The organism is Ruegeria sp. SCP11, assembly GCF_040329455.1.
GTDB lineage: Bacteria > Pseudomonadota > Alphaproteobacteria > Rhodobacterales > Rhodobacteraceae > Ruegeria > Ruegeria atlantica_E.
The window spans coordinates 112,849-293,709 of the sequence record NZ_JBDZYG010000006.1 but is presented as its reverse complement, the minus strand read 5'-3'; the positions used below and the strand labels follow the sequence as shown (position 1 = coordinate 293,709).

General features: G+C 57.4%; 177 protein-coding genes, 1 tRNA gene and 1 pseudogene (1 of these 179 only partly in view). 72 read left to right on the top strand and 107 right to left on the bottom strand.

Annotated features, from left to right (window positions below):
* The 6 genes from ABLN94_RS11945 to ABLN94_RS11920 form a co-directional block, all read left to right on the top strand.
* On the top strand, positions 1-238 hold a 238-nt coding region (locus tag ABLN94_RS11945), incomplete at its 5' end, for an aldehyde dehydrogenase family protein (protein ID WP_352992613.1).
* Positions 235-1,575, top strand: coding sequence for an NAD(P)/FAD-dependent oxidoreductase (locus ABLN94_RS11940; protein ID WP_352992612.1), 1,341 nt, complete (start codon positions 235-237; stop codon positions 1,573-1,575). The genes ABLN94_RS11945 and ABLN94_RS11940, both read left to right, overlap by 4 nt.
* 797 nt (positions 1,576-2,372) lie before the next feature.
* Positions 2,373-3,053: a DUF6538 domain-containing protein gene (locus ABLN94_RS11935; RefSeq protein WP_352992611.1), complete on the top strand. Its 681-nt coding sequence runs from the start codon at positions 2,373-2,375 to the stop codon at positions 3,051-3,053.
* Between the two features lie 730 nt (positions 3,054-3,783).
* Positions 3,784-4,527, top strand: coding sequence for a hypothetical protein (locus ABLN94_RS11930; RefSeq protein WP_352992610.1), 744 nt, complete (start codon positions 3,784-3,786; stop codon positions 4,525-4,527).
* A gap of 543 nt (positions 4,528-5,070) precedes the next feature.
* Positions 5,071-7,671: a response regulator gene (locus ABLN94_RS11925; protein WP_352992608.1), complete on the top strand. Its 2,601-nt coding sequence runs from the start codon at positions 5,071-5,073 to the stop codon at positions 7,669-7,671.
* 3 nt (positions 7,672-7,674) lie between these two features.
* The gene (locus ABLN94_RS11920; RefSeq protein ID WP_352992607.1) at positions 7,675-9,276 is read left to right on the top strand and encodes an adenylate/guanylate cyclase domain-containing protein; all 1,602 of its coding nucleotides are present in this window, start codon (positions 7,675-7,677) and stop codon (positions 9,274-9,276) included.
* Positions 9,277-9,287: 11 nt separating this feature from the next.
* On the opposite strand, the gene ABLN94_RS11915 is transcribed toward ABLN94_RS11920, so the two are convergent.
* On the bottom strand, positions 9,288-9,656 hold the full coding sequence (locus ABLN94_RS11915) for a response regulator (protein WP_352992606.1): 369 nt from the start codon (positions 9,654-9,656) through the stop codon (positions 9,288-9,290).
* A 573-nt stretch (positions 9,657-10,229) separates the two neighbouring features.
* On the opposite strand from ABLN94_RS11915, the gene ABLN94_RS11910 reads away from it, so the two are divergent.
* Positions 10,230-10,592, top strand: coding sequence for a YybH family protein (locus tag ABLN94_RS11910; RefSeq protein ID WP_352992604.1), 363 nt, complete (start codon positions 10,230-10,232; stop codon positions 10,590-10,592).
* A gap of 214 nt (positions 10,593-10,806) precedes the next feature.
* Here ABLN94_RS11910 and ABLN94_RS11905 read toward each other — a convergent pair whose 3' ends face one another.
* Positions 10,807-11,886, bottom strand: coding sequence for a DUF2652 domain-containing protein (locus ABLN94_RS11905; protein WP_352992602.1), 1,080 nt, complete (start codon positions 11,884-11,886; stop codon positions 10,807-10,809).
* A gap of 223 nt (positions 11,887-12,109) precedes the next feature.
* On the opposite strand from ABLN94_RS11905, the gene ABLN94_RS11900 reads away from it, so the two are divergent.
* Positions 12,110-12,469 carry a hypothetical protein gene (locus ABLN94_RS11900; protein WP_352992600.1) on the top strand — a complete coding sequence of 120 codons (360 nt, stop codon included), beginning with the start codon at positions 12,110-12,112 and terminating at the stop codon, positions 12,467-12,469.
* Positions 12,470-12,608: 139 nt separating this feature from the next.
* Here ABLN94_RS11900 and ABLN94_RS11895 read toward each other — a convergent pair whose 3' ends face one another.
* From ABLN94_RS11895 to ABLN94_RS11860, 8 genes and pseudogenes are all read right to left on the bottom strand, one after another.
* On the bottom strand, positions 12,609-13,535 hold the full coding sequence (locus ABLN94_RS11895) for a sulfotransferase domain-containing protein (RefSeq protein WP_352992598.1): 927 nt from the start codon (positions 13,533-13,535) through the stop codon (positions 12,609-12,611).
* A 301-nt stretch (positions 13,536-13,836) separates the two neighbouring features.
* The gene (locus ABLN94_RS11890; RefSeq protein ID WP_352992632.1) at positions 13,837-14,397 is read right to left on the bottom strand and encodes a recombinase family protein; all 561 of its coding nucleotides are present in this window, start codon (positions 14,395-14,397) and stop codon (positions 13,837-13,839) included.
* Between the two features lie 338 nt (positions 14,398-14,735).
* Positions 14,736-16,040 (bottom strand): HlyD family type I secretion periplasmic adaptor subunit, encoded by a 1,305-nt coding sequence (locus ABLN94_RS11885; RefSeq protein ID WP_352992596.1) that lies wholly within the window; start codon positions 16,038-16,040, stop codon positions 14,736-14,738.
* Complete coding sequence (locus ABLN94_RS11880) at positions 16,037-17,812, bottom strand: type I secretion system permease/ATPase (RefSeq protein ID WP_352992594.1); 1,776 nt, start codon at positions 17,810-17,812, stop codon at positions 16,037-16,039. The genes ABLN94_RS11885 and ABLN94_RS11880 overlap by 4 nt, the downstream gene beginning before the upstream one ends.
* 83 nt (positions 17,813-17,895) lie before the next feature.
* On the bottom strand, positions 17,896-24,243 hold the full coding sequence (locus ABLN94_RS11875; protein ID WP_352992592.1) for a hypothetical protein: 6,348 nt from the start codon (positions 24,241-24,243) through the stop codon (positions 17,896-17,898).
* A gap of 417 nt (positions 24,244-24,660) precedes the next feature.
* Positions 24,661-25,584 carry a calcium-binding protein gene (locus tag ABLN94_RS11870; protein ID WP_352992591.1) on the bottom strand — a complete coding sequence of 308 codons (924 nt, stop codon included), beginning with the start codon at positions 25,582-25,584 and terminating at the stop codon, positions 24,661-24,663.
* Between the two features lie 475 nt (positions 25,585-26,059).
* Positions 26,060-26,201 (bottom strand): annotated as a pseudogene (locus ABLN94_RS11865) (IS5/IS1182 family transposase); the annotation flags it as partial.
* 286 nt (positions 26,202-26,487) lie between these two features.
* Positions 26,488-26,563: transfer RNA gene (locus ABLN94_RS11860), tRNA-Thr, on the bottom strand.
* A 182-nt stretch (positions 26,564-26,745) separates the two neighbouring features.
* On the opposite strand from ABLN94_RS11860, the gene ABLN94_RS11855 reads away from it, so the two are divergent.
* The gene (locus ABLN94_RS11855) at positions 26,746-27,621 is read left to right on the top strand and encodes a hypothetical protein (protein ID WP_352992589.1); all 876 of its coding nucleotides are present in this window, start codon (positions 26,746-26,748) and stop codon (positions 27,619-27,621) included.
* A gap of 127 nt (positions 27,622-27,748) precedes the next feature.
* On the opposite strand, the gene ABLN94_RS11850 is transcribed toward ABLN94_RS11855, so the two are convergent.
* Positions 27,749-28,018: a DUF2312 domain-containing protein gene (locus ABLN94_RS11850; protein WP_170493552.1), complete on the bottom strand. Its 270-nt coding sequence runs from the start codon at positions 28,016-28,018 to the stop codon at positions 27,749-27,751.
* Positions 28,019-28,179: 161 nt separating this feature from the next.
* Between ABLN94_RS11850 and ABLN94_RS11845 the strand changes: the two genes are divergently transcribed.
* Positions 28,180-28,398, top strand: a complete 219-nt coding sequence (locus ABLN94_RS11845) for a hypothetical protein (RefSeq protein ID WP_170493550.1) — start codon at positions 28,180-28,182, stop codon at positions 28,396-28,398.
* A gap of 9 nt (positions 28,399-28,407) precedes the next feature.
* Here ABLN94_RS11845 and ABLN94_RS11840 read toward each other — a convergent pair whose 3' ends face one another.
* Positions 28,408-28,623, bottom strand: coding sequence for a hypothetical protein (locus tag ABLN94_RS11840; RefSeq protein ID WP_170493547.1), 216 nt, complete (start codon positions 28,621-28,623; stop codon positions 28,408-28,410).
* A 243-nt stretch (positions 28,624-28,866) separates the two neighbouring features.
* On the opposite strand from ABLN94_RS11840, the gene ABLN94_RS11835 reads away from it, so the two are divergent.
* From ABLN94_RS11835 to ABLN94_RS11820, 4 genes are read left to right on the top strand one after another with little or no spacing between them, the layout of a single operon-like run.
* The gene (locus ABLN94_RS11835) at positions 28,867-29,730 is read left to right on the top strand and encodes an MBL fold metallo-hydrolase (RefSeq protein WP_352992587.1); all 864 of its coding nucleotides are present in this window, start codon (positions 28,867-28,869) and stop codon (positions 29,728-29,730) included.
* Between the two features lie 31 nt (positions 29,731-29,761).
* Positions 29,762-30,184: a YeeE/YedE family protein gene (locus tag ABLN94_RS11830; protein ID WP_352992585.1), complete on the top strand. Its 423-nt coding sequence runs from the start codon at positions 29,762-29,764 to the stop codon at positions 30,182-30,184.
* On the top strand, positions 30,184-30,615 hold the full coding sequence (locus tag ABLN94_RS11825) for a DUF6691 family protein (protein ID WP_352992584.1): 432 nt from the start codon (positions 30,184-30,186) through the stop codon (positions 30,613-30,615). The genes ABLN94_RS11830 and ABLN94_RS11825 overlap by 1 nt, the downstream gene beginning before the upstream one ends.
* 9 nt (positions 30,616-30,624) lie before the next feature.
* On the top strand, positions 30,625-31,056 hold the full coding sequence (locus ABLN94_RS11820; protein ID WP_352992582.1) for a TIGR01244 family sulfur transferase: 432 nt from the start codon (positions 30,625-30,627) through the stop codon (positions 31,054-31,056).
* A 1-nt stretch (position 31,057) separates the two neighbouring features.
* Here the strand turns inward: ABLN94_RS11820 and ABLN94_RS11815 are convergent, their stop codons facing one another.
* The 5 genes from ABLN94_RS11815 to ABLN94_RS11795 all read right to left on the bottom strand — a co-directional run bounded on the left by ABLN94_RS11815 (position 31,058) and on the right by ABLN94_RS11795 (position 36,974).
* A complete protein-coding gene (locus tag ABLN94_RS11815) occupies positions 31,058-32,164 on the bottom strand; it encodes a FliM/FliN family flagellar motor C-terminal domain-containing protein (RefSeq protein WP_352992580.1) in 1,107 nt (368 codons plus the stop codon).
* Positions 32,165-32,242: 78 nt separating this feature from the next.
* A complete protein-coding gene (locus ABLN94_RS11810; protein WP_352992579.1) occupies positions 32,243-34,921 on the bottom strand; it encodes a sensor histidine kinase in 2,679 nt (892 codons plus the stop codon).
* A complete protein-coding gene (locus tag ABLN94_RS11805) occupies positions 34,909-35,223 on the bottom strand; it encodes a hypothetical protein (protein WP_352992577.1) in 315 nt (104 codons plus the stop codon). The genes ABLN94_RS11810 and ABLN94_RS11805 overlap by 13 nt, the downstream gene beginning before the upstream one ends.
* Entirely contained in the window at positions 35,220-35,600 is a 381-nt protein-coding gene (locus ABLN94_RS11800; protein WP_170493522.1) for a response regulator transcription factor, read from the bottom strand. The genes ABLN94_RS11805 and ABLN94_RS11800 overlap by 4 nt, the downstream gene beginning before the upstream one ends.
* Positions 35,601-35,678: 78 nt before the next feature.
* A complete protein-coding gene (locus ABLN94_RS11795) occupies positions 35,679-36,974 on the bottom strand; it encodes a short-chain fatty acyl-CoA regulator family protein (protein ID WP_352992575.1) in 1,296 nt (431 codons plus the stop codon).
* A gap of 205 nt (positions 36,975-37,179) precedes the next feature.
* Between ABLN94_RS11795 and ABLN94_RS11790 the strand changes: the two genes are divergently transcribed.
* The 4 genes from ABLN94_RS11790 (at position 37,180) to aat (ending at position 40,403) form a co-directional block, all read left to right on the top strand.
* Positions 37,180-37,716 (top strand): LuxR C-terminal-related transcriptional regulator, encoded by a 537-nt coding sequence (locus ABLN94_RS11790; RefSeq protein WP_352992573.1) that lies wholly within the window; start codon positions 37,180-37,182, stop codon positions 37,714-37,716.
* Between the two features lie 149 nt (positions 37,717-37,865).
* A complete protein-coding gene (gene accB, locus ABLN94_RS11785) occupies positions 37,866-38,363 on the top strand; it encodes an acetyl-CoA carboxylase biotin carboxyl carrier protein (RefSeq protein ID WP_352992571.1) in 498 nt (165 codons plus the stop codon).
* A 9-nt stretch (positions 38,364-38,372) separates the two neighbouring features.
* Entirely contained in the window at positions 38,373-39,722 is a 1,350-nt protein-coding gene (accC, locus tag ABLN94_RS11780; RefSeq protein WP_352992569.1) for an acetyl-CoA carboxylase biotin carboxylase subunit, read from the top strand.
* Positions 39,723-39,770: 48 nt separating this feature from the next.
* Positions 39,771-40,403 (top strand): leucyl/phenylalanyl-tRNA--protein transferase, encoded by a 633-nt coding sequence (gene aat, locus ABLN94_RS11775; RefSeq protein WP_352992567.1) that lies wholly within the window; start codon positions 39,771-39,773, stop codon positions 40,401-40,403.
* Here the strand turns inward: aat and ABLN94_RS11770 are convergent.
* The 6 genes from ABLN94_RS11770 to ABLN94_RS11745 form a co-directional block, all read right to left on the bottom strand.
* Positions 40,358-40,726: a DUF2155 domain-containing protein gene (locus tag ABLN94_RS11770; RefSeq protein WP_352992565.1), complete on the bottom strand. Its 369-nt coding sequence runs from the start codon at positions 40,724-40,726 to the stop codon at positions 40,358-40,360. The two genes, aat and ABLN94_RS11770, sit on opposite strands and share 46 nt — an antisense overlap.
* A complete protein-coding gene (mlaD, locus tag ABLN94_RS11765; protein WP_352992563.1) occupies positions 40,723-41,175 on the bottom strand; it encodes an outer membrane lipid asymmetry maintenance protein MlaD in 453 nt (150 codons plus the stop codon). Before mlaD ends, ABLN94_RS11770 begins: the two co-directional genes overlap by 4 nt.
* A gap of 12 nt (positions 41,176-41,187) precedes the next feature.
* Positions 41,188-41,571, bottom strand: coding sequence for an NADH:ubiquinone oxidoreductase subunit NDUFA12 (locus tag ABLN94_RS11760; RefSeq protein WP_170493499.1), 384 nt, complete (start codon positions 41,569-41,571; stop codon positions 41,188-41,190).
* 79 nt (positions 41,572-41,650) lie between these two features.
* Entirely contained in the window at positions 41,651-42,013 is a 363-nt protein-coding gene (locus ABLN94_RS11755; protein ID WP_352992562.1) for a RidA family protein, read from the bottom strand.
* A 62-nt stretch (positions 42,014-42,075) separates the two neighbouring features.
* Complete coding sequence (gene clpX / locus ABLN94_RS11750) at positions 42,076-43,341, bottom strand: ATP-dependent Clp protease ATP-binding subunit ClpX (protein ID WP_170332602.1); 1,266 nt, start codon at positions 43,339-43,341, stop codon at positions 42,076-42,078.
* 133 nt (positions 43,342-43,474) lie between these two features.
* Positions 43,475-44,107 (bottom strand): ATP-dependent Clp protease proteolytic subunit, encoded by a 633-nt coding sequence (locus ABLN94_RS11745; RefSeq protein WP_058282412.1) that lies wholly within the window; start codon positions 44,105-44,107, stop codon positions 43,475-43,477.
* Between the two features lie 308 nt (positions 44,108-44,415).
* Between ABLN94_RS11745 and ABLN94_RS11740 the strand changes: the two genes are divergently transcribed.
* Together ABLN94_RS11740 and ABLN94_RS11735 are read left to right on the top strand one after the other, a co-directional pair.
* Positions 44,416-44,757, top strand: coding sequence for an ArsR/SmtB family transcription factor (locus ABLN94_RS11740; RefSeq protein ID WP_170493491.1), 342 nt, complete (start codon positions 44,416-44,418; stop codon positions 44,755-44,757).
* A 139-nt stretch (positions 44,758-44,896) separates the two neighbouring features.
* Positions 44,897-45,034, top strand: a complete 138-nt coding sequence (locus tag ABLN94_RS11735) for an entericidin A/B family lipoprotein (protein ID WP_170493488.1) — start codon at positions 44,897-44,899, stop codon at positions 45,032-45,034.
* Between the two features lie 1,077 nt (positions 45,035-46,111).
* On the opposite strand, the gene ABLN94_RS11730 is transcribed toward ABLN94_RS11735, so the two are convergent.
* The 5 genes from ABLN94_RS11730 to ABLN94_RS11710 form a co-directional block, all read right to left on the bottom strand.
* Positions 46,112-46,558 carry a hypothetical protein gene (locus ABLN94_RS11730; RefSeq protein WP_170493485.1) on the bottom strand — a complete coding sequence of 149 codons (447 nt, stop codon included), beginning with the start codon at positions 46,556-46,558 and terminating at the stop codon, positions 46,112-46,114.
* Positions 46,559-46,731: 173 nt separating this feature from the next.
* On the bottom strand, positions 46,732-47,085 hold the full coding sequence (locus ABLN94_RS11725) for a hypothetical protein (protein ID WP_352992559.1): 354 nt from the start codon (positions 47,083-47,085) through the stop codon (positions 46,732-46,734).
* Between the two features lie 137 nt (positions 47,086-47,222).
* Complete coding sequence (locus ABLN94_RS11720; RefSeq protein WP_352992558.1) at positions 47,223-47,708, bottom strand: hypothetical protein; 486 nt, start codon at positions 47,706-47,708, stop codon at positions 47,223-47,225.
* Between the two features lie 152 nt (positions 47,709-47,860).
* The gene (locus ABLN94_RS11715; protein ID WP_352992557.1) at positions 47,861-48,040 is read right to left on the bottom strand and encodes a CTP synthetase; all 180 of its coding nucleotides are present in this window, start codon (positions 48,038-48,040) and stop codon (positions 47,861-47,863) included.
* A gap of 193 nt (positions 48,041-48,233) precedes the next feature.
* The gene (locus ABLN94_RS11710) at positions 48,234-48,476 is read right to left on the bottom strand and encodes a hypothetical protein (protein ID WP_352992556.1); all 243 of its coding nucleotides are present in this window, start codon (positions 48,474-48,476) and stop codon (positions 48,234-48,236) included.
* Positions 48,477-48,789: 313 nt separating this feature from the next.
* Here ABLN94_RS11710 and ABLN94_RS11705 point away from each other — a divergent pair, with 313 nt between their 5' ends.
* Complete coding sequence (locus ABLN94_RS11705; RefSeq protein WP_352992554.1) at positions 48,790-49,590, top strand: FRG domain-containing protein; 801 nt, start codon at positions 48,790-48,792, stop codon at positions 49,588-49,590.
* Between the two features lie 76 nt (positions 49,591-49,666).
* On the opposite strand, the gene lepA is transcribed toward ABLN94_RS11705, so the two are convergent.
* Together lepA and ABLN94_RS11695 are read right to left on the bottom strand one after the other, a co-directional pair.
* Positions 49,667-51,466: a translation elongation factor 4 gene (lepA, locus tag ABLN94_RS11700; protein ID WP_352992552.1), complete on the bottom strand. Its 1,800-nt coding sequence runs from the start codon at positions 51,464-51,466 to the stop codon at positions 49,667-49,669.
* Positions 51,467-51,551: 85 nt separating this feature from the next.
* The gene (locus ABLN94_RS11695) at positions 51,552-51,770 is read right to left on the bottom strand and encodes a hypothetical protein (RefSeq protein WP_352992550.1); all 219 of its coding nucleotides are present in this window, start codon (positions 51,768-51,770) and stop codon (positions 51,552-51,554) included.
* 113 nt (positions 51,771-51,883) lie between these two features.
* On the opposite strand from ABLN94_RS11695, the gene ABLN94_RS11690 reads away from it, so the two are divergent.
* Positions 51,884-52,192, top strand: coding sequence for a hypothetical protein (locus ABLN94_RS11690; RefSeq protein WP_352992549.1), 309 nt, complete (start codon positions 51,884-51,886; stop codon positions 52,190-52,192).
* 66 nt (positions 52,193-52,258) lie between these two features.
* Positions 52,259-53,200 (top strand): LysR family transcriptional regulator, encoded by a 942-nt coding sequence (locus ABLN94_RS11685; protein WP_352992548.1) that lies wholly within the window; start codon positions 52,259-52,261, stop codon positions 53,198-53,200.
* Here the strand turns inward: ABLN94_RS11685 and ABLN94_RS11680 are convergent.
* Complete coding sequence (locus tag ABLN94_RS11680) at positions 53,197-53,640, bottom strand: low molecular weight protein-tyrosine-phosphatase (RefSeq protein WP_352992630.1); 444 nt, start codon at positions 53,638-53,640, stop codon at positions 53,197-53,199. The genes ABLN94_RS11685 and ABLN94_RS11680 overlap by 4 nt on opposite strands.
* A 28-nt stretch (positions 53,641-53,668) precedes the next feature.
* Here ABLN94_RS11680 and ABLN94_RS11675 point away from each other — a divergent pair, with 28 nt between their 5' ends.
* Positions 53,669-54,364, top strand: a complete 696-nt coding sequence (locus ABLN94_RS11675; protein ID WP_352992546.1) for an NAD-dependent deacylase — start codon at positions 53,669-53,671, stop codon at positions 54,362-54,364.
* A gap of 60 nt (positions 54,365-54,424) precedes the next feature.
* The gene (locus ABLN94_RS11670) at positions 54,425-55,033 is read left to right on the top strand and encodes an HdeD family acid-resistance protein (RefSeq protein ID WP_352992544.1); all 609 of its coding nucleotides are present in this window, start codon (positions 54,425-54,427) and stop codon (positions 55,031-55,033) included.
* Positions 55,034-55,121: 88 nt separating this feature from the next.
* Here the strand turns inward: ABLN94_RS11670 and ABLN94_RS11665 are convergent, their stop codons facing one another.
* The 5 genes from ABLN94_RS11665 to meaB form a co-directional block, all read right to left on the bottom strand.
* On the bottom strand, positions 55,122-55,595 hold the full coding sequence (locus ABLN94_RS11665; protein ID WP_352992542.1) for a copper chaperone PCu(A)C: 474 nt from the start codon (positions 55,593-55,595) through the stop codon (positions 55,122-55,124).
* 41 nt (positions 55,596-55,636) lie between these two features.
* On the bottom strand, positions 55,637-55,975 hold the full coding sequence (locus ABLN94_RS11660) for a hypothetical protein (protein ID WP_352992540.1): 339 nt from the start codon (positions 55,973-55,975) through the stop codon (positions 55,637-55,639).
* A 415-nt stretch (positions 55,976-56,390) separates the two neighbouring features.
* Entirely contained in the window at positions 56,391-56,678 is a 288-nt protein-coding gene (gene rpmB, locus ABLN94_RS11655; RefSeq protein ID WP_039532366.1) for a 50S ribosomal protein L28, read from the bottom strand.
* 119 nt (positions 56,679-56,797) lie between these two features.
* A complete protein-coding gene (locus ABLN94_RS11650) occupies positions 56,798-57,982 on the bottom strand; it encodes a Hint domain-containing protein (RefSeq protein ID WP_352992538.1) in 1,185 nt (394 codons plus the stop codon).
* 110 nt (positions 57,983-58,092) lie between these two features.
* The gene (meaB, locus tag ABLN94_RS11645; protein ID WP_352992537.1) at positions 58,093-59,070 is read right to left on the bottom strand and encodes a methylmalonyl Co-A mutase-associated GTPase MeaB; all 978 of its coding nucleotides are present in this window, start codon (positions 59,068-59,070) and stop codon (positions 58,093-58,095) included.
* A 130-nt stretch (positions 59,071-59,200) separates the two neighbouring features.
* Here meaB and hrpB point away from each other — a divergent pair, with 130 nt between their 5' ends.
* The 3 genes from hrpB to ABLN94_RS11630 all read left to right on the top strand — a co-directional run bounded on the left by hrpB (position 59,201) and on the right by ABLN94_RS11630 (position 63,783).
* Positions 59,201-61,642: an ATP-dependent helicase HrpB gene (gene hrpB / locus ABLN94_RS11640; protein WP_352992629.1), complete on the top strand. Its 2,442-nt coding sequence runs from the start codon at positions 59,201-59,203 to the stop codon at positions 61,640-61,642.
* A 111-nt stretch (positions 61,643-61,753) separates the two neighbouring features.
* Positions 61,754-62,212, top strand: coding sequence for an NUDIX hydrolase (locus ABLN94_RS11635; protein WP_352992535.1), 459 nt, complete (start codon positions 61,754-61,756; stop codon positions 62,210-62,212).
* 92 nt (positions 62,213-62,304) lie between these two features.
* Positions 62,305-63,783, top strand: a complete 1,479-nt coding sequence (locus ABLN94_RS11630; RefSeq protein ID WP_352992533.1) for an inorganic phosphate transporter — start codon at positions 62,305-62,307, stop codon at positions 63,781-63,783.
* Between the two features lie 7 nt (positions 63,784-63,790).
* On the opposite strand, the gene ABLN94_RS11625 is transcribed toward ABLN94_RS11630, so the two are convergent.
* The 3 genes from ABLN94_RS11625 to ABLN94_RS11615 all read right to left on the bottom strand — a co-directional run bounded on the left by ABLN94_RS11625 (position 63,791) and on the right by ABLN94_RS11615 (position 66,757).
* Positions 63,791-64,765 (bottom strand): 2-dehydropantoate 2-reductase, encoded by a 975-nt coding sequence (locus tag ABLN94_RS11625; protein WP_352992531.1) that lies wholly within the window; start codon positions 64,763-64,765, stop codon positions 63,791-63,793.
* A 66-nt stretch (positions 64,766-64,831) separates the two neighbouring features.
* Positions 64,832-65,794 (bottom strand): pirin family protein, encoded by a 963-nt coding sequence (locus ABLN94_RS11620; RefSeq protein ID WP_352992529.1) that lies wholly within the window; start codon positions 65,792-65,794, stop codon positions 64,832-64,834.
* Between the two features lie 132 nt (positions 65,795-65,926).
* On the bottom strand, positions 65,927-66,757 hold the full coding sequence (locus ABLN94_RS11615; RefSeq protein WP_352992528.1) for a phytanoyl-CoA dioxygenase family protein: 831 nt from the start codon (positions 66,755-66,757) through the stop codon (positions 65,927-65,929).
* A gap of 150 nt (positions 66,758-66,907) precedes the next feature.
* Here ABLN94_RS11615 and ABLN94_RS11610 point away from each other — a divergent pair, with 150 nt between their 5' ends.
* Positions 66,908-67,387: a twin-arginine translocation pathway signal gene (locus tag ABLN94_RS11610; RefSeq protein ID WP_352992526.1), complete on the top strand. Its 480-nt coding sequence runs from the start codon at positions 66,908-66,910 to the stop codon at positions 67,385-67,387.
* An 8-nt stretch (positions 67,388-67,395) separates the two neighbouring features.
* Entirely contained in the window at positions 67,396-67,992 is a 597-nt protein-coding gene (locus tag ABLN94_RS11605) for a ferric reductase-like transmembrane domain-containing protein (RefSeq protein WP_417750519.1), read from the top strand.
* Here the strand turns inward: ABLN94_RS11605 and argF are convergent.
* Both argF and ABLN94_RS11595 read right to left on the bottom strand, forming a co-directional pair.
* Positions 67,989-68,915 (bottom strand): ornithine carbamoyltransferase, encoded by a 927-nt coding sequence (gene argF / locus ABLN94_RS11600; protein ID WP_352992523.1) that lies wholly within the window; start codon positions 68,913-68,915, stop codon positions 67,989-67,991. The genes ABLN94_RS11605 and argF overlap by 4 nt on opposite strands.
* Positions 68,916-68,988: 73 nt before the next feature.
* A complete protein-coding gene (locus ABLN94_RS11595; RefSeq protein WP_352992522.1) occupies positions 68,989-70,176 on the bottom strand; it encodes an aspartate aminotransferase family protein in 1,188 nt (395 codons plus the stop codon).
* 292 nt (positions 70,177-70,468) lie between these two features.
* On the opposite strand from ABLN94_RS11595, the gene ABLN94_RS11590 reads away from it, so the two are divergent.
* The gene (locus tag ABLN94_RS11590; RefSeq protein WP_352992520.1) at positions 70,469-71,359 is read left to right on the top strand and encodes a DMT family transporter; all 891 of its coding nucleotides are present in this window, start codon (positions 70,469-70,471) and stop codon (positions 71,357-71,359) included.
* On the opposite strand, the gene ABLN94_RS11585 is transcribed toward ABLN94_RS11590, so the two are convergent.
* Complete coding sequence (locus ABLN94_RS11585; RefSeq protein ID WP_352992627.1) at positions 71,341-72,144, bottom strand: ABC transporter permease; 804 nt, start codon at positions 72,142-72,144, stop codon at positions 71,341-71,343. The two genes, ABLN94_RS11590 and ABLN94_RS11585, sit on opposite strands and share 19 nt — an antisense overlap.
* Positions 72,145-72,270: 126 nt before the next feature.
* On the opposite strand from ABLN94_RS11585, the gene ABLN94_RS11580 reads away from it, so the two are divergent.
* Positions 72,271-72,846 (top strand): GcrA family cell cycle regulator, encoded by a 576-nt coding sequence (locus tag ABLN94_RS11580; protein ID WP_352992625.1) that lies wholly within the window; start codon positions 72,271-72,273, stop codon positions 72,844-72,846.
* 6 nt (positions 72,847-72,852) lie between these two features.
* Entirely contained in the window at positions 72,853-73,497 is a 645-nt protein-coding gene (locus ABLN94_RS11575; protein WP_352992519.1) for an NUDIX hydrolase, read from the top strand.
* 1 nt (position 73,498) lies between these two features.
* Here ABLN94_RS11575 and ABLN94_RS11570 read toward each other — a convergent pair whose 3' ends face one another.
* Together ABLN94_RS11570 and ABLN94_RS11565 are read right to left on the bottom strand one after the other, a co-directional pair.
* The gene (locus ABLN94_RS11570) at positions 73,499-74,575 is read right to left on the bottom strand and encodes a DUF2235 domain-containing protein (RefSeq protein ID WP_352992517.1); all 1,077 of its coding nucleotides are present in this window, start codon (positions 74,573-74,575) and stop codon (positions 73,499-73,501) included.
* Positions 74,553-76,844 carry a xanthine dehydrogenase family protein molybdopterin-binding subunit gene (locus ABLN94_RS11565; RefSeq protein WP_352992515.1) on the bottom strand — a complete coding sequence of 764 codons (2,292 nt, stop codon included), beginning with the start codon at positions 76,842-76,844 and terminating at the stop codon, positions 74,553-74,555. Before ABLN94_RS11565 ends, ABLN94_RS11570 begins: the two co-directional genes overlap by 23 nt.
* 255 nt (positions 76,845-77,099) lie before the next feature.
* On the opposite strand from ABLN94_RS11565, the gene ABLN94_RS11560 reads away from it, so the two are divergent.
* From ABLN94_RS11560 to ABLN94_RS11550, 3 genes are all read left to right on the top strand, one after another.
* A complete protein-coding gene (locus ABLN94_RS11560) occupies positions 77,100-80,258 on the top strand; it encodes a valine--tRNA ligase (protein ID WP_352992513.1) in 3,159 nt (1,052 codons plus the stop codon).
* Positions 80,259-80,394: 136 nt separating this feature from the next.
* Positions 80,395-81,558, top strand: coding sequence for a benzoate/H(+) symporter BenE family transporter (locus ABLN94_RS11555; protein WP_352992512.1), 1,164 nt, complete (start codon positions 80,395-80,397; stop codon positions 81,556-81,558).
* Positions 81,559-81,597: 39 nt separating this feature from the next.
* Complete coding sequence (locus ABLN94_RS11550) at positions 81,598-81,930, top strand: DUF1992 domain-containing protein (RefSeq protein WP_352992511.1); 333 nt, start codon at positions 81,598-81,600, stop codon at positions 81,928-81,930.
* Here ABLN94_RS11550 and ABLN94_RS11545 read toward each other — a convergent pair whose 3' ends face one another.
* The gene (locus tag ABLN94_RS11545) at positions 81,931-82,713 is read right to left on the bottom strand and encodes a crotonase/enoyl-CoA hydratase family protein (RefSeq protein WP_352992510.1); all 783 of its coding nucleotides are present in this window, start codon (positions 82,711-82,713) and stop codon (positions 81,931-81,933) included.
* Between the two features lie 139 nt (positions 82,714-82,852).
* On the opposite strand from ABLN94_RS11545, the gene ABLN94_RS11540 reads away from it, so the two are divergent.
* Positions 82,853-83,959 (top strand): pyridoxal phosphate-dependent aminotransferase, encoded by a 1,107-nt coding sequence (locus tag ABLN94_RS11540; protein ID WP_352992623.1) that lies wholly within the window; start codon positions 82,853-82,855, stop codon positions 83,957-83,959.
* A gap of 36 nt (positions 83,960-83,995) precedes the next feature.
* On the opposite strand, the gene ABLN94_RS11535 is transcribed toward ABLN94_RS11540, so the two are convergent.
* The 6 genes from ABLN94_RS11535 to ABLN94_RS11510 all read right to left on the bottom strand — a co-directional run bounded on the left by ABLN94_RS11535 (position 83,996) and on the right by ABLN94_RS11510 (position 92,796).
* Positions 83,996-85,186 (bottom strand): pyridoxal-phosphate-dependent aminotransferase family protein, encoded by a 1,191-nt coding sequence (locus ABLN94_RS11535; RefSeq protein WP_352992508.1) that lies wholly within the window; start codon positions 85,184-85,186, stop codon positions 83,996-83,998.
* Positions 85,187-85,236: 50 nt separating this feature from the next.
* Positions 85,237-85,869, bottom strand: a complete 633-nt coding sequence (locus tag ABLN94_RS11530; RefSeq protein WP_352992507.1) for a bifunctional 4-hydroxy-2-oxoglutarate aldolase/2-dehydro-3-deoxy-phosphogluconate aldolase — start codon at positions 85,867-85,869, stop codon at positions 85,237-85,239.
* Between the two features lie 5 nt (positions 85,870-85,874).
* Complete coding sequence (edd, locus tag ABLN94_RS11525) at positions 85,875-87,680, bottom strand: phosphogluconate dehydratase (protein WP_352992505.1); 1,806 nt, start codon at positions 87,678-87,680, stop codon at positions 85,875-85,877.
* Between the two features lie 2 nt (positions 87,681-87,682).
* Positions 87,683-89,128 (bottom strand): glucose-6-phosphate dehydrogenase, encoded by a 1,446-nt coding sequence (gene zwf, locus ABLN94_RS11520; protein WP_352992503.1) that lies wholly within the window; start codon positions 89,126-89,128, stop codon positions 87,683-87,685.
* A gap of 139 nt (positions 89,129-89,267) precedes the next feature.
* Positions 89,268-91,511 carry a phosphoenolpyruvate--protein phosphotransferase gene (gene ptsP / locus ABLN94_RS11515; protein ID WP_352992502.1) on the bottom strand — a complete coding sequence of 748 codons (2,244 nt, stop codon included), beginning with the start codon at positions 91,509-91,511 and terminating at the stop codon, positions 89,268-89,270.
* Positions 91,512-91,557: 46 nt separating this feature from the next.
* The gene (locus ABLN94_RS11510) at positions 91,558-92,796 is read right to left on the bottom strand and encodes an aspartate kinase (protein WP_352992501.1); all 1,239 of its coding nucleotides are present in this window, start codon (positions 92,794-92,796) and stop codon (positions 91,558-91,560) included.
* 163 nt (positions 92,797-92,959) lie between these two features.
* Between ABLN94_RS11510 and ABLN94_RS11505 the strand changes: the two genes are divergently transcribed.
* Positions 92,960-93,313: a hypothetical protein gene (locus ABLN94_RS11505; protein ID WP_170493374.1), complete on the top strand. Its 354-nt coding sequence runs from the start codon at positions 92,960-92,962 to the stop codon at positions 93,311-93,313.
* Here the strand turns inward: ABLN94_RS11505 and ABLN94_RS11500 are convergent.
* The 5 genes from ABLN94_RS11500 to ABLN94_RS11480 all read right to left on the bottom strand — a co-directional run bounded on the left by ABLN94_RS11500 (position 93,307) and on the right by ABLN94_RS11480 (position 96,351).
* Complete coding sequence (locus tag ABLN94_RS11500; protein ID WP_352992499.1) at positions 93,307-93,945, bottom strand: SDR family NAD(P)-dependent oxidoreductase; 639 nt, start codon at positions 93,943-93,945, stop codon at positions 93,307-93,309. The two genes, ABLN94_RS11505 and ABLN94_RS11500, sit on opposite strands and share 7 nt — an antisense overlap.
* 3 nt (positions 93,946-93,948) lie before the next feature.
* Complete coding sequence (locus ABLN94_RS11495) at positions 93,949-94,404, bottom strand: DUF1178 family protein (RefSeq protein WP_170493369.1); 456 nt, start codon at positions 94,402-94,404, stop codon at positions 93,949-93,951.
* Between the two features lie 71 nt (positions 94,405-94,475).
* Positions 94,476-94,940, bottom strand: a complete 465-nt coding sequence (locus ABLN94_RS11490) for an NUDIX hydrolase (protein WP_352992498.1) — start codon at positions 94,938-94,940, stop codon at positions 94,476-94,478.
* 119 nt (positions 94,941-95,059) lie between these two features.
* Positions 95,060-95,803: an EcsC family protein gene (locus ABLN94_RS11485; RefSeq protein WP_352992497.1), complete on the bottom strand. Its 744-nt coding sequence runs from the start codon at positions 95,801-95,803 to the stop codon at positions 95,060-95,062.
* Positions 95,804-95,856: 53 nt separating this feature from the next.
* Entirely contained in the window at positions 95,857-96,351 is a 495-nt protein-coding gene (locus ABLN94_RS11480; RefSeq protein ID WP_352992495.1) for a GNAT family N-acetyltransferase, read from the bottom strand.
* 72 nt (positions 96,352-96,423) lie between these two features.
* Between ABLN94_RS11480 and ABLN94_RS11475 the strand changes: the two genes are divergently transcribed.
* Together ABLN94_RS11475 and ABLN94_RS11470 are read left to right on the top strand one after the other, a co-directional pair.
* Complete coding sequence (locus ABLN94_RS11475) at positions 96,424-97,029, top strand: flavin reductase family protein (RefSeq protein WP_352992493.1); 606 nt, start codon at positions 96,424-96,426, stop codon at positions 97,027-97,029.
* The gene (locus tag ABLN94_RS11470; RefSeq protein WP_352992492.1) at positions 97,029-97,670 is read left to right on the top strand and encodes a CatB-related O-acetyltransferase; all 642 of its coding nucleotides are present in this window, start codon (positions 97,029-97,031) and stop codon (positions 97,668-97,670) included. Before ABLN94_RS11475 ends, ABLN94_RS11470 begins: the two co-directional genes overlap by 1 nt.
* A gap of 31 nt (positions 97,671-97,701) precedes the next feature.
* Here the strand turns inward: ABLN94_RS11470 and ABLN94_RS11465 are convergent, their stop codons facing one another.
* On the bottom strand, positions 97,702-99,336 hold the full coding sequence (locus ABLN94_RS11465; RefSeq protein WP_352992491.1) for a SulP family inorganic anion transporter: 1,635 nt from the start codon (positions 99,334-99,336) through the stop codon (positions 97,702-97,704).
* A gap of 206 nt (positions 99,337-99,542) precedes the next feature.
* On the opposite strand from ABLN94_RS11465, the gene ABLN94_RS11460 reads away from it, so the two are divergent.
* Positions 99,543-100,415: an S-methyl-5'-thioadenosine phosphorylase gene (locus ABLN94_RS11460; protein WP_352992490.1), complete on the top strand. Its 873-nt coding sequence runs from the start codon at positions 99,543-99,545 to the stop codon at positions 100,413-100,415.
* A 10-nt stretch (positions 100,416-100,425) separates the two neighbouring features.
* Here ABLN94_RS11460 and ABLN94_RS11455 read toward each other — a convergent pair whose 3' ends face one another.
* Positions 100,426-101,289 (bottom strand): alpha/beta hydrolase, encoded by an 864-nt coding sequence (locus ABLN94_RS11455; protein WP_352992488.1) that lies wholly within the window; start codon positions 101,287-101,289, stop codon positions 100,426-100,428.
* Between the two features lie 216 nt (positions 101,290-101,505).
* On the opposite strand from ABLN94_RS11455, the gene ABLN94_RS11450 reads away from it, so the two are divergent.
* On the top strand, positions 101,506-102,135 hold the full coding sequence (locus ABLN94_RS11450) for a LysE family translocator (protein ID WP_352992486.1): 630 nt from the start codon (positions 101,506-101,508) through the stop codon (positions 102,133-102,135).
* A gap of 4 nt (positions 102,136-102,139) precedes the next feature.
* On the opposite strand, the gene ABLN94_RS11445 is transcribed toward ABLN94_RS11450, so the two are convergent.
* A complete protein-coding gene (locus tag ABLN94_RS11445) occupies positions 102,140-102,313 on the bottom strand; it encodes a hypothetical protein (RefSeq protein WP_170384937.1) in 174 nt (57 codons plus the stop codon).
* A gap of 106 nt (positions 102,314-102,419) precedes the next feature.
* Between ABLN94_RS11445 and ABLN94_RS11440 the strand changes: the two genes are divergently transcribed.
* The 3 genes from ABLN94_RS11440 to ABLN94_RS11430 all read left to right on the top strand — a co-directional run bounded on the left by ABLN94_RS11440 (position 102,420) and on the right by ABLN94_RS11430 (position 103,825).
* Complete coding sequence (locus tag ABLN94_RS11440; protein ID WP_352992484.1) at positions 102,420-102,554, top strand: hypothetical protein; 135 nt, start codon at positions 102,420-102,422, stop codon at positions 102,552-102,554.
* 80 nt (positions 102,555-102,634) lie between these two features.
* Entirely contained in the window at positions 102,635-103,174 is a 540-nt protein-coding gene (locus ABLN94_RS11435) for an adenine phosphoribosyltransferase (RefSeq protein WP_170493340.1), read from the top strand.
* 168 nt (positions 103,175-103,342) lie between these two features.
* Complete coding sequence (locus ABLN94_RS11430; RefSeq protein WP_352992483.1) at positions 103,343-103,825, top strand: fasciclin domain-containing protein; 483 nt, start codon at positions 103,343-103,345, stop codon at positions 103,823-103,825.
* A gap of 36 nt (positions 103,826-103,861) precedes the next feature.
* On the opposite strand, the gene ABLN94_RS11425 is transcribed toward ABLN94_RS11430, so the two are convergent.
* The 12 genes from ABLN94_RS11425 to coxB all read right to left on the bottom strand — a co-directional run bounded on the left by ABLN94_RS11425 (position 103,862) and on the right by coxB (position 114,427).
* Complete coding sequence (locus tag ABLN94_RS11425) at positions 103,862-105,277, bottom strand: FAD-binding oxidoreductase (protein WP_352992482.1); 1,416 nt, start codon at positions 105,275-105,277, stop codon at positions 103,862-103,864.
* Positions 105,278-105,315: 38 nt separating this feature from the next.
* A complete protein-coding gene (locus ABLN94_RS11420; RefSeq protein ID WP_352992480.1) occupies positions 105,316-106,134 on the bottom strand; it encodes an MBL fold metallo-hydrolase in 819 nt (272 codons plus the stop codon).
* 85 nt (positions 106,135-106,219) lie between these two features.
* Positions 106,220-106,846, bottom strand: a complete 627-nt coding sequence (locus ABLN94_RS11415; protein WP_352992478.1) for an imm11 family protein — start codon at positions 106,844-106,846, stop codon at positions 106,220-106,222.
* A gap of 3 nt (positions 106,847-106,849) precedes the next feature.
* Positions 106,850-107,434: a GNAT family N-acetyltransferase gene (locus ABLN94_RS11410; protein ID WP_352992476.1), complete on the bottom strand. Its 585-nt coding sequence runs from the start codon at positions 107,432-107,434 to the stop codon at positions 106,850-106,852.
* Complete coding sequence (locus ABLN94_RS11405; RefSeq protein WP_352992474.1) at positions 107,434-108,696, bottom strand: M16 family metallopeptidase; 1,263 nt, start codon at positions 108,694-108,696, stop codon at positions 107,434-107,436. The genes ABLN94_RS11410 and ABLN94_RS11405 overlap by 1 nt, the downstream gene beginning before the upstream one ends.
* On the bottom strand, positions 108,693-110,081 hold the full coding sequence (thrC, locus tag ABLN94_RS11400) for a threonine synthase (RefSeq protein WP_352992472.1): 1,389 nt from the start codon (positions 110,079-110,081) through the stop codon (positions 108,693-108,695). The genes ABLN94_RS11405 and thrC overlap by 4 nt, the downstream gene beginning before the upstream one ends.
* Positions 110,078-110,755 (bottom strand): SURF1 family protein, encoded by a 678-nt coding sequence (locus ABLN94_RS11395; protein WP_352992470.1) that lies wholly within the window; start codon positions 110,753-110,755, stop codon positions 110,078-110,080. Before ABLN94_RS11395 ends, thrC begins: the two co-directional genes overlap by 4 nt.
* A 156-nt stretch (positions 110,756-110,911) precedes the next feature.
* Positions 110,912-111,727, bottom strand: a complete 816-nt coding sequence (locus tag ABLN94_RS11390; protein WP_352992468.1) for a cytochrome c oxidase subunit 3 — start codon at positions 111,725-111,727, stop codon at positions 110,912-110,914.
* Between the two features lie 22 nt (positions 111,728-111,749).
* The gene (locus ABLN94_RS11385) at positions 111,750-112,325 is read right to left on the bottom strand and encodes a cytochrome c oxidase assembly protein (RefSeq protein ID WP_352992466.1); all 576 of its coding nucleotides are present in this window, start codon (positions 112,323-112,325) and stop codon (positions 111,750-111,752) included.
* A complete protein-coding gene (locus ABLN94_RS11380) occupies positions 112,325-112,486 on the bottom strand; it encodes a hypothetical protein (protein WP_352992464.1) in 162 nt (53 codons plus the stop codon). Before ABLN94_RS11380 ends, ABLN94_RS11385 begins: the two co-directional genes overlap by 1 nt.
* Complete coding sequence (gene cyoE, locus ABLN94_RS11375; RefSeq protein WP_352992462.1) at positions 112,483-113,439, bottom strand: heme o synthase; 957 nt, start codon at positions 113,437-113,439, stop codon at positions 112,483-112,485. The genes ABLN94_RS11380 and cyoE overlap by 4 nt, the downstream gene beginning before the upstream one ends.
* Positions 113,440-113,515: 76 nt before the next feature.
* Positions 113,516-114,427: a cytochrome c oxidase subunit II gene (gene coxB / locus ABLN94_RS11370; RefSeq protein WP_352992460.1), complete on the bottom strand. Its 912-nt coding sequence runs from the start codon at positions 114,425-114,427 to the stop codon at positions 113,516-113,518.
* A gap of 176 nt (positions 114,428-114,603) precedes the next feature.
* On the opposite strand from coxB, the gene tldD reads away from it, so the two are divergent.
* The 5 genes from tldD to ABLN94_RS11345 all read left to right on the top strand — a co-directional run bounded on the left by tldD (position 114,604) and on the right by ABLN94_RS11345 (position 121,584).
* Positions 114,604-116,025 (top strand): metalloprotease TldD, encoded by a 1,422-nt coding sequence (gene tldD / locus ABLN94_RS11365; protein WP_352992459.1) that lies wholly within the window; start codon positions 114,604-114,606, stop codon positions 116,023-116,025.
* A gap of 228 nt (positions 116,026-116,253) precedes the next feature.
* Complete coding sequence (gene dprA, locus ABLN94_RS11360) at positions 116,254-117,381, top strand: DNA-processing protein DprA (protein WP_352992457.1); 1,128 nt, start codon at positions 116,254-116,256, stop codon at positions 117,379-117,381.
* A 162-nt stretch (positions 117,382-117,543) separates the two neighbouring features.
* Positions 117,544-120,162, top strand: a complete 2,619-nt coding sequence (topA, locus tag ABLN94_RS11355; RefSeq protein WP_352992455.1) for a type I DNA topoisomerase — start codon at positions 117,544-117,546, stop codon at positions 120,160-120,162.
* Positions 120,163-120,253: 91 nt separating this feature from the next.
* Positions 120,254-120,958 (top strand): CoA transferase subunit A, encoded by a 705-nt coding sequence (locus tag ABLN94_RS11350; protein WP_170493296.1) that lies wholly within the window; start codon positions 120,254-120,256, stop codon positions 120,956-120,958.
* On the top strand, positions 120,958-121,584 hold the full coding sequence (locus tag ABLN94_RS11345; protein WP_170493293.1) for a CoA transferase subunit B: 627 nt from the start codon (positions 120,958-120,960) through the stop codon (positions 121,582-121,584). Before ABLN94_RS11350 ends, ABLN94_RS11345 begins: the two co-directional genes overlap by 1 nt.
* 43 nt (positions 121,585-121,627) lie before the next feature.
* On the opposite strand, the gene ABLN94_RS11340 is transcribed toward ABLN94_RS11345, so the two are convergent.
* Positions 121,628-122,494 (bottom strand): lytic transglycosylase domain-containing protein, encoded by an 867-nt coding sequence (locus ABLN94_RS11340; protein ID WP_417750517.1) that lies wholly within the window; start codon positions 122,492-122,494, stop codon positions 121,628-121,630.
* 352 nt (positions 122,495-122,846) lie between these two features.
* Between ABLN94_RS11340 and ABLN94_RS11335 the strand changes: the two genes are divergently transcribed.
* The 15 genes from ABLN94_RS11335 to pdeM all read left to right on the top strand — a co-directional run bounded on the left by ABLN94_RS11335 (position 122,847) and on the right by pdeM (position 138,101).
* Complete coding sequence (locus ABLN94_RS11335) at positions 122,847-123,047, top strand: Flp family type IVb pilin (RefSeq protein WP_352992452.1); 201 nt, start codon at positions 122,847-122,849, stop codon at positions 123,045-123,047.
* A 91-nt stretch (positions 123,048-123,138) separates the two neighbouring features.
* Positions 123,139-123,363 (top strand): hypothetical protein, encoded by a 225-nt coding sequence (locus ABLN94_RS11330; protein ID WP_352992450.1) that lies wholly within the window; start codon positions 123,139-123,141, stop codon positions 123,361-123,363.
* Positions 123,364-123,520: 157 nt separating this feature from the next.
* Positions 123,521-124,396: a Flp pilus assembly protein CpaB gene (gene cpaB, locus ABLN94_RS11325; RefSeq protein WP_352992448.1), complete on the top strand. Its 876-nt coding sequence runs from the start codon at positions 123,521-123,523 to the stop codon at positions 124,394-124,396.
* Between the two features lie 191 nt (positions 124,397-124,587).
* Positions 124,588-125,994, top strand: a complete 1,407-nt coding sequence (locus ABLN94_RS11320; protein WP_352992446.1) for a type II and III secretion system protein family protein — start codon at positions 124,588-124,590, stop codon at positions 125,992-125,994.
* Positions 125,995-126,009: 15 nt separating this feature from the next.
* Positions 126,010-126,633, top strand: a complete 624-nt coding sequence (locus ABLN94_RS11315) for an OmpA family protein (RefSeq protein WP_352992444.1) — start codon at positions 126,010-126,012, stop codon at positions 126,631-126,633.
* A 201-nt stretch (positions 126,634-126,834) separates the two neighbouring features.
* A complete protein-coding gene (locus tag ABLN94_RS11310; RefSeq protein ID WP_352992442.1) occupies positions 126,835-128,064 on the top strand; it encodes an AAA family ATPase in 1,230 nt (409 codons plus the stop codon).
* Between the two features lie 25 nt (positions 128,065-128,089).
* Positions 128,090-129,523 carry a CpaF family protein gene (locus ABLN94_RS11305; RefSeq protein ID WP_352992440.1) on the top strand — a complete coding sequence of 478 codons (1,434 nt, stop codon included), beginning with the start codon at positions 128,090-128,092 and terminating at the stop codon, positions 129,521-129,523.
* An 11-nt stretch (positions 129,524-129,534) separates the two neighbouring features.
* Positions 129,535-130,503 (top strand): type II secretion system F family protein, encoded by a 969-nt coding sequence (locus ABLN94_RS11300; protein WP_352992438.1) that lies wholly within the window; start codon positions 129,535-129,537, stop codon positions 130,501-130,503.
* Between the two features lie 10 nt (positions 130,504-130,513).
* The gene (locus ABLN94_RS11295) at positions 130,514-131,488 is read left to right on the top strand and encodes a type II secretion system F family protein (protein ID WP_352992436.1); all 975 of its coding nucleotides are present in this window, start codon (positions 130,514-130,516) and stop codon (positions 131,486-131,488) included.
* A 76-nt stretch (positions 131,489-131,564) separates the two neighbouring features.
* A complete protein-coding gene (locus tag ABLN94_RS11290) occupies positions 131,565-132,089 on the top strand; it encodes a tetratricopeptide repeat protein (protein ID WP_352992434.1) in 525 nt (174 codons plus the stop codon).
* A 29-nt stretch (positions 132,090-132,118) separates the two neighbouring features.
* The gene (locus ABLN94_RS11285; protein WP_170493261.1) at positions 132,119-132,970 is read left to right on the top strand and encodes a tetratricopeptide repeat protein; all 852 of its coding nucleotides are present in this window, start codon (positions 132,119-132,121) and stop codon (positions 132,968-132,970) included.
* Between the two features lie 3 nt (positions 132,971-132,973).
* Entirely contained in the window at positions 132,974-133,519 is a 546-nt protein-coding gene (locus tag ABLN94_RS11280; protein WP_352992432.1) for a prepilin peptidase, read from the top strand.
* A 118-nt stretch (positions 133,520-133,637) separates the two neighbouring features.
* Positions 133,638-134,945: an ATPase gene (locus tag ABLN94_RS11275; protein ID WP_352992430.1), complete on the top strand. Its 1,308-nt coding sequence runs from the start codon at positions 133,638-133,640 to the stop codon at positions 134,943-134,945.
* Positions 134,946-134,985: 40 nt separating this feature from the next.
* Positions 134,986-137,397 carry a ligase-associated DNA damage response DEXH box helicase gene (locus ABLN94_RS11270; protein WP_352992428.1) on the top strand — a complete coding sequence of 804 codons (2,412 nt, stop codon included), beginning with the start codon at positions 134,986-134,988 and terminating at the stop codon, positions 137,395-137,397.
* 41 nt (positions 137,398-137,438) lie between these two features.
* Positions 137,439-138,101, top strand: a complete 663-nt coding sequence (gene pdeM / locus ABLN94_RS11265; protein WP_352992426.1) for a ligase-associated DNA damage response endonuclease PdeM — start codon at positions 137,439-137,441, stop codon at positions 138,099-138,101.
* A 6-nt stretch (positions 138,102-138,107) separates the two neighbouring features.
* Here the strand turns inward: pdeM and ABLN94_RS11260 are convergent, their stop codons facing one another.
* The 14 genes from ABLN94_RS11260 to ybgC all read right to left on the bottom strand — a co-directional run bounded on the left by ABLN94_RS11260 (position 138,108) and on the right by ybgC (position 151,597).
* Entirely contained in the window at positions 138,108-138,365 is a 258-nt protein-coding gene (locus ABLN94_RS11260) for a LytTR family DNA-binding domain-containing protein (RefSeq protein WP_352992619.1), read from the bottom strand.
* A 620-nt stretch (positions 138,366-138,985) separates the two neighbouring features.
* Positions 138,986-139,876 (bottom strand): bifunctional methylenetetrahydrofolate dehydrogenase/methenyltetrahydrofolate cyclohydrolase FolD, encoded by an 891-nt coding sequence (gene folD, locus ABLN94_RS11255; RefSeq protein WP_352992424.1) that lies wholly within the window; start codon positions 139,874-139,876, stop codon positions 138,986-138,988.
* Between the two features lie 53 nt (positions 139,877-139,929).
* Positions 139,930-140,235: a chorismate mutase gene (locus tag ABLN94_RS11250; RefSeq protein ID WP_352992422.1), complete on the bottom strand. Its 306-nt coding sequence runs from the start codon at positions 140,233-140,235 to the stop codon at positions 139,930-139,932.
* Between the two features lie 57 nt (positions 140,236-140,292).
* Positions 140,293-141,969, bottom strand: coding sequence for a formate--tetrahydrofolate ligase (locus tag ABLN94_RS11245; RefSeq protein ID WP_352992420.1), 1,677 nt, complete (start codon positions 141,967-141,969; stop codon positions 140,293-140,295).
* Between the two features lie 165 nt (positions 141,970-142,134).
* The gene (locus ABLN94_RS11240) at positions 142,135-142,710 is read right to left on the bottom strand and encodes an MOSC domain-containing protein (RefSeq protein ID WP_352992418.1); all 576 of its coding nucleotides are present in this window, start codon (positions 142,708-142,710) and stop codon (positions 142,135-142,137) included.
* 105 nt (positions 142,711-142,815) lie between these two features.
* A complete protein-coding gene (ftsH, locus tag ABLN94_RS11235; RefSeq protein ID WP_170492573.1) occupies positions 142,816-144,732 on the bottom strand; it encodes an ATP-dependent zinc metalloprotease FtsH in 1,917 nt (638 codons plus the stop codon).
* 76 nt (positions 144,733-144,808) lie between these two features.
* A complete protein-coding gene (tilS, locus tag ABLN94_RS11230) occupies positions 144,809-146,062 on the bottom strand; it encodes a tRNA lysidine(34) synthetase TilS (protein WP_352992416.1) in 1,254 nt (417 codons plus the stop codon).
* Positions 146,059-146,883, bottom strand: coding sequence for a tol-pal system protein YbgF (gene ybgF / locus ABLN94_RS11225; RefSeq protein WP_352992414.1), 825 nt, complete (start codon positions 146,881-146,883; stop codon positions 146,059-146,061). Before ybgF ends, tilS begins: the two co-directional genes overlap by 4 nt.
* A gap of 4 nt (positions 146,884-146,887) precedes the next feature.
* Entirely contained in the window at positions 146,888-147,397 is a 510-nt protein-coding gene (pal, locus tag ABLN94_RS11220) for a peptidoglycan-associated lipoprotein Pal (RefSeq protein WP_352992412.1), read from the bottom strand.
* Between the two features lie 88 nt (positions 147,398-147,485).
* The gene (tolB, locus tag ABLN94_RS11215; protein ID WP_352992410.1) at positions 147,486-148,805 is read right to left on the bottom strand and encodes a Tol-Pal system beta propeller repeat protein TolB; all 1,320 of its coding nucleotides are present in this window, start codon (positions 148,803-148,805) and stop codon (positions 147,486-147,488) included.
* Entirely contained in the window at positions 148,802-149,896 is a 1,095-nt protein-coding gene (locus tag ABLN94_RS11210; protein ID WP_352992408.1) for an energy transducer TonB, read from the bottom strand. Before ABLN94_RS11210 ends, tolB begins: the two co-directional genes overlap by 4 nt.
* Positions 149,897-149,905: 9 nt before the next feature.
* Positions 149,906-150,382, bottom strand: a complete 477-nt coding sequence (gene tolR, locus ABLN94_RS11205; protein WP_352992406.1) for a protein TolR — start codon at positions 150,380-150,382, stop codon at positions 149,906-149,908.
* A 1-nt stretch (position 150,383) separates the two neighbouring features.
* Positions 150,384-151,079, bottom strand: a complete 696-nt coding sequence (tolQ, locus tag ABLN94_RS11200) for a protein TolQ (protein WP_352992404.1) — start codon at positions 151,077-151,079, stop codon at positions 150,384-150,386.
* Between the two features lie 110 nt (positions 151,080-151,189).
* The gene (gene ybgC / locus ABLN94_RS11195) at positions 151,190-151,597 is read right to left on the bottom strand and encodes a tol-pal system-associated acyl-CoA thioesterase (RefSeq protein WP_352992402.1); all 408 of its coding nucleotides are present in this window, start codon (positions 151,595-151,597) and stop codon (positions 151,190-151,192) included.
* A gap of 192 nt (positions 151,598-151,789) precedes the next feature.
* Here ybgC and ABLN94_RS11190 point away from each other — a divergent pair, with 192 nt between their 5' ends.
* Complete coding sequence (locus tag ABLN94_RS11190) at positions 151,790-153,496, top strand: SulP family inorganic anion transporter (RefSeq protein ID WP_352992400.1); 1,707 nt, start codon at positions 151,790-151,792, stop codon at positions 153,494-153,496.
* Positions 153,497-153,499: 3 nt separating this feature from the next.
* Here the strand turns inward: ABLN94_RS11190 and ABLN94_RS11185 are convergent, their stop codons facing one another.
* From ABLN94_RS11185 to ruvC, 4 genes are all read right to left on the bottom strand, one after another.
* Positions 153,500-154,123: a hypothetical protein gene (locus ABLN94_RS11185; RefSeq protein WP_352992398.1), complete on the bottom strand. Its 624-nt coding sequence runs from the start codon at positions 154,121-154,123 to the stop codon at positions 153,500-153,502.
* Between the two features lie 61 nt (positions 154,124-154,184).
* Entirely contained in the window at positions 154,185-155,204 is a 1,020-nt protein-coding gene (ruvB, locus tag ABLN94_RS11180; RefSeq protein ID WP_352992396.1) for a Holliday junction branch migration DNA helicase RuvB, read from the bottom strand.
* Between the two features lie 4 nt (positions 155,205-155,208).
* The gene (gene ruvA / locus ABLN94_RS11175; protein ID WP_352992394.1) at positions 155,209-155,886 is read right to left on the bottom strand and encodes a Holliday junction branch migration protein RuvA; all 678 of its coding nucleotides are present in this window, start codon (positions 155,884-155,886) and stop codon (positions 155,209-155,211) included.
* The gene (gene ruvC, locus ABLN94_RS11170; RefSeq protein ID WP_352992392.1) at positions 155,883-156,380 is read right to left on the bottom strand and encodes a crossover junction endodeoxyribonuclease RuvC; all 498 of its coding nucleotides are present in this window, start codon (positions 156,378-156,380) and stop codon (positions 155,883-155,885) included. The genes ruvA and ruvC overlap by 4 nt, the downstream gene beginning before the upstream one ends.
* Positions 156,381-156,714: 334 nt before the next feature.
* Here ruvC and ABLN94_RS11165 point away from each other — a divergent pair, with 334 nt between their 5' ends.
* Positions 156,715-156,927 (top strand): DUF1127 domain-containing protein, encoded by a 213-nt coding sequence (locus ABLN94_RS11165; RefSeq protein ID WP_170492528.1) that lies wholly within the window; start codon positions 156,715-156,717, stop codon positions 156,925-156,927.
* Between the two features lie 100 nt (positions 156,928-157,027).
* Here the strand turns inward: ABLN94_RS11165 and ABLN94_RS11160 are convergent, their stop codons facing one another.
* The 4 genes from ABLN94_RS11160 to ABLN94_RS11145 all read right to left on the bottom strand — a co-directional run bounded on the left by ABLN94_RS11160 (position 157,028) and on the right by ABLN94_RS11145 (position 161,917).
* Positions 157,028-157,372: a hypothetical protein gene (locus ABLN94_RS11160; RefSeq protein WP_352992390.1), complete on the bottom strand. Its 345-nt coding sequence runs from the start codon at positions 157,370-157,372 to the stop codon at positions 157,028-157,030.
* Positions 157,373-157,470: 98 nt separating this feature from the next.
* Positions 157,471-158,349 carry a 50S ribosomal protein L11 methyltransferase gene (locus ABLN94_RS11155; RefSeq protein ID WP_352992388.1) on the bottom strand — a complete coding sequence of 293 codons (879 nt, stop codon included), beginning with the start codon at positions 158,347-158,349 and terminating at the stop codon, positions 157,471-157,473.
* A 66-nt stretch (positions 158,350-158,415) separates the two neighbouring features.
* Positions 158,416-159,648 (bottom strand): MFS transporter, encoded by a 1,233-nt coding sequence (locus ABLN94_RS11150; protein ID WP_352992386.1) that lies wholly within the window; start codon positions 159,646-159,648, stop codon positions 158,416-158,418.
* Positions 159,649-159,721: 73 nt separating this feature from the next.
* Positions 159,722-161,917 (bottom strand): primosomal protein N', encoded by a 2,196-nt coding sequence (locus ABLN94_RS11145; protein WP_352992384.1) that lies wholly within the window; start codon positions 161,915-161,917, stop codon positions 159,722-159,724.
* A 91-nt stretch (positions 161,918-162,008) separates the two neighbouring features.
* Here ABLN94_RS11145 and fsa point away from each other — a divergent pair, with 91 nt between their 5' ends.
* From fsa to ABLN94_RS11125, 4 genes are all read left to right on the top strand, one after another.
* Positions 162,009-162,662, top strand: a complete 654-nt coding sequence (fsa, locus tag ABLN94_RS11140) for a fructose-6-phosphate aldolase (RefSeq protein WP_170492516.1) — start codon at positions 162,009-162,011, stop codon at positions 162,660-162,662.
* A 197-nt stretch (positions 162,663-162,859) separates the two neighbouring features.
* Complete coding sequence (locus ABLN94_RS11135; protein WP_352992383.1) at positions 162,860-163,567, top strand: DUF484 family protein; 708 nt, start codon at positions 162,860-162,862, stop codon at positions 163,565-163,567.
* Complete coding sequence (locus ABLN94_RS11130; RefSeq protein ID WP_352992381.1) at positions 163,564-164,484, top strand: tyrosine recombinase XerC; 921 nt, start codon at positions 163,564-163,566, stop codon at positions 164,482-164,484. The genes ABLN94_RS11135 and ABLN94_RS11130 overlap by 4 nt, the downstream gene beginning before the upstream one ends.
* A gap of 85 nt (positions 164,485-164,569) precedes the next feature.
* Entirely contained in the window at positions 164,570-165,283 is a 714-nt protein-coding gene (locus tag ABLN94_RS11125; protein WP_352992379.1) for a CDP-alcohol phosphatidyltransferase family protein, read from the top strand.
* Here the strand turns inward: ABLN94_RS11125 and ABLN94_RS11120 are convergent.
* From ABLN94_RS11120 to ABLN94_RS11075, 10 genes are all read right to left on the bottom strand, one after another.
* Positions 165,268-165,735 carry a hypothetical protein gene (locus ABLN94_RS11120; protein WP_170492505.1) on the bottom strand — a complete coding sequence of 156 codons (468 nt, stop codon included), beginning with the start codon at positions 165,733-165,735 and terminating at the stop codon, positions 165,268-165,270. The two genes, ABLN94_RS11125 and ABLN94_RS11120, sit on opposite strands and share 16 nt — an antisense overlap.
* Positions 165,736-165,810: 75 nt before the next feature.
* On the bottom strand, positions 165,811-166,266 hold the full coding sequence (locus ABLN94_RS11115) for a methylated-DNA--[protein]-cysteine S-methyltransferase (RefSeq protein ID WP_352992377.1): 456 nt from the start codon (positions 166,264-166,266) through the stop codon (positions 165,811-165,813).
* 70 nt (positions 166,267-166,336) lie between these two features.
* Positions 166,337-169,249, bottom strand: a complete 2,913-nt coding sequence (ileS, locus tag ABLN94_RS11110) for an isoleucine--tRNA ligase (protein WP_352992375.1) — start codon at positions 169,247-169,249, stop codon at positions 166,337-166,339.
* Between the two features lie 163 nt (positions 169,250-169,412).
* Positions 169,413-172,112 (bottom strand): DUF2339 domain-containing protein, encoded by a 2,700-nt coding sequence (locus ABLN94_RS11105; protein ID WP_352992373.1) that lies wholly within the window; start codon positions 172,110-172,112, stop codon positions 169,413-169,415.
* Between the two features lie 96 nt (positions 172,113-172,208).
* Positions 172,209-172,688: a DUF2269 family protein gene (locus ABLN94_RS11100; protein ID WP_352992617.1), complete on the bottom strand. Its 480-nt coding sequence runs from the start codon at positions 172,686-172,688 to the stop codon at positions 172,209-172,211.
* Entirely contained in the window at positions 172,688-173,971 is a 1,284-nt protein-coding gene (locus ABLN94_RS11095; RefSeq protein ID WP_352992371.1) for an SDR family oxidoreductase, read from the bottom strand. Before ABLN94_RS11095 ends, ABLN94_RS11100 begins: the two co-directional genes overlap by 1 nt.
* 117 nt (positions 173,972-174,088) lie before the next feature.
* Positions 174,089-174,799: a VIT1/CCC1 transporter family protein gene (locus tag ABLN94_RS11090; RefSeq protein WP_352992369.1), complete on the bottom strand. Its 711-nt coding sequence runs from the start codon at positions 174,797-174,799 to the stop codon at positions 174,089-174,091.
* A 54-nt stretch (positions 174,800-174,853) separates the two neighbouring features.
* The gene (locus tag ABLN94_RS11085; RefSeq protein ID WP_352992367.1) at positions 174,854-175,843 is read right to left on the bottom strand and encodes a YcjF family protein; all 990 of its coding nucleotides are present in this window, start codon (positions 175,841-175,843) and stop codon (positions 174,854-174,856) included.
* Positions 175,836-176,291, bottom strand: coding sequence for a GNAT family N-acetyltransferase (locus ABLN94_RS11080; RefSeq protein WP_352992365.1), 456 nt, complete (start codon positions 176,289-176,291; stop codon positions 175,836-175,838). The genes ABLN94_RS11085 and ABLN94_RS11080 overlap by 8 nt, the downstream gene beginning before the upstream one ends.
* The gene (locus ABLN94_RS11075; RefSeq protein ID WP_352992363.1) at positions 176,288-177,700 is read right to left on the bottom strand and encodes a YcjX family protein; all 1,413 of its coding nucleotides are present in this window, start codon (positions 177,698-177,700) and stop codon (positions 176,288-176,290) included. Before ABLN94_RS11075 ends, ABLN94_RS11080 begins: the two co-directional genes overlap by 4 nt.
* A 107-nt stretch (positions 177,701-177,807) precedes the next feature.
* Between ABLN94_RS11075 and truA the strand changes: the two genes are divergently transcribed.
* Positions 177,808-178,575, top strand: coding sequence for a tRNA pseudouridine(38-40) synthase TruA (gene truA / locus ABLN94_RS11070; RefSeq protein ID WP_352992361.1), 768 nt, complete (start codon positions 177,808-177,810; stop codon positions 178,573-178,575).
* Here the strand turns inward: truA and ABLN94_RS11065 are convergent.
* The 3 genes in view from ABLN94_RS11065 to ABLN94_RS11055 are tightly spaced (at most 28 nt apart) and all read right to left on the bottom strand, a layout consistent with a single transcriptional unit that may run on beyond the window.
* Positions 178,572-179,522, bottom strand: coding sequence for a nickel/cobalt transporter (locus ABLN94_RS11065; RefSeq protein ID WP_352992359.1), 951 nt, complete (start codon positions 179,520-179,522; stop codon positions 178,572-178,574). The genes truA and ABLN94_RS11065 overlap by 4 nt on opposite strands.
* Entirely contained in the window at positions 179,507-180,199 is a 693-nt protein-coding gene (locus ABLN94_RS11060; protein ID WP_352992357.1) for a DUF1007 family protein, read from the bottom strand. Before ABLN94_RS11060 ends, ABLN94_RS11065 begins: the two co-directional genes overlap by 16 nt.
* Positions 180,200-180,227: 28 nt before the next feature.
* Positions 180,228-180,861: the 3' portion of a thioesterase family protein gene (locus tag ABLN94_RS11055; RefSeq protein WP_352992355.1), read on the bottom strand. The gene runs 173 nt beyond the window's last position; only the last 634 of its 807 coding nucleotides appear in the window; its start codon lies beyond the right edge, outside the window — the gene reads right to left on this strand; its stop codon occupies positions 180,228-180,230.

Here is a 180,861-nt window from a genome sequence, read left to right as displayed (position 1 = left end):
GTGTGCCTCGATCTTCACCGCCAATGCCAAACGCGCCATCCGCGGCGCCCGTGCGATCCGGGCGGGGACCGTCACGGTCAACAGCTTTGGCGAGGGCGACATCACCACCCCTTTCGGCGGCTACAAACAATCCGGCTTCGGCGGCCGCGACAACTCCGTCCATGCCCACGACCAGTACACCCAGCTGAAAACCATCTGGATCGACCTCGCCGACGACGCCAACGAGGCCGTCGAGTGACGGCCTACACAGCAAAACGACTGCCGGTCCATCGCGGACCGGCCGCGTGGAGCGCCATTCTTGGCACCCAGTCTCCGCCGGTGACGCTGGAACACGATACCACCGCCGACTTTGTCGTAGTCGGCTCAGGCTTTGCAGGCCTATCGGCGGCGCGACGGCTGAACCAATTGCAACCGGGCGCAAAAGTGGTGGTGCTGGAGGCCGGGCGCGTGGCCGAAGGAGCGGCGGGACGCAACTCGGGATTCATGATCGACCTGCCGCATGATCTGGCCTCGGACAACTACGCCGGGGCTGGCGACGATCGGGTGATGATCAATTTGAACCGTCTGGCAATCGATTTTGCCCGATCAGCGGTTGAGGAATACGACATTGACCGCAACTTCTTTGACCCTGCTGGCAAAGTGAACGGTGCTGCAAGCACGACGGCTGAGGCCCACAACCGAAGCTATGCGAAACATCTGACATCGCTGGGCGAGGACAGCCAGGCGCTAGATCCGCAACAGATGTATGAACTGACGGGCTCACGTCACTATATCTCGGGTCTTTACACGCCCGGCACCGTTATGTTGCAGCCTGCCGGATATATCCGCGGAGTTACCGCGGGACTGAGGGCACAAGGCGTTCCGGTCTACGAAAACAGTCCCGTCACAGGCTTTGAGCGTGACGGCTCTGGTTGGGCCGTGCGCACAGAAAAAGGCTCGGTTAATACCGGCACTGTTATCCTCACGGTCAATGGCCATCTGGAGAGCTTCGGGATAGAGCGCAACCGGCTGATGCAACTGTTCCTGTTTGCCGCGATGACGCCTGAGTTGAACTCAGAGGCTCTGACCAAGCTGGGAGGTCAGCCTCGCTGGGGTGTTACCCCGTCCGATCCGATGGGCACCACGATGCGGCGAATTGGTACCGGCCAGGGCGGCAATCGCGTCATCACCCGCACCTGCGCGGCGCTGCGTCCCGGCATGACGGCAACGGCGCGCGACCTGTCGCGAGCTTCTCGGGTGATGCAACGCAAGTTCGATCAGCGATTTCCGCAATTGGCGGGGATGAAGATGCAGTATTCTTGGGCCGGTCACCTATGCCTGAGCCTCAATGGCGTTTCGGTAGCGCGCGAGATCGAGCAAGGCATCTATTCCGGTTGCGTCCAGAACGGTTTGGGCACCGCGCGCGGAACCCTCACCGGTATCGCAGCAGCGGAGCAAGCCAGCGGCCATAGATCGGACACCACGCGGTATTTTGAGGCCGAGGATCAGCCCAAGCGCCTTCCCCCGCAGCCCTTCTGCGAAATCGGCGCAAATGCCGTCCTGCGCTGGAAGGAATGGAAAGCATCTGAAGAATAGGCGTATTTCCTTCAAGCTCACAAAAACAGCCAGGCAACGGCATAAAACAACAATAAGAGTTTTAACTATATCGAGTGGCGAGCCATTTACGGACCGGGAGCTTGAACGGGCTCCATCCGAGTTTTTTCAGGGATGTTTCCTTCTACCGAACTTTTTTCCAAGGGCATAATGGTTGCCCACGTCCCATGGGCACTGCTGTTTCCACTAAATGCACGCGAAGCCCCATTGATATGGTTACGATGCCCCCTTGGCCTGTTTTCGAAATTGATCATTTAACGCTCGGGTCTTCTGTAGTGAAGAGGAATTCGGAGTTTTCACAGAACGCGTTGCAGGAATGCTGTCCGTCATGGATAGCCCTTCGCGATTTGCAGGTCCCGTTTTCGCTAGATGCGCAAATCATTTGCGGCACGGAAAGCCGTTAGAAACCTATATTTCGCATCAATATGCATCAAGCAATTGTTTTTATTAGTGAAATCACGTTACGAAAATGACGGATCTTAGTCGAGAGAATGCTGAACGTCGTAACTCACTGCTTTGAACCGCCACTTGGTTAGATATTGCACAATGCCTGACACATGTCTGATTCCGAACTTTGCAGGCGGGTTTCAAGTCGAAGGCCGAGCTTAACCTATTAATTTCATTAAATGAAAGTGGTGCCCCCACACGCTCTCATGAGAATCAAACGCCGATTTCTCTATTTTTGAGAGTCTCCCACTTTCCTTGAAGAAATCGTCGTTTTTCCAGTCGGGGACGGCAAATCGAGAAAACCGCCTTGTGTGGCAGATTGTGGGGCAGACATGATTGCAGTTGAAGACAGATGTATTGAGGGTATCGAGCGACGAGGGCGGGTCTACTACATGCGTTGGAGAGTGCCTGTTCGATATGCTCCGGTAGAACGAAGGAAGGAAATCAATAGGTCTTTGAAAACTCGCGACTTTGAAGAAGCGAAAGCCAGGCTCATTGTCGCAAAAAGAGGATTGATGGCTGATTGGGATCTTTGTATCGCAGAAAGACGTGGCGAAACGTCCGTTGAAGCCTTTGATGCCGCCCTTGAAATGTTGCGCGAAATTGGCCTCTCGTTTCAGCCGAAGCAGCAGCTTCTTTCAGAGCCAATCGAAAAGCTGCTGGACCGAATTGAGGCGCTGGACAACGTCGAGACCTCATCAGTCAAGGTCCCGGCCGTTCTCGGCTTGCTCGATTTTCCTGCTGTAAACATCTCAAAAATGCCTGCGATCATAGAAGAAATCAATCAGCTTGAACTGTCTGCAAAGAACGGTCGGCAGCTTGATGAATGGAACAACAAGTACAAACACGCGGCGAAATTGCGCCAAAAGCTCGGCGGCCGCAGCAGGTCATCAATCTATCGCGACATAAAATCTGGGCGGCTTCCAATGCCAGCGAAGGTGGGAAGCCGCCTATATTGGGACGAGACGGAAGTTCGGGCAGCAATTGAAATGCACCGCCTACCGCAAATCTGACGCTGACACCGTCAAACGAGGTCGTATGCTGCCCGCCTGGTCCCGCAATTGTGCGCGAGTTCACTGTACTTGAGCGTGGTCATTTCCCCACTGCCACTTTCACTAGGACGCTCCAATGAGCAGTTACTTCACATCCCATCAGTACAATGGGCTTCAAGACCGGCTCGGGTACAAGCTTCCGATTAGTGAAGACGAGCGAGTTAAACTGGACTACCAAGTATCACTTGCCAAGAGAGCGAAGAAGCGCGCCAAAAAAACTTAGGGCTCGCATAGAAAAGTATGCCGGAGCTGGCGGCGTAAAATACCGCAAAGCATGTCGTGAATATTTACGCTCATACGATGCTTCACTGAATGCATTGTTGGAGGTTAACAAATCCAAGCCATTTGAAAAACGGCGCAGTTTGAATTCGTGCGTTGAGGAAGCCGATAAGCAAAAAATCTGCAAAACTCTCAAATTTCCGGCGGCGGTGTTTAGAGCTCAACGATCAAAGCCGGGCACTTTTCGATATATCTGGGATTTTCGCTTGCCAACGGCAGCGCGCCAGAAGCTACTCGCCGATTGCATACGTGCAATAGTCTCAAACCCCCATCCAAATTGGTTGTTCACTGAACGCGGCGTACCAAAGGCAATCGCGCGGTTAATATCCCTCATCGAACAAGGAAATAATCGGTAGCAGAACTCGACATAACCGAGTTCTTTCCAAGCATATCTAAGAAGGCTCTCCTGCCAATGTTGCCGACCCCTACATCGGCAACAAAAGAAGTGGCATTCGCCACCAACGTGCACCTCATCTACCCTGATGGGAAGCCTATCAAAGGTAAGCACGTATCATCAATCCGTCAGGGAGTGCCCCAAGGAGCCCAGACCTCTGCGGCGATCGCGCTATGGATCATGACTTTCCTCGAACCCGAGCTGTCTAATCAAGTGCATCTGATCGTCTACGCGGACAACCTTTTTCTGGTTGGTCCCACACGGCAGGAGGTAGAGGCTGCGGCGAAGTTCTTGGCTGAGGCGGTAGCCTCGCTCCCTGGCGGACCCTACGTGACTAAACCACCCATTTTCTCGAGCGCTGAAAAGAGCATCTACGCGCTGGGCCACGAAATTCGTCTTTGCAATGGACAAGTTTATGACTGGCCCAATCAATCCAATCAGGAAGCGTACGAAGCGAATATCGCTGAGGGGCTGGAGAGAGCCGCCGAACTCCACGCGAAATACCTAGTAGCCGGGGAGGACCGTTGGCTTGCCTACGTTCTTGCCGAACTAGCAGGTCTGCGTCGCTACGTGAATATGTGGAAGAAGTCGTTCAAGGACAGTCCCTACGAAAGCCATCTCGAACAACAGGACCCAGTTCACGACATTTCAGTGTTTATGAAGAAGCACGGCATCAACAGCGTTGACCTCAAGGGTTGGGAAAACGGCAAGATCAGGGTGCACCACAATCCGTCAAATAGGAGGGTAGCCCAGTCGTTGTGAACTCAATGATGGTAACTGCCAACTTATTGGCTTTGCAGGAAAGTCTCTGTCGACCAGTATAGAAGCACCCTTAGTTCACCAAGCCAAATAGCAGGTACTTTTGGTGACTGAAAAGACCCCACTTTTGAGTGAACTTGGGTTCACTTGGCGGCGGTTCCATTTGGTAGGCTTCGTCGAGGAGAAATTTAGTTCGGCTTGATGTCGCAATTTCCGCTTAGATACACAGAGCAGACATTTATCGTTTTTAGATCAATGACCGCTCTACGGACAAAACTGCCGATAAGTCAGTTTGTTGGGATGCGGGATGATGGCCCATGGCCGACTTAGAGCAGATTGATTGATATCTGCTATCACCCGCATTCCGGACATTGGCCACAGTTGCACCATTTGCTTCACGGGGTCCGGCAGAACAGCGGCTCTATCAACATCAATCCAAAGGTACACACAGACGGGCCGAAACAGCCTTGTTTTGAAACCGCATTTCAATTCAACTGAAAACAGTGACTTACCGACGTGTCGGTTTCACCAGATGGAGAGCGCGAAATGAACCATTCCGACGATCACCGTGTGTCGAAACCGGTTGGAACGAACCGGGCTCTGGACCGGATCGTCGATGCCATAAACACAATTCCCGAGGGCTTTGCCTTGTATGATTCCGAGGATCGTTTGGTTCTGGCGAACGAGACGTATCGCAAGATGCTGTATCCGGGGCACGAAGATCTGGTGAAACCGGGGATGACTTTCGAACAAGTCGTTCGAAAGGCGCTGTCGCTCAACGTGATCGCAGATGCGGTCGGACGCGAAGAAGAATGGTTAGTTCAACGACTAAAACGCCACGGCAATCCAGAAGGCACCCAGATGCAAAGCCGGACATCCGGGGGCTGGATCAAGATCAGCGAACGGAAGACCAGCGATAACGGAACCGTAGCGATCTACAGCGATGTGACCGAACTGAAGAAGGTCGAAGCCCGCAATGCCGAGCTTGCTCAGATTCCTGAGGAAAACCCAAATCCGGTTATGTGCATAAGCAGCTACGGAAAGCTGCTCTTTGCGAATAAAGCCAGCAACCCGATGTTGAAAGCGTTGAATCTGAAGGTTGGTGCAGCTGTTACAGAAGAATGGCTGGCACGCGTCAGGAAAGGGCTTGAAGAGAACGAGCGGCAGGATTTTGAATGCCGTGCTGGCGACATGGTCTATTCGCTACTGCTCTGGCCGGTACCGGATGCCAAACATGTCAACTTGTACGGGCGGGACGTTACGCAACTGAAGCAAGCAGAAAAGCGGATGCGAGAACTGGCGCGCATTCCAGAAGAGAACCCTAACCCGGTCTTGCGCATTACAGATCAGGGCAAATTGATATACGCCAACAAGGCAAGCACTCCACTGATTGAAGCGCTGCAATTGAAGGTTGGCGACCGAGTGGGAACGGGTTGGCGCAAACGAGTCACCAAAGGTTTGCACGAAGATCAAAGGCAAGATTTCGAATACGAGGCCGGTGGTCTGATCTATGCCCTTTTACTATGGCCGGTGCCGGAAGGCGGCTATGCGAATATCTACGGTCGGGACATTACCACCCAGAAGCAGGTGGAAAGCGAACTGCGCGTGGCAAAAGACAATGCTGAAGCTGCCAATAAGACCAAGAGCACATTCCTTGCCAACATGAGCCACGAACTCCGTACGCCATTGAATGCGATCATCGGATACAGTGAGTTGATGCTTGAGGAAGCTATCGATCAGAATGATGAGACGAACCTGAGCGATCTTCAGAAAATCCAATCTGCCGGGAAGCACTTGCTTGCCCTGATTAACGACATTCTGGATTTGTCCAAAATCGAAGCCGGAAAGATGGAGTTCAATCTGGAAGCCTTCGATGTTCTTCAAATGATCAAAGATGTCGGAACAACGGTGCGACCGCTGGCCGAAAAAAACAATAATACTCTGAAGATTGTGTGCGCCGAGAACATCGGGGATATGGTTTGCGATCTGACCAAGGTGAGGCAAGCATTGCTCAACCTTTTGTCCAACGCCTGCAAGTTCACCGAGAACGCGACAATCACGCTGTCCGTCCTACGATCGAAGGAACAGGATCAGCTGGAATTTTCAGTCGCCGATCAAGGCATCGGCATGTCGCCCGAACAAGTCGACAAAGTTTTCGAGGCGTTCACTCAGGCGGATTCCTCCACTACCCGCAACTATGGTGGTACCGGTCTGGGGCTGTCGATCACCAAGGTCTTCTGTGAACAGCTGGGGGGTGACATTCACTGCGCCAGTACTCTCGGCGAAGGTTCAACCTTCACCATTCGTCTTCCGAGTATCTGCACAGATCCGTCCACAGACCCGCTGCGGGAAAAAGGGTATTCGGGGGACGATCAGGGTGGCGATTCACACGCCCCGTTGGTTCTGCTGGTCGATGACGACCCGACGGTACATGACCTTTTGGGGCGACGGCTGCGCAGGGAAGGATACCGCGTTCTTGCCTCGACCAAGGGTGACGAGGCTTTGGAGTTGGCGCGCAAATTCAGGCCTGACGCCATCACGCTGGACGTGTTCATGCCCGAGATTGACGGCTGGGCGGTATTGTCAAAGCTTAAAAACGACCCGGATCTGGCAGACATCCCGGTTATCATGCTGACATTCGCAGAAGACCGCACTCGAGGATTGTCGCTGGGTGCCAGTGAATATCTGGGCAAACCCATCGACACGGTCGCACTTCTGAACGCGCTGAAAGACCATTGTCCACCCCTGCCGGCGCCCCGAGCCCTTGTCGTGGAAGACGAGGCTGCAACGCGTGAAATGATCTGCCGCGTTCTGGGCAAAGAAGGCTGGCAGATCGAGCAGGCCGTCAACGGGTTGGACGCCCTTCAACATCTTTCTACATCCATACCGGACGTCATTTTGCTGGATCTCATGATGCCCGAGATGGACGGGTTTGAATTTCTGGCGGGGATGAGGAAGAACCCGGACTGGAAAGACATACCTGTCATCGTTGTCACCGCTAAGACCCTGTCAAACGATGACCGCGCGCGACTGAGCGGCTCGGTCGAGACGCTTATCAGCAAGAACGGGTATGAAATTGAAACCATTCTCAATCAGTTAAACGACATTCTGATCAAACACCGGCCTGCCTCTGCAGAGGAAACATAAGTTGTGAATGGCAGCCCAGAAGACGAAGCACAAAAAGCACAGGCCGTATGGCTGGCCAATTTGCGTCAAAACCTCATCTCTCCGGTCAGCGCCATCGTTGGGTTTTGCGAGTTGCTTCAAAGCGAATCCAGACGGCTGAACCTGGATGAAGTCACTTCAGATCTAGACCGGATTTCTCAGGCGACGACGGAACTGAGTGCCTTGATGGATCAGCTTCTGCACCCTGAGATGGCGATTAAGCTGACGGTCAGCGGGGATGAAGGCGTGAAGCGGCTTCGTCACGATCTACGTAACCCGATGAATGCGATCAAAGGCTACAGCGAGATGATGCTGGAGGATCTGGAGGACCTGAATGCAGAACATCTTGAGCCGGACTTGCTTGGGCTTTTGGATCACACCGACACCTTGCTGCAACGTATCGACACACTCTCGGGTTTGTTCGGTGATGGCCACAAAATCTCTGACACACCGCGCGAAATGGCCGCGATGTTTGCTAATCTGGTCCAGAGCATGCAGCCCCTGCCTTCAATCGCCGATACATCCAGATCAACCGGAAACATCCTTGTCGTCGATGATGCCGAAGCCAACCGGGACTTGCTCGCCCGGCGGTTAAAGCGGGACGGGCATCGCGTCTGGACTGCCGACGGCGGCTATTCTGCTCTGGATAAGTTGTCCCGCCAGCCGTTCGATCTGGTTCTGCTCGATCTGATGATGCCGGACATCAACGGTTTTGACGTTCTGGCACGGTTGAAAAAGGATAACGCTCTTCATGATATCCCCGTCATTATGATTTCTGCTCTTGATGAGATCGAAAGCGTCGCGCGCTGCATCGAGGCCGGTGCCGAGGATTACCTGCCCAAACCCTTCAATCCGATCCTGTTGCAAGCCCGGATCAGCGCCGCGCTGGAGAAAAACCGCTGGCGAAAGCGCGAACGCCAGTACCTTGAGATGATGGAAGCGGAAAAGCAAAAGTACAAAGACCTTCTGCTCAGTATTCTGCCGCAACAAATCGTGGCGCGCCTTAATGACGGCGAGGCTACAATCGCCGACCGCCACAACGACGTCACCGTGCTCTTTTCCGATATCGTCGGCTTCACTGAGATGTCAGCCAGGCTCGCCCCGGCACAGGTAGTTTCCTATCTGAACCGGGTTTTCTCGGGGTTCGACAAAACGGCGACGGAACTTGGCGTTGAAAAGATAAAGACGATTGGCGACGCTTATATGGTTGCCGCCGGGGTGCCGGATGGTCGCGCAGATCATGCCGAAGTGATCGTCGAGATGGGGCTTCGGATGCTCGATCAGGTCGAGGCGCTGAACCTTGAAACGGACCACCCGATGCATATCAGGGTCGGCGTGCATACCGGGCCGGTGGTTGCTGGTATCATCGGATCGCACCGTTTCCTTTACGATGTCTGGGGGGACACTGTTAATTTTGCTAGCCGCCTTGAATCAACGGGTGCGCCGGGCCGGGTGCAGGTTTCTGAGGCCACCGCCAGACGGGTCGAACATCGCTTTGACATCTCTGAACCGGTCGAAACAAAGGTGAAAGGCAAGGGTCAGATTAGAACCTACTATGTCACCCAACGCAAAACGATGGCGGATTGAGCGGTTCTTCCTCAGGTCGTAGGCAGAAGATTCCCCATCTTGTCCAGCAAACGGCTCAACTCAACCGGTTTGGTGTCGAAGTCGTCGCAACCTGCTTCCAGCGCCCTTTTCCGATCACTGGCCATCGCGTGCGCGGTCAGGGCCACCACCGGAATCGAGGCCGTCTCGGGCGCCGCCTTGATACGTCGCGTAGCCTCCCATCCATCAATCTCAGGCAGGCTCATATCCATCAAAATGATGTCTGGACGTTCTTCTCCAGCCATTGACACGCCTTCCAGCCCGTCCTTCGCAACGACAACATGAAAACCTTTGCGTTCCAACCGGCGCGACAGCATATCGCTGTTCATTTCATTGTCTTCCACCAACAGGACTTTAGTCAAAACTTCCCCCTTGCGCCTCCGCATACTATGAACACCGAATGGCTCAAGAAGCATCGAAACCTGTATTCGAAGGCCGTGCTCTGGTGCCGGATCGTGCAATCTTTACTGGTCGGTGCATGCTTTCATCAATTCTATACCACGCAATGAGTGTTTAGCCGACTCAGGTCGACCCGCCCCCATTTGCCAATGATGGGCATGATCCGTAGCAATTTGTTAAGAGGCGGTTCACTTTATGAACCGCCGGGAAATCAAATGACTGCTCCGCGAAAAAGACCCTCCAATTTGCACCCACAGAGAACGCCAGCTTCCCGCCCTGAGTGACGAATGCTGCGCTCATCATCTATGTCTGCTTTTGGCTCGGTACATCCATTCGCTGCATACGATGTGAGCGACTGCTTTGCGGGACAAAGCTGCTATCCATCATGCACCTTACGTACAGGGTCAATACGGCCCAAGCTGCGACAATTCGCTTTCCCAAATTTAAGTATTTCTCACGTGGCGTACGAAGACGAGCATCGAGCCAGGCTTTTGTGATAGTCTGATGACACCAGCTGGTAAACTTAGGGGGAAAAGATGTCAGATGTTGAAAGTGTAAAGGCGCTCGACGCGTCCATCATTGAAGGGATCAATGCTAAGGATGCGGGTATGGCAACAGCCGCTTATGCCGAAGATGGAGCCCTCATGCCACCTGGTGCTCCTACAATGTCTGGCCACGCTGCCATCCGAGAGTATTGGCAGGCGGCAATTGATGGGGGCCTGGAGAACGTTTTGGCCAATCCGACCGCAGCTCATGTCAGTGAAGACATTGCAGTTACGATGGGGACACTGACAGGCTCAATGGGTGGGCAAGAACTTGCTGGGAAGTACGTTCTTTACTTCCGAAAAGGCAACGACGGCTGGAAGGTTCAGCGCGACATCTGGAACTTCGACGCATGATGCTGAGAGTGGGCGGAACAGCCTAAGGGTCGATCTAACTGCTTTGCTTTAACAGGTTGCGCTTTTAAAAAGTGACTTACGTAGCGCGGTGACGTGACCATTATCTATGAGGGCACAGCCGCTGGATTTTGACGCCATCGCCCACCTTAAGGATAAGACAGGTCTAGTATCCACCGGTAATTCGACCTTAGGTTGGGCATTACACGATATGCCGTTAATTGGATTGGTCGAGTTTTTTGTCCATTTCCGCAAAGGACGCAGCCCAAAATTCCGCCAGAAATGCCGCCGCCTCTTGTTCAGAGATTTCTGAACGGTTTCCAGCTACATCAGTTGCTTCGCCGAATGTATAGCGCAAATCAGTGCCACCATTGATTTCCGTCAGATGATAGGTTTCCGGCAGACTGATGTGCGGACGGGCGGGATCTTGGATTCGCGTCGAAAAGTACTCAAACGGCTCCCAATCAGTGACGCGATAATAAAAGTCTGCCAGCTCATGAGCGCAATGATAGTTAGATCCGGGGGCAAGACGTCCTTGCGGATTTTCCACCGTGACCGTCTTGATGCGGTCCATCCAGTTCTGTTTGAGCTCAGGAGCTACCAGAAATTCCCAAACCACGCCGATAGGCGCGTTGAAATGGTGTCGGAAAGTCCAAACGCCATCCTCTTCGGCGAGATAATGGCGTTGGCGTTTGGCGCGCAGGCGCTCCCACGATTTAGCCAGATCATAGACCTTCATGCGGACTTCGCCAAAGTGCTCGATATCCTGCGAAAAGGGTTCCATTATTTCACTGATATCCATGGCGTCTGCGGCCGCTTCGCTAAACAGGGCATAGCTGCGAATGCCCGTATGTTCTGCAACATCTGTCTTGGTCAATCTGTGAACCAGAATGACATCGGCACCGGATATGTCTTTCGCAGGACCCATTTGAATTTCGTCGAATTGGCCGTGGTGGGCTATGATTTTGAGATCCAGTGCGCTCACATTTGCGCAGGCATTGCAGTTGCATGTTGTATTCGCGATTATGTCCTGCCGTCGTAGCGCAAACGCGTTGTAGAGATTTTCACATATGGTCAGAAACGTCTCACCTGATGGAAAATCCTGTCGTATCGAATACGCTAAAACGGCGTCGCCCTCGGTTTTCCAAAAGTGCAGCGGGTCTCCAACTTGCTCAAGCAAAACTCCCAGAAGAGATTGCAGGATTGGATTGGCGTGATCCATTTCTGAAGATGTCAGAAACTGTGTGTAGCCGGTGATATCTGCAATAAGCAGATAACCTGTGTGTGTTGTTGTCATTAACTCTCCCCCCAAAGAGTACTCGGCATGGGTATTTGCGCTCGCTCAAAAAAAATACACGCACACATCCATCATGGCCAGACTGTCCAGGCGTTTTCAAAGCCAGATCGACAAGCGCAATGGTTTGGAACACCATCGATCATTGCTTCTAATTTGATGCTTCCATCGCAATTGTGGCTTGTGCATTGTTAGTAAGAACTCTGTGAAATTGAAGGGACATCGCGTGAAGATCTATACAGTATTCGTATGGTTGCTTGCTCTTAGCTTGACATTTGGAGGCGTTGATTTGGCATCCGCCAAAGAGAAAGGCGGAAATTCAAAAGACAAGAAAGTTCAGCTGGACGGCAAACCAGGCAAAGGCCAGAAAGCTGTGCCACCGGGACAAATAAAGAGATATACAAGGGGCGCCAAGCTTCCCAGCGACTTGGACTACACGGACATTGGAGACCTTGCTGACTGGAAATTAAAGCCTCCGGGAAAAGGCAATCGTTACATACGCGTCAACGATGAAATATTGGAAGTTACTGATGACCTGTCAACGGTCGTCGACGCAGTTGGCATCGTTGGAGACCTTGCCAAATAAGAGGGCCTAAAAAACTTAGGATACTCTCAGCACTAGAGCCTAACGTTAAACTTGCGGACAAAGCCGACTGTCACAGACCTGCCCATTGGTCCTTAGTTTTGCCAGTTCTTCCGTATTTGCTTCGCCGCACATGCGCGACTTAACTGGGTAAAGTGCCTCCCTCGTAAACCCATCTGATGGCGGCGGGCTCCGGGCAAATCTGGCCACCAACTTCGCGCAGGTGCCGGGAAATCTCCTCCGTCATTCCATCCATTCTTGCCTCGCCAACGGCGCCCTTGCGGATCATGGCTCCGGAATTAAGGATCGGGATCTCTGAGGCCGTACGCCCTTCAAACTTTCCCTCATTCGCTTTCATCCATGGGAAGGATGTAAACTCCAGCACATTGGCCCATTGTTCTTCGGTCAGCTCTTCACCGATGAATTCGGCAATCTTTCGGATTGATCCTTGGTGATCACTCTTCATATCAGAGAAGTGCAGGAACAAAACGTTTGGTTCATTCCGGAGCGGCCACCACGCGGCGAGAAAGCCAAAGATCGCGCCTTGCATACCGTTGGCGTTAATCACATCAGAATAGAAGGATGGAAAGTCGGGTCGACAAAGGGCTTCTCTTGGCACGTCCCAGAGTTCATACCATGCGTCCGAGTGCTTGTTCAGGAATGGCCTGAATGAAACGAGGGCCTCCTCCGGATTTCGCATGATTACGACATATTTGACGTCGGTGCCCGACCCAACGCTCTGAAACGGCACCGCAGGTGGCGGCGAATGCGTCTTGAAAGCGCGGCGCGTGTTGGTTGGCATGGCTGTTACCCGTTCAACCACGACTTCCTGGGGCTGCCCGGGGAAGGCCAAAAACTCAATCCAAGGCACCTCTTCGTAGACGTCTCGAAAATCATCAGTCCCGCCCGTTAATAACTGATGAACGATGTTCATTGTCCAGGTTGTCCCGCTTTTAATTGGAACAGAAATCACTACATCACCGTCCCTCCAAGCGATCTTTTGTTGAATTTCCGGAACTATCCATGGTGGCCCTGAAGGTGGGGCGCCGTCTTCTGGGACGTCGTTCATTATGATTGACCTCTCATTGGCCTCCCTTCGGTCGAGAGGACTAAACCAGTAACTTACCCCGTAAGAGCGGACTTTTCCAAATCCCGTGCACCAGGACCACTCAGATCGATGCGCGATGGCCCAAACAAGACTGGAGGACGAACAGCTCTTTATTCGCGTCAACCAGTTTTAATAATGAAAGTACCGGAGCGGGCTCGTAGCGGCCATTCGCCGCGTCCTAGCTGAATGACTATTATGGGCACGAAGCAGACATCTAACGATTTCAGTCAGATGACTAATTACTGTGACGACGCAAAAAGTCCTATCCCCCATCTGCAGTCAAAATTCTATAAACAGAGGCACGGCTGATACCTGCCTTCTTTGCTGCTTCAGACGGCCCCACTCCAGATTTTATGAGTTGTAGTACTTGATCGGTTTTGGCGCGTGCGGTCGGCTTTCGGCCTTTGTACTTGCCTGCAGCTTTTGCTTTCGCAATTCCTTCCCGCTGACGCTCAAGCATTATTTCACGCTCAAATTCGGCTATGCCCCCCAAGACGGTCAACATTAACTTTCCCGTGGGCGTTCCAGTATCAATCCCCAACCCGAGTATCCGAAGTTCGGCCCTCTTGTCTGACAAAGTTCCAAGTATCTCTAGCAAGTGTGGAACAGAGCTGGCAAGTCGATCTAATCTTGTGACGACCAGCGTATCGCCTTCGCGTATAAACTCTAAAGCGTCCGCCAATCGCTGTCTGGCTTTGATATCGACAGAAGAAACCTGTTCCTCGAAGACCTTCTCACATCCCGCTTCAGTTAACTCTTGAATTTGAGCATTTAGTCCAGCTTTTTGGTCTACTGTCGATGTTCTTGCGTATCCGATTAGCATCTGACTACCTGTTTCAATAGAGTTTAAAACATGGTGATGCATACTGTGTCAAAATTCAACACAAACCCTAATGATACAAACCAATACCAAATTACGGATGTTTCACTAGGTCAAGCCCTATTGGGCAAGCTCCGGCGTCAGAGGCCTAGAACAGCCACTTCAAAGGTTAAATTGCGACGTCGCGTCCTCACCAGACCGGACATTCATTTCATCCGCGAAACAGGCCTGCAGACGCGCCATTTGGGCATGGCTCAGCCACAAAATGTATGAAATACAATCGCTCGCTTCCATACTCTTAATCACATCGCCAGACTTAAGCAATGGATCTTAATCCCAAATTAACTCTCTCGAAACGCTCGTCTCAAAGAAATCAATATTGGCTCAACCAGATACTCCGCGACAGTAGTACTTTCCGTCGTTACAAATACTTCTGCAGGCATTCCAGCGGAGACAAATACATCATGCTCCTCATTTTTGGCTGCTAATGATGACTCGTCAATTCTTAGGTAGACCTGAAAATAGGATTCTCCGGATTCCTCTTCAATTATATCTGGTGACAAATAGTAAATTGTTGCTGGTATTCTTTGCATATGCCTTTGAGAATAAGCAGAAATCATTACTTCGGCAGAGCTGCCCAACTTTACCTGTTCAATATCATGAGGTAGTATTTTTGCTCGAATTACTAATTCTTCCGTTTCAGGGGCTATGTCCATGAGTGTTGTTCCTGGGTGAATAACTCCACCCACGGTGTCAACCGAAAGATTTAGAATCGTACCATCAATCGGCGCCCTTACCCTTGTATGTGAAAGGGAAAAAATCGTTTCTTGATGCATTTCTGATTGACTACGAAGGAGGGCTTGAACCTCCGCTAGCCGAGAGTTTACAGACTCTATCCACTCATTTTTCTGATTAACAATTTGTAGTTCGATCTCACTTACAGCTTCCTCGACCCTAGCTATTTCCGCTAATGCCGCTCCCACTTCAGCCGTTAACTCGGCTTCCTCACGTTGAACAAGAAACAGGTTTCTCCTGTGCCCAATACCTTTCTCGACCAACGCTTCTTGCGTTTTGGCTTCCATTTTTGTCAACCTAAGTTGCTTTTGAAGTCCACTAATCTTTTTTGACAGGCCTTCTGTTTGACGATTTAATTGCTCAATCCGCGTCGACAAAATTAACTTTTTTGAAGAAAGTAATTCACGCCGAGATAAAAAAATACTCAACTGTTGGTCGGTTGCTGACTGCACTTTTGAATCCGACAAATTATTTAAATATGGATGATGAAAGGCAACCTCGGAAAGACCGCTTCGTTCCGCAATGAGTCTCGCTTCTTCTGCCGCCAGCGCGCGAATTCTATTTCTTAACTCAGCTTCACGCGCAAATGCCTTAGTTGGGTCAATTTCCAATAATACTTGCCCAGCCCTTACCTTATCGCCTTCTCTAACCCTGATATCTTTAATCAAACCACCTTCAAGGTTTTGTATTGATCGCAATTTGCCCTCGTAACCAACAACTCCTGACGCTATGATTGCTCCAGACAGTGGCGCGTGAAACGCCCAATAGGCTGCGCCACCCAAGAAAAAAAAGACTACGCACAATCCAAAATAAATGTGCCATTTCAGAGATTTGAACAACGAAAAATTCATGGTGACAACCATCCGGATCTTTGTGTAAACTCGGCGCTTACTGATTTTACTTCATCAGTCCGCACGGCCTCTACTCCGCCCTTATGGTTTTTCGGTAGCGTTGCAAGTTTCAGGACTTCATCTCTTTCACCAAAACTATGCATAACCCCGCCAACAAGGACCATTATCTTGTCTGCTGGCTGCAATAGCCTTCGACTGTGAGTAACCATTATTATGGTTGCACCCCATTTTCGGGCAATTTCTAGTGCCGCCAGCAGGGCATCTTCACCTTGGCTATCCAAATTCGCATTGGGTTCATCAAGTACGATCAATTTTGGATTTCTATAAAATGCGCGAGCCAGCCCCACTCTTTGCCGCTGCCCACCTGAAAGATACTGCCCGTTCGCTCCAACAACTGTGTCGTAGTGTTTAGGCAGGGACGTTATGAGTTCATGTGCTTGCGCTGATTTCGCGGCCTCAATTATTTCCTTCGAGTTATCTCCTTCTTCAAATCGAGAAATGTTCTGCGCAATAGTGGTTGGAAATAGTTCGACATCCTGCGGTAAATACCCCACGTGTTCTCCAAGTTGTGCGTTGTCCCATTGACTAATATCAGCTCCGTCAAGGCAAATTCGCCCTTTATCGGCCAACCACGACCCAACGATGAGTTTACAAAGAGACGTTTTCCCAGACGCTGACGGACCTGTGATGGCCAATACTTCTCCAGGCTCAACAGAAAATGATACATTTTGGAGTATTGGCTTCTCGAAACTCATTGTCAGCCAAACGTTTTGAGCTTGTACTCTTCCGAGAGGAGTTGGCAAATGGGTAGAAGTACCCATCTCCGGAGCCGTTGAAAGAACAGTTTTTATGCGTTCCTTTGCAGAGCGGGCAGACAAGAAGCTGCGCCAAGATCCGATCACTTGTTCCACTGGCGCCAACGCGCGCCCAAGCAAGATAGAACCCGCAATCATACTCCCGCCAGTTAAGTCACCCAATATCACCAAATAAGCACCTAAACCCAAAACCAAAACCTGGGCACCGAGCCGGATAAACCTAGATAAACCTTGCATTATCGCGGAGCGGTCACCCGCTGTTCTCCCGTCTTTCAGCATCTCGGCGTTCTGAAAGTTCCAGAGCTTTATCAACCGGGGCAACATACCCATAGCTTGGATCACATCGGCGTTCTGGATCGTTCTATCGATCATGTTCAGATTTGTAACGCGTGCACCATTTGCGGACTGCGCGGGCCTTCGTGAAATCAATTCATTGATGGCAGCGACAAGGAATAAGAGTACGGCTGAACAAATCCCAAGAATCCCTAACCAAGGGTGCAATATCCAAAGCGCCACTAAGAAAAGTGGACTCCAAGGAATGTCCAACAAGGCTCGCTGCCCGCTACTTAAGAAATTTCGGATCGTGTGAAGGTCACGTACCGGTTGCGTATTTGCCTGAGCACCTATTAGCGCGGCTCGTACGCTTGACCCGACAAGGCGACCCGAAAGCCGTTGGTCCAACCAGTTTCCCATTCGCACCTGAATCATTCCGCGTAACATTTCCAGTGCGCCAAGAATGAGCACTGCAAATAATGCGATCAGGCTGAGATATAGAAGTGTTTCCAACCTCTTGCTGGCCAGAACTCGGTCATACACTTGAAGCATGTAAAGCGGTGTGGCGAGATACAAGAAATTTACGACACAGCCGAAGCCGACTAAAACAAACTGCGCATATCGAATCTGACGAAATGTCTTTTTAAAGTCCGCCTGCCCTGGACTTAAATCTGTGTCAAACATGTCCGCTCTCATTTAACGAAATTCAACTCTTACACTGGAGGGCGGCCGGTTGCCCGGCCGCCCCTTTTCGAGGGAGTGGTAGATCAAGAGAAGACGCCGTCGTTGTTACCGTCGACGAAGATTGAGAAGGATTGCTCTACTTCGTCGTCGTCGCCGTCCGTTCCCGTAACGTCCATGGTCAGTTGCAGATCTGACAGGAAAGACTGCTCAAGAATGTTGACTTCCTTGATCCGCACACCGTGGTTCCTGTCCTCGTCATCGGGGAACACGAAGTTGTAGTACACGGTATTAAACGCGGTGAGCGTGTCCAGCACGATCAGGCCAGCTTCGACCTCGCTGGCGTCATCTGCGCGGGTGACCCCATCATCATCCCAGTCCATCGCCTGTCCAAACGCACTACTATCGATGGCGCTTGTGATGATGGTGAAGTTGTCCGTCGCCGCTTGGCCACCTTTGGTCAAGTCGATGGTGATAGCGTGATTTTCATTTGCTCCAACTCCCCCCACATTCGCCACTTCAACATAAACCCGCACGTCATCCGTGCCGCCGTTCTGGTTCAGAACAAATTGGACGCCGTCCACCGGTTTCAGGGCCAGGGTTCCCGGCTGGAAGGTTTCTAGGAGCATACCTTCGCTCTGGTTCATCAACGCCGACGCATCCTGGAAGACCCCGAACCCATTGGTGTCCCGGTTCAGGTTGTCCTGCCGGTTGAACGTGTCTGTCTGGGTCATGTCGGTGTCCGGCCTATCCTCAGCCTCGGTGACTATCAGATCATCAGATAGATCAATGGCCATGTCACTCCACAACAATCCATTGAACCGGACGTCGCTGCCACCGCTAGTCGTAGACAGCGTGATGGTTTCAACCGGATTCCCGGACGGGAAACCACTCAGATCGACTTCGTTCAGGATCAGCGGCGCGCTGGTTAGCACGTCGAAGGTGTAACTTGCGGTACCATTCATGTTGTCCGTCAGAGTGACTTTGAACAGGTTGGTACCGCCGTTCGCATCACCTGAGAACGTGAGCACCGTGTCGTTGTTGCTCAAGGTGCCGGTGATGTTTCCAAATACCGCCTCCCAATCGGTCGGGAAGTCTTTGGTCATGTCACCAAGCTCCCAATCGGTGAACGCAAGTGTCCCACCGTCGGTGCCGGGTACCCAGGCAAAGCCATCCGTCACCGCACCAAGCGCAAAGGTAAACGGTGTCGGCGGCGCACTTGGACCATCAGCAGGATCTTCAAGCTGAGGACCGTCATCATCAACCGAGAGGACCGTTTTAACCTTGTCGATCAAAGTGACCTTGGCCGTCGCTGTATCCTGGTCTCCGTCACCGTCCTGCGCTTCGGCAGTCCACTGCAACTCAAGGATATCCTCGGCGCCCTCAGAGCCAGCGACCAAGACATTCACCGCCTCATCGAAAAGGCTGTCGTCGCCATTCTCGACCGCTGCAAACTGTTGATACAGCAGTTTTGCCGTTGCAGGATCAGTCGGGTTCTGCAGGGTGATTTTCAGGACCAGAACATTTTCATCACCGGTGTCGGCACGGAACTCAATTACATCCGTTCCGGCCCAAATCATATACACCTCACGATCATTTGCGCTGTCGTCAGCCAGCGCCCCAACAGCGGTCGCGACAATTGTAGTCAGGATCGGTCCGCCGAAATTGACAAAACTCAACGTGTTCTTTTTCCCCGTGCCACCGTTCAGTGCTCCGGCTCCATCGGTGCCGAAATCAACCGTTGGCGTGGTGAACAGAGCTGCAACTGCACCGTCGCCAGTGCTTAGCTCGCCGATCGCACCACCTGTGCCCGGTTCATCCAGATCACCATTGTCGTCAGGAGTATCACCCGCAGCGTAGACATCATCGCCATCTTGGTTGGGAACCGGATCCGGATCGAGCGTCTCATCCAGATTAACTGAGATCGCCTCGAACTCACCAGTATCAATCTGCGCACTAACAGACACTTGCGGACCGTCATCATCGACCGACAGGTATCCGCCGCTGTCGTCGATGAGGGTCGACGTCGCCATGACTGTGTGGGTGTCGTCGTCACCCTCCTCGGCAACCACGGTCAGCTTCAGACCCAGCGTTTCACCGGTCGCCAGCGTCATCTCCAGATTTTCATCGTACAGCGACGTGTCGCCATGCACGATCGGGATGAATTGCTCGGTCGTCAGCGTGGCAGCCGCCAGGTTGGTTGGGCTGTTGATGGTGATGCGGAACGCAACATACTCGTCGTTGGTCACCGCACCGTCAATGCCATCGGATCCGGCAAGTCGGCCTTCGACCACCGTGTCGCTGACCTTGACCAGATGCACGGTGCGGAAGGTGTCCGAAGTGCCGTCCAACGGACCTCCATCCAGAGGCGTTGCAATATAGTTTGTGGCCACGCCGTCCAGTGACAGATCGAAGCTCAGCGTTTCGGTCTGACCGTCTCCACCAAGGTCACCGGCGCCATCCGTTCCGAAGTCGGGGGTGCCGACGGTAAACAGACCCTGCAAGACGCCTGCGGTGGTTGTCAGCCGCCCGATCGCATCCGCACTGGCGGTTCCAATCGTGACCACCGGCGGTTCATTGGCCACTGGCCCCGGAGAATACACATCGTCCGTATCGCCATTGGGCGGTACTTCTGGACCTTCGCCTGAAGCGTATGTATCCATTTCGTTGGACGTGTCATCACCATCAGGATCAACGGTTTCGTCCAGTTCGTGATCAAAGTTAGCGTCAATCGCCGATACGCTGGTTTGCGGGCCGTCGTCGTCAACCGAGAGGTATCCGCCGCTGTCGTCGATCAGGGTCGACGTCGCCGTCACTGTGTCAGTATCGTCATCGCCATCTTCGGCTACTACGGTTACCTTCAAGCCCAGCGTTTCGCCAGTCGCCAGCGTCATCTCCAAGTTCTCGTCGAACAGCGATGTGTTGCCATGCACGATCGGGATGAATTGCTCGGTCGTCAGCGTGGCAGCCGCTAGATCGTTCGGCATATTGATGGTGATGCGGAACGCAACATACTCGTCGTTGGTCACCGCACCGTCAATGCCATCGGATCCGGCAAGTCGGCCTTCGACAACCGTGTCGCTGACCTTGACCAGATGCACGGTGCGGAAGGTGTCCGAAGTGCCGTCCAACGGACCTCCATCCAGAGGCGTTGCAATATAGTTTGTGGCCACGCCGTCCAGTGACAGATCGAAGCTCAGCGTTTCGGTCTGACCGTCTCCACCAAGGTCACCGGCGCCATCCGTTCCGAAGTCGGGGGTGCCGACGGTAAACAGACCCTGCAAGACGCCTGCGGTGGTTGTCAGCCGCCCGATCGCATCCGCACTGGCGGTTCCAATCGTGACCACCGGCGGTTCATTGGCCACTGGCCCCGGAGAATACACATCGTCCGTATCGCCATTGGGCGGTACTTCTGGACCTTCGCCTGAAGCGTAAGTATCCATTTCGTTGGACGTGTCATCACCATCAGGATCAACGGTTTCGTCCAGTTCGTGGTCAAAGTTGGCGTCAATCGCCGATGCGCTGGTTTGCGGACCGTCGTCGTCAACCGAGAGAACGGTTTTCACCTTGTCGATCAGGGTGATCTTGGCGGTTGCGGTATCCTTGTCTTCGTCACCGTCTTGCGCCTCGGCAGTCCATTGCAGCTCAAGGATGTCCTCGACGCCTTCTGTGCCGTCAACCAGAACCTGCTCCACCTCGTCGTAGGTCTCGCCTGTGGTGGCATGCTCTACCGCCGCAAACTGCTGATACAGCAGTTTTGCCGTTGCCGGACTGTTTGGTTCCTGCAGGGTGATTTTCAGAATCAGAACATTGTCGTCACCGGTGTCAGCCCGGAATTCGATAATCGTCGAACTAACATAGATCATGTACACTGCGCGATCAGCAGCATTGTCGTCGGACAACACGCCCGTCGCCGTTGCGACCACAGTGGTAAGAATCGGGTCGCCGAAATCGACAAATCCAAGCGTATCAGTCGTCCCCGAACCGCTGCCCAGAGCCCCAGGCCCATCGGTGCCGAAATCAGCCGAAGGCGCTGTGAACAAGGCCGCAACTTCGCCATTGCCGGTCGACTTCTCGCCGATCGCCGGCGGTGTGGCCGGTTCATCCGAGTCACCATCGCCGTCCGGTATGTCATTATCCCCATAGACATCCGTGCCAATCGTCTCGTCCAGATTCTTCGAGATCGCCTCGAACTCACCGGTGTCAATTTGCGCGCTGACAGACACTTGCGGGCCGTCATCGTCAACCGAGAGGTATCCACCGCTGTCGTCGATGAGGTTGGACGTCGCCATTTTAGTGTCAGTATCGTCATCGCCATCTTCGGCGACTACGGTCAACTTCAGACCCAGCGTTTCACCAGTCGCCAGCGTCATCTCCAAGTTTTCGTCGAACAGCGACGTGCTGCCATGCACGATCGGGATGAATTGTTCGGTCGTCAGCGTGGCATTCGCCAGATCGGTCGGCATGTTTATGGTGATGCGGAACGCAACGTACTCATCGTTTGTCACTGCCCCGTCGATCCCATCGGAACCGGCCAGGCGGCCTTCGACAACCGTGTCGCTGACCTTGACCAGATGCACGGTGCGGAAGGTGTCCGAAGTGCCGTCCAACGGACCTCCATCCAGTGGCGTGGCAATATAGTTCGTCGCCACACCGTCCAGCGACAGATCGAAGCTCAGCGTCTCGGTCTGTCCGTCTCCTCCAAGGTCACCGGCGCCATCGGCATCGAATGTCGGCGTGCCGACGGTAAACAGGCCCTGCAAGGTGCCCGGAGTGGTTGTCAGCCGCCCGATCGCATCCGCACTGGCTGTTCCAATCGTGACCAGCGGCGGTTCATTGGCCACGCCCACAGTATACACATCGTCCAAATCGCCATTGGGCGGCACCTCGACAGTGTCCCCTGCAGCGTAGGTGTCCATGCCATCGGATGTGTCGTTTCCATCCGGATCGACGGTTTCGTCCAGCTCGTGATCAAAGTTCGCGTCAACCGCAGATACGCTGGCTGTGGGACCTGCATCCTCGAATATGATTCCGTCCAGATTCTCGGGCACGACCTGCGATTGTTCAAAGCCGAAAGCACCCGGATCCCAGTTGCCACTCAGCGCCTCTATCAGCACCCGGTTATGGGTGTCGTCCGTGGGATCGCTACCCTTGGTGCTGAATACAAACTCCATTCCAGCGTCAAACCCGAATATCTCGGCGACTTGAAATGAGGCGCCGCCGCCCGGATCAGCATACATCTTGATTTCGACAGTGACGCCGCCGTTGGAAGCCATGCCAATGCCATTCTGTTCGACAATCAGATCACCGGTCAGGAAATTCACCACCTTGATGCCGGTGATGGCGACAGCTGTGTCGTCATTACCAAACTGATCATCCAGGTCACCTGCAAGGCCCAATTCAGTAAAGAAATTGGCACCCGTTTCGACATCCGTGCGCATCGCGGTCAGGCGTGCACCCTGCGTTTCGCTGCCCACGGCCTGCGAAATCTGGACCTTCGCACCAGTGACGTTAAACATCCCGTCGAAATCCAGATTGTTCTCATCCTTGAAGTCGTTGGGATTCCTGAAGTTACCAGCAATCGGGGCCGACAGGCCCGTCACATAGGTCATGTAGAGCGCGTTCGGAAAGACCAGCCCCTGAATGTTGGTGCCCAGCGTCGCCTCAAGGATCCCGCCCTGACTGGTGTTGGTGGTGTCCCCATCCTGCAGTTTTAGATGATTGGGATTGCGACCGGTCGCAACGATTGCAATCTCTTCTCCGTTCGATGAGTCCCCGTCATCTTCTTCGCCAAAGGAAATCCACAAAACGTTACTAGAGGGGGCATTGCCGAAGCCAATGGTAAAACCTTCCTCGGCACTGATATGCAGCACCCCGTCCAGGTCCTCTGGATCATCCGGATCCGTAAAGTCCGTGTTGTCGATGGGCTGGAATTGCGCAACCTGCACTTTGTACGTGTCGCCGTCGGCATTGGTGCCGGTCTGATCCAGGAACAGGATAAAGGCGATGCTGCCGTCAGGCGCGATGCCGAACACGTACTTGCCCAGATCATCCTCGGACACTGCGGTTTCGTCATAAAATGTTCCGAAAACGGTGTTCACGTCTGCAAGATCCGAATACAGGTCGATATCGCCGCCGCCGGTCAGATCCAGACCGCTGTCTTCTCCGTCAAACAGGTCCCCTGCGCTGTCGGATAGGAAGACGTTGTTCAGTTCGTTGACCCCGGTGGGTTTGACCGCAACATACGTGTCCGTGCTGGTCGAAGCCCGGGTATCGTCATCTTCGGTGCTGGCAAAAGATTCGGCGCCAAGACCAAGCGCCGCGATAAGTGTTTGGAATTCAGATTCGAGATTGGAGTATAAAATGTCGCTGTCTGTTTCCCCACTAGATTCGTCTGTAATTACGTCTTCTTCGCTAAAGGTCCACTCAGCCATTTTACCCTCCACAAAAAAATGGTCAGCAGAAGGTCAAAAGCCCTCCGCAGGAAAATCCAAATCTCGAGAGGTGAACTGAAGTAGCTTGTTGGTCACCAATACTATAGTGCGCCGACGGCACCCCACTCTTACCTGATAAATTACCCAACTTTTCGGTTCAAAATTTTGCCTAAACGCTGCGTATAATCCAGATTTGCAACGAGCGGCATTAAAAATAAAGTCAAGATATTTCATGCCTCAACGCAGGAACGATGCATATCTGTGCCCGATATGTCAATTGAATAGGCATTATAGTTGTATTGTTCCCAAAACTAAAACAACCTTGCGGAGTAAAAGTACACCGAAGGTTGTCAGTTTCAATTTTTAGAAGAGTTTTGCCGCCGGCGTTACCTGATTCCCCGGCGGCAAGAAGGCAGCTTAGGCAACCACCATCGAGTCCCACGTTGCGGCGTCAAAATCTGCTACGACAACGTCCTGAAGCGTTGCCAGTTCATAGGAACTACCATCGTCCAACGCGATATTCAGAACGGCATCATCACCGTCCTGTGTGAGGTACCAGGACTCGTAACCCTCCATTTGTGAAGCGTATGCGAGCTCGATAGTGTCCCCTTCCGAAGGGTCAAAATCCTCGATCACGTCACCGGATGCACTGGCATCTGAGAGAACAAATCTGTCAGCACCATCACCGCCGGCCATTGTGTCGGCTCCGTACCCATCGACAATGGTGTCATTACCTGCACCACCTGACACCACATCATTTCCGGAGCCGCCATCAACGTGGTCATCACCAGCGCCACCCGACACTACATCATCCCCAGACCCCCCAAACAAGTTGTCGTCACCGTTGGAGCCAGTAAGAGTATCGTTTCCGCCCATAGTGTTGATATGGGTCACACCCGACAACGTCGTCGCAGAGAAATCAAGGTTATCGTTGCTACCTGTCCCCCAAATGCGGAACCCCGCATACCCGTCAGACGAAATCTCCTCGATTCCACAATCGGGACCAAACTGGCTGAGAGACAAAGTGGTGGCATCTCCATACGCTTTCACAATGTCATAATCGCTTACGCCCAGACCTGTATCGGCGAACTCTTTCACGCCTGTATAGCCTTCGACGATGTATGTATCACTGCCCTCACCACCGTCCAAAACGTCATAGCCAGCATATGGACGGATTTCATCGTCACCCCCATAGCCGAATATGTTTTCGCTAGAATCGGTGCCGAAGATTTCATTGTCTTGGTCAGTGCCAAGAATGCCATCTGTGAGTTCCGTTTCTACTGCGTCGTTTTTATTCTTGCCACGCCCTTTAGCTTCAGACGTCTTTGTAGGTTTTGCCATCTTTCTTGGTCCCTAGGTCCATACAGTTTCGTTGACCCCGTTGATTCCGCCGCACACACGCCACCAAGCGCACGAACGCGGATGATTATTTTGAAGATCTGGTTTCACTGCTCTTTTGTTTTATTGTTTTCGACTGGGAAACAGTCTGTCTCCCAACTTAGGCATTTCTAAGGCTGCGGCCATATCGCATTTTCGGGTGATCATGAATCTGCCAATCGGTGAAGCAAAACTCAGCGAAAATTCGCCGGTGGACGTTTTTGGAAGGGTGCATACGAGTTATCAGGAACATTGGGGCGGCAAAGAAAAACCCTGCTTTCGGCGACTTTTCTACCTACCTTCTTGGCCTGTTGATGAATACCGATTTCGTTCAGACCAAAACTATGGATTGTTTTTGCAGTGGAATGCGTTCTGGAATAGGTCCCTACAACACCCAAAAAGGTTGACTTTCGAATACCCAGAATCCGGACTCGTAAATTTACAGCCAGAACAAGATGGTAGATGCGAGTGCGATGGCCGAGAGGAAGACCTTCGGGTCTGTTATGGCGAGTGGCGACACGGCGACAACACTTCAGGCATCCAAACATGATCTCGATCGTATTGCTTCGTGTAAAGCGGCGCTAACCCAACGCGGCATCCATCAGCTTGAGATAGAAGCGATCAATAACCGTGATTGGCCCGAATGACCGGTAAGGGCCGTTCTTTGAACTTTGCAAAGGGCGGGTTCTACGCATTTTCGTTATTCGCACCTTGCGAAACGATAGTCTTAAATCACCTGTTACGGAGGGAACAAAAAGCACATTGCTAACAAACAGTTGCGAAATGACTCTAGGTGGACAATTAGGTGGACAGAATTTTGCCACGTTCACCCAAATCACTATAAAATAGTGGCTTTTAGATTGTTAATGGTGCCCCCACACGGACTCGAACCGCGGACCTACTGATTACAAATCAGTTGCTCTACCAGCTGAGCTATAGGGGCGCCTGATGTCGATTACTTTCTCTCGCTGAGGACTGCAAGCCTATATTTTCATCTGAACTTAGGGTTTTTCATTTTTCACAACTGTACAATTTTCCACGCCTTACAAACACCCGGGATTTGACTGTTCAAGTCCCAGGCTGTAACCCGACACGCGAGGTAAAAAGCAAGGGCAAGAACCGAAGATGCATGTTGCTTTCCACGCAGGTGTAGCTTTTACCGACGAAGGCCGGGTGCTGAAGTCTTTGAAGAAAAACTCTGAAACTCTTGCGGCGAAAGGGGTTAAAATTTTTGGTCCGCGGAGATACAAAACTGTATTCAGACCTGTTCTAAATGATTTGGACACACAGGTTGCCGATTTAGCCTCGCGACAAAATCTCAAGACCCTTCTGCCGAGTGAGCCCAACGCGCAACGCACAATTTTTTCCAGCCAAGGCTTTGCATCGGAACCACCTCTCGCTCTGCAGGATGGTCAGCTATACCCGCTTGCGGGTCGTCGCATGGCGCTGTTGGAACAAGTATACCACGACCATGAAATCGAGTTATTTATGGGGCTGCGCAACCCAGGCAGCTTTATTCCCAAGCTCCTGATGACATTTTCGGAGCAATCTCGAGCTGAAATCATTCGAAACACGGATCTCAGCTGCTTGAGCTGGATAGGAATGATTGAGGACATCCGTGATCTTGCACCTAGCATTCAGATAACACTGTGGAGCAACGAAGACACCCCGTTTATCTGGGGCGATGTCATTCGCGCCTTGGCCGGTTTGGACGAAGATACAGCCATTGTGGACGAGCACGATCTATTGCTGTCTTTGCTGGACGAAGCAGGCCAAAACAAGGTGTTGGAACTGACAGAACAAGGGTCTCCGCCGGACAGGATCAGCCTGAAGGATCACTTGGCTAACATCTTCGAAGACCACGTTCAGGCGGAAAAAGTTGAGGAAGAACTGCATCTGCCCGGATGGAACGATGAAATCGTCGACGCGTTCTCTGAATTGTACGAACAGGATCTAGACCGGCTTTGCGAAATACCCGGGGTTCGGGTTCTCAAACCCTGACAGCGCGACTGAAACTCAGTCCCATTGCGCCGCGCTGTACACTCAACGGATGCAGCTTTCCAATCGACCTTGGCGGAAAAATGTTTCGCCCGCTTGAAAACACTTGTCAGACGGGCTGAAACCCAGATTAGCTCATGCCCAGAGCTTCTTTGTACATCTCCAGAACCGCTTCTTCCTCGGCGATGTCGTCCTTGTCGCGCTTGCGCAGTGCGATCACCTTACGCATGACCTTGGTATCGTAGCCGCGGGCTTTGGCCTCAGCCATCACCTCTTTCTGCTGTTCCGCCAAATCTTTCTTTTCGGCGTCCAGGCGTTCGAACCGCTCAATGAACTGGCGCAGTTCGCCCGCAGTAACGCGGTAGTTGGCAGCGGCCTGATCTTCGGTCATGTCATCCATTTACGTCTCTCCCAGAGGTGGTTTTCTGATGCTGTGACAGCGGGCACTATGCCGGATACATTGCCGCCGCTCAGGCCGCAAGCACCCAATCCCGTCGGACTTGTGCGCCCCGAAACGATCCGCTAAGCGCAGTTGAACGTGACAAGCAAATGTGGGGAACCATGTTCGAACTCATCACTTGGGGCGGAGCCGCCCTGTCGCTTGCCGGGCTCATGGGCCTGGTCTGGTGCATTTTGCGTGTGATGAAGGCGCGCAAGTCCGGTCTTTCGGACGACGAACTGCGCGCCGTGGTGCAAGGCGTATTGCCGTGGAACCTCGCCTCGCTCTTTCTTTCGGTACTCGGTCTTATGGTGGTGATCGTAGGAATTTCCTTCAGCTAACTGAAGGGTTTAGACCGGCAGGTTGTCGAAACGTGCTTCCATAGCATCTTCGCACAGCGCTGCATCCAGTTGACGCAGACGAGACGGCACGTGCACCCCTTCTTGGCGCATCCGGTCAATCACTTTGGTGACGCTCGGCTGCAGCGCAAGGCGGGTGTCCAAGCACGCGCCTTTTAGCTTCTTCTCAAGTTGTTCGGCTTCTGAGTATAAATGAACTGCTGACATGTATTCCTCCCAATAGGCTAACCTTAACCGCATATAGGTAACCGTTTTAAGACCTTAACAGGCTAGCCTAATTTCGCGCGGATTCCCGCCGGCCCGTCGCGCCGTTTTGGCAACCAAATGCGGATTGTTTAAATTTTACTCGAAATGCGGCTACCCTGCCTTGACCCGCATCAAATTGCACAGTGTCGATTGCAATATATTCCGGAATTGATATATGAGTTGAACGCACCGGCGGAGGGCTACATGACACCGAATGTAAAAGCGTTTTTCGATCCAGAGACTTTTACTGTTTCCTATCTGGCACAGGAACCAGAGGGCGTTGCCTGCGCCATCATCGATAGTGTTCTGGATTTTGATCATGCTTCTGGTCGCACAAGCACGCGCACTGCGGATCAGATCGTGGAGTACGTAAGGGCGAACAATTTGCGGGTCGAATGGATTTTGGAAAGCCATGTGCACGCAGATCACCTATCGGCAGCGCCCTACCTGCAACAGGAGCTGGGCGGAAAAATCGGGATCGGCGACCAGATCGTCACCATTCAGGAGACCTTCGGGAAAATCTTTAATGAAGGCACCGAATTTCAGCGTGACGGTAGCCAGTTTGATGCCCTTTTCCGCGAGGGAGACAGCTTTCATGTCGGACAGATGCGCGGGGATGTACTGCATACGCCCGGACACACACCGGCCTGCCTGACCTATGTGATCGGCGATGCCGCCTTTGTAGGCGATACCCTGTTCATGCCGGATTTCGGGACGGCGCGCTGCGACTTTCCCGGCGGGTCGTCCGAGACACTGTATGACTCGATCCAAAAGATCTTGTCGTTACCGGATGAGACGCGCGTCTTTGTCGGGCATGATTACAAAGCGCCTGGGCGCGACGAATATGCATGGGAAACAACGGTTGGCGAGCAAAAAGCCTTGAACATTCACATCGGCCAGGGCCGCTCGATCGAGGAGTTCGTTGAAATGCGCGATGCGCGCGATGCCACTTTGCCCATGCCGCGCCTGATCCTCCCGTCCCTGCAAGTCAATATGCGCGCGGGTCAGATGCCGCCAGCTGATGAAAAAGGTGACGTATTCCTGAAGCTTCCCCTGAATAAACTCTGAAGCGCTGGCAAAATCGGGCAAAGGAACAACAATGCAAGCTGAATGGATATGGGGCCTCGGAGGGGGTCTTCTGATTGGTCTGGGTGCTGCCGTCTACCTGCTGGGCAACGGGCGCATCATGGGGGCCAGTGGCATAATAGGCGGGTTGGTCGACAACAGTGACCGCTCACTCGAACGGCTGAGCTTTCTGGCAGGAGTGATCGGAATGCCTCTGTTACTGCGGCCACTGCTGTCATCGACACCCCAGACGCACCTGACGAGCAACATCACGGTCGTCATAATCGCCGGGTTGCTTGTGGGTATCGGAACGCGTCTTGCCAATGGATGCACCTCGGGTCACGGGGTATGTGGGATTTCGCGTTTTTCCCAACGCGGTATCGTCGCCACAATCGTCTACATCGCGGCCGGAGGCATAACGCTGGTTCTGTTTCGCCATATGTGGGGGCTGATCTGATGCGTGCCCTCATTTCTCTTCTCGCAGGGTCCTTGTTCGGCACGGGCCTGCTGATCTCGGGCATGACCGACACCACCAAGGTACAGGGTTGGTTGGATGTGTTTGGGCAGTGGGACCCGACGCTTGCCTTTGTGATGGGCGGCGCGATCCTTCCCATGCTGGTTGCGTGGCGGTTGACAGCCGGGCGTCGGCCATTGACCGGCGGGCAATACCCGCCAAGGGCAGCCTTCGCACTAGATCGTCGATTGATCCTGGGTTCTGTTCTGTTCGGCATGGGATGGGGGTTGGCCGGACTTTGCCCCGGCCCTGCACTGGCTTCGCTGAGCTACGGTGGAGTCGGCAGTACCATCTTCCTTATCTCTATGATGGCAGGGATGTACGCAGCTCCCACTCTGGGCGCGCAACTGGACAGAACCGCCAACGCGGCATAAGCAATTGCCATGGAGATTCGCCCAATTACACCCCGCTACGCTGTCTCACCGCAAATCACGGTCGAGGACGTTCCAGCCATCGCCGAAGCCGGTTTCGTCAAGGTCATCTGCAACCGACCAAATGTCGAGGTTCCAGCAATCATGCAGTCCGATGCAATCGGAGACGCGGTGCGCGCAGCGGGTCTGGAATATGAGGTTCTGGAGCTGACGCACCAGACCATGACACCTGAAAACGTAGCCCTGCAACGAGAGCTGGCAGAAAGCTGCAGCGGGCCGGTACTGGCCTACTGTGCCTCGGGCACGCGATGCTCAGTGGTTTGGGCACTGGGGCAGTGCGACCGCATGAGCACTGACGACATTTTAGAAGCCACACACAAGGCCGGGTATGCGCTGGACAACCTTCGCCCGATTCTTGATCAGACCCGCAGGGAGGCTGATTGATCTAGCCGAAGCTTTCCGGGTCATGGCCCGGTTGCGACAAGCCTGCAAGTTGCGAAATCTCGGCGACCATCTGATCTGAATTGGCGAAGTTCAGGTTAGTCTCTGTGCCGCTGGCCGAGCTTTGTTCTAATGAAACTGGCACGTGCGATATCTCCGTCGGCGCGGGCATTTCCGGGCCGTGTCGTGCCAATGCGGTCGAACGCGCATCCAGGAACTCTTCTACCTCAGACTGTGTCCGTACAGACAGACGCGCATATTCGTTCAGACGGACCGCGCGCATACCGCCACATTGTCCCAGACGCCCAATTGCCGCACGTGTTCGGTCGATTGTTAGAACATCAGCCCGATCCAACCTTGATCCTGTCAGTGGCAAAACATCGCCCACCCCAAGATCAGACAGCGCACCCAGCGACAGCGACATACGGCAGATCACCGTATCCAACTCAGCCCGCAAAACCCCTGCTGCCTGCTCAAGATTTGGTCCGATGACGTCATCTGTTATCTCGTTTTCTTCCTCAGCAGATCGGTCGGGTAAAAAGACCGAAATCTGACCTTGCTGCGGCCCTCCCCCCAACTCAACGGTAAACTCGAAAACCCGATACACGTCTTCCACCAATGCCAACGACAGCGAACGCAAATCAGTTGATCGATAAGAAAACTCGTAACCCGACAAGCTGGACCGATCCGCTGTGGTATCCACCAGATCCACCGCGCGGTTCAGGGCGTCTTCGACAAGAGGGGCGACCATCGCCCCGTCCGTATGCGTGAATGCGCGGTGCGCGGGGGCATCGGTCAGCACCTCTCCGATTGTTTGAACCTGTACGATTGCGGAAACGGCCCCCAAGTCCAAGCAAGCAGCGGCGGCTACACCATCACCGTTCACAAACTGCAACGACAGCCAATCACCCCCAATCCGGTCCGCCAGCGCCTCAGGTGCGCGAACAGATTGTCTTGCACCAATCACGGCCAAAGGTAGCTGCAGCCTGTCACTGGCCGCCCGCGCAAAAGCAAGCCGCAGCGCTCGAAGGACTGAACGCGGCTTGTCGCCCTGCTCTTCTTGTCCCGCTGAAAGCTTGCGCGCCAATGCCGCGCTGACCGTTTTCGTCATGCCCCAAAACCGCTGTAAATTGCTGTGACTGACTTCTGGTCTAACCCGTTGGAGGTTACGAATGTCTTTACACCCGCGTCATTGGGCAGCCTGCCGGTAAGCCATTGGCAGCCGCACGCGGAACGCCGCCCCACCCTGCCCCGGCAGATAAGTAATTTCACCACCAAGGCGCTGCATGATCTCACGACAGATCGCCAACCCCAGTCCGGCACCACCCGCCTTGTCGACGCCGACACGGGCAAATTTCTCAAACACCATCGACCGAGCCTCTGGTGGAATACCACTGCCATTGTCAGCGAAATCTATAACAACCTGACCACCCACGTCGTGTGCTGAAATCGTCAAGATCGGATCTTCGGCATCGCAATATTTCTGGGCGTTCGAAATCAGGTTGATAAAGACCTGTCCCAGTCGGTCCAGATCGGTTTGCAGCGGGATACGCTCCGACACTTTACTGCGCTGGACGGTCAGCGTCTGCCCGGTTCCAGCCAGCGCACTGGACACCGCCCGATCAAGCACCGAACGCAGCGTGTCACCACCCACGTTCAAGCTGACCTGACCACTCTCCAGCACGCTCAGGTCCAGAAGATCGTCCAGCAACCGCGTCAGACGCAGCGCCTCGTCGTGGATAATTGCGGCATAGCGCGTCTGCTCCTCGGCGCTCAGCCCGTCCGTGTCGCGCATGATCTCGGAAAAGGCCCGGATCGAGGTCATGGGCGTGCGCAATTCATGACTAACCTGACTAAGGAAGCTGTCTTTTTGTTCCGAGATTTGCGTCAATTTCGTATTGGCTTCCCGCAACTGTCGCGCAGTCCGGGTCAGCTCGGCCGATTTCGCCTCGAGCTGGCTCGAATACTCAAGCAATTGGGCAGATTCGTCGGCCACAGCCAACAGGTCTTCGACTGAGACGGACGACCCTCCAACGATCTGGCCAATCATCGCGTGGGCCGTTGCGGCCCCGACAGAGCCACTCAATTCCCGTTCCAGCCGTTCTAGGAAAGCGGGCGTAGGTTCAGGCAGGCTAGCCCGACCACCCTGCTTTTCAGCTTCGGCCTGAAAGAACTCCTGCGCCGGGACCGCCCCAAGTATTCTCTGGGTCATGATCATTAGATCCTCGCTCTGCGCCACTGAACCGGTCCAGCGTCGTGGTGCGACCGAGTGGTCAAAGACGTTGACGAATTGCGCACCCTGCAGACGTTCGAGTGGGCTGGGAAAGCTCAGCAGCGACGCGACGCAGAATGCGACCGTATTCAGACAGAGCGACCACATGACGGAATGTACCATCGGGTCCATTCCATCGATCCCGAACAGGGCTTGGGGGCGTAGCCAGCCCCAACCAAACGGACCGTTATGCAAAACTGCCTCGGGCATCAAAGCCCCACCCATCCCTGGCAGCAACAGCGTGTATATCCACAGCAGGAAACCGACGGTCAGCCCCATCAGAGCACCCGTCCTTGTTGCCCCTCGCCAGAACAGGCCGCCAACCAGAGCAGGCAGGAGCTGGGAAAACCCGGCAAAGGCCACCAAGCCGATCGACGCAAGAGCCGCCCCCCCTCCGGAAAGGCGATAGTAAAAGAAACCTAACGCCATGATCACCGCGATGGATACCCGACGCGCGACCAGAACCACGTTCCGCACGTCGCCAGAGACGGCACCGCCGCCTTCCTGGGTACTCAGCCAGATCGGCATGACGACGTGGTTCGAGACCATCGTCGACAGCGCCATCGCCGTGACAATGACCATGGACGTGGCCGACGAAAAACCGCCGATAAAAGACAACATCGCCAGCCAGTCGTTACCTTGCGAAAGAGGTACCGTCAGAACGAACAAGTCAGGATTCGACCCTTCGGGCAACAGATCAAGTCCAACCACTGCGATCGGAACCACAAAAAGACTCATCAACAGAAGATAAAGGGGAAAGGCCCACGCGGCAGTTCGCAAATGCCCCTCATCCGCGTTTTCGACCACCATGACCTGAAACATCCGCGGCAGGCAGACAAACGCCGCCGCTGACAAGAAGATAAACGTGGTCCACCGTCCGGCATCCACGTTCCATTGGCCAATCTCAGACGCGTCTATGCGGTCCATCATAGGGCCTACGCCCCCCGCAATACCCCAAACGACAAAAGCGCCTACTGCCAGCAGGGCGAACAGCTTGACCACCGATTCCAACGCGATGGCTGTAACCACCCCATGGTGACGCTCATTTGCGTCCAGATTGCGAGTACCGAAGAGAATGGCAAAAACGGCGAGACCAGCCGCCACCCAGAATACGCTGGAGCCTTCACGATAGAGGCCCGAGGGGTCGGCTTCGGCAAAGATGGAAAAAGAGAGGGTGATGGATTGCAATTGTAGCGCGATATATGGGGTGCCACCCAGCACGGCCAGAATGGTCACGCAGATCGCAAGCGTGTTGGACTTACCGTAGCGGGATGAGATCAGGTCGGCGATCGATGTCACCCGCTGGCTTCGCCCGACCCGAACCAACTTGCGCAGCCCCCACCACCAGCTGATCATAACCAGCGTTGGGCCAAGGTAGATCGTCACGAACTCCAACCCCGACCGCGCGGCATTACCCACCGCCCCGTAGAATGTCCAAGCGGTGCAATAGATGGACAGCGACAGAGTGTAGATCAGCGGAGATCGTAGCCACGCGCCTCGCCCGGCCGCCGCCATTCTGTCTGCAGCAAACGCAACCCCAAACAACAGCACCACATAGCCAAGGCAGACTAAAATCAGGACGTTCAGCGTTGCCATTGGTCCGTCTCGGGATCAGAATCGTCCTGTGCAGACATGCGTCCGGCTGCGAAGCCAAACACGAGGCTGGCCACGATCAGGACCGCCCAACAGGTGAAGATGTAAAAGATCGCAGACGAAAGGGTCACCCCTTCCTGCGCGCTCTGACTATCCGGCCACAGCAGAGGGATCGCGAACAGCGCAGCTCCCATAAAGGGCAACAAACGCGCTGCGTCCGACAACCTGCGGCGGCGATAACTCTGCCGCTCCAAAAACAGCGAAGGCCGGGAAACCGAGGACGGTCGGTCTTCGCCCGAGCTCATGACTGTGTCGCTTGCGCATGCAGATCGCGCACCGCTGTCAGCATCTCGGTATTGGAAAATGGCTTGGTCATAAACCGGCTGACTCCGGCATTTTCGGCCATCTCTCGGTCACGAGACTGCCCGCGGGCCGTCAACATCAGAACCGGCAGACCCTGCATGTCTTCCAACTCGCGCAAATCTCGCAGAATCTCCATTCCGCTTTTGCCCGGCAGCATCACATCCAGAATGACCAAGTCAGGATTAGCACCCTGAATGACCTGTAACGCATCGGTGCCTTCGGCATGAGTTTCAACCTGCCAACCCTCGCGCGTCAGCAGAAAACGAATGGCCTCGGCAATGTTGGGCTCATCCTCAATTAACAGAACCTTACGGCTCATGGTTGTCCGTCCTCCCCGTGACAGGTCATATACTGGCATACCCGTCGCCGCCAGCTTACGCGTAGTGTCAGGAAACTGTCAAAAACCTTCGCTCAGAATCGAAGGCTCGCGGCGCGACGTGCAGTCGCTGTGTGGGCAAACCCTGCAACTGGGTCCCACCCAGGCAACATCCTGCTGATCCTGAGCAACATCCTCAATCGATTGAACCAGCATCACCGAGCGGTAAACCGGCCCCTGATCATACCCCGAAATGGTTTGCGGCCACGCGTAAGAGTAACAGTCGAACACTGCCGCCGTCCGCCCGAGTTGCACCACCCTTTGACGGATGGGCACCAGAGGCCGGTTCAGTGCCTGAAATAGTGGCCACAGGGGGCAAGCCTCGCCAAAGCGCGGCATAGCAAAACCCGGCACGGGTTTACTGAACAGAATACTGCCAGACGCGTCACACACGACCAGCCCTGTTGGTCGCCCCAGGTAACCGTCTGGCAACGCGGCGAGCCTGCGCAAAACAGTGGCGACATCAACGGAAAACTGCGATGCCAATTGCAGAGGGTCCAACGGAACGTCGGCGAGCGCAGCCTGTAGCTTTTCCATCGGCATAGCGCGCGCATCTGCGGCGTAAATTCCCAGAAAATCACGGGTCAAGGATCGTGCTGCGGTCGATTCCATCTCGCTCAAGTCGATCTCAGCTTCGTCACCACCCTGCTCAATATGTGGGAAATGGTGCCCGTTTTTGCCAAAAAAGGCTTCGACATCTTCCAGCGGCACGCCGCGATGATCTCCGGCAGAATCACTCTCGTCCAGATAGGTGACCAGAGACTTCGAACTTTCCGCTAACCGCTCGGCATCCTGATGCAGGTTGCTGTGAAACCGGTCCCGCCATTCGGGCTCAATCTCTTGCGTGTCGGCCAGAATTGCAGCGGTCGAGCGAATCGCGGCTGCAGTTGACAAGACCTCGTGCATCGACGCGGCCAAGTGTGGGTCATGAGTCAGCCGATCAGACAGGGTTTCAACTGTACGCTCCAACGAAACGACCCTGCGGTGCATCTGCGCCAGAACGCCGGCCCATCCGGGAAATCGACCGGCGAACTCTTCCAGCCCGTCCAACTCGGCCTCTTGCCCGACGGCATCCGCTGCGGCCTCGCGCAGCGCCGAAATCAACGTGGCCTCAATTCCCTGCGTCAGCACCGAAGGCTCCACCATCAGCGCCGCTGCGATATCGACCACCAACTTACCGCCGATCCTGCGGCGGTTGTGCTCAATCAGGTTCAGGTAAGAGGCCGAGATCCCGACCTGGCGCGCAAGCTCCGCCTGCCGCAATCCTGCGATCTGACGCCTTTCCCGAATCCGGCTGCCTGTCAGCGTATCGCGCATGCCCTCGCCCCTCCCCAAGCGAAACCATCCGATCATGCTTACGCATGATTTTCAGAACTCTTGATGTATTTCTATTGGTTAAGTGTGGATTTTCATAGGCCGTTTACAATATTAACAACTCCATCCGACGCAGAGCCTGACCGCCGAAACCAAAATATGTGCGCTGCCTCTTCTAATTTCGCTGAATTCCCTGCACGATAGCCGCATGAGCGACCCCGCGTTTGAATATGCGCCAATTGGACTTGTCGAATTGGAGAACCGGATCATCCGGCGCTGCAACCTGCAGTTTGCAAGAACGTTTGGGGGTGAGGCTGTGGACTATCGCAACATGCCTCTTTTGCATCTTTACCCTTCAGTTGCTGATTGGGAACGCATCGGCGCGCGCAGCCTGCAGGTCATGCGCGACACCGGTTACTATACCGACGAACGGGTCATGCGTCGCCGAAACAGCGATCTGTTCTGGTGCCGGGCGCGCGGACGATCACTGACGCCGGACGACCCGTTCCGCCATGGTATCTGGAGCTTTTCCGATATCTCGGAAGAACGCCCGCTGGTCGAACTGACAGCCCGCGAGCGCGAAGTCGCAATTCTGTCCTGCCGCGGCCTGTCCGCAAAGGAAATAGGGATGGAACTGAACCTGAGCTATCGCACGATCGAAGCCTATCGCGCGCGCCTGCTTGAGAAATTTGGAGCTCGTAAGTTACCCGAATTGGTGGCGAAACTTTCCGGAATGCCGCTATAGCCTCTTTTCCCCAACGAAAACTCGGGCAAACCCTCATCTGACAGGCCTAGACGCGCTTTTCATAACCGGGCGCTTGGCTTATAACGCTGCGTAATCAGACCAAAGCCCGCAGGAACAGACGGGCCAAAGGGGAACCGTCGAGGACACTCATGACAGACACCAAACACGAAGCGGACGTGGCATTCATCAAGGCTCTGGCCGAATTGCTGCGCGAAAACGACCTGACCGAACTGCAGGTCAAACGCGAATACGGTGAGGAAGACAGCCTGAATGTGCGCGTCAGCCGCATGAACAACGTCGCAGCGGCTCCGGTACAGGTTGCCGTTCCGGCCGCAGCAGCACCTGCCCCTGTTGCCGCTCCAGCCCCTGCCGCCGCCGAGGCGCCCGCTGCGCAGGAAGATCCGGCAAGCCATCCTGGCGCAGTGACCTCGCCTATGGTCGGAACCGTCTATATGCAGCCGGAACCAGGCGCGCCTGCGTTCATTTCGGTTGGTGCCTCTGTTTCGGAAGGCGACACGCTGCTGATCGTCGAAGCGATGAAAACCATGAACCACATCCACGCCCCGAAGGCAGGCACCATCAAGCGTATTCTGGTCGGCGACGGCGACGCTGTGGAGTTCGGCACCCCTCTGGTCATCATCGAGTAAGGCGGGCCCATGTTCGACAAGATCCTGATTGCCAACCGAGGCGAGATCGCCCTGCGCGTCATCCGCGCCGCGCGCGAGATGGGGATTAAAACGGTCGCCGTGCATTCGACCGCCGACAGTGACGCGATGCATGTACGCATGGCGGACGAATCGGTCTGCATCGGCCCTCCGCCCAGCCCGCAAAGCTATCTGTCCGTGCCCGCGATTATCTCGGCCTGTGAAATCACAGGCGCGCAGGCGATCCATCCCGGCTATGGCTTCCTGTCCGAAAACGCCGAGTTCGTTCAAATCGTCGAAGACCACGGCATCACTTTCATCGGCCCCACCGCCGAGCACATCCGTGTCATGGGCGACAAGATCACCGCCAAGGACACGATGAAACAGCTGGGCGTGCCTTGTGTTCCTGGTTCCGACGGTGGCGTGCCCGATCTGGCGGCGGCTAAAAAGATAGGCGAGGAATTCGGCTATCCGGTCATTATCAAGGCCACCGCCGGCGGCGGCGGGCGCGGCATGAAAGTCGCGATGAGCGCGGACGAGATGGAAAGCGCCTTTATGACCGCGCGCGCCGAAGGCAAGGCCGCCTTTGGCAATGACGAGGTCTATATAGAGAAATACCTGACCACACCCCGCCATATCGAGATTCAGGTCTTTGGCGACGGTAAAGGTAAAGCGGTCCATCTGGGCGAGCGTGACTGCTCTCTGCAGCGCCGCCACCAGAAGGTGTTCGAAGAAGCCCCCGGCCCCTGCATCACTCCGGAAGAGCGCGCCAAGATCGGTAAGATCTGTGCTGACGCAGTGGCCAAGATTAACTACATCGGCGCGGGCACCATCGAGTTTCTCTACGAAAATGGCGAGTTCTACTTCATCGAAATGAACACCCGCCTGCAGGTGGAACACCCAGTGACCGAAGGCATCTTTGGCGTCGATCTGGTGCGCGAACAAATCCTCGTCGCCGCTGGTGAAGACATGTCGTTCGGTCAAGACGACCTGGAGATCAATGGCCACGCCATCGAAGTGCGCATCAATGCCGAGAAGCTGCCAAACTTCTCGCCCTGCCCGGGAAAGATCACGGCCTATCACGCGCCCGGGGGTCTGGGTGTGCGGATGGATTCGGCGCTGTATGACGGGTATTCGATCCCACCCTACTATGACTCGCTGATTGCTAAGCTGATCGTGCAGGGCCGCGACCGGGACGAAGCTCTCGCGCGGCTGGAACGCGCTTTGGGTGAACTGATCGTAGACGGCATAGACACCACCGTGCCGCTGTTCCACGCACTGTTGCAGGAACCCGACCTCCACAGCGGTGACTACAACATTCACTGGCTGGAACATTGGCTTGCGGAGAATATGGCCGAGTAACAAACTAGGGGCGAAGGACAGCAATCCTTCGCCCTTTGAGCATTCCACATGAGCCTTTCGCCGGAACTCCTTTTACACGGTTATTCCATCGGCATTTTCCCGATGGCCGAACACCGTGATGCCCCGGAATTGTTCTGGGTTGACCCCAAGTTTCGGGGTGTCTTCCCTTTGGATGGGTTTCACGTGTCGCGTAGCCTTGCGCGGAGCATTCGCAAATGCGGCTTCACAGTGACCATCAATCAGGACTTCGCAGGCGTGGTCGACGGCTGCGCAGATCGCGCCGACACGTGGATCAACGCTGAATTGCGCGACCTGTACCATCAAATCCACAACTCGGGCCACGCGCATTCGCTTGAGGTTTGGGAGGGAGATCATCTGGTCGGTGGCGTTTACGGCGTTGCAATAGGCGCCGCATTTTTTGGAGAGAGCATGTTCTCTCGCCGGACAGATGCGTCGAAAGTCGCCCTGGCTTATCTGGTGGACCGCCTCTGCCAAACCGGGTTTCAGCTATTCGATACGCAGTTCCTGACGGCGCATCTGGCTTCTCTGGGGGCAATTGAGATTCCACGCGTGCAATACCGGCGAGAACTGGAAGAGGCGATTAACGCCAGTGCGGATTTCACGGCTCAAATAAATCAGTCAGCCGAAGGTGTAATGCAGCGGATCACCCAAACGTCGTAGCGGGCATGGTCAAGCGCGTTCAATGCCGGAGACGTTGCGATCATCCAACCGTCAAACAATTGATCCGACTTACCTTTTTCCCAAATCGTCAGATAAGCAAACGCATCGCCAGTTGGGTTCTCCGACGGATAACGACAATCTCCCAACGCAACATCCAGCCCGAAAACCTCTCCAGACTGACCGCTGTTCATTTCGACATCAATGGTCTGACCGCTGACTTTGTCCAACCCCCGCAGAATCGCTCCGGGACCGGACTCAACCTTTTGCTGCGCCGTTGCACCTGTTGCAGCTAGCAGTGCTAAGATCAGGGCAAAACGCTTCATTCGCCACCGTCCCCAGCCACGAATTTAACCAGTAGCGAGATCAGGCTGACGGCACCCTGCGTGTCTTCGACTTGATCGCCCGGTTCAAAATAAAACGGCGAACCACCCGGCATCACTTCGACGAAATTGCCGCCCAACAGTCCTTCGGAGGAGATCACAATGGCACTGTCATCCGGCACCAGAATACCGTCGCGGATCGTAAACGTAGTGTCAGCGCGGTAAGTGTCTGGGTTCAGGTCTACACCTGTCACAGCACCGATCTTAACCCCGGCCAAGCGCACATCTGTGCCCACCCCCACACCTTCAAGCGAACGGAACGAAGCCTCAAGCTGGTACCCATTACCGCCTTGCGACAAGCCAGTGGACTGGCTCGCATAGACGCCAAACGCGACAGCACAGGCCAGCACGGCTCCGCCGACAAGAACTTCGGTCACATTATAAGTCGACATTGCTCGCCTCGTTTATTCCGGGCTCCAGGCCTCATAGTCGGTGCGTTCGACCGGATCTTGGCGACGCAACGAACCCGCAGGTGTATAGGCCAGCGCTGTACCTGTCAGGTTCTCCTGATGTGGTTTTTCCCAGGATTTGTGCGGCAACGGCTTGTCAGTCGGCGGCTCATCCCATGTGCGATGCAGCCATCCATGCCAATCAGGATCAATCCGGCTGGCTTCGGCTTCACCATTGAAAATCACCCAGCGTTTGCTGTCGTCGGCGTTTCGATAGAACACATTGCCCTCGTCGTCCTCGCCGACTTTTACGCCCTTACGCGCGGTGTAAATCTGTGTGTTCAGAGTGGCCCCGTTCCACCAGGTTACGGCCCGCAATAGACTGTTCAAAATACCCATCGGTTGCCTCCGGCATTTCTATCCCCGCAGATATGGACCAAAGGCACGCCAAGGTCCAGTGTCACAAGGACCGCACCTACTATTCCGGCAGGTAAGCAGTTACTTCGATTTCAATTCGGTACTTGGGGTCGATCAACCCACATTCGATCATGGATGTAGCTGGTGGGTTGTCCCCGAAATATTCGCGCAAAATCGGCCAACAGGGTTCAAATTCGGAGCGGTCAGGCAACATGTAAGTCACTCGTACAACATCCGAGAAACCGGCACCAGCCTCAGTCAAAGCTTTGCCGATCGTCTGTAAAGCCGAGCGACACTGCGTTGTCACATCGTCGCCCTGCCCAACCGTTCCGGCGACGTGGACCCAGCCTCCGGCCACGACGGCACGGCAATAACCGATTTTCGCCTCAAATTCTCCGCCTGAAGAAATACGCCTGATTGTCATGTTGCCCTCACATGAAAACGGCGCGGTCCTTGCCGCGCCGTGATTGGTAAACCGTTTTGAGTTTATCCGGCCGAGGCCGATTCCGCCGCATCCGCGTAGATGATCAACGGCTGCTTGTCGGACGACACCGCCTCTTCGTTGACGACAACCTCGGTCACGTTCTTCATGCCCGGCAGTTCGAACATCGTATCCAACAGGATATCTTCGAGGATTGAGCGCAATCCGCGCGCACCGGTTTTCCGTTCGATCGCCTTCTTGGCAATTGCTTTCAGCGCATCGTCAGTAAAGGCCAGCTCGGCGTCTTCCAGCTCGAACAGACGCTGATATTGCTTGACCAGAGCGTTCTTGGGCTTGGTCAGGATAGTAACCAGCGCATCCTCGTCCAGATCTTCCAGCGTCGCCAGAACCGGCAGACGGCCAACGAATTCCGGGATCAGGCCGAATTTCAGCAGATCTTCGGGCTCCAGATCCTTGAAGATCTCCCCCACGCCACGCTCATCATTGTCGCGCACGTCAGCGCCAAAGCCCATTGCAGAGCCTTTGCCACGTTGTGCGATGATCTTGTCGAGACCCGCGAATGCTCCGCCGCAGATGAATAGGATATTCGTGGTATCCACCTGCAGGAATTCCTGCTGCGGATGCTTGCGGCCACCTTGTGGCGGAACGCTGGCGACAGTCCCTTCCATCAGCTTCAGCAGGGCCTGCTGAACGCCCTCGCCGGACACGTCGCGCGTGATCGAGGGGTTTTCTGACTTGCGCGTAATCTTGTCGACCTCGTCGATATAAACGATGCCGCGTTGCGCGCGTTCAACGTTGTATTCGCTGGCCTGCAACAGCTTGAGGATGATGTTCTCGACATCCTCGCCCACGTAACCCGCTTCTGTCAGCGTGGTCGCATCCGCCATGGTGAAGGGCACGTCCAGAATCCGCGCCAGCGTCTGTGCCAGCAGGGTCTTGCCGCAACCGGTCGGGCCAATCAGCAGAATGTTGGATTTCGCCAACTCGATATCGCTGCCCGCTTTCTGAGCATGATTGAGACGCTTGTAGTGGTTGTGAACTGCAACCGACAGTACCCGCTTGGCAGTCGCCTGACCGATCACGTAATCGTCCAGAACCTCGCAGATGTCTTTCGGTGTCGGCACACCGTCCGAGGACTTCAGCCCACTGGCCTTCGTCTCTTCACGGATGATGTCCATACACAGTTCGACGCATTCATCGCAGATAAATACTGTCGGGCCGGCAATCAGCTTGCGCACCTCATGCTGGCTCTTGCCACAGAAGCTACAGTAGAGCGTGTTCTTGCCGTCACCGCCTGAATTCGTCGCCATGTTCTACCTTTCGGGCTCCATCCCAGCGGTCCGTTTCCGACCGCGCTTGCCGTCTGTTGATGCAGCTTAGGCCAGCACCGGAGCGGCTACAATCTCAAAATGCGCCCCGCGCCTTTGACGCGGGGGCTTAAATTCAGGCCTCGTCGCCGTCCATTTTGGCGCGGTTTTCAACGATTTCGTCGATGTGGCCCCAATCTTTCGCCTCTTCCGGGCTCATGAAATTGTCACGATCCAGCGCCTTTTCAACCGCTTTTTTGGTCTGGCCGGTATGACGCACGTAGATGTCATAAAGGCGATCTTTCAGTTTCTGCGTCTCGGCCGCGTGAATCATGATGTCGCTGGCTTGGCCTTGATAGCCACCGCTGGGCTGATGCACCATGATCCGGCTGTTGGGCAACGAGAAACGCATTCCCTTCTCGCCACCGGCCAGCAAAACCGATCCCATCGAGGCCGCCTGACCGATAACCAATGTCGAACATTTCGGCTTGATGTACTGCATTGTGTCGTAAATCGACAAACCGCTGGTCACAACACCGCCAGGTGAGTTGATGTAGATCGAGATCTCTTTGCTGGGATTTTCCGCCTCAAGGTGCAGCAGCTGGGCGACAACCAGATGGCTCATCCCGTCGTGGATCGGACCGTTGATGAAGATGATCCGCTCTTTCAGAAGGCGCGAGAAAATATCGTAGGCGCGTTCGCCCCGGCTGGTCTGTTCGACCACCATCGGGACGAGCGTATTCATATAGGTATCAACTGGATCGAACATTCTGAACCTGCCTGCTTTGCTATGGATCGGGACACTACCCGAAGAAACGTTACCTGAGTCTTAGTGTCGCCACCGAGGGGCTGCAAGGGGGGCCGGATACTTCGGGCTCCACGGCAGCGCTTTGAGACCCAACCCTGCTCAAATCGAGTTAAATGCGGAATTCGTTCCCCATAGGTTTCCCACCTCACATCACGTCATTTTGATTCATGCATATGGAAATACATGTTCAAAATATGTATCGAGGCATCTCGCATCAGCGATCCCGCACTCACACACGCCCCAAATCCGGGCAAAAAAGGAAACAAACGATGGCCCTCCCCCAGCTTTCGCAAGATATGTCTCCAAAGTCTTTCGACAAAATGGTCGAAAACGCGACGCGCGCGTCGAATTTCCTGAAAGCCATCAGCCACGAAGGCCGCTTGATGATCCTGTGCCATCTCGTGTCGGGTGAGAAATCAGTAACCGAGTTGGAAGAACTGCTGTCGGCCCGCCAGGCTGCCGTCTCTCAACAATTGTCACGCCTACGTCTTGAAGGGCTGGTGACTCCGCGCCGCGAGGGCAAAGCGATTTATTACCGTCTGGCAGATGACCGCCCGCGTCGCATGCTTGAACTTGTCTACGACATGTTCTGCAGCGAAGAGAAAGGCTGAGCCTTTAACCGATCACCATCCAATTGGTCAGCTCAAGGATACCCTTCGGCGACCCGTAAGTGTTAAACAGGTTGCAAGGCTCTGGTTGCAATCAAGTAAATCTGCTACGCAACGAAAGCCAATTCAAATGGAGACACTGATGATCCGTGCAATTCTGGTCGGGCTCGCCCTGTTCACCCTCACCGCCTGCGAAACCGCGAAGGGCGCCGGAAAAGATATTGAGAATGCTGGTGACGCAATTCAGAGCGCCGCCACAGACGTTCAAGAGAATCTATAAAATCAACTCGGGCGCGGTAGTTTTACTGACCCAGCGCCCGATACGAGGTTGATGCCTGACAAACCAGCGGGGTTCTTGTGCACACACAAGAACCCCGTTTCATTTCAATTTGGGGGTAGAGTGGTAGCCCGTGTCAAACCTAGTTCCAGCAAAAGGAAAAGGCGTCAGGTGCGTAGACGCGGTCCATGCACGTATCCTTTCGGACACTCCTGACGCCTTGCAGGGTCGACGCGTCAGGGAGACGCCCCGAGCCAGTTGCCCTGACCCCGCAAGGGATCAAAGCTGCCGCGTCGCGCCAAGCGGCGCCACACAGCACGCGCCAGCCTTCTGAGAGGGTGATCCCCTGATCCGGAGCAAGATCCGGTTCAACTAATCATCCACCGGTAAGTCTTTTCGGTGCGTGACACATCCTAGAACCCGTCATCACCGCCTGACCCCCTGGCCTTTGCGCCCCACCCTGGTTCCTAAGAACCGTTGCGGTAACCAAACTGTTGCATTGGAGTCGTCACCCGACAAGAAAATAGCACTGCAGCATAAAAATTAGGCGGGGATAACGTGTTAATATCCTGCGGGAAAGATTTGTGGATAACTCCGGAAACCGTGAAACGACGCTTGTTTGGCGCAGGATAAGTCAAAACTGCCGAAAAGGGTCTGATTTTACTGTATTTCTGCGGGTGCAAAATCAAATGGGCCATCAAAATGCGGGTACAAAAGTGGGTTCAGCCCTCTGCGGATGCATTTTTGCTCGAATCGCGCGCGCCCTTCGACGTTGTGAAGACCACGCGACCCAAAGGGGGGAAAAATCGGAACTTGGGTCGGACGAGCCTGTGTACTACCTGCGACACCGCGCTGAAGGTCCGCGAAGTCCAGAGCCCCACCCCGGGGAACGCCGCTGTCCGGCATGGGTCGCTCCGGACCCTGTCGCGGGCAATGATACGACCGCCCGACCCGTCCCCTCCCATCGGAGACGCTGGTTCCGTTTTTGAGAAGCGCTCCGGCCCGACCGGGATTACCTACTACGCGCTGCGGTAGATTCGCAGCTGGTACCCCCTACAGCCCGACCGGGCCAGAGACGCTTCAGTTCACCTGCCGTTCTAGAACAGTGCTGTAGGTTGTTCCGTTACGCAGGCTACGGAAATCCGCATAGATTTTACCGTCTTGATACTGAGCATCAATCAACGCATTCGCGCCGATGACCAAGGGGGCCGTTTCCACGATGCCAATCGAACCCGAGCCGTCCAGGCTGATCGTTCCGGTGGCTTCGTATTCAGTCCACTCGCTGTCGCCGTCGCGGCGCCACTTGCTGGGCCCCCAAAAGACGTTGTCCTCTTGCATCTGGACATCCAGCATCCACTCGGCCTGATTGAATCTGGGTTCGTCGCCACGGTGGTAATGCGTCGGCGAAACGGTCGTATACGACCCAAACCACGTACCGCGTAGATCCGGCGTATCGGCCAGAGCGGCCGTTCCAAGGGTGAGGGTCGTGGCCAGAGCGGCTGCTCCGGCAGTCATAAATCTGGTCATTGGCTCTCTCCTCCAAAACTCAAGGCCGTCCTTGGCCTGCTGAACAGATTGGGAGAGCGCCCCCCGGTTACAACTTACCTAAGGGAAACTTCATAGAGGATTTAGGCGACCGTTAGATAGCGGGCGGCTCCAAACAAGGGATGGGCCGGAAAACCCAGCTATTTTTCATGTAATTAGGTGAAAATTGCGGTCAGTTCAGCCAACCCAATAAGGCCGAGCAAAACATTGGAGGTCATAATCAACCCCTTCATGTTGCGGGTCTTTATCCCCTTGGCAAAACTGGTCTGCGCAAACTCCTCATCCATGTCATCCCGCAGGTTTTCCACATCCGCCAGCGCGGTTTTGCCTGCCAGAATGCCATAGGCGGCAGTTGCGATGACCAGCACGATAAGCGCCAGAGATATCCCTTCGGGGCCAAACCCGATGATTGCCGCGAGGGCGACATAGGCAAAGATCGTCGTGCGCATGATGTGGTAATAGTGGTCCAAACGACCCATTGAGAGTTCGGAACGTAGTTGAGAATCCATAACTTTCCCCCTTTGAAAAAATTACTTCAATGAACTGAGCATACTGCCCTCACAAAATCTCCGGCAGTTCGGCACAGGGTTGAGGATGCGCAGACGGCAACCGGATCCGCGCACCCCACCCATCAGTCAGGTCGAAATCAGTCGACCGTGATATTGCCGGTAATCGTGTTGACGAATTTTCTGGTATCCGGGTCGGTGAAGGATGAGAACGTCCCCCCGCCCGTCGCGCTGGCCCAATTGCCCGAGCCGCCTGATACGGTCCAGTCACCGGTCAGAGCGCCATCATCGCCACGGCCCGTTGCAATCCATGTCATCACAGCCTTTTCCCCGGAGGCAGTGTCAAACACGCAGTTCCCGGTGCCCGAGATCCCAGCCCCGTTGACCAGAATGGAACCGAAGCACATGCCCGAAGCGCCTTCCAGAGGGTGCCCGGCGGCGACCTCGAAGCTTTCATAATTGGTCTGGGATTTCACAACCGCGTGGCCGTCCGAGATACTGAAGACGTGGTTCTCTTCCGTTCCCATGCCTTTGCCAGCGGCGTCATAGGACTCGGCGCTGGCCAAACCCGCCGACAGGCCGAGGGTCAGGACTGTGGCTGCGGTCGTCGTCAAGAACTTGTGCATAATAACCTCTCATTTCTGAGGGTCAGGCGTTGCAAGCATCTGAATAATAAGGCCGCCTGAACGCGGTCCCCCGGGCGGAGGATAACACATTAAGTTCTTTGCGTCTAAAGCAGGGCTTCAGCACGCGTATCTCAATCGACCGTTGGGGGCGCTCAGCTTTCGAGCTTGCGGGCCACCAGAAACGAGACCGGGAACGCCGCGACGAAGCCAGCAACCGCAGCGATCAGCAGAGTTGTCCACGATGCGTGCCCCATGACCAGAACCGCAATCACAGCGGACCCGGCAAGGGTGGAACCAAGGAAGATGTGAATGATCAGCGTCAGGGGCGACATGGGAGCCTCGTTTTTACCAGTCTGTTTTCGGGGACCGTAGAACTGAGGCTGGGAGTGGTCCTTGATCTGGGTCAGACTGCGCGGTGATCCGGGGCAAATTGAGACAGCTGAGCAAAAGAACAGCGGGCAACGCCGACCCGAGGGGCCGCGCAATCGCACAGCCCGTTTGCCAAACCGGATCGGCGATAAGAAGTCAGTTCAGGCCAAGCAGTTCTTTGGCCTGGGCCAGAGTTGCAACCGACGCGTCATGATCACCTGCATCGTGCAGCGCGGCACCTTCGTCGCGCCATGTTTCGACCTGTGCGATCTGTTCGTCAGACAGGTCAGGACCCGCAGCCAAAGCGGCATCAATGGCGGCAATGTCGGTGGGGCATTGCCCGGCAAAGGCAGGCGCGGCGAGCAAGCAGAAAGCAGTGGCCAGAGACAGATGTTTCATTGATTCATCCTCCCGTGTTTTGGGGTGTGATGAGAATACCATGAAACGGGTCAGGCCCGGAGGGCATCAGCATCCGATGCATCGGATTGGCGAGGGATGGCTGACGGCGGGACAGTTTCGCTTGCGAACGTGTAGAGCCTCGAAAGCAAACGCGCCGTCCGATTTGCCGGGGGCGGGTCGCACGGCCTCTCGGTATCGCCGGGCGAGTGGGTTGGTTGAGAAAAGGGGTACCTCGCTTTAGCTTGCCACCTACCCAACACCATGATTAATCAAGAGTATTCCCTAGATAATGCAAAGAGGTAGATTGGGCTAAATGAAAGAAAACCGAGTAGATACAGAGCGGTTTGGAGAAATTAGGGCTCCAGTTTGCTTCGAGGAATTAGTGTCCAGCATTTGTGAATTGGATAACGACGCTTACTATTCTTCTAGGTTTTGGAGAGGACAGGCCAAGGCAGAATGGCCAATTGAAACCACATCATTTAGGCGCGCCAAAAACTCCATACGACCCACGAGAGAAACCCTAAATGACCTAGCAATCAAAAGCGATGAAAGTATGCTCAAACGAGCTAGACACAGCGGGTTTGGCTTTTCAAATGGTCGCGAGTTGAACGATTGGGAACTCATTACGAAACTCCGCCACTACGGTGCCTCCACTTGTTTGCTAGACGTAAGTAAGAACCCATTGGTCGGTTTATGGTTTGCGTGTTCTAGCGAACAAGAGAGCCCCGGTATCTTATTTGGCTTGCTCTGCAATGAAATCCACGGAATAGAGAAAGAACACTTTAGAGCAGATTATACAGCCGAGCTATTCAACGCAAAAAACCACAACTTCCCAATGCTTTACGATCCATCGACAGTTTCTCCCCGTGTCGCAGCGCAATCATCATGTTTTTTGTTTGGGTCAGCCAGCGATAACCCGATGGGTTCAATGGTGTATGATGGAACTCGCGATGGCCAATGTTTCTATTACATCTCGCCGGAATTGAAGGTCGAGTGCCTCAAGAAACTTGATCAAGTTTTTTGCATCAACAGGCTATCACTATTTCCCGATATCGAGGGGTTTTCCCAAGCCAACGCTTGCGAATACGACATGTCGTCTGATTATCGGTGGTAAACGAGGCAATTCCGTTGAATCGCTTTTGTATTACCTTTGGTCCGACATTTCCGGCTGCAAATAAAGATGGACAGCCTTAGCTGTCCATCTTCAACGCCGAAATAAACGCCTCCTGCGGGATATCCACCTTCCCGAACTGGCGCATCTTTTTCTTACCGGCCTTCTGCTTCTCCAGCAGTTTCCGCTTCCGCGTGGCGTCACCGCCGTAACATTTCGCGGTCACGTCCTTGCGCAGGGCCGAGAGGGTCTCGCGCGCGATGACCTTGCCGCCGATGGCGGCCTGGATCGGGATTTTGAACATGTGGCGCGGGATCAAGTCCTTGAGTTTTTCGCACATCGCCCGGCCCCGCATCTCGGCCCGGTCGCGGTGAACCATGGTCGACAACGCATCGACCGGCTCGTCATTCACAAGCACCGACATCTTGACCAGATTATCCTCGCGATACCCGGTCATCTGATAGTCGAACGACGCATAACCCTTGGTCACCGATTTCAGGCGGTCGTAGAAGTCGAAGACGACCTCGTTCAGCGGCAGGTCATAGACGACCATGGCGCGGCTGCCCGCATAGGTCAGGTCCATCTGGATGCCACGGCGGTCCTGACAGAGTTTCAGCACGTCGCCGAGGTATTCATCGGGCACCAGAATGGTCGCCTTGATGCGCGGTTCCTCAAGGTGGTCGACCTTGGACGGGTCAGGCATGTCGGCGGGGTTGTGCAGCTCGATCATCTCGCCGTCTTTCATGTAGACGTGATAGATCACCGACGGCGCGGTGGTGATGAGCTCGATATCGTATTCGCGTTCGATGCGGTCGCGGATGACCTCAAGGTGCAGCAGGCCCAGGAAGCCGCAGCGGAAGCCAAAGCCCAGCGCGGCAGAGGTTTCCATTTCGTAAGAGAACGAGGCGTCGTTCAGCGCCAGCTTCTCGATCGCATCGCGCAGGTCTTCAAATTCGGCTGAGTCCACGGGGAAGAGGCCACAGAACACCACCGGCTGCGCGGGTTTGAATCCGTCCAGCGCGTCCTCAGTCCCGTTGCGGTCATTGGTGATCGTATCACCGACGCGGGTGTCACGAACCTGTTTGATCGAGGCTGTGAGGAAACCGATCTCACCGGGGCCGAGGCTGTCGACCATCTCCATCTCGGGGCGGAAGACGCCGACACGGTCGACATGGTGCAGGGTGCCGTTCGACATGAACTTGACCCGCATCCCCTTTTTCAGCGTGCCGTCCATGATACGGACCAGAACGATGACGCCCAGATAGGCGTCGTACCACGAATCCACCAGCATCGCCTTGAGCGGCGCATCCACAGTGCCCTGCGGAGCGGGCAGTTGCTGAACGATAGCCTCAAGCGTCTCATGGATGCCCTGCCCCGTCTTGGCGCTGACCTGAATGGCGTCGGTCGCGTCGATACCGATCACATCCTCGATCTGTTCGGCCACGCGGTCACAGTCGGACGCTGGAAGGTCGATCTTGTTCAGCACCGGCACGATCTCATGATCGGCGTCGATGGCCTGGTAAACATTCGCCAAGGTCTGCGCCTCAACCCCCTGGGTCGAGTCGACGACCAGCAGAGAGCCCTCAACCGCACGCATGGAGCGCGAGACCTCATAGGCAAAGTCCACGTGGCCGGGAGTGTCGATCAGGTTCAACACATATTGCTCGCCGTTATCGGCGGTATAGTCGATGCGGACCGTGTTGGCCTTGATGGTGATGCCACGTTCCCGCTCGATATCCATGCTGTCGAGCAGCTGTTCCTTCATGTCGCGATCCTTGACCGTTCCGGTCTCTTGAATGAGCCGGTCAGCAAGGGTGGATTTGCCATGGTCGATATGCGCGACGATGGAGAAATTGCGGATATGAGCGAGGTCTGTCATGGGTTGGGATATGCGTCGGAATTGCGCTGTGGTCAAGGTGGCACGACGTGCTGTGAAACCCTTTGTTTGCGAGGCCTACGCCCAATCAGACCAGCCCGTTTTTGACCAGATCCTCATTCATCCAATGCGTCTCACTTTGTACGTGGCCCTCGCGCACATATTTCGCGAGGTGAGTTGGCATTTTCTCTCCCTTGAATGCCGCAGTTGTGCGAACGACGAAACCTTCTTGCGTGTCGAGGTTCAGGCCCGCGATTACATCTGCCATGACTTGAGTGGAGAACCGCCCGCGATACACCAGCCGCATACAATCACTTTTTTGAACCGAATGATTGATCCACACCCCCGTTTGTTTCATACTCCACTGCAAGCAGAGAGGGGCGTTAGATCTCTCCGGGCAGGCAAAAACGAGGCATGAGCATGAAACAGTTCCTCCTTATCGCATTTTGTGCGGCATCGCTGACGGCGGTTGCTCCGGCTGCGGACGCGGCGCAGATCAAACGGGCGTGTCTGGCATCCGACCGGACAGCTGCAACACGTGACCGGTGCAGCTGCATCCAACGTGTGGCCAATCAGGCGTTGACTCGTAGCGATCAGAAGAAGGTCGCCAAGTGGTTTACCGATCCGCATCAGGCGCAGGAGTTGAAGATGTCTCAGACAGCGCGCGATGATGCGTTGTGGGACCGGTACCGGAACTTTGGCCAGATGGCACAGGCGATCTGCAGCTGATACAGCCTCAATCCTTGACCTGATCCGCACTGCACCTCAGAAAAGGTGCAGCGAAAGGTATATCTGATGGTAATGAAAGGGCTGACCCTGCGCGGGCTCGAAGTATTCGAGGCTTTGGCGCGGACGGGATCGGTGGCACAGGCAGCCGAGATCACCGGGCTCAGCCAGCCTTCGGTGTCGCAGCAATTGCGCAATCTGGAAATCGCCGTTGGGACCGAGCTGGTGGATCACGGGCGGCGCCCGATGCGGCTGACGCAGGCTGGGCTCAGTTTTCTGGCGCGGACCGAAGCGGTTTTAGCCGAGCTGCAGATGGCCCAAAGCGAACTGACCGTAATGGATTTGGGGCACCTGACCACACTTTCCATCGGGCTGATTGATGATTTTGACAATGACCTGACCCCGCGGCTGGCCACCCTGCTGGCTGACAGCCTGACCCGCTCAAAATTCAAACTGATCACCTTGCCCAGTCTGGACCTGTTCGCCGAGCTTGAAGCCCAGCGCCTGCATCTGGTGGTCTCAGCTCATTCCGGGGAAGTGCTGGAAGGTGTTGTCGAATACCCCTTGGTACAGGACCCATTCATCCTGGTGACCCCCAAAGGGGCGGACAATGCGATGCAAGAGCTGCCCTTTCTGCGCTATACCCGTGAACAGTTGATCAGCCGCCAGATTGAAGCGCATCTGGCTAAACAACAACCGAGTTACGAGGAGCGGTTCGAGATCGGCTCACATCTGGCGCTGATGGCGATGGTCGCGCGTGGACTGGGCTGGGCGATCACCACACCACTGGGTTACATGAGAGCGGCACGCTTCCACGACGCGCTACAGGCGCACCCCGCGCCATTCGGAGAATTCTCGCGTACTATATCCTTGTTCACCCGCACCGACTGGTCCGATCAAGTCCCGCAAGAGGTTGCGGGAATGATGCGCAGACTGATGCGCAACCAGATCGTCGATCCAGCGCTGGCCCAACTGCCATGGTTGACCGACAAACTAAAAGTGATGGTCTAGGCCTGCAAATGCCTTTCTAAACCCTCAACCGCCGCTTCGATCAAATCAAGCGCGCCGTCAAAATCACGCGTGTAGTAAGGATCGGGCACGTGATCCGCACCAGTATGGGGTGCGAAATCGGTCAAAAGATGCACCGGGGTTTCACTACCCGATGGCCGTAGGGCTTCAATATTCACGATATTCTCGGCATCCATACCGATAATCAGATCGAACCGATCAAAATCATCCGCCACAAATTGCCGTGCGCGGAGGTCGCTCAGGTCGAAATCTCGGGCCCGGGCCGCCGCTTGCATCGGTCCATAAGGTGGATCTCCGATATGCCAGCCCGAAGTCCCGGCGCTGTCGGTCGTGTGATGGGGGGTACGAGCGCGGAAAACGCCTTCGGCAGCGGGAGACCGGCAGATATTGCCCAGACAGACAAAGAGGATACGGTAAGTCATGAACCGAGGTGTAACGCGTGAGGCCGCTATGGGAAAGATCGTCATTTTGACTGGGGCCGGGATTTCCGCCGAAAGCGGCTTGGGAACCTTCCGCGACGAAGGCGGGCTGTGGGCACAACACCGGGTCGAGGATGTCGCCACGCCTGAAGGCTTCTCTCGCAACCCTGCTCTGGTTCACGACTTTTACAACGCCCGCCGGGTTCAGGCCGCCAAGGCTAAACCCAACGCCGCGCATGAGGCACTGGCCCGCCTGCAAAAAAATTACCCAGGCGAAGTAGTGATCGTGACCCAGAACGTCGACAGCCTGCACGAGGCCGGCGGCGCCTCAAACGTGATCCATATGCATGGCACGTTGGCCGGGGCGCTTTGCGCCGCCTGTGATCACCGCTGGCCTGCCCCGCCCCAGATGGCTGTGGGCGAAACATGCCCTGCCTGCGCTGCGCCCACGGCGCGCCCGGATGTGGTCTGGTTTGGGGAAATGCCTTATCAGATGGACGTCATTTATGACCACCTGGCCGAGGCGACCTTGTTTGCCGCTATAGGTACGTCGGGTCAGGTCTATCCCGCAGCCGCCTTCGTGTACGAAGCCATGCAATCGGGCGCACATACGGTTGAGCTGAACCTTGAGCCATCCACCGGCGCCGCCAGTTTTGACGAGGTCATACTCGGCCCTGCGACAGAAACCGTTCCGCGGTGGATCGAGGGGCTGCTGAACCGGAGATGACGGCAGACATCATTGGAATTATTTGTTTATACTGAAGACCTAACAGGTCCGGAGAACACAATGGCAAACCCTCAGCACCCTCGCGAGGAAATCCTTGAAGACGGCAGCCTGGACGGTCGTGACGCGCTTGGCGACCAGCTCGCGGGGCTTTGGTGGACGTTCCTGCTGCGCGGAGTGCTGGCGGGAGCTCTGGGAATAGCTGCCCTGTTCTGGCCAACCGGCAGCATATCCTTACTTTTGCGCCTCGTCGGCCTTCTGTTGATTGTTGACGGCGGGCTAACTCTTCTGGGCTTCGGTCGGCGTGGCCTGATCGGCGGCGTCGGCGTCGGCGCGCTATTGATCGGACTGATACTGTTAATTTGGCCTGAGGGTGTGGCGCGGCTGACCTTCTTCCTGCTTGGGGCTTGGGCATTGATCATAGGTATTGGGTCGCTGATGGCGTGGCGACAAATGTCGGATCTGCACCCCGATGCGCCATCGGTTCGCAACTCGGGAATCGTTGCGTTGGTAATCGGACTGGTGCTGATCTTCTGGCCTGGCAGTGGTATGGTGGCGCTCGGCTGGGCGATCGCCTTCGGAGCCCTCGCCTTTTCCGCGGTGATGTTCTGGCTGACCGCGCGCTTCAAACGTGCCCATGACCGTATCGCGATGCGCGTGGTCAATCGCTGATACAGATTCGAAAACGAAAACAGGTCGGGCAAAGCCCGACCTGACGCTTGGATGACGGCCGCAGCGCGGCCCGAAGACAGGTGCAGCCTTAGTGTGAATGCGACCCGTGGCCACCTTCGTCCTTGCGTTCCAGATCCACGGGAACTTCAACCTCAACCTCACCGGCTTTTTCGAAGATCAGCGTCACTGGAACTGTCTCACCCTGTTCAAATGGCGCAGTTAGGCCCATGAACATCACATGATCGCCACCGCGTTTCAGCATATGCGCCTCGCCTGCGGGAATGACGAAACCATCTTCGACATGAACCATCTTGGCCACGCCGTTGTCGTCGACCAAATGGGTATGCAGTTCAACCCGCGCGGCCGCATCAGATTCCACTCCGATCAGCCGATCATCCGCGTCGCCAGTGTTCTGAATCATCATGAAGGCTGCTCCGGCCTTGGCTGTCTTACCCGACGACCGGGCATAAGCGTCGTCAACAGTGATCGTATCCTGTGCCATAGCAGAAGTAGCCAACGTTACAGCAGCCAGAGTGGTGAACAGTTTAGATTTGAGGGACATTGCGCCTCTCCTTGCTTAGATGTCTGAAAAAATGAAAGAGATCAAATCGACACCGGAGGCGCGCGTGCTGGTCTGTTCGGGACCGGCGCAGCAATGAGACTATTTGTCTTTCGCAGCGGCGCGGGTTGAACACTGGTCGGCGCAACAGGCACCGCAGGAGCCGCAAGTGTTATCGCCCCCAATAGGGTCAGCGCGTATTCGGGACAGAAATGCGGAGGCTGTGTCGGTTGGCCTTCGGCGTCCATGTAGACAACGACCGGACCCGTACCAGTGCACAGAACCATCTGCCTCACTGCGCTGTCTATTCCGCGCGATGCGGCCACGCCCTGCCCAGTCAAAATAACGAGCAGTGACAACGCCAAAGGCAGAAATTTATTCAAAACCGGCTTCATCCTGCGCCCGGTATAGGCCGGACGCGAAACGGGCTTCAAGCGCTATCGGGTGCGCCAGAAGCCCGCAGCCTTGGTTGTATCGTCAGCCGTCCAATCCGGGACGTTTGACAGACCCTTTGGTCAGGCTCGTATGCAACCGATTCACCTGTCGTTGCATCCGAACACATGTCCCAAACGTCTTGCCAAAAAAGGCAGCCAACAGGGAGAAGAAATCAGACAACTTTAAAGACATGGGGTTGAACTCCGCCAGATGAATATGACTAAACATAAATCAGTATGAGCGCAGCGTATGTGAACAACATCACCGTGGTTGCAAATTTAATTCCACTTCAGGAGCAAATCGCGCAATAAAAAAACCCTGCACCTTGCGGTACAGGGTTGAATTCTTGGCAAGAAAAAGGATTTAGGCCGAAGCTTGTGCCTTGGCGATTTCCTTTTTCACTTTCAGCGCGTTTGCCGACAGCTCTTCGTCCTTGGCTTTGGCAAGGAACGCGTCCAGACCACCGCGGTGGTCGACCGAGCGCAGCGCGGCTGCCGAGATGCGCAGCTTGACGCCGCGGCCCAGAGTTTCGGACTGCAGGGTGACGTCATTCAGGTTGGGCAGAAAACGACGACGAGTTCTGTTTTTGGCATGGCTGACATTGTTGCCAGTCATCGGGCCTTTTCCGGTCAGTTCGCAACGGCGCGACATGGTTTCTTCCTTTGTTTCTGGAGGCCGGGCATAGCACCGTCGGCCAAATCACAAGGGGCGCAACCCGAAGTCGCGCCCGAAAACTGGTTGGATGCGTGTAGTGGGAATCGCAGGTAGGGTCAAGACGGATCGCGCGAATTCTTTGCGGTAACAATACCGACCGTGTGAACTAGCGTCTGCAGCAAAGGCTTGTTGTTCTTTAGATGCCGCTGCAAAAGGTGCCTCTGCTGCCGTCCCTGTGGGATATAACGCGCAGGCCGTGGTGTCAGCAGTTTTTCAATCAGCTCTGGAAAAATCTCAAAAATCTCGCGGACAGCATCCGCCCCAAGGGATTTCAGGGCCTCGTCTCCGATGAACAGGCTCTCGGTTGGCGCGTTTTCAGCAAAGATCACTTGGTGGCCATCAAACAGCAGATGAAAATACTCTACCTCCTTCACACTTTCATCAACAAAAAACCCGGGCAGGACCGTCAATTTGATTGCAGGAACCAGTACTTGGGGAGTGCCAAACATCCGCTCGGCTATCTTGGATTGAACCAACATCCGGTGCTGGCGCGAGACCAGTAAATCTCTCCTCGGCATCCCGTTACCCAATACTCCGGCCAGAATGCGCACTGGAAGCAACCGAGGGTTATCCAACAAATCCACACGGTCGAAACGACGCCGACCAATCCAGCGGATGCGTTGGGCTCCATGTCCCATTGTGGGGATCATATCCCCAACCTCCAGCGTTTGAATCGGGCGTTCTCCGCGATCAGAGAGAATTCGGGTATCGCGAGTAAAGCACGGAACCCCTGAACCATTCTCAAAGGCCGAATACGTTACCTCAGTGCCCGAGGGCAGCGTGAAGGTGCCGCTGGACACGGAATAGCCGACTCCATCTTGAACGGTAAACGTGCCAAAGACGCTGTCAGACACGACGGTTCCAACGGGTAGGTTCAAGGTATCGGTGCCACTACCACCTCGAATGTCGCCGCTGACCGAGGTGCTGCTGAAATTCAGGGTATCGTTTCCAGCCCCCAAACGGATATTGCCCACAGTCGAGCCACTGATATCGACCGTATCCGCATCCGCGCCACCTGCTATGCGCCCCTCAACGGTGCTGTTCGTGACGGTAATGGTGTCGCTGCCGGCATTGCCTACGACATTTTCGGCAATGGTACTGTTGATGATATCAATGTCATCATCGCCACCCCGAGCCCGAACATTATCAATAGGGGAACCCTGCGGATCCCCGTTCAGCGTCCCGCTATCACCAGTGACGTCTATATCGTCGTCGTTGTTTGTCCCAGTTATTCGGGGCATTCGTGCGGATCCAAAGCGTCAGGGGTCTTAGAATATCATTTTTCTGTACCCGCGTCAGCAACCAGGACAACTTTAAGAAGATTCTTGCTGCCAGGACAGAGCAAGCCCATTCAACGAGCCATCAGAGAGGACAGCATTACCTCAGCAGCCGCCGAAGGGTTCAGCCCGCCTGCGCGCACTTGAGCGCCCAGTTGTTCCATTTCAGCCCGCGCCTGTGCAGTTGAAAGTTTCGCAAGAAGGGCTGCCCGGACCTCCTGTTCAAACCAATACTGCGCCTGTTCCGCTCGGTTCGCATCCCAGTGACCGCTATCCCTTCGGCTTTGCGAAAGGGACTGCATCTCTGACCATGCGTCCTCCAACCCGTGCTCTTCAACCGCCGAGACGGTCATCGCCTTCGGAAACCCCTCGGGGTCTTGAGGTCGTTTGCGCAACAGACGCAGAGCACCGGCGTAATCGGCGCATGTGCGGGTGGCGGTGGATTTCAGATCTCCGTCAGCCTTGTTGATCAGAATTATGTCGGCCATTTCCATGATGCCGCGTTTGACGCCCTGCAATTCATCTCCACCCGCTGGGGCCAGCAGCAACAGGAACAGGTCGGACATCTCGGAAACCACGGTTTCCGACTGGCCCACACCTACTGTTTCTATCAGCACCACATCGAACGCTGCGGCTTCGCACAGGGCAATTGCCTCGCGCGTACGTCGGGCGACACCGCCCAGATGTGATTGGCTTGGCGACGGGCGGATGAACGCATTCTTCTCACGGCTCAGACGTTCCATCCTGGTTTTGTCCCCCAGAATTGATCCGCCCGAACGGGCCGAGCTGGGATCAACGGCAAGAACCGCCACGCGCAGCCCCTGCTCGATCAACATCATGCCAAAGCTCTCGATGAAGGTGGACTTGCCTACTCCGGGTGTGCCGGACAGGCCGATGCGCAAGGATTGGCGCCCAGCCTTGGCCAGATGCGCCAAAAGCTCGGTCGCCTGCACCCGGTGATCCTCACGCCCACTTTCGACCAGAGTGATCGCACGGGCCAACGCGCGGCGCTCACCATTCAAAATCCTGTCGCTCAGCTCAGCAATTGTCATGCGCGGCCCCTTACCCGATTTTCGCCTAGATGACGGAGCAATGCAGGGTTTGTCCAGTGCCTTGCGTCGCCGAGTGTGATGCTACGTGCCAGAACTGGACGTTACCCGACGCTTGGCGGATAAAGCCCGCATGATACGCCTGCCGATAGATGAAGCCATCCCTGACCTGCTTGCGGCCTTGAAGGCCAAGGGCCGCGCCGTGCTGCAGGCACCGCCAGGCGCTGGTAAAACAACGCGAGTGCCTCTGGCGATGCTTGAGGCGGGCTTGTGCGACGGCAAAATTGTGATGCTGGAACCGCGACGACTGGCCGCGCGCGCCGCTGCCGAACGGATGGCCGAGACGTTGGGCCAACGCGCAGGTGAGACGGTCGGTTATCGGGTACGCGGCGACGCAAAGGTCTCGAAAGCAACCCGGATCGAAGTGGTGACCGAAGGCATACTGACCCGGATGCTACAAACCGACCCCGATCTGCCGGGTGTCGGCGCGGTGATCTTCGACGAATTCCACGAACGGTCCTTGAATGCTGACCTTGGGCTGGCGTTGTGCCTGGAAGTTACCGGTGCGCTGCGGGACAACCTGATCTTGCTCGCAATGTCAGCCACACTGGATGCGGAACCAGTGGGTCAACTGATGGAAGCGCCGCTGGTCACGTCCGAAGGGCGCAGCTACCCGGTAGAAACCCGGTGGTTGGAACGGCCCTTGGGTGCGCAGGTACGGCGATCGGACGCTCTGGTCGATCTGGTGGTGCAAGCGGAACGAGATACTCGCGTCGTCGGCGGTGGCTTACTGGTGTTCCTGCCAGGCGAGGGCGAAATCCGACGGGCCGAGGCGGCCTTGGCCGGGCGATTGCCCGGTGACTGCGTGGTACGCCCCCTGTTCGGCGCAATGCCCTTTGCCGCCCAGCGCGCAGCGATTGCGCCCGTTGAGGCAGGTCGCAAAGTGGTCTTGGCGACCTCGATCGCCGAAACCTCGCTGACCATCCCCGATATTCGCGTGGTGGTCGATATGGGGCAAGCACGGCGGGCGCGGTTCGATCCGGGCTCGGGCATGTCACGGCTGGTCACCGAACGTGTGACGCGGGCCGAGGCCACTCAGCGCGCTGGTCGTGCTGGACGTGTGGCCGAAGGGGTGTGCTACCGGCTGTGGTCCAAGGGAGAAGAAGGCGCGCTGGCTGCCTACCCACCAGCCGAGATCGAAGCCGCCGACCTGACCGGGCTGGCGCTGGAACTGGCACTTTGGGGCGCGGAACCAGGCGACCTCGCCTTTCTGACACTGCCCCCCGAAGGCACGATGGCTGAAGCGAAAGCCCTGCTGACGATGCTGGGCGCTCTGGATACCAAAGGGCGGATCACCGATCATGGACGGGCGTTGTCGGCACTGCCCCTGCACCCTCGACTGGGGCATATGCTAGAACACACCGGGCCGGCTGCCGCTCCTTTGGCCGCGCTATTGGCCGAGCGCGATCCGCTGAAAGGTGCGCCGGTAGACATGTTGCTACGTCTGGAAGCCTTGCGCGACGTCCGCGCGTTTCAGCGCAATCGGGTCTGGCAGGTGAATACAGCCGCCGTGGACCGGATCAAGGCAGAGACCAAACGACTCCGGACCAAAGGCTCCTCCAGCGACCTGAGTCCAGCCGCAATGGCAGCTTTGGCCTATCCCGACCGGATCGGGCAACGCCGCAAAGGCGATGTGCCACGCCATGTTCTGTCTGGCGGAAAAGGGGTGGTGTTAGAAAATGACGACACGCTGGCCGCGGCACCCTATCTTGTGGTCACGGATACGGACGGAAACCCGCGTGAGGCGCGCGTGCGCATGGCAGCGCAAATCACGGAACGGGAAATCCGCGATCTGTTTGCAGGTCAGATAAACTGGGTCGAGAGTTGCGAATGGTCCAAACGCGAACGTCGGGTCGTGGCACGAAAGCAGGAACGGCTCGGTGCGATCACTCTGAGCGACCGCATCTGGAAAGACGTGCCGGACGACGAAGTAGCACAGGCCATGCTGGACGGTGTGCGTGACTTGGGATTACGGCTGGAAGGGGCCGCTGCACGACTGGCCGCCCGCGTCGAGTTGGTCCGAGCCGAGGGCGCAAACCTACCCGATTTCACCCTTCAGGGGTTGACCGACACGATTGAAGACTGGCTGCTGCCGATGCTTTCAGGTGTACGCAATGCCGACGACTGGAAACGGTTCGATCCGCTGCCCGCTTTACGTGCCCGGCTGGATTGGAACCAGACACAAGAGTTGGACCGGCGCGCGCCAGGCGCATTCGAAACCCCACTTGGGCGTAAAGTGCCAATAGACTATGGCGGCGCAGTGCCGGAAATTTCGGTACGACTGCAAGAACTTTTTGGCGTCACGCAGCATCCTGTAGTGGGAGGCGAAGCGCTGAAAATCACTCTGCTTTCCCCAGCACAACGCCCAATCCAGATCACCCGTGACCTGCCCGGCTTTTGGGCGGGGTCCTATGCCGATGTTCGCAAGGACATGCGCACGCAGTATCCCAAACACCCCTGGCCCGAGGACCCGACACAGGCCGATCCGACCCTGCGCGCCAAACGGCGGAGGTAAATTCGTTCTTCGCAAAAAAGCTGCATCTATTTTGAGCAATTATTGAAACACCCATGTTTCATTGTTATATCACGGCAGTTTTGGACAAGAAATGTAGAGCGACGCACAACTATGTCGGCATGGCTGCGAAAAATCTGGGAAGAGGTCGCACGACCTATTTTCCTGCGCCCTCACAGGGTGCAGTTCGCCGCCCTGTGCACACGTGACACTCCGAACGGGCCAGAAGTTTTGCTGATCACTAGCCGGGACACAGGGCGATGGGTCATCCCCAAAGGCTGGCCAATTGATGGCAAAGATGGGGCGGAGACTGCTCTGCAGGAAGCCTGGGAAGAGGCTGGCGTGCGTGCGTCAAAGCCAACCAAGGAACCGATCGGACATTTCACCTATGACAAGATCATGAAAGACGGTTCAGCTCAGCCGGTGCTGACGAGCGTCTATCGGGTTGAAGTTCGGGACCTGGCCGACGATTTCCCGGAGTCCGATCAGCGTAGGCGGGATTGGGTGTCCCCTTCTACAGCCGCTGAGCGTGTATTCGAGCCGGAATTGCGCGATTTGCTGCTACAAATGTAACAATTTCGCAAAAAATTGATGACAATGCGGTTGTCCATTGGGCTGAAACCGTCTAGCGGCCTGCGTCAGTTCCATAGGCCTCAAAGAACACAATGTCGAATTTGACCACGAAAACCCGCTGGCAGGCGCTGGACAGCGACCTGCAACGCATCTCGCGTGTCGAGAACGCCAATGCCTACGTCGCGCGCCCGATGCTGGCGCCCGGTATCGCCCTAGCATTTATTGCGTTGGCTGGTTTGTCTTCTGCAGTCTTCTTCGGGCAAGCAGATGGTGGATTGATCGTCGTCGCTGCGGCAGTTTTCGGGGCGTATATGGCGATCAATATCGGCGCCAATGACGTCGCGAACAACATGGGTCCAGCCGTGGGCGCCAACGCTCTGACCATGGGCGGTGCTATCGTGATTGCCGCGATCGCCGAAAGCGCGGGGGCCTTGCTGGCCGGTGGTGACGTGGTGTCGACGATTTCCAAAGGGATCATCGACCCTGCATCGGTTCAGAACAGCAACGTATTCATCTGGGCGATGATGGCGGCGCTGATCTCATCAGCGATGTGGGTCAACCTTGCAACTTGGGTGGGCGCTCCGGTGTCGACCACGCATTCCGTTGTTGGCGGTGTGATGGGTGCAGGCATCGCTGCGGCGGGCCTAAGCGCCGTCAGCTGGGGCACCATGAGCGCGATTGCCGCAAGTTGGGTGATCTCACCGGTGCTGGGCGGTGTCATTGCGGCCGGATTTCTGGCTCTGATAAAAGCAAAGATTCAGTATCAGGACGACAAGATCGCAGCAGCCCGGCGCTGGGTTCCGATCCTCGTTGCTTTTATGGCGGCGGCTTTTGCAACCTACCTGTCCGTTAAAGGTTTAAAGCGGATCGTGAAGATCGACCTTGAGATAGCACTGCTGATTGGGGTGGCCTCTGGCTTGCTGGTCTGGTCGATTACGGTGCCTTGGGTAAGGCGCAAGTCGGAGGGGATGGAAAACCGCACGAAATCCCTGAAAACGTTGTTCGGCCTGCCGCTTGTTATCTCGGCCACGTTCCTCAGCTTCGCGCATGGTGCCAATGATGTGGCCAACGCGGTGGGGCCGCTGGCCGCAATCGTACACGCGGCGGAGTTCGGAGATTTTGCTGCGAAAGTATCGATCCCAAGCTGGGTCATGGTGATCGGCGCTTTCGGAATTTCGTTCGGTCTGTTCCTGTTCGGCCCGAAACTAATCCGTATGGTGGGCAGTCAGATCACCAAGCTGAACCCGATGCGCGCGTTTTGCGTGGCCTTGTCAGCGGCCATCACGGTCATCGTCGCCAGTTGGCTGGGCTTGCCGGTCAGTTCGACCCATATTGCGGTCGGAGCCGTGTTTGGAGTTGGGTTCTACCGCGAGTGGCATTCTGATCGCCGCTGGAAGCAATCGAACCAACAGCGCCCATTTGAACAGCGGCTGGCCCGCGAAGAGCATCAGCGCCGCAAATTGGTGCGCCGCTCGCATTTCATGACCATTGTGGCGGCCTGGGTTATCACCGTTCCCGCTGCTGCGGCCATGTCGGCGGCAATTTTCGTGTTCCTGACAGCCTTCGTCTAAAAAGGGGCTAAGGTTTAATCTGCTCAGGTGACATTCCACCTTTCGGTGCCTGCGCAATTAAAGCTCGCACCTGCGAGCAGATTGGCGTTGGCACGCCTGTCTGCGCGCCAAGTCGGGTAATCTCTCCTTGAAGGCTGTCGATTTCCGTCGGGCGCCCAGCCATCAGATCATAGGCCATCGAGGTTCGTGCGCTGGGGTCGATGGTCAGCATTCGCGCGGCAATCTGAGTAAAGATCAGCGTTGGAAGTCGCAGGATATGCGGTGTCATCCACGCAGGCAGCGGTGTGGTTGAGGCGACCGGATGGCCTGCAGACTTGAGAACCGCCAGCGCCTCGGTCATCTGATCAGCCATCAGACAGCGCCACGTGCGATCCAGCAGTTGCTCTTTCAGTGTCAGACCTGACAACGCGTTCAGCGCGTTATTGAGATTGATTACCAGCTTGCCCCATTGGACCGCTTCGATATCGTCGCTTTCGATGACCGAAAAATCGGGGCTTCCGAGCTTTTTACCCAATGCGCCGGGACCACTTTCAACCACAATTTCACCCGACGTGGCGCGGTGAAAGCTGGCCGGTTCGGTTGGAACAACGTTGAATGGAACCATCCCGGCCCGCACGTCGTGGTTTGCCAGAACTGCACGCAGGATGCGCGCGTTTTCCATGCCGTTCTGCCAGGACACAACCGGTGTAGAGGTCGGTGTGAAATGCGCAATCTCAGCAGCAACTTGGGTCGTCGCCCCGGCCTTGACGGTTACGACGACAAGTTCAGCATTGCTCAGGCAGCGGGCATCCTCGGTCAAGGTCAATTCCGTAGCCGCGACATGGCGGCGACGCCCGGAAAAATCCGTGACAGTCAGCCCTTTATCGCGGATCGGGTCCAGAATACGAGCGCGACCCAACAAGGTTACATCATGCCCCGCGCCCGTTAACAAAGCCCCGCAATAACACCCGATACTACCTGCGCCTGCGATCACGACCTTCATGGTGCCCCTCCCCGACGCAGAGCATTGCCGGGATCGGACAGGTGAGCAAGGGCGCCTGACGCGTGGTCAGCGCGCTAGTCTTGGCTTGGTGCGCTCCAACTCATCCGAGATCGGAATGAACTCCTGATCATCCCCTGGCGGCAGGTGGAAAGCACCATTTGCCCAATCGGCGGTCTTCCATTCGCGTGTGGCAGTCTCAATCTTCTCTTTCGAGGAAGACACGAAGTTCCACCAGATATAGCGATCTTCGTTCAGGGTCGCGCCACCCAGCAGCATCAACCGCGCCCCCTGTGGCCCGGCCTTGACCGACAGGTGGTCACCGGGGCGGAACACCATCATCCGGCCTTCTTCAAACGTATCCCCCGCAATCTCGACCGAACCCTGCGTGACATAGACACCCCTGTCCTCATGATCGTCCGGCAAGGGAAACGCGGCACCAGGATCCAGTTGCACGTCCAGATAAAAGGTCTCAGACAACATCGTGACAGGGCTAGTCTGACCAAAGGCCGACCCAAGGATGAGGCGAGCACTGACGCCCGCGTCCTGAATATGTGGCAGCGCGCCTTGTTTGTGGTGTTCGAAATCGGGGGCCATATCCTCATGCGCTTCGGGCAACGCGATCCATGTCTGGATACCAAACAGGCTGTGTTTTTTGCCACGTGTCTCGTCGCTGGTGCGTTCGGAATGAGTAACCCCACGACCGGCGACCATCCAGTTGACCTCACCGGGGTAAATCATCTGATGAGTGCCAAGGCTGTCGCGGTGTTCAAACTCGCCCTGATACAGGTAAGTGACCGTGCCCAGACCGATATGCGGATGCGGGCGCACATCGATGCCGCCATCGGTGATGAACTCGGCCGGCCCCATCTGATCAAAGAAGATGAACGGCCCGACCAGTTGACGTTTGACAGAGGGCAGCGCGCGCCGCACCTCGAACCCGCCCAGATCGCGTGCGCGAGGAATGATCAAGGTGTCCAGAGCGGCATTTTCGGTCTGGCATTCGGGGCTGTGGGTCGGATTCCAACTCATCGCTACGCTCCTGCGATCACAAGGTTAAGTTCACTGATGCAGGATATAGGGCGTATTTCACCTTTGGTATGAGCAATTTCGCACAGACAGAGTGCGGATCGTCGTCAAGGTCTCTACCAACACTTTTTCTTATCACGGCCAGAGTTGGGGGAAGAATGGCCCGTCAATCCGGTCTCCTTCGCGGTATCCGGCCGCCTCGAACTGCGCGCGTTCATCTTTTGCCCAATCGCCGCGATAGCGGATAATGCCGTCCGGGGCCGTCATCCGCAGCGTGAACCGGCGCACGGTTTCCGATGGCGTGACCGAGGACAAGCCCCCATGCAACGTACGCATGTCGAAATAGATGCAGTCCCCAAGCTCCATATCCCATTGCAACAACTCATAGGCGTCGGGGTCGGCGTTGACATCGGGGGGCGGGTGATAGGTCAGCCCGGCAACCTCGGTCGGTTCATAACTGGGATGCCCGTCGGCAAACCGGACCCGCATGAACAGCTTGTCCCACAGATGCGAACCTTTGACGAAGGCAATTCCGTTTTCCTTGGTTACAGGCTCCAGCGGCAGCCAGAGCACACACATCGTTCCCTCGAAGTCGAAATAGGACAGGTCCTGATGAAACGGCGGGCGCGAGGTCGATCCTGCCTCACGCAGAAACCAGTTATCCATGACAAGGTTGATCGACGGCGCGTCCAGAAGCTGCGCTGCCAGCGGCGCACAGGGGGAGTTGTGGACGAACTCCCTGAACTGAGGAATCTTGTTCCAGGCCCAAAAGTCCTCAAAATAGGCAGGTGCTCGCAAATCCTTGGTATGGCGAGTGAAATTGGTAGTCGGCTTCGCGAGATCGGCGTCAATCCCCGCCCGCAGCAAGTCAAGCCAATGGTCCGAGAACCTTGACCTCAACACTACAGCGCCGTCACACTGGAACTCTGCGATTTCATCTTGAGTAACGCCAAGGGTCGATGTCATGTCACTGACCTTTCGCTCGATTGCATCCTACGGTCAAGGATTGCAGCCGACAGCCTTATGGTCAAAGGAATTCACATTTCGCAATGGCCCCTCGGAATGAACAGCAATCGTGCTATTCTTAGTGAGCAGTTGAAATCTCACGAGGTTTGCATGACTGGTTCATCGTTCACCCGCCGTTCCCTTATCGCTGGCGGAGGCGCAGTTCTCGCCTCCGGCCTGCTGCTGCCCGCGCGTGCTGCCGGGCTGGCCCCGACCCCGTCCATGCGGGGTGGATCCAACAATTACCGCCCCGGCGCGCCTATCGTTGACCGGATCGGTGGGGGTGGCTTCTGGATGACCGGCACGGTCAGGCGCGCGGGCGACGGTGCCCCCCTGCCCGGTCAGCGCATTCAGATCTGGGCGCATACGACCGAAGGGCACGAGCGTGACCCGCAAAGTCACGGCGCGACCCTGACGGACGCCAACGGCGAATTTCGGCTTGAGATGCCCCAGATCGTGCCCGCATTTGGGCAGCCCCATGGCCATCTTGCCTATGACAGCGGGGACTTCGAGACGGTGTTCCTGCGTCCGATCATGGCGAGTTCCAAGGACAAGACTCTGGCCGCACACTTCGTTTTACAACCTGTCTGAGCTTCGTGATCCGCACCTACGCAATCTGGGCGGCAGTTATCGCCGCTCTTACCGTGCCGTTGGCTGCGGCGGCGAACAGCCCCCTCTTGGCGTGGCGCGATCCGGTTTACATCGTGGCCGGGTTCGCCGGGGTCCTGAGCATGGGCTTTTTGCTGTTGCAACCAGTGTTGGTGGGGCGATACCTGCCGGGGTTATCCCCTTTGACCAGCCGCCTTTGCCACCGATGGGTCGGCGTCGTGCTGATCGTGGCCATTCTGGTCCATGTCGGTGGGTTGTGGATCACCAGCCCTCCGGACGTGGTGGATGCTTTGCTGTTTGTCTCACCGACGCCGTTTTCAGCATGGGGCGTCGTTGCAATGTGGGCGGCTTTTGCTGCCGCCACTATGGGCCTTTGCCGGCAACGCCTCGCCCTGCGGTTTAAGGTTTGGAGGCTGGGTCACACCGGGCTGGCCACTGTCACCATCGTCGGCAGTGTCGTACATGCCATGCTGATCGAGGGCACGATGGAGATCATGACAAAGACCGCCTTGTGTACGTTGGTTCTTTTGGCGAGCGCCCGAACGCTCGCCAAATTGCGGGTGTGGGATATCCGGCGCCGTAGTTAGGCGCCCAGACACCAGCGCATCACCGCCTTTTGCGCGTGCAGACGGTTTTCAGCCTCGTCAAAGATAACCGAGTTGGGGCCGTCCATGACCTCGGATGTTGCCTCTTCCTCGCGGTGCGCGGGGAGGCAGTGCATGAACAACGCGTCGGGTTTGGCGTGGGACATCAACTCGGTATTCACCTGATAAGGCCGCAGTAGGTTGTGCCGACGTTCTTTGGCCGATTGGGAATCGTGCATCGAAACCCAGGTGTCAGCGACCACCAGATCAGCGCCCTCAACGGCTTTGAACGGGTCACGTTCCACCACGATTTTCGACCCCTTCTGGCGGGCGAAACCCATGAACTCTTCCTCAGGATCGAACTGAGCTGGTCCGGTGAAGGTCAGGTCAAAGCCGAACTGACCGGCCGCATGCAGGAACGAGGCGCAGACATTGTTGCCATCGCCGGTCCAGACCACTTTCTTGCCTTTGATCGGTCCACGATGCTCCTCGAACGTCAGAACGTCGGCCATGATCTGACAGGGATGGGTGCGATCAGTCAGGCCGTTGATCACCGGCACGTCGGAATATTCAGCCATCTCGGTCAGGATCGTCTCATCAAAAGTCCGGATCATGATCATGTCGACATAGCGCGACAGCACACGGGCCGTATCGGCGATTGTTTCGCCGTGACCCAGCTGCATATCCTTTCCGGACAGCACCATAGTCTGCCCGCCCATCTGGCGAACGCCAACATCAAAAGACACACGGGTCCGGGTCGAAGGTTTTTCAAAGATCAGTGCAACCATGCGATCCTTGAGTGGCTGGTCGTCGTCCGGTGCGGCCTTGGGACGGCCGAGACGTGCCTGTTTCATGGCGCCTGCCTGGTCAATCATGGTCCGCAGATCACCTGCGTCGGTTTTGTGAATATCGAGGAAGTGGTTCATATCGTTTCGCTTTTGATTTGTGAGATACCGGGGCACGGCCCCCGACATCCGGAATTTTTTGAAAAGATGTAGATCAGGCGCTGGCGAGGTTGGCTTCAACCTGTTTAGCGGTTTTATCGAGGCGGATCATGGCCTGGGCGATGTCATCCTCGGTCAGGGTCAATGCCGGCAGCAAACGGATGACGTTGTCAGCGGCGGGGACGGTGATGACCTCATTGTCATAGCCCGCATTCACCACGTCGGTATTGGTCGGCTTGCATTTCAGGCCCAACATCAGGCCGGTGCCGCGCACTTCTTCAAACACCTCGGGGTGTTCAGCGATCAGACCTTCAAGTTTCTGACGCAGCATACCTGCCTTACGGTTAACGCCTTCAAGGAAAGCGGGTGTGGCCACTTGGTCAATCACTGCGCAGCCTACGGCACAGCCCAACGGGTTACCGCCATAGGTCGAGCCATGCGTGCCTGCGGTCATACCGCTCGCGGCGTTTTCCGTTGCCAGCACCGCGCCCAGAGGGAAGCCTCCGCCGATGCCCTTGGCGACCATCATGATATCGGGGGTAATACCCGCCCATTCATGGGCAAACAACTTGCCTGTCCGCCCGACGCCGCACTGCACCTCGTCAAGGATCAGCAGCAGATCGTGTTCGTCGCAGATCTGGCGTAGCGCTTTAAGTTCTGCATCAGGGACAGGACGGATACCACCTTCGCCCTGAACCGGTTCGATCATAATCGCCGCAGTATTATCGGTAATCGCATTTGTGACGCCGTCGAGGTCTCCGAACGTGACATGCACGAAGCCGGGCAAAAGCGGGCCAAAGCCTTTGGTCATCTTCTCGGATCCGGCAGCGGCGATACCGGCAGAGGACCGGCCGTGGAACGAGCCGTCGAAGGTGATGATCTCAACCCGCTCGGGCTGACCTTTGTCATAGAAATACTTGCGGGCCATCTTCACGGCCAGTTCGCAGGATTCCGTGCCAGAGTTCGTGAAGAACACCGTATCGGCAAAGGTGTGTTCGACCAGCTTGTCGGCCAACGCCTGCTGCTGCGGGATGTGGTAAAGGTTCGAGACATGCCACAGCAAGTGCGCTTGCTCGGTCAGCGCATTGACCAGCGCCGGATGGGCGTGGCCCAGCGCGTTCACCGCGATCCCGGCGCCAAGATCCAGAAAACGTCGGCCATCCGCCTCAGTCAGCCAGGCGCCTTCGCCCTTCACAAACGTCAGGGGCGCGCGGTTATAGGTCGGCAGAACGGACGGGATCATCGGATCATCCTTTTCAGATAAGTTAAGCCCTGTGAGTGATACACATAGCCCATGTTCGTCAACAGATTTGGTGGAGTTTGCGCGGTTTTACAGCGCGCAATTGATCAAACAGGCCGGTTACGCTGTAAAGCGTCGGCGTCGGAGTCGCAGGATATGTGCGTGTTTGATCATGCCGGGCGTATAACGGGGCGCAGGGCGTCTGAAAACCCCGAAATTTGTGCGTTGTGAAATTTCACTTCGAGACTGTGCGTTTACGCTTGCCATTTACGGCGCGCTAACGCACCGCTGGTCCATGACACCTGCACGCCAGAATCCAGCCCTTGCGGCCCTGTTGATCGTCGTTGCCAGTGGTTTTATTGCCAGCACTACGCTGCTGGCCAAGGCGCTGGGGACCGATACACTGGGCCCGGCGCTGCATCCGATGCAGATCAGCCATGGGCGGTTCATGTTTGCCTTTCTTGCGATCATCAGCGCGGTGGGCATCCTGCGCCCTCGCCTCAGCCGCCCTCATTGGGGGTTGCACATAGGCCGGACAAGCTTTGGCTGGGTGGGGATTACACTGATGTTCGCCTCGGTCGCGTTCATCCCAATTGCTGATGCCACTGCGATTTCGTTTCTGAACCCAGTCTTTGCCATGGTTCTGGCGATTCCGCTGCTGAAAGAAGGAGTCGGCCCGTGGCGCTGGCTGGCAGCGGCAGTTGCTCTGACCGGGGCTTTGATCCTGCTGCGCCCGACACCGGCAAGTTTTCAGCCCGCAGCCCTGCTGGCCCTGACGGCGGCAGCGGTGATCGGGATGGAGCTGATCTTCATCAAGAAACTCTCGGGCCGGGAAATCCCGATCCAGATTCTGCTGATCAACAATGCAATGGGGCTGACCATCGCATCGGTTGCAGTAAGCTTTGTCTTCCACATGCCCACGCCACAACAATGGGCAGCACTGGTCGGAATCGGCGTGCTGATGGCATGCGCGCAAGCCTGTTTCGTCAACGGGATGGCGCGGGCGGATGCCTCATTCGTGGCGCCAATCAGCTATGCCACGCTGATCTTCGCCGCCTTCTACGACTTTGCCGTCTTTGGCGTGATCCCGGATGTCATCAGCCAAATCGGCTCGACCATCATTCTGACCGGCGGTCTGATCCTGGTCTGGCGCGAGGCGCGACAGCGTCAGGCCTTGAGCCGATAACCGGTCCGCAGCATCTGCCAGGTGGCAGCCCCAACCACGATCGTCGCACCTGCGCAGACAGCCATACCCAGCCAGGGAGAGCTATCGGACACCCCAATCATCCCGTAACGAAGCCCGTCGATCAGGTAAAACACCGGGTTCACGTGACTGAGGCGGTTGAGAATCGGGGGCAGCGCTTCGACCGAGTAGAAGGTGCCCGAAAGGAAGGCCAGCGGCGTGACGATGAAATTGGTGATCGCCGCCATCTGGTCAAACTTATTTGCGAATATCCCCGCAAACAGGCCCAGAGCGCCCATAAAAGCACCACCAAGAACCACAAAGATCAGCGCAATCAGTAGGTTCTGCGGCACCAGCCCCAACACCAGAGCCAGCGCGACCGCTACGACGCAGGCAATCAAAACGCCGCGCACGATACCCCCTGCTAAGTAACCCAGCAAGATTTCCAGCGGCGACAGCGGCGGCATCAGTGTATCAACGATATTGCCCTGCACCTTGGCAATCACCATCGAAGACGAGGTATTGGCAAAGGCGTTCTGGATCACCGTCATCATCATGATACCCGGGGCCAGAAAGGTTAGGAACGGCACCCCCATCACGTCTGACCGGCTGGGGCCAATGGCGATATTGAAAATCAGCAGAAACAGCCCCGCTGTCACCAACGGCGCCAGCAAAGTCTGCGTCCACACCGCCAGAAAGCGCAGAGTCTCGCGTTGGGCCAGTGTATAAAGACCCATCCAGTTGACCGCTCCGAAACGGTGTTCGTTCTGCTCAAAGGGAATCTGCATCATCTGACCTCAACCTGATTCGAAGACCGCTTGTAACTCGGTCCGCAGTGATTAAAATAGGGGGCTAAGACGAATTCCCAAGGCGGCCCGAATCCGGGGCCGCTTTCCGCTTTTGAAAGGCAAATGATGTCCTGGACTGACGAGCGCGTAGAACTGCTGAAGAAAATGTGGGGCGAAGGCCAGTCGGCCAGCCAGATCGCAAAGGAACTGGGCGGAGTGACCCGCAATGCCGTGATCGGTAAGGTACACCGTCTGGGCCTGTCGAACCGCGCCACGGGTGCGACGCCCGCCAAGGCCGAGCCGAAGGAAAAACCGGCACCCGCGCCCAAGGCCGAAGCCAAACCTAAACCCGCGCCCAAGACCGAACCAGCCCGCCCGACCCCTGCCCCGGCGGCTGAAGCGAAACCTGCCGTTCCGGCCCGCCGCCAGATCATCCCTGCCGGCCAGCCGCTGCCGCCACAACCCTCGGCCAATGAAATCAGCCCCGAGGCTCTGGCCAAAGTCAATGAGGTCGAGAAGAAGGCGAAGAAGTTGACGCTGATGGAACTGACCGAGAAAACCTGCAAATGGCCCGTCGGCGACCCCGCGACCGAGGATTTCTGGTTCTGCGGCCTTCCTGTTGAGGCTGGCAAACCTTATTGCGAGGCTCATGTCGGCGTAGCCTTCCAGCCCATGAGCTCGCGCCGCGACCGGCGGCGGTAAGGACCCATGCGCCAGGATCCAACCGCGATGGAGGATACCTGGCTGACCCGGGCAAAACGCCTGTTGGCGCTGGCTGAAACCGGCCAGCATTTCACCAAAGACCCTTTTGACCGTGAACGCTATGACGAGATCGCTGGGATGGCCCGTGCCATGCTGGCTGATCTGGGGCGAGTTCCGTTGTCGCGGATCGAGGGGCTGATCTCTGGCCATGCGGGTGGCTATGCCACACCCAGCATCGACATTCGTGGTGCAGTGATCCGCGACGGACGCATTTTGCTGGTCCGCGAGCGCAGCGACGGGAAATGGGCCATGCCGGGTGGGTTCGCGGATATCGGCAGTTCACCGGCTGAAAATATCGAGCGAGAGGTTTGGGAAGAGGCCGGGCTACGCGTCCGCGCTAGGAGCTTATACGCGCTGCGCCACAAGGCGCGCCATCCTTATCCAGCTGATGCACGAGATTTCTACAAGCTGTTCTTTTTGTGCGATGTAAACGGCGTGCAAATCCCGCGATCGGGTTCCGAAACCAGTGAAGCCGCCTTTTTTACATTAGACGCACTGCCCGAGTTGTCTTCGACACGGAATATACAGGCCGACATATCAGCCGCATTTCGTGCCCATACGTCAGGACATGCTCAAACCTTTTTCGACTGACTCACTGCGCCGGATGTGAGGGCACATCCGGCATCGGTACCCAACCCGGCAGATCGTCAAGCGATACTGAGGCATGCAGATGTTCGGATTGGTCACCTCCGACCTTCCGATGTTTACGCAGCAAGAAGATCTTGCCCCAACCGCGCCAGGTTCCAACCGAAGGCGCAGTGGTCGAGGTGGGGAAACGGTCGCGCCACCCTTCTGGCAGCGGCAAGCCGTGTATCTCGGCCTTATCCAGCATCCAGATCAGAGAAATGTTGCTCAGCGGGCGTGCCTCTTCGTATCCGTTTAATTGCCCGCCGACATCCCCGTGGGTGCCACGAAACCAGACCTGTTGGACGTGGCCTTTAAATTCTGGTGTGCACTTCCACAGAACCGGCTCATACACTTCTCGGGTCTCGTCCAGCGCCATGGCGTGATACCCGTGGCGGGTCGCCGGGCCCAGCTGATGATTGTGGAATGCGTGCTTATCCTCGGCCCAACGCCAGAGCAGCGGCAACCTCAAACCCAGTGCTTTAACCGTGTCCCACACGCCGATCATTTCGATGGAAATTCCCTCATGGCAAAACTGGCGACGGAAATCGTAGGCCGCCGGGCCATTGGGATTGCACTCGTAATGGCGATAGGCCTGCTTGATGTTACGCTCCGTCGCATATTCGGCCTTGAGCAGACCGATCATGTCGATCACCCCGGCAAGGCTGCGCACGCCATAAGCGCCACGCGAATAGCCGATGAAAAAGATCCGGTCACCGGGTTTGTAGCGTGACGCCAAATAGCCGTAAGCGCGGCGGATCTGCCTGTTGATCCCACGCCCCATCATGACATCCAACGAAGTTTTCCAGCTTTCCCACTGCACCCCTGACTCGTAGAAAACCGAAACCTCACTACCCATTTCGCGGCACAGGCGATAGGTTTGGCCTGCGTGGGTCTCAAACCCCGGTTCAAGTGTCGACATGGTGCCGTCAAGGATGATGACATGGCTGACGGGCTCGCGGTGCAGCGTCTCGGCTGAGTGTTCGGACCGCAGAGGCCGTCCAAGCCACCCCAGTACCTTTTTAGTCAGCCGCGACAGATCCATGCGTCAGCAATTCCCAAACTCTAAGGGGTGTGAATGGCATATCTGCCTGTCGCACCCCGTGATCCCAAAGCGCGTCCTGAACCGCGTTTGCCACTGCGGCCAGCGCGCCCACGGTACCGGCCTCTCCGCATCCTTTCATACCCATCGGGTTGGTAGTTGACGGAACCGGCGCCGAGGTAAACTTAATCATGGGTATCTCGGCCGCGTGGGGCAAGGCATAGTCCATCAACGAAGCCGTGAGCAGTTGCCCCTGTGCATCATATACGACACGCTCGCTCAGGGCTTGACCTATACCTTGCGCCACACCGCCATGCACCTGCCCTTCAGCCAGCATCGGGTTGATAAGATTGCCAAAATCGTCAACCACCGTATAGCGGTCCACCCAAGTCTCACCGGTGTAAGAATCAATAACAATTTCGGCAACATGCGCGCCATTGGGGAAACTGCGCGCGTCCAACGTGATGCGCGCCTCGTGCCGCAACAGGTCAGTGCGGCCATCAGTGCGCGCCATCTCAGCCGCTTCGGTCAGTGTCGGTGTCAGGTTCGATCCGGGCGCGCGGAATGTTTCGTGATCAAAACTCACGTCGGCCTCCTCCACCCCCATTTTATCAGCGAGATAGGGCGTGAATGCGGCGATCATGACGTCGATTGTCGCTAGCGTGGCCGTGTTTTGCACCGTGACCGAACGCGACCCGCCAGTGCCGCCCCCATTGGGCAGTTGATCGCTGTCCCCCTGAATGACGTTGATCTGATCCATGGGAATACCTGTCTGATCCGACAGAAACTGGGTGTAAGCCGTCTCGTGCCCTTGTCCGTTCGATTGGGTGCCCACACACAGGTTCACGGTGCCATCCTCACAGAACTCGACCTTCGCGTTCTCGGACGGGTCTCCCAGAATACTTTCGATGTAGTAACAGAGGCCTTGCCCCCGGATCAGGCCACGTTCTGCATCAATAGCTTTACGGTCGGCAAAACCTTGAACCTGCTCGCCCGCGCGGGACAAGACCATGTTGAAATCACCGACATCATAGGTTTCTCCGGTCGCAGTCTTGTAGGGAAACGCTTCGGGGCGGATGAAGTTCTTGCGCCGCAGCTCCCACGGGTCAACGCCCAGTTCACGCGCCGCCCGGTCCATGACGCGTTCTAGGACATAGATGGCCTCGGGCCGTCCCGCCCCACGATAAGCATCGACCTGAGTGGTGTTGGTGTAAAAGCCTTCGACCCGAAGATAGGTGGTCTGCACATCATAAGCCCCCATCAGCACCTTGCTGAACAGGTTGGTCTGAATGGCCTGCCCGAAATGACTGTTGTAGGCGCCCAGATTTACCTTGCTGTGGACTCGGTAGGCAGTGATCCTGTGATCTTCGTCAAAGGCCAGTTCAGCCAACGAGGTCAGGTCGCGTCCGTGATGATCAGAAAGCATCGCCTCGGACCGGTCTGACATCCAGTGGACAGGCTGTTGCAGTTTCATCGCTGCAACGGAAACACAGAAATATTCGGGATATGGCATCACCTTCATGCCGAACCCACCGCCCACGTCCGGAGTGGTAACGCGGATCAGCTCTGGCTCTAGCTGTAGTTTCTGCGCCAATTGTCCCCGCATGGCCCAGACACCCTGACCTCCATACGCGAAATGCAATCGACCATCGGCCCAAGAGGCCTGGCAGCCACGCGGTTCGATCGAAGTGATAATCGCCCGGTTGTCTGCCACGCTCAGTTGAACCTTGTGCGCAGCGGCCTGAAAAGCGGCCTCAGTTGCGGCTTCATCGCCCATCCCCCAGTCAAAAGCGCGGTTCTCCGGGGCGTCGGAGTGCAGCGGTTCACCGCCCGCATCGACATCCAGCTTGGCAGGCAGGTCCTCGGATTCCATCCAGATCAGCTCAACTGCGTCCTGTGCCTGCATCGCGGTCTCAGCGATCACCACAGCAACCGGTTCGCCGACAAAACGCACGCGATCTTTGGCCAACATATGTCGCTCAGGGTCCGTTGCACGCGAACCGTCCCGGTTGGAAACGATGGTAGCATTCAACTTTGTGTCTATACCTGCCGCCAAAAGATCGTCGAATGTCAGGACCAACTTCACCCCGTCAGCGGCCTGAGCAGCCTCGACGTCCACCGAGGTGATCTTGGCATGGGCGACAGGACTGCGAAAGAAGGCGGCAAAAAGCGCATTCTCGGGAATGGCGTCGTCGATATACCGCCCCTGCCCTGTTAGAAACCGTTGATCCTCAGTTCGTTTGACGGACTGGCTTGTACCGAATTTTTCCATGGGGCTGCCCTCTCACTCCACTTCTTCGCCGACGTTAGTTTGCGCATATGCGATGTCCAGTTACTTACTGGGAATTTCAGTTTCCACCTGCGTTACAGTTCAGTAGCGTCGCCGCCATGACCCAGCGTATCAGCGCGTTGATGCTTATTTCAAAGCACGTTTTGCACAAGCCGGATAGCACAGGCACTCTTTCCCTTCCTGCACGCATTCGCTATTGCAATCGCTGACCCGAGATTGATGACGCAGGACGAACCCATGGCGATGGAAAAGACATTCAACGCGGCCGAGGCCGAGGCCCGCATTTACAAAGCCTGGGAACAGGCCGGAGCCTTCAAGGCAGGCGCAAACAAATCGCGCGACGAAAGCTTTACCATTATGATCCCGCCGCCCAACGTGACGGGCGCCTTGCATGTGGGCCATGCGTTCAACAACACACTTCAGGATATCCTGACCCGCTGGCACCGTATGCGCGGCTTCGACACCCTGTGGCAACCCGGTCAGGACCACGCAGGCATCGCCACGCAAATGCAGGTAGAAAAGATGCTGGCCGCAACCCAGCAGCCAGGTCGGCGCGAACTGGGGCGTGAAGCGTTTCTGGACAAGGTCTGGGAATGGAAAGGCGAATACGGCGGCACGATCATCGAGCAGCTCAAGCGTTTGGGCTCCTCCTGCGACTGGTCGCGTAACGCCTTCACCATGGCGGGCGCACCGCGCGATCCGCGAACGGGGCATGAGAACTCGGCCAACTTCCACGACGCGGTCATCAAGGTCTTCGTCGACATGTACGAAAAGGGCCTGATCTATCGCGGCAAGCGACTGGTCAACTGGGACCCGCATTTCGAAACGGCGATCTCGGATCTTGAGGTCGAGAATATCGAAGTCGCGGGCCACATGTGGCACTTCAAATACCCGCTGGCCGATGGTGAGACCTACACTTACGTCGAAAAGGACGAGGACGGGAACGTCGTCCTCGAGGAAGAGCGCGATTACATCTCAATCGCCACGACCCGCCCCGAAACAATGCTGGGCGACGGTGCAGTTGCGGTTCATCCGTCTGATGAACGGTATGCTCCAATTGTTGGCAAACTCTGCGAAATCCCAGTTGGTCCGAAAGAGCACCGCCGTCAGATCCCGATCATCACCGATGAATACCCCGACCCCGATTTCGGCTCGGGCGCGGTGAAGATCACCGGGGCGCACGATTTCAACGACTATCAGGTCGCCAAGCGCGGCGGCATTCCGCTGTTTCGCCTGATGGATACGAGCGGTCACATGCGGGCCGACGGCGCGCCTTACGCGAACGAGGCGTACAAAGCCGGACAATACGCACGTGGTCAGTCCTTTACCGAGAGTGAGATTGACGCAATCAATCTGGTGCCAGATCACCTGCGCGGGCTGGACCGGTTCGAGGCGCGCGCGAAAGTGATCGAGGAGATTACCAACGACGGCCTGGCCGTCATGACCCGCGCGGATGACCCGCGTCTGGGTTCGACCGCGCTGAAGCCTGACCACGAGGACGCGGACAAGGCGGTTCCGCTGGTCGAATCCAAGCCGATCATGCAGCCTTTTGGCGACCGCTCGAAGGTTGTCATTGAGCCAATGCTGACCGACCAGTGGTTCGTAGATGCTGAAAAGGTCGTCGGCCCCGCGCTGGATGCAGTCAAGGACGGCACCGTCAAGATCATCCCCGAGTCAGGCGAGAAGACCTACTATCACTGGCTGGAGAACATCGAGCCCTGGTGTATCTCGCGCCAATTGTGGTGGGGACACCAAATTCCGGTTTGGTATGGTCTCAATCTATCCGCAGACGATTTCATGGACGAGAATGACGGAGAGCTTGATCTGGTCGAGCTCGGCCGCTTGCTGAACGAAGGCGGCATGCTGCACCGTGGCAATGTCATGGAATGTGCACCAAACTTTGACACCGTTGTCGACAAGTTCCTGGACGACAATGCCAACATCCCCAGCCCGCTGAGCCACGCGACTGTTGTCGAGGTAGCCGACAAGCACGAGGCGATCCATCAGTTTGCGGAAAGTTTGGCCCAATTTGCCGTCGAACAGGACCCGACCAGGCTGGTCTACCCGGTCTGGCGCGACCCCGACGTCCTCGACACCTGGTTCTCCTCCGGCCTCTGGCCCATCGGCACGCTGGGCTGGCCCGAACAGACCGAGGAGTTGGAACGCTACTTCCCCACGGACGTTCTGATCACCGGCTTCGACATCCTGTTCTTCTGGGTCGCCCGTATGATGATGATGCAACTGGCCGTGGTCGATCAGATCCCGTTCCACACCGTCTACCTGCACCAGCTCGTCCGCGACGAGAAGGGCAAGAAGATGTCCAAAACCACCGGCAACGTCATCGACCCGCTGGAGATCGTGGACGAATTCGGCGCCGATGCGCTGCGGTTCACCAATGCCTCAATGGCGGCGATTGGCGGCGTGCTGAAACTGTCGCGCGAACGCATCACCGGTTACCGCAATTTCGGCACCAAACTGTGGAACGCCGTCCGCTTTGCCGAGATGAACGAGGTCTTCACCGACGCCGTTCCGCAACTGAACGTGGCCGATCTGAAACCGAAAGCTGCCGTAAACCGCTGGATCATTGGCGAAACCGCCCGTGTGCGGGAAGAGGTTGATGCGGCTTTGGAAAGCTATCGCTTCAACGATGCCGCCAACGGTCTGTACGCCTTTGTCTGGGGCAAGGTCTGCGACTGGTACGTGGAACTGTCCAAACCGCTGCTGCAGGGCGACGATGCTGAGGCTCAGGCCGAAACTCGCGCCACCATGCGCTGGGTTCTGGATCAGTGCATGGTCCTGCTGCACCCGATCATGCCCTTCATCACCGAAGAACTCTGGGGCCTGACCGGCACCCGGGCGAAAATGGTCGTCCACGCCGACTGGCCAACTTACGCCGCCGCCGACCTGATTGACGCCGATGCGGATCGTGAGATGAACTGGGTGATCTCGGTGATCGAGAACACCCGCTCGGCCCGCGCGCAAATGCGCGTACCGGCTGGCCTCTACGTGCCGATGCTGGTGACCGAGATCGACGCCAACGGCCAGGCCGCATGGGACCGCAACGAGGCGCTGATCAAGCGTCTGGCGCGGATCGACAGCCTGACAAAAGCGGATGAGTTGCCAAAGGGCACCATCTCGATCGCCGCGCCTGGTGCCTCTTTCGGCCTGCCGCTGGCAGATATCATCGATATCGGCGCGGAAAAAGAACGGCTGGAGAAAGCAATGGGCAAGCTGGCCAAAGAGCTTGGTGGTCTGCGTGGGCGTCTGAACAACCCCAAATTCGTGGCCTCGGCCCCGGAAGAGGTTGTCGCGGAGGCCAAGGCCAACCTCGCCGCCCGCGAAGAGGAAGAGGCAAAGCTGAACGAGGCGCTGGCCCGTCTGGCCGAAATCGCCTGATCTACATCTTTCTCGGATGCTCAAATTTCAAACCCCGCCGCGCATACAACGGCGGGGTTTTCTCTTGCGATCAAGTCGCTTGCACCCACCAGCAAACCGTTGTTAGCAAGTGCAGGTTACAAGCCCCGAGGTCAAAATGGCGCGCGCATTTCCCCCGATCCAAACCATCTCGACAGGGCTGGTCGTTGCCATCGTCGGATTCTTCAGTTCCTTTCCAATCGTATTGCAGGGGCTGGCGGCCATGGGGGCTTCGGCGCAGCAATCCGCCTCGGGCCTAATGATGGCCGCCATCGCAATGGGGCTTGCAGGCATCGGGCTCAGCCTGTGGTACCGGCAGCCCATCAGCGTGGCATGGTCGACGCCCGGTGTCGCGCTTCTGGCGGTATCTGCGATGCCCGCAACTGGCTTTGCCGAGGCGACCGGCGCTTTCCTTTGTGCAGGTGCGCTGACCGTGCTTGCGGGACTCTGGCGGCCGTTGGGGCGGCTGGCAGCCGCAATCCCAACCACTCTGGCCCAGGCAATGTTGGGCGGCGTTCTGCTGCCGCTGTGCATTGTGCCATTCAAAGCGGCCGTTGATCTGCCTTGGATGGCACTGCCGGTGATTCTGACTTGGTTTGTCGCCGGTCGCATCAACCGCCTTTGCGCAGTTCCTGCTGCTGTTGTGGCGGCGGGGATTGTCGTGGTGCTGAACGCAGGCGAAGCATCTGTTGCACCGACCCATTTGGTGGCTGCACCGGTCTGGACGATGCCCAGCTTTTCGCTGGCCTCCCTGATCGGTATCGGCGTCCCGTTATTCATTGTCACCATGGCTACGCAGAACATTCCGGGTATCGCCGTGATGCGCAGCATTGGCTATACGCCTACTCCCGGCAAGTTGTTTTCCTCGGTTGGCGCGGCCAGCATCCTGTCTGCTCCGTTTGGCGCGCCAGCCACGTGCCTCGCCGCAATCACGGCCGCGATGTGCTCGAACGAGGACAGCCACCCGAATCCCGCCCAACGTTACTGGTCTGCCGTAATGGCGGGCGTGTTCTATTGCCTGTTCGGCGTGTTAGCCGTGGCCATCACCGGGTTTGCCGTACATGCCGACCCTCTGTTGATGGGGACATTGACGGGTATCGCCCTGATCGGAGTTCTGGCCAATGCCACTCACGCAGCGCTTGAGGTGCCCTCCGAACGGGAGGCAGCCATTATGACCTTTGCCATTACGGCTTCGGGTATTTCGGTCTTTGGCCTGGGGGCTGCAGTCTGGGGCCTGTTGGCCGGAGGCATCGCCTATCTGGTAACAAGCCGAAAGCAGTAGTCGCTTTCAAAGCTTGAACAGCTGGGATATCTTCTCATCATGTTTGGATCGCTAGGAAGACTGATCGAACGACAGATCAAAAAGGCGCAGGCCGAGGGTCAGTTGCAGGGATTGGAAGGCGAAGGTCGGCCCCTGCCAGACCGCTCTGGCGAGGCCCAAAGTGACGCGGCCATAGCAGCGGGCCACAGGATCATGGCACAGGCTGGGGTGCTTCCGGAAGAATTCGAGGTCAGGAGAAAACTGGAAGCGGCCCGCAAAGAGTATGCCGGCCTTACCGATCCGAAAGAACGCAAATCTGCAATGGCCCGGATCGCTGATCTGGAGATGCGCTACAACATGGCGCGCGACGCCCGACGGGCCTTTATGCGCTAGTTATTTGAACTCAGGCTTACGGCCCTGCATCTGCGCAGCAATAACCTCCATCTGGTCCGGCTTGCCAATCAGTTCGACCTGCTCCTCAGACTCCGTCAGCAGCACCTCGGCGCGAGGTTTGGTCTCGGCCACCTCAATCAGACGTTTGGCAGCGCGAATTCCCGAGGGGCTTTTGCCTGCAATCTCTTCGGCCAGCGCCTGCGCTTCTGTCAACGGATCGTCCGAGAGCTTGGTCACCAGCCCCCATTCGGCCGCCTGCTGCGCACCAATAGGGCGCGCCGTGTAGGTCAGCAGGCGCAGCACATCCGAACGCACAAGCTGTGGCAACAGCACCATGCCACCCATATCGGGGATGATGCCCCACTTCATCTCCATCACAGACAGCTTGGCGTCGGGATGAGCAATGCGAATATCTGCGCCCAGCGCGATCTGTAGACCGCCGCCATAGGCAACGCCCTGAATGGCGCAGATCACTGGTACGGGTACACGTCGCCAGATCAGAGCGGCCTCTTGCAACGCGTTAGCGTCTTCGTGGCTACGGGGCATCAGCAGTTCGGCAGGATCCATCTGAACCATACCCGCGACGCTGGCCATGTCGAGCCCGGCGCAAAAGCTCTTGCCTTCGCCCGATAGCACGACAGCACGCGCATCCGAGGCCGCGACTTCCTGCCCGGCCGACAACAACGCCTTGAACATCGCGTCATCCAGCGCATTCATCTTGTCGCCCCGCGTTAGTGTGACATGGGCGATGTGATCTTTGTACTCGACGGATACGCGTGTCATGCTGGGCTCTCCAATTCCGGTTGTGCTAACCATGCCCGGAAGACCTGCCGAGTTCCACCTCAACGTGGGGGCAGGCGCGTACGAGATCGAAGCACATCGCAAGGTTGCTTGCCGGGCGACCATAGGTTTATCTCGTCGCATGACTGACCCACGCTACACCCCGCTTTCCCTGTCCCTGCCCGCAACCGTGCCTTTTGTCGGCCCGGAGACACAAGAGCGTCAGCGCGGTGCGCCATTCGTGGCCCGGCTCGGCGCGAACGAAAGCATCTTTGGCCCCTCTCCACGCGCTATTGAGGCTATGGCGGCAGCAGAGATCTGGAAATATGGCGACCCCGAAAATCACGACCTGAGACATGCTCTGGCGAAACATCATGACATTAAACCTGAAAATATCGTGGTTGGCGAAGGGATTGATGGCCTGTTGGGTTATCTGGTGCGGTTGCTGGTTGGACCAAGCGATGCGGTCGTGACCTCGGACGGGGCCTATCCGACCTTCAACTATCACGTAGCCGGGTTTGGAGGCGTGTTGCACAAAGTGCCCTATCGGGACGATCACGAAGACCCCGCAGCTCTGTTTGCCAAGGCGGCTGAGGTGGACGCCAAGCTGGTCTATCTCGCCAATCCTGACAACCCGATGGGCAGCTGGCATCGCGGCGCCGATATCGTCGAGGCGATGGGGAGCTTGCCCAAGGGATGCTTATTGGTGCTGGACGAGGCCTATGTGGAATGCGCGCCGGAAGGGACGGCGGCACCGATTGCGGCTGATGATCCACGCGTAATCCGGATGCGTACGTTTTCAAAGGTTTACGGCATGGCCGGAGCCCGCGTAGGCTATGCGGTAGGCGCACCGGGGTTGGTCGCTGCGTTTAACAAAGTGCGCAATCATTTCGGCATGAACCGGGCAGCGCAGGCTGGCGCTTTGGCTGCACTGCAAGATGGCGAATGGCTATCACAAGTACAGGCAATGATTGGTGCGGCCCGTGATCGGATCGGTCAGATCGCTCGGGACAACGGGCTGGAGCCATTGCCCTCGGCAGCCAATTTCGTGGCAATTGATTGCGGACGGGATGGCACCTTTGCCAAGGCGGTTCTGGATGCGCTGGTGGCGCAGGGCATCTTTGTGCGCATGCCGTTTGCCGCGCCTCAGAACCGTTGCATCCGTGTTAGTTGTGGCACGGCGGCTGATCTGGATGCCTTTGCCACTGCGCTGCCAAAAGCGCTGGCGGTAGCCGAGGGTTCAGCCTGACCTGGGAGCAAAGGCCGCTGGTGGTAAAGCGGACAGTTAGCCGGCCAGAACAACCGCTGCTGCCTCGAGTGCACCGCTACCGCGCGGGATGTTTAACGCCGACATTGCGGTTTCCACACCGCCCAGCATCGCCATGACCATCTGACCGTTCACGTGGCCCATATGCCCCAGGCGGAAGCAACCATCCCAGTCCGCCATCCCCAACCCTATACCTAGGGTCAGGCCCAACTGAGTTTCGGTGAACTGACGCAGCCGTGTTCCCTGCCCGTCTTTCAAACGCAAGGCAGTCACTGCACGGCTGCGGTGGGCGCGGTCGGCTACGTTGAGTTCCAGCGCTCCGCCCTCGGCCCATGTTTCACACGCCGTCCAGATGGCCTTGGCCAGATGTTCGTGACGGGCCCAGACCTGCTCAATCCCTTCGGCATGAATCAAGTCAAGCGCCGTGCGCAAACCGTAGAGGTGATGCGTTGGCGCCGTTCCATTGAAATACTGGTAGAACAACTGGGGCTTTACGCGTGGTTGCCAGTCCCAGTATTGCGAAACGCGGGGCATCTCGGCTCGTTTTGCCTGCGCTTTGTCGTTAAAGAACACGAAACCCATGCCCGCCGGGGTCATCAGCCCCTTCTGGCAGGCTGTGACCGTGACATCCACGCCCCAAGCATCCATTTCAAACTGGTCGCACCCCAACGAGGCGATGCAGTCGGCCATCAGCAGCGCCGGGTGGTTCAGATCATCCAAGAGAGTCCGCAAGGCTGGGATGTTGTTACGAACCGAGGTTGAGGTATCCACGTGAACCGCCAGAACGGCCTTTATTTCATGGTCCTTATCGGCACGCAGAGTTTCGGAAATGCGATTCAGGTCCCAAGGCGCTGACATGCCGAAATCAATCAGATCGACCTTGGCCCCAATCCCTTCGGCCATCTCGGCCCATCCGCGCGTAAATATGCCCGAAGCCGGAGCCAGCACCCGTTCCCCCGGGGCCATCACGTTGGACAAGGCAGCTTCCCACGCGCCGTGACCGTTGGCGATGTAGATGGCTACGTTGTGATCCGTGCGCGCCACGCGTTTCAGATCGCGGGTCAGGGCGGGCATCATCTCGATCAGTTCGCCGTCATAGATGTTTGGTGACGGCCGGTGCATTGCCTGCAAAACCGCGTCGGGCATAACTGAAGGACCGGGAATGGCCAGATACTCGCGCCCCTGCGCGAGAGCGATTGGGTTTGTCATGGGATCAACCTGTAAGAATCGACCCTACCCTAGCGCCGCAATAATAGCCGTCAATCCTTCAGCTTTGCGGCGTCGCGTGCAAGCGCTTCGATCCCGGCCCAATCACCATCAACAACCATCTGCTTGGGCGCAACCCAGCTTCCTCCAGCACAGACCACGTTCGAAAGACTGAGATAATCGCGAGCGTTCGAGGGGGAGACGCCACCGGTGGGGCAGAATGTGATCTGCGGCAAGGGTGCGCCGATGGCCTTTAACGCCGGTGCACCGCCTGAAGCTTCGGCCGGGAAGAATTTCAGCATGTCATAGCCTTTTTCCAACAAGGCCATCGCCTCGCTGGCCGTCGCAGCTCCTGGTAGCAGGGGCAGCCCCTCGGCCTCGCAGGCCGCGATCAGCGTGTCGGTCGCGCCCGGTGAAACACCAAATTGCGCGCCTGCTTCCTTGGCGGCGCGAACGTCTTCGGGAGTAACCAGAGTGCCCGCTCCGACCACGCCTCCGGGTACTTCAGCCATAGCCCGGATCACATCCAACGCCGCTGGAGTGCGCAGGGTGACCTCCAATGCGGGCAGGCCACCGGCCACCAGCGCCTCGGCCAATGGGCGGGCATGTGATGCGTCGTCGACCACCAAGACCGGGACAATAGGGGCCAAACCGCAAATTTCGCGGGTACGTTCGGTTTTTGACATAGGGGTTAGACTCCGAAAATGCTGGCACCAACGTCGGCAGATCCGACATTGGCGCGGAAGGTGCCGAACAGGTCGCGCCCGACGCCATGTTGGTTCGCCGAAAGATCAGCGGTGGCAGGCGCGCGGTCCAGCACACCCGGGGTGAGAATTTCCAGTTCACCCTTTACCGCATCCACACGTAGCAGATCTCCGTCTTGCAGATAGGCAATTGCACCGCCCTCCAGTGCTTCGGGACAGACATGGATTGCGGCTGGAACTTTGCCCGACGCTCCAGACATGCGGCCATCGGTGACCAATGCCACTTTCTGCCCCCTGCCCTGCAGGATTGACAGTATTGGTGTCAGCGAATGCAGTTCGGGCATCCCATTGGCTTTGGGGCCCTGAAAACGAACAACGACAATGACATCATCGGTGAACTCGCCAGCCTTGAAGGCGGCTTTTACTTCATCCTGATCGTGGAACACGCGGACGGGGGCCTCAACAACCTGATGTTCGGGAGCGACGGCTGACACCTTCATGACCGCAGTACCCAGATTACCGGTCAGTCGCGACAAGCCACCCGTGGGCTGGAATGGGTCTTTGGCCGGGCGCACGATCTTTTCGTTCAGGCTGTGACCTGCACCCTCTTCCCAGACCAACTCGCCGTTTTTCAGCTTGGGTTCTTTGGTGTAGTTGTGCAGGCCCTGTCCCGCCACAGTCAGCGTATCGGGATGTAGGAGCCCGTCCTCGAGCAGGGTGCTGATGCAGTAGCCAAGACCACCTGCAGCGTGGAAATGGTTAACGTCAGCCAGCCCGTTGGGATAGACCCGCGCGACCAGAGGCACCACGGCAGAGATGTCGGAAAAATCCTGCCAGTCCAGCACGATACCGCCTGCACGGGCCATAGCGATCAGGTGAATAAGCAGGTTTGTCGAGCCACCGGTGGCCATCAGGCCGACGATACCGTTCACAAAGGCGCGTTCATCCAGCACCTGATAGACGGGCGTGTAATGATTGCCCAATGCACTCAGCGACAGAGCGCGGCGTGCGCCTTCTTCTGTCAGCGCGTCGCGAAGCGGGGTGTTGGGGTTGACGAAGCTGGAGCCCGGCAGGTGAAGACCCATGAATTCCATCAGCATCTGGTTGGTGTTTGCGGTGCCGTAGAAGGTGCAGGTACCGGGGCCGTGATAGGCGGCCATCTCGGCGGCCATGAGTTCCTCCCGCCCGACTTCTCCCGCGGCGAATTGCTGGCGGACCTTGGCCTTCTCATCGTTCGGTAGGCCGCTGGTCATCGGACCAGCGGGAAGAAACACGGCGGGCAAGTGCCCAAAAGCCTGTGCGCCGATTATCAAGCCCGGAACGATCTTGTCACACACGCCAAGAAAGACCGCCGCGTCATAGGTATTGTGGCTCAGCGCAACACCGGTCGCCAAGGCGATCACATCGCGCGAGAAAAGGGACAGCTCCATGCCGGCCTCGCCCTGCGTAACCCCGTCGCACATGGCAGGTACGCCACCCGCAACTTGCGCTGTGCCACCCGCCTCGCGGATCGCGTCGCGGATGAGACCGGGGTAACGTTCGAACGGCTGGTGGGCCGAAAGCATGTCGTTATAGGCTGTAACGATACCGAGGTTCCCTGCGGTGCCAGTAGCCATCGCTTGTTGATCCGTGCCCGCACCGGCATAAGCATGGGCCTGACCACTGCAGGACAGATGCGCCCGGGCCGGTCCTTTGGAACGTGCCTGCTCCATCCGCTCCACATGTGGGCCGCGCAAGTCGGCACTGCGGTCGATGATCCGCTGTGTGACGTCGGTTATGACAGAGTGAACCATGATTAACCTCCGATCTGACGCCAGCGACGACCGTCGCGATGCATCAGCATCAATGCTTCTTCGGGGCCTGAACTGCCTTGATCATAGCGTGCCGGCCGGTCGCCGCGATCTTCCCAGCCCCGAATGATGGGATCGACCCAAGCCCAGGCGGCCTCGGCCTCGTCCCCGCGCATGAACAGGGTTTGATCGCCGCGAATGACGTCCATCACCAACCGCTCATAGGCGTCCGGTGCGCTGGCCTCAGCGCCCAGCGCGTCGGCAAAGCTCATGTCCAACGCCACATCGGACAGGCGGAAACCGCCCGGACCGGGGTCTTTGATGGTGGTGCGCAGAGTAATCCCTTCGTCCGGTTGCAGGCGGATCACCAGTACGTTGCCGTGCAGGGGGCCGACGTTGGGGAAAATCGTATGCGGCGGGTCGCGGAAGAACACCGCAATCTCGGATTCCCGCGCCCGCAGGCGTTTGCCGGTCCGCAAGTAGAATGGAACACCAGCCCAGCGCCAGTTGCCCAGATGCACCTTAAGCGCGATGAAGCTTTCGGTGCGGCTGGCCGGATTGCCGACATGATCGACGTAACCGCCTTCACCATGGATGGCGCGGTACTGCCCACGTGCGATATCTTTGGGGTCTACAGGCTCCAGCGCTTCGATAACTTTGACCTTCTCGTCCCGCACCGCGTTGGGCGAGAATTTCGAGGGCGGCTCCATCGCCGTCAGGCACAGAAGCTGTACAAGGTGGTTCTGGACCATGTCCCGCATCGCGCCAGACTGATCGTAATATGCGCCCCGCCCCTCAACCCCAACAGTTTCGGCAACGGTAATTTGCACATGGTCAATATGTGTCGAGTTCCACAGCGGTTCGAACAAAGAATTGGCAAAGCGCAGAGCCATCAGGTTCTGTACCGTTTCTTTTCCCAGGTAGTGGTCGATCCGGTAGATTTGATGCTCTTCGAAACAGGCACCGAGGCCTTCGTTTAGCGCCTTGGCTGACGCCAGATCATGCCCAAAGGGCTTTTCCACCACAATACGGCTGTCCGGCGTTGCAAGCCCGTGGTCGTGCAGCCGTTGCGCAATGCCTGAAAACAGGCTGGGTCCAACTGACAGATAGAAAGCGCGCACAACTTCCGGGCGCAAGGATTTGGCTAAGTCAGACCAGCCATCCTCACCCAGCGCATCGACCGGGACATACTCCACCTGACTTAGGAACTGATCCAAAACGTCCTTTTTGAATTCCGGCGCGAATTCCTTCATCGAGGCTCGGATTTGCGCGTGAAACGCGTCGCTATCTATGTCCGAGCGGGCCGTCCCGATGATCCGGGCGTCTTCCGGCATCTGCCCCACTTCAAACCGGTGATAGAGGCCCGGCAGAATCTTACGCTGTGCCAGATCGCCAGTTGCACCGAACAGCACAAGGTCGAACGGGTTAACCGGAATTACGCGTGAAACCATCGACGGGCTCCTTCAGTTTTCACCTGGGCCACCATAGCACCACAAAGTCGCGGCATCCGTGATTTAGGCCATGTTATCGCTAACATTCGCCGTTTGAATAGGCAATGCAGATGCAGAAAGCAAGCCCGGATTTTTAAGATCACCCCTGATTGCGCAGCCATTCCATAACGGCAGGGCGAACAGACTGCTCTCCGCGGTGCCGCGCGTCGGCGATAATTTTGCGCACGGATTGCAAATCAGCCCGCAACAGAACGCTCTTGACCGGTCCAATCGAAGCGGGGCGCATCGACAGCGTCCGAATGCCCATGGCGGCCAGGCACAGGGCCTCGACAGGGCGGCCCGCATCCTCGCCACAGAAGCTGAGCGGCGTGTTCGAGATGTCGCAGCGCTCAACGATCCGCTCAATGAAGGTCAGAAAGCTGACATTCAGCGTGTCATAGCGACGGCGCACCAGTTCGTTTTCCCGGTCAGCGGCGAAGAAAAACTGTTTCAGGTCGTTGCCGCCAATCGATACGAAATCGACCTCATCAAAGAATTTCTGCGGTGCGAAAGCAAGTGATGGGGTTTCCAGCATCGCCCCGACCTCGAGCGTTTCGGGCAGCACATGACCCAAACGCTTTTCTCGTTCGATGGTCTTGTTGACCTCCCAACGGGCTTCGCGAAATTCGTCGGCCTGCGCCACAAAGGGGAACATGATCGTCAACGGACGACCATTTGCGGCGCGCAACAGTGCCTGCAACTGCATCCGCATCACACCGCGCTTGTCCAGGCCCACACGAATCGCACGCCAGCCCAGCGCCGGGTTCGGCTCTGCCACATGCTTCATGTATGGCAGGACCTTGTCCGACCCGATATCCAGCGTGCGGAATACGACGCGCTTGTCCCCCGCCGCATCCAGAACGCGCTGATATTGCGCCACCAACTCTGATCGTTTCGGCATCTGATTGCGGATCAGGAACTGCAGCTCGGTTCGGAACAAGCCCACGCCCTCAGCCCCTGAATTGCCCAACGAGGGCAGATCGGCCATCAGGCCCGCGTTCATCACCAGGTTTATCCGTTCCCCATCTCGCGTCACCGTTGGAGTTTCGCGGATCGAGGCATAACGCTCCTGCGCCTTGGCCTGCATCGCGATCTTATCGCGGAAGGCGCTGACCACCGTGTCCTCGGGCCGCAGGTGCACCACACCTTCATTGCCATCGACCAGAATATGGTCGCCGTTCAACGCTTCGGTCGTGATACGCCCCACGTGCACCACTAACGGAATCGCCAGCGCACGGGCCACGATTGTCGCATGACTGCCGACCGAACCTTCTTCGAGCACAATGCCTTTCAGCGACCGACCGTATTCCAGCAGGTCTCCGGGACCGATATTGCGGGCGATCAGGATCGGATCTGGTGGTAAGTCGACACCATTTGTGCCGCCCTGCCCTGTCAGAATACGAAGCAAACGGTTCGAGAGGTCATCCAAATCGGCCAGCCGCTCGCGCAGATAGGGATCGGTCACCTGTCCCATACGGGCACGGGCTTGAGACTGTTCTTTTTCGACCGCAGCTTCGGCGCTGAGACCGAGGGCAATGTCTTCTTCCATTCGCCGCATCCAGCCCTTGGAATTGGCAAACATGCGATAGGCTTCGAGAACCTGAAGTTGCTCTTTGTCACCGCCCTGAGAAATCTCGAGCATCTTGTCGACGCCCACACGCAGCTCCTCCACCGCTTCGGTCAGACGTTCCCGTTCGCGATGCGGGTCTTCGGCGATAGGATTGGTCACCACAACGCGGGGTTCGTGCAGCCAAACATGCCCCTCGGCCGACCCTTCCTGTGCAGGACCACCGCTGAGCTGGAGCGATTGTTGGTGCAGGGGCGACAGGGCCGCGCCTTCGCCGACAAACGCGCCTAGCTCGGCCATTTCAGCCAGAACCATGGCGACCACTTCCAGCGCATACACCTCATCGGCAGAAAACTTGCGCGCATCGCGCGACTGTACGACCAGAACACCCAGTTTCTGACCCAGACGCTGAACCGGAACGCCCAGAAAGGACGAGAAACGCTCTTCGCCCGTTTCCGGCATATAGCGGAAGCCCTTGGCCGACGGCGCATCTGGGGTGTTCACGACTTTTCCGGACTGGGCGACACGGCCCACTAGCCCCTCACCCATGCGCATCCGGGTTTTGTGCACGGCCTCAGGTGCCAGACCTTCGGTGGCGCACAGTTCCAGCGTGTCTTCATCACGGAACAAATAGATTGAACAGACCTCGGCCCTGATGCTGTCTGCAATCAGGTGAGTAATCCGGTCAAGACGCTCCTGACCGGCGGCTTCACTCGCCATCTCCTCTCGAAGCCGCCCCAGCAGCTTACGAGATTCTGTTTCCGTTCCGTCCGCCATGGCCCAACCAGTTTACGGTGTCAGGCTAAACCTTTGGCTGAAATGCTCAGGCCGCCTTGTCCAATTCAAACGCATCATGCAGCGCCTGAACAGCAAGTTCCATGTATTTCCTGTCGACGAGGACGGAAATTTTTATCTCAGAGGTTGTGATGACCTTAATGTTGATCCCCTCATCCGAGAGTACCTTGAACATTTTGGCCGCAACACCCGATTGCGAACGCATGCCGATTCCTACGACCGAGACCTTGCAGACGTCCTGGTCCGCGACAAGTTCCGCATAGTTCAACTCGCCCGCGTCCTTGATCGCCAGCAGCGCTTTTTCGGCGCGTGCTACCTGATCGGTGGGGCACGAGAAGGTCATGTCCGTACGCCCCTCGTCCGAGATATTCTGGACGATCATGTCAACATTCACGCCCTCATCGCTGAGCGCGGTAAAGATGGTCGAGGCGATACCGGGGCGGTCCGCCACCGATACGACGGTCATCTTGGCCTCGTCGCGGGAATAGGCCACACCGGCCACAACATTGGATTCCATAATATCCTCCTCGTCAACGACCAGCGTACCGGCCTCGTCGGATTGTTCTTCGAAACTTGAGAGAACGCGCAGTTTTACCTTATACCGCATTGCAAGCTCAACCGAACGGGTCTGCAACACCTTGGCCCCCAGAGAGGCCAGCTCGAGCATCTCTTCGAATGAAATGCGATCCAGCTTGCGCGCTTTTTCACAGATGCGGGGGTCGGTGGTATAGACGCCGTCCACATCGGTATAGATGTCGCAGCGTTCGGCGCCAAACGCGGCTGCAAAGGCCACGGCGGTGGTGTCCGAACCACCCCGGCCCAGCGTGGTGATCCGGCCTTCGGGGCTGATGCCCTGGAACCCGGCGACAACGGCCACTTTCATGCCTTCGTCGAATTTCTGACCGATATTCTCGGTCGGGATTTCCTCGATCCGAGCCTGACTGTGCGCGCTGGAGGTTTTCAACGGCACCTGCCAGCCTTGCCAGCTACGGGCCGGAATGTCCATTTCCTGCAGGGTCAAAGCCATCAGACCGGCGGTCACGTTCTCACCCGAAGACACTACGGCGTCATACTCGCGTGCGTCATACAGAGGCGAAGTCTCATCGACCCAGCCGACCAGCTCATTAGTCTTTCCAGACATGGCCGAGACAATGACGATCACGTCATAGCCCTTGGCCACCTCAACACCGATGCGTTTGGCCGCGCGGCGGATGCGGTCAAGGTTGGCAACCGACGTGCCACCGAATTTCATAACGAGTACGGGCATGAGGGTGGTCTCTCCGCGCCTTGGAATTCAGATCTCGTGCGTCTTATGCGAGGGGGGCCGTAAGGGCAAGTGTTCAAAACAGCATCGAATGCAGTATGGGGCCGCTTTACATCCGGCAATGTCGGTGTCAGCCTTAGGCGACGCATTTTCCAAGAGGTTTTCCATGCTCCGCTTTGCCATCGCAACCCTCCTGCTGTCCTCTCCCGCCATTGCGCAGGTATCCACACTGGCTGCAACCGATGGCAAAAATGCCTTGGGTACGGTTCCTTGCGCCACGGGCGGTGCACCGCTGAGCGATTGTCACGCCGAATTACGTCACCATGACGACGGCACCACCACTTTGGCCGTTGCGCTGGGTGCCGGAGAAGTGCGTAGCATCTATTTCACTGACGGCGTGCCGAATTCCAGCAGCTCTCCCGCCAGGATCAGTCATGAGACACGCGGTGACCTTACGGTGATTTTCATTGATCCTGACGAGGTTTACGAGATTCCGACGGCAGCGCTAAAACGTCAGTAAGCGTGGGGAAAACCGTTCCAGGTTTCAAAGCAGCCCGTCGTTTCAAGCGACAATGCATCAAATCGCTCGATCAATCCCTCAGCGGCTTGATCCGTCGTGATCTCCGCCGCGGGTCCACCCATTTCCGTTAGGACCCAGCCGGGGTGATATATACCTACGGCGATGCCGTCATCGCGTAGATCGGTGGCCAGATTGCGCCCCAGGTTCAACGCTGCGGCCTTCGAGGCGCGGTAGATGTAGCTGCCGCCCGGCGCCCGCGTGTGCGAAGCCATCTGCGACGAAAGGATCGCAATCTTGCCTTGCGCAACGCGCAGATTGGGCAGCAAGGCCTGGACGGACAGAAAGACACCGGTCACGTTGACGGCAAAACTCTGCGCCCACATGTCTGCGGGATACCCGTCGATGTCCTGTTCCTTGTCCAGATAGACCCCCGCGTTACAGATCAACAGGTCGACTGGCTGGTCGCGCAACCTTGCTGCCATGTCTGAATGCTGCGAGGGATCGGTCACGTCCAACACCAACTGCGCGCTGCCATCCCGCGCAGTACCGGTTATCGTATCCCCGCGGGCGCGATAGGCATCCGTCAGTGTGCGGCCAATCCCACGATTGACCCCAGTTATCACGACATGCACTGTTTAGTTTGTCTTTCTGCTTGGAACGAATGGCAAAGGCGCGACGGGTACTCCGTCGTCAATCAAGGCCCGCGCCTCTTCCGGCTTGGCCTCGCCATAGATCGCGCGTTCTGGCGCGTCACCGAGGTGGATTTTACGTGCCTCACGGGCGAAATCCTTGCCGACGTAGTCCGAATTCTCTTCGACTTTACGACGCAGTTCCACCAAAACCTTTTCAAGGTCTGGTGGCGGTGACGCAACATCTACGGTTTCAGCTTCCGTTGGCTTTACCTCAACGCGAGACTCGACATTGCGGGCCGGACGCACACGCGGTGTCATAATCGCCTTTTCAACCTCCGCACATCCGCATACGGCGCACGTCACCATGCCCGAGGATGCCAGTTTGTCGTAAGCGGCGGCCGATTGAAACCAACTGTCAAATGTATGGCCGTTGCTGCATTTCAACGCGTATTGAATCATGGTCCGTCCAAATGTCGGTCGCCAATTAGATACCGAGCGACTCGGCAAGATCAAGCCCCTCCAAGGGTATCTCAGTGCCTAACAGGCTCAATCTTTTGTAACAATAGCGCCAATTCAGGTGAATTAACCAACTGCGCCGCTTTTTTCGGCGTGATCCACTTTCTCTGCCGCTGTTGATACTCGGGGAACCGGGATGCAATTGAGGTCGCTAGTAGCGGGAAAACATCTACAGCGCACATCACCGGGCCCTTTTTTCGACGGCGTTTTTGGTAGAAAAAGCGCCCTATCGCCTGCACATCGCACTTGCCGCGAACACCTGCCTCTTCCCACGCCTCCTGCAATGCAGTCTCAGGCGGCGTCAGACCGTCGATCAGCCATCCTTTGGGAATGATCCAGCGGCGTGATTTGCGAGTGGTGATCAGCAACACCTCGGGGCGCCCCCGTTCAAAGCGATAGCACAGCGCCGCCAATTGCTGCAGCACCGGCAATTGCCGGGCTTTCGGCGAAACATGGGGCGATAACCTTGCGTCTTTCACGCTGTGCCGCCTTTCAAATGGACTTCTTGCCTGTTCCCCGCGTCGTTTTCGCTTATTTAGCGGGTTCTCAGATCATCAATACCATATAAGGCGATTTCCTCCAAGCCTTTGAAGAAGAGTCACATTCTGGAACTCAATTTGCGCACCAATTCGTCATGCGGGATATCGGCATCAACGGCCAGTCGCCGCAGACCAAAATGCACGCGGGCGATCTGCTGGTAATACCGCGTATAGACATAGTTGGTGCCACCGCCGGCGATCGCGCCCAACACGGGTACCGACTGCGCCGCCAGTTTTTGCCCCAACACCACGGAAAGACGCGGAGCAACCGCCGCAATCAGCCTTTGCATGGCCGGACCTGTCAACGTCAGGCGTACTGAGAAGAACCCCACATCGGCTCCATCATCATTGGACATGGGACCGGCAGCGGACAGAACGCGCACGCAATCGAATTTCACGCCCTCTTCGGACGGGTCAAATCCTTCGCGCGCCGCGGCGCCCTGTATCGCACGCAACAGCATAGCAGTAGTGGCCGGCAACTCCATCAGAGCAGTAGACACGCCACCCAGCCCCCCGGCCGCGCCCATTGCTGTGGTAAGTGCGGTGTTGACCCATGGGCGCTGATCCGGCACCGCTCGGCGCGATCCTTCCGCAGCGTGCATAGCAAGCCACAAGGCCTGTTCCGTTGCGCCCGTCAGGCTCTGCCTGATCGGCTCAGGCAATTGCTCAAGCAAGGATTCCGCCGAACCACCCAGACTGTTCAGAAGTTTAACACCCGGTCCTCCGGCAGACCGATAATGCGCGGCCAATCGGTCCAGTTCGGCCTCGGCATCCAGTTTTTCAACAAGAACCACGTCCTGCATACATACCCTCCTGTCCTTAAGACATCGGGATTTATAGCCGAGGTTTCAATAGTTCAGCGGGTCCAGCGAGTGACAAGCCCGCTCACTTCGTCCCAAACACCCGGAGTCAATTCCAGCCCCAAAACACGGTCCGGGTTGGTTGGCGGCGGCATTTCAACCCCGCTGAGACGGGAAAACCCAAAGCGGGCATAATAGGGCGCATCACCAACCAGCATGACCCGCTCCCAACCCTTCGTGCGGCCGGCTTCGATGCCCTCGTGAATCAGAAATCCACCCAAGCCCTCGCCTTGATGTGTGGGGTGTACGGCCACCGGCCCCAGCAGCAAGGCATCATGATCTCCCACGTGCACCGGCCAGAACCTGATAGCGCCTGCCAGAATGCCCTGTCCGTCGCGCGCAACCAGTGACAGGCCAGAGACAGGCGGCACATCATCCCGCAAACGATAGGAGGAAAGAGCCTCACGCCCGGGCGCAAAGCACAGGTCATAGAGAGCCTCGACTTCCCACCAATCATCCGGCTCTTCCGGCCTGATCCCGAATTGCTGCACCCCGACCCTCTTTTCCTTGCTGGCATTCGCCCTAGCACTTCGGTACGCCTTGGGCAAACGCTTGGAGAAAAGATGTTCTATCGTCCCGAAGACGGCCACGGACTGCCGCACAACCCGTTCAACGCGATCATAACACCTCGCCCGATCGGCTGGATTTCCTCCCGCAGCCCGGATGGGATCAACAATCTGGCGCCCTATTCATTCTTCAACGGCGTCGCCTACACGCCACCCCAAGTGATGTTCGCGTCAACCGGCACCAAGCACGATCAGGATGGCGGCAAGGACAGCGTTGCAAACATCGAAGCGACTGGGGTGTTCTGCGTGAACGTGGTTGCCCATGCGCATCGGGACGCGATGAACGCCAGTTCAGCAGGCTTGGCCAAACATCACGACGAATTTGCCCACGCTGGCCTGACACCGATTGAGTGCGAAACTATACCCTGCTCCCGAGTTGACGGAGCCCCGGCAGCACTGGAATGCAAGCTGACAAAGATTGTCTCGCTACCGGGCGAGGCTAATCGGGTCGTGTTCGGAGAAGTCACTGGTGTTCACTTGCGGGACGATTGCCTGAAGGACGGCATATTTGATGTTACGTCTTTCCAGCCGTTGGCACGACTGGGATATCGGGATTATTCGGTTGTGACCGAGTTATTCAGCCTTTCTCGGCCTGACGACTGATGTTACTCCCTGATCCTCATCGCAGATACCCGGTTACCCTGCCCGATGGGACCGTTCACAAGGGCACGGTGTTTTTGTCCGAGGCAGTCGATCATCCACAGTTTGAGGCCGGGGCGTTCAGCTACGCATCAGACTTTGACCCGCCCGAGGATTGGGGGGCACGGTTGGCTCCTTATCTGTTTCCGTTTTCGAAGGAAAAACTGATCCTGGGCAAATTTTGCCAGATTGCTCATGGCGTTCGGTTCATTACATCTTCGGCCAATCACGCAATGGCGGGTCTGACCTGTTTTCCTTTTCCTATCTTTGATCCGAACAGGATGTCGGGATACCAACCAGACGTGCGGGATACGATCATCGGGCATGACGTATGGATCGGATTTGGCGCTTTGATCCTGCCCGGAGCCCGAGTCGGCAACGGATCAATCATTGGTGCCGGATCGGTTGTCCGAGGAGATATCCCACCTTACGCAATCGTCACGGGAAACCCAGCAGAGGTGCGGCGATACCGTTTTGAAGCGGATGTGATTGCCAGACTGGAAGCGCTTGGCTGGTGGGACTGGCCACCACAAAAAGTTGGAGCCTCCGAAAGCGCCCTTCTATCCGGTGATATCGATAGGTTGGAACGTCTGGCACCAAATTGAAAGGCGACCCTCGGGCCGCCTTTCCAATATGTCAGTGACCGCCCAGAATGCCGGTACGGACAGAATAGTCCACAGCCAATTCGTAATCTGGGTCGTCATCACTGTCGACCATCAGGTGCCCGGCCTTATTGAGCAGCTTGTGACAATCTCGGCTGAGATGGCGTAGCATGACGCGTTTGCCTGCGGCCTCGTATTTGGCGGCGATGTTTTCGATAGCTTGCAGCGCCGACTGGTCAACAACGCGGCTTTCGGCAAAGTCCACGATTACCGTTTCCGGATCATTCGGTACATCAAACAACTCGACGAACCCATCCGACGATCCGAAAAACAGCGGTCCCTGGATTTCATAAACTTTAGCACCCTTTTCGGTCGAGGATTCGCGGGTAACCGCATGGATACGCTTGGCGTTGTTCCACGCATAGGCCAACGCCGAGACGATGACACCCACTACCACGGCGACCGCTAAGTCCTCCATCACGGTTACGACCGTCACCAGCACGATCACAAAGGCGTCCATCAGCGGCACCTTGCGCATGATCTTGAACGAGTTCCATGCAAAGGTACCGATCACCACCATGAACATCACCCCGACCAAAGCCGCCAGCGGGATTTGTTCGATCAGCGGTGAAGCAAACAGAATGAAGACCAGTAGGAACAGCGCCGCGGCAACACCGGCAATACGAGTCCGACCACCGGATTTCACGTTGATCATCGACTGACCGATCATCGCACAACCGCCCATGCCGCCAAAGAAACCAGTGGCCACGTTGGCAACGCCCTGCGCGATACACTCTTGCGAGGCTCCGCCGCGCTTGCCGGTGATTTCCCCTACAAGGTTCAGGGTCAGCAGCGATTCAATCAGGCCGATGGCGGCCAGAATGACGGCGTAGGGCAGGATGATCTCAAAGGTTTCCCAGTTTAGCGGCACCATTGGAATGTGGAACGCGGGCAACCCGCCCTCGATCGAGGCCAGATCGCCGACGCGCGGCACGTCCAGCCCAAAGCCGATCACCAGCGCGGCCACAACCAAAATACCGGCCAGAGGCGCAGGAACGATGCGCGTGATACGCGGCATGATCCAGATCACCGCCATGGTCAGCGCCACCAAGCCCAGCATGGTATAAAGCTGCAGACCCGAGAGCCATTCACCCCCACCAACGCCGTGCCCGGTGTTTTCCATGGTGCCCGGCACCTTGAACTGCCCCAACTGCGCTAGAAAAATCACGATGGCCAGACCGTTCACAAAGCCCAGCATTACCGGGTGCGGCACCAGTCGGATAAAGCGTCCCCAGTGCATTGCCCCGGCAATTACTTGAAGAATGCCCATCAAAACAACGGTGGCAAACAGGTATTCGACCCCGTGCTCGGCTACCAGCGCGACCATTACCACGGCCAGAGCCCCGGTTGCACCCGAGATCATGCCCGGGCGACCGCCGATCAACGCCGTGATCAGGCCAACCATAAAGGCCGCGTATAGGCCGACAAGCGGGTGCACGCCAGCGACAAACGCAAATGCCACCGCTTCGGGCACCAATGCCAGCGCCACGGTCAGGCCGGACAGCAACTCAATCCGCAGGCGCGAGGCAGTCAGCCCCTCGTCCGGTACCCAACGCAGGTCGGGTTTGGCAATACGATTGGCAAAGCTTGCCAGCATGGCTCGGGGCATGGGACGGTCCTGTCGGTCTATTTTGTTCGCGCGAAAGGGGCCTTTTAGCGGTCAAGCCCCGGCTGAGATACCGCGTCAAGCGGGACCCTGATATGCGCCGGGCGCATACCGGGACAACAACCAACACAAACCGTTGAAGCCACTTGCCAAATCTCTTGCCGCCCCGCAGACAGTCTGCAACAAATTTTTTCAATCGGAGCACAGCCATGACCCAGACCAAAATCGCCATCATCGGCGGATCGGGCATCTATGACATCGACGGGCTGGAGAATGCGGAATGGGTTACCGTGGAAACCCCGTGGGGCGATCCTTCGGACCAGATTCTGACTGGCTCGCTGAACGGCGTCGCAATGGCGTTCCTGCCGCGCCACGGACGCGGTCACGTGCATTCGCCAACCGAAGTGCCTTATCGCGCCAATATCGACGCGCTAAAACGCGTGGGGGTGACCGATGTGATCTCGGTTTCCGCCTGCGGGTCGTTCCGCGAACACATGGCACCGGGCGATTTCGTGATCGTCGATCATTTCATCGACCGGACCTTTGCGCGCGAGAAAAGCTTTTTCGGCACCGGCTGCGTCGCCCATGTCAGCGTCGCCCACCCCACCTGCCCGCGCCTGTCCGATGCCTGCGAGACCGCAGGCAAGGCTGCTGGCATCACCATTCATCGCGGTGGCACCTATCTGGCGATGGAGGGGCCTCAGTTCTCGTCGCTGGCCGAGTCCAAGATGTATCGCGAGCAATGGGGTTGCGACGTGATCGGCATGACCAACATGCCCGAGGCGAAACTCGCCCGCGAGGCCGAGCTTTGCTATGCCTCGATTGCTATGGTTACCGACTACGACAGCTGGCATCCGGATCACGGGGAGGTCGACGTAACCTCCATCATCGCTACTCTGACTGGAAATGCCGAGAAGGGCCGTGCTCTGGTAAAAGGCCTACCAGACTTGTTGGGGGCCAAGCGCGAGCCCTGCCCGCATGGCTGCGACCGGGCGCTGGAATACGCCATCCTGACCGCGCCAGAAAAGCGTGACCCGGCGCTGCTGGCCAAACTGGATGCCGTCGCTGGGCGAATGCTCTAACCGAACTTTCTTACTGACCCAGAGTGGCTTGCACTTCATCCCAGAGCCCATGCGACCAGAGATCGTTGTGGGTTCCCTCAGGGACAACGTGCAACTTTGCGCTCCCGCCGGACATCGCCGCCAGCGCCTCCCCGTGGTGAAGAGGGATTGTCTCGTCATCGGTCCCGTGGAAAATCAGGGTCGGTACTGTGATTTCGTCGATAACGTCGCGGGTGGCGAACTGGTCTTTCATCAGGAGCGAGACAGGCAACAACGGATAGCGTTCGGACGCGACATCCACGGTCGCAGTGAAAGGCGCCTCCAGCACCAGCAATTGCGCATTCGGTCGCTGCTCGGCCACCGCTGCTGCAATACCTGTACCAAGGCTTTGCCCGTGCAGGACAACATCCGTGCCCTCAACGTCCAGCCGGTCGAACATCTCAACACCGTCCGAAATCAGCGCCATCTCCGAGGGCTCACCCTCGCTACCCGGAAAACCGCGATAACTGGGGGCCAGCAGACCATAACCGCTGTTGAGGATTTCGCGCATCCGGTCGGCCCGATCGCCCAGATTGCCGCTTTGACCGTGGAAAAACAGAACTGTCGGGGCGCCTTCCGTGGCCGGGGGCGCGGACCAGGCAGTCAACAGCACTCCGTCGGACATCGTCAGGGAGACCACCTCGACATCGGCCATCCCGACCGTATTCGGATCCGGCAACTCACCTGAAGGTTTGTAGAGCAGCGTGTCCTGTTTCGCGTACATATATCCGACGATTGCGGCGTAAAGCACGACAGCAACAAGAGCCAGCAGAACAAACCCCCGCTTCAGCAGCGTGGTCTTCGACAGTGCGGACCTTGCATACGTCTCGGTATCAATGGTTTCTGTGCGCGTCATTGTAACCTCCTGCCCTGCCGGCTTTGTTCAGAGTTCGGTAAGGATCCGCAAGCTTTCAAGGTTGGAATACACTTCCTAAAGCAAATTTAAACTTTTGCAGATTTGACGGTATTGCCAAAAACCAGGCCGAATTTTCGCGGACAAAAGAGCACATGAAAGCTTGACCCCAATGGGGAACCGGGGCTTGGTGTGCGGAACACTGAGATAGGAAACACCATGTCCGTTGATCTTTGGCTGGCTTTCGTGGCCGCGTCGACTGCACTGCTGCTGATCCCTGGCCCGACCGTTCTACTGGTGCTCAGCTACGCCCTGTCCAAGGGGCGCAGCGTCGCCGTGGCCTCGGCCACCGGGGTTGCGGTGGGAGACCTGGTGGCCATGACGGCCTCATTGCTGGGGTTAGGAGCATTGGTTTTGGCCTCTGCCACCCTGTTTTCCGTTCTGAAATGGTTGGGCGCCGCCTATCTGGTATGGCTTGGCATTAAATTGCTGCGCAGCGCACCTTCTGGTGGACTGGAAACGATGGACACCGGGCGCGACGTCACTCCGCGCAGTGTGTTCGGTCACGCCGCTGCTGTCACCGCGCTGAACCCGAAGTCCATCGCGTTCTTCATTGCGTTCGTGCCGCAATTCCTTCGCCCGGCCGAGCCTCTGGGCCCGCAATTCGCCATCCTGATCGCAACCTTCGTGGTTCTGGGAGGGCTAAACGCGTTGGCATACGCGTTGCTGGCAGATAGATTGCGCCGCCTGATCGGGCGCGCCGGCGTGATCACCGCGATGACCCGCTTCGGAGGGCTGACGCTGATCGGAATGGGGGTTGCGACCGCCGTTCTGCGCCGCCCTGCCTAAGGGATCAATCCTCGGCGTGTTCCTTCATGAACCCACGGATGAACCGGCGAATTTCCCGCGCGGCTGACGTGTCTAATTCCTTGCACAATTCAACAAATGCGTCGCGTTCATCCTTGTCCAGACGCAGGACCAACTGACTGTTTTTCTTGGTAGACCCCTTACCGTCTTTCTTTGCCACGCGCCTTTTCCCTGTCCAACCCTTGATTCTTACCGCGATGCAATGTATATACATCGCATAGAAATTGTAGTTATCGAGCAACTAACAATAAAAAAGGAATATGGCAATGAACCTTCATGCTGCTCAGGCATTTCTGTTGCGAGACCAGCGCAACTGGCGCAAACCGCACTTGTCGTGGTTACCGGACGCGCTGTACCGCTATTACGGACTGCCGAAGGCCACTCCACAACGCCGCAAATAGTTCGGCGGCAATCTCTCCTTGCATGACTGACCCCGATGGGCCAAACAGCCCAGCGTGTTTTGACGCCAAAGGGGTTGGCCATGTCCAGAAACAAATCGGTCAAGGATTACATCCGTACAATCGTCGATTTCCCGCACGAAGGGATCATGTTCCGGGACGTCACCACCCTGTTTGCCGATCCGCGCGGGTTCCGTATGGCGATCGACCAGATGCTGCACCCGTATGCAGGTGAACGGATCGACAAAGTCGTGGGCCTCGAGGCCCGCGGCTTTATCCTTGGCGGTGCAATTGCCCACCAGCTGAGCGTTGGCTTCGTGCCGATCCGCAAAAAGGGCAAACTGCCCGGCACCACCATCAGCCAAGACTACAAGCTGGAGTATGGCGAGGCCATCGTCGAGATCCATGATGACGCCATTCTGCCGGGCGAGAAAATCCTCGTCGTCGACGACCTGTTGGCCACCGGAGGCACCGCCGCCGCCGGGATCAAGCTGATCGAACGGCTGGGCGGAGAGATCGTTTCGTGCTCGTTCATTATTGACCTGCCTGAACTGGGCGGTCGCAAGGTACTGGAAGGCATGGGCATGGATGTACACATTCTGTGCGAATTCGAAGGGTTATAGGAGCCGCACCATCACAAAATTGTGAGTGGAAACCCAGAACAGCACGGGCATAGCCCGACCAGCTTCAAGTTCAACCCAATCGAATAGATATATTCGATGATCTTGTTCCGTTGATTGACCGTACCCCTGTTGATGCCAAACGAGGCATTCCAACAAGGGAATTGTATCATGTTTCGCAAACTCGCTATGGCCAGTGCGGCAAGCCTGATCGTCGGCACGGTCGCTTATGCGGATGGCCACTCCAAGGACATCGTAGACACCGCTGTTGGTGCCGGCAGCTTTGAAACGCTCGTCGCCGCCGTTCAGGCCGCCGAACTGGTAGACACTCTGAAAGGCGAAGGCCCATTCACCGTCTTCGCCCCAACGGATGAGGCGTTTGCCGCACTGCCTGAAGGCACCGTCGAAACGCTGCTGAAACCAGAAAACAAGGACCAACTGGTTGCGGTCCTTACATACCATGTGGTGCCCGGAAAGGTAATGTCAGGCGATCTGTCCGATGACATGACCGCCGCCACGGTTCAAGGCGGAGATATTACCATTGATCTGGACAACGGCGTGATGGTGAATGACGCAAACGTTGTTCAGGCGGATATCGAGACCTCAAACGGCGTTATCCACGTCATCGACAAGGTCATTCTGCCGGCATCCTAACAGTCCCGGTGCGGCCTGCGTGACGATGGGCCGTGCCTAGGACCTCAAAACCGTGCCAGGATTCATGATCCCCTGCGGGTCCAGCGCGGTTTTGATGGCGCGCATCGCAGACAGCTTTGCAGCATCCCCATATTCCTCAAGATCATCGGCTTTCAGGCGCCCTACCCCGTGCTCAGCACTGACGGAGCCTCCAAACGCATGCACAAGGTCATGCACCGCGTGTTTGACTGCTTGTCTTTGCCCATCAAACTCGGCTCGGTCGTGCCCCTGTGGCGGGAACACGTTGTAATGCAAATTTCCGTCGCCCACATGCCCAAAGCAGTTGATACGAAACGGCCCAAGCGCCGCGACCACTTCGGCACCTCGCAGGATGAACTCCGGAATACGCGAGATCGGAACCGATATATCATGGCTTGAGACAGATCCGATCAGCCGATTGGCCTCGGGGATGCGTTCGCGCACGGCCCATAGGTCCATGCGTTGTGCTTCGCTCTGCGCGATCACCGCATCGCCGACGAGCCCAGCCTTGTCCGCCGTAGCATAGAGCGCTTCCAGTGCTTCAGAAGGCGATTGCCGTGCAAATAGCCCCAGTTCAATCAGAACACACCATTCGGGCTGTGTCTCAAACGGATAACGCACAAGTGGCAAGACTTCGGTCAGAAATTGCAGCCCCTGTCGATGGATCAGCTCAAAAGTACTAACCGCATCCCCCAGTTGATCCCGTGCCAGCGCTAGCAGCTCAATCGCTGCTTCGGGGGAAGTAACCTGCAACATAGCCGTTCCGACTACCTCAGGCCTCGGAAACAGCTTCAGCGAAGCAGCGGTGATGATCCCTAGGGTGCCCTCTGCACCAATCAACAGGTTGCGCAGGTCGTAGCCGGTGTTGTCCTTGCGCAAGCGACTCAGCCCATGCCAGATTTCACCGCTCGGCAGAACCGCCTCGAGCCCGAGACACAGATCTCGCGCGTTGCCATAACGAAGCACATTCACCCCGCCCGCATTCGTCGCGAGGTTGCCACCGATCCGGCACGACCCCTGCGCGGCCAAAGCCAGAGGGAACAGGCGGTTAGCTTCCTCTGCAGCCGTTTGCACATCCTCAAGAACGGCGCCCGCCTCGGCGATCAGGATGTTTTCGGTTGGATAAACAGCCCGGATCGCCGTCATCCGCTCCAGCGAGATCACCAGAGGCGCAGGTCCTTCGGACATGACCTGCCCGCCAACCAAACCGGTGCCGCCGCCATAGGGCACTACCGGCACCCGCGCGTCCGAGGCCAACCGCACCAGCTTCGACACCTCGTCAACTGTGCGCGGCAGGGCCAGCAGGCCTGCATGCCCGGTAAAACGGCCGCGCGGCTCTTCCAGATAGCGATCAGTAACGGGGCGTAGAATATCGTCGCCCAAATCAGAGCGAATTAGCTTGGCAAAGGAGTCGTCGGCAGCATTCAGTGTCATACCTATTCCTTGCCCAAGCGCCCGGGTTCCTACAAGCCCTATTCCAATTCGATTAGGTAGCGTGGTTCAAGCACGACCACAGTGGGTCGGTCCGGCAGGTCGCGCAGAGACACGATAATTTCCGACACTCCCTTACGCTCGACGGGGAAATCATTACGGATGTCGACCAGAAACCGGTCCAGCGAAAAGCCCGAAAACCAATGCATCGGGATAATGACTGAACTCTTAAGCCGCTTCAGAACCGAAATCATGTCGGGCAGAGGCATGGTCGTTCCCCCGTCCACCGCCGCCATCACCACATCCAGTCGCCCCAGCGCGGCGAATTGTTCATCCGAGGGCACATGGTGCAAATGGCCCAGGTGGCCGATGCATAGCCCTTCGATCTCGAACACGAAGATCGAGTTTCCACGCTCCTCAACCCCGCCATAGGGGGATCGAATATCGGTCGAGACATTTCGAACCAACATCTCGCCCAGATCGAGGTGATGTTCGATCCCCAGGCCGAACTCACCCCACCCGGGCAGCACATACGGAATGGCCGGATCGGGATGGGCAGTCCAGTGCGTGCTGTGGGCGTGGTTCATGGTGACTACATCGGGGATCATATCTGCGCTGCCAATGAAACCAGTAAAATCGGTCACGGCGTTCAACCCGCCCTGTGTCTGGATCAAAAACGACGCATGCGCTATATAGCTGATCCGCACCGAAAAATCCGGGATCGGGTCCGTCCATGCCGCCTTATGGATGTATTCAATACCCGGCGCAGCATCCGCGATAGCGATGCAATGGCTCGGCCGCCGCTCCTGCGCCATAGCCCCGCCCGAAATCACCATCAATGCCGCAACAACCCAGCGCATGAGGGAAGTGTAGCGCAGTGAGCATTTAAGTCACGCCCGCATATGGCGGGTCAGCGAAATCACGAGGTTGGTCGTTGCGGCAGTCTTAGATGACGATGCACTTACGCAGCTTGAACGGACGAGAAACCTTCGCCGCCCGCAAAGCTTGCGCCAGCGAGTCACTCACAAAAAACGCGCGACGCAGCCGCGTGTCCATCCAGATATCCGGTCCCTCCAAAGCGTTCGATGAGACAGCGATATCCTTGTCCTGCATAGCCATAGGCGGCTCCCAGATGTCATGCTTCTCGTAAGGCTTATCTATGCGCGAAGATTGATCTGTCAGCACGGCAGTCTTCTGTGCTCCAAAATTTAAACAGAAATACGCGCCCTCAACCGGCGTGGTACGGTCATGTTGTAACAATTTGACGGGGTAGAGATTGCCCTTACCCAGATTGAACTGACGCAGAACAGCGGCGCAATAAAAAGAAACCGTCCAGAAACCTCCGGCCATGAAGAGGTCGGGTTGCTTCTTTTCCTTTTTGTCTTTGTATTTCGCGAACATTTCCTTGGGGAAGCAAGCCTCTGGCTGCGGTTCTCCAAGTCTGTTTCGCCTCATCGCGTCAACAGCACGTTCCATATCGCGTAAGACAACGTCTGCCTCAAATCCTTTTATGCTTGCCGTGCCTACCATCGCATCACTGATCCAGACCATCGGCTTCTTTGCCCGCGCCACAACCTACCCCGCGTCCGTCTTGCCGCGTCGATCCGACCGCAGACTGGCATACAGCACATGTGTCCGCCACCGCCCGTTGATCTGCAGATAAGACTGCGCCACGCCCTCGTATTTGAAACCAGAGTTTTCCAACAACCCGCGCGAGGCGGCGTTTTCCGGCAGGCAAGCCGCCTCGATACGGCTCAGGTCCACACGGGTGAAGGCGTGGTGGACGACCGCTCCAATCGCCTCGCGCATATAGCCGTTGCGCGCAAAGGCCTCGCCGGTCCAATAGCCGAGCGTTCCCGCCTGCGCTGGTCCACGGCGGATGTTATCCAAGGTTATCGCGCCAAGCAGCACATCATCCGTGCGGCGGAACAGGAACAAAGGGATCGCGGTGCCACTGGCGACGGACCGCTGAGCCCAATAGACCCGATTGGTAAAGGACTTTCGGCTCAGATGGTCCTTGGCCCAGATCGGCTCCCATGGAGTGAGGTATTCCTTGGACGCGCGCCGCAGCGCCGCCCAGTCGTTGAAGTCGGAATGCACGGGCGGGCGCAGGCTCAGGCGCTCGGTTTCGAGTTTCAGCTTGCGTCTGCCCAATAGCATCACGCTGCACGCCTCTCCTGCAATTCGGCCAGCGTGGGTGCGCCCGATATCGGGCCATACAGCGCCAGCGCCGCCGGAGCCTGCACGGCCATCTCTTCCGCAAAGGCGCGGACTTCTTCGGTACTAACGGCGTCGATCTTGGCGACTGTATCCTCAAGCGAGGGCACACGTCCCCAGATCTGTACAAGTCGTGCCAGACGCTCGGCGCGGTTCGACGGGCTTTCCAGTCCCATCAGCATCCCCGCCTTCATCTGCGCTCGGGCGCGGGCAACTTCTTCGGGGCTCATATCCTCGGCAGCGCGCTTCATCTCATCGATGGTCACAGTTGCCAACTCACCCACCTGATCGGCCGAAGTTCCGGCATAAATCGTGGTCGTCCCGGTATCCGCATAGGCGCCGGTTTGGGCAAAAATCGTGTAACACAAGCCCCGCGTTTCCCGAACCTCTTGGAATAGACGCGAGGACATGCCGCCACCCAACGCAGTCGAGTAAATCTGCGCGGTATAGATCGCATCATCACGATAGCCGGGGCTTTCCAGTGCCAGCGCGAAATGCGCCTGCTCCAGCTCTTTCTCTTGCCGCGCCTCACCGCCGGTAAAGCGCGCGGTTTCGGCAATCAGGCCCTTACGCGGTTCAAGATGGCCAAACATTTCTTCGGCCATTTTCATCAGCTTATCGTGATCCACGGCACCAGCGGCGGACAGGATCATCTGCTCGGGCCCGTAATGCTCGGCCACGAAGCCCGAGAGGTCTTCGCGGGAGAAAGCACTGACCCGCTCGGTGGGGCCAAGAATGGTGCGACCCAAAGGCTGATCGTGATAGCTCTGTTCCTGCAACCAGTCGAAAATCACGTCGTCAGGCGTGTCATAGGCCTGGCCGATTTCTTGCAGGATCACGCCGCGCTCGACCTCGATCTCACGCGGGTCAAAGACCGGGTTCAGAACGATGTCGCCGATGACATCCATCGCCAGCGCGACGTCGTCTTTCAGAACACGGGCGTAGTAGGCTGTGACCTCGCGCGAGGTATAGGCGTTGATATATCCGCCCACATCCTCGATCGCCTCGGCGATTTGCAGCGCAGAACGCCGCTCGGTCCCCTTGAACGCCATATGCTCAAGGAAATGCGCGATGCCGTTCTGCTCGATCCGCTCATGCCGCCCGCCGGCGGTCACCCAGATGCCGATGGCCGCAGATTGCAGCCCCGGCATATGTTCACTGACGATACGAAAGCCGTTCTTCAGTTGGTCCTGTCTGACTGTCACTCAGCAATATGCCTTCTGATATGATCCTCGAGGGCACCTAGATCGTTGGCAATCCGGGTCACCCGTTCCGGACGTTCATACAGATCAGACATTCGGGATGGAAGAGGCGGATGCACTTCGCTCGCCTTCTCGACCGCTGCCGGAAACTTCGCAGGGTGTGCAGTAGCCAAAGTGATCATCGGCACATCCCATGCGCGCTGCTGTTCCGCGACATTGATGCCAACTGCCGTGTGGGGGCAGACCAGTTCGGCGCTGTGATCCAGCGTGTGCTTGATTGTCGCCAGCGTTTCATCCTCGGACACGCGACCCGAGTCGAAACTCTCGCGCAGCGCTTCCATCGCACCCTGGCTGACGTTAAAGCCGCCGTTTTTCAGCTCATCCATCAGTTGCGCGACGGCGCCGCCGTCCTCGCCATAGGCATAATACAACGCACGCTCAAAGTTCGAGCTGACTTGAATATCCATCGACGGGCTGATCGAGGGGATGGTATCGCCCTTGAAATACCCCTCGCCCGACAGACAGCGATGCAGAATGTCGTTCTGGTTCGTCGCCACCACCAGCCGGTCAATTGGTAGTCCCATACGCTTAGCCAGATAGCCTGCGAAGATGTCGCCAAAGTTGCCGGTCGGCACTGTGAAGCTGACCTTCCGGTGCGGTGCGCCAAGGCTGACAGCAGCCGAGAAGTAATAGACGATCTGCGCCAGCACACGGGCAAAGTTGATCGAGTTCACGCCCGCCAGTTTCACACGATCGCGGAAGTCGAAATCGTTGAACATGTCCTTCAGCGCGGCCTGACAATCGTCGAAATCGCCATCCACAGCCAGAGCATGAACGTTACTGTCCGCAGGCGTTGTCATCTGGCGGCGCTGCACCTCGGACACGCGGCCATGAGGGAACAGGATGAACACATCCACCGCATCCAGCCCCCGGAACGCCTCAATAGCGGCTGAGCCTGTGTCGCCACTGGTCGCACCCACGATGGTCACGCGGTCTCCGCGACGCTTCAGGGCTACTTGGAACAGCTGACCGATCAGCTGCATCGCGAAGTCCTTGAACGCCAGCGTCGGGCCGTGAAACAGCTCCAGCAGGAAATGGTTCTCGTTCAGCTGCTTCAATGGCGCGCGGGCGTCATGACCAAAGCCCTCATAGGCGCGGGCGATGATCGCTTTGAACTCATCCTCGGCGAAAGAGCCGCTGACATAGGGCCACATCACGCGGAATGCGATCTCTTCGTAAGGCAGACCCGCCAGAGCGGTGATCTCATCCTGTGACATCGTCGGGATTTCAGCAGGCAGATACAGGCCGCCGTCGCGGGCTAGCCCTGTTAGCATTGCCTCTTCAAATGTCAGTTCGGGTGCTTGCCCACGGGTCGAGATGTATTTCATGTCGCGTCACTTTCAGAATTGGCACGGCTGCGCCACAGGAAGTATCCGGTCATCGCGGCCCAGACCAGAGCCAGACCAAACCAGGTGATTGCATATTGCAGGTGATCATTGGGGATGCCCGCCGTATCCACGGGCAAAGGTGTTACATTCGGGTCGGTCTCGGATTGGGCGATCAGAAGTACGGGTTCAGCCCCCAAAGCAGCGGCCAGATTAGGCACATCACGCGCAAACCAAATATTATCGTCGATATCGGGCTCGGGCGTATAGCTGTCAATCTCATCCGGCCAGTGCAGGTTACCGGTGATCTCCATCGGTCCGGTCAGGCGTTCGTTCAACTTGGCAACTGTTGGCACAAACCCACGATCCACCAGAATTGTCCGGTCATCCGTGCTGAACGACTGGATAATCCGATACCCTGCTCCGACCTGCTTGACCGAGACCAGAACGTGGATTTCCCCCGGCTCCATATCACCCGAGATCGTCACGGGGAGGTATTTGTCAGCGTCTTCGGAAACCTGCTGCGGCAAAGCAACCGGCTCAGCCGAAATACGGTTTTCAATCTCTGCCAACACACCTTGCTTCCATGCCAGCCGCTGCACCTGCCACATGCCCAGCGACAGCAGCACGCCTAGACCGGCGAGGCCGAAAATCAGCAGGAACAGAAAGCGGCGCATGTCAGGACCATACCTCGTTGCAGGAACCGGCGTCTTGTTAAGGGGCGCGCGGACCGAAATGCAACCACGCAATTGTATGGGACGCAATCTTGCGTCCCGAATAGAGAAAAAGCCGCCCCCAAGGGCGGCTTTTACAATTGGATCACCTGACAGGCGTTACATCAGCGGGGCTTGACCCCAGATATAGACTGCGAAGAACAGGAACAGCCAGACGACGTCAACGAAGTGCCAGTACCAAGCCGCGGCCTCAAACCCGACATGCTTTTCGGGTGTAAAGTCCCCGCGCAGCGCCCGGATCAGGCAGACGGTTAAGAAAATAGTTCCAATGATGACGTGCGCACCGTGGAAACCCGTCGCCATGAAGAAGTTCGAATAGAACTGGTCGCCTCCAAACTCCCACCCGTCATGGGCCAGCAATTCGTAGTATTCGAACCCCTGCAGGAAGGTAAATGCGATACCCAGAGCGATACCGATGGCCAGACCGTTGATCAGCGCCTTGCGGTCGTTGTCGTGCACCAAAGCGTGGTGCGCCCAGGTAATCGCACAGCCCGACAGCAGCAGGACCAAGGTGTTAATCAGTGGCAGGTGGAACGGGTCAACAGCGTGGATGTCCGGCTGGATGTACTCGGTGCCAGCATAGTCATACATCGGGTACATACGATGTTTGAAGAACGACCAGAACCAGGCGAAGAAGAACATCACCTCTGACATCACAAACAGGATGAAGCCATAGCGCAGGCCGATACGAACAACCGGCGTGTGATCACCTGCGCGGCTCTCAGCCACCACCTCGGACCACCAGGCAAACATCGTGTACAGAACGGCCACAAGGCCCATCCAGAACATGAACGAGGTGATGCCGTGCATCCACAGGACAGCTCCGAACAGCATCACGAAACCGCCGACCGCGCCGAAAAGCGGCCAGATCGACGGGGTCAGAATGTGATAATCGTGGTTTTTAGCGTGTGCCATCAGCGTCCCTCACCTACAGGCGTTAGTTCGTGTTTGTATCTGCCTGCGTTTCAAGGGCGGCATAGCCCTCGGGCAGGTCAATTTCGTAGAATGTATACGACAGAGTGATCGTATGAACATACTTGGCTTCAAGATCGTCGACCATTTCCGGGTCGACGAAGAACGTTACCGGCATCTGCATCCTTTCGCCGGGTTCCAACACCTGCTCTTCAAAGCAGAAACAGGCGATTTTCTGGAAATAACCACCAGCCGAATACGGCGCGACGTTGTAAGACGCTTGGCCGGCAATCGGGCGGTCGGTCGGGTTATAGGCCTCATAGAAAGCCAGCCCGGTTTCACCGATGCGAACTTCCATCTCTCGCTCGACCGGCTTGAATTCCCAAGCCATATCCTTGGCCTTCGAGGCATCAAAGCGCACGGTAACAGTGCGGTCCAGTATGTCCTCGGGCGCGGTTTCGGCCACGCCAGTGATGCCGCCGAACCCGGTGACACGGCAGAACCAGTCGTAGAACGGCACCGCAGCCCAGGCCAGGCTGCCCATCAGCACCACTACGCCAACCGTCTGCGCCACTGTTTTCTGCGGACCGGACAGCGCCATCAGTTCTGCGCCTCTTCCGTTGGCAGCCCAAGGCTGGTGCCCGAAACCTTAACGATGGTCAGGCCAAAGATGATCACGATGAAGGCCGCCAGCGTCAGGCCGACCCCCAGATTGCGGCTGAACCGGCGTTGGTGCAGTTCATGGCTTTTGCGCAGGCTCACGACCAACCTCCCAATCCATAGGGTTTCAGCAATGCTTCGGCCAGAATTGCACCGAAGTGCAGGAAAAGATAGAGCAGCGAAAGCTTGAAGAAAGAGCGCTCGACCTTGTAGTTGTCCGCTTCCGAGTCGTCCTCGGTCCTACGTGCGATCTGCCATGCGCCACGCAGGAACAGGGCGTTCATGACCACGGCAACTGTCAGATAGATTGGACCTCCGATACCCGAGAACGCGGTTCCAACAGCCAGCAATGCCAGCAGAGCCGTGTACACAAGAATATGCCAACGGGTTGCGCGGCGACCGTGGGTTACGGTCAGCATCGGTACGCCCGCATCGTCGTAATCCGAGCGCATGAACAGCGCCAAAGCCCAGAAATGCGGCGGGGTCCACATGAAGGTCAGGGCAAACATCAACCACGGCTCAAGCGTCATCGAGCCCGTAGCGGCAACCCAGCCGATAACCGGCGGGAAAGCCCCTGCGGCACCGCCAATCACAATGTTCTGCGGCGTCGAGCGCTTCAGCCACATCGTGTAGACGACGACGTAAAAAAAGATGGTGAAGCCGAGGAAGACTCCGGCGAACCAGTTGGTCGCCAGCCCAAGCATGATCACCGACAGGCCCGACAGCGCCAGACCTAAGGCCATAGCCTCACCAGCCTCAACCTTGCCAGAGGGGATCGGGCGGCCCTTGGTGCGCTTCATCACCTTGTCGATATCTGCGTCCCACCACATGTTCAGCGCGCCGGACGCGCCGCCACCGATGGCGATGAACAGGATGGCACAGAACCCGACGAACGGGTGAACGGGTACCGGAGCCGCCAGCAACCCGACCAGCGCCGTAAACACGACCAGCGACATCACACGCGGCTTTAGCAGAGAGAAATAATCGCCAAAGCTTGCCTCGTTCACGCGGGTCTGCGTGGTAACGGTGCTGGCATTGATGCTTGCGTCGCTCATGTCGGGTCCTTTTGGGGCGAAAGCTGCGCGATCACCGCGCAGCCTGCATCATGTATCGAACAGACCAAAGCCTGTATCAGTTCGAGGCAACCTGATAGGTTGCGGGCTGACCTGCGTACTCTTCCAGAGCACCTTGCAGCCATTGTTCATACGCCTCTTCGCTGACCACTTTGACTGTGATCGGCATATAGGCGTGGTCCTTACCGCACAGTTCCGAGCACTGGCCAAAATAGACGCCTTCTTTGTCGGCTCGGAACCACAGTTCGGCCAGACGACCCGGAACACCGTCCTGCTTCACGCCGAAGGACGGGATGGTCCACGAATGGATCACGTCCGACGCGGTAACCTGCATGACAATAATCTTGCCGACGGGCACGACTACGGCAGTATCGGTAGCCAGCAGCCACTCGTCATCGCTGTAACCGGCATCGGCCAGCTTGGCGCGCATCGCGTCATCCAGAACGAACGGGGTCACGTCCGCATCCGCAGGACGCGCACCCTCGTCCAAAGTGGCCGGGTGACCCAACAGGTAGCTGTCGAACGCGAAATCGTGATCGACATATTCGTAGGTCCAATACCACTGGTTGCCGACAACCTTGATGACCACGTCGCCTTCGGGAATTTCTTGCTGCTTGAACAGAACCGGCAGCGAGAAGGCCCCGATAAAGACCAGAATGAGGATCGGGCCGAGAGTCCAGGCGATCTCTACAGGTGTGTAGTGCGAGAAACGCGCGGGCTCGGGGTTGGTGCGTTGATTGTAACGCACGATGCAGTAGATCAGGAGTGCCGCGACGAAAAGGCAGATGGCGGTGATGATCACCAGAATCATTCCGTCCAGCCGGTGGATCCCATCGGCGAGGCTGGTTGCCGCGGGCTGGAAACCCATGCCGCCGTCAACAGGCTTGCCAATAATCTCAAGCTCCTGAGCCATGGCGGGAAGGCTGGAGAGGGCCGTTAGCAGCCCCGAAAGCATCAAAGCATTCTTCATTTTCTGTCCTGATCGTTTGATCTTTGCGTCCCTGGCGAAAAGGTGTGAATCAGTCGCACCTCTCCCGTTGTCTTTGGCCGCGTTAAAAACCATATTCCTGCGGGTAGATAAAGCAAAATGCTTGCGTCAAACAGACGCTATTTTTGATCTGGATCAAACTCGAAAGGTCCCAACCCATGCCCAACGACCCGTTTCGCCCCTTTGAAAGCGCCCTTCCGCAGGACGAAGCGCTTGCGGTTTTGCAGTCCGCCACGGGCGGGGCCGAGGACGGAGAACTGTTCGTCGAGCGCCGAAAATCCGAGGCTCTGGTCTTTGATGACGGGCGTTTGAAGACCGCTTCCTACGATGCCTCCGAGGGGTTTGGCCTGCGCGCTGTGCAGGGCGAGGTGGCAGGTTACGCGCATTCTACTGACGTCTCGATCCCGGCGCTGAAACGCGCCGCCGAGACGGCTCGTCTGGCAGTTGGCGACGGTGGCGGCACCTTGGCCGAGGCCCCTCGAGCAACAAACACCCGCCTCTACTCGGATGAAGACCCGATCGAATCCGCCAGTTTCCCTGTAAAGATTGAAACGTTGCGTGAGATCGACGCCTTTGCCCGCGATCTGGACTCACGCGTGGTACAAGTCAGCGCATCGCTCATGGCCGCCGTGCAAGAGGTCGAGATCTTGCGCCCTGACGGCGTTCAGGTCCGCGACGTGCGCCCGATGACACGCCTGAATATCTCGGTGATCGTGGAGCAGGACGGACGCCGTGAAAGCGGCTCGGCTGGTGGCGGAGGGCGCGTAGGTCTGGACGGTCTGATCGACCCCGCTGACTGGCAGGACAAAGCGCGCGAGGCGCTTCGGATCGCGTTGGTCAATCTCGACGCTATCCCTGCCCCAGCTGGCGTGATGGAAGTCGCCCTCGGGCCCGGTTGGCCCGGTATCCTCCTGCACGAGGCCATCGGACACGGGCTGGAAGGCGATTTCAACCGCAAGGGCAGTTCGGCCTTTGCCGGTCTGATGGGACAGCAGATTGCCTCCGAAGGCGTCACAGTCGTTGATGACGGTACGATTGCCGACCGTCGCGGTTCGATCACCGTGGATGATGAAGGCACGCCCAGCTCACGGACGGTGCTGATCGAGGATGGTATCCTGACCGGGTATATGCAGGACCGCCAGAACGCGCGCTTGATGGGCGTTGCACCCACCGGAAACGGTCGGCGGCAAAGCTATGCCCACAAACCCATGCCGCGGATGACCAATACCGTGATGCTGGGCGGAGACGCGGATCCGGCCTCGCTTGTAGCGGATATCAAGGACGGTATTTGGGCTGTGGGCTTTGGCGGCGGTCAGGTTGATATCACCAACGGTAAGTTTGTCTTCTCCTGCACCGAGGCCTACCGCGTCGAAAACGGAAAGATCGGCGCTCCGGTCAAAGGGGCGACGTTGATCGGCGATGGGCCATCCGCGTTGAACCGAATCCGGGGGCTGGGCAATGATATGGCGCTTGATCCTGGCATGGGAACTTGTGGCAAGGATGGTCAGTGGGTGCCAGTTGGCGTCGGCCAGCCGACTGTTCTGATGGATGGCCTGACAGTTGGTGGATCGGCCGCCTGACACAGAATCAGCCACACTTAGGGTTAACCTAGCGCGACACTGCTTACCTTTTGACAGCGCCCTCTCGTGGTTTCCCTCGAGAGGGAAATTCTATTTTAACATTTAAAATTATGTGGTTGTCGGACCTTCAGCGGCCAATCAAGAAAATTATTCGAAAAATTTGAACGGATTCACAAGCTGTTAACTCCTGCGGTCGTAAACCAATTCTGCAATCAGGCGGAGCATCGGATGACCGAAGAGCAGCTATCTTCCTATCACCCCACACTCCCACCCACCACGGAAGAGGATCGGTTTTCCTGGCTTCGTCTGTTGCGCTCGCGCAAGGTCGGTCCGGCGACGTTTCGTCGACTGCTGCGGGAACATGGCTCGGCGCAGAATGCGCTGGCCGCGCTGCCTGAAATGGCACGCGCCGCCGGAATTGAAGGGTATGAAATTTGCCCGCCCGGCGTGATTGAGGCAGAACTCAAGGCTGCAAAAGCTGCAAGAGCGCAGCTTTTGTGCCTTGGGTCCGCTGATTTTCCAGACGCTTTGACTGATCTTTCCGACGCGCCTCCGATGCTGTGGGCCATTGGCGATGTATCGATCTTGCAAAAGCGCTGTATCGCAATGGTCGGGGCGCGCAATTGCTCATCTTTGGGCGCTCGGATGGCGCGCGGGTTGGCAACCGACCTTGGGAAACAGGGGTATGTCGTGGTCTCGGGCCTGGCGCGCGGTATTGACACCGCAGCGCATATGGCGGCGCTGGACACTGGCACCGTGGCAGTCATGGCCGGAGGCGTAGATGTGATCTATCCGGCTGAAAACACTGACCTGGCCGGGGATATCGCCCAATCGGGACTGCGGCTGTCGGAGCAGCCTATGGGCGTGTCTCCGCAGGCCCGACACTTTCCCCGGCGCAATCGAATTATCTCCGGGTTAGCCCAGGCGGTCGTGGTGGTAGAGGCCGCTGCCAAATCCGGCAGCCTGATAACGGCGCGCGATGCTCTGGATCAGGGGCGCGAGGTTCTGGCCGTACCCGGTCACCCATTCGATGCCCGTGCAGCCGGGTGCAATCTGCTGATCCGCGACGGTGCCACTTTGGTCCGATCCGCCGAAGACGTAATCGAAGCGCTTCCACAACAACAGACGGACCTGTTCGAACCGCCCCAGCCTGAAATGGCGCCAGAGCCTGCCCCATCGGCTGAAACGCTCCATCGCGAAATACTGGCCCGGCTTGGACCGTCGCCCATCGCCGAGGATCAACTGATCCGCGATATCGCCGCTTCTGCGGGCGAGATTGGTCCGGCGTTGGTCGATCTTGAACTGGATGGCCGCATTCAACGCCAGCCCGGAGGGTTGTTGTCCTTGACAGCTTGACGGGACGCTGAGCGACCTTCGCTGTTATTTTCTGCAGCTAGCGTGCTGAAATCACCGTCAAATTCAAGTTAATGAAGGAACGCATTGACAATTCGCTCTTGCCCTACACATTTTGCACGATCATAGAAGGCGCCTAATCCGTCGAGCGAGGTTTTCCCTTAAATGCCTGTAGTTGTTGTAGAATCCCCGGCCAAAGCCAAAACAATCAACAAATATCTTGGCCCCGACTACACTGTTCTGGCGTCTTATGGCCATGTACGCGACCTGCCTCCGAAGGATGGTTCGGTCGATCCCGAGCATGAATTTGAGATGAAATGGGAAGTCGGCAACGACAGCCGTAAACATGTCAAAGCCATCGCTGACGCGTTGAAAGAAGACAACGCTCTGATACTCGCCACCGACCCCGATCGCGAAGGCGAAGCAATCAGCTGGCACCTACAAGAAGCGCTGACCAAACGACGTTCGATCAAGAAGGACACTCCGGTTAGCCGCGTCACATTCAACGCCATCACTAAAGATGCTGTGACCGAAGCGATGCAAAACCCGCGTGAGGTCGACATGCCTCTGGTCGAGGCCTATCTGGCCCGCCGCGCGCTGGACTATCTGGTGGGGTTCAACCTGTCACCCGTTTTGTGGCGCAAGCTGCCCGGCGCAAAATCCGCTGGACGCGTGCAGTCAGTCTGCCTGCGGCTGATCGTTGAACGCGAGATGGAGATCGAGGCATTCAAGCCGGTCGAGTATTGGTCGGTACGGGCGCTGTTTGAAACGCCGCGTGGCCAAACCTATGAGGCGCGTCTGGTTACTCTGGCCGGGAAAAAGCTGGACAAGCACGATCTGGCCAACGCCACACAGGCCGAATTGGCGGTACAGGCAATCTCAAGCCGCGCGCTGAGCGTCACGTCGGTCGAGGCCAAACCTGCCGCCCGCAACCCTAGCGCGCCATTCATGACCTCGACCCTGCAGCAGGAAGCCAGCCGCAAGTTTGGCATGGGTGCGCGTCACGCGATGCAGGTGGCACAGCGGCTCTACGAGGCCGGGTATATTACCTATATGCGGACCGACGGTATCGATATGGCGCCCGAAGCTGTTGCTGCCACCCGCGATGCAATCAAAGACCGCTATGGTGCCGAATATGTGCCCGACAGCCCGCGCATGTACAAGAACAAGGCCAAGAACGCGCAGGAAGCGCACGAATGTATCCGCCCCACGGATATGTCGCGCGATGCCAAAGGACTGAAGGTCACGGATGAGGATCAGCGCAAGCTCTATGATCTGATTTGGAAGCGCACCATTGCCTGTCAGATGGCCGCCGCGCGGTTGGAGCGTACGACGGTTGAGATCGGCAGCGATGACGCTCAGGTCGGTCTGCGTGCCACGGGTCAGGTGGTGCTGTTTGACGGGTTCATGCGCGTTTACGAAGAAGGCCGCGATGATGTAGCCGACGAGGACGAAAAGCGCCTGCCTCAGATCATGCAAGGTGACCCCGCCCGCTTTGCCAAGACCTCTCTGAAGGATCAGTTCACCAAAGCCGAGGACAAGGCTGCCATTCTGTCCGACAACGAGGCTGTTCTGGCCTTGCAGCACCACACCCAACCGCCGCCGCGTTACACCGAGGCCACACTGGTCAAGCGGATGGAAGAGCTGGGTATCGGACGCCCGTCGACCTACGCCTCGATCGTGACCACGATTCAGGACAGGGAATATGTGCGCAAGGACAAGAACCGACTGATTCCCGAAGAAAAGGGCCGGATCGTCACCATCTTTTTGCTGAACTTCTTCCGGCAGTATGTGGGCTATGAGTTCACCGCCAATCTGGAAGAGCAGCTGGATGATGTCAGCGCCGGAGACCGCGACTATAAAGACCTTCTTGGCAAATTCTGGCGCGATTTTTCGGCGGCTATTGGCGAGACGTCAGAGCTGCGTATCTCGGAAGTGCTGGACAAGCTGGATGAGGCACTTGCGCCGCAGCTGTATCCTCCGCGAGAGGACGGATCGGACCCGCGTATCTGCCCAAAATGCGGCACGGGTCAGTTGCACCTGAAAACCTCGCGTACCGGCGGTTTCGTCGGCTGTGGCAACTACCCCGAATGCACCTATACCCGCCCCATCGCAGGTGAAGGCGCGGAAGGCGATGAACGCCTTCTGGGCGAGGATGCTGGTGATGAGATTTGGCTGAAATCCGGGCGGTTCGGGCCTTACGTCCAGCGAGGAGAGCCGACGCCCGAGAATAAAAAACCCCCACGAGCCTCTCTGCCCCGCGGGTGGAGCAAGGATGACATGGATCTGGATAGGGCGTTAACCCTGCTGTCCCTGCCCCGCCAGATCGGCGAACACCCCGAAGGAGGCATGATCAGCTCGAACTTCGGGCGGTTTGGCCCGTACCTGATGCACCAGTTGCCCGAAGAGGCAAAACCGGTCTATGCCAACCTCAAAGACCCGAACGATGTGTTCGAGATCGGTATGAACCGGGCGGTGGAAATGCTGGCCGAAAAGCGCGCCAATCCCGGACGTGGACGAAGAGCCGCAGCCAAACCGCTGAAGGAACTCGGCGAACACCCCGATGGCGGTGCGATGCAGGTTCTGGACGGTCGCTACGGGCCGTATGTCAAATGGGAAAAGGTCAACGCGACCATTCCCAAGGACATCAAGCCTGAAGACGTGACGCAGGAAATGGCCATCGAATTGGTCAATGAACGCGCGGCCAAAAAGGGCACCAAAAAGAAGGCGGCCCCCAAGAAAAAGGCCGCAACGAAGAAAACCACCAAGAAGGCGACTACCTAGGTAGAAATACCACCACCCCCTTGGATTCGTTGACTTCCCCATGACCTGACGGCACAACCTGCCCATCACCATGTCATTGGGGGAGTTTTCCATGAAGAAAATATATGCCAATGCCACCGAAGCTCTCGACGGAGTGCTGTCGGATGGCATGATGATTGCGGCAGGTGGGTTTGGCCTGTGCGGTATCCCGGAACTATTGCTAGAGGCGATCAAGGACTCGGGTGCGCAGGACTTGACCTTTGCTTCGAACAACGCAGGCGTTGATGATTTCGGCATCGGCATTCTGCTGCAGACCAAGCAGGTCAAAAAAATGATCAGCTCTTATGTCGGCGAAAACGCGGAATTCATGCGTCAGTACCTAGCCGGAGAACTGGAGCTGGAATTCAACCCGCAAGGCACCCTGGCCGAGCGCATGCGCGCCGGTGGTGCGGGAATCCCCGGTTTCTATACCAAGACTGGTGTCGGCACCGTGATCGCCGAGGGCAAAGAGCACAAGGATTTCAACGGCGAAACCTACATCATGGAAGAAGGCATCTTTGCCGACCTCGCCATCGTAAAGGCGTGGAAAGCCGACGACACCGGGAACCTGATCTTCCGCAAGACCGCCCGCAACTTTAACGTGCCCGCCGCGACTTGTGGCAAGATCTGCATCGCTGAAGTCGAAGAAATCGTGCCACGTGGCTCGCTGGACCCCGATCAGATCCACTTGCCCGGTATCTACGTACATCGCATCATTCAGGGCGAGCACGAAAAGCGCATTGAACAGCGCACCACCCGCAAGAAGGAGGACGCATAATGCCTTGGGACCGCAATCAGATGGCCGCCCGCGCGGCGCAAGAGCTTGAAGACGGCATGTACGTGAACCTTGGCATCGGTATTCCGACGCTGGTGGCGAACTATGTCGGTGATAAGGACATCACCCTGCAATCCGAAAACGGCATGCTGGGCATGGGCCCCTTCCCTTTCGAGGGCGAAGAAGACCCCGACCTGATCAACGCCGGAAAACAGACGATTACCGAACTGTCGCGCACCTCGTATTTTGACAGCGCGACCTCATTCGCCATGATCCGTGGCGGCAAGATCGCTGCGGCTGTTCTGGGCGCGATGGAAGTGGATGAAGAGGGTGACCTAGCCAACTGGATGATCCCAGGCGTACTGGTCAAAGGCATGGGCGGCGCGATGGACCTTGTGGCGGGTGTCGGCCGTGTGATCGTTGTGATGGATCACACCAACAAGCACGGCAAGTCCAAGCTGCTGAAGAAATGCACCCTTCCGCTGACCGGTAAAAAGGTGGTGGATCGCATCATCACCAATCTGGGCGTTCTGGACGTGGTCGAAGGTGGCCTGAAAATCATCGAACTGGCCGAGGGCGTAACCGAGGACGAGATTCGCGCTGCCACCGAAGCCAAACTCGTTAACTGAACCGCACTTTTGAAAAGGTCCGCCGGTTCTGGCGGGCCTTTTTTCAGTTCAAGGTCTGGAATACACACCCGTCCGAAATCAGTTCGGGCGGAGTTGAGCATAGAGCTTTGGCAATTTGAAACGCTGCAATGACCTTGGGAACATAGTCCCTCGTTTCAGCATATGGCGGTACGCCTCCGTGTTTGCGCACAGCGCCCTCACCCGCGTTATACCCTGCCAGCACCAGAATCGGATCATTTCCGAACTCTTCCATCAGCCAGTTCAAGTACTTCACCCCGCCCGATATATTCTGAGAGGGTTCGAAACTGTCCCGAACACCAAATCGACGAGCGGTGGCAGGCATCAACTGCATCAACCCCTGCGCCCCAGCCGAGCTGACCGCATCCGCACGACCGGCAGATTCAACTGAGATCACGGCCAACACCAGCGCTGGCGAAACGTTCGTTCCCACGGTTGAACGCAGAATCTCGATCCCCTGCTTTTGGGCAATGTTCTGGAGAGTCTGCAGCCGCGGTGATGCCACATTGGTTGCGGCCAAAGCGTTTATGGCAGCGTGCAGACGACCTGCACTGCCTTCGGCAAGCGCAGGCGAAATCTTTTCCCAGAACGCTTTGTAGGATCCGACCGGTTTGTTTCCCGGTCCAGTACCCGGAACACTCGGAGGGACGACCTTGGTGCGGGCGACAATTTCAGGGATAACAATTTCGACCCCTGTACTGGGCGCGAAAGGTGCTGCAGCGTGTTCCTCGGGCGAAATCTGAACGGTCACTTTTGGTCGTGAGCCCGGTTTAGGGGGTTTCACTCTTTTATATACGCCCCTGGGCACATTCTCGTTAGCGATGGCAGGTAAAGTTCCCGACATCAACAACGCCGCTATACCGGCGCAGGTCATTGCGACCCGGAGTTTCATATTGCCTGCCTCATGCTTTTGCTTTTGTGCAATTTGAAACGCAAATGCCTTTCCAAAGCCAGAGAAACGCGATGAAATGGGGCAATTTCGCCTCATTTGGCGCAATTTTGCATCGGCACCGCTGAAAGGCCTACCGCCCCTCTACTTTTTATTCCCTTAATTTCAAACCCTTACCGAAAAACCTATCAAAAAGTTAAAACCAAACGGAAAAAAACTGTGTTTGGCCCAATTCCTGCCACGCCTGACAGGCAATCATAGTGCCATACCGAGACGGTCGGGAGCGGACTGAGAGAGAAAGCTCTGAAGCACGCCGAGGTTTATTTACCATTTGATCCTTTAGGAGGGACGTAACATGATCAAGTTCATCAAGAACTTCCGCAAAGACGAAGACGGCGCCGTAACAGTTGACTGGGTCGTTCTGACCGCAGCGATCGTTGGCCTGGCCGCAGTTGCCTACACGCAAATTGGCAATGGCACCGAAAGCATCGCTAACGCCGTTGGCTCGACACTGAGCAGCGCATCAGTTGCAACCAGCATCAATCTGCTAGACTAAGTCAGCTGTTTAAGCAGAAAAACTTTAGAGTGGGGCCCTGTCTGTTTCGGCATGGCCCTTTTTTTTAAACCTCTGGACATCTGGTGCTCATATGAAGAACAGAATCAGATTTTTCACAGAGAACGAAGATGGCGCAGTAACAGTTGATTGGGTGGTCCTAACTGCTGCAATCGCATTCATGGGCGGCGTTGTCGCCATTTACATAGCCGAACCCGTCAAGGGAATTGATGCACAAAGCGGCCAAACTCTTTCTGGCGTTGCAACCCAAGTTAAAAATATGGAAATCGCATTTGAGTACGGCGATCCCCCGTCCTGAGCAAACTGATTTTACACGGATCCGATGGCCACGGATAAGAACAAAATCACGCATTGTCCCGCTTTTCGACACAATTCGATTTTACAACTTGGTAAATTGATGTCGTAGTCAGTGCGGCAATGAACAACAAACAGTACAACAGCATAAGGGGACGCAGATGCGTGCAGTATTTGGACTTGTCCTGATAGTGGGCCTGGGACTGGCAGGAGGCGCCGTCTATTTGGCGCGCGACTACATCGCACAATACCAGGATCAACTCGCCCGCGAGCGCCAAGCAACAAAGGATGCGCTGGCCAATGTTAAAACGATTCCCACTGTCGAAGTCATTGTTTCCAACCGAGCCCTGAAATACGGGGAGCCTCTGACCGCTGAAGACGTTCGGATTGTGAACTGGCCTGAAGGCGCAATTCCCGATGGCGCGTTTGTAGGCATGTCAGATTTGTTCCCTGAAGACGCCAATGGGGACCGATTCGTCCAGAGAGCTATGGAAAAGGACGAAGCAATATTGGCGGTGAAAGTGACCAATCCCGGGCAGCCGGCTGGCCTGATTTCACGTCTTAAAAAAGGTCAGCGCGCTTTTGCTTTCAGAGTTGATGTTGCGTCGGGCGTTTCCGGCTTTCTGCGTCCAGGCGACCTTGTAGACGTCTATTGGACAGGATCGGTCAGCGGTAATTTCGAAGGCGGCGGAGGTGAAATCACACGCCTCATTCAAACCAATATCGAACTTATTGCAGTCGACCAGACTGCTGGATCTGACTTGACCGGCGCAACAATCGCACGCACCGTTACTGTCGCCGTGACACCAGAGCAAGTTGCTGCTTTGGCGCAAGCTCAGAACACAGGGCGCATGTCACTGGCATTGGTCGGCGCGCAGGGCGATACCGTGACTAGCGCTGTGGAAGTAGACCAAGAAAAGCTGCTTGGCCTGAAAAGGCCTGAGCCTGCCCCGGCTGCCGTCAAGGAGAAGGTCTGCACCGTAAATACGCGGCGCGGCGGGGAAATCGTCAAGACCGAGATCCCCTGCACAAACTGACAATAAATCAGGACCTTACCGACACAAGCCGCACTGATTGTGCGGCTTGTTTCATTTTGCATGTTGCGCAATCCCCACATAAGGAAACTTCCAGAAACCATTGATTATTGCAATAAAATCGTAATTCGCGCAGGGTTATTAGGCATAGGGTAATTAACCTAAAACGAGGCGTGATCGGAGAGGCAGGTCACATGACAATACGTTCTTGGATCAGCGCAACCCTGCTAGGGTTGACGCTTGTAGTTAGTCCGGTCGGCCAAACGGCCTGGGCTGAAACTCTGCGTGTGGTAAAGAATGGATCAGCGGAAACGCTGGACGTTCCCATGAACCGCGCAATTGTTGTAGAAAGCGAGGAACCATTTGCGGAACTCAGCATCGCAAATGCTGGTATCGCTGACATTTCGTCGCTTTCGGACCGCACAATTTACGTGCTGGGCAAGGCACCAGGCCTGACCACGCTGACATTGTTTGACGGCGCGGGCAATTTGCTGGCGAACGTCAGGGTCCGCGTATCACCGGATACATCTGAATTCAAAGAGCGCCTGCGGCAGATTCTGCCAGCTGAGCCGATTGAAGTGCGTACGGCCAATGACGGCATCGTGCTTTCTGGGACCGTTTCAAGCAGCGCAAAACTTGCGCGAGCCTTGGAACTGGCCGAGCGTTACGCGCCCGAGCGGGTTTCGAACCTGATGTCGGTAGGTGGCGTCCAGCAGGTGATGCTGAAAGTACGCTTTGCAGAGATGAGTCGGTCGGTGGCCAAAAGCCTGACCGCGTCGCTGGGCTTTGGCGGTGGCGATGTGACCGGTGGTTTCAACACATTGAACACTCAGGGCGCACTGACTAATGCTCTTAACAATAACATTCCGCTTCAACAGACAAACACGGGTGCTATCCTGTTTGGGTTTGGTGCCGGATCTACTCAGGTCCGTCTGCTGCTTGAGGCACTTGAAGCGAAAGGCCTTGCACGCAGCCTAGCAGAACCCAACCTTTCCGCACTGTCTGGTCAAGAAGCAGAGTTTCTTGCTGGTGGCCAAGTTCCAATCCCGGTTCCCTCGGATGACGGCAACATTGCCATTGAATACCGGAATTTCGGTGTGCAGGTTCTGTTTACTCCGCGTGTGGTGGACGGTGAGTTGATCAACCTCGAGATGGGCGCGTCTGTCTCCAGTATCGACAACAGTTCTGACTTCACAATTGCAGGCAACAACGTGCCAAGCTTTAACGTCCGTCAGACCAAAACGACGGTCGAGCTGCGGGACGGTGAGAGCTTTGCGATTGCTGGTCTGATCCAGGACGACTTCGCGGATGTCAGCAGCCAAATCCCTTGGATCGGTGATGTACCAGTTCTGGGCGCCTTGTTCCGCAGCGCGGAATACCAACGCCAGCAAACCGAACTGGTTATCATCGTCACTGTGCATCTCGTGGCGCCGACTCGCGGTGAAGCACTTGCGTTGCCGACCGACCGGGTCAAGCCACCAAGCGAATTTGACCTGTTCGTAAACGGAAAAACCGCGCGCACAGTGCGTACGGGATCTGGAGGCGCATCCGAAGTTGCTAAGCAGGACTTTGGCAGCTCTTACGGCTACGTGTTGGATTGATAGGAGGATAGACCAATGAAAAAGTGGATCATCACACTGGGTCTTTCGGTCGCTGTCACCGCTTGCACGCGTGAGGCCGGATATGAAGTCGATCAAGGTGTGTTCGGAAATGCGACCTTGAACAACGTCCAGGTCATGAACGGCGAACTGACCTATGCCCAGATCCTTGGCCAGCGGTTTGCAGCCGAAGTTCCGACGCAGATCAACTTTGCCTTTGATAGCGCCCAGTTGGACGCGACAGCACAACGTATATTGTTGCGGCAGGCGGATTGGATCAAGCAGTTCCCTGAAGCACGGTTCCGCGTATACGGTCATACCGATGCCGTGGGGTCGGCGGGATACAATAAGGCCTTGGGTCAACGACGCGCCAATGCAGCAGTTGCGTTTCTGACTCAGCAGGGCATTTCCCGCTCGCGCCTCGAGGCCGTGGTATCGTTTGGCAAGTCGCGTCCTCTGATCGACACTCCGGACCGGGATCGCCGCAACCGTCGGACTGTGACCGAAGTGTCAGGCTTTGTGGATCGTGCCCCACAACTTCTGGACGGCAAATACGCTGAGGTGATCTATCGCGAGTATGTTGCGAGCGCGGTACGCGAAAGCTACATCGCACGTGAAGATACCTCCTCCGGCGGCGAATAATAGTCACGAGGAAACGGGCGGCATCGTCGCCCGTTTCCCAACAATTGGTTCTTTTGCGCCCTAATGTTGCCTAAGTTCCAAGCCAAATTTTTTACAATTAGGTGACCTACGGCCCAAAGTGGCCGCAACGGGACAACAGCGAACCAGACCGAGTCAAAGCGCTCAGCCGGTTTGCCAGTTCTCGCGACAAGGATTGTGTTAATGACGAGCACTACGCCACAAGACGAAAATGCCATCCTGGCTTGCACTATCAGCCGTGATGTCCAGAATTTCGATCTTCTGATTGAAGACATGGAAGCGGCTCTGGGAGAGCGCTGGGGTGATCTTGGATTTGCCGAAGCTTTGGCTTTTTTCAGCCAACCCGATGCCGATTCTCTGGAATTTGTCGCGTTGGCGATTGATGGCGAAGATGAAGACAACCTGTCTCTGATGGGTGAAATCATCACTCGCGCCAAAGAAAAGAAGATTAAGATTGTTCTGATTGCAGAGGATGTCACTCCGGCCTCACTGCATCAGCTGTTACGCAAGGGCGCAGATGAATTCGTCCCCTACCCTCTGCCAGAAGGTGAATTGCAAGAAGCTATTGACCGGATGAACCAACCCGATCCGGTTGCCGTGCAGCAGGCAGCTGCACCGCTGGCGCAAAGTGAATCCAAGGAAGGCGCCCTGTTTGTTGTGCACGGCCTGGCTGGAGGTGTGGGTTCGACCACCTTAGCGGTCAATCTGGCCTGGGAATTGGCAACCGTTTCCGACAAAGACGCACCGTCTGTGTGTCTGCTTGATCTGGATCTGCAATTCGGCACGGTTTCGACCTATCTGGATCTGCCCCGGCGTGAGACTGTCTTTGAAATGCTGTCGGACACCTCGTCCATGGATGATGACGTGTTCTCGCAAGCGCTTCAAAACTACGAAGACAAACTCGAGGTTTTGACGGCACCTTCCGACATGGTGCCATTGGACCTGATCACACCCCAAGACATCGAACGAGTTATCGAAACCGCGAGACGACGCTTTGACTATGTCATCGTTGATATGCCTTCGACGCTGGTTCACTGGTCGGAAACCGTTCTTCAGACCGCCCACGTCTATTTTGCGATGATTGAACTTGATATGCGTTCGGCCCAGAACGCACTGCGCTTGAAGCGTGCCTTGCAGGCAGAAGAGCTGCCGTTCAACAAATTGCGCTTTGCTCTGAACCGGGCACCGAAATTCACTGATCTGAACGGCAAAAGCCGGGTCAAGCGGATGGGCGAAAGCCTGGGAATTTCTATTGACCTGCAACTGCCCGACGGAGGCAAGCCGGTCATGCAAAGCGGCGACCACGGCCAGCCGCTGGCCAGTGCCGCCGCCAAGAATCCGCTGCGTCGGGAAATCGCAAAACTTGCGAAGTCGCTTCACAGCCTTGGCAGCAGCGACGCTGAGGCCGCGTAACCAGTACTCAAGGGAGAGAGCCGCCGTGTTTTCACGTTACAAGAAACAGCCCGAAGCACAGCCGGTTCAGACCCCGGCCGCAAACCCCGCACCTGTCGCTGAAAAGGCGCCTACGGCCAACGCGGTCGCCCGGCGCCCCCTGCAAAAGAAAGCAGCCGAACCAGCCGGTGCTGATCGTGAACGCAAACGCAAAGAGCGCCTAGGTGAAATCAAGATCGAGTTGCACCGCGAGTTGCTGGAAAACCTGAACCTTGCCGCACTTGAAAATGCCGGTGAGGCAGAGCTTCGGGCGGAAATCAGCGCAATCGCCAGCGAGGTTCTCGAATCCCGCAATATCGTTCTGAACCGTGAAGACCGCTCGCAGCTGAACAAAGAACTCTACGATGAAGTCACTGGTCTGGGTCCGCTTGAGACCCTGCTGCAGGATGACTCAGTCAACGATATTCTGGTCAACGGCCCGCAACAGATTTTTGTGGAACGCGACGGCAGGCTGGAAATCAGCGACATTACCTTCAAGGACGAAAAGCACCTGATGCGGATCATCGACAAGATCGTGTCCGCAGTGGGCCGTCGTGTAGATGAATCCAACCCTTATGTTGACGCCCGTCTGGCCGACGGCTCGCGTTTCAACGCAATGGTGCCGCCGATTGCGGTAGATGGGTCCTTGGTCTCGATTCGTAAGTTCAAGAAAGACAAGCTGGGTATCGACGACCTGGTTAATTTCGGTGCTTTTACGGAAGAAATGGCGGCATACCTTCAGGCCGCCGTATCGACCCGGCTGAATATCATCGTATCGGGTGGTACGGGTTCGGGTAAAACAACAACGCTGAATGCGCTGTCCAGTTTCATCGACGACGCCGAACGTATCCTGACAATCGAGGATACGGCGGAACTGCAATTGCAACAGACCCATGTAGGCCGAATGGAGAGCCGTCCGCCCAACGTGGAAGGCAAAGGCGAGGTCAGCCCGCGTGATTGTCTGAAAAACGCTTTGCGTATGCGCCCCGACCGGATCATCGTCGGTGAGACGCGAGGCGCCGAGGTGATCGACATGCTGCAGGCCATGAACACCGGCCACGACGGCTCGATGACCACAATTCACGCCAACTCGGCCCGGGACGCAGTCTCGCGTCTGGAAAACATGATCGCGATGGCCGGGATCGAGATGCCGATCAAGGCAGTTCGTAGCCAGATCTCTAGCGCTGTGAACCTTATCGTACAGGCCAGCCGCCTGCAGGACGGCTCACGTCGAATGACGTCGATCACCGAAGTCACCGGCATGGAAGGTGACGTGATCTCGATGCAGGAAATATTTAAGTTTCAACGTGTTGGACTAACGCCCGACAACAAGATTATTGGTCACTTCACCGCAACCGGTGTGCGCAGCCACTTTTCCGAGCGCTTCCGCCTTTGGGGCTTTGACCTGCCCGCTTCGGTCTATGAACCAACGACTATGTAGGAGATCTGAGTATGCAACTGCCTGTTGAGGCGATCATATATGTCGTGATCTTCGTCGCGGTGTTCGCTCTGGTCGAAGGCATCTATCTGGTGGCGTTCGGCAAATCTATCAGCCTGAACAGCCGCGTGAATCGCCGTCTCGATATGCTGGACAAAGGCGTCGGGCGGGAGCAGGTTCTGGAACAGCTGCGCAAAGAGATGCAGCAGCACATGAAGTCTCAGAGCATTCCGCTCTATTCTTTGCTAGCTGATAAAGCACAAAAGGCGGCCATCGCCTTTTCGCCGCGGCAACTGATCCTGGTCATGGCTTTGGTGTCTTGTTTTGCCTTTGTGGCGCTGAGCGTCGGCACCGCAACAGAGATAATATTGCGCGTGGCCCTGTCAGTTTTGATTGGAGTTGGCGGCGTTTACACTTGGGTAAGTCGCAAAGCCAGCAAACGCATGAGTATGTTGGAAGAGCAGCTTCCCGATGCAGTTGAGCTTATGGTTCGCTCTTTGCGTGTTGGTAACCCGTTTGTGTCCTCGGTTCAGATTGTCGCCAACGAGGTGCAGGACCCACTCGGCACGGAATTTGGTGTTATCGCGGACGAATGCGCATACGGCCGTGATGTGGGCGAAGCGCTAAAGGATCTGGCCGAACGGCTGGATATGCAGGATCTTCGCTTTTTGGCCGTTGCCGTTGGTATCCAACAGCAATCGGGCGGTAATCTCGCCGAAATTCTGGCTGGTCTGGCTCAGGTGATCCGTGCTCGTTTCCGCCTGTTCCGCCGCGTAAAAGCAATCACTGCCGAAGCGCAATGGTCCGGCAAGTTTTTATCCGGTTTCCCGCTGTTTTGTCTGGTGTTCATTCTGGTAACGGACCCGGGATATTATGACGACGTTCTGGATCACGCCTTGTTTATCCCGCTCTGTTTCTTCGTGGGCATCATGCTGACGCTGAACCTGATCGTTATGCGCGTTCTTACCAACATCAAGGTCTGAGGTTACTTCAATGGAATTTCTGAACGCCATCAACGACCTGATCAAACAGTACCTGGGTGAACTTGGTCCGCTTATCATTCTGGGTGTCTTGGGCCTTGTTCTGATCCTAATTGCCGTATCGCTGATGATAAGCCAGCCCGAGGACCCGCTGAAAAAGCTACAGCGGTCAACCACTGCCCCAAAGGCTGACAAAAAGGGGAAAAAGGAAAAGCTCCGTAACGCCAGCCGAAACGAACAACTAGAGAAGTTCGCCACGTTCCTTGAACCCAAGAGCGAAGAAGAGCTGTCGGCCATTCAGCTCAAACTGCGGCAGGCTGGCTATCATTCTAAAGATGCTGTGCGTTTCTTTCACTTTGCCCAGTTCGCATTGGGTATCGTGGGAATCTTGGTTGGCGTTGCGCTGGTGACAGTCCTTGCGGGGGGCCAGGAATTTACACCTTCGCAAACAGCCATTCGCGTAATAATCCCAGTGGTCGTCGGGTATTTCCTACCCAAGTACTGGATCACGCGACGCGTTGAAGAACGGCACGAGGCAATAACGTCCGGCTTCCCTGACACGCTCGACCTGATGCTGGTCTGTGTCGAGGCCGGTCAGTCACTGGATCAGGCGATCGTACGCGTCGCGAAAGAAATGAGCGCTTCCTACCCCGAAATTGCACAGGAATTCGAAATTGTCGCTTACGAGTTAAAGGCCGGTAAGGAAAAGGATACGGTTCTGCGCGACTTCGGAACGCGCTGCGGCGTACAGGACGTCAGCGCGTTCGTGACAGTTATGATTCAGTCCGCAACATTTGGCACCTCGATCGCCGAGGCGCTGCGGGTCTACGCGAGCGAAATGCGTGACAAACGCGTTATGCGCGCCGAAGAAGCCGCGAACAAGTTGCCAACCAAGATGACACTTGCCACAATGATCCTGACGGTTCCGCCATTGTTGGTCATCCTAGTCGGACCTTCGGCAAAAGGAATCTCAGAACTTGGACAATAGGCTGGCAACCGAAAACTAAATGATATCAGGGTACAGACGCGCCGCCTTCGGGATGCGCCAAATTGCAAAGGCTGCCATGGTTATCGCCATGGTGGCCTCTTGTACGGAAACGGGGCTGAACAACGACCTCGATGCTCCTGGAATAGACCCCGCGGGCGTGGGCGCAGACGAAATCACGGTTGGAAATCGGTTGATGGTTGCAGGCGAGTATGAACTGGCGCTGGATTCCTTCACTCGTGCCGCGTTGGATCAGGGAATGACTACACAGATTCTAACATCCATGGGGACAGCAAATTTGGGGCTTAGGCGTCTGGGACAAGCGGAAACCCTGCTGCGTCGTGCCGTCAAAGACGGTTCCGACTGGCCCGTTGCCTGGAACAATCTGGGGGTCGTGTTGATGGAAAAGGGCGAATACCCCGAAGCCTCTCAAGTCTTCAAACGCGCTTATGCGCTGGACAATGGCGAAAGTGACGCAATTCGGGACAATCTTCGCTTAGCACTCGCAAAAATGGAAAATCCTGTTAATACTACGGCAGAAGAACAAGAATTTACACTGGAGCAGCAAGGCGACGGTCAATTCAAGCTGCGCAAGCTCCCGTAACACAGGCAAGAGCAGTAAGGGACGCAAAAATGCGCCAACATTTCTTGATTGCGCCAATCGTTATGTGCGGACTGGTATTGTCTGCCTGCGAAAAAGAGACCGAAGAAGAAAAAGTCGAGCGCACATACCAGGAAGTCAACGTCATAGACGAGACCAACCTGAACGAGGTCCTGCTAACCGCCGCAGACCCGAATGAAGCGGTCACCTACTTTCAGGGCGCGGCCGCCAAAAATCCGGGTCGGATCGACCTGCAGCGGGGGCTGGCGATATCTCTAACCCGAGCAAAGCGAACGACCGAAGCCGTCACGGCCTGGAAGAAAGTGACGACCATGAAGGGGACCTTGAATATCGACAAGGTCGAATATGCCGATGCCCTCGTACGTGCCGGAAATTGGGGACAAGCCAAATCTGTTCTGGATACCATTCCGCCAACCTATGAGACGTTCAAACGCTATCGACTTGAAGCTGTAGTTGCCGATTCCAAACAAGATTGGAAACGCGCGGACCATTTCTATGAAACCGCAGTTGGCCTGACAACGCGTCCGGGTGGTGTCATGAACAATTGGGGTTATTCCAAGCTGACCCGTGGCCAATATGCCGAAGCCGAACGCCTCTTCACCGAGGCGATCCGTCAGGACAAGTCCCTCTTTACCGCAAAAAACAACCTAGTTCTGGCTCGGGCGGCTCAGGGGAATTACAGCATGCCAGTTGTTCCCATGACGCAAATTGAACGCGCTACGCTTTTAAACACAATGGGGATTTCTGCGGTCAAACAGGGTGATGTAACCACCGCAAAAAATTTGTTCCGCGAGGCCATCGCCACTCACCCGCAGCACTATGATGAGGCCGTCCGCTCCCTCCGCGCCCTAGAAGGTGCGTAATTAATGGACATTCCCGCGCACGCTGCGCTGTGGTTTCTGCCATTTGTCCTGCCAATCTGCTTTTACGTGGCATTCACGGACTTGCGCGACATGCTGATCAAGAATCACGCTGTCGTTACGCTTGCCCTTGTTTTCGTCATTGTCGGCCTGTTTGTTCTGCCCCCTTGGTCAACGGCCTGGACGGCAGCTGCAATAGGGCCACTTTCGCTATCCCTGCCACCGTATGTTTGGCACTTGTTTCATATCGTGGTCATTCTGATCTTCGGCATTCTGCTTAACGCAGTCGGTGTCATGGGAGCCGGGGATGCAAAGTTCCTGGCAGCCGCAGCTCCATTTGTCTGGGCTGGTGATTGGCGGCTGATCATGGTCATTCTCGCGACCACCACCCTTGCGGCTTACATCACGCACCGACTGGCCAAAAGAACAGTATTACGCAAAATCGCCCCAGACTGGGAAAGCTGGAACAGAACAAAGCACTTCCCGATGGGTTTCCCGCTGGGTGGAACCCTGTCGATCTACTTGATCTTAGGTACTGTTTACGGCTCGTAAACTATCATTAACCTGCCTTTTCACTGCCTTGGAACCGCCACAAAGCCCCGCCAAATTTTTGGTAAGTGGCCCTGTTGGGGGCTTTTTTGCGTGACTACTGGATGGACGGGCAAAGCTCATGAATATGCAGACGACCTCAGTAATGGCTCCCCCTGCCCCAAAGGGTTTGGGAGAAATGAAACTGCCCATCGTCATGATGCGCGACATCATGCTAAAAACGATTTTCCGCAAAAACGTGGATACTGTTTCTGAGATCGCCCGGGCGATATGTCTGCCTGGTTCCGTTACTCAGGAATTGATCGACATGGCCCGCGAACAGAAGCTGGTGGAGGCCACCGGTACACTGAATGCCAACAGCGGTAACGAGATGGGCTATCAGCTCACAGACGCCGGCAAAGCGCGCGCCCTGGATGCGTTGAGCCAGTCAGAATATTTCGGCGCGATGCCTGTTCCACTGGATGTCTACCGCGAACAGGTCAAACGCCAGTCGATCCGCAACATTCAAGTCACCCGCGATCAGCTGACTGGCGCGATGGGTCATCTGGTTCTGCCCGACAGCCTGCTGGATCAGCTGGGCCCCGCAGTCAGCGCCGGTCGCTCGGTTTTGATGTATGGCCCCCCGGGTAATGGTAAGTCCTCGATCTCGAATGGGATCAGGGATGCGTTGGGCGATAACGTCTATGTGCCCTATGCCATCGAATATGCCGGTCAGGTGATCACGGTCTATGACCCGATCGTACATACCGCGATCGAACAGGAACCCGACGATCCCAACAGCCTGCGCCGCCGTAAACGTTTCGACACGCGCTATGTTCAATGCGAACGTCCGACTGTTGTCACCGGTGGTGAACTGTCGCTGAGCATGCTGGATCTGGTCTATAACCCCACTGCGCGGACCTACCAGGCGCCGTTGCAGTTAAAATCGACCGGCGGCATCTTCATCGTGGACGACCTTGGCCGTCAGCAAGAACCGCCGCAGGCCCTGATCAACCGCTGGATTGTTCCGCTGGAAGAAAATAAAGATATCCTTGGCCTGCAATCGGGGGAGAAGTTCGAAGTACCCTTCGACACGCTGGTGATCTTCTCAACCAACTTCCACCCGAATGAAATCTTTGACCAAGCGGCCCTGCGCCGGATCTTCTTCAAGATCAAGATCGATGGCCCGAACCAAGAGAACTTCCTGAAAATCTTCGCAATGGTGGCCCGCAAACGCGGCATGCCTTTGGACGAAGCCGCTCTGGTCCATCTGCTGAAGGTAAAATACCCGACCATCAACAACATCTACGCGAACTATCAGCCAATCTTCCTGATCGACCAGATGATCTCGATCTGCGAGTTCGAGGGCATCCCCTATCAGATGAGCCCCGACCTGATCGACCGCGCGTGGTCAAACATGTTCGTTAAAGACGAGACAATCGTCAAATAACGCCGTGCCAATTTCCTGACGGGCCGGGTAATCTGCGCGCATGACGCAGATTCCCGCCCGGATCACCGATTGGTTTACCGCCAAGGGCTGGTCCATCCACCCACATCAGCAGGACATGTTCGACCGGGCATCGGACCCGGCAACATTGTTGATCGCGCCCACCGGGGGCGGAAAGACCATGGCAGGGTTTCTGCCGACCTTGGCCGAGCTTTCCAACAGCGCACACGCCGGGCTGCACACCATCTACGTTTCGCCCCTTAAGGCGCTGGCTGCTGACATCCGCCGCAATCTACGTGGCCCCGCTGATGAGATCGGCCTCTCCATCCGGATCGAGGACCGCACCGGCGACACATCGGCCACGCAGAAAAAGCGTCAGCGCGTGGACCCGCCTCATATTCTGCTGACAACGCCCGAAAGTCTGGCCTTGTTGACCTCATATGAGGACGCGCCACGGATGTTTGCGGGTGTTCAACGCGTGATCGTCGACGAAATACACGCCCTCTCTGAAAGCAAGCGCGGCGATCAATTGATGCTGGCCTTAGCGAGGCTACAATCCCTGTGCCCCGATCTGCGCCGAGTTGGCTTGTCGGCCACGGTTGAAGACCCACAGGCCATTGCGCGATTTTTGGCACGGCACCCCGACCCCTGTCAGATCGTGCAAGCTGATCCGGGTCCCGATCCCGATATCCGGATGCTGAAGACACATGAAATGCCCCCTTGGTCCGGCGGTGGTGCAGCTTATGCGATCCCAGCGGTTCTGGAGCAGATTAAAAAGCATAACACCACGCTAATATTCCACAACACCCGCGCACAGGCCGAGATTTTCTTTCACAACCTTTGGCTCGCCAACGAGGACGGCCTGCCAATCGGCATCCACCACGGCAGTCTGGACAGACAGCAACGCGAAAGGGTCGAGGCTGCCATGGTGCGTGGCGACCTGCGTGCCATCGTCTGCACCGGCAGTTTGGATTTGGGCATCGACTGGGGCGATGTTGATCTTGTCATCCAGATCGGCGCGCCCAAAAACGTCAAACGGCTGGTGCAACGGATCGGACGTGCCAACCACCGCTACAACGCGCCCTCTAAGGCCCTTCTGGTGCCTGCAAACCGATTTGAGGTGGTGGAATGCGTTGCCGCCCTCGAGGCTGCCAGAGCGCATGATCTGGACGGAGAGCCACGCGGTTCCGGCCCTCGCGATGTGCTGTGTCAGCACATCCTGATCGCGGCAGCGGCGGGCCCATTCGATGCGGCGACGTTGTTTGCAGAAATGACAGCCGCCGGCCCCTATGCCGGCCTGACCCGAACAGAATTTGACGCCTGTCTGGAGTTCTGTGCGACCGGAGGCTACGCCCTGCGCGCCTATGACCGCTGGCAGCGGCTGCAACAACGCCCGGACGGTCTGTGGCAGTTGCGAGATCCACGCGCAGCGCAGCGCATTCGCATGAACCTTGGCACCATACAGGACACTGACACGCTGAAAGTCCGCCTGAAACGCAATCGCGGAGGCAAACCGCTGGGCGAGGTCGAAGAGGCTTTTGCCGCCTCGCTGACCCAAGGTGACACCTTTCTGATCGGCGGGCAGATCGTGCGCTATGAGGGGCTGCGCGAGATGGTGGTCGAGGTCAGTCGCCGCGCGGATCGAAAGCCGAAGGTCGCAGTGTTCTCCGGTACAAAATTCGCCACGTCGACTCAGTTGAGTGACCGTATACTGCGCATGTTCTCCCAACCCGACTGGCCTCAACTACCCGCGCATACCGCCGACTGGCTAGCCCTTCAGCGCGACATGTCCCGCCTACCCCAACGCGACCGTCTTCTGATTGAGAGCTTTCCCAATGATGGGCGCGAGCATCTATGCGTCTACGGTTTTGCCGGGCGCAACGCACAGCAAACGTTAGGCCTATTGCTTACCAAACGGATGGAGGAAACCGGGCTGGCCCCGCTGGGTTTCGTGGCTACCGATTATGCAACGCTGATTTGGGGGCTGGATGCGGTGACTGACCCGCGCCCGCTGTTCCAACTGGACGCCCTCCGCGACGGGCTTGAGACCTGGCTGGCCGGTAACGCCGTGATGAAACGAACTTTTCGCGCCTCGGCCACCATCGCCGGGCTGATCGAGCGCAACACCGGCGGGCAACGCAAAAGCGGGCGGCAGGCAACGTTCTCTTCGGACATTCTTTATGACACGCTGCTGAAATACGACCCCGACCACCTGCTGATGCAGATCACCCGCGAAGAAGCGATGCGCGGGCTTGTGGACTTTGGCCGGATCGAGGAGATGGTATTCCGCATCGGAAACAGGATTGATCTGCTGCGGCTAGAGCGCGTCTCGCCCCTCGCAGCGCCCCTCTTTCTTGAGGTTGGCAAAGTTCCGGTCAAAGGTGCAGCCGAGGAACGCCTTCTGGCCGAGGAAAGTGAGCGGTTGTTGCAGGCCGCAGGACTGAAGCCAAGCTGATACCGCTTGCGTCACCGATAGAAACGCGCAAAGAACGGACCATGAACGAAGTGACGTTTTCATTTGCGGGTCAGAGCCTCCGTGCATTAGGGTCAGGAGCCTTGTGGTGGCCGGATCAGCGCCTTCTTTGCGTTTCCGACCTGCATCTGGGCAAGTCTGAACGCATCGCGCGCCGAGGCGGTCCAACCCTGCCTCCTTATGACAGTCAGGAGACCCTGACCCGATTGGCTGCCGATATCGCCAGTACGAATCCCGGCACCGTGATTTGCCTGGGCGACAGTTTCGACGATCTGGATGCCTCGGTGGCGATGAACGCAACGGAAAAACGGGACATCACGGCCCTGCAAGCCGGTCGCAGGTGGATCTGGATCGAAGGCAACCACGACCCCGGCCCAATTGACGTTGGAGGTTCGCACCTGTCCGAATGTAAAATTGGCCCTCTGACTTTTCGACATATTGCCCAAGCGCCAACGCAGGCCGAAGTCTCTGGCCACTACCACCCCAAGGCGCGGCTGAACGCGCGCGGCCGCGCGATCACCAGACCAGCGTTTCTGGTGGATCAGACTCGGCTGATCCTGCCAGCCTATGGCACTTACACTGGTGGGATGCGAAGCTCCGATCAGGAACTGAACGCGCTGCTGGACAATCAAGCCTTGGCGATCCTGACAGGCCCCCAGCCGCGGATCATACCGATGCCAAGGTAGTGCGCGTCAGACAATCCCGTCCTGTTCCAGCATGGGTTTGTATTTTCTGCTAACCGGAACCAAGTCGTTGTTCCGCAACCGCAGAAAAGTCATGCCACCCTTCCTCTCGACCCCGACGATGGCATCATCCGCCACCCAGTGAGACCGATGCGCGCAGTGACCCGACACTAGCTCCATTTCGGCAATCGCGTCGGTAAACCGCGATCGGATGGTGATTGTTCCTTCGGATGTCACCACTTCGACGGAATGATCCCGGACAGTCAGGCGGTAGACTGGACCAGCAAAGGACTCCGGCTGACGCTTTGCCGCACGTGGAAACAGAAGCTTCGTTCTTTCTAGTGTCGGCTCTGCCTGACTATGACCTCGAACCAGAACCAGCCCGGTGGTGACCGAAACATCCTAAGGGAGGACCGAAAATACATTTGGGACCTGTTGCCCACCAAGGGTAACCAACAGGAAAGACAACAACCACAAGAACGGGACAAACAGTGCCAATATGATCGCCACGTAGGCGATGTCGCGCCAGGAAAAATGTGTGTCAGGCAAAAACCGCTGCACCAGGCATCGAGCGATCCATGCCTCGCACAGGGCCAACCCCATCACCCCGACCCAAAACACAAATCGCTAAGCATGCATTAAATGGATATCAGGGAAGGGTTGAAAAGCGCATGCCCGCAATGGAGGGAGGGCAAGGCCCGCAGTATGTCGGCGCAAGGTGAAGGCGGGCAAGATTGGGCTTGGCACGACTGTCACACTCACTCAAAAAAAGGTCGGCGGTCCCAGCCCAAACGCCGACACTTCAGACCAAACACGATCTCCACGAAGAAAAGGCCGAAGAGTGTTTCCACCCTTCGGCGCCATTCTGCGGCGATGTCATAAATGTATCAGGCGGTCAGGCCTTCGGGCTCTGGCAGGCCATTTGCGCGGCAGCAGGCGGTCAGAGTGTTGGCCAGCAGGCAGGCGATGGTCATCGGGCCAACACCACCCGGAACAGGTGTGATTGCGCCTGCACGCTCGGCAGCGCTGGCATAATCCACGTCACCAACCAGCTTGTTCTTGCCGTCACGCTCGATCCGGTTGATGCCGACGTCGATGACAGTGGCACCTTCCTTAATCCAGTCGCCTGGCACCATTTCAGGGCGACCTACGGCGGCGACCACGATATCGGCGCGGCGCACGACGTCCGGAAGGTCCTTGGTGCGCGAATGCGCGATGGTCACGGTGCAGCTATCGCCCAGCAACAGCTGTGCCATCGGCTTGCCCACGATGTTCGAGCGGCCAATTACAACCGCATCCATGCCCGACAGCGAGCCGTGATGGTCACGCAGCATCATCAGACAACCCAGCGGGGTGCAAGGCACCATCGACTTCTGACCGGTACCCAGCAGACCCACGTTCGAGATGTGGAAACCGTCAACATCCTTGGCCGGATCGATCGAGTTGATCACCAGATCTTCGTTCAAGTGCTTGGGCAGCGGTAGTTGCACCAGAATACCGTGCACGGCCGGATCGTTGTTCAGCTTATCGATCAGCGCGAGCAAGTCCTCTTCCGAAGTCTCAGTGTCCAGCTTGTGCTCGTAAGAATTCATGCCGACTTCGACAGTCATCTTGCCCTTTGAGCGGACATAGACTTGGCTCGCGGGGTCTTCACCCACCAGAACCACGGCCAGACCGGGCGTGATGCCGTTTTCCTCTTTCAGTTTCGCAACCTGATCGGCCACCTGTGCCCGAACCTTGGCTGCAAAAGCCTTACCGTCGATAACCTGCGCTACCATCCTTTGATCCCTTCTTTCAAAAAACGGATCGGGCGCACTAGGCGCCCGTTTCTTCAGTCGGGGCCGAGCACGCGTTCTTCGCGAGCAATCGACCAATCAATCAGTATACGCCAGAGCTTTTCGGCAAGATCGGGGTCCATACCCAACTCATCGGAGCTCTTGCGTACACGCTGCACCACGTCTTCGACACGCTCCGGGATGCGGGCGGGCAGCCCCTCGCCGGGTTTCAGCTGAGACGCGCGGTCGATGTAGGTTGCGCGCGTTACCAACAATTCAACCAGTTGACGGTCCAGCTTGTCGATCTGAGGCCGCAATTCCTGCATCGAGAGACAGTCTTGCGGCGGTATCAGAGTGGGCATTTTAATCTCCTATGGCCCGGGGATATCCCCGGACCACGAGATGTCTTATTTGGGGGCTTAGAACAAGCCCTCGATCTCACCTGCGTCGTTTAGGCAGATGGTTTCAGCAGCCGGTTTGCGCGGCAAACCGGGCATGGTCATGATCTCACCGCAGACGACCACGATGAAGCCAGCACCAGCCGACAGGCGAACTTCACGCACCGGAACCGAGTGGCCGGTAGGCGCGCCGCGCAGCGACGGATCGGTCGAGAACGAGTACTGGGTTTTCGCCATGCAGACCGGCAGGTTGCCGTAACCGGCTTCTTCCCACTCGCGCAGCTGGTTGCGGATCTTGTTGTCGGCCAGAACTTCGTCAGCGCGGTAAATGCGCTTAGCGATGGTTTCGATTTTCTCGAACAGCGGCATTTCGTCGGGGTAGATCGGCGCAAAGTTCGCGGCACCGTTTTCGACGATTTCGACAACCTTCTCGGCCAGCGGCGCGGAGCCATCCGAACCCAGCTCCCAGTGACGCGACAGGATCGCTTCAACACCGTGCTCAGCACAGTAGTCCTTGACGGCCTGCACTTCGTCATCAGTGTCGGTTACGAAGTGGTTGATCGCGACGACAACCGGAACACCGAAGGATTTCACGTTCTCGATGTGACGGCCGAGGTTGGCACACCCGGACTGAACCGCATCGACGTTTTCCGCACCCAGATCAGCCTTGGCAACGCCGCCGTTCATCTTCATCGCGCGCACGGTGGCAACCAGAACAACTGCCGAAGGTGCGATGCCTGCCTTGCGGCATTTGATGTTCATGAACTTTTCGGCACCCAAGTCGGCACCGAAACCGGCTTCGGTCACGACATAGTCAGCGACTTTCAGAGCGGTTTTGGTCGCGATGACCGAGTTACAGCCGTGCGCGATGTTAGCGAACGGGCCACCGTGAACAAAGGCCGGGTTGTTTTCCAGCGTCTGTACTAGGTTCGGCTGCATCGCGTCCTTCAGAAGAACGGTCATTGCGCCTTCGGCCTTGATGTCGCGGCAGTAGACCGGCGACTTGTCGCGGCGGTAAGCAACGATGATGTCACCCAGACGCTTTTCCAGGTCTTTCAGGTCGGTTGCCAGGCACAGGATCGCCATAACTTCCGATGCCACGGTGATGTCAAAGCCAGCTTCACGCGGGAAGCCGTTCGATACGCCACCCAGCGACGCGGTGATCTGGCGCAGAGCACGGTCGTTCATGTCGACGACGCGGCGCCATGCCACACGGCGGATGTCGATGTCACACTCGTTGCCCCAGTAGATGTGGTTGTCGATCATTGCCGACAGCAGCGAATGAGCCGAAGTGATGGCGTGGAAGTCACCGGTGAAGTGCAGGTTCATCTCTTCCATGGGAACAACCTGCGCGTAACCGCCACCTGCTGCGCCGCCCTTCATGCCGAAGTTCGGGCCGAGCGAGGCTTCACGGATACAGATCATCGCGTTTTTGCCGATGCGGTTCAGGCCATCGCCCAGACCCACGGTGGTGGTGGTCTTACCTTCACCCGCTGGGGTCGGGTTGATCGCTGTCACCAGAATCAGCTTACCATCTTCGCGGTCCTGAACCGAGTTGATGAAGTCCTGGCTGACCTTCGCCTTGTCGTGTCCGTAGGGCAGCAGATCGGCGGAGTCGATGCCGATCTTCGCGCCGATTTCCTGAATCGGTTTCTTGTTCGCTTCACGAGCGATTTCGATGTCGGATTTGTAGCTCATTGGCCATGGTCCTTGATTGAATACCGTGCAAAACCGACGCAGGGCGCCGGCGCTGGGTCATCCATACCGTTGTACACAAAGTCGATGGCTATAGATTCCGACATATTCATGCCGCGAAACGGCGTTGGAGCATATCCGGTGTTTCTAATTGGAAACGGACTCGGCCTATGGTGCCCAATTCCGTTGATCCGGCACAAACAGTGTCATTGTATCGCCCAGCTTTAATTCTCCGGGACGTTCAACCCAGGCTGTGATCCCGCGTCGCCCCTGTGCGGCCGGTTTGAATGCCGCGCCATAACCGGGCAGATCGGTTTCAATCTCGCGCCCGGGAAGCACGCAGGGGCGGTTTTCCATATCAACTGTGATAGTGGCACCGCCTGCAACCTGCAGCCGCGAGGACGGCGGGATATGGGTGAAATCCGGAATGCCCCGCAGCACGATACTTGCGCCCAGAAAAGACGGGTCCAACTGATCCAGCCCCATTTCTTCTGCCGTCGCCGTGATCTCTTCTTCGGACAACACCGACAATTGCCGGACATTGCGGATTTCCGTGCCCTGCGGATACAGATTTTTGACCCGTACGCACGCACCGCGGTTTACGCCCTCGTGCCGTGAACCGCGATCCCCTGAAAACCCAAGGTCGAGCGCATCTACAGCATTTGCCCGAATGGATTCACCCGTGGGAACGTGGCCCAACCAGACCACCTTGCCCTTGTATTCGGTCTCACGCAAAACTGGCACTTCTCGTCCCTTTCAGACCTGCTCGTTTAACCGCAATAGAAGACAGCAAGCCCCGAATGAAAAGGCAAAAAAAAGACCCGGGACAATGCCCGGGTCTACTTTAATTTATGCCGAGGGTTCCGGCTCCATCCCGCCATCGGGCGGTGACTTCTTGACCTTAGTCTTCGGAATTGCCGTCACGCTGGGCGCGCTGCCCTCGTCAGGCTTGTCACCTTCGTCATCGCCTTCGTTCGGCGACTCACCATTCATGACACGCTTGATCTCGTCACCGGTCAGGGTCTCGTACTCCAGCAGACCTTGCGCCAGGCGTTCCCACTCTTCGTTCTTGTCAGACAGGATTTTGTGAGCACGCTCATAACCCTGCTGGATCAGGCGCTTCACCTCTTCCTCGATCAGCTCTTTGGTATGAGCGGAGACCGAGAACCCGGCGGTGTTGCCCTGATAGCCCTCATGGGCTTCGGCGTAGTCGATGTTGCCAACCTTGTCCGACATACCCCAGCGCATCACCATGGCACGCGCCAGCTGGCTGGCCTGCATGATGTCACCGGCCGGGCCATTCGAAACGTGGTCTTCACCGTACTTGATCACCTCAGCAGCCTTACCCGCCATGGTCATGGCCAGCTTTTGCTCGCACTCATCCCGGTGATAGTTCAGACGGTCCATCTCAGGCAGTGAGACCACCATACCCAACGCACCCCCGCGCGGGATGATGGTCGCCTTGTAAACCGGGTCACACAAAGGCAGCTCCAAGCCGACAACGGCGTGACCGGCTTCGTGATAAGCGGTTTTTTCCTTCTGATCCTGGGTCAGCACCATCGAGCGGCGCTCGGCCCCCATCATCACTTTGTCTTTGGCGTTCTCGAAATCCTCCATGGTGACAAAACGGCGGCCAACACGTGCGGCCATCAGAGCCGCCTCGTTCACGAGGTTCGCCAGATCAGCACCCGAAAAGCCCGGAGTACCACGTGCGATGATGCGAAGATCGACATCGGGACCCAATGGGGTCTTGCGCGCATGCACGCCCAAAATCTTCTCACGACCTTTGATGTCAGGGTTCCCAACAGTCACCTGACGGTCAAACCGGCCCGGACGCAGCAACGCGGGATCCAGAACATCCTTACGGTTGGTGGCCGCCAGAATGATCACGCCTTCGTTGGCTTCGAATCCATCCATCTCAACCAGCAATTGGTTGAGGGTCTGTTCGCGTTCATCGTTACCACCGCCGTAACCTGCGCCACGATGGCGACCCACGGCGTCGATTTCGTCGATAAACACGATACAGGGCGCGTTCTTCTTCGCCTGTTCGAACATATCACGCACACGGGATGCACCGACACCCACGAACATCTCAACAAAGTCCGAGCCTGAGATGGTGAAGAACGGTACACCCGCTTCACCCGCAATGGCACGGGCAAGCAGCGTCTTACCGGTACCCGGAGGGCCCACCAGCAATGCACCCTTGGGAATCTTGCCGCCAAGGCGCGAGAATTTCTGTGGGTTGCGTAGGAATTCGACGATCTCTTCCAGCTCCTCCTTGGCCTCGTCAATGCCCGCAACATCATCAAAGGTTACGCGGCCATGTTTTTCGGTCAGCATTTTGGCCTTGGATTTGCCAAAGCCCATGGCACCGCCTTTGCCGCCGCCCTGCATGCGATTCATGAAATAGATCCACACACCGATCAGCAGCAGGAAGGGTAGCAGCGTCAGAATAAACGACTGGAAGCCGGATTGCTGCTGTTTGACCGCCTGAACGGGGATGTTCTCATCAATCAGCAGCTTGGTGACTTCGGCATCACCGGGTTTGATGGTGACATAGTTTGCGCCGCTTTGAGTAGAATAGCGAATCTGCTCACCATCCAGCGTCACACTCTTGACCTCGCCGCCCTCAACAGCGCTGACGAAGTCGGAATAAGTTCTTTCATTGCTCTGGAGCGTTCCACCCTGACCACTGAAGAAATTGAACAGTGCAAGGATCAGCAGAAACAGAACGACCCAGAAGGCGATGTTACGAGCGTTGCCCAAGGAAAATCTCCCAAAAGATTTCGGCAGGTGGGGGTCTGCCGGGTTGTTCTATAAAATAGAGATGATTCAAGCATGTTCAATGCGATAAAAGCGAAGAGTAAAACTCGGGTCTTTGCGGGGCGAATTCAGCCACCCAACCGTTTGAATAGTCAGCCAGAGGTGCAGCCAGCAGGTTCTCCCCGCTCCAAATGGCGGGCGAGGACAACAGCGCCCGGCGAGGTTTTCCCAAGGCGCGCCACCCGGGGACCTGTGGTAAACCGGCCTCTCCCAGTGCGCGGACCTCGGCGCCTGCGGTCTGCGGCCCGGACAAAACCCAGCGTTTGTCCCAAACCTCTTGCGGTGCGGCGGTTGTCGTCGCCACCGCGTTTAGCTCCCTGCAAAACCACGCTTTATCCCGACGCGAGATCAGCAGGCAGCCCGCAAGGGTCAGCGTCTGCCCTTCAGCAACAGCGGTTACGGCTTGATCAACCGCTGCCCCGCGCGGCGGATAACCTTGCCCCGCAATCCAGGCTATGATGCCGACGACCAGCCGCCTTTGGATTTCCAATGGAAGCAGCCTGAACCCGTTGCGGTGGATACAGACATCTCCACCGTCTACCGTCGCGCACTTGCGCGCGGATTCCTGCGTATAGAGCGCCAGCGCCTCACGCGCTTGTGCAAGATTTTCTGCGACCCGGGCCAAAGATTGGGCAGATATTCCAAGCGCCCCAAGCCCCGCCAGCGCTTCGCGCGCCTTGATCCGGTCGAATTTCTGGTCGTGATTCGACGGGTCTTCGATCCAGCCCTGACCAAGCCTCGACAAGTAATTCCGCAGGCTTTGGCGCGTAATCCCCAGCATTGGACGCAGCAGCGTGACGCCGTTGTGATCCCGCGCGTAAGGCATGCCCGAGAGGCCGCTGACTCCAGCCGCCCGGCCCAGTCGCATCAAAATCGTCTCGGCCTGATCATCCGCCGTGTGACCCAATGCGATTGCTGGAATCCTGTTAAGCTTCGCCCAATCGGTCAGCAATCGATACCGCGCTTGGCGCGCCTGATCCTGCAAATTCCCGGTGCCATCCCAGCCCTGCCAAAGCAACGTTTCCTGGGGAATACCCATCAACGCCGCCTGTTCGGCGACAGCTGTAGCCTCAGCTTTGGATTCAGGACGCAGGCCGTGGTCTATAGTTGCGATGAAAAGGTCTACTTGCTCGGTCTGTGCGATGTCATGCAACAGATGCATCAGTGCGACCGAATCTCCACCACCAGACACGGCAACGCCCAAACGAGGCGGCAACTGTTCAGGTAACCGCGCGCGGAGTTCAGATCGAAGAGCTTCAGCCTGGTCGGTCAAGAACAGCCCAGAGACGCCATTTCCTGTGTGGCCGCCGAAACAGTGGCCGATGACGGGAAGCGCACGCCAACCTCGGAAAGAGTGATGCAGGCCTGATCTGTTTGCCCCAAACGTCCCAACGCAACCCCCAGTTCGAACAATGCCTCGGGCGCAAATGTCCCTTCGGAGTCACCCGTAAAGCTGGCCAAGAACGCCCGCGCAGCCTCACGCGTATCACCCAGGCCTTCCAGTGCCTGTCCGCGTTTCAGATTGGCCTCGGGGGCCAAAGGGCTGCCGGGGTAAGAAGTGTCAAATTGCGCGAACTGCTCAGCAGCCGCCTGAAAGTTCCCTTCGGCCAAAGCTTGCGCAGCGGCGTCAAAATCCGCTTTTTCGCCTATCGCCAGTTCTCCCTGATCGGACACCGACGGGGCTGTCGGCGTGACAGGAGCCGCCGCCGTAATCTGCGTTTCGCCGCCAAGGGTCGAGGTCTCACCCAGCGTACTCAGATCGCCCCCTTCCAGTTCAACCAGACGGAATTCGAGATCTCCAATCCGGTTGGTACCGTCTGTAACGATATTCTGTACCTGCTGGTTCAACTGCTCGGTCTGGCTCGTCAGACGCTGCAATTCGGCCTCGATGGCATCCACACGTTCAAGAATCGAACTGCCGGACAGGTTCGGAGCTGGAGACCCGGTGGTCGAAAACTCACGCTTCAGGCGTTGAATCTCCACATGCAGCACCGTCAGCTCCTGCCGGATATCCGCCAGCGTTTGCTGATCCTGTGCTTGCGCCATACCAGCGGTCGCAACGACTGCGGCCAGAACCCATCCTGCAAACTTCATCTTCTTACCCCAAGGTTGAACCGGTCAGCACCGTCACCGCGCGGCGGTTTTTGGAATAGCAGTCCTCGGTGCTGCAAATCTCGATCGGGCGTTCCTTGCCATAGCTGACGGTCGTCAAGCGGTTGCCCGCAACCCCGCGCGAGATCAGGTAATCCCGAGCCGCATTCGCCCGTTTGGCACCAAGCCCGAGGTTGTATTCGCGCGTGCCTTGTTCGTCCGCATGACCCTCAATGGTCGCCACATAATCCGGGTTTGCCATCAGCCAGTCCGCCTGTCCTTGCAGGATCGTTTGCGCCTGCGGCGTCAGGGTCGACTGGTCCACAGCAAACAACACACGGTCGCCAATGGTTTGCTGGAAGTAGGCCGGTGAGCGTGGATCGCTTGGTGAACCGGGCGCGATTGATCCGTTTGCGCCATTTCCAAACCCACCGCCCAATGCCGACGGATCGTTGTTGGTGCAGGCGGCGATGACACTCAGCGCGCCCAACGCTATGATTTTGCCCAATACATTCATTTCAGGTGCCTCGTCGTTTTATCGGTTTATTGCCGTCTCTGTATCACAGTGCAGGATTTTTGTGAACTTTTCCAAGCCCCTGCCCCGATCAATTCTGCAATGGCCCCCAAGACGGATCGCTGCCACCATCCGGAGTTCTGACCGGTCGCAGGTTCCGACCCGAGATATCAACGGAATACAGCGTCGCGCGACCGCTTGCGCCCTGCGTTTCGCGGGTGAACATGATGACACGGCCATTGGGGGACCAGGTCGGCCCTTCGTCCAGGAAAGAAGAGGTCAGCAGCCTTTCTTCACTGCCATCCACACGCATGACGCCGATATGGAACCGGCCCTTATTCTGCTTGGTGAACGCGATCAGGTCGCCGCGGGGGGACCAAACTGGAGTACCGTAACGCCCCTGACCAAAGCTGATGCGGGTCGCTTCACCCCCATTCGCTGGCATTATGTATAGCTGCGGCGTACCCGAGCGGTCGCTTTCAAATACGATTTGTGACCCATCCGGTGAATAGCTGGGCGCAGTTTCAATCGCCGTTGTGTTGGTCAGACGCACGCTTTGCCCCGAAGCAAGATCCATTTTCCACAGGTCTGTATTGCCGCCTTGGATCAACGAATACACAATCGATCGGCCGTCGGGCGAAAACCGCGGAGAAAAGCTCATCGTGCCTTCTTGCGTCTTCAGTTCGGTCCTTTGCACGCGGTCAACATCCAGAACATAGATGCGCGGCTGGCCGGTTTCGTAGCTGGTATAGAGCAATCGGTCGCCTGTCGGTGAAAAGCGCGGGGCCAGCACGATGGACGAGCTGTCGGTCAGGTATTGCACATTGGCTCCGTCATAATCCATGATCGCCAGACGTTTCAGGCGCTGATCCTTGGGACCACTTTCAGACACAAACGCCACGCGACTGTCGAAATAAGCCCCCTCACCGGTGATCCGGCTATAGACCTGATCGGCCACCTTATGCGCCATGCGCCGCCAGCCCTCGGTCGTGCCCGCGAACTGCAGACCGTTGCCCAGTTCTTGCCCGGAAAACACGTCCCATACCCGGAATCGCACTGTCAGGCGGTTACCCGAGACATTCACCGCTCCGGTTACCAGCGCCTCTGCATTGATGGCCTTCCAGTCCGCAAACTGCACCGGGGCGTCAAAGCTGCTGACCCGGCTGATGAAGGCTTCGGGAGATATCTCACGGAACAACCCGGTGCCTGTCAGGTCAGCCGCAACGACCCGAGAGATGTCATTCGCATATTGCGTCGCCGCTGGCCCGTCGGGCACGAAATTCGGCACCGCAAAGGGCAAGGGCTCGATGATCCCCTGATCCAGTTCCAGACGCAGCGGTCCATTCTGGGCGTATACCGGCGCTGTCAAAATCGTCAGGCCAAGCAACAGGCTGGTCAGAAATCTCATCATTTTATCCGCATCCTCTCGGGATTGAATGTAATCTCAATATCCTGCCACTGAGCGTATTTGTCAGCAGGCAGGTCATATCCTTTGGCTCCACAGCGCAAAATTGCCCGTCGAGCAGCTTCATATGCTTGTTTTGCAGACGCTGCCGTACCGCCAGAGCTGTCAAGCATGCGCAAACTGCCCCCGACTACCTTGCCATCCGGGGTCAGCGAAAAGCCCACCACAACGACCGTTTGCAGCGCATCTGTGGACAGGGATCCGACGTTCCAGCACTGCGAAACCGCCAGACGCATTGCGTCCTTTTCACCGCTGGTCAGCGGCGGGCCAGAGGGTTCGTTGCCCTGCGCCAAAGCCTCGGCCAGAGCGTCCTCAACCGCGCTTTCGTCGACTTGTGCCGGTGGGGTTGTTTCCTGTTCCTCGACGACTTCGGTCGGTGCCGGAGGCGCGGGTCGGTTGGGCCGCACTTGGGGTCGCGGAGACGTACGCGGAGCATTCTCTTTGGTCTCTTCCGCCTCGGTCACAATCTCATCCGTGGCCTCTTCCGGGGCGGTCTGATCCTGCTGTTCCTGTTGGGTCTCTGCGCCCTCATCCAATGACACGGCAGGAGTTTCGATGTCATCCGGCTGCGCCTCTGGCGGCGGCGGGGCAATGGGGTCCGGTGCAACCTTGTCGGCCGCGCGCGGTTGCGCCTCGGGGCCCGGCGGCACAGGCAATATCTCGGTCACCGGTTCCGGTTGATCCAGAATCGGTGGTTCCTCGACCACTTCCGGCTCGGGTGGGGGCTCGACCGGCTCAGGTACGGGATCGGGTTCGGGTTCCGGCGGCGTTGCGACTTCCGGCGGGGTCAGTTCTTCCTCCACAGTCTCAGGCGGGGCGACCTCTTCCTCGGGCGCTTCGGGCTGTTGCAATGCAGTGGGGGTCGGCACCTCGGGCGCGTCGCGCTGTGCGGTCATTGCGGCGAACTGCTCAGCCGAAACCACCGACACCTCCTGCACTGCCATAGGAAGGGGTTCGGACCGGAATGTACCGCCGAAAAAAGCCCATCCAATCAAAGTGACATGGGCAATCGCCGAGATCTTGGTGCCGGTATCCACCGTGCGGCCTCACTCTCCACCTTCATCCAGAGTTGGCCCGCCGGTGTCGGTCACAAGGCCTACATTGGAAAACCCACCCGCATTCAGCGCGCCCATGACCTGCATCACTTGTGCGTAGGGGATCACCCCATCCGCGCGCAGGAAAACACGGTCACTGCTTCGTTCTGCCGCTATGGCACGCAGCTTGCCAATCAACTCTTCGCGCAGAACATCCGTGGTCTGGATTTGCACCCGGCCATCGGCAGTCAGCGTCACTGTCAGGGGTTCTTCGTTGTCACCGGGCAATGCGCTGGCCGCCGTCTTGGGCAAATCCACCGGAACACCCACAGTCAGCAGCGGGGCCGCCACCATGAAAATGATCAGCAACACAAGCATGACATCCACAAACGGCGTCACGTTGATCTCAGCCATCGGCTGAGCACGGCCGCGACGCCGTCCGCGTCTGCGCCCGTTTCCGTTCGAGGGTTGCTGAACCGCCGCGCCCATGTCAGCTGTCCAACTGCCGCGACAGGATTGTGGCGAATTCGTCGGCAAAAGCCTCATAGCCGCCGACGATCCGGTCACTGTCCGCGCTGAGCTTATTGTAGAAGATCACCGCCGGGATCGCGGCCAGCAGACCCAATCCGGTGGCCAGCAGAGCCTCTGCAATGCCCGGCGCTACAACGGCGAGGTTGGTGTTTTGTTGCTCGGCGATCTCTATGAAGGCATTCATAATGCCCCAGACGGTACCGAACAGACCGATAAACGGCGCGGTCGAGCCCACGGTCGCCAAAATCGGCAGGCCTTTCTGCAATGTCTCAGACTCTTTGGCGATCGCCACGTCCATCGACCGGTCAATCCGGGCCGTGGCACCCGCAATCAAGCCGCCATCGGTTCGGTGAGACCGCCGCCATTCGATCATCCCGGCAGCAAAAATCTTCTCTGAACTGCCATCGGGCTGGGTGCCAATCTGCTCGAACAGCTCATCCAAAGGGTTCCCGGACCAGAAGCTTTCATCAAACACCAGCGCCTCACGGCGCGCCGCACGGTAGTTGATCAGTTTCTGAATGATGATCGCCCAGGACCAGACGGATGAGCCGACCAGCATCAACATCACCAGTTTGACGATAAAGGTCGCGCGGGCATACAGCCCCCACATGGAGAAGTCGATCTCCTGCGCCAGCGCCAGCGTTTCAGCTTCCATGAACCTGCTCTTTGTTTTTGCCTGACGGCCGTTAGTTTGGCCTTGTTTTGCCAAACGCTAACTCAGTTGGTCCCGAAAAGCCAACAGAACCACCCCAGCGCCGCAATTTGTTACAGCAATGCGCGAATCTCTGCCGGAAGCCGCACCGGTTTGCCCTGCGCATTCATGCAAACAGCGGTGACTGTGGCGCGAAAAATCTCAGTCTCGCCACGTTTTACCAACTGGCCCATCGTAAGCCGGACGCCCGAGCGTGAAATGAAGTGAGTTTCAATAGTCAATTCGTCGTCGAACCGCGCTGGCGCCAGATAATCCGCCTCGATCCGCCGGATCACCCAGACGATGCCGTCATCGCGCATGGCATTCTGGTCATTCCCCAAATGGCGCACATAGTCCGACCGGGCACGTTCGATGTATTTCAGGTAGTTCGCGTGATAGACCACACCGCCCATATCGGTGTCTTCGTAGTAAACCCGCACCGAATATACATGCTTTTGCTGTTCAGAACTTTGGTCAGTCATTGGCACCAATCCGGTCGTTCTATTTTTGTAAAAATGATCAGCCATAGGGCAGGATATGCCTCACACAAATGTCGGTAGTGGCGCAATCCCCAAAGGACGACAAATTCGCATCACACGGTATTCGTGTATCGAAATTTAGCCATCTGCCGACTAGTCTGACCAAATAGTGAGTTGAATTTAAAGGGTGATCGAATGGCCGGACCGCAGCGCGCAGAGGGCAAATTCCTGCTTCCCGTCCTGCAGGGCATCCTGCCTATCAACCGCTCTGCCCTGCCGACCGAAGTTCTGGCCGGGTTGACATTCGCCTGCCTCGCGATCCCCGAGGTGATGGGCTACACCAAGATCGCTGGAACCCCGGTGGTGACAGGGCTGTACACGATCCTCATCCCGATGGCCCTGTTCGCCCTGTTCGGATCATCCCGGCACCTTGTGGTGGGGGCGGATTCCGCGACGGCAGCGATTACCGCCTCAGCACTGGCGGGCATGGCAGTATCGGGATCTTCCGAATATCTAGCTTTGGCTTCGCTGCTGGCCCTCATGGCGGCAGTGCTGTTGATAGCAGCGCGCCTTATCGGCCTTGGGTTTCTAGCAGATTTCCTGTCGCGCACCGTTCTGGTCGGTTTTCTAACCGGCGTCGGGATACAGGTGGCAACAGGAGAAATTCCGGGCATGCTGGGAATTGAAGCATCTGGCCATGGCACACTCGCCAAGATTCAGGACCTCATACAGCACTACGGCCAGACAAGCTGGCCAACGGTTGCGGTCTCATTAGGCGTTCTGTTGGTTGTCATTGGCTGCAAGCGGGTGTCGCCCAAAGTACCCGGCCCCCTGTTCGCCATATTGGGCGTCATACTATGCAGCTGGGCCTTTCAGTTCAGCGCCTCGGGTATTGCCGTTCTGGGCAAAGTTCCCAGCGGTCTACCCGCCCTGTCGATCCCAAATGTGGACTGGAGCTGGTCCTTGTTCAAACAACTGACCCCCACTGCACTATCCATCTTTGTAGTCATTCTGGCGCAGAGCGCGGCGACCTCTCGCGCCTATGCCGCCCGCTACGAAGACAAGTTCAGCGAGAACACCGACCTTGTCGGGCTTGGCCTAGCCAATCTTGGCGCGGCATTCACCGCAACCTTCGTTGTGAACGGTAGCCCTACTAAAACCGAGATGGTCGCCAGCGCCGGAGGCCGCAGCCAGATTGCGCAACTGACAACGGTTGTGATTGTCCTTGTGGTCATCCTGTTTCTGACCGGTCCTCTGGCTTTCCTACCGAACGCTGCGCTGTCTGCGGTGGTTTTTCTGATCGGCATCAAGCTGATCGACCTGAAAGGATTGACTGCTATCTACCGTCAGGCCCGCTCCGAATTCTGGATTGCCGTCGCCACGGCAGCCGTGGTGGTTTTGGTCGGCGTTGAACAAGGGATCATCTTTGCCATGGTCCTTTCGTTGATTGACCATACACGCCGAGGTTACCGCCCTAAAAACGCGGTGATCGTCCGCAGCAGCGACGGTGACTGGCACACTCAACCTATTACCGCCCCGAAGCCGTTCGAACCTGGGCTTGTGATTTATCGCTTCTCGCACAGCCTCTATTACGCCAACACTCAGCGACTGTCGGATGAGGTCGCCGAAATCGTCGAGAAGAACGAACCCGAGTTGCGCTGGTTTTGCATCGAAGCTTCATCGGTAGATGATGTGGATTTCACTGCTGGCTACACGCTGCGCAATGTCCACGAAATGCTGCAAGCCAAAAACATCCGGCTGGTCTTCCTGCTGGTTGAGCCCGATGTCCGCAGCGAACTAGACCGTTACGGGGTCACAGATCTAGTCGGGCGGAACGCCTACTTTGAAACCGGCAACGATTTGGTTAAGGCGTTCCAGCGCGCAAGTAATCCAACCACTTGAGCCCTACTGAGGAGGCTTCAACCGCGCGAACAACCGCAACGCGTGGGAAGCGTCCTGTGCCGCACCGGGAAGGACCGGATCATAGGCTGCCCGGATCAACTCGGCTATATCCGGCCGCAGAACCGTTGTTCCCCCGGCCACAGCAAGGGGAGATTGCGTGCGAAACGCGGTGTCCGACCACAGCAGAATAGTCTGCACAACCTGGCTCAACGCCAACGTCTCGGCCGGAACTTTCGACAGTTCCTTGTCCATTCGAAGGAACACAAAGGCCGCGCGGATCGCGCCGTCCTCTTCAAACCGAAAAACCCTGTATTGGTTGGCATCTGCTGCCACCAGACGATCCACCAAAGGCGCGAGATCCGGGATCAGCCGATCCAAATCGGGAACCTCCAGCAACTCTTGCCAATCGCGGAAGAAAAAGACCATGCAATTGGCGCCCAACTCGGGGTCGGTCTCGGCCATCTGATGCCCGGCCAAAGTCACCACGGCTTCAAATGCGCCTTTGACGGTGGACAGCGTTTCATCTTCGACGCCAAAGACGATGGGCGCGATAGGTCGCCCCCAACGGGCAAACAGAAACTCACCACTTTCACGCGTAAACAGCGCCTCGATCTGATCGGGTGTCACGCTCTGTCCTCTTGTGTTTCAATTACAGCCGTCAGAGGCATAATTTCTAAAGGCGCGCACTTCAACCGAACAGATCGCTCTGCCCCCGTGGAGCGGCCATGCCGAGATGAGTCCACGCCTTTTGAGCCAGCATCCGGCCGCGCGGGGTGCGTTGGATCAAACCCTGCTGAAGCAGATAAGGCTCAATCACCTCTTCCAACGAGTCCCGGCTTTCAGACAGGGCCGCCGACAAGGTCTCGATCCCCACCGGCCCACCGGCGTAGTTCTCGGCAATCAACGTCAGATACCGCCGGTCCGCACCGTCCAGACCGAGATTGTCGACCCCCAGGCGCGTGAGTGCGCCATCTGCCAGCTCTCGGGTGATCCGCCCGTCACCTTCGACAATGGCAAAATCAACCACCCGGCGCAGCAATCGCCCTGCAATCCGCGGCGTGCCGCGTGACCGGCGCGCAATCTCGCGCGCGCCGTCATTGTCTGCAGGCGCACCCAGCTTGCGGGCATTGCGGGTGACGATCTCGTGCAACTCGTCGACCGTGTAGAACTGCAACCGTGTCGGAATGCCGAACCGATCCCTCAGGGGCGTCGTCAGCAAGCCCATCCGTGTTGTCGCACCGACCAGAGTGAAGGGCTGCAATTCGATCCGAACGGTCCGGGCAGCTGGGCCTTCACCGATCACGAGATCCAGTTCGAAATCTTCCATCGCAGGATACAGAACCTCTTCCACCGCCGGGTTCAGACGGTGGATTTCGTCGATGAACAGAACGTCCCGCGATTCCAGATTGGTCAGGATCGCCGCCAGATCCCCGGCCTTGGCCAGAACGGGGCCGGAGGTCATGCGGAAATTCACTCCCAACTCACGCGCCATAATCTGCGCCAGTGTCGTCTTACCCAGCCCCGGAGGGCCATGAAACAGCGTATGATCCATCGCCTCGCCGCGCTGGCGGGCGGATTGGATGAAAACGCGCAGGTTGGCGCGCGCCTCGGCCTGACCGATGAATTCGTCCAGCCCCTGCGGACGCAGGGCGCGATCATTGTCCTCGGGCATTGGCTCGGGGCGCAGGGTGGGGTCGGCGTCTACCATTCAATCACCCTTTCGGAGCAAGCAGTTTCAGCGCCGCGCGGATCAGGTCGGCCTCTCCCGCATCTGGCAGGCTGGCCGCCGCTTCGGCGACGGCCGAGGCCGCATCAGAGGGTCCATAACCCAGATTGGATAGCGCCGACAACGCACCCGCCGAAGCTGCGGCCGCCCCCGAGGCTGGTTTCACCGCTCGCTTAGGTGCGGGTGTCGGTTCAACCAATTCGACAACTTCCAGCTCCGGACCGTCCATCGCCTCGGTCACAGTGCCGCCCATGGCCATCACACCCGGAGCCTTGTCTTTGAGATCCAGCACGATCCGCTGCGCAGTCTTCGGACCGACACCCTTGGCCGCCTTGACCGCGCCCCAATCACCCAGAGCAATGGCCCGGCTTACACCATCCGGCCCCAAAGCAGACAGAATGGCCAGCGAGACCTTGGCCCCGACGCCCTGCACCGAGCACAACAATCGATGCCATTCCTTTTCGATTAGCGACAGGAAACCATAGAGCTGCATCAGATCCTCGCGCACGACCATGTCGGTGTAAATCGAGACCGCCTCGCCCACACTGGGTAACGCCGCCATCGTTCTGTCCGAGCAATAAACGATGTAGCCAACCCCGCGCACATCGATCAGAACGTGATCCGCCGCGCGATAGTCAAGTCGACCCGTCAGTTTCCCAATCATGCCCGCACCTCTTTCATCCGCGCCTGTGGCGCTGTGCCGTAAAAGGAATGACAGATGGCAATCGCCAGCGCATCCGCCGCGTCCGCCCCCTTGGGCTGACAGCCCGGCAGTTGCAGTTTTACCATGTGAAGAACCTGCTCTTTCTCGGCATGACCGACCCCCACGACCGTCTTCTTGACCCGGTTGGGTGCATATTCGCCCACTGGCAACCCGGCCTGCGCCAGCGTCAGCAAAGCCACCCCCCGCGCCTGCCCCAGCTTCAGGGTGCCAGCCCCATCCTTATTGACGAATGTCTGTTCGATGGCGGCCTGATCGGGTTGGTGTTCGGCAATGACCTCTACAATCTGATTGTGCAGGGACAGTAATCGCTCGCCCAGATCATCCCCATCCGATTTGCACAAACCGTTTGCAATGTGGCTCAGACGGCTGCCATGTGATTCGATGACGCCCCATCCCAGGGTTCTGAGCCCCGGATCAATGCCCAAAATCCGCATGTTGTGCCTCGGCCTGCTCGAGTTTTTGTGATCTTTCTTACGGATTAGCACGAAGCGTGAACATTTTCCAAGCGAATTGACCCAGAGGTTAAAAACGACACACCTTTTCCGGGGGCGACAAATCGGCCTAATTGCGACAGTGAAAAGTCTAATTTCGACACGCACCCTAACGGTTATAAGGTCAATAAATTAAGGGTTTTTAATGAATATTCTGCCTTGCAGAAATTGCATAGGACACATGCACTTTCTGCACTTGCGCAGCCAAATCGACATCACTAGATGCCGCTCAGATCAGATGATCGAGACATAAACTTTAACCAGAAGGAAACAGGATATGGCTGCACTGGACACCACCCGCATCACCACTGGCTCGTTCGGCCTCGTTGGCCGTATCGGCGCAACTTTCGCATCGGTCGCAAACGCGGCTATCGAATGGAGCGACGCCCGCGCGACCCGCAAAGCACTGAACGGTCTGTCGGATCGCGAGCTGGAAGATATCGGCCTGTGCCGTGGCGATATTGACGCCGTGGCAGAAGGCCGTCGTTAAGACAGAACCACCACTCACGCGCCCCTCTCCCCCTTTTGGGGCGCAACAGAACGCCGCGCGTGTCATGATGCGCGGCGTTTCTTTTTTCAGCGGGTCGAGTTTAGTGGATAAAGCTGTTGATCTGAGACGCCAGATACTCTGACACAGGGTCGATCTGCATGACCCATGCACCAGCTTTTTCCACCGACGTGCCCTGCGCCAGGCTCTCAACACGATACTGATAAGCCGAAGCGCCAAGGCTGCTGAGCAAAAACGTCTTAAACGCAAATATTCCAACAAGACAAATTAGAAGCAGTTTTGCCGGAACCGCAGATTTGACCCGCTGCGGTTTCATCACCACAAGGCCGTCCTTGCGCATCGTCGCACGATAGCCCCGGCTGAGCTTGGCGTGTTTCTTATTCAGGCGATGAACGCGCTGATCGAATTCCAGTTGTTTTCCCGTCATGGCAGCCTCCAAAAAACCGCCCCCGTAACCACGTTATGACGGTAGTTACAGATTGCGACAAAAAAGAGGCAAAATTCCACGAAACTCCTGCAATTAGTCTAATTTAAGCCCTGTTTGCTTAATATTAGCGTCGTCCACTCACCAATTTCATCTCTTTTGGCCAGATTGAACCCGTTCTGCAAATAAACCGAAATCACATCATCGGCTTGTTCGTTAAGGATTCCCGACAGGATCGCATAGCCATCCACCCGCAGATTCGCTGCGATTTCGGGGGACAACGCCACCAGAGGGCCTTTGAGGATATTTGCGAAAATCAGATCATAGGGCGCGTTCGACTTCAGGTCAGGGTGATCGAACCCGGCAGCCTCGACACAGTGGACCTGACCAGCCATGTCGTTGGCCTTCAGGTTTGCCTCAGCTACGTCTACGGCAACCTGATCGATGTCGCTGGCGATAATATCCCCGTTCCAGACACGTGCCGCGGCCATCGCCAGCACGGCGGTACCACAACCGATATCAGCGACCTTGGACGCTTCGAAGCCGTCATTCAAAAGATGGTCCAGTGCCTTGAGGCAGCCCAGTGTGGTGCCGTGGTGGCCGGTGCCGAAGGCCATCGCGGCCTCGATCAGCAGCGGTATGCGCCCTTCGGGTAGCTTATCGGCATCGTGGCTGCCGTAGACAAAGAACCGACCAGCTTCGACCGGGGCCAGTTCCCGCCTTACGTGCGCGACCCAGTCGGTTTCGGGCAATTCCGAAACAACAAAGGGCTTTGCTTCGAATGCGACTGCCAAAACGGCCAAAGCGGTTTCATCCGGTGCTTCGGTGAAATAGCCGCCGACCTCCCACAGGCCCGAGCCGTCCTCAACCTCGAACACGCCGACGCCGGTGGGTTCCGGGTCCAGACGCTCCATCGCTTCGCCCAGACCTTCGGCGGCTTTCTTGCCGGTCAGAGTGGTAAGCGCGGTGAATGTGGGCATGGGGGCCTCCTGTCTCAGTTGAGACAGCGCCTAGGGCGTGGACCCGCCAAGGTCAAGCTCTGGCGATTATTCTGCAGGTGCCGGGGCGTATTTCGACAAGATGGTTTCGTTACCCGCCTCTGGATGGCGCGGGATCAGCATCGACAGAGCCAGAGAAACCATTGCCATCGCAGCTGCCAGACCGAAGACCGCGCCGGGCGACACGACCCAAAGCAGGCCCAGCAGAGCAGGCAGGAACACGGCTGCGATGTGGTTGATGGTGAAGGCCACTGCGGCTGTGGGGGCTATGTCTGCCGGGTCAGCGATCTTTTGGAAATATGTCTTCAGGGCCAGCGCCAGAGCAAACAGCACATGGTCGATCACATAGAGGATCGCAGCCAGCAGAACACCCCAGCCGAACCAGTAGATGCCCCCGTAGGCTGCGAAGACGATGGCCAGACCGGTATATTCAAAGATCAGCGTGCGGCGCTCACCGAACTTGGCCACGGCTTTGCCCAGCATAGGCGCAGCGGCCATGTTGATCATCAGGTTGATCAGGTAGAGGCTGGTCAGCTCGTGGACCTCAAAGCCGAATTTCTCGACCATCATGAAGCCCGCGAAGACGACAAAAATCTGCCGTCGGGCCCCGGCCATGAACTGCAGTGCGTAATACAGCCAATAGCGTTTGCGCAGGATCAGCTTCTTGGTTTGCGGCGTGGGCGCGTCGAACTGCGGATAGGCGAACAGGCAGAACAACGCCAGCAGAGCCGTTACCCCGCCTGCAGCCATGAAAACGAAGTTATAAGACAGATCAAACCGGTCCCAGGTCAGCACAATCAGGCCGTATACCACCGCCGTCGCTGCCGACCCCATAGCGACCAGCCACCCCAGAATCTGGGGCGCGCGATCCTTGGGCAGCCATTGCAGTTGCAGCGACTGGTTGACCGTTTCGTAGTAGTGAAAGCCAATCGAACTGAACAACGTCACAAACAGCAACCCACCCAGGCTGGGGAACCATGCCGTCACCGCCGTTGCCACGCCCAGCATCATCAGCGAGATCATCGCCAAGACCTGCTCGCGGATAAAAATGATCACCGCGATCACACCAATGGCTAGAAACCCCGGTATCTCGCGCACTGTATGTAGAAGCCCGATATCTGCGCCGTCGAAATTCGCCACCTCGATGACAAAATTGTTCAGCAGCGCGCTCCACCCGTTGAACGCAATGGGCATGGTCAGCGCCATCATGAACAAGAGCGTGATGGGGCGGCGCCAGAACGGAAGGCTCTGCGCCTCGGAGAGCGGCATGGGTTTCAGCATGGGACTCCCTCTACGCCCATTTTGACGGTTTGGCGAGAGGGTTGGTGCACAACCGCTCTGCGCTGGTGCAGAGTCAGTAAAAGCTCTGCGGATCGATATCGACGGTCAAGCGGATGTCCCCTTTCAGGCGCAGAGGAGCAATCCAACAAGCGATAGCGTCCTGAATAGGCGCGCCTTTGGGAGCTTTCACCAACAGGCGCACCCTGTATCGGCCCCGAATGCGGGCAATCGGCGCTGGTGCAGGACCGAAAACCTGCGCGCCGATCTCGCGCAGAGGCACATCGTTCCGCGCCATTGCATTGCCAATGTCAAAAACCGGCCCCACTTCTGGGCCGGACAGTACGATCCCGGCCATGCGGCCGTAGGGAGGCACTCCCGCCGCCTGCCGCCCTGCGGCTTCGGCTTTCCAAAAGCCTTCTTCGTCACCCGAAAGAATGGCGCGGATTACAGGGTGTTCCGGTTGAAAGGTCTGCAACAAAGCTTGCCCCGGCTTGTCCGCGCGACCCGCCCGTCCTGCAACCTGCCGCATCAACTGAAACGTCCGCTCGGCCGCGCGCAGGTCGGCCCCATGCAGGCTGAGGTCCGCGTCGATAACGCCAACCAAAGTCAGTTTGGGAAAGTTATGCCCCTTGGCCACAAGTTGCGTGCCGATGACTATATCAGCATCACCCTCAGCAATCTCCTCGATCTTGGCTTTCAACGCGCGCGCCGAACCGAACAGATCAGAACTCAGCATGGCGATCTTAGCCTCGGGAAAGGTCGCTTCCGCCTCTTCCGCCAGCCGTTCGATGCCCGGCCCGACCGGAGCCAGCTTGCCCTCAACCCCACAGGAGGGGCAGGCGTCGGGCATCGGTTTAGTCTCACCACATTGGTGACACATCAGACGCTTCAGAAAGCGATGCTCAACCATCCGAGCATCGCAATGGTCACAAGCGATCTGCTCGCCACACGCTCGGCACAACGTCACCGGCGCGTAACCACGGCGGTTTATGAACAGCAATGATTGCTCGCCCCGTTCGATCCGCTGACGCACCGCTTGCCGCAGGGACGGAGAAATCCACGTCCCCGACTGCATTTGCTCGGCCCGCATGTCGATGGGTTTTATTTCGGGCAGCACCGCCGCCCCAAAGCGCGAGGTCAAATCGAGGCGTTCATACTTGCCCGCCTCGGCATTGGCCCAACTTTCCAACGAGGGCGTGGCGCTGGCCAGAACCACCCGCGCGCCGCAAATGGCCGACCGCAGAACCGCCATGTCGCGGGCGCTGTAATGCACGCCGTCTTCCTGTTTATACGAGGTGTCGTGTTCCTCATCGACCACCACTAGCCCCAGGTCACGGAATGGCAGAAACAGAGCCGACCGTGCGCCGACCACCAGTTGCGCATCCCCCTGCCCGACCATTCGCCAGACCCGACGGCGTTCGGTCATGGTGGCGCCCGAGTGCCATTCGGCAGGCCGCGCACCAAACCGCGCCTCGACGCGGGTCAGGAACTCAGCTGTCAGAGCAATCTCGGGAAGCAGCACCAAAGCCTGCCGCCCCATCCGCAACGCCTCGGCCACGGCCTCCAGATAGACCTCAGTCTTGCCCGACCCGGTCACGCCCTTCAGCAACGTCGTGCCGTAATTCGCCGTTCGCTGACCCGCTCGCAGATTCGCAACCGCAGCCGCCTGATCCTCGGTCAACGATTTACCCGGCAGGTCCGGGTCCAGATGCGGATAAGGCAGATCGCGGGGGCTGTCCTCCTCCCGCACCGCACCCTGTTTCACCAGCCCTTTCACGACCGACGAAGTCACGCCCGCCTGCTCGGCCAGTTCTTTTAACGTAAAGGCCAAACCGCAGTAGTCCCGCAAGACCTCCAACACACGCGCCCGCGCATCGGTCATCCGGTCTGGCTCGCCATCCCCAAGGCGGTAGATCTTGCGCATCGACGGTGGGTCGCCCAGCCCCGGCGCGCGCGTTGCCAGCCGCAGCATGGCAGGCATCGGCGTCAGCGTGTAATCGGCCACCTTCCCCAAGAACACCCGCATCTCTTCGCGCATCGGCGCGACCTCAAGCACCCGGATCACAGACCGTGCCTTGCTTAGGTCAAATCCACCCTGCCCCGGCCCCCAAACCACACCCAGCACTTTGCGCGGACCCAATGGCACTTCGACAAACGCCCCCCAAAAACACCCACCTTCGGGCGCCTTGTAGTCCAGCGTCCGGTCCAGAGGCTGTGTGGTCAGCACTGCCACCAGCTCTCCGTGGTCAAAATACTCCTGAGTGCTCACCGCATATCCTTGGGCCGGGGGGGTTTCAGCATGGGTCTCTTTGAGGTAAAGGCATCCGCGACCAAGGCCAACCCATCAAAGGACTGCCCGCATGAAATTCTTCGTAGACACCGCCGAGATCGACGCCATCGCCGAACTGAACGATCTGGGCATGGTGGACGGTGTGACCACCAACCCCTCGCTAATCCTGAAATCCGGTCGCGACATTCTGGAAGTGACTAAAGAGATCTGTGATCTGGTTGACGGCCCCGTTTCGGCCGAAGTTGTCGCCACCGAAGCCGACGACATGATTGCCGAAGGCCGCAAGCTGGCAAAGATCGCGCCGAATATCGCGGTCAAAGTACCGCTGACTTGGGCCGGTCTGAAAGCCTGTAAAACCCTGACCGACGAAGGCCAAATGGTCAACGTGACCCTCTGCTTCTCGACCAATCAGGCAATTCTGGCCGCCAAGGCAGGCGCCACTTTCATCTCGCCCTTCATCGGCCGCCTGGACGACATCAATCTCGACGGCATGGACCTTATCGCCGATATCCGTCAGGTCTATGACAATTACGGGTTCGAGACTGAAATCCTCGCTGCCTCGATCCGTTCCGTGAACCACGTGACCGACAGCGCCCGCATCGGCGCCGACGTGATCACCGCCCCTCCGGCCGTGATCAAGAAACTGGCGGATCACCCGCTGACCGACAAAGGCTTGGAAACCTTCTTGGCCGACTGGGCTAAGACAGGTCAGAAAATCCTCTGATAGTTTGTACAACCGCGCGGCGTCGTCAGGCGCCGCGCCCCGCCCAACTGCTAAACCTGATCCACTGATCAGGCTATTACAGGCGGGAGCCTTTCCGACACATCCTTACGTTAAATCCACTTTTACTTGCATTTTTCCCAAGGCAAATCCGGCATGCCGTGTTATAAGCCGCTCAACAAAAAAAGACCGGACGGGACATGAGCAGCAACACCAAACTCAAGGATAATCTCCGCGCCGCGATTCTGGCCGAACCAGACGCCGTGCTGGACGACAAGGATCTGATGCAGGCGCTGGTGACCGCCAACGAACAGGCGCGCGGTGACAACGTCATTGACCTGCGCGGCATCGCCATGCAACGGCTTGAGGAGCGCCTGGATCGCCTCGAAGACACCCACCGCTCCGTCATCGCCGCGGCCTATGAAAACCTCGCGGGCACAAACCAGGTGCACCGCGCCATCCTACGCTTGCTGGAACCGGTTGAGTTCGAAGACTTTCTGCGCACTCTTGGCAATGAAGTAACTGAGATTCTGCGCGTTGATTACATCACTCTGGTTCTCGAAACGACCGTCATACAGGAAGATCACACCATCGAGAAACTGGGCGGTGTGCTGACCGTGGTCGAACCTGGTGCGATTGACGCATATCTTAGCAAGGATCGCGGCGGACCCGCGCGCGAAGTGGTTTTACGGTCGGTTCGGCACCCTAATCCAACAATATTCGGTCCCATGGCTGGCCAGCTTCGCTCAGAAGCCTGTCTGAAGCTGAATCTGGGTGAAGGTCGCCTGCCCGGTATGATCGTTATGGGCGCCAAAGACGCGAACCACTTTACCCCACAACTGGGTACGGATCTGCTGGCTTTCTTTGCAGGCGTGTTTGAACGCTCGATGCGCCACTGGCTGTCGTGAGTTTGATTTCTCCAGCCTGCCGCGATGCGTTGCAGCATTGGCTGGACAGTCTGGGGGCTTTGGCCGGGCGATCCGAAAACACACAGACTGCCTATCGTGGCGACGTCACCGATTTTCTTTCGTTCATGACCCTACACCACAGCGAGCGGCAGGGGCTGGCCGCCCTCGCACGGATCACGGTCTCGGACATGCGTGCGTGGATGGCTGATCAGCGCGCGTCTGGTGTCGGCGCTCGGTCACTGGCCCGCAAACTCTCGGCCGTCAAAAGCTTCTATCGTTGGCTGTCTGAACGTGAAGGGTTCGAGCCTACCGCCGTTCTGTCCACCCGCGCGCCGAAATTCACCAAGAAACTGCCGCGTCCGCTGGCCAAAGACGCTGCACGTGCGATGATCGAAACGGTCGAACTGCAATCGACCAGTGATTGGGTCTCTGCCCGCGACGTCGCCGTGGTCACACTGCTTTACGGCTGTGGGCTGCGGATTTCCGAGGCGCTTTCTCTCACCGGCGCAGACGCGCCGCTGCCTGAAACCCTGCGCATCATCGGCAAAGGCGACAAAGAGCGAATCGTTCCCGTCCTACCCGCCGCCCGCACTGCGGTGGATCGCTACCTACAGCTTTGCCCGCACCCACAGGCCAAAGACAAAGCCCTGTTTCGCGGTGTACGCGGCGGCCCACTGAACCCGCGCGCAATTCAAGAGGTAGTGGCCAAGGCGCGCATGCAGCTTGGCCTGCCAGCGACGGCCACACCGCACGCGATGCGGCACAGCTTTGCAACCCATCTTCTGTCCGCCGGGGGCGACCTGCGCTCCATTCAGGAACTTCTGGGGCACGCTTCGCTTTCGACCACGCAGACTTACACGGCCGTGGATACAGCGCGATTGATGGAGGTCTACAACCGCGCCCATCCCAAAGCCTGAGGTCGCACCGCATCGTGACGTCAGGCATTCACCGAAGTTTGGCTTTTGGTTTGCATCTGCTGAACGCATCGTCCATGACACCTGCATGACACTCAGATTCAAAGCACTTTCCGTTCATCTTTTCACGGCCACTGGCGCCGTTTTTGCCATGCTGGCCATGCTTGCCGCAGTCGAGGAAAAGTGGAGCCTGATGTACCTGTGGTTGGTGGTTTCGTTCATCGTGGACGGCATCGACGGCCCCTTGGCTCGGCACTACCACGTCAAGAAGAACGCGCCCGAGTTCGACGGGGTGCTTCTGGATCTGATCATCGACTACCTGACCTATGTGTTCATTCCGGCCTTCGCTCTGTTCAAATCCGGTTTGATGGACGGTTGGACCGGATGGTTCGCGATCATCGTCATCACCTTTGCCAGCGCAATGTATTTCGCCGACACACGCATGAAAACAAAGGACAATTCCTTCTCGGGTTTCCCTGGATGCTGGAATATGTTCGTCATCGTCGTCTTCGCGCTAGAGCCCAATTTCTGGATTATCCTGGTGCTGGTGTCGCTGCTGTCGCTGGCGATGTTCCTGCCGCTGAAATTCATTCACCCGGTACGGACCGAACGTTGGCGCTCGGTCTCGTTGCCTATCGCGTTCGCATGGACTTTCTTTGCCGGTTGGGCGGCCTGGGTCGATTTCCATCCGGAAAGCTGGGCGCATTGGGGCTTGGTAGTCACCAGCCTGTACCTAGTATTCGCAGGGATTGCGCAACAGATCATTCCGCAGCGCAAAAGCGCGAACTACAAGACTTCCTGAACCTCGAACTCGGTGCCGTTGTGTGTGAACACGTCACCCTCTTGCAGGCCTACCATGGCCAGGTAGATCGGGCTCTGGGTTGATATGCCCATATAGGTCTTTCCGTCCACATCGAACCGCGTGGTCGACACGCAAACGACAAATCGCCGGTTGTTGAACTTGACCACTGCGCCCGGCTGCACGGTATCAGTGACGCTGAAATCCGTATTTTCGATCACGTCGATCTTGGCGTGATGCGCATGAACCGGAGCATCAAAGGCTGCCGCCAGATCCGCATTCTCGCGCGAGGAGGCGATGTCATCCTTGTCGTGCCCTTCGCGATCATCCAACTGAGAATCCTTCAGAAACGCATCGTAATGCGCCTGCGCGGTCGCCAATTCCTGCTCTTCCAGTGACATCAGTCGGTCAATAATGGCCTTTTTGCGGGCGGCCGGGTCTGTTTGGGCGGTCATGCAATGCGATCCTTTGAATTCTCTATCTGATACAAATTGAGCCTCAACTGGCCGGATTGCAACAGAATTCAGACTTCAGATCAGCAAGCCCGCCGCCCGTTCGTGGCGCAAAAGGGCAACCTTGGTCTCAATCCCGCCGTCCCCGGAAAACCCACCCAAACCGTTCGCAGATAGCACCCGATGACAGGGGATGATCACCGGAATCGGGTTTGCTCCGCAGGCTTGCCCAACGGGCTGAGGCGGCTGCCCCAGTTCTTTGGCGATGTCGCCATAGGTGCGGGTTTCGCCCAGCGGGATAGCAAACATCAGGTCACAAACCTGGCATTGAAAATCAGACCCGGCGACGTGATAGGGCAGATCAAACCGCTCAAGCCGCCCCTTGTCATAGGCCGCCAATTGGGCCGCGGCCTCTTGCAGCAAAGGCGTCTTAGGCCCCTCGTTCCGGCCATCCCACACAAGGCGCGTGATGGCACCGTCGGTTTCTTCGACACCTAAGCGGCCAAACTGGGTTTCAACGGTAATCATCGGCATAGGCGCAGCGTTTCAGATTGCCTCATCCGCTGCAACGAAAAACCCCCGGCTGGTGACCGGGGGTCTGATCTTAGCTTAGCGCCTCGTCGCAACGTCCGCAGACGCCTTCGTGGGCGTGGCGGCCCACATCGGGCAGGATTTTCCAGCATCGCTGGCACTTTTCGCCCTCGGCCTTTTCGAACACCACCGCGACACCTTCGATCTCCGGCACACGGAACGCCTCGGCCGGGGCCGGGTCGCCGGTGACGGTCAGACCGGACGTGATGCACATGTCATCCACGTCGAAGGTTGCCAGCAGATCGCGAGTGTCACCGTCTTCGACAAATACAATCGGTGCCGCTTCGAGGCTGGAACCAATCACCTTGTCCTGACGCTGCACCTCAAGCGCGGCGGTCACGGCACGGCGGACGCGGCGGACTTTGGCCATGTTGGCTTCCAATTCACCGTCGCGCCAGTCGGCGGGCGTGTCCGGGAAGTCCATCAGATGGACCGAAGTGTCATTACCTGGGAACCGCTCCAGCCAGACCTCTTCCATCGTGAAGACCAGAACCGGGGCCAGCCAGGTGGTCAGGCGGTGGAACAGGATGTCCAGCACGGTACGGACCGCTCGACGGCGCAGGCTGTCGCCATCGCAATAGAGCGCGTCCTTGCGGACGTCGAAGTAGAAGGACGACAGATCGACCGTGGCAAAGGTGAACACGGCACTGAACACACCTTGGAAGTCGAAAGAGGCGTAGCCCTTGCGCACCTGCTCATCCAGATCGGCGAGACGGCTGAGAACCCAGCGTTCCAGACGCGGCATATCCTCGGGCGCGACGCGGTCGGCCTCGGTAAAGTCAGCCAATGACCCCAGCATGAACCGCATAGTATTGCGCAGGCGGCGATAGCTGTCGGCGGTGCCTTTCAGGATCTCAGGCCCGATCCGCTGGTCAGCCGTGTAGTCGGTCTGAGCCACCCAAAGGCGCAGAATATCGGCACCGTATTGCTTGACGACCTCTTCCGGCACAATGGTGTTGCCCAGAGATTTGGACATCTTGTTGCCCTTGGCATCCAGCGTGAAGCCATGGGTCACTACGTTGCGATAAGGCGCACGGCCCTTGGTGCCGCAGGCCTGCAGCATCGAGGAATGGAACCACCCGCGGTGCTGGTCGGTTCCTTCCATATAGACATCGGCGATGCCGTCCTCGGTGCCGTCCTCGCGGTCACGCAGAACGAAGGCGTGGGTCGAGCCCGAGTCGAACCACACGTCCAGCACGTCGAATACCTGATCGTAGTCCTCGGGGTTGGCGATGCCGTCGAGAATCTTCTCTTTGAAGCCGTCGGCGTACCAGATGTCCGCGCCGTCTTTCTCAAACGCCGCTTTGATGCGCGCATTCAGGTCTTCGTTGCGCAGCAGATAGTCCGCGTCGGTGGGTAGAGCGCCTTTCTTGGTAAAGCAGGTCAGCGGCACGCCCCAGGCGCGCTGGCGCGAAAGAACCCAATCCGGGCGCGCTTCGATCATCGAATACAGGCGGTTGCGACCGGTTTGCGGCGTCCACTTCACCAACTCGTCGATCGAGCGTAGGGCGCGCTCTCGGATGGTGTCGCCCATCTCCCCCATGCCATCGTCCAGCTTGCGATCAACGGACGCAAACCACTGCGGCGTGTTCCGGTAGATGATCGGCGCCTTCGAGCGCCACGAATGCGGATAGCTGTGCTTGATCTTGCCGCGCGCCAGCAGACCCCCGACTTCGACCAGCTTGTCGATCACGGCCTTGTTCGCGTCACCCTCACCGCCCTTGCGCGACAGGATGTATTTGCCGCCAAAGAACGGCAGATCGGCGCGGAACGAGCCATCGTCCATCACGTTGTAGGTGATAACCTGCTCAAGCATGCCCAGATCGCGATACAGCTCGAATTCTTCCATACCGTGGGAAGGCGCGCAGTGGACGAAGCCGGTACCTTCGGTATCGGTCACAAACTCAGCGGCACGGAAGTCGCGGATATCGTCCCACTCGCCATTGCCGCCCTCTGCCCCGGCCAGCGGGTGCATTAGTTGAACGCCTTCCAGTTCCGCTGTGGTGACGTCACGAACGCGGGTCCACTGGTCATCGTTCAGGCGTGCACGACCCAGCACGTCGGCGGCCAGATTGTCGGCCAGCAGGAACTTGTCACCCACATTGGCCCAGCATTCATCCGGCGTGCCGGTGACTTCGTAGAGACCGTAAGAGATATCCTTGCCGTACACGACCGCCTTGTTCGACGGCATGGTCCAGGGAGTTGTCGTCCAGATCACCACACAAGCGCCATCCAGATCGCCCGCATTCACGACCTTGAACTTCACCCAGATGGTGAAGCTTTCCTTGTCGTGATATTCGACCTCGGCTTCGGCCAGCGCGGTTTTCTCGATAGGCGACCACATCACCGGCTTCGAGCCCTGATAGAGCGTGCCGTTCATCAGGAACTTCATGAACTCGTCGGCGATCACGGCCTCGGCGTGATAGTCCATCGTGATGTAGGGATCGGCCCAGTTGCCGGTGATGCCCAGACGCTTGAACTCTTCACGCTGGATGTCGATCCAGCCCTCGGCGAATTTGCGGCATTCCTGACGGAAATCGACGACGTTCACCTCGTCTTTGTTCTTGCCCTTTTTGCGGTATTGTTCCTCAATCTTCCATTCGATCGGCAGGCCGTGACAGTCCCAGCCGGGCACATAGCGCGCGTCAAAACCCATCATCTGATGGCTGCGCACGATCATGTCCTTGATCGTCTTGTTCAGCGCGTGACCGATATGCAGGTGGCCGTTCGCGTAGGGAGGGCCATCGTGCAGGGTAAAGGGTGTGCGGCCCTCTTTCTCGCGCAGGCGGTCATAAACGCCGATGGTCTCCCAACGTTCCAGCCATGCAGGCTCGCGCTTGGGCAGGCCGGCGCGCATGGGGAAGTCGGTTTTGGGCAGGTTCAGCGTGTCTTTGTAATCAGGTGTCTGGATCGTGTCGGCGCACATTGGGGGCGTCCTTTGGATGATCTGGTCGTACTAGGATCGAAGCGGTCGGTGCGAGGTCTCAAACACCTTTGCCCGGCGTCTCAGGAGGTCAGAGCGCCGGGGATATAATTCGAATAATGATGGCCATACGGTCATGCATGGCGGGCTTATAGGACGCCCGCGCCTAATGGTCCAGAGGTTCCGCCTGCTGCGGCGATTGGCGCAGCTTGGCCCAGCGGTTGAGCCACGCCAGACCGGCCAGTGCCAGCCCCAAAGCCAGTAATGAGAACACGCGGATCAGGCCACCCAGCCCTGCAATGTCGATCAGAAACACCTTGGCCACGGCCAGCCCGATCACCACCAGACCCGCCTTGCGCATCAGGTCGGATCGGCGCGCCAGCGATTGGTAGAACAACGTCGCCCCGATTACCAGCAGAGCCATGGTGTAAGTGTAAAGTTCAGACTGGGTCACGCCGTTGCCCTCATACATCCCTTCAGCTCCTTGCCAGACATGACGGATCATCATCCCCAACCATAAAGCTGCCAACCCGGCGCTCAGCCCATAGCTGACGCGCCGCAGCCAGAGCGGCGTTGCGTGAAACCGCCAGACTGAGAACCCGATGGCCAGAGCTGGCAGCAGATAGGCAACCGCCAGCGTGTTCAACACGGGCGGACCCAGAACCGGCGGCGCAACAGTGCTGAGCAGCGGGTTCGCTTCCACCAGCGCCTGCACCAACCGTAAAAGCCCATGACCGGCAAAAAACACAGCCAGCACGTAACGCGCGTAGTTCAGTTTGCCGCCCAATTCGAAGCGTTGAACCTGCGCGAAGGCCAGCAACAACCAAATGACGGCCAGCAGGCCAAGTCCCCAATGACTGTCGGTGGCATTGCCTTCGCCAAAGCTCTGCAGCCAACGTTCCAGCAACAGGGACAGCAATATGCCCCCCGTCGCCCAAGCCGCACTCTCCAGCAGCAGGATCGCCAAGGGACGGTCCAGCGGTTTCAGTAGCACCCATCCGATCAGGAAACCCGACGTGCCTACACTGTAAACCAGCGCCATTTCAACCACCGGAGCGGTGCTTGCCCAATCTAACCCAGGGTTCAGCACCAACCGCACTGTGATTGTGAAAACGCCCGCCCAGATGAACCAGCTCATCGGCGGCAAGTTAAACTTGCGGTCCAACGCCGCCGCGACCACCACCATGACGACCAGAGCGATGGTTAGTGCCGCCGAGCTCAGCACGATGACACAGGCAAATGTCAGGCACGACAATGCAGACAGCGTAGCCAGAGCCGGGCGCATCCGGTTGTCGCCATCGACGCGCGCGAACCGTTCAGCAAGGACAACCATCAGCACGCCCAGCGCAATGGCGTGCAGGGCCCAAGGATACGCTCCGATGACCCTTGCCGGATGCCAACCGATCTCAAGCGCGATGGCTAGCGCGGGCGCAAAAACGGCGGCCGCTCCGGCCCAGATTTCTGCATAGGACTGCGCGCGCATCGACCGCCAGGCCGCAGTGATCGAAATCAACGCGCCTAGAGCGGTGAGAATTGTGACCACCCACGGGTAATCCGCCTCGGGTGTTTCGGCATAGGTCTCGGCAAATGCACGCAGCACAGCGCCGTTGTCCCAGCCATGCACCAGCACGAACCAGATAAGCCCAAGCGCGGGCAGCACAATCGCATCCTGCAAGGCTTCGGCTCGCTCGCCCCACACCATCAACCCCAGCGTCAGCCCCGACAGTAGGGCAACACCCAGCCAGAATTCACCGGAACTGTCCGCCCAATGCACCGAGACAATCGCGGTACTGACGGCCACCGCAGCGAAGGCTATCCGTGTCGGAAATTCCGGCCAGACGTCACCCTTTTTGCGCCAGATGATCGACGTAATCATCGGTCCGTCATGACCGGGCCAGATGCGCCGGACGGGAATAGCAATGGCAGCCACGGCCAGAGCCATGACACAAACCAGGTACTCGGGCTCGCTGATCGGCGAGGACAGCACCAGCAACAGGCAGGCGGAATACGCACCGAACAAGGTTAGAACCGAAATCCAGGCCCAGCGCCGCACCGTGTCGATTCCCAACCCCAATACGGCAACCACGAAGAAATAGGCATAAAGCCAAGCCGGGTTTTCCGAGGTGCCACCTACAACAAACGGGGCCGCAAACGCTCCGATTAACCCGACCGCAGCCAGCAAGGGACCGTGAAACCATCCCAGTACAAGTCCCACCAACGCGACGAGGACCATAGCGGCCAACGCGGCTTCGGGGCCGATCAGGCCATAGAGCTGCCGGGCGGCCAAAATTCCGCCGAACAGCGTAACCAGCCCAGCTCCGGAAAACACCGACGGCAGATAGGCCGTGGCAGAGGTTTCGTCGTCGCCGTATTTGCGTCGAATGACCTCGCCCGCGACAATCATGGCTGCGCCGAACAGCAGCGCTGCAATCACCCGCGCGGTCGGAGGCAGCAACCCGCTTTCCACGCCGTACTGTACCAAAAAAATCCCCGCCAGAGCGAGCGACAGGGCCGATACTGCGTAGAACCAGTTCTCGCGCAGCCAGTCCGTCAGAGCCGCAAAGCGTTCTTCACGGAACACCACGGCGGCTGGTATTGTGTCCTCGGTTGGCGGCTTGGGTGATTGAGCTTTGGCGGCGCTCCAAGGCGCAGGCTTTGGAGCCTTTTCCGGTTTTTTGGTAGGCTTGCGCAACTCAGGTCTCGGCGCCTCTGCGCGCGTTTCGGCGGCCGCCCCTCCAAGTGAGAGGATTTGCTGTTCCAAATGCTCAACACGTCGTCGTAGGCGCGTCTGACTGACCAGCAGGACAACGATGGTCACCGGAATGGCCAGCACGATCAATCCGACAAGAACAAGCAGCGATTCCAAAGGGCTCTCCGAGTGGTTGCACTGTCAGGCTACCCGAGCTGATCACCCAGCAACAGTCAGAAATCTCATAGATTTCGAGGATCAATGACCCAAAGGCTAGCTCCAAGCTATCGTCGGCCGCGCGATCATCAACCAGACAATGGCCAACACCGCGGCAAAGGCAGGAACCCCACAAGCGAACCAGATGCGAAACAGTCGGTAATAGGAATGCGGCAGCGGTTCAGCTGTCTCAGCCGCCGCCTGCGCCAGCCCACGCATTTGGATCTGTATCCAGACAACCGGCAACCAGAACAACCCGGTGATCGCATACAACGCCAGAGAAGTCAGAAGCCAGCCCTCGGTCAGCGGCCAGCCCAAGCGCCAGGCCAGCAGGCTTCCAGTCACTGGCTGCGCGATTACTGCTGTAGTAGTGAATACCAGATCGGCGAGCACCACGGTTCCGGCGGTCTGCGCGATGAACCTGGCATCGCCCCTGCGGTGCGCGGTAAGCATGAAAAACGCGATTCCGGCACCGGTACCAAGTAGAACGCACGCTCCGATAACGTGCAACCACCGCAAGATCAGGTCCGGGTCCATCATCGTTTCTCCACCATTGGCCAGGCAACAAGTGACAGCATCATTGCCGGCAGGATTTTGGTGAGAGGGCCGAATGGGTCCAACCACAGGGCGGGAAGGGTAAGGCTGGCAGCTATCAGGTAAAACAGCGCGACGGCAAATTGGGCAACACAAGCGCGCACGGCCCAAGGGCGCCACAGGATCACAAGCCCCAGCGTGATATCCACCACCGACCAAAACACAACGCTCAATTTCGCCAGTTCTGCGCCCCAGCCAACGTTTGTCAGAACCTCCACGGCCTGAGGCAGGCCAAGTAGTCCGAACAGACCGGATAGCAGCCAAAACAGGCACAAAACTGTAACGACCAGTGGCATCAACAGGGACATACGTGCGCTTAGCCTGTGTTCACGAGAACTGGCCAGGCTTGCATAGACTTGGCGCAAGGGCGCCATCGACCGGCCCGTTGCGGAGCGATAGGGCTCTGGGTTTCCAACAACTCCGCTGGCCATGATAATCATAGCGTTGCTTCGCAAGGGCGAGCGCCAGCCTAAATGCCCTAAAGCATCCGCACAGCGCGATATCAGGCGCGTTCCCCAAACAGGCACGTTCAGTGTCATCCGCGCCGTTGGAAATCCAAGCCAGCGACGCGTTTCCGATAGAACTCCGGACAACGGCATGGGCGTTTCCTCGACCAAATCATAGCTGCCTTGAGGTAAATTCCCAGCGACGGCTTCGGCCACGGCATCGCACAAGTCCAACATACCCACACATTGAACCGGCGCTTGTGAATACGCGATGGGCTGCACAAAGGGCACCGCCGCCAGCATCCGCAGCAAAGCCGTACCGCCATAGTCTGACTGTCCGATAACCAGGCCGGGTTTGAGAATCCAAAGTGGTGCGCCACAGGCCCGCAACGCTTCGTCCCCTGCCGCTTTGGTGCGCATGAAATCCGTTTCGGCATCAGAGGCGGTACCAATGGCTGATATCTGCACGACAGCTATGCCCTTGCGCGCGCAGGCCTGCCCCAAGGCCGAAATGGCAGTGTGGTGGACAGCGTTAAGATCATCAGCCGGACCATCCTGCAACGCCCCCGCGCAGTTCACGACACAATCAATGCTTGTCAGGAGGTCGTCCCAGTCTTCAGGCCGCAAGCAGGCGCGCAAGTCACTTTGCACTTGCACGATACCTGGCAAAACCTGAGCCGCTGTTTTCTTGCTGCGTACAAAGGCGGAAACCTGCGCCCCCTTGGCCCTCAGCGACTGGGTGACAGCGGAGCCGATAAAGCCATAAGCTCCTAAAACCAAAATATTCTTATTTGCTACCGGCAATAGTCGCACAATCACTTTAAGCTATCTTCGCCAGCCTAACGACCCTCCAAACAAAGACCAGCCCATTGTAACGCACTGCGACAATCTCGGCCGCTATGGATGAAAAAGAGAGCCCACAAGATACGCTATAAGAGCCGCGGCACCGCCAATCACCAACGTCTCTCCCCCGGATCGCCACCACGGAGACAGCGACCAGTGGCTTTTGAAGGCTCCGATGCCGAAGAAAACCCCCATGGTCATCCAGGCCGAAACTGCAAAAGCCTGATCAACCGAAAGCAGGAACGGCAACAGCGGCACCATTCCGGCCACGAGAAAGGCCAAAAACGTAGCAACAGCAGCCTTGATCGGATGGGGATCAACGCTACCCAAACCATATTCTCCCTCAATCATCAGGTTGATCCAGTTGTCGTGATTGGCAGTGATGGCGTCCGTGGCCTCTTCCAAGACCGGGCCTGAAAGACCCTTCTGAGCCAAAATCTCGCGCACTTCGCGGCGTTCGCCTTCAGGGTATTGAGAGATGTGGCGTTCTTCGATGGCGCGGATGCGGCGGATATTGTCCAGTTCGGCCTTGGTACCCGAATAGTTCCCAGCCGCCATCGAAAATCCATCCGCCAGCACATTGGCCAGCCCCAGCGCCACGATGATGAAGGGTGACAATCCTGCCCCAGCGACCCCGGCTACAATGGCAAACGTGGTAACCGACCCGTCGATGCCACCGTATACAATATCCCGCAGCACCCCCCGCCCTGGCGGGGCATTGATCCGCGCGGCAATTTCCTGCTGGCTGTGTCCGTGATCGGTCATGGCTGGCTCCGGCACTGTTATGCAGCCCAGCAGGAAGGAAAGCTTTGCGTTAGGTCAAGTTTTCGAAAACAAGCCGCTGAGCGCGCGTTTGATCATCCCGCGGGTTGAGGGTTTGTGCCGGTCCGAGAACGGCAGCGGTCGACAGACTTCCATCGCGGCCACGCCCACCCGTGCGCTGAGCGCGCCATTCACCAACCCCTCACCGAACCTGCGGGAGAGCTTGCTGAGGACCGATCCGCCCAAAACCGGCTCCAGCAGATCATCTCCCACGGCCACGGCCCCGGTTGCGACGAGATGCACAAAGACAGCACGGGTCAGTCGCCAACTGCCCAGAAAACCTGCACGACCTCCGTAGATTTCGGCCACCCTGCGGATCATCCGAAGTGAGGACGCCAGCGCCGTCACCACATCCGCCAGCGCCAACGGAACCAGTGCAGTTACTGTCGCTACCTGCCGGGCGGCGGCCTCAACCTCACGGCTGGCGGCAGCGTCCAGAGGGGCTAATAACTCATCCTCAGCCAGCGTCATCAATGTTGAGGCATCAAATTGCTCACCCATCCGTTCGGCCAGTCGGTCGCGTCCCCATTGCGTCTCGTCGCGCCCTTTGTAAAACGCGATCAGGCGCTTTGTGACCGTGCGAGCCTGCTCCAGATCACCCTCGGCTAGCGCTGCATCAGCCGCCTGCCGCATACCATCCACGCGGGACAGTCGACTAATGGCTGCCAGTTCCCGCACGGCAATGACCAGCAGGACAAAAACGAATGCAGCCATTAAACCGGTAACGACCCAGCCCAGTATTGGCGCTCGCAGCAACAGCGAATTAACAAAATCCCACGCGGCAACTGAAACCACCGCTCCAATCACTGCCAGCGCCAGCCCCCAGAACCACCGCGACAAGGCCGAGGGTCTCCGCGCCGCCAGCCGCACCGCAGTTTGCATCGCCTGTCCCTGCGGCTGCGCAATGTCGGGAACCGGAGGGGCTTCCGCCACGTCCGCGGCGGGCTCCTCATCATCAAGATCAATCAGAACCGGACCTTTAGCCATTTTCAGCCCCCTTGCGCTGCCAGACATATTTGATGTCTGGCAGGTTTTCATCGTTTTCCGCCCCATCGCTACGGGCAACTTCGGCAAATCCGTTGCGCTCATAAAACCTGCGCGCACCGTGATTGGCCTCAAAAGCGAACAGAGACAGACAGGGCTTGTCGGACTTGGCGTGTTCCAACAGCCGCTGTCCAATCCCCTGCCCGCGCGATCCCTGCTTCAGGTACAGAGAATGAACCTCGGCCCCGTTCAAAGCCAGAAACCCGACGACTCTTCCCTGAGTTTCGGCAACTGTGACCCAGTCCAGATCAATCATCCGGCCACAAAAGGCGATCGTTTCAGCTTGGGAATGCAGCTCGGGCATCCAGTCGTTTTCACGAGCGAAACTGTGCAAAATCTCTCCGGTCGCACCGGCATCTGTGCTGCGGGCGGGGCGGAGGATCACGGTCACAGGCGGTCTCCGATCAAGAACTGCGCGGCGCGATCCAGCCGAATGTGGGGAGGGCCGTCGCCGGGGCGCAGGGTCAGATGGGCGGGCGCGAAGGCCATGAACCCATAATCCGCACCCAGCCAGCTTTCAGCCCCGTTGCGTGCCGGACCCAGCAAGTGGGCCGGATCGTCGGGCAGGTCTCCAGGATAGAAGGCCGCTTGTTTGCCATCCAGCAGGGTGCCACGCACACAGGGCAGTTCGGTCCCGTTGTGGGTGCGGATTTCCTCGGTCGTTGCGCGCAATGCGGCCAGAGACAGTGCCGCCGTTTCCGCCCCGGCAAAGCTGGCACGGTCTCGGGCGTCGCGGGTCAGGGCCTCCATGATGTGCCTCAGACGCGGGTGTTGGGTATGGTGAAGGTGATCGGCCTTGGTCGCCGCGAACAGAATACGCTCAACCCGTTTGCCCAGCAGCAACTGGCTGAGCCACGCGTTACGCCCGGGTCGGAAGGCCGAAAGGATATCGGCCATCGCACGGCGCATATCCTCAACCGCTTGTGGTCCTTTATGGATCGCGCCCAGTGCGTCGACCAGAACCACCTGCCGGTCGATCCGAGCGAAATGATCCCGAAAGAACGGCTTTACGACCTGAGACTTATAGGCCTCGTACCGCCGCGCCATTTCGCGGTGCAAGCTTCGCCGGGGCGCGTGCCCCTCCACGTTCAGTGGCGCGAAGGTTAGCACCGGAGACCCCGCCAAATCGCCCGGTAACAGGAATCTTCCCGGCGTGCAGTCATAGAACCCGGCATCGCGCGCAGCGCCGAGATAAGATGCGAATTCCTTGGCTAGGGCCTGCGCTTTGGGTTCATCATGCGTTTCAGCCGGGTCGCTCTTGTTGGCCAAATGAAGAAACGCGGCGGCCTCAGCGCGTCCAGCGATGCGTTGCAAAGTTTCAGCGGACCAGACCTCATAAGATTTGTCCAATAGGGCCAAATCCAGCAACCATTCGCCGGGGTAGTCCACGATATCCAGGTGGACGGTTCGCGGACCCTGCAGCCCTGAAAGCAGTCCGGACGGGCGCGCCTTAAAGGACAGACGCAGTTCCGACACCGCGCGGGTACTGTCCGGCCAATGCGGCTGTGGTCCGGTCAAAGCAGACAGATGGTTCTCATAGTCAAACCTCGGCACTGTGTCGTCGGGCTGTGGCTGCAGGTAGACCGAATTGATCCGCCCTTCCTGCTGCGCGACCAATCCGGGCATACGCCCCCGGTCCAGAAGGTTCGCAACCAACGAGGTGATGAATACCGTTTTACCCGACCGCGCAAGGCCGGTGACGCCCAGACGTATGATCGGCTCAAACAATGTCTCGGACACGCGGTCGCCCACGGATTCGACACCGCGCACAAGACTGTCTGCCAGGGATGAGATGACCAAGCTGTCGCCCCGCTTTTTTCGTTTCGCTCAAGATAGGTAGAGGTCGCCGCACTTGCCAGAGCTTTCACGCTCTTGCCCCCTCTCGCGCGGCACGTTACCAGCAGCCCATGCCTAGATACGCGCTGAAAGTCGAATACCAAGGAGAGCCGTTTGCCGGGTGGCAGCGGCAGAAGGAATTGCCGTCCGTACAGGGGGCAATCGAACAGGCGCTGTCGCGTATACAACCCGGAGATCACACCATCGCCGCCGCGGGTCGGACCGATGCTGGGGTTCACGCCTTGGGACAGGTTGCTCATTGCGATCTGGTCAAAGAGTGGGACCCTTTCCGCCTGTCCGAGGCGCTGAACTATCACCTCAAGCCGCAGCCTGTGGCCATTGTGAAAGCAGCAAGGGTAGACGATGACTGGCATGCGCGGTTTTCCGCGTTGGAACGGCAGTATCTGTTCCGCATCCTGATGCGCCGGGCACCTGCAACCCATGACGCCGGGCAAGTCTGGCAGATCAATCACCGTCTCGACGTCGATGCCATGCAGGCCGGGGCGGATATGCTGATTGGCCGGCATGACTTTACCACCTTCCGCTCCTCCATTTGTCAGGCAGCCAGCCCGGTCAAAACGCTGGATGAACTGCGCGTCGAACAGATAGAAGGTTTTTCCGGTCCCGAGGTGCATTTCCACGTCCGCGCTCGGTCATTCCTACACAATCAGGTACGCAGCTTCGTCGGAACGCTGGAGCGTGTCGGCGCAGGTGCGTGGACGCCCGAAGATGTGCGAGACGCCTTGGAAGCCAGCGACCGTGCCGCCTGTGGGCCGGTTTGCCCGCCACAGGGCCTTTATCTGGCGCGGGTCGGTTACCCCGACCCGGTGTTCGACTAGATCGCGCGCATCAACAAGCCGCTTGCGATCACGACGACCACAAGGCCTGCCACCAATTCAATCGTCGGAGCCAGCACGGAGGCAAACCGCGTGGCCGAAGCCGAGGCCAGCAACCCTCCGCGCAGCCCGAATGAGGTCCATCCAACTAGGGTTGTCACTGTCGCCGTGCCCAGCGCCATCGTGAACGCTCCGGCAATGCCGACCGCAGCAATACCCATCTGCCATGTCAGGATCAGAACAAACAGTGCTCCGGTGCAGGGGCGCGCGGCGATGCTCACGATCAGCAGCAGGGCTTCTCGGACACTGCCAACTTGTGCCACTTCCTCTGCAGTGGGGCCGTGGCGGTGGCCACAATCTGAACAGACACCGTGGTCATGATGATCGTGGTCATGATGATCGTGGTCATGATGATGGTGACGATCATGATGGTGGTGATGTTCGGTTTCGCTGCGATGTCGTCTTGCAAAGCTTCGGATGGACCGAAATACCAACCACAACCCAATTGCAGCAATAGCCCCATAGCTGATCGGGGCCATGACCTGTTCAGTTGCCTCTACTAAACTTTCGCGTGACATCTGAAAGACCAGAACGCCGGCATAGACCAATACAATGGCCGTCACCGCCTGCCCCAGACTGGACAGCACACTTATCGCGGACAGTCGCCAGAACGCGACACGACGGCCCAGACCGTAGCCTCCGATCAGCACCTTGCCGTGACCCGGACCAATGGCGTGAAAGAACCCGTAGGCAAAGCAAACCGTTAGCAGGGTCGCGACGGCCTCGGGCTGTTCAGCCCGCGCCGCCCTCAAGGCACGCGCGATCTGATTCTGAAATTCGCGTTGCTCGCCTGCGGCCCAAGCAGCCAGACTATCAAACCCGCCGCTGCCCCAGAACCACAGCAGCAAAGCGATGGCGATAGCGACTGGAACAATCAGGTATTTGGACATGAAATGAAAATCTCGGTCGCAAAGCTCTCCCCGACCAGCGGGATATCGTTTTCCTCAAGGTCGTAATCGGCATCCAGCGTCAGCAGGAATGCCTGCATCTGGGCCAATTGCCCATCAATGTCTGGATCAACCCTGTCGATCTGGCAGGACACAGGCCCCGAAACCCTCACCGGACGGGTCACTTCATAAGCTATGTAGAAGGTTTCGTCATAAGCCTTGGCCGTCAGCGCCGTGGCCGGTATCGAACCACCCTCAACCGCGCGCAGATGAGAGGTGACGATGCGCCCGTCCTCGGTTGTTGCGGTTGGCTCCATCGGACCTGACAAGGTCACCGGCGCGCCGTCCGCAAATACGACCAGATCGCCGTTGTAGCCTTCGATCCATTGCGCATCGAAACCGGACAAGACTTGCTCTTCGCTTTCGGTCAGATTGCCGTCGAAATCCTGATCCAGCTTCAGTTCTTCAAGCGTGTACAATGAGTAAAGCTCGTCATAGGCCCAAGTCACCCTTACATGGGTCAAGTGGCCGGACTCGTCCACGATGAACTCCAACCCAGTGTCAATGAAGACATGCGGGTGCGCCAAGGCCGGGATCGGCAGGCTACAGGTCAAAAGGCTCACAATCCAGCGCATGGCCAGAAGATAGGGCCTCGGCCCGCGCGCGGCAATGCGTTTCAAAAGAGGTCCGCAGAATTCGGCCACAAAATTATGAAGGCGGGAACAGAATTAGCGTTTGCAGGGCCGTGGCGACCGGCCCCTCGGTGTCAAAGAGCACGGACTGAGACATCCCGATCCCCGATGGCTGCCAGTGGCAGATCGAATCCGAAGCCAGCCAGTCCGAGACCGGCTCGCGATGAATCTGCACGGTCAGATCTGTGTTCATGAAGCCCATCTCATTGGTTGGCGCGTTCCACGAAATGCCATTGCCGCAATCGGCCAACGGGCACAGCGCCTGTACCGGAGATTGCGTCTCTGCTTCCAACAGCGACGGAGTGCGCACCCAGATTGTTTTGGGTCCTGCTCCCTGATCGCTGCCCTTAGCATAGAGGGTCTCGCAAAAATGGGCGAAGCACGGCAGATCGTGACGCGTCAGCCCAATCGGAAATGCACCGGCAACTGCGCCTTCGAACGGAGGTGGGGTGATTGATACATTCGGAACAGGACCAAGCTCGCGACGCGCCAGATGCATAGTCGTCGCGGTGGCGCAGAGCGTGTCGTCCAGATCGTGAACTGTAACCCGTGTGGTCGCCAAGGTCTTGGTGTGGCGCGTGGTTTCCGCCGCCACGCGAAGTCCGGCCAGCGGCAGCGGTCGCAACAAGTCGACAGTCAAACGCGTCAAC

Coding starts and splice junctions, on each gene's coding strand:
- ptsP (WP_352992502.1), bottom strand. CDS start 91,511: ATGGCGGACGGAACGGAAACAGAATCTCGTAAGCTGCTGGGGCGGCTT.
- ABLN94_RS11135 (WP_352992383.1), top strand. CDS start 162,860: ATGAGCAGCAACACCAAACTCAAGGATAATCTCCGCGCCGCGATTCTG.
- ABLN94_RS11895 (WP_352992598.1), bottom strand. CDS start 13,535: ATGAACGACGTCCCAGAAGACGGCGCCCCACCTTCAGGGCCACCATGG.
- ABLN94_RS11585 (WP_352992627.1), bottom strand. CDS start 72,144: ATGCAGATTCCCTTTGAGCAGAACGAACACCGTTTCGGAGCGGTCAAC.
- ABLN94_RS11935 (WP_352992611.1), top strand. CDS start 2,373: ATGATTGCAGTTGAAGACAGATGTATTGAGGGTATCGAGCGACGAGGG.
- ABLN94_RS11735 (WP_170493488.1), top strand. CDS start 44,897: ATGATCCGTGCAATTCTGGTCGGGCTCGCCCTGTTCACCCTCACCGCC.
- coxB (WP_352992460.1), bottom strand. CDS start 114,427: ATGAAGAATGCTTTGATGCTTTCGGGGCTGCTAACGGCCCTCTCCAGC.
- ABLN94_RS11565 (WP_352992515.1), bottom strand. CDS start 76,844: ATGGAAAAATTCGGTACAAGCCAGTCCGTCAAACGAACTGAGGATCAA.
- ABLN94_RS11345 (WP_170493293.1), top strand. CDS start 120,958: ATGCCTTGGGACCGCAATCAGATGGCCGCCCGCGCGGCGCAAGAGCTT.
- ABLN94_RS11120 (WP_170492505.1), bottom strand. CDS start 165,735: ATGACCGCCCAAACAGACCCGGCCGCCCGCAAAAAGGCCATTATTGAC.
- ABLN94_RS11715 (WP_352992557.1), bottom strand. CDS start 48,040: ATGTCGCCCCTGACGCTGATCATTCACATCTTCCTTGGTTCCACCCTT.
- truA (WP_352992361.1), top strand. CDS start 177,808: ATGCCTAGATACGCGCTGAAAGTCGAATACCAAGGAGAGCCGTTTGCC.
- ABLN94_RS11590 (WP_352992520.1), top strand. CDS start 70,469: ATGACACCTGCACGCCAGAATCCAGCCCTTGCGGCCCTGTTGATCGTC.
- tolQ (WP_352992404.1), bottom strand. CDS start 151,079: ATGGAAGCTGAAACGCTGGCGCTGGCGCAGGAGATCGACTTCTCCATG.
- dprA (WP_352992457.1), top strand. CDS start 116,254: ATGACCGAAGAGCAGCTATCTTCCTATCACCCCACACTCCCACCCACC.
- ABLN94_RS11550 (WP_352992511.1), top strand. CDS start 81,598: ATGTTTGGATCGCTAGGAAGACTGATCGAACGACAGATCAAAAAGGCG.
- ruvB (WP_352992396.1), bottom strand. CDS start 155,204: ATGGTAGACGCCGACCCCACCCTGCGCCCCGAGCCAATGCCCGAGGAC.
- ABLN94_RS11755 (WP_352992562.1), bottom strand. CDS start 42,013: ATGACAATCAGGCGTATTTCTTCAGGCGGAGAATTTGAGGCGAAAATC.
- ABLN94_RS11890 (WP_352992632.1), bottom strand. CDS start 14,397: ATGCTAATCGGATACGCAAGAACATCGACAGTAGACCAAAAAGCTGGA.
- ABLN94_RS11285 (WP_170493261.1), top strand. CDS start 132,119: ATGCGCCAACATTTCTTGATTGCGCCAATCGTTATGTGCGGACTGGTA.
- ABLN94_RS11545 (WP_352992510.1), bottom strand. CDS start 82,713: ATGACACGCGTATCCGTCGAGTACAAAGATCACATCGCCCATGTCACA.
- ABLN94_RS11450 (WP_352992486.1), top strand. CDS start 101,506: ATGTCCGTTGATCTTTGGCTGGCTTTCGTGGCCGCGTCGACTGCACTG.
- cpaB (WP_352992448.1), top strand. CDS start 123,521: ATGCGTGCAGTATTTGGACTTGTCCTGATAGTGGGCCTGGGACTGGCA.
- accB (WP_352992571.1), top strand. CDS start 37,866: ATGACAGACACCAAACACGAAGCGGACGTGGCATTCATCAAGGCTCTG.
- ABLN94_RS11665 (WP_352992542.1), bottom strand. CDS start 55,595: ATGTCCCTCAAATCTAAACTGTTCACCACTCTGGCTGCTGTAACGTTG.
- ABLN94_RS11250 (WP_352992422.1), bottom strand. CDS start 140,235: ATGCCCACTCTGATACCGCCGCAAGACTGTCTCTCGATGCAGGAATTG.
- ABLN94_RS11455 (WP_352992488.1), bottom strand. CDS start 101,289: ATGACGCGCACAGAAACCATTGATACCGAGACGTATGCAAGGTCCGCA.
- ABLN94_RS11680 (WP_352992630.1), bottom strand. CDS start 53,640: ATGACTTACCGTATCCTCTTTGTCTGTCTGGGCAATATCTGCCGGTCT.
- ABLN94_RS11330 (WP_352992450.1), top strand. CDS start 123,139: ATGAAGAACAGAATCAGATTTTTCACAGAGAACGAAGATGGCGCAGTA.
- mlaD (WP_352992563.1), bottom strand. CDS start 41,175: ATGTCGACTTATAATGTGACCGAAGTTCTTGTCGGCGGAGCCGTGCTG.
- ABLN94_RS11840 (WP_170493547.1), bottom strand. CDS start 28,623: ATGTCAGCAGTTCATTTATACTCAGAAGCCGAACAACTTGAGAAGAAG.
- ybgC (WP_352992402.1), bottom strand. CDS start 151,597: ATGACTGACCAAAGTTCTGAACAGCAAAAGCATGTATATTCGGTGCGG.
- ABLN94_RS11390 (WP_352992468.1), bottom strand. CDS start 111,727: ATGGCACACGCTAAAAACCACGATTATCACATTCTGACCCCGTCGATC.
- ABLN94_RS11555 (WP_352992512.1), top strand. CDS start 80,395: ATGGCGCGCGCATTTCCCCCGATCCAAACCATCTCGACAGGGCTGGTC.
- thrC (WP_352992472.1), bottom strand. CDS start 110,081: ATGAAATACATCTCGACCCGTGGGCAAGCACCCGAACTGACATTTGAA.
- ABLN94_RS11430 (WP_352992483.1), top strand. CDS start 103,343: ATGTTTCGCAAACTCGCTATGGCCAGTGCGGCAAGCCTGATCGTCGGC.
- ABLN94_RS11845 (WP_170493550.1), top strand. CDS start 28,180: ATGTTCGAACTCATCACTTGGGGCGGAGCCGCCCTGTCGCTTGCCGGG.
- ABLN94_RS11725 (WP_352992559.1), bottom strand. CDS start 47,085: ATGGATTCTCAACTACGTTCCGAACTCTCAATGGGTCGTTTGGACCAC.
- ABLN94_RS11795 (WP_352992575.1), bottom strand. CDS start 36,974: ATGCGCGATACGCTGACAGGCAGCCGGATTCGGGAAAGGCGTCAGATC.
- ABLN94_RS11675 (WP_352992546.1), top strand. CDS start 53,669: ATGGGAAAGATCGTCATTTTGACTGGGGCCGGGATTTCCGCCGAAAGC.
- ABLN94_RS11435 (WP_170493340.1), top strand. CDS start 102,635: ATGTCCAGAAACAAATCGGTCAAGGATTACATCCGTACAATCGTCGAT.
- ABLN94_RS11300 (WP_352992438.1), top strand. CDS start 129,535: ATGCAACTGCCTGTTGAGGCGATCATATATGTCGTGATCTTCGTCGCG.
- ABLN94_RS11875 (WP_352992592.1), bottom strand. CDS start 24,243: ATGGCTGAGTGGACCTTTAGCGAAGAAGACGTAATTACAGACGAATCT.
- ybgF (WP_352992414.1), bottom strand. CDS start 146,883: ATGAAGTTTGCAGGATGGGTTCTGGCCGCAGTCGTTGCGACCGCTGGT.
- pal (WP_352992412.1), bottom strand. CDS start 147,397: ATGAATGTATTGGGCAAAATCATAGCGTTGGGCGCGCTGAGTGTCATC.
- hrpB (WP_352992629.1), top strand. CDS start 59,201: ATGATACGCCTGCCGATAGATGAAGCCATCCCTGACCTGCTTGCGGCC.
- ABLN94_RS11270 (WP_352992428.1), top strand. CDS start 134,986: ATGACGCAGATTCCCGCCCGGATCACCGATTGGTTTACCGCCAAGGGC.
- ABLN94_RS11825 (WP_352992584.1), top strand. CDS start 30,184: ATGCGTGCCCTCATTTCTCTTCTCGCAGGGTCCTTGTTCGGCACGGGC.
- ABLN94_RS11595 (WP_352992522.1), bottom strand. CDS start 70,176: ATGATCCCGTCCGTTCTGCCGACCTATAACCGCGCGCCCCTGACGTTT.
- ABLN94_RS11620 (WP_352992529.1), bottom strand. CDS start 65,794: ATGAGTTGGAATCCGACCCACAGCCCCGAATGCCAGACCGAAAATGCC.
- ABLN94_RS11805 (WP_352992577.1), bottom strand. CDS start 35,223: ATGAGCTCGGGCGAAGACCGACCGTCCTCGGTTTCCCGGCCTTCGCTG.
- ABLN94_RS11350 (WP_170493296.1), top strand. CDS start 120,254: ATGAAGAAAATATATGCCAATGCCACCGAAGCTCTCGACGGAGTGCTG.
- accC (WP_352992569.1), top strand. CDS start 38,373: ATGTTCGACAAGATCCTGATTGCCAACCGAGGCGAGATCGCCCTGCGC.
- ABLN94_RS11510 (WP_352992501.1), bottom strand. CDS start 92,796: ATGCCCGTACTCGTTATGAAATTCGGTGGCACGTCGGTTGCCAACCTT.
- ABLN94_RS11530 (WP_352992507.1), bottom strand. CDS start 85,869: ATGTCAAAAACCGAACGTACCCGCGAAATTTGCGGTTTGGCCCCTATT.
- ABLN94_RS11540 (WP_352992623.1), top strand. CDS start 82,853: ATGACTGACCCACGCTACACCCCGCTTTCCCTGTCCCTGCCCGCAACC.
- meaB (WP_352992537.1), bottom strand. CDS start 59,070: ATGACAATTGCTGAGCTGAGCGACAGGATTTTGAATGGTGAGCGCCGC.
- clpX (WP_170332602.1), bottom strand. CDS start 43,341: ATGGCGACGAATTCAGGCGGTGACGGCAAGAACACGCTCTACTGTAGC.
- ABLN94_RS11280 (WP_352992432.1), top strand. CDS start 132,974: ATGGACATTCCCGCGCACGCTGCGCTGTGGTTTCTGCCATTTGTCCTG.
- lepA (WP_352992552.1), bottom strand. CDS start 51,466: ATGACAGACCTCGCTCATATCCGCAATTTCTCCATCGTCGCGCATATC.
- aat (WP_352992567.1), top strand. CDS start 39,771: ATGAGCCTTTCGCCGGAACTCCTTTTACACGGTTATTCCATCGGCATT.
- ABLN94_RS11670 (WP_352992544.1), top strand. CDS start 54,425: ATGGCAAACCCTCAGCACCCTCGCGAGGAAATCCTTGAAGACGGCAGC.
- ABLN94_RS11730 (WP_170493485.1), bottom strand. CDS start 46,558: ATGACCAGATTTATGACTGCCGGAGCAGCCGCTCTGGCCACGACCCTC.
- zwf (WP_352992503.1), bottom strand. CDS start 89,128: ATGGTTTCACGCGTAATTCCGGTTAACCCGTTCGACCTTGTGCTGTTC.
- ABLN94_RS11705 (WP_352992554.1), top strand. CDS start 48,790: ATGAAAGAAAACCGAGTAGATACAGAGCGGTTTGGAGAAATTAGGGCT.
- ABLN94_RS11855 (WP_352992589.1), top strand. CDS start 26,746: ATGCATGTTGCTTTCCACGCAGGTGTAGCTTTTACCGACGAAGGCCGG.
- topA (WP_352992455.1), top strand. CDS start 117,544: ATGCCTGTAGTTGTTGTAGAATCCCCGGCCAAAGCCAAAACAATCAAC.
- ABLN94_RS11505 (WP_170493374.1), top strand. CDS start 92,960: ATGCTCCGCTTTGCCATCGCAACCCTCCTGCTGTCCTCTCCCGCCATT.
- fsa (WP_170492516.1), top strand. CDS start 162,009: ATGAAATTCTTCGTAGACACCGCCGAGATCGACGCCATCGCCGAACTG.
- ABLN94_RS11685 (WP_352992548.1), top strand. CDS start 52,259: ATGGTAATGAAAGGGCTGACCCTGCGCGGGCTCGAAGTATTCGAGGCT.
- ABLN94_RS11085 (WP_352992367.1), bottom strand. CDS start 175,843: ATGGCTAAAGGTCCGGTTCTGATTGATCTTGATGATGAGGAGCCCGCC.
- ABLN94_RS11425 (WP_352992482.1), bottom strand. CDS start 105,277: ATGACACTGAATGCTGCCGACGACTCCTTTGCCAAGCTAATTCGCTCT.
- argF (WP_352992523.1), bottom strand. CDS start 68,915: ATGAACCACTTCCTCGATATTCACAAAACCGACGCAGGTGATCTGCGG.
- ABLN94_RS11720 (WP_352992558.1), bottom strand. CDS start 47,708: ATGCACAAGTTCTTGACGACGACCGCAGCCACAGTCCTGACCCTCGGC.
- ABLN94_RS11495 (WP_170493369.1), bottom strand. CDS start 94,404: ATGATTCAATACGCGTTGAAATGCAGCAACGGCCATACATTTGACAGT.
- ABLN94_RS11440 (WP_352992484.1), top strand. CDS start 102,420: ATGAACCTTCATGCTGCTCAGGCATTTCTGTTGCGAGACCAGCGCAAC.
- ABLN94_RS11880 (WP_352992594.1), bottom strand. CDS start 17,812: ATGTTTGACACAGATTTAAGTCCAGGGCAGGCGGACTTTAAAAAGACA.
- folD (WP_352992424.1), bottom strand. CDS start 139,876: ATGGTAGCGCAGGTTATCGACGGTAAGGCTTTTGCAGCCAAGGTTCGG.
- ABLN94_RS11310 (WP_352992442.1), top strand. CDS start 126,835: ATGACGAGCACTACGCCACAAGACGAAAATGCCATCCTGGCTTGCACT.
- ABLN94_RS11570 (WP_352992517.1), bottom strand. CDS start 74,575: ATGGATCTGTCGCGGCTGACTAAAAAGGTACTGGGGTGGCTTGGACGG.
- ABLN94_RS11100 (WP_352992617.1), bottom strand. CDS start 172,688: ATGGACCCGGACCTGATCTTGCGGTGGTTGCACGTTATCGGAGCGTGC.
- ABLN94_RS11905 (WP_352992602.1), bottom strand. CDS start 11,886: ATGACAACAACACACACAGGTTATCTGCTTATTGCAGATATCACCGGC.
- ABLN94_RS11420 (WP_352992480.1), bottom strand. CDS start 106,134: ATGCGCTGGGTTGTTGCGGCATTGATGGTGATTTCGGGCGGGGCTATG.
- ABLN94_RS11315 (WP_352992444.1), top strand. CDS start 126,010: ATGAAAAAGTGGATCATCACACTGGGTCTTTCGGTCGCTGTCACCGCT.
- ABLN94_RS11160 (WP_352992390.1), bottom strand. CDS start 157,372: ATGACGGGAAAACAACTGGAATTCGATCAGCGCGTTCATCGCCTGAAT.
- ABLN94_RS11625 (WP_352992531.1), bottom strand. CDS start 64,765: ATGAAGGTCGTGATCGCAGGCGCAGGTAGTATCGGGTGTTATTGCGGG.
- ABLN94_RS11115 (WP_352992377.1), bottom strand. CDS start 166,266: ATGCCGATGATTACCGTTGAAACCCAGTTTGGCCGCTTAGGTGTCGAA.
- ABLN94_RS11630 (WP_352992533.1), top strand. CDS start 62,305: ATGTCGAATTTGACCACGAAAACCCGCTGGCAGGCGCTGGACAGCGAC.
- ABLN94_RS11485 (WP_352992497.1), bottom strand. CDS start 95,803: ATGCAGGACGTGGTTCTTGTTGAAAAACTGGATGCCGAGGCCGAACTG.
- tolB (WP_352992410.1), bottom strand. CDS start 148,805: ATGATGAGATTTCTGACCAGCCTGTTGCTTGGCCTGACGATTTTGACA.
- ABLN94_RS11850 (WP_170493552.1), bottom strand. CDS start 28,018: ATGGATGACATGACCGAAGATCAGGCCGCTGCCAACTACCGCGTTACT.
- ABLN94_RS11810 (WP_352992579.1), bottom strand. CDS start 34,921: ATGGCAACGCTGAACGTCCTGATTTTAGTCTGCCTTGGCTATGTGGTG.
- ABLN94_RS11745 (WP_058282412.1), bottom strand. CDS start 44,107: ATGTTCGATCCAGTTGATACCTATATGAATACGCTCGTCCCGATGGTG.
- ABLN94_RS11275 (WP_352992430.1), top strand. CDS start 133,638: ATGAATATGCAGACGACCTCAGTAATGGCTCCCCCTGCCCCAAAGGGT.
- ABLN94_RS11475 (WP_352992493.1), top strand. CDS start 96,424: ATGTTCTATCGTCCCGAAGACGGCCACGGACTGCCGCACAACCCGTTC.
- ABLN94_RS11190 (WP_352992400.1), top strand. CDS start 151,790: ATGGCCGGACCGCAGCGCGCAGAGGGCAAATTCCTGCTTCCCGTCCTG.
- ABLN94_RS11800 (WP_170493522.1), bottom strand. CDS start 35,600: ATGAGCCGTAAGGTTCTGTTAATTGAGGATGAGCCCAACATTGCCGAG.
- pdeM (WP_352992426.1), top strand. CDS start 137,439: ATGAACGAAGTGACGTTTTCATTTGCGGGTCAGAGCCTCCGTGCATTA.
- ABLN94_RS11925 (WP_352992608.1), top strand. CDS start 5,071: ATGAACCATTCCGACGATCACCGTGTGTCGAAACCGGTTGGAACGAAC.
- ruvC (WP_352992392.1), bottom strand. CDS start 156,380: ATGCGGATTTTGGGCATTGATCCGGGGCTCAGAACCCTGGGATGGGGC.
- ABLN94_RS11165 (WP_170492528.1), top strand. CDS start 156,715: ATGGCTGCACTGGACACCACCCGCATCACCACTGGCTCGTTCGGCCTC.
- ruvA (WP_352992394.1), bottom strand. CDS start 155,886: ATGATTGGGAAACTGACGGGTCGACTTGACTATCGCGCGGCGGATCAC.
- tldD (WP_352992459.1), top strand. CDS start 114,604: ATGCCCAACGACCCGTTTCGCCCCTTTGAAAGCGCCCTTCCGCAGGAC.
- ABLN94_RS11335 (WP_352992452.1), top strand. CDS start 122,847: ATGATCAAGTTCATCAAGAACTTCCGCAAAGACGAAGACGGCGCCGTA.
- ABLN94_RS11465 (WP_352992491.1), bottom strand. CDS start 99,336: ATGCCCCGAGCCATGCTGGCAAGCTTTGCCAATCGTATTGCCAAACCC.
- ABLN94_RS11385 (WP_352992466.1), bottom strand. CDS start 112,325: ATGGCGCTGTCCGGTCCGCAGAAAACAGTGGCGCAGACGGTTGGCGTA.
- ileS (WP_352992375.1), bottom strand. CDS start 169,249: ATGTGCGCCGACACGATCCAGACACCTGATTACAAAGACACGCTGAAC.
- ABLN94_RS11835 (WP_352992587.1), top strand. CDS start 28,867: ATGACACCGAATGTAAAAGCGTTTTTCGATCCAGAGACTTTTACTGTT.
- ABLN94_RS11815 (WP_352992580.1), bottom strand. CDS start 32,164: ATGACGAAAACGGTCAGCGCGGCATTGGCGCGCAAGCTTTCAGCGGGA.
- ABLN94_RS11560 (WP_352992513.1), top strand. CDS start 77,100: ATGGCGATGGAAAAGACATTCAACGCGGCCGAGGCCGAGGCCCGCATT.
- ABLN94_RS11690 (WP_352992549.1), top strand. CDS start 51,884: ATGAAACAGTTCCTCCTTATCGCATTTTGTGCGGCATCGCTGACGGCG.
- ABLN94_RS11155 (WP_352992388.1), bottom strand. CDS start 158,349: ATGCCCACATTCACCGCGCTTACCACTCTGACCGGCAAGAAAGCCGCC.
- ABLN94_RS11290 (WP_352992434.1), top strand. CDS start 131,565: ATGGTTATCGCCATGGTGGCCTCTTGTACGGAAACGGGGCTGAACAAC.
- ABLN94_RS11320 (WP_352992446.1), top strand. CDS start 124,588: ATGACAATACGTTCTTGGATCAGCGCAACCCTGCTAGGGTTGACGCTT.
- ABLN94_RS11830 (WP_352992585.1), top strand. CDS start 29,762: ATGCAAGCTGAATGGATATGGGGCCTCGGAGGGGGTCTTCTGATTGGT.
- ABLN94_RS11150 (WP_352992386.1), bottom strand. CDS start 159,648: ATGCTGAAACCCATGCCGCTCTCCGAGGCGCAGAGCCTTCCGTTCTGG.
- cyoE (WP_352992462.1), bottom strand. CDS start 113,439: ATGAGCGACGCAAGCATCAATGCCAGCACCGTTACCACGCAGACCCGC.
- ABLN94_RS11410 (WP_352992476.1), bottom strand. CDS start 107,434: ATGCTATTGGGCAGACGCAAGCTGAAACTCGAAACCGAGCGCCTGAGC.
- edd (WP_352992505.1), bottom strand. CDS start 87,680: ATGGTTCACTCTGTCATAACCGACGTCACACAGCGGATCATCGACCGC.
- ABLN94_RS11650 (WP_352992538.1), bottom strand. CDS start 57,982: ATGCCCCGAATAACTGGGACAAACAACGACGACGATATAGACGTCACT.
- ABLN94_RS11695 (WP_352992550.1), bottom strand. CDS start 51,770: ATGCGGCTGGTGTATCGCGGGCGGTTCTCCACTCAAGTCATGGCAGAT.
- tolR (WP_352992406.1), bottom strand. CDS start 150,382: ATGGGCGCGGCGGTTCAGCAACCCTCGAACGGAAACGGGCGCAGACGC.
- ABLN94_RS11610 (WP_352992526.1), top strand. CDS start 66,908: ATGACTGGTTCATCGTTCACCCGCCGTTCCCTTATCGCTGGCGGAGGC.
- ABLN94_RS11125 (WP_352992379.1), top strand. CDS start 164,570: ATGACACTCAGATTCAAAGCACTTTCCGTTCATCTTTTCACGGCCACT.
- ABLN94_RS11535 (WP_352992508.1), bottom strand. CDS start 85,186: ATGACAAACCCAATCGCTCTCGCGCAGGGGCGCGAGTATCTGGCCATT.
- ABLN94_RS11580 (WP_352992625.1), top strand. CDS start 72,271: ATGTCCTGGACTGACGAGCGCGTAGAACTGCTGAAGAAAATGTGGGGC.
- ABLN94_RS11910 (WP_352992604.1), top strand. CDS start 10,230: ATGTCAGATGTTGAAAGTGTAAAGGCGCTCGACGCGTCCATCATTGAA.
- ABLN94_RS11575 (WP_352992519.1), top strand. CDS start 72,853: ATGCGCCAGGATCCAACCGCGATGGAGGATACCTGGCTGACCCGGGCA.
- ABLN94_RS11295 (WP_352992436.1), top strand. CDS start 130,514: ATGGAATTTCTGAACGCCATCAACGACCTGATCAAACAGTACCTGGGT.
- ABLN94_RS11930 (WP_352992610.1), top strand. CDS start 3,784: ATGTTGCCGACCCCTACATCGGCAACAAAAGAAGTGGCATTCGCCACC.
- ABLN94_RS11090 (WP_352992369.1), bottom strand. CDS start 174,799: ATGACCGATCACGGACACAGCCAGCAGGAAATTGCCGCGCGGATCAAT.
- ABLN94_RS11710 (WP_352992556.1), bottom strand. CDS start 48,476: ATGAAACATCTGTCTCTGGCCACTGCTTTCTGCTTGCTCGCCGCGCCT.
- ABLN94_RS11635 (WP_352992535.1), top strand. CDS start 61,754: ATGTCGGCATGGCTGCGAAAAATCTGGGAAGAGGTCGCACGACCTATT.
- ABLN94_RS11770 (WP_352992565.1), bottom strand. CDS start 40,726: ATGAAGCGTTTTGCCCTGATCTTAGCACTGCTAGCTGCAACAGGTGCA.
- ABLN94_RS11615 (WP_352992528.1), bottom strand. CDS start 66,757: ATGACATCGACCCTTGGCGTTACTCAAGATGAAATCGCAGAGTTCCAG.
- ABLN94_RS11460 (WP_352992490.1), top strand. CDS start 99,543: ATGACCCAGACCAAAATCGCCATCATCGGCGGATCGGGCATCTATGAC.
- ABLN94_RS11870 (WP_352992591.1), bottom strand. CDS start 25,584: ATGGCAAAACCTACAAAGACGTCTGAAGCTAAAGGGCGTGGCAAGAAT.
- rpmB (WP_039532366.1), bottom strand. CDS start 56,678: ATGTCGCGCCGTTGCGAACTGACCGGAAAAGGCCCGATGACTGGCAAC.
- ABLN94_RS11395 (WP_352992470.1), bottom strand. CDS start 110,755: ATGCGCCGCTTTCTGTTCCTGCTGATTTTCGGCCTCGCCGGTCTAGGC.
- ABLN94_RS11470 (WP_352992492.1), top strand. CDS start 97,029: ATGTTACTCCCTGATCCTCATCGCAGATACCCGGTTACCCTGCCCGAT.
- ABLN94_RS11065 (WP_352992359.1), bottom strand. CDS start 179,522: ATGTCCAAATACCTGATTGTTCCAGTCGCTATCGCCATCGCTTTGCTG.
- ABLN94_RS11760 (WP_170493499.1), bottom strand. CDS start 41,571: ATGGGTATTTTGAACAGTCTATTGCGGGCCGTAACCTGGTGGAACGGG.
- ABLN94_RS11885 (WP_352992596.1), bottom strand. CDS start 16,040: ATGAATTTTTCGTTGTTCAAATCTCTGAAATGGCACATTTATTTTGGA.
- ABLN94_RS11245 (WP_352992420.1), bottom strand. CDS start 141,969: ATGAGCTACAAATCCGACATCGAAATCGCTCGTGAAGCGAACAAGAAA.
- ABLN94_RS11740 (WP_170493491.1), top strand. CDS start 44,416: ATGGCCCTCCCCCAGCTTTCGCAAGATATGTCTCCAAAGTCTTTCGAC.
- ABLN94_RS11340 (WP_417750517.1), bottom strand. CDS start 122,494: ATGAAACTCCGGGTCGCAATGACCTGCGCCGGTATAGCGGCGTTGTTG.
- ABLN94_RS11790 (WP_352992573.1), top strand. CDS start 37,180: ATGAGCGACCCCGCGTTTGAATATGCGCCAATTGGACTTGTCGAATTG.
- ABLN94_RS11820 (WP_352992582.1), top strand. CDS start 30,625: ATGGAGATTCGCCCAATTACACCCCGCTACGCTGTCTCACCGCAAATC.